Raw genomic sequence first — 230,686 nt, forward strand, 5'->3', positions numbered from 1 at the left:
CCTCATCGGCGGGTCGCGAGGTGCCCTCTTAGGTTGCATCTGTGCCGTCATCCTGTTGTTTGTCCTCAACGTTCGTCGTCTCCACACAGCCGCTATGGGGGTGCGTGCCTTCTTCTGGGGTGGAGCGCTTGTCCTCGTGCTGGGCGCTGGGCTGTGGACGAGTCCCTACGTCCAAGACCACTCCACGGCGGAGCGTGGCACCATCATGGCTAACGCGTTGTCGATGACGTTGTCTGATCCGGTGGCCCTGCTCCTCGGATACGGCTCGCTGTCGGAGTATCAAGCCCGTGCATCGGCGCTGTTCGGAGGCGTCCTCATGGATCCGCACAATCTACTGTTGGAGATCATCCTTCGCTACGGAGTGATCGCGATGATCCTCTTCGTGGTCTGTTGGTTGTGGATCCTGGTCCGTGGGTTCCTGCCGCGTCGACCTGCGGCCGACTGGCAGACGGCCTTCGGGCTCACCGTCGTGATGCTCTTCCCCGCGCTTGGGGTCGTTCCATCATCAACTCTGCGGTATCACGTGACCTGGCTTTACCTTGTTGCCGCTAGCTGCATCACTGCAGAAACTGTTGCAGCGAACGGTACTGGACGTCCGGTCCTAGTTCCGGACGCCGAGGCGCACACCAAACGGTCAGCGGGAGGGCCTGGAACGGCGTGAGGAGCGGTATTCCAGGACGCCCATGACGAGCAGTCCGAGGACCAGGCCGGCAAGCACACCCACTATCGGGGAGGAGAGCTTGTTGCTGGTCATGTTGGTTGCTGGAGCTTTCGGGTTGGGGTCTGAGGGGAAGGCCGGCTGGATGAAGGTCAGCTTCGGCAGCGGGAGGCCGTCGAGGGAGCTGGGGATCAGATCGTTCGCCTTTTCGGCGAATGCGCGGGCGTAGGCGTTGGCGCGCCTGATTGCCTGGTTCTGGTTGGTTCCCATGGCGTAGACGGCAATGACGGTGCCGCCTCCACCCCAGTACACCGAGGCGGCCGCCTTGAGGTCGTCTGCGGTCGTTCCATCGTGGAGTTTTTTCAGGGCGGCGTTGACGATGGGGGTGGGGGCGTCGAGAGCGATATAGTTGCTCATGATCTGATCAACGGTGGCTGACTCGACGGTGGCCTGTGCTTCGGTGCGGGGTTCGGGCAGTGTGACCATCACATGGGCGTGGGCGGCGACCGTTCCTACGGTGTCCTTGGGCGACAGGAGGAGGGAATAGCCGACGAGGAGCCCGGCGACAACGATGAAGGTTATGAGGCCGGCGATCCAGTGATGCCCCAGCCCCTTGAGGAACCCGAGCAGATCGATCGGCTGGCCCGCGTCGTACGGGCTCGTTGGCTGGTTAGAGGAATCCGCGGTGGCTCCGCGCTCAACGGCGGAGGACTCAGATTGTGCGACGGTCGGTTCAGAGGGAAGGCTGCTCACGTTAGTGCATGCTACACAGCGTAGCCAGGCAGACTAGTGACATCCGCGTGTTGAATCGGTTGGAGAGTGGGCGACCGCACCGGGCTTTTCAGCATCGCCGGGCGGGGGCCGACGGGCCTGTCGGGTTAGCGCGAGTAAGCTAGCCCCGATGTAACCGGCATGAAAGGCGTCCCACATGGGTGAACCACGGATCATCGACACCGCCGACTTGGATGACGGTGTGACCATCGGCGACGGTTCGTCGATTTGGCATCTCTCCCAAGTTCGCAGCGAGGCCGTCCTCGGGCAGAACGTCGTCGTGGGTCGTGGTGCCTACATCGGCGAGGGTGTCCACGTCGGCGATAACTGCAAGATTCAGAACTACGCGCTGGTCTACGAACCCGCGAAGCTGGAAGACGGGGTCTTCATCGGCCCGGCAGTGGTGCTGACCAACGACCATTTCCCTCGTGCTATCAACCCCGACGGCTCCCTCAAATCTGCTGACGATTGGGAGCAGGTGGGCGTGACCTGCAAGCGTGGCTGCTCTGTTGGCGCCCGCTCGGTGTGCATTGCGCCCGTCACTATTGGTGAGTGGGCTACGGTGGCTGCCGGCTCGGTCGTCACCAAAGATGTCCCGGCGTATGCCCTAGTGGCTGGTGTTCCGGCCCGTCGCATTAAGTGGGTGGGCCGTTCTGGATTCCCGCTGGATCCCGACGGTGAGAACGCGTGGATCGATTCGCGTACTGGAGATCGGTTCGTCGAGGACCCTGCCACCGATACGCTGACCCTGATCAGCGAGGGCGAGCAGGCCTGAGGCTGTCGTCCCCCAATATCCCCGTCGTGGGTGCTGCGGCACCCACAAACCGGACCTCCCGTCCGAATAGTTAGGAGCTTTCACGTGACCGCTCAGTTCATTCCTCCCGCTAAGCCGATCCTCGGCGACGACGAGCGTAAGGCCGTCGACGAGGTTATTGCCTCCGGCATGGTCGCTCAGGGCCCACAGGTCCACGCCTTCGAGGAGGAGTTCTCCTCTCAGGTTGTCGACGGTGTGCATTGCGTCGCCGTCAACTCGGGAACCTCAGCTCTTCACATCGGCCTGCTGGCCTCTGGCATCGGTGAGGGCGACGAGGTCATCGTCCCGTCTTTCACCTTCGCCGCCACCGGCAACTCGGTAGCCTTGTCTGGCGCCAAGCCGGTTTTCGCCGACGTCGATCCGGTTACGTTTACCCTCGACCCGGCTTCTATCGAGGCCTCCATCACCGACAAGACCGCCGCGATCATGCCGGTGCACCTTTACGGCCTCCCGGCTAATATGTCGGAGATTCTTGCGATTGCGAACAAGCACGGTCTCAAGATTTTTGAGGATAGTGCTCAGGCCCACGCTGCCAGCATCGACGGCAAGCATGTCGGTACTTTTGGCACCTTTGGAGCCTTCTCCTTCTACCCGACTAAGAACATGACTTCGGGTGAGGGCGGCATGATCACCACCTCTGACCCGGAGATCGCCCGTAAGGCCGCCATGCTCCGCAATCAGGGCATGGAGAAGCGTTACGCCAACGAGTACGTCGGTCTCAACAACCGCATGACCGACATCCACGCCGCCATCGGTCGGGTGCAGCTGACCAAGCTGGCCGGCTGGACGAAGACCCGTCAGGAGAACGCGGCATTCTTGTCTGCGAACATCACTGAGGCCGTCACCCCCACCGTGCCGGAGGGTTATGTGCATGTGTACCACCAGTACACGATCCGTCTCGAGGGGGTCAGCGGTGAGGAGCGTGACCGCTTCGTCGCCGCCCTCAAGGATGAGCATCAGGTGGGTTCGGGCGTCTACTACCCGATTCCGAACCACCGTCTGCCTTCCCTCGCTCCCTACGCCCCGGGCTTGGAGCTGCCGAACACCGAGAAGGTCGCCGCCGAGTGTGTCTCGCTGCCGGTTCATCCCTCGCTGTCCCAGGCTGACCTGGAGCGCATCGTCGCCGGCGTCAATGCCTGTGCGAAGGCAGGTGCCTGATGGCGAATCTGCGCGCCGGCATGGTCGGTATCGGATCGATGGGCAAGAACCACGTCCGCAACTTGCGCGCCATTGATGGTGTCGATCTGGTCGCGATCGCGGATGCCTCCGGTAAGGACCCGTTTGGGGTCGCCGGTGACCTGCCTGTCCTTCCCGACGTCGATGCGGTCATTGAGGCGGGTGTCGACTACTGCGTCGTGGCTGCCCCGACGAAATTCCACGAGGAAATTGGTCTCAAGCTAGCTGAGGCGGGGGTTCACGCCCTTATCGAGAAGCCGTTGGCCTACGACACTGCGGCTGCGACTCGTTTGGCTGAGGCCTTTGAGAGCAAGGGTCTGGTGGGCGCGGTCGGCCACATCGAGCGGTACAACCCGGCCTTGCAATCGCTGCGCAAGCGTCTGGAGAACGGTGACCTCGGTGACCTTTACCAGGTGGCTACCCGCCGTCAGGGGCCGTTCCCGGCCCGTATCGCCGATGTCGGCGTTGTCAAGGACCTCGCAAGCCACGACATCGACCTCACCGCCTGGGTCACCCAGCGTGAGTTCGAGCTGGTCGCCGCCCGCACCATGTTCAAAGCTGGCCGCGATTACGAAGATATGGTTTCGGCGACGTGCCAGCTCTCGGGTGGGCTCATGAGCAACCACCTCGTCAACTGGTTGACCCCCGCCAAGGAGCGTCGCACCTTCGTGACCGGCGAGAAGGGGATGTTCGTAGCGGACACCCTGACCGCCGACCTCACCTTCTACTCCAACGCCAAGGTTGCGACGGTATGGGACGACATCGCCAACTTCCGCGGCGTTGCCGAGGGTGACGTCACCAGGTTCGCGATCCCGAAGCCCGAGCCCCTGCGCACCGAGCACGAAAACTTCCGTGACGCCGTGCTGGGTAAGGAATCCGACATCGTGACGATGACCCAGGGCGCCAAGGTCGTCCAGGTGTGTGAGGCGATGATCAGCTCTGCCGCTAGCGGCGAGTTTGTCAAGGTCTCCTGACGTAACGATCGTAGTCGGGCCGGGCCGCTAGGTCCGGCCCGACTCTTGTCCATCCGCTCGGTTTTTCCTGCGTCTCGGAGCGGCCAGCTGCCCCACAGGTAGAATGATTTCCATCTTTCGTCTTCACGATTCCCCCGACGGCTCGTCGGCCGTAACGGTATTACGCTCGGTTGCCCCGACTCAATGGTTCAGTGCGGCGGCCGAGGTGGTCGTCGCGTGCTTGTTCATCACCTGCACCTTCATAACGGTGGCCCAGCCCATCTTCGATAACGGCGCGTGCCAGTTGATGCTCCCGCTGTTTGCTGTAGCGGCTTTGGTGCTCGAAGTGTTGTGCATCGTGCGGGACGTCCGTCGGGTACCGGCACTGCGCGAATGGTCCCGTTCCCTCACCATCGTGACGTGCAGTTTCGTGGCCCTATTGGCATGGGCTGCGACCTCGATCCCGTTCCACGAGCATCTCATCTACGACGATTCCATGGGAGTTACCCGGGATCTTCCGCTATATGCCCTAGTGATGCCCTTGGCGGAGGCGACGGTGACCCTTCTCGCGGCTATTTTCGCGTGCCGGATGATCGCAGTGGGGAACCTTGAAGGTGCGCTGTGGCGGCTATCGATGCTGATGGCCATCGTCAATCCGATTGACCTCGTTCGCGAGTACGCCGAAGGAAACACCACCGGATGGCGGGTTGCCACCAGACTCGGTGGAGCCGCGATCTGTCACGTCCTTCTCATCCTGGCCCTGGCCGTTGCTGTGGACGCTGTGATACGACACCGGCACATGATCATTTCCAGCGTGGCTGCCATCAGTCACCTTGCTTGTTTGGCAGCATCCGGGTCTCGCGCCGGAATCATTAGTCTGGCGCTGTTTGTCGTCGGGCTGGTACTTTTCGGGTGTCCTCACCGGACGCGAAGCCGGAAACAGTGGACCATCATCGCAACGTCGGGAATTATGGCGTCAGGGATAGCTGTATGGCTGATGTCAACGGTTCGTACCGGGTCTCTTGTCGATCCGGCGCGTGCGCGAACTTGGGCATTAGCGGGACGCGTTGTAGTGGATTCGCCGAGCCATTTCCTGGTGGGGACCGGCTACGGAACAATCTGGCCATGGTTCGCTGTCGAGTCCACCTTTATGCCCGAATCATCTCACGGGATGCGCCGAACTCTTTACGGGTACAGCCTCCCACACGCCCATAGTCTCATCGTCCAGGTTGTCGGTGAGCTCGGTGTGATCGGGCTGGCCCTGGTCTTGGTGTGCCTGGGGACTGTCATCGTGGTGTGTGTCAAGGGAATTCGTGGCGGCTACCCCGTCTTATCTTTGGGCGTGCTTGCGACAATGCCGGCTTTCCTCATGGACACTTACCTCATCAAGAATTTCCCAGTAGCGCTGTTCTGGTGGATCTTCACCTTGGCGCTCTGTCGGTTGGTGACCACCGGCGGTGAGGTTGGCGAAGCTGATTCGGACTGCTGCGAGGAGAAAATCGTCGCATGATGTTGTAGCTCCCGGTCGCGCGCGGGTAGCACTCAGTACTAGCCTATCCTCGTCATTAATTCACGTTTGTGACGACGCTGTCGCGATGCGATGAACACAGGCGTCACCGCCTGGGTACAGGTTGATCATCCCCCCGGGGAAGTTCCGAACCATTGTCTTGGAGGGCCTCTTGGCACCTCAATAACATCGGAAAGGAAGGGAAGATGTCCCTCGAACCGCTTGATGCCGACGCAGAAGGTGTCGCCGCTACCACCAAGGCACGGGGCTTCCGGCCTAAGCATCTGGTGACAGGATCCTCGCGCGACGACAAGTCATTCCTAGGCCACCCCGGCGGCCTGCCGTGGATGCTCCAGGTGGAGATGTGGGAGCGGTTCTCCTGGTATGGCATGCGGGCCATCCTCGTCTACTTCATCACCGACACTCTGGCCCACGGTGGGCTGGGGCTGCCGGTCAACGCCGGCCAGGTCGTCATGGCGTCCTACGGCGCTGCAGTGTTGTTGATGACGATTCCTGGTGGCATCTTCGCCGACCGCATCCTTGGACCGTGGATGTCCACCCTGTGGGGCGGCCTCATCATTATGACGGGTCACGTCATCCTCGCCATTCCGCAGGTGGTGACGTCGTGGATCGGCCTCATTTGCATTGCCATTGGCACCGGATTTATCAAGCCGAACCTGTCCACGGTGGTAGGCGGTCTTTACGATGATGGCGACCCCCGGCGTGATCAGGGCTTCCTGTACTTCTACATGTCGATCAATATTGGATCCCTTTTCGCACCGATCGTTACCGGACTGCTCAAGGACCACTACGGCTACCATGTGGGTTTCATCGCCGCTGCCATCGGTATGGCCCTGGGGTTGATCGCTTTCTTCCACGGTCGCTCTAAACTGCGTGAGTTCGCCTTCGACATCCCCAATCCGCTGGCCCCCGGCGAGGGTCGCCGGATGGTGTTCCGCGCGCTGGGCATCGTCGTCATCGGTGTCGTTCTCGCTATTGGGTTCAAGGCTCTGCTGGGCGAGTGGACTTCGGCGATCGCCTACTCCCTGTTCGTCTTTGCTTCGGTGACGGCACTGAGCTACTTCTTGACGATGTTCCGTTCCCCGAAGGTCACTGATCGTGAGCGTGGCCATCTGTGGGCATTTGTGCCGTTGTGGGTGGGCCAAGTGCTCTTCACCATGATCTTCGAGCAGGCGGCTGGCAAGATGGCCACCTTTGCTAAGGACAACACCGATGGACACATCGTTGGGTCGTGGTCGGTGGAGCCCGAGCAGTACCAGACGATCAACCCGGCTGCCGTCTTGATCCTGGCCGGCCTGCTTGGCATGTGGTTCCGGCGCAGAGAGGGGAAGTTCCCCAATACCCCGCAGAAGTTCGCTATCTCGGTGTTCATTATTGGTATAACCGCCCTCATAATGGGGTTCGGATTCCAGAGCTGGCCAGGTGGGAGCATGCTCGCACCGTGGTGGTTCCTGGCGGTGGTCTTCGTCATCCAGACTGTTGCGGAGCTGTTCATGAATCCAATCGGCCTGTCAACAGCAACCAAATTGGCCCCGAAAAAGTTCGCATCCCAGAATATGACTCTGTGGCTGCTTGCCTCAGCCTGTGGCCAAGGCCTCGCCTCGGTGACGATCGAGCGCACCAAAAACCTGGGCGATGTGGTGTTTTACTACGGCCTAGGTATCGTGACGATCCTCGTAGCGGTGGTGCTCTTCGTGATCGCTCCGTGGACTCAGGCGAAGATGAAAGATGTCGACTCGGTTGCCGACAGCGCCTGACCTAGTTACCAACCCATTGCGAGGCTCGCCCGGTCCGGGGCGGGCCTCGTGCCTTGTCAGAGGTTTTCGCGTGGTGTGGTAATCGGGTTTCTGATGGCGAGGGCTGCCACTCCACGTGGCAGGCCATGCCGTTGCATGCCGATATGCCATATGAAGCTTGGCCCAGTGCGAAAGCTCGCTGGAACCCTCGAAGCGTCAGGGGTGACTGGCTACCGTGGCTTATGTACGCATCGTTTCGACGATGAACCCCATCTTGGGAGCACATATGACGACGTACCAGTACCTCATCGTCGGTGGCGGGATGGCGGCTGATTCTGCCGCCCGCGGTATTCGTGACATCGACAAGAAAGGGTCGATCGCCATTATCAGCGCCGACGTCGACGCTCCATATCCGCGGCCAGCTCTGAGTAAGAAGCTGTGGACCGATCCCGAGTTCACCTGGGACCAGGCCGATCTCGCTACCGTCGCTGATACTGGCGCGGAACTGAGACTCGGCACGGAGGTGCTTAGCATCGACCGCGACGCCAAGACCGTTTTGACTACGTCCGGCCAAGTATTCGGCTACCAAAAGTTGTTGTTGGCCACCGGTCTTACCCCGTCGCGCATTGATGATGACGGCGATGCCGTTGTCTACTTCCGGTCCGCTCGTGACTACCAGAAGCTGCGTGGGCTGGCCCAGCCCGGTCACCGGTTCGTGGTCGTCGGCGGCGGCTATATCGGTGCCGAACTTGCCGCGGGTCTCGTCCAGCAGGGTTGCGAGGTCAGCCTCGTCACCCCCGATCCGACGCTGGGTGGTTCACAATTCCCGGCCCAGATTGCGTCTGAGTACCAGAGACTTTTCGCCGATGCTGGGGTGCACCTGGTCACTGGCAGGCGCGTCTGCTCGGTGCGCAAGAATGAGGCCGCCGAGGTCATCCTCGACGGTGGCACCATCCTCCAGGCTGATGATGTCATCGCGGCTTTGGGGGCATCCCCGGTCACTAGGTTGGCCGAGGAAGCTGGTCTTACCGTTGCTGATGGGGTGGTCGTTGATGAGAGGTTGCGCACCAACGATCCGGCCATCTGGGCTGCTGGAGATATCGCTAACTATCCCGATCCGGTGCTGGGCCGCACTCGCGTCGAGCATGTGGACAATGCCACCACGATGGGCAAAGCAGCTGGACGCTTCATGGCGGGATCAGAAGGCTCCTACACCCATACCCCAATGATGTACTCACAGGTCTTCGGGGTGCGCTGGGAGGCAGTCGGCACCCTCGACTCCAGCCTCGAGACCGTCTCGGTGAAAGTCGGTGAGGGGCAGGTCGCCTACTACCTGTCTAGCGGTAAGCCGGTCGGCGTGCTGCTGTGGAACCTCCCCGGACGCACTGACGAGGCTGTCACGGTGCTTGCCGATCCGCCCGAGGATCTCTCGACCGCCATCAACTGACCACTAGGAGAATTCATGGATCTTGGACTTAATGGACGCACTGCACTTATCACCGGCGCTGATTCGGGTATTGGCTGGCATACCGCGAAGCTCCTCCTCGCCGAGGGGGCCAAAGTCGCCATCACCGACCTCCACCCTGACGAGCTCACTCAGGCGGCGCAGGCTCTCGATGCTCCTGATGACCGCCTGGTTGCCTTCCCTGCTGACGTTACTGACGTCGATTCTCTGGCGAAGCTGCACCAGCACGTGAGGGATGCCCTCGGCCCGATTGACATCCTCGTCCAGTCGGCCGGTGTGACCGGAGCCCAGGGTAAATTCCACGAGATCGATGAAGAGGGCTGGCGTTCCACCCTTGACATTGACCTCATGGGCCCGGTGCGGGTACTGCGCGAGTTTCTCGGCGATTTGCGCACCGGTGGCTGGGGGCGTGTCGTGCTGCTGGCTTCTGAGGATGGTGTCCAGCCCTACGACGACGAGATCCCCTACTGCGCTGCTAAGGCCGGAGTATTGGCCCTCGCTAAGGGGCTGTCGCGGACCTATGCCCGCGAGGGGCTGCTCGTCAACGCCGTCTCTCCGGCTTTCATCCACACCCCGATGACTGACGCCATGATGAATAAGCGGTCCAAAGAGCTTGGCGTTAGCTTTGACGAAGCCGTCGAGTCCTTCCTCAACGAGGAGCGCCCCTATATGGAGCTCAAGCGGCGCGGCGAGCCTGAAGAGGTGGCTGCCATCATCGCTTTCCTATGCTCAGACAAGGCCTCCTTCGTTAACGGATCGAACTACCGTGTCGATTCCGGGTCGGTGGCCACTTTCTGAGGTTCGGCACTGATGCCAATGGGGCCGAGTCACTATGACAGCGGCCCCATTGCGGAGGCTCATTTACGCGTCGAGGTCAGAGGCAATCAGGTCAGCAATTGTGTTGACGTCGTCCTCGCTATCCCCGGTAACCGTCACCGGGTCACCTCCGTTAGCGCCGAGGGTCATGATGAGCAGCACGGACTTAGCGTCAATCGGCTCGCCTCCCTCGGTAGCTAGGGTGACGGTCGAGCCGAGCTTGGCAGCGGCCTGCGAGATGACGGCGGCGGGACGGGCGTGGAGTCCGACGGAGGATCCGACCTTGACGGTTTTACTGGCCATGATGGTGTTCCTTTCGGGGTTGTGGTGTGGTGGTTTCAGGCGGAAGCCGTGGCTTTGCGCCGGGCTGAGGCTTTAAGAACGGTTACGAGCAAGGCTGCCACGAGGGTGCCGACGACGATAGCCAGAACGAAGGCCCAGGCCCGATCAATGGCAAAGAAGACGAAGATTCCGCCATGGGGAGCTTTCGAAGCGGCACCGAGAGCCATTGATAGGGCACCTGTGATTGCACCTCCGGCCATCATCGACGGGATCACTCGTAGCGGATCGGCAGCCGCGAACGGGATGGCGCCCTCGGAGATGAAGGAGGCCCCCAGCAGCCAGGCAGCGGTGCCGTTTTCACGCTCGGCAGGCTGGTAGAGCTTCGGACGCAGGGTCGTTGACAGTGCCATGGCCAGTGGGGGAACCATCCCCGCGGCCATGACGGCCGCCATCACCTTGAGGGATCCGATGTTGGTAACTGCGAGGTTCGTCGTCGCGAAAAGGTAAGCCGCCTTGTTGATGGGGCCGCCAAGGTCGAAGCACATCATGAGTCCCAGGATGATTCCGAGGATGACGGCCGAGGCGCCGCTCATGCTGCCCAGCCAGTTGTTGAGGGCGTTCGTTAGGGCTGCCAGCGGACGCCCCAGCACGACGTACATCAGCCCACCGGCGATCAGGGATCCGATGAGTGGGATGATGACGACCGGCATGAGGCCACGCAGCCAGCGCGGCGGGTTGATACGGGTGAACCAGTAGGCGACGAGCCCGCCGAGCAGACCACCGACGATGGCACCAATGAATCCCGCCCCGGTCACCCCGGCGACAGCACCTGCTACGAAACCGGGGGCAATGCCAGGGCGGTCTGCCAACCCGAAGCCGATGTATCCGGCGAGGGCGGGTAGCAGGAAGCTGAAAGCTGCTTGCCCGACGGCGAAGAGGATCGCGCCGATGTAGGTCATGGTGGCCGATCCGCCGAGAGCATGTGCGGTTGGAATGGGCAGGTTGCCCAAGGTGTTGTGCAAGGCAATATCCATGCCGTTTTGAGCGATCTCGTATCCGCCAAAGAGGAATCCAAGGGCGATGAGCAGACCACCTGCGGCGACGAACGGGATCATGTAGGACACGCCCGTCATAAGGGCCTGCTGGATGCGTTTGCCCCAGCCAGTGTGAGATCCAGTCTGTTTCGACTCCTGCTGCTCACTATGGCTGGCGGGGACCCGACGAGCGTGCGGGTCTTTGGCGGCGGCGACGGCCTCAGAAACCATCTTTTCCGGCTCGTTGACGGCCCGCTTGACCCCGGACTCAATGACCGGCTTGCCAGCGAAGCGCTCCCGGCCCTTGACACCAACGTCGGTGGCGAAAATAACGGCGTCGGCAGCCTCGATGTCGGCGGCGCTGAGGGGCTCGGTGGCGGTGGATCCTTGGGGTTCGACCTTGACGTCAACACCCATCTTCTTTCCCGCAGCCGTCAGATAGTCGGCTGCCATGTAGGTGTGGGCGATGCCGGTGGGACAGGCCGTGATAGCGACGATGCGGGGCGCCTCGGTGGCGGTGCTGGTCGCCGCGGTGTGCGGAAGAGCCGTTGCAGATGCGGTTGGCGCGGTTCCCTCCTTCGGTTCGACGACTCCACCGACGAGGTCGACGATGGTTTGCGCGTCGGGTGCCTGCCGCAATTGTTCGACGAACTCAGGCTTGACGAGGGCACGAGCCAGCTCGGTAAGGAGCTTCATATGCTCCGCGCCGCCGTCTTCGGGCGCCGCGATCATAAAGATGAGGTCGGCTGGACCGTCAGGTCCATTGAAGTCGACGGTGGGGGACAGCCGGGCGAACCCCAGGGAGGCCTGAGACACTGCGGCTGAGCGGCAGTGGGGGATGGCGAACCCGCCGGGCATACCGGTTGGGCTTGTGGATTCGCGGTCCAGAGCGTCGCGGGCGAGGCCGTCAGCGTCGGCGCGTCCGGCGGCAGCAACGATTCCGGCGACTGAGGTGATGACCTCGATCTTGGTTGAACCGAGGTTGGCGTCAAGGGATACCAGTTCCGGGGTGATGAGAGGGGCGTTCACCGGGTCTCCTTATAGGTGGGTGAGGCTGACGTGGATGGCGTCGGCCTGAGAAGGGGTCGGCATGGTTGACCCCGGTAGAGCGGCTGCTGCTGTGCCCCAGGAAACGGCGGTGCGCAGACAGTTTTCGGGCTGGTCTCCGCGGGTGCGTGCCAGCAGGAATCCGGCCAGGGCGGAGTCTCCGGCGCCGACAGTTGACTTCACCTCGATTGGGTCTGGCCAGGCATGCCAGGCGTCGTGCTCGGTGACGAGGAGGGCGCCGGTTCCGCCCAAGGTGACGATTACCTCCGCGATGCCGTGCAGGCCCCGGACGGCGGCGACAATGTCGTCGAACTGTCCCTCGTCGGCGGCAGACTCGAGAGAGTCGCCGTCAATCCCGCATAGCTGGCCGAGCTCGACGGAATTCGGCTTGACGAGGTCAGGGGCACGGTAGGGGAGGCGGGCTGCCAATTCTTGGAGGGGCTGATCGGAGGTGTCGACGGCGACCTTGACGCCGGCCTCATGGAGACGGTCGGTCATCGTGGCATACCAATGTGTGGGGACGCCCGGGGGTAAGGATCCTGACAGTACGACCCATTGCGCGCCAGATGACCTCTCGACGACGGCTTCTTCAACTGCGGCCAGTTCATCGGGGTTGAGGTAGGACCCGGGTTGGTTGAACTTGGTTGTGGTGCCGTCAGGTTCAGTGATGGTGAGGTTGGTTCTCACGGCTGCTGCAATGGGTACAGCTAGGTGCGGGATGCTGTCGTGGCCTAGGCCGAGGGTAAGGCGGTCCTCGGTTCCGGCTGGCACCACGGCGCAGGTTTTGACTCCAGCCCCACGAAGGACTCGGGAGATGTTGACTCCCTTACCGGCGGCGATCTCGGTGGCACTGCCCAGTCGGTTCACTTGGCCGCGCTGTAGCGGTCCAGATATGGGCGCTGTGCGGTCAATGCTCGGGTTGAGCGTGACGGTGACAATCACGTGGACTCCTTCGTCGCCATTTCCAACGGTCCTCGGGTTGGGGAGAACCAGTGATGTTGTAATCTGTGATATCGTAACCCGTAAGCACAGAGGAAACAATATGAACACACTAATACGGACATTCATGGTGCAGATTCCTCTGGGCGAGGGCTGGGCCAGGTACCAGACATCGGTGTGGCAATCCGGTTTACGACAGGGGCTACTGCCAGGGGTGGTGGGCGTCGAAGCGATCATCACCCGGTTTTCCACACCGCGCGCTGGAGCATATCGAAGCGGTACTCACGGCACCCGGGGTGACGCTCCCCGGTGGTAACGCGGGCTGTGACGCCGGCTATCAGCGACCCAGGTCAGGCAATGACGATGTCGACGCCAGCCTTGTGCAGCATCTCGACTTGATGAGGAGTCACCCCGGAGTCGGTGATAATGACATCAACGTCGCTCAGCTGGGCGAACCTCATCGTCGATTCCGCGCCCATTTTTCGGGAGTCGGCCAGAACCACAACATGGTGGGCGCTCGCAATCATTGCTGCCTTGGTTGCGACTTCATCGGCGTCAGGAGTGGATAGGCCGTGCGTCGGGGAAATGCCGTTAGTGCCCATAAACGCAACGTCGACGCGGAGTCGAGAGATGGTGTCGACATTACCGACGGTGGCCTGGGTAGTGGGGCGCAGCCGTCCTCCCAACAGATGGACGTCACAGTTGCTGTGGGTAGCCACCGTACTGGCGATCGGGGACGAGTTCGTAAAGATGGTGAACCGCCTTGTGGAGGGCATGATCGACGCTAATCGCCCGGTCGTCGACCCGGCGTCGAGGATGATCGACCCCTTGTCGCTGGGCAGATGGGATAGTGCCGCCCGGGCGATTTGTTCCTTCTGCGTCACTGCCGAGGAGTCCCGGGTGTCGAGCGGCTGGTCGCCCAGCAAGTCGAACTCGATCGGGATGGCGCCACCGTGCACCCGCCGCAGCATTTTGTGATTGCATAACTGGTCGAGGTCGCGGCGAATGGTTTCCGGAACCACCCCCAGTGCAGTGGACGCCTCGGCGACTGATACCCGACCGGTCTCGCGGGCGGTATCGATCAGCCACTTGTGTCTTTCGGCGGGATACATGGGCCTTCCTTGGGGATTACCACTCGACGCCACTACGGACTGCGAAAGGCCTTGTCGAGGCCTGGTGTGGGCATCGTTGCGACGGCGTGAGCATAACACGGACTCGTCTGGGTTCCGCGCCCGGATAGACTGACGGAGTATTCGCGAATCCCAAGGAGTTCAGGAATGAAAATTGCCGTCGTCGCCATGGGCAAGATCGGGCTTCCCCTGGCCGTGCAGTTCGCCGAGAAGGGTCACGACGTCATCGGCGTCGACGTGCAGCAGCGCGTCGTGGACGAGATCAACAAGGGCAACGAGCCTTTCCCTGGTGAGGCTTTTCTTGACGAGAAGTTGAAGAAGCTTGTACCGGCAGGCAAGCTCACCGCCACCACCGACTATTCCAAGGCCATCCCCGGCGCAGATGCGATTGTCCTCGTCGTACCGCTCTTCGTTAACGACGAGACCTGGGAGCCGGACTTCGGCTGGATGGAAAACGCTACCAAGTCGCTGGCTGAGCACCTCACCCCCGGCACTCTCATCTCCTATGAGACCACTCTGCCGGTCGGTACCACCCGCAACCGCTGGAAGCCCATGATCGAGGAGATCTCCGGTCTGACCGAGGGCAAGGATTTTCACCTTGTCTTTTCCCCGGAGCGCGTTCTCACCGGTCGTGTCTTCGCTGACCTGCGCCGCTACCCGAAGCTCGTCGGTGGCTTGAACGACGCGGGCACCGCCAAAGGCATCGACTTCTACCAGCAGGTTCTCGACTTCGACGATCGTGACGACCTTCCTCGCGCGAACGGCGTCTGGGACATGGGTACTGCTGAGGCCGCCGAAATGGCCAAGCTTGCTGAGACCACCTACCGCGACGTCAACATCGGCCTGGCTAACCAGTTCGGTAAGTACGCTGCGGCCAACGGCATTGACGTTTACAAGGTCATTGACGCCTGTAACTCGCAGCCGTACTCCCACATCCACCGCCCCGGGATCGCCGTCGGAGGTCACTGCATCCCCGTCTACCCGCGCCTCTACCTATGGACCGATCCGGACGCCTCCATCGTTCGCACTGCCCGTGAGGCCAACATGACGATGCCGCAGTACTGCGTCGACCAGGCCGCCTCGGTGCTCGGTGACTTGTCCGGTAAGAAAGTTGTCGTCCTTGGTGCCTCCTACCGGGGCAAAGTCAAGGAGACCGCCTTCTCTGGCGTCTTCCCGACCGTCGACATCCTTGCCAAGGCTGGCGCCGATGTCAGCGTCCACGACCCGATGTTCACCGACGAGGAGCTTGGCAAGTTTGGCTTCCAGGCGTACCACATTGGCGACCCCGTCGACGGCGCGCTGCTGCAGGCCGATCACCCCGAGTACGCCGAGCTGACCTCGGCTGACCTGCCAGGTATCAAGGTGCTTGTCGACGGTCGTCACGTCGTCGATCCGGCCGCATGGGGCGACGTCGAGGTCATCGTCGTTGGTGACGGGGAGGCCTGAGCACCCCGACAGCTCCCTCAGCAAGTTCGTTGAGGGGCTGTCGGTACTGCTGCCCCCAGCGGCTCTCCTGGGGCCCTGGGCTGGCGTTGGGAGTGTATTCGGCTACCGCATCCTGGTGGTGTTGCTAGCCGGATGTGCAGTGACGGGATGGATTCGTCCCGCCCAGGTACGGCGATTCAGCCGCGCAGCCTGCGCCATCGTGATTGTTGCGGTGGCGTGGGCCGTGGTTGGCACGGTAGGCGCTATTCGGTTAGGCCCGTATCGGGATCTTTCGAGCCTGATGGGGGGCGGTCTCGCCCTGATGGGGGCGTGGTCGGTGGCCAGACTCATCTCGGACGGACACCTGCGCCGTGAGCGTGCCCTACGCAATATTGCGATCGGTTGGGCGGGGGCAGTCTGGATGGGGGTGCCGCTGGCGGTCTGGGAAATCTTGACCGCGCGACATTTAGACACCTACGCCGACGGGGCGTGGCGGAACCATCCGGAGCTCTACCATCAGCCGGCGACGTGGCTTACCAACCCCAACCTCTACGCGGTTTTCCTGGCCGTGGGCTCCGTGTGGGTCGGTGTGGTTGGTTCACGAAGCGCTGTTCGGTGGGTGCGGATAGTTGCCGCGGTCACGATGATGGTCGGTTTGGGTCTGCTGGTTGCGACAGCCAGTCGTTTGGTTTGCGCGGCGCTGCTGTTGGCCGTCATGGTGCGGTTGTGGGCGGCTCCGCGATGGCGGTGGGCGCTGCTCGGTGTGGTTGTGGCCGGCGCTGTGGTAATCGTGGCGACACACCTCGATCAAGTCGGATTGACATGGCACAGGTTCATCGGTGTGCTGATTCACCACAACAATGAGGGCCCGTCATCCTTCGCGGTGAGGACTACCCTGCTGGCCTGGGGCCTTGCGCTGGTCATGGCTCACCCTTTGCTTGGGGCAGGTCCAGGAGGGTATCGGGCCAGTATTTTGGCTGCGCCAAGACGATGGTTTCCGCATGGCAAGACCGATCCCCATAACGGAGTCTTGGAAATTGCCTCCCAATACGGGTTGGTCGTTACTGCCCTCTTTGCGGTTTGTTGGTGTCTAGCTGTTGGTCGATGCTGGCGGTCGCGACGATGGTGGGGGGCTGCTCTCATCATTGCCATGCCGGTGCTCTCACTGGCCAACAGCACCTACTTGGTACAGTCGGTGAACCAACTTGGGGGGCTGGTATGTGTCCTGGTGGCGAGCTCGTGCCCTCGGAAGGCGCCGCAAGGACGAGAAGACTAGCCCCACCCCATGCCGTTCCTGGGCGAATGTGAGTCACGGTAGGGTGACGTATGCCGCTGCCTTGAGGAAAGTAGGCATCGGTGTGCAGTGCGGTACGAGAGGGGGAGGTGTGCGGATAGTCATCGTTAGCGCGGCATCGTCCATCCACACCGTTCGATGGGTCAATGGGCTGGTCAAACGAGGCCACGAGGTTTACTTGGCATCAGTACACCCGGTGGGCTGTCACTCCATTGACCCCCGAGTCCAGATCCATCTGGCCCCACACGGCGGAACGGCAAAGTACGTCGTCAATGCGGGTTGGCTGCGATCGGTGGCGGCCGGACTGCAACCTGACATCGTCAACGTCCACTATGCGACCGGCTATGGTCTGCTTGCCCGCCTCGCCCACATTGGCGCCCCGACACTGCTATCAGTGTGGGGGAGCGACGTCTACGACTCCCCTCGCCGCAACCTCCTGATGCGGCACATGGTCCAGGCCAATTTGGCTGCCGCCACCCGTATCGCCTCCACGAGTCGCTGCATGGCCAAGGTCACTGCTGATCTCATGGCGACGGACAGGCCGATCTCCATCACTCCGTTCGGTGTCGACACCGATGCCCTCACTCCTGCCACCGAGCGGCGTGACGGGGACACCATACGTATCGGGACCGTCAAAGCCCTCCACGCCAAGTACGGAATCGGTGAACTCATCCGGGCATTCAGTCGGGTCCATGACGAACGGCCTGACACCAGTCTCCACATTTGGGGCGACGGCCCAGACGAGGACTCCCTCAAGGTCTTGGCTCGCCGTCTTGTCCCGGACAGTTCAGTGGAGTTTCACGGTGCTATTGACCACTGTGGGGTCAGAGATGCCCTGGGCAGTTTAGACATCTTTGCCGCCCTATCGACCCTGGACTCGGAGTCCTTTGGAGTGGCGATCATCGAGGCGGGAGCCTGTGGACTTCCGGTAGTCGTCAGCGATGTGGATGGCCCGGCAGAAGTCGTCGAGGAAGACGTTACGGGGCTGATCGTCCCCCGCGGTGACGTTATTGCCAGCGCTGGCGCACTGATGCGGCTGGTTGATGATGCCGAGTTGCGTCGGCGCATGGGTGGGGCTGGCCGCGACCACGTCGTCGAGACGTATTCGTGGGAGCACAGCCTTGACCTCATGGAGCAGGCGTATCGGGACACCATCGATGATGCGGCACGCCGCCATCGTTCAGGTCGTCACGGTGAGTAGTGGAAGGTAGAGTGCCAGCGTTGCGCCCAGTCCCCGATTCGGGCGCTGTCATGTGGCCTCGAGGAGAGGCCGACATCTCATCGAGAGGATTGCGTCGTGCGTGTCGTGAGCATCGTCGGGGCTCGCCCCCAGTTCGTGAAGTTGGCCCCGGTGGCCAAGGCCTTCGCTGCCGGGGGAATCGAGCACAAGATCATCCATACCGGGCAGCACTACGACGTCAACATGTCTGATTCCTTCTTCGTCGAGCTCGGGATCCCGAACCCAGACCTGCATCTCGGCGTAGGAGGCGGCTCTCACGGCGTCATGACCGGCCGGATGCTCGAGCAGCTGGATCCGGTGCTTGAGGACATGGACCCAGACTGGGTGCTTGTTTATGGCGATACCAATTCGACCATTGCCGGCACCCTTTCGGCGGTCAAGATGCACTTGCCGGTAGCTCACCTGGAAGCCGGGCTACGCTCCTTCAACCGTCGCATGCCCGAGGAGCACAACCGCGTCCTCACTGACCACGCCGCGGACTTGTGCCTGGCGCCAACCGAGGTAGCCATGGGACATCTGGCCGATGAGGGGCTGGCTTCCCGGGCAGTTCTCGTCGGGGACGTCATGACCGATGTGTGCTTGCAGGTGCGCGATTCCGTCCTCGCCAACCCGCGTCCGGTGCCCGGCGTTGCGCCAGGTGAGGAGTACGTCATGGCGACGATTCACCGTGCCGACAACACCGACGATCCCAAACGCCTGGCCCACATCCTTGACGCCCTCGGCAGCCTAGATCGTAAGGTCATCCTGCCGGTGCACCCGCGCCTGCGCGCTCGCGCCGAGGCTGACGGCATCACCATCGCCCGCGGTAACCTCACCACCATTGATCCGTTGGCGTACCCCGATATGGTTAACGCCGTTACCAACGCCGCAGGCGTCATCACCGACTCGGGTGGTTTGCAGAAGGAAGCCTTCCTGCTCGGTACTATCTGCACGACGGTGCGCACCGAGACCGAGTGGGTGGAAACTGTCGAGAACGGCTGGAACGTGCTGGACCCCGACGCCGAACACTTGGCTGAGTACGCCACGCGTCCGCACCCCGAGAGTGATCCGGGGCATCCCTACGGTGACGGTAAGGCCGCTCGTAATGTTGCCGACGTGTTGTTGAAAGCCGGCGAGCGAGACCGCTCCTGATGGCGAATTCTCCCCGCCACGGCAGAGTCGTCTCCCTCTCGACAGTTCATCACGGCCACGACAACCGGGTTTTCAACAAGGAAGCCAAGGCTCTTGTCGCAGCTGGTCACGACTACCACCTTGTCATTTCCGCCGACCGTGACGGGATCGACCAAGGGGTCCCCGTGGTCGCTTTACACCGCGAGGAAGGTCGGATTCGCCGACTTGTCGTCAGTCAGCGGGAGGCATGGCACCACCTGCAGGCTCTCCAGCCGGAGGTGTTGCATATCCACGACCCGGAGCTTATTCCGCTGGCATTGACGTGGCGTCGGCGTCATCACTGCAAGGTGCTCTACGACGCCCATGAGGATCTCATCGGCCAGGTCGACACTAAGCCGTACCTGGGCGCGGTGACACGGCCGCTGGCTAAGATCGCCGCTCGCGGGCTCGTGGGGCTAGCCGAGCGCAGCGCCGATGCCGTTGTGGCTGCGACCCCGACTGTGGGGGAGAGGTTCCACCACGCCCCAGTGACGGTAGTGCGCAATTACCCGTGGCTGGGCAACTACGACGCGACACCGAACCCGGTGCCAGGGCGGCTAGCATACGCCGGAGATCTGTCGGAGGAGCGCAAACTTTCCTTCATGATCGAGGTGACGCGCAAAGTCCGTCGGCAAGTGCCACAGGCCCATTTGGTGCTGGCCGGACGGGTGCTGCCACGCTGCCAGGAGACGGTGGAGCAAGCCGTGGCAGAAGGGGTTGTGGAACACCTCGGGCTGGTGGCCCCTACTGAGGTGCCGCAGGTGTTGGCCAGCGCTCAGATAGGGCTGGTCTTCCTCAAACCGCTGCCGAATTATGTCGCGTCGCTGCCGACGAAATTGTTTGAGTACATGGCGTCCCAGGTGCCATTTGCGGCCTCGGATTTCCCGGCCTGGCGCGAGATGTTTGACCGGTACGGGGCTGGGATTTTTGTTGATACTGAGGATGCCGCAGCTACCGCAGATGCTTTGAGTGAACTCTTGGCAGACCCGCAGCGGTGTCTGGAGATGGGCTGTGCTGGGCGTCGAGCAGTTGAATCGGGGCTCAATTTTGAGTCCCAGGCTGAGGCCTTGACCGATCTGGTAGCTGGTCTACTTGAGGAGTGATCCTCGGCTTCGGACGTAGCCAACGGCTGGCGGGGGCTCCGCCGCTGGCTCCTGGCCTTTGCCTGTCACCGTTAGCAGGATCCTGTGTGCGTTTAGACCCAGTTTCGTAGCGCTCTCTACGGGTTTTCCACTCGCCGCTCCTCTTCTCGTTCTCCAGCCGCTCTTCTTCAGTCTCTTTCCAGTCTCTTTCCAATCGTTTCCCAGCCCGGTGTGGTGATCTGGGTAGTAAGTGTCCCCAGAGCCATCCCCGGTAGCGGGTGCCAGGGGTACGAGACGATTTTCCACAGGCTGGTTGGGATTCCGGACTGAGGTTATCCACAGAATCGAAACTGGTTGGCGGAAAACGGCCCTCGCGACGACAACTTTTGATGTGAGGAACCTTGGAGAACGACTCAACCGACGCGGCGTTGCCCGCATCCACCGGCACAGCTATGTGCGCGGCCAGGCCGACCGGGCGGTAGCTCGAGGGGAAGCCGTCCGCATCCTGCCTGGGGTGGTCGCCGCGACCGCGCTGGCCCGAGACCCGAGGATCATTATCCGGGCGTTATTGTTATGGCACCGCGACATTGTGCTGGTGGGAAAGGCTGCCCTCCTCATGCTTGGGATGAAAGCCCCGGGCACAAACCGGTCCATGGACTTCTACGGCGTTAACGAGGTGGAGGCTTTTTCCACGACCCGGCGTCTTACTCGGCCGGGGATTCGAGTGCGTCGGTGGCATATGCCGCACCGGTTTGTCACTGAGCGCGAGCAAGTCCGCATCGCTACTGCCGAAGTGTCGGTTCTCATACTGGCCGTTCAGGGCGAGTGGGAATGGGTGTGTGAGGCTCTCCGGCAACGAATCGTGACGCCCGAATCATGCCGAGAAGCTCGTAAGAGCCTGACAGGACGGTATCCCAAGGCCAAGGTCGATGCTGCTCTGGCCGACATCTGTCTGGCCGCGTGGTCGATTCCAGAGCTGGAGATGGGCAGGATGCTGCGTGCTACTGGGATCACAGGACACAAACCAAATCACAAGGTTCGTGTGGGTGACCGCTACTACTACCTGGACCAGGCCTTCGAGGCTGAGAAGGTGGCTTTAGAGATTGACGGCCGATTGGTGCACGGGACCATCGAAGGGTTTGAAGCGACCATGATGCGCTCAGCGCATTTGGACCGTCACGGCTGGAAGGTGCTTCATGTCACCCCAACTATGTTCCGCGAGAACCCGAGGTTTGTCCTGGAGTGGCTCGCTTCCCACCTCCACCGGCGTCATCGACCCAGAATAATGTTCACCGAGCCTGCTCTGCGACGGATCATGAACGGCTCCGTCCTAGTTTGAGGCCCAGTACACGGCTTACTTATCGGAACCTGACCTATCCTTCACATTCCCTTCCCCGGCCAGCTGTGGAAATCGGGGTGATGATCTACCTGGCTGCAACTTCACGAAGCACGACCGGCATTCTGATACCTGATTGCCACAGGATGGGTTGAGGATCTCGAGGGGAGTAGCGCAGGGGCAGTCAGCTCAACCACGAAGCCGTGGGTCTGGTTCGTTCCCCGGAGACCTCGGGGGCGCGCCACCGTGAATTGATGGGCGTACTTCCCCCAGGTCGCGTCTCACTACGACGAACGTTAAGGGGCGGCACTCACGCAACGCCCCTAACGAATCGTCACTTGTAGGAGTAAAAGTCCGGGGCCGTTGACACTCGTCCGGTGCCACCCATCGGGGTCGCATGGCCATCAGCTCGCGGATCGCGGCGATGGGTTATGCGACCACCGAAGGGCTTGCGCTTAGCGAGATTCTCGAACAAGGACGGGTCCTGGGAGCCCGTCTTCTTATCCGCTGGTCCCTTGCGCGCGGCCACCAGTGCGATCCCGACAACGGTGACAGCGGCCACCGCGACGGCAATGAGGGTGCCCTTGTCGATCTCTTCAGAGTTGATTTCGGGCGTATTCATTTTCCTCACTTCTTCCCATCGATAGGCTTGGCTCCCTTTTCGTCATCGTCGCGAAGGGCATTCTTGTTCATGTCCTCCTTACCTTCCTCAGTAAGGACATCGCCGACGATGGCTCCGGCTTCGCGATGGAAGGCGATGTAGCGGGCGCCGAGGTTGATCATGGCCTGCAGACGGTTGCGGCCGCCCAGCAGGGTGTAGACGTGCACGGTGACCCACGTCAGCCATGCACCGATACCGGTGAACTTGAATTTTTCGGACAACTGTACGACGGCGGAGTTGCGGCCGATCGTCGCCATCGTGCCCTTGTCGTTGTACTCGAACTTCTCCAGCGGCTCGCCGAGCTCGAGGTGAACGATCTGACGGGCAACGCACTCACCTCCCTGGATGGCAGGCTGCGCGAGTTGGGGTTGGGGATCCTCGGTGTTGATGGCACCGTCGCCGATAGCGAAGATGCGATCCTGGCCGTTGACGAGGAGGGTGCCGGCGGTAGCGATGCGGCCGCCGCGGCCCTGCTCAAACCCCCAATTGGCGACGGACTTGTGGGCACCGACGCCGGCAGCCCAGATGACCATATCGGCCGGGAGGGTTTGGCCATCCTTGAGGAGTACGGAATCTTCGCGCACTTCGGCGATGGCGGTCTTGGTGCGCACATCTACGCCGCGCTTATGCAACTGGCGGCGAGTGTAGTGGCGCAGCGCTGGGTCGAAGGGCATGAGGAGGTGGTCGGCCATCTCGACGAGGGTCACGTGGACTCGGTCGGTGGACACGTCCGGGAAGATTGCCGGGATGCCGATCGATTTCATTTCGGCGAGGGTTCCGGCCATCTCAACGCCGGTCGGGCCGCCGCCAACGATGATGACGTCGAAGGTCTTGTTGCGCTGGGTGTCGAGGTCTTCAAGGTGGGTGAAGATGGCGTCGCGAGCGCGTAGCGAGGATGCCCGGGTGTAAATGGTGTGCGAGTTCTCGGCCGCGCCAGGAGTTCCGAAGAAGTTGGCCCCGACGCCCTGGGACAGGATGAGATAGTCGTAGGAGATGGGGTCGCCGTTGTCGACTTCGACGATCCGGTTATCGGTGTCGATACCGGTCACGGAAGCGCGACGGAAATGGGTGCGCGGACCGTTGTGGGCAGCGAAGGAGCGAAGTCGGTAGGTGACATCACCAGGGTTTAGACCACCGGTCGCAACCTGGTACAGCAGTGGCTGGAATGTGGTGTACGGGTTGCGGTCGATGAGGGTGACGTCGCACCCTGCTTCGGCAGTCTTCTCGGCAGCAGCTAAGCCGCCGAACCCGGCACCGACGATAACAACTCGGGGTTTGGAGTCCGCCAGAACCGGTTTGTGACCCAGGCCCGGCAGGCCGATGTCTGACAACAGGGTATTGATGCCCATCTAAATCCTCCGAATGATGTTGTGATGTGACGATTCTCCCAAAAATGTGCTGTAACTCGCAATGAGTTGGGTCCTACGGAGGGGTATAGAAGGGGCACTTCCGCTTCCAGCGTGACAGGCTGGGATCATGCCACATCTCCACACGCAGCCGCACGGACACGACGTGACGATCAGTGCGTGGATCCTCAGACAGTTTCCGTCTGACGGCGTTCATCGTCGGCAGTGGAAGGCGCTGGTGCATAAGCACCGCAAGATGAACCTGTGGATCCAGCCTGGCGGGCACGTCGAACATACCGAGAATCCCTGGCAGGCTCTCGCGCACGAGCTTCATGAGGAAACGGGCTACCGCATCGACCAGTTGAGCGTTCTGCAGCCCTGGAACCGGCTGCCCGACGGCGTGCACGACCTCATGCATCCCACCCCGGTGCTCCTCAACACCCACAGCCCATACCCGGGCCACTTCCACTCGGACATTGTCGTGGCGATGGTCGCCCATGGCGATCCGGCGGAGAAGCCGCGTCCGGGAGAGTCTCAGGAGCTGCAATGGGTTAGTCCTGACGAATTTGCTGCGCTGCCGGGTTCCGAGCCTGACGCAGTCATGATCATGACGATGATCGTTGAAAACGTGGCTGACTCATGGTTGGTGATTCCTGCCACGCAGTGGTCGCTGGCTGACGCTCCCGCTGAGGCGATGACCGATCGCTCTGTTGCCGAGGCCACCGCTCCTGATCCCCTCGATGACAGGGAGACGCTGGGGTGGGGGACCGCTCAGTGACGAGGAATTCTGGTCCAGACCTTGCGAGAGTTGGGGCCGGGCTTCCGGTCGCCGCGTACCGGGACGAGATCACCACGGCTTTACAAGGCAGGCGAGCTGTCATCGTCGCTCCGCCAGGCACCGGTAAGACAACATTCGTCCCGCCCTTGGTGGCCTCGAGGTGTTCTGGTCGGGTCATCGTCACCCAGCCACGTCGGGTGGCAGCAAGGGCCGCTGCCCGCCGACTTGCCACACTGACCGGGACTCGCCCCGGGGCGTTCGCGTCGCACACCGTGCGTGGCGAATCGACGACAACCCGCGACACCAAGGTGGAGTTCGTCACCACCGGGGTGTTGCTGCGCCGTTTACTCAACGACCCCGATCTGACTGGGGTGGATGCCGTCATCCTCGATGAGGTCCATGAGCGTCACCTCGACGCTGACCTTGTTGTGGCAATGGTGTGCGAGGTTGCCCAATTGCGCGATGATCTGAGCATTGTCGCAATGTCGGCAACCGTTGACAGCTCCGGGCGGGCGACCCTTCTTGGCGGCGATGAGCCGGCCCCGGTCATCGAGGTGGCCTCCGCTGTGCACGAACTCGAGGTGGAGTGGGCGCCGGCAGCTGGTGCTGCTGTGGAATCTCGGGGAGTGAGCCGCGAATTTCTGAGCCATCTTGGCGCCGTGACCATTGATGCGCTTAATCGCCACGCGGAAGGGTCGGCACTTGTCTTTGTTCCGGGAGCCCGCGAGGTCGACCACGTCGTCGCGGATTTGCGCTCCCGACTCGCCGGGATGGAGGTTGTCGGACTGTCTGGGGCGATGTCGGCACGAGAACAGGATCATGCCTTGTCAGATCCGGGGAGCGTGCGTCGCGTCATCGTCTCGACGGCTGTCGCGGAATCTTCCCTGACGGTGCCTGGCGTGAGGCTCGTTGTCGACTCCGGGCTGTCACGTGAACCGAGACTTGATCGTGGTCGAGGCATGACAGGTTTAGTGACGGTCCGGGAATCTCGCGCCTCAGCAGTGCAGAGGGCCGGGCGCGCAGCGCGTTTGGGCCCGGGGGTAGCAGTGCGCTGCCTGCGTGCCCAAGACTGGGCGGGTATGTGCGCCGATCCTGCTCCCGAGGTCGACCACGCTGACCTTTTGGCACCCTTGTTGTCTTTAGCGGTGTGGGGATCTCCTCGTGGTGAAGGGATGGCACTGCCAACACCATTGCCACAGGATCGGGTGGCCGCCGCCGAAGAAGAACTGCGAGGTCTGGGTGCCGTCGACGCGGAGGGGCGGATCACAGCAGGGGACGTCACCTTGCCACGTTTCCCCTTGATCCGCGACTGGCTAGGGCTCTGACAGACGGCGCTGCCAGCGTCGGCTCGCGTCGCTGCGCCGAGATCACCGCGATGCTTGGCTTGGATGATGGTCAGGTTGACCTCGTCGGGCAATGGCGTCAACTGCGGTCCGGGAAACACCCGGAGGCTACGATGTGGCGGCGCGAAGCTGATCGGCTGGCGCGGCTGATCAACGACATTCCCTCTACTGGCACTACCGATGATGCTGCTGTCGCTACCGTCGTTTCTCTTGCCCGCCCGGGATGGATCGCTCGCAGCCGGGGGGTGGGCTCCACGTCGTATTTACTGGCTTGAGGCACGGGGGTCGACTTACCTCGCAATTGCCCGTCAGGACTGCTCGGGCAGCCGTGGCTAGCGGTGGCGCGCACTTCCCGTCTTACCGATGGCGCTCTCATCCGGGCCGCTGCCCCGCTCGCGGAGTCGGCTGCTTTGGAGTCTGGTGCGGCGATGTTGACGAGTGATACGACGGCGACCTGGGATGGCGGGAAAGTACGGGGTCGGCGAGTGTCGCGGCTTGGGGCCATCGAGTTGTCGTCGACTCCTGTCCGTCCGGATCCGGCGCAGGCTCGCCACGCGGCGCTGGAGGCGGTCAGGGCCCGGGGGCTCGACGTAGCGGGCCTGACGAAGAACGGTGAGTCTGTGCGCCGCCGTCTCGCCTTTGCTCATCGGGTGCTTGGTGATCCCTGGCCCGATGTCAGTGATGAGGCCCTGTTAGCCCGCGTCGAGGAGTGGCTTGACCTCGACGCGTTGGCGGCAGGACGGGGAGGCGACGCGACCTCGGGTTTGCGGGGGCTGCTGGGCTGGCAGGAGTCCGCCCGTCTTGACGAGGTCGTCCCCGAGACCATCACCGTCCCCAGTGGGTCGCGGATCCGCGTCGACTACCCCGAGCCCGGTAGTGATGCTTCCCCGGTCCTTGCAGTCAAGCTCCAGGAGTGTTTTGGCTGGGCTGACGGACCGACGGTTTGTGACGGTCGGGTGAGGGTGGTCCTGCACCTACTATCCCCGGCACGACGGCCATTAGCCGTCACCGACGACCTGGCGAGTTTTTGGACCAGCGGGTATCCCGCGGTGAGAGTTGAAAACCGGGGACGCTACTCCAAACACCCCTGGCCGGAGGACCCTATGACGGCTACTCCAACCAAGCACACCAACCGCGCTCTGCGGAGGGACTGACGTAGCGTCTGGGCGCCGCGGTACGTGTGGTGAATTGGTTTTGGATCCCGTGGGCAACCACGCGGAGTGGCTCGTGAGTGCTTCCTGACCATGATTGCCACAGGTGCCGGGGTGTTGGGTGCCGCGAGCGGTGGTCGAGTGATGCGAGCGGTGGTGGTCTGCCGGCCTCGTGGCTATGATCAAGGGCAACGACAGGGGAGCATCGTCGGATGCTGAGAGTGGGCACCGCCCAGACCCTCGAACCTGAACCGGTTAGGACCGGCGTAGGGAGTCGGGCTCTTCGCGCTTTCGCGCCCCTTCCGAATGAGCGGAAGGACTTCCATGACCAACGACAAACCAGCTGTGCGATACCGCACTATTGACATCGTCACTCCGGTGATGATTGCCGTGGCATTCGGCGTCATCTTCCTTGGCTATGGGGCGGTATATAGTCTCCTCAAACCGGTTACGTCGGTGTATATGCCCATCGAGGGCATGCTTGCCGGCATTTGGTTTTTACCGGCATTTCTTGCCGGGCTTATCGTCCGTAAACCCGGTGCGGCTTTGCTTGCCGAGGTTTTGGCGGCCGCGATTGAGGCGGCTCTTGGCGGCCCGTGGGGGCCTGGAACCCTCATCTCCGGCGTCATCCAGGGTTTGCCGATGGAGCTGTGTTTGCTCGTCGTCGCCTACCGCAAGGCCGGTCCGAAGCTTGTTCTGGTGGCCGGAGCTCTGACCGGCTTTGCTGAGGCTATCTACGAGAGCAACTCCTACTACTCGATGTTCCGCTTCGGCGATACGATCGCCTACTTCGTTTTCATGACCGTTTCCGGAGCGCTGCTTGGCGGTCTGGTGGCGTGGGGTATCGTCCGTGGTCTTGTGGCTGCTGGTGCCCTCAACCCCTTCGTAGTTTCTCGTGAATTGCGTGGCGGTAGGAAGTCGGCCCGGAGCACAGCGTCATCGCGAAACCTGTCATGACTGATGTTTTGACCCGTACTAGCCAGACTGACGAGGTCTCCGGTCGCCGGGCGGTGCCGGTGGACGTGGAGGGGTTGACGGTCGGTGTCCCTGATCGTGATGAGCCCATCCTTGGCCCTATCGATCTCCATTTGGCGGCGGGGTCCCGGGTGCTTATCGCCGGGCTGTCGGGGGCTGGTAAGACTACTTTGCTGCACGCTATCGGCGGCTTACTGGAGGAAGAAAGCTACGACCTTGCCGGTCGGGTGAGCACGTGGTCCGGCGGGGTGAACGTCGGTCTGCTGCAGCAGGAGCCGATCCATTCCGTCGTCGCTGCTACGTGTGGGCGAGATATTGCTTTTGGCCCGGAGAACCACCGGGTCCCGCGCGAGGACATCTGGCCGGTTGTCGAGGATTCCCAACGACGAGCCAGGTTCGCTATGCCCACGGACCACTCGACTACGAAGATGTCCGGTGGCCAGATGCAGCGCCTGGCCATCGCGGGGATCCTCGCCACCAATCCTGGCCTGCTGCTGCTCGACGAGCCCATCTCCATGCTCGACGAGGAGTCGGCCATGGCGATCCGTGACGAGGTTGCCTGGATGGCCCACGATCGGACTGTTCTCGTCGTTGATCACCATCCTGACCAGTGGCGGGGCGTCCTTGACCAGGTCGTCGAGTTGACCGATCACGGCACTCTCAAGAAGGTCTGGGATTTTGAAGACTTCCTGGATTCACGCGAGGCGGTGTCATTGTCGCCGCACACTTCCATCGCGGGCGAGACGGTTGTGCGCGCCAGTGCTATCGATGCTCACCGTCCCCAGTCCGACGACCTCCTGCTGCGAGGCGTCACCATGTCGGCTCGGCGTGGTCTTATCACCGTCGTGTCGGGTCCGAGCGGGGCTGGCAAATCCACTTTGCTGAGGTTGCTGGCCGGCCTTGACGCGCCCGCATCCGGTGAGCTTACGCTGCCGGGTCAGGTCGCTTGGGTACCGCAGAACCCGGAGAACTACTTGGTGGCCCAGACGGCTGCGGACGAATTGTTTGCCTCGCCGATGGTTCCCGAGGATGCCGATCTTAGGGGCCTGGTGAGGACTTTCGGACTCAAGGCGATCTTGGACTCCCACCCCATGACGTGTTCTGGGGGTGAGAAGCGGCGCCTTGCTATCGCGGCAGCCCTGGCCCAGCACCCGGATCTTCTTCTCCTCGATGAGCCAACCGTCGGCCTCGACGACGACCGTGGCGCGAGCGTGCTGTCAGCGATCCGTGCTGCGGCCGACTCGGGCGTCGCCGTCGTCGTTTCGTCCCACGATCGTCAGGTCATCGAAATGGCTGACGAGATCGTTGACGTCGCCGCTTACCGCGTTCCAGACCCCACCCCCGATGAGCGTCGGGAAGAAAGTGCGGCCTTCTTGACGACGATCAATCCCTTGGTTGTTCTTCTCATTGCCATTGCTGGGATTTTCGGGTCGCTCTTTGTGCGCTCCCCTCTTATTGGGGCTATTGGTCTTATCCCGGCCGCTGCGATGGCTCCGATGTGTTCCCGCCGCGTCAAACCATTGGTGGTGCGGGCGGTGCCGGTTCTCGTCGCTGCGGTGATGATGGTCTGGACGACCCTGCTATTGCACAGCGGGTTCACCGATCCGGCGGCGTGGCGGGAAGCGGCTCGTCAGGGACTGAGGATCCTCGTCTTCGTTCTGCCAGGGGCACTCGCCTCGGCGGCCGTCGACCCTACTCGGTTGGGTGACGCTTTGGTTCAGCAGGCCCACTTGCCGCAGCGTCCGGTGGTGGCTTCGGTGGCTGGAGTGGTGCGGATGGGCCACCTCGGCGACCAGTGGCGCATTCAGTCCGATGTGCGCAACCTGCGTGGGTTGGGCCCCAAACGGTCCCTGTCTTCGCGGATTAAGTACCTCTCGTCCATGACCTTCGCGATGGTGCTATACGCCATGAGATCCTCGGAAATTCTGAGCCGGGCGATGGACTCCCGCGGATTCGCGACGGCGACCCGCCGAACTTACGCGGTGGAGTCACGCTGGCGTGTCCGTGACCTGTGGGGCGTGGTGCTCGCGGTGTGCGTCGTCGCGGTTCCGGCCCTGGCGGCGGCGCTGTTTGGCTGAACGTGTGATACGCGCTCAGCGATACAGCGCCTTCTCTAGCACCGTCGCCAGCTTGTCGACGGATGCCTGCAGGGAGTACTTGTGCGTCATGAGTTCACGGGCCCGCTCATGCCAGCGTTTCATGGTGGCCTCGTCAGCGTCACGTACCCGTTCGATGCCGGCGACGAGGTCGGTGGGGTCGACGCATGCGCCCACCTCGTCGTCGCTGATGACGTCGCGGATGGGTACCTTGGCGTTGGAGACGACCGCCAGCCCGGCAGCCATGTAGTCGTAGAGCTTGTTGGGGCTCATGCCCTTGTCAAAGACCGATTGCGGGGACACCGTGTGCAGACCGACGTCACAGGCCGACAGGATGCGTACCAACTCTGACTTCGGTACCTGGTCGTGGAAGGTGACGTTGGTTAGGCCGAGTTTCGCGACTTCGTCGATGGCCCACTGCTTACGCGCCCCGGCGCCGACTAATAGAAAGTTGACGTCGGGCAGACGACGGGCGGCGTCGACGATGAGGTCCAGCCCGACGTAGTTGGCGTGGGTCCCCGAGAACACCGCGGTGAACCCGGAGATGCCGTACTCTTTGCGCAACTCCTCGCGGGACTCCTCGACCTCGTATTCGGCCAGGTCGGCGCCATTGGGGACAACGGTGACCTTATCGACGTTGATGCCGAGTTTGCGGAAGTGGTCCTCCCAGCCTTTCGTCACGACGACGATCTGGCGAGCGTGGGCGTAGATGGTCTTCTCCAACCCTTGCAGCACCTTATGTAGGGCTGACCCTTCCTTGAGAGCGCCGCCGGATACCAAGGATTCTGGCCATAGGTCGCGGATTTCGACGACGAATGGCTTGCGACGTACAGCGGCAACGACCATCGCGGCTGCCGGGGCCAAAATCTGTGGTGAAGAGGCGAAGATGACATCGGCCGGGCGGCTCAGGGCTCTGGCTCCGGCGCCGGCGGCGAAGGCGACCCAGCCGAGGACCCGCTTGACCCCGTTGCCCTTGTACTCCGGGATCGGGACGAGGGTGTAGCGCGGGTCGTCAACCGTCATGCGCTCGCCTGAGGTGTGGTTGATGTCGGCGGCGTAGAAGTGAGGCTGCCAGTTATGCAGCCGGGAAAACATGTCAAAGTTCCGGGTGATGCCGCCCGATCCCGGTGGAAAGGCGTAGTGATTGATCACGCTGACCTTGCGTTGCGGCATCTTTCCTCCTGGGTTTAGGCGCAAACCAACCCTACCGGGCATGATCGCTACTCGCGGACGGCGCCACGAACGCAACCGCAGCCCGGGGTCAGTCCTCGCGAGTGCCTTCCAGGGCCAGACCCACCAGGATGGGCTGGAAGAGCAAGCGAATTGCGCGTTTGCGGTCGTCGTCGAGGCCGAATCCATCCTTGTGCTCGACAAGCTGGCCGACGTTGCCCGGGAAAATCGCGGTGAAGAAGGCGGCGGCGCTGCGTCCCCAGAATTTCTTGTGGCGGCCTGACAGCAAGGCGGTCCCGAGGATGATCTCGGCGGCACCGGATAACAAGACAACCGTGTCATCGTCCAGCGGTACCCAGTCGGGTACTTGGGCCTGGAATTCTTCGCGAACGAAGGTGAGGTGACCGACACCGGCGTAAGCCAGTAAGCCGCCTACGCCAAGACGGCTCAGGGTGCGTAACGGGTGGCGCTTCGCAGGCGATGGTGCGGTGAAGTGTGATGAGCGGGACATTGATCCTCCTGACGACCGGAAGCGGTACTGGATTGATGATAACTCGTGGAAATCCTGGTTCCTTAGCGTCCTAGGGCCAGTCGAGGTGGCGGCGGGCCCTATGCGGAACCCGTTTACCACAGCTGGCTCTCAGAACCCGGTGGCCAGTCGTATGACCGATCTCGGCAGCGAGCGGCATGGTCATCGGATACGGCTGGTTTCCTGAGGCGCGGGCTCACGATGTTGCTGTGGTATTCCGGTTGGTGATGAGGGAGCGAGCCACCTGGGATGGCGCGGGACACCATCACCACCCCGATTACCACACGTGGTCGGGGAGGGGTGGGCGGAGACGTGCAGAGGCGTGCGGGTGGGGCGCGCCGCTGTTGGCCTGGGAACTTTTCGAACAGCGGCAGCAGGCATAGCGAGGGGCCGGTGACGATCGCCACCGGCCCCTGTGGATGTGAGTGTCAGGATCCGTAGGTCGTTTTGGCCTTTTCGAGGGCCGCGACGTAACCGTTGCGCTCGTACTCGGCAGTCGAGGCATCACGTGGCACGGCGAGCATTCCGCGCAGCTTGTCGAGGTCGACCTGCTTGCGCTGCAGGTAGGACTCCAGACCTTTCTGCAGTTCGGCCGCGTACCCGGCGCCGTGACGCACCAGCGCTGAGGTGGTCATGACGACGTCGGCTCCAGCAAGCAGATATTTGATGACGTCATCGGCAGTTTCGACACCCGAGGAGGCAGCTAGCGAGGCGCCAATGCGACCCGACAGTGCAGCAATCCACGTCATCGGTAGCCGAGCGTCAGCCGGGGACGACAGCCACACTCCGGGCTCCACCTGCATCGTCTCGACGTTGATGTCAGGTTGCAGGAACCGGTTGAACATCACTAGGGCGTCGGCGCCGGCGGCGTCTAGGCGGGTGGCCATGTTGCCCAGGGCGGAGAAAAATGGTGAGAGCTTGACGGCAACTGGTACGCCCACGGCGTCCTTGACGGCTTGGACGATCTCGACGTGGCGGTCCTCGACTTCCTCGGCGGACTGTTGAAGGTCGCCGGGCACCATATAGATGTTGCACTCGATGCCTGCTGCGCCAGCCTCTTCCATCCGCTTGGCGGTGTCGACCCACCCGCCGTTTGTTGCGCCATTGAGAGACGCAATGACGGGAATGTTAACGGCATTGGCGCTGGCCTCCAGATGGGCGAGGTAGCGCTCGGTGATGCCGCCCTGGTTGCTGGCCACGGTCGGGAAGAAGCTGAGCGATTCTGCGAATGAATCCATGTACTCGAGCTCGATCTCGGCTTGCCGGGCCTCCTCGTGCCTCACCTGTTCCTCGAACAGGGAGTACATAACGATGGCTCCGACTCCGGCTTCGGCGAGGGCCTTAACCCCGTCAACGTTCTGCTGGATGGGGCCGGCGGAGGCAACCAGAGGCGACCTTAGGGTTAGCCCCATGTACTTGGTGTGAAGATCACTCATGGCACGTCATTCCTTCGTGGCTGTCAGGCGCGGTTGGAGGTGGCAGCGAACTCGGACATCCGGGCATCGATGGCGAAGTCCTCGGCGGTGCGGGATGCCATCTCGGCATACTCGGCGTAGCGGCGCTCCACCTGGCGCTGTCCCAGGTCCAGCATACGTTCGGCTTCTTCCGGATGAGCTTTCTGAAGCATCCGGTAGCGCAGTTCGAGTTTGGTGTATTCCCGCCACGTCTCGTCGGGCTTGGGGGAGTCGAGTAGGAATGGGTTGCGTCCTTTGTCGGCGAGTACCGGGTTGTAACGCATAAGCGGCCAGTGTCCGCAGTGGACTGCCTTGTACTGCTGGTCCAGGCCGTTGCGCAGGTCGTAGCCGTGGGCGATGCAGTGGCTGTAGGCGATGATGAGGCTTGGGCCAGGATAGGCTTCGGCCTCGCGGAAGGCCCGCAGGGTTTGCTGCGGATCGGCGCCCAGGGCCACGCGGGCGACATACACCGATCCGTAGGCGATGGCTTGCAGGGCCATGTCTTTCTTAGCGGTGGGCTTGCCCGCCGAGGCGAATTTGGCGACGGCGCCCAGCGGGGTCGATTTCGAGGCCTGACCACCGGTATTGGAGTACACCTCGGTGTCGAGGACCAGGACGTTCACGTCGCGGCCGGAGGCGAGCACGTGGTCGACGCCACCGGAACCAATGTCGTAGGCCCAGCCGTCACCGCCGATAATCCACACCGACCGGCGTAGTAGGTGGTCGGCGACACTCATGAGGTCGCGCACGGCCGGGGTCTGTTCCATATGTGCGAGCTTGGTCTGTAGCTCCTTGACGCGGCGCTGTTGGCTCTGCAGGTCATGCTCGGTTAGCTGCGGGGCGTGCAGTAGGTCCTCGACGAGCTCCGGGTCGAGCCCGCTGGACACCTCCTGGAGGCGACGCTTGGCGAGGTCGGTTTGGACGTTGGCGGCCATCCGCATGCCCAGGCCAAACTCGGCGTTGTCCTCGAAGAGCGAGTTCGACCATGCCGGGCCACGTCCTGAGGCGTTCTTGCCCCACGGGGTTGTCGGCAAGTTACCGCCGTAGATGGAGGAGCAGCCGGTGGCGTTAGCAACTTCGGCGCGGTCACCGAAGAGCTGGGTGATGAGCTTGACGTAGGGCGTCTCGCCACACCCGGAGCAGGCTCCGGAGAACTCGAAGAGGGGTTCCAGGAACTGGGTGCCTCGTACGGTGGCGAAGTCGACGCGGGAGCGGTCATTAACCGGGATTGTCTCGAAGAACTCGACGTTTTCGCGCTGGACGGTTTTGTCGAGGTGTTCTTCGAGGTTGATGGCCTTGCGGTCAGGTTCGCCGACGGGGTGGGCCGGGCAGGCCTCGACGCACAGCCCACAGCCGGTGCACTGGTCGGGGACGATTTGCAGGGTGTAGCAGGATTCTGGCAGGCCGGCGGCATTGAGTTCTGCGGACTGGAAGGATTCTGGGGCCCCGTCGAGCTGAGATTGCGGGTAGTACTTGGCGCGGATGACGCCGTGTGGGCAGACGAAGGCGCAGTTGCCGCACTGGATGCATGCGGTGGGTTCCCACGTGGCGATGACGTCCGACAGCGTTCGCTGCTCGTACTTTGTGGTGCCGGCGGGGTAGGTGCCGTCATCGGGCAGGGCCGACACGGGCAGCAGGTCGCCGAAACCCTCGATCATCCGGGCGGTGACATTTTTGACGAACTCGGGGGAGTCTTCGCGCACGGCGGGGATGAGACTGTGGTTGGCAGTCATCTGGTCTGGAACCTTGACCTGGTGTAGGTGTTCCAGGGAGGCGTCGACGGCCGCGTGGTTCATTTCGACGATCTTCTGGGACTTTTTACCGTAGGTTTTCTGGATCGAGTCCTTGATTTTCGCGATGGCTTCGTCCTTGGGCAGCACACCAGAAATCGCGAAGAAGCAGGTTTGCAGGATGGTGTTGGTGCGGTTACGTAGACCCACCTTGCGGGCTACGGACAGGGCGTCGATGGTCCATAGGTCGAGGTGTTTGTCGAGGATCTGACGCTGCATGGTGTCGGGCAACTTGTCCCACACCTGGTCGGCGTCATAGGGGGAGTTCAGGAGGACGGTAGTGCCTTCGCGAGCCATCGTCAGGACGTCGACGGACTCCAGAATTCCCCAGGCATGAATGCCAATGAATCCGGCTTGGCTGACCAAGTAGGGGGCTTCGATCGGTTTGGGTCCGAAGCGCAGGTGGGAGGTTGTTCTGGATCCGGACTTTTTAGAGTCGTAGACGAAGTAGCCCTGGGCGTAGGTGTCGGGGTCCGACCCGAGGATCTTGATGGTGTTCTTGTTAGCACCGACGGTGCCGTCGGAACCCATGCCGTAGAACACGGCACGGATCGTTTTGGGGTCCTCGATGTCGAGGGGTTCCCACGGTAGGGAGATGCCGGTGACGTCGTCATCGATGCCGATGGTGAAGCGGGGACGCGGACTCTCCAGCTCGAGCTCGGCGGCGATCCCGGCCACCATGCCGGGGGTGAACTCCTTTGACGAGATGCCGTAACGACCGCCCGAGACAATCGGCATGGAATCGCGGGTGCCGCGGGAGTGTGCCTCGGATAGGGCAGCCAGCACGTCAAGGAAGAGAGGCTCGCCGTTCGAGCCGGGCTCCTTGGTGCGGTCCAGAACGGCGACGGTACGCGCCGTTTGCGGGATGGCTTTGACGATTTCGGCGGCCGGGAAGGGACGGAACAGGTGCAACTCGACGAGGCCGAGTTTGTGGCCTTGGACGTTGAGGTGGTCGATGGTGTGCTCGATGGTGCGGGCGCCGGAACCCATGCAGACCATGACCTCGGTGGCTTCGGGATCACCGTGGTACTCGACGAGGTGGTATTGGCGTCCGACGACCTGAGCGAATTCGTCCATCAGGGACTGGACGATGCCGGGCACCTTCTCGTAGTACTTGTTCGCGGCTTCGCGAGCCTGGAAGTGGGTGTCGGGGTTCTGGGCGGTGCCGCGGATGAACGGGTGGGCCGGAGACAGGGCGCGTTCCCGGTGGGCGTGGACGAGGTCGTCGGTAATGAAGTGACGGATGTCGTCGTCTGAAAGCATCTCGAGCACGTTGAGCTCGTGGGAGGTACGGAAGCCTTCAAAGAAGTGCATGAAGGGTACGCGGGAGTGCATCGTCGCAGCTTGGCTGATGAGAGCCAGGTCGTGGCATTCCTGCACGGTTGAGGAGCACAACATGGCGAAGCCGGTCTGACGGCAGGCCATGACGTCTTGGTGATCGCCGAAGATGGATAGGCCTTGGGCAGCCAGCGAACGGGCGGCCACATGGAAGACCGTGCTGGTGAGCTCGCCAGCGATCTTGTACATGTTCGGGATCATGAGCAGCAGGCCTTGGGAGGCTGTGAAGGTGGTGCTCAGGGCGCCGCCCTGTAGGGCGCCGTGCATGGCCCCGGCGGCGCCGCCCTCGGACTGCATCTCCATGACGGTGGGGATGTCGCCCCAGATGTTGTTGCGCCCGGCGGCAGACCATTCGTCGGCGGTCTCGGCCATCGGGGAGGACGGGGTGATCGGGTAGATCGAGCACAGTTCGTTGCAGCGGTAGGCGACCGAGGCGGCGGCGGTGTTGCCGTCGGCAATGGTGCGGACGCGGGAGTCGGAGCTATTTGCCATGGTCAGTCCTCCTTCTCAGTTCTCGGTGTCGATGGTGAACTTCAGTGAAGCTGACCGTCGTGGGTTGGGTTCAGGACGTACCGCGCAGCCGGGTGTGGGGTTGCCGGATCCCTGCACGGTGGCCGGGTCTGTGCCTTCGGGGATCATCTCGATGGCGTGGACTGGGCACTGGTCGAAGCAGGTGGCGCATCCGGTGCACTTGGCATAGTCGAATTCGTAGCGGTGGCCTTTGCCGAGCTTGGTGATGGCGTCCTCGGGGCAAGAGCCGTAGCAGCCGTCGCATTCGAAGCAGTTGCCGCAAGATAGGCATCGTCCAGCCTCGAAGTGGGCCTGCTGTTCGGTGAGTCCACCGACGATCTCGTCGAATCCGACGCGTTGGGTTGGGTCGAGTTCGGGCTGGTTGCGGCGCAGATGGTCGCCGAAATACCACAGGTTGAGGTCGTTGAAGCCCACCGTGGTGTTCTTGGCGGCTGGGTAACCGGATTGACGGTTCAGCCACAGGTCGATCTGACGGGCGGCACGTTTGCCGTGGCCGACGCCGATCGTCACGGTGCGCTCGGAGGGGACGGTGTCGCCACCGGCGAAGATACCGGGGACGTCGGTCATGAGGGTTGAGGGGTTGACGTCAACGACGTCGTTGCGGAACCTCATGCCGGGCATCTTGTGTAGGAAGCTGGTGTCGGCGTCCTGGCCGACGGCGAGGATGACGGTGTCGGCCTCGAGCTTCTCGTAGCGTCCGGTGCCGTGCGGCTTGCCATTTTCGTCGAGTTCCATGACTTCGACGGTGAGGTCCTCGCCGACGTCAGTGATGGTGCGCAGCCAGTTCATCTGGACGCCTTCGCGCTCGGCTTCTTCGCGCTCCTCGGCGTGGGCTGGCATCTGCTCGGCGGTGCGTCGGTAGACGACGATGGATTCCTCGGCTCCGAGACGCTTGGCTACGCGGGCGGCGTCCATGGCGGTGTTGCCGCCACCGTAAACAGCGACACGTCGCCCAATGAGCGGTTTTTCGCCGGCGGCGACGTTGTGCAGGAAGCTTACGGCGTCGACCATTCGGGAGGCATCGACGGTCGGGATGTCGACGCGTTTGGATAGGTGGGCGCCGATGGCCACGAAGACGGCGTCGAAACGTCCCTTGGCTTTCTCTTCCATGAGGTCGTTGACGGGGTGGTTGAGGACGATCTTGATGCCGAGGTCGGTGAGGCGTGCCACTTCGGCGTCGAGGATCTCGCGCGGCAGGCGGTACTCGGGGATGCCGTAGCGCATCATGCCGCCGACTTTGTCGCCGGCGTCGTGGATCTCGACGTCGTGGCCAAGCATTGCCAGGTGGTAGGCGGCGGATAGGCCGGCCGGGCCGGCGCCGATGACGAGGACGCGGTGTCCGGAGGGTTTCGTGGGCGTGGTGAACTTCCAGCCCTTCTCGATGGCGAGGTCGCCAAGGTAGCGCTCGACGGAGTGGATGGATACGGCGCCATCGAGGTCGGCGCGGTTACAGGCCACCTCGCAGGGGTGGTAGCAGACGCGGCCGTGGATGGCGGGGAAGGGGTTATCGGCGGTCAGTTGACGCCAGGCCTTTTCCTCGTCGTGGGCCTTGATGAGGCGCAGCCACTCTTGAATGTTCTCGCCGGCCGGGCATCCGGCATTGCAGGGAGGGAGCATGTCGAGGTAGACGGGTCTGCGGGTACGGGTGGGGGTGACGCGACCGGTTGTGCGGGCCAGATCAGGACGCGCGGTGATGTCCTGGTTCTCTTTGATGACGTATCCGTTCTGGTCGTCGGTGACGGTCGTGTCACTCGTCGTAGTCTCGGCGCTCATACCTAGCTCTTCCTGTTGGAAATGCGGCATTTCGGATTGTGAATGTGGGGATCACAAGCGAACCTCGTGACGATATTAGACCACAGATGAAAGAGCGTGCAGGTCAGGGTATGGTTAATGAAATTTGGTGCAGGAAGGTTTGCCTAAACCGTGATCGAGATTGCGGAATTACGAACCATATTGTTATCGAAATGTGGCAAGGTCTGGGGTACTCGGAATGGTGAGTGCTCCCGGAGCCGAACCCCGTGAGGTTGCTGGCTGGTGGTGCAAGACTGTAATCATGATCGTTGCCTTCAGTCTTGTTCCCAGCGGTGGTCGAGCTTCACGGGAGGATGGTGGCGTCGCCGACGCCGTTGCTGCCGCCGTCAGGGTGATTCGCGATTCTGGACTACCCAACCACACCTCGTCGATGTTCACCGAGATCGAGGGCTCGTGGGATGAGGTCATGGGCGTCGTCAAACGGGCCACCGAAGCGGTTGCGCAGTATGGGACTCGGGTGTCCCTCGTACTCAAGGCCGATATTCGCCCCGGCCGTACCGGTGAGATGACGGCCAAGCTGGAGCGGCTCGAGGGAGAGTTGGATAAGCAGCAGAGGTGATTGGGGCAGATGGGCGTCAATCTCGGCCGATGAGCAGAGTCTCGTAGGCATTGCGGATGTGAACTTCGGCGACTTCGGCGGCTCGCTCGGGGTCACCGTTCTCGATTGCGGCGAGCATCTCTTTGTGGTCGCAGACCAGACCGTCGCGCCAGTGCTCCCATCCGATAAGAGAATGCTCGGCTTCCAAGATGGGTAAGTGCACCGCCTCGCGGATGGCCACCGCCAGATCGCTCATGAGACGGTTGTCCCCGGCCTCCGCTAAGGCAACGTGGAAGGCGGTATCGAGGGCGTTGAAGGAGTCAGGTTGCAGGGCGTCGTGCATCTGAGCGAGGAGGTTTGTCGCCCGGGCTAAGGGTCCAAGCGCACGCACTTGCGCGGCTGCAGCGCAGGCGGCCTTTTCGAGCGCCACTCGAGTTTCGGTGAGGTCAGCGAAGGAGACGACCTCGAGGGCTAATTGCAGCCGCAGTATGCGTCCCATGGCGTCCGAGGGACGGGCGTCGACGCGGGTGCCATTGCCGCGTCCAGTGCCGGAGGACAAGATTCCCTGGGCTTCCAAGGCCCGAATGGCTTCTCGGACTGCCCCTCGACTGATGCCCAGTGAAGCCGCGAGCTCCCGCTCAGGGGGAAGGCGGGAACCGTTGACCCACCGTCCGGCGAGGATCTCGTGGTCAATGTGGCGCATGGCGACCGAGAACCCGCCCGGTTTCGAAGCGGTGCTCGGAATCGTCTGTGATGCTCGCTGTTGAGCATGCGGTTTCGGTCGACTGGGGTCGGCGTCGCGGGTCTGTGTCATGGCTGGGTCCTCGTCGGTGAGCTGCTTCATTGTCACCGAACACGTCTCGTATGTCCAACGCCTGGGAAGGGTGGATTTGGCGCATGCAAAGGGCAGCTCATATCCCCGCGAAAATTAGGCCGCCCTTATTTGATGCACTGATGATCGACTACATGTTCTTTGTTTGAACGGAAGTGCTTGACGTCCATGGGAAATGGTCCTACCGTACTATTGGTCGGACCAAAGCGGTCCGATCTTGCCAGCGGTTAGCCGACCGTAGGCAGTGGTTGAACAACGGAGTTCTTCGATGGTTCTTCTCCAGACCTTCACCCCATCGGCCAATCCGCTGGGGTCGCAGTGGCTGTCGGCCCTCTTGGCCGTTCTGCCCGTGCTAGCCATGCTCATTACCCTTGGTGCGCTGCGTTGGAAGGCGCACTTAGCTGGCCTTTTTTCGTGGGGTGTCGCCCTCATTGTGGCGATTACCGCCTTCCATATGCCGATTGGAATGGCATTTTCCTCAAGTGTCCAAGGCTTCCTCTACGGACTCTTCCCGATTTCGTGGATCCTGCTGGGTGCCATCTGGATGTATCAGGTGACGGTCATTTCCGGCCGTTTCGACGACCTGCGCCGCACCTTCTTCCTCATCAGCGATGACCCGCGTGTGTTAGGTATCCTCATCGCCTTTTGCTTCGGCGGTCTACTGGAGGCTTTGGCTGGGTTTGGTGCCCCCGTCGCCATCGCTGCTGCGATGCTCATCGCTATCGGCTTTGGCAAGCTCCGTGGTGCCGTCACTGCTTTGGTCGCTAATACCGTCCCGGTGGCTTTTGGCGCCGTCGGTCTGCCGGTCCTCATGGCCGCCAAGACAGGTGGCCTGGACGTTGCGGTAGTGGCTCCGGTCACCGCCCGCGTCTGCGCGCTGCTCTGTCTGGTCGTGCCTTTCCTCATGCTGGCGATCATGGACGGCCGTAAGGGTGTTCGTGAATGCTGGCCCTTCGGTCTGTTCGTTGGCATCGTCTTCGGTGTGACGAAGGTCATTGTCGGTGGCACCCCGGTCTACAACCTCACTGAGATCTTCGCTGCGGTTGTCACCGTTGCCCTTTCCTTGCTGTTCCTCAAGGTCTGGAAGCCCAAGGGTGGTCGCGAAGCTGCCGAGCGTATTGGCGTCCCGATGGATCCGGCTGTCGAGACCGAGTCTGTCGAGGCTCAGGAAGTCGACACCTCTGACCTGGCCGGCAACCGCATCTTTATGGCCCTCGTTCCTTACATCCTCGTCATCGTGGTGTTTGGAATCGCTGCCATCCCCGCCGTCCAGGAGAGCCTGAAGGCCGCCGACGTCAAGATGGCCTGGCCTGGCCTGTCGGGACTCATGACCACCGGCGGCAAGGCTGCTGCTCACCAGACCTACACCTGGCAGTGGCTGTCCCAGCCCGGCTTCTTGCTCGCCATCGTCGCAATCCTTGTGGGCCTCATCTACCGGGTGCCCCTGTCCGACGTCTTCAAGGAGCTGTGGGTCAACGCCAAGAAGATGAAGTTTTCGATGCTGACTATCGGGATGGTCGTCGCCTTGGCTTATGTCATGGGTGATTCCGGCCAGACCCTTGCTCTCGGCATGTTCATCGCTGGAGCAGGAGCGGTCTACCCGTTCCTGGCACCGATTCTCGGCTGGATCGGCACATACGTCACTGGCTCCGATACCTCCGCCAACATTCTGTTCTCCGGCTTACAAAGCAGTGTTGGACAGCAGGTCGGTGCCGGGTCGTATCTTGGTATAGACGGTATGCGGCATCTGCTGGTTGGTGCGGGCGCATCCGGTGGTGTCGTCGGCAAGATGATTTCCCCGCAGTCGCTAACCATCGCGGCTACCGCGATAGGCCTGGTCGGCGGTGAGTCGGTCATCCTGCGCAAGGTTTTTAAATTCTCGATCATCCTTCTCGTCCTGATGTGCATCATCGTCGGCCTCATGTCGACCCCGGTGCTCGGATGGATGGTCCCCTGAATCTGCTGACGGATGACACCGCCTGGCATCCGTTCATTATCAATGGAGGTCACCATGACAACCACTACCAGCCCTGGCACCAGGGCTGCCTCGCCCGGCTTGCCGGGGGCGGGCATAACCGTCGGGCTGTTCATCACGTGCATCAATGACGTGATGTTCCCCCAGACGGGCGTGGCCGTCACCACCCTGTTGGAGCGCCTCGGCTGCAAGGTCGAGTTTCCACGGGAGCAGACCTGCTGTGGCCAGATGACGACCAACACCGGATACTTTGACGAGGGGATTCCCACCGTCCGTCAGTATGTGCGAGCCTTCGGGGACTACGACTACATCGTCGCGCCGTCGGGGTCCTGCGTCGCCGCCGTCCGTGACCAGCACCCGATGCTCGCCGGGCATGCCGGAGACTCTGGTCTGGCTAAGGAGGTCGAGCACACCAGTCAGTGCACCTACGACGTACCCGAGTTCCTCATCGACATCCTCGGCGTTACCGACGTGGGCGCCTATTTCCCGCACCGGGTGACGTATCACCCGTCTTGTCATGGCAAGCGGCTGCTGAACCTTGGTGATCGTCCTTACGAGCTGCTGCGCCATGTCAAGGGCATGACCTTAGTCGACCTGCCGATGGCCGAGCAGTGCTGCGGGTTCGGCGGCACCTTCTGCATCAAGAACCCCGATATGAGTGCGGCAATGGCCGCCGACAAGGCCCGCCACGTCCGCGAGACCGAGGCCGAGTATGTCGTCGCCGGCGATAACTCTTGCCTCATGAATATCGGTGGTGTGCTGTCGCGCCAGAATTCAGGCGTCAAGCCGATTCACATCGCTGAAATCCTCGCCAACACTGAGGAGGACTGACCCATGAGTACCGAATTGCGTCGCGTCACGTACGGAAATCACGGTGTCGCCCGGCTGACCCCAGCTCCTGACAAACCCGGCCCGTACATGGGCATGCCGAAATTTTCGAAGGCCGTTAAGGGCGAGTTGAGCTTGTCGGTGCAGCGCAAGAACATGCGTAATGCCACCACGACGATTCGCAACAAGCGCGCCATGCGGGTCTCTGAGTCCCCGGATTGGCAGGATCTGCGTGATGCCGCTGAGTCCATCAAGAATCGCGTCGGCCGCCACCTTGACCACTATCTCATTGAGGCGGAGAAGAACCTCACTGCGAACGGCGTTCACGTCCACTGGGCCCGCGACGGCGAGGAGGCTAACCGCATCGTCGCCCAGATCGCCAAAGACAAGGGGGTTGACGAGGTCGTCAAGATTAAGTCGATCACCAGTCAGGAGACTGACCTCAACGAGTACCTCGAGGCGCAGGGCATCGCGGCGTGGGAGACCGACTTGGCTGAACTTATCGTGCAGCTAGGTCACGACCGTCCGTCCCACATCGTCGTGCCGGCCATTCACCGTAATCGTGCCGAGGTCCGCGAGATCTTCCTGCACGAGATGAAGAATTATGGTCGTCCGGCCCCCGAGGACATCTCGGAGAACCCGCCGGAGCTGGCCAATGCGGCTCGTCTGCACTTGCGCGAAAAGTTCCTGCGTGCCGAAATGGCCGTCTCGGGTGGCAATTTCGTGCTCGCCGATACCGGGTCGCTAGTGATCGTTGAGTCGGAGGGCAATGGCCGTATGTGCCTGACCTTGCCGGACACCTTGGTGTCGATCGTCGGCATCGAGAAGGTGCTGCCGAGTTTCGACGACCTCGAGGTCTTCCTCAAGTTGCTGCCGCGTTCGGCCACCGGGGAGCGGATGAACCCGTACAACTCGGTGTGGAGCGGTGTGACTGACGGTGACGGGCCGCAGGAACAGCACGTCATTTTCCTTGATAACGGTCGTACCGACGTGCTTGCCGACACCCTTGGCCGCGAGGTGTTGCGGTGCATCCGGTGCGCCTCGTGTATCAACATCTGCCCGGTTTACGAGCGGGCGGGTGGCCACGCTTACGGTTCGGTGTACCCCGGACCGATCGGCGCTGTACTCAATCCGCAGCTGCGGGGCGTGGAGCATTCCGTTGATCGTGGTCTGCCATACGCGTGTTCGCTGTGTGGCGCCTGTAATGAGGTGTGTCCGGTGAAGATTCCGTTCACCGACATTCTCCTCGAGCTGCGCAACAAGGTGGTCGAGTCTGAGAAAGCCGACCGTATACCGCAGGACTACGAGGTGGCCGGCGAGATGGGTCTGATGAAGACGGCATCGTGGGCGTTTAGTGACCATAAACATTTCGAGGCGATCCAGGTCGGCTCGCGTGGCGTGGGACGCGTCCTGCGTGGCAAGAAGATGGGACCGGTTCCGGTGCCGATAGCTGAGCGGTGGCTGAAGTACCGCGACGTCGATGCGCCGCCGACCGACACGTTCCGCACCTGGTGGAAGAAGAACAGGGAGGAAAAGCGATGACCACCATCAGCACTGATCCGGTGGCGCGTACCGAAATCCTTGCCCGGATTCGTCGCGCCAGCACCGACATCACCAATTCCGACCCGGTCACTGATGTGCCGATCGAGTGGAAGTATGGCACTGGCATCGACATGGACGACGTGGTTGGCACCTTTGTCGAAAAGGTCATCGACTACAAGGCGACCGTCGTGCGGGTCAAGGGGGCCGACGTTCCCCAGGCTGTCGTTGAGGGGCTGAGGTCTACTGGTGCCGAGCACAGCACCGTCGTGCCGGTCGGTCTGGACAAATCCTGGGTCGAGGCGATCAAGGATGCCGGGTTTGACGCCCGCGTCGATGATCCGCAGCTATCGAAGAAGGATCTCAATGGCACCGACGCCGTCGTCACTGCTGCTGCCTGTGGTATCGCTGACACGGGCAGCATCGTGTTGACCCACGTGGAGGACCAGGGCCGTCGGGCCATCACTCTCGTCCCGGATCGCCACGTCTGCGTTATCAAGGCTAGCCAAGTGGTTTCCGACGTCCCGGAGGCCATCCAGATCGTCAAACCGGCGGTGCATGAGGGCCACCCGTTGACTTTCATCTCCGGTGGTTCGGCCACCTCTGACATTGAGTTATCTAGGGTCGATGGAGTGCATGGGCCGCGTCAGCTCTACGTCATCGTCGTCGACGACCGGTGAAGCACGACCAGAACTAGTGCCCCGGTTGAGGGACCGGGGCACTGCTGTGCCTGAGGGTGTAAGGAAGATGCGCCGTTCAATGCAGCCGGGCCTGTTTGGCTGCTTTCGTGACGGTTCCAGTACGATCAGCGACGATGATCATTGACGATGTGACGTTTTCCTACCGGCGGCATCATGAAGTGTTGCACGGCGTGAATATCGAATTCACGCCGGGCAGGACAGCGTTGCTCGGCCCCAACGGGGCCGGCAAGTCCACCCTGTTCTCACTGTCCTCGGGAGCCACGGTGCCCCAGTCGGGGAAGATCAAGCTGGGAACTGCTGAGGCATCGTCGCGGACCTTGCGCCGTCGGGTGGGGCTCATGAGTCAGACTGTCCGACCTATTGCTGGGCTGACGGTACGCGAGCAAGTTACGTACTGTGGGTGGCTCATGGGATTGGGGATCCGCGAGGCTGCCACCAAGGCCGAGAAGGTGATCGCAGACGTCGATCTAAGTGAGAAGGCTGACGAGCGCTCTTCCAGAATTTCGGGTGGCCAGTTGCGCAGGGTGGGCTTGGCTCAGGTGCTTGTCGGGCAGCCGGAGGTGCTACTACTCGACGAGCCTACCGCCGGGCTTGACCCGGCCCAACGAATGCGTTTTCGAGATGTCCTCGAGCGTATTCCCAATGATCGGGTTACCGTCGTCTCTACCCATCAGGTTGATGACCTCGCTGATGGGTATGACAGGGTGGTTGTGCTGTCCTCTGGACGAGTCGTCTTCGACGGGACTCCTCACGAGTTCCTTGATCTAGCACCGGAAGATGCCCCGCACCGCGCAGAAACGGCCTATCTAGGTCTGGTGGCCGACGAATGAGGTTCACGACCCGGCTGCGAACCGCGCCTGGGATATGGCTGGCACCCCTCATCGCGGTCGTGTTCATCATGGTCGACCAGAATGCTTCCAGCGGGTCGTATTGGCTTCCCCTGGTGGTTGGGGACACGGCTAGGGTCATGGTCGCCAATGGATTGTGTGCCTTTGCTGGGGCACTGGAAGGTCGACGACTTAAGACCGTCGCCCTAACAAGCAATCGGGTGAGGGCGTGGTGGCGTATCTTATTGGGGCCCGTGGTGGCTTCGGCGTCGGTGACTACCGTGCTCACGGTGATCTTCATGGCCAGGCATGGATTTGCCTCGCACTGTCTTGGATGGGCCGTCCTCGGTGTGACCCTGTTGTCGGTGTGGTCATGGACTATCGCCGGGGTCGCGTTGGGGCTGTGGTTGCCCGTGGCTGTGGCGGCGCCATTGGCTTTGGCGGTGCCCGTGGCGTGGATGATCTTCCCGCCTGGGATGTCGATTTACTGGCTACGTCATCTCACCGGCACGTGGCTCAGCTGCTGCACCATCACGCAGACGCTGAATCCGGTCGTCATCACGGGAACCTTGGCTGTTCAGCTTGGTCTTCTAGCCGGGGGCGTGATCGTTGCGTCGGCTCGGGTGGCACGGCACGGACGTCGGTTGTCTCTTTGCTTGGGAGTCTTGGCTCTCAGCATGGGGTTCGTCGCCGGTGCCGTCCAGGTCGGGCACCTTGATGCTTTTCCGACCATTGCGCGTGAGACTGTCGTGAGGTGCCGTGCGGTTGAAGGTACGGGCGTTCAAGTGTGTCTGCTTCCTGAACACGAGTCGGAGCGGTCAATGCTGGATTCAACCGTCAAACGGGTATTTCCGATGTGGAGGCGTGCAGGAATAGATCTCCCGAGGTGGTATTCCGAGCAGCCCCTTCCGGGCCGGAAGGATGCCGTCGAGCTCAGTGTCTTCTCAGGGATGATGGGGGAGTCAATCGCTACTGCTCGTCTTGCGGCAGCTACTGGACGCCCCTTCTGTTCGATCTCAGACGAAGAGGAGGCTCGGCCTGTGGAGATCATCCAGTACGGCGGTCGTATTGATGCGTGGTTGCGGCAAGTGGCGCGCGCGGCTGGTCTTGAGGTCACTGAGGAGGGGGTAGCGAGCGAGGACTCCGCCTGGGCCAAAAAATTGCGTACCAAGGATGCAGCAGCTCAGGCTAGTGTAGTAAGGAAGATGCAGGAGTATCTGCGAGGATGCCCTCGATGAGGTATTGGTTGCGCAATCGTCTGGCGTGTTTCCAGTTAGCCGTGGCATGTCTCTTTGCTACGGCGTGCGCCCTAACCAATCCCGGCGAGCTGTCAGTGCCTGCCATCTTCGGCAGTATCGGTGCCTTCATGGTATTCAACAACTTGTTCGGTCTGGTGCTCGCGATTTTCTATGCCGTCGGTCTGTCTCGGGCAGATCTGAGCGTCGAGGACAGGTCGTCCCGGCATACTGGATTTCTTGACGCTGCCCTGGGGACGGCCATTTCGGCGATCATGCTGCTGGGACTATTAGGCCGGCCAGGAAACGCCAGTGTTGTTCGCGACGTCCCGATATTCTTAGGAATCACGATGGTCGCGGCTCGCTGGATGCCGCGTAGTTTTGCGTCGCTGCCGGCAATCGCATATTTCCTCGTAGGTCTTCTGGCAGGCCGCGCCTACGACGGGGAGGCGTGGTGGAATTGGCCAGTGGCCAAGCCGTCGGGGCAGGTGAGTCGAGGGTGGATCGCTGCCTCGATGATCCTTGGCGTGCTGGCCTTAACGATTCCGACTCGGAAAGTGCGGCAACGTTCTGCTGCGGATGACGATTGAGCAGATCGTGCGTGGCGGGATCGGCTGGAGCGCCGTAGGGCGTCTTGTGTGCGGGGATGGCGGGAGGCACTTGCGTCAGCGAGAGTCTGAGCTGCTACTACGTGCGGTGGCAACATGAATGACCGCTGACGCGAGGCCGATCACAGCGAAGGGGATGTAAATCCACCAGTGCGTGCCGTGAGTGAGCGCATCGGTGATTTTGACGACGATGAAACCGGCGACAAGCCAGCCGACCAAGGCCAGGAAGACGTTGCGCCAAGAGCGTTGAAACATGGTGATGAATCTCCTTAGCCTAGGATAGGCAGCCGCTGACAGCGTCGCCAACGCGGACCCAGCCGTGTGCGTCGGAGCGGTACCAAGCCCAGCCAGCTCCCGCAGCACAGAGCACAACAGCCCCCGGTCCGACCTTCTCGCGAGGAACTTCCCCGCTTTGAGTCCCTTTGGGGCCATTATCTTGACGCCTGACCAAGTCTTGCCAACGACCCATCCAGTGTAAGTTGCAGCCTCCGGGGAGATGCTCGCGGTGTGCCCGATGTTGGCGGTCCCTGGCGAGTCTGCTGTGTAAGTTAGCCCACGCCCCATACGTGGTCGCATCGCTTCATAACAGCTGGGTCGTGAGTGATAACGAGTTTGGCGGCTTTAGGGGTCGAGGCCCACAGGTCATCCATGATGGCGGTGGCCGTCTCGACGTCGAGGTGCTCGCTGGGCTCGTCGAGTATGAGCACATCATGGGCCGAAAGGTCTTCGGATGTGTCGTGGTTGACGAGCACCCGCGCCAAGGCCAGGCGTTGGGCCTCACCACCTGACAGGGAGCTGCCATCCTCGGTGACCACTCGTCGCGGCGAAACTGCCAGGCCAGCACGAGCCAGCGCGGTGAGAACCTCGTCTTCGGTGGCGTCCTTGCAACCGATCCGCACGTTCTCGCTGATTGACGTTGCGAACACATGGGCATTCTGGGCCAGGTATCGCACCCGCCCGGTCGTCGTCACGGAACCGGCCAGCGGCGGGATGAGCCCCATGATGGTCGCCGCCAGGGTCGTCTTGCCGATTCCTGACCGCCCGACGATGGCCACCGACTCCCCGGCAACAACCGTCAGATTCACATCGGACAGCACGGGATGGCCCCCCGGCCAACCAACCGTCAGTCCCTCGATCACCAAGGAGGGTTTTTCCTCCGAAGCACCGGCGGTGGGGGAGTCTCCGACTCCAACCTGAGGCGCGTCGAGCACCTCGGCTACCCGCTGCAGGGCCGCCTTGGCACGGGTATGAGTCTGGGCGGCCCCCGTGAACGCTCCGAACACCTCGTGGAGGGCCAGTGGGGTCAGCACCAGCACAGCCAGGATCCGCCCACCGATACGCCCATCAGCTACCGCATTGCCACCGATCCACAGGGCCGAGACGACGGCCAACCCGGCGGCCAGGATCTGACCTGCGGTGCCGAGGCCTCGTCCCCAGGCAGCTTTGCGTTCCGCGGCACGCAGCCGAGCGTCAACCTCCAGCACGTTCGCCAGGATCGCGCCCTGGGCGCCGTAGGCCACCAGGTCAGGGGCGCAATGGGCTAACTCGCGAGTGCGGTCGGCTAACTGACCACGCAGCGGCACCAAGGAGGAGTCGGCAGCTCGGGAAAGGCGTTGGGTGATCGCCGGCATGACGACGGCCGCCAGCAGGGCCGACAACAGTAGGACTGCAGCCGAAGCCAATGAGAATCGGGCTAGCAGGACCGTCGTCCCGATGATAACAAGGCTCGACGCGCATGCCGGAACGATCACACGCACGACCATGTCCAACACCGCGTCGACGTCGGCTGTAACCCGAACTAGCAGGTCGCCACGGCGTCGTCCCAACAAGGTCGTGCGCGATAGCCGGTCGTAGACTCGCATTCGCAACGCCCCCTGCATCCGCAGAGCCAGGTCATGGCTGACCAGACGTTCGGCGTAGCGGAACACTCCTCGGGAGATACCGAAGAATCGCACCCCGACGGCTGCGGCCTCCAGATATAGCACTGGCGGCATCTCTGCGGCCCGCGACAGCAACCATGCCGAGACACCCATGAGGGCCACCGATGCGCCCGATGCGCAAGCGGCGAGCACGGTGGAGAGGACGAGCAGCCAGCGACCGCGCGGGACATCCCGCAACAGGGCCTTGAGTAACTGGGTGGTTCGCGCGTTCATGCCAGCACCTCGAGGTCAACGACCACGTCGGCTGCCGCGATGATGTTGCGACGATGGGTTACGACGAGCACCGATGCGCCCGAGGCGCGCACCGCCTCCAACACGGTTGCTTCGGTGTCGGCGTCAAGACCTGCCGTCGGCTCGTCGAGAACCAGCAGTTCGGCGCCGGCTTGCTCCACCCGGACCAGCGCACGGGCCAGGGCGACGCGGCGTCGCTCCCCGGCCGACAGCCCCTCGGCGTCGTCGGCAATGCGCTTATTGAGCGGGATCGACGAGGCTCCACACCGGTCTAGTGCGTCCCGCAGTACGGCGTCCTGGGCGTGGGGGCATCCCAGGCGGACATTTTCGGCCACCGTCCCGGCCATCATCGCTGGCACCTGGGGCACGTAGGCCAGTTGACGTCGCCACGCCTGCCAGACGGACTCATCGGCCCCGACGAGCTCTCGGTCACCGACGAGGATCGACCCGGAATCGGGGTCGATGAATCCGAGCAGACACGACAGGGCGGTTGTCTTGCCACCACCGGAATGCCCAACTAGGGCAATGAGGTGTCCTGGTTCGATGCGCAGTGACAATCCATCGGGGGCCGGATGCTCGGCACCGGGATAGGTGTGCGTCAACCCATTGACGACCACTGGCACCTCGCGCGGGGAGGCGATCTCGACGTCGTCCCCGGGATCGTCCTTTCGACCCGCTTCGATGATTGCGAAGGAAGCTTCTGCGGCCGCCATGCCGTCAGCGGCGTCGTGGTAGAGCACTCCCACCTGGCGCACTGGCAGGAAGACCTCCGGTGCCAGGATGAGGATGAACAGGGAGGTATCAAGGTCCATGCCGCCGGCAGCTACTCGGAACCCGACGGTGACGGCAACCAGGGCCACCGACAGGGTGGACAGCAGCTCCAGCACGAAGGAGGAGAGAAAACTGATGCGTAGGGTGCGCATCGTTTCGGATCGGTTGGCCGCCTCAGTGCGGCGCAACCCCTCTACCTGGGCTCGGGCTCTCCCGAACACCTGCAGGGTCGGAAGTCCCGAGACCAGATCGGCGAAATGGTTCGCGAGACGAGTGGCTACCTCGAATCGCTTGGCGACGGCGGCCTCAGTGCGCCAGCCGATGAGCGCCATGAAGATGGGGATGAGGGGAGTCGTCACCGCAATGATGATGACGCTGGTGACGTCCTGCAAACCGATAGCTGCCGCCAGCACCACTGGCACGATTACGGCCAACACAAGCTGCGGTAGGTACTTCGAGTAGTAGCCGTCGAGGGCGTCCAGACCTGTCGTTACCAGGTTGATGAGGGTACCCGACGGCATGGTTGCGTCAGTGGGACGCGACAACCTCGCCTGCAGGATGTCGCCGCGCAACTGGGACTTGACCGACGCCGAGGCACGATGGGCGAGGGATTCCTGCAGCCAGGCTAGGCCGGCGCGACCACAGAACACTGCGGCGAGCAGGCCGCACCAGATCGCCACACCGTTCAGGTGGTGGGTGGTGAATACCGACGAGATGCTACGGGACAACAACCAGGCCTGTGCGAGGATGAGCAAGGCCGTAGCCACGCCCACCACGCACAGACCTGCGAGGAAGGGAAGAGTGGCCCGCGCCCGGCGAACCAGGCGCGGATCCAGCGGAGCTGCCACGGATCAGGCAGCCACCGCAGTGTCTGGCATGGCCTCCCGGGTGAGGCGCTTGCGGAACACCCAGTAGCTCCAGATCTGATAGGCCAGCACGATCGGCACGAAGACGCATGCGCTGATCGTCATGATCTTCAATGTCCGGGGGGTTGCGGAGGCGATCCACATATCGAATGGGATGCCCGACGGGCGGTACCCGAGGTTGCCATACATGGCGAACATGCAGGCCACAATCATGAGGGCAATGCCTAGACCTGTGCACAGGAAAGCCAGACCTTCGCGACCTTTGGCGACGACTGCCGAAGCTGCGGCCAGCAGCACCACAACGAGCAGGCAGAGGATCCAGGTGAGCACCTGGCGTCCGTCATTGGTGACGTACATGATGTTGAACATCAAGGCCCACACCAGAGCGACGACAGTGGCGATCCAACCCAGTTTGGCCGAGGTCTTGCGAGCACGGTCGTGCATGTCACCCATCGTCTTAAGCGCGACGAAGTTGGCTCCGTGGGCGCAGAAGAGCACCACGAACAGGATGCCGCCGATGAGGGCGAACGGGGTGAACAAGCCCCAGAAGGAGGTCGTCACCAGCGGTGCGGTATCGCCGTCAGGGGTGGGATGCGGGCCGACGGCCAGGCCGCGAACGAAGTTCGCGAAGCCGACGCCGAGCACAAGGGACGGCAGGAAGGACCCGATGGTGGCCATCCAGTCGAAGGCGGAACGCCATGATGAGGACGGGTTCTTCGAGCGATACTCGAAGGCGACGCCACGGACGATGAGGCCGAGCAACACCAGCAGTAGCGGCAGGTAGAGGCCGGAGAACATCGTCGCGTACCAGCCAGGGAAGGCCGCGAAGGTGGCACCACCGGCGGTCAGCAGCCATACCTCGTTGCCGTCCCAGGTGGGTCCGATGGTGTTGACCATGAGGCGACGATCTTTGTCGTCGCGGCCCATAAAGGGCAGCAGCATGGCGACGCCGAAGTCGAATCCTTCAAGGAAGAAGAACCCGACCCACAGGACGGCGATGAGGATGAACCAGACGATCGTCAGGGGCGAGTGGGCAGTAGTTTCAAGAACGGGGAGCATGTGTCGGTACCTCCTCAGTACGCGAAGGACAACGGAGTGCCCTCGTCCTCGACAGCAGGTTGACCACGAGTGGGAAGCTCAGGCAGCCCTGCCTTGAGGGCCTTCCAGAACAACCCCACCTCGACGATCGCCAGAATGCCGTAGACGACGGTGTAGAGAATGGTCGAGAAGAGCACGCTGCCGGCCGAAACGCCGGGGGAGACGGCTGCTGTGGTGGGCAGCACGCCTGCGACGATCCAAGGCTGGCGTCCCATCTCCGTGAAGATCCAGCCGAAAGAGATGCCGAACAGTGGCAGCAAAGGTAGGGCGATCATGAAGGAGGTCAGCCACTTGTGTGGCTGGGGATTGCGCCCCCCTCGCATCGCGATGAGCATCGCCACGCCAATGAGGGTACCGATCATGCCGAGGCCGATCATGATGCGGAAGGTCCAGTAGGACAACGGGACATTCGGTTCGAGCTTGATGCCGTTGGCGTTAATCTTCTGGCGCAGCACGTTCTGGTAAGAGGACTGCAGGGAGGTCTGCGAGCCGTCGTTGCGGTGGTAGGTGTACTCGTGAACCGGATAGTTCTTGAGTCCGTCGATGCCCTTGATCTGTGAGCCCCACTCGCCGTTGGCGAGGAAGCCGAGCATGCCGGGTACCTTGAGAGCCCACACCTCCTCCGAGCCGTCCTTGTTGCCGATGGTGAGCACCGAGAAGTCCGAGGTGTTTTGGTAGGCACCTTCGGCGGCAGCCATCTTCATCGGCTGGGCGTCGGTCATGACCTTGCCCTGGTAGTCGCCGCTCAGCACAACGCCGACGCAGGCGACGATGAGCACCCAGGCACCGAACTTCGAGGCCCAGCGCCAAGTACGCACGGTCTCGACTTCATCGGCCTCAGAGATTTGTGAGGTGGAGCGTCCGCGGGCGACTTTTGCCAGGTGCCAGAAGGCGATCGCGGCGATGAGGGCTCCGGCCACCATGTAGGAGGAGGAGATTTGGTGAATGAAAGTCGCTTTGAAGACCGGGTTGCTGAGCACGGCACCGAAATCGGTCAGCTCGGCTCGGTGAGTGACTGGGTTGTAGCTGGCTCCGACAGGGTTCTGCATCCAGGAGTTGGCTGCCAGGATGAACACTGCGGAGATCATGGTGCCGATTGCGGTCAGGTAGATGCAGGCGAGGTGAACTCCCTTGGGGAGCTTGTCCCAGCCGAAGATCCATAGGCCGACGAAGGTGGACTCCATGAAGAAGGCTACCAAGGCCTCGAGGGCCAGCGGGGCACCGAAGATGTCACCGACGAAGCGTGAGTATTCTGACCAGTTCATGCCGAACTGGAACTCCTGCACGATTCCCGTGACGACGCCGAGAGCGAAGTTGATGAGGAACAGCTTGCCGTAGAACTTGGTCAGGCGGAGGTAGCGGTCATTATGGGTCTTGAGCCACACCGTCTGCATCACTGCCACGAGCATCGACAGTGCGATCGTGATAGGGACGAAGAAGAAGTGGTAGACCGTCGTGATCCCGAATTGCCATCGGGCGATCAATTGGGCGTCCATGGCGCGTACCATACTATGTAGCGTTTCCGATTGGGCCGGACTCACGGGTGTTGGGCAAAAACAGACCAATAGTCCAGGTGCAGGGTGGCAATACGGCTAGTGATCGAGGCGCAGCCCCAGCTGCGCGTGAACCAATGAGCCGCACATCGGTTCACGCCTCCGACTCCTCTGCGGTTGGCTGGTCATGGCCCGTATATCGCTTAAAGCTCGTACCGCTCAAAGTTCCGCGGATACACCTGTCCGACGCAGTGGCGCTCCCCGCCAATATCCGACTAGCGCTATGGCGATGATGAACGCCAAGGTGCCGAGTGTCAGCGCTTCGAAGGAGGCATAGGAGACCCCTCGGGCATGGGAGAAGTCGTGCGGCATGCCGGCAAGGGCCTCCAAGGTGCCTGGGAAAATGCTCACCCATGACCCAAAAGCGACAAGTGCCGTGGTGACTACGCACATGAGGACAAAGAACCAGTTCGGACCAGCTCGGAAGGGCCGTTCGACGTCGGGCTCGGTGAGCCGCAAGGTGGCGGCGGCTGGGATGATGAGCAGGTAGCTGAACAGGTAGGTCGTGACTGCCACCCCAAGGACGACGTTAAACAGGTCAGCGCTGGAACCCGTCAGTTCCATGGCGGCGAGCATGAAAAGGGTGGAGACGATACCCGATAACAGGTTAACGTGCACCGGCGTCCCCAACCGGGGATGGAACTTCCCAAAAAATTCACCGAAGAAGGAACCGTCAGCAGCGGCCATGGCCTGCATTCGGTCGGACATGATCATCCACGCCGCGCCTTGACCGATGTTCGCCAAGGTGAACATTACGACGGCCAGCACCATCATCGGTTCTGCAGCCGGCCCGTATACCGAGAAGACGGTATTGACGGCGTTCAGCAATCCGGAGACTCCGTCAATGTCGGAGGGAGGCAGGACGAGCAGGATCGTCGCCACCGGAAGGAGGTAGAAGACTCCTGCCATGGTGGCTGAGCGGAGTACCGAGACCGAGACGTCGTGCTGGGCGTTGCGCATCTCTCCCGATGCGCTCGATCCGCCTTCAAAACCGAGAAAGGCAAAGAGCAGCAAAGGCGTCAGGGTGATGAACCCGCTCAGGGTCGGGGAGAAGTCGCCAAGGCAGAGGGGCTGGACGCCATGTTGGGTCGCGTACACGGCGGCAGTGACTAAGAACAAGCACAGGAAGGAAATCTTGAAGAAAGCGCCGGCAGTAGGAATCCATTTGGCCTTAGCTAGGGACAAGATAGCGGCGAACACCGTCAACCAGATGAAGGCTAACTTAAACAGGTAGTCACCAGCAGATCCTGTGGAAAAGTGGACGAGGTGGTTGCGGGCGGCTTCCGCGTTGAGGAAGGCCATCGAGCCACCCACCCATACCGGCTGGGTGATCCAAGTGAAGACACTGGTGACGGCGGCAGCTGGTCGCCCAAAGGCGCGCCGGGTCCATAGGTACACCCCTCCCTCTCCGATGAAGGCCGAGCCGGTCTCGGCGAAGATGAGGGAGTAGGGGATGAGAAAGACGATGATGAGGAAGACCAGCCAGGTGAAGGTTTCGGGGCCTTCGGCTGAGACCGATCCCAGCATCTCTAACCCAACCACCGCTGAGACGATGAGGAAGACGATGTCGAATCGGTTGAGGGTGCGTTGCAGGACCTTCGTCTGGTCCTTCGCCATATCGGTGTCGTTGTGGGCGGTGAGTTGGGAGTCTCTGACCTCGGCCATGGGTCTCTTTCGTCGATGAGAACGACCGGCTGGGGGCTGGCCGGACGCTGCGCCCTGGTGGGGCACTCAACTCACTCTAGGGCCTGTTGCTAAAAACGAGTGCGGTGTCTCATTCGTGGTTGGTCGCGTTGAACTGTGCTTGGTACAGCTGTTCATAGTGGCCCTTGCGCTCCAGCAACTCGCTATGACTTCCCTGCTCGACGATGTCGCCGTGCTCCATGACGAGGATGAGATCAGCGTCACGGATAGTGGAGAGGCGATGGGCGATGACGAAGCTGGTGCGCCCCTGGCGCAGGTTAGCCATGGCTTCTTGGACGAGCATCTCAGTTCGGGTGTCCACCGAACTGGTGGCTTCGTCAAGGATGAGCAGATCCGGGGCCGCTAGGAAGGCTCTAGCGATGGTGATGAGCTGCTTTTGACCCGCCGAAACATTGGATCCGTCCTCATCAATGACGGTGTCATAGCCGTCGGGCAGAGTATGGACGAAGTGGTCGACGTGGGCGGCCCGCGCAGCGTCAAGGATGTCGTCTTCGGACGCTTCAGGGCGGCCGTAGGCGATGTTGTCGTGGATAGTGCCGCTGAATAGCCAGGTGTCCTGTAGGACCATGCCGAGCCGAGAGCGCAGTTCGGCGCGAGGAACTGTGGAAATATCGGCACCGTCAAGGGTGATGGCTCCGCCGTCAATCTCGTAAAACCTCATGAGCAGATTCACCAGCGTCGTCTTGCCGGCCCCGGTGGGTCCGACGATCGCAATCGTCTGTCCCGGTTCTGCGACTAGGGATAGGTCGGTGATGAGGGACTGATCCGGGTGGTAGGAGAAGCGAACGTGGTCAAACACGACGCGTCCCCTCGTAGCTGGGAGGTGCCCGTCAGCCTCCGTGGATAATTCGTCGGCGTCAAGGACCTGGAACACCCGTTCCGCAGAGGCCACCCCGGACTGCAACAGATTTGCCATGGAAGCGATCTGGGTGATCGGCTGAGTGAACATTCGGGAGTATTGGATGAAGGCCTGTACGTTGCCTAGCGGCATCTGGCCCTTCGCCACCCGCAGGCATCCGATGAGGACGATGATGGCGTAGTTCGCGTTACCGAGCAGAAACATCACCGGCTGGATGAGACCAGAGACAAATTGGGCCTTGGCGGTCGCCCGACGCAGTTCCTCATTCCGTTCGTGGAATTCCTGGGCGACGGCTCGGCTGCGGCCGAAGGTCTTGACGAGGGCATGGCCGGAGTACGCCTCCTCCACCTGGGAATTGAGCTCACCGGTGGCCTTCCACATCTGGGCAAACTGCCCCTGGGCCTTCCCGCCGATGACTCCCGCGATAACCCCGGCGATCGGGATGACGACTAGGGAAATGATGGCCAGTAGCGGTGAGATCCACAGCATCATGATCAACACACCGATGACTGTCAGCACGGCGTTGAGAAGCTGCTGCAGGGTTTGTAACAACGTTTGGGAGATGTTGTCGATGTCGTTGGTCATCCGGCTCATGAGTTCGCCGTGGGGCTGGCCATCAAAGTAGGACAGTGGCAGCTTTTCCAACTTGGCACTGACCTGACGGCGCAGTTCGTACATGGAGCGCTGGATGGCAGTGTTGAGCAGGAACCCCTGCAGGAACATTAATAAGGCGGCGCAGGCGTACAGGCCAAGCGCCCAACCCATGATGACGCCGAGTCGGTGGAAATCGACGCCAGACCCGATGACGACGCCAGGGTATTGCTGCAGCAGGGTGATGATCTTCCCGCGATCTCCACCTTGGCCGGCTTGCCCGAGTTTGTTGATGAATTCGCCAGCCGTCATGCCCCGGGCTTCGGGAACGTGCGTGCCTAATTGTTTGCCGATAATGCCGCCGAAAATGACGTCGGTTGCGCGGCCCAGAATCTTCGGGCCGATGACGTTGAAGGCTACTGAAACTGCAGCCATGACGACGACGATCGTCAACGTGAGGCGTTGGGGTTTGAGCTGACCGAGCAGCCGTTTGAGGGAGGGGCCAAAAGAAATGGGCTTTTCGGCAATCCGACCCCCACCACGGCCTCGCCGGGAGGAGGCTCGGGCGAGATCGGCGTGCTTATTCCTGGTAGGTGTCTGCTGGACGTCCTTGCCGGTCATGCCGCCTCCTCGGTCGATAGCTGGGAATCGACGATCTCGATGTAGGTCGGACACGTCCCAATGAGCTCGTCGTGAGTTCCTTTACCGACGATGCGCCCGGCGTCGAGGACGAGGATCTGATCGGCGTTGCGGATCGTCGAGACCCGCTGGGCGACGATGAGCATCGCGGCGTCGCCATGGTTGGCGTCGAGAGCGGCTCTAAGTCGGGAATCAGTGGCCACGTCGAGGGCGCTGAAGGAGTCGTCAAAGATGTAAATCTGCGGGTTCTTGACCAAGGCTCGGGCGATGGATAGGCGCTGTCGCTGGCCGCCGGAGACGTTGGTGCCACCCTGGGCGATGGTGGCTTCCAGCTTTCCGTCCATTTGGGAGACGAAGTCGTCAGCCTGTGCGATGCGCAGGGCGTTCCAGAGCTCCTCATCGGTAGCGTCGGAGCGACCGTCACGCAGGTTCGACGCCACCGTGCCACTGAAAAGGTAGGGGCGCTGGGGCACTAGACCGATGCAGCTCCACAAGGTTTCGGGGTTGTAACGGCGCACGTCGGTTCCCCCGATGAGCACGTGCCCGTCAGTGACGTCGACAAGCCTGGGGATGAGGTTTACCAGGGTTGATTTCCCGGACCCGGTGGACCCAATGATGGCCGTCGTCGTGCCACGGGCCAGGGTGAAGGAGATGTCGTGGAGAACCGGCTCAGAAGCGCCGGGGTAGCTGAATGCGACATCGCGAAACTCCAGCAGGGTGGAATCGCCGGGCGGGGTTGTCACGGGTTCGGGGTCAACGGTGACAGACGACGGGGTGTGCAGCACTTCCTCGATGCGGTTCGCGCATACCGAGGCTCGTGGCCACATGACGACGAGCATGACCGCCATCATGACGCTGATGAGAATCTGCATGAGGTATGTGGTGAATGAGGCCAAAACGCCGACCTCGGTCTGTCCGTCGGAAATCCGCGCAGCCGCAAACCAGAACACCGCGATTTGGGACAGGTTCATGATGAGCATGACGAGGGGGAACATCCCGGCCATGGTCCGTCCGACGCTCACCTGGATGTCACGCAGGGATGAGCTAGTGGCGTCGAAGCGAGCTGCTTCGTGGCGCTCCCTGGCGAAGGCTCGCACTACGCGAATGCCGGTGATGTGCTCGCGCACGACTCGGTTGAGGTCGTCGATGCGTTTCTGCTGACGCTTGAACAGTGGTCCCATCCGGGCGACGATCAGCCCAGCGCCGATGGCCAGCAGGATGACCGCTACCACGATGATCCACGACAGGGAGATGTCGGCACGCACAGCCATGATGATTCCGACCACCATCATGATTGGCGCCCCGATGAGCATTGCTAGGGTCATAAAGACCAGCATTTGCACCTGTTGGACGTCATTGGTGGTCCGGGTGATGAGCGATGGCGCTCCGAATTCGCTCATTTCTCGGGCCGAGAAGTCAAGGGTGCGGGTGAAGACGGCGTCGCGGATGTCACGGCCCATTCCCATCGCCACTTGAGCGGCGAGGAAGACCGCAACGACCTGGCAGATGGTCTGTCCTAAAGCGACCGCCAGCATGAGGAGAGAGTGGGAGGTGACGTAGTCGGTGTCCACTGTCACGACACCCTTGTTAATGATGTCTGCGTTGATGGTTGGCAAAGTCAGGGCCGCGATTTGGGCGCAGACTTGCATGACGACGATGGCGGTAACCTGCAGCCGATAGGCCCTCAAGTATCGGGCTACGAGTTTTGTGAGCACGAATACTCCTCGGATGGGGACGTGTGCAACCGCCGCCGGTTTGCCGGATAAGTGCGAGCGGCAGGACTACCTTAGTGGAGTTCACGGTTGGTCGCCCGCATGCGGTCGGTCAGTGGGCTGTGTGTCGCCGGAGGTGGGGTGTTGGGGAATGAGACGCTTGTGGTGACGGGGCTCTCCTGGTTGATTCTGATGGGGTGTGCAAGCTCACCGACGAGCAGCGGCGGGTAAGGTATTGGGATTTTCCCAATTTTCGCGTAGGATGTCTCCATGAGTGAAGATATGCGTGAGATTGGGGAACGCATCAAGTCGCGGATGCCTGAGGGTATGACCCAGCAGTCACTGGCTGAGGCAATGGAGATGACGCCTGATGCCTTGTCGCGAATGCTCAACGGAAAACGTGGCATCACCATGACCGAGTTAGGCAAGGCTGCGGAGGTACTCGGGGCCAGTGCTCATTGGTTGGTGACGGGGCACAAGGATCCCTATGCCATGAGCTTTGCCGCTCGGCACACGTATGATTTCGATACTCATCGGCATATCAACGAAGGACGGGAGAAAGATCGCGAGGTCCTCGACCATATAGCCGAGGTGTACCGGGCCGCGCATGGAAGTCTCAGGGCTAGTTCGGTGGTTCTGCCGAAGACCGCCAAACAGATGCGTGAAGCATTGGGTGATGGATTCGTTAATGACTTCGCCGCGCGCGTGAAAGAGGTTCTCGACGTTGACGTCATGAAGCGTTCCGGATTGTCGACGGATTACTCTCTGTGCATCGTCGGGCGGCGCGTTGTTGTGCTGAACAAACAGTTCTGGGCTCGTACGAATTGGTCTCTGGCCCATGAGTTAGGGCATCTCGTTCAAGGGCACTTGGATCGTGATGGAGACATCGCGGGCGAGGCGGACGAAAAACAAGCGAACGCTTTCGCTGCGGAATTGCTGCTGCCCGAGAAATGGATGAGGAGCTTCAATTGGCCCGCATTGACTCGCGTGGATGTCGCTCGGATGGTTTGGGAGGCCAAGGTCTCGGCTGCTGCGATGAGGGTCAGAATTGAGACATTGAGATTGAAGGCGTCGGACGAGGTTCGCGAAGCCTTGGAGCTGACGACTCCGAAGTTACTCACACTCGCCAGAACCAGCGCGGCAGAGCGATACCGAGATGTATTCGTCCCTGATTGGTCCCCGACTGTCATAGCTGCGTTGCTTAGGGAGACGGAGGAAGGTAACGCGGATCCGATGCTGACTTCCAAGGTTTTAGGTGTCCCCGTTGACGACATCGATTTTCCTGAGCCGCCGAGTGAGGAGGAGATGGTCGAGCGGTACGAAAGAACGATGTTGGGTCGTCGTAGGCATGACGACGGGGCTGGGGAGTCTGCATTGTGACGATTGAGGATGGGATCGGGTGGACGTGGGTCTCGAACCAGGATAAAGAAGCGTTGCGAGGACTTCAGTCGTTCCAATGCACCACAGATCGACCGAGGTCCCCCGGGGGTAGAGCGCTGCGACATCCTAAGCCTTGGGAGCTCGAGGTCCAGAGTTACTTTCGCGACAGAGGGTGCGGAAGGGCCAAGAAAAGAGGCACGCGGCGTTTACTGCTCGCGCGGAGGAGCGGAGTCATTGTGGCCGCCGCGGACACTGAAGTGGGTATTAGCAAGGATGGCGACGGCAGCTATGTCGATTTCTTCATCTGTGCAGTTGCCATAAATGTGTCCGAGCGAGGCAAAGGGGGCCGATTGGCCAGGGAACTCGTGCAGGTTCTCAAGGATTGCGCTGTGCAGAAAGCGCGTGAGGGAGGGTTGTCGAGGGCCAAAGTGTACGGACATATTGACGCTAATAATGGGTCGAGTGTGCATTTGGTGGATGACATGGGATTCGAGTTGGAGCAGATGGAGTCTGTGTATCTTCAGACTTGGTCTACCATGCTTGGCGTTTAGTTCGTTTTCCCCGACGGAGATGGGCGAACGGTGCCGGAAGCCGGTAGTCGATTGCTTCAAGGTGCGAGGTGGGGCCACTGCCCGCTGACCCGACGTCCTTGCCTGCGTACACCACGTCGTTGCAACCGTGCAGGTTGGTGAAGGTCTCTTTGCGTATGACCATGCGTGCACTCCAAGCACCAGGACGGTAGCGGAGATAAGGAATTAGGTAGCTAGTTGGCGGCGATGACAACTTCGAGGGTGCGATAACATAGGCGAAATCGTCGTCAGCTTGCTGCTTCGATAAGATTCTCTGGTGAGTTCTGACACTGCATCCAGCCAGTCCCCTGACGTCTCCGAGCAGATGCAGGTCCGCCTCGACAAGCGGGCCCGGATCATCGCCGATGGAGGCCAGGCCTACCCGGTCGATTTGCTGCGCGACCATACCCTGGCCCAGGTTCGTCAGAAATACACCGACGATGCCGGCGAGCTGACCCTGGCTCCCGGCGAGGAGACCGCCGACGAGGTCACTGTTGGCGGACGTGTCGTCTTTGTTCGCAATACCGGCAAGCTGTGTTTCGCCAGTCTGCAGGATGGGTTTACCGAGGCTTCCAACGGTGAGCGGTTGCAGGTCATGCTTTCCAAAGCTGAGGTGGGCGATGAGTCCTTGGCTGCGTGGAAGTCCGATGTTGATTTGGGCGATCACGTCTGGGTGCGTGGTCGGGTCGTCGTCTCTCGTCGTGGCGAGCTATCCATCATGGCTGCTGAGTGGCGGATGGCGTCCAAGGCGCTGCGTCCGCTGCCGACTCTTCATAAGGAGCTTTCGGAGGAGACCCGGGTGCGTCGTCGCTACGCGGATCTCGTCGTTCGCGAGGAGTCGCGCCAGATGGTGCGCACCCGCGCCGTCATTACCCGCGCGGTGCGTCGCGCCCTCGACGAGCGCGGTTTCCTTGAGATCGAGACTCCGATCTTGCAGTTGGTCCACGGTGGCGCCGCAGCCCGCCCGTTTAACACCCACCTCAACGCCTTCGACATCGACATGAGCTTGCGCATCGCCCTTGAGCTCTATCTCAAGCGGGCGATGGTCGGCGGCACCGATCGGGTCTACGAGATGGGTCGGGTCTTCCGCAACGAGGGCATCGACTCCAGCCACTCGGCCGAGTTTTCTATGCTTGAGGCCTACATGAGCTGGGGCAACCAGTTCACTATCGCTGAGGTGATTAAGGACATCATCATGGCGGTGGCCGACGCCCTCGACGTCCATCAGATTGAGACCCCTAAGGGCACTATCGATCTTGACGGGCAGTGGCGTTGGGTTAGCGTCTACCCAGGCCTGTCGGAAAAACTAGGGCGTGAGGTCACCCTTGACACCCCGCTGGAGGAGTTGCAGGCGATCGCGGCTGAGCACGAGATCGAGATCGACCAGTCTTGGGAGGCTGGCAAGGTCGTCATGGAGCTTTTCGGTGAACTCGTCGAGCCTGACCTCATCAACCCCACCTTTGTGTGTGACTACCCGGCTATCGCCCAGCCGCTGGCCCGTCCGCATCGCGACGATCCGCGCATGGTTGAGGCCTGGGACCTCATCATTGGCGGGATGGAGCGCGGTACTGGGTTCTCCGAACTCGTCGACCCGGTCATCCAGCGCGAAGTACTTACCAAGCAATCCCTCGCTGCAGCCGCAGGCGATCCTGAGGCTATGCAGCTCGATGAGGATTTCCTTGAGGCTCTAGAGTTCGGCTGCCCGCCCATGGGTGGTCTGGGACTTGGCGTCGACCGGCTGGTGATGCTCTTTACCAACGCTGGTATCCGAGAGACGATCCTCTTCCCGCTGCTCAAGCCGGAACACTGATCCGAAGGCCCGCCGGGATACTCCTGGCGGGCCTCCCGCTCACTTCCACAGGGTAGCGACGCCGAATCCGGCAGCCATGAGACCCATGCCGATGAGGACGTTCCAGTCACCTAGGTCGCTGATACCGGGGATCTGATTACCCGCGATGTAGTAGACGATCAGCCACAGCACCCCGAGTAGGAACAGCGGGACGAAGACCTTCGGAACCCAAGAGCGGTCAATCGGAGCAGCCTTCTTCTCAGCTCGGCGCTCGTCCATGGTGGCCCGGTTCTTGGCCTGGGCCTTCTTCTTGGCTTGCGGTCTGACCTTCGATTCGGGCACGGTGACTACTCCTGGGGTTCGAGGACACGCCCGCCGAGCGTGGTGGGACAAATCTTGCTTAACTAGCCTAGAGGACAATCGCCAATTCCGGCGACACGGGTCAGCCTGCGAGGAGGCGACGATGAGCGACGACAACGATCCTGACGTCCATCCCGACGACACATCCTTCGATACCGACGAAGATAGGTCTCAGGGTACGACAGAACCCTCTATTCAGGATGTCCGGTCGGATTCTCGACACCCCCGTCTGGCCAGATTCGCCACTGTGAGTGTGATGGCCTTGGCGGGTCTCATGATGACGACGGCTGCTATCAATTCACGCGGGCACGATCTTCGCCCCGAGCGTGATACCGACATGGCCACCCTGGTACGTAACCAGGCCAGTCACAACGCCGCCTTGCAGAAGGAGGCAGCCGGTCTGCGGGCCCAGGTGGATAACCTTTCCAAGGCCGATCAGACCCCGGGCGTCACATCCTCGGCCGTTTCGTCAGCGTCGGCCTTAGCGCCGTCCGTTGGCTTGGGAGCTGTCAGTGGTAAGGCTCTGCGCGTCACCCTCGACGACACGCCGCTTAGCGAGAATCCGGGCGGAGTGGACGCCAACATGTTGGTCGTCCACCAGCAGGATATCCAGATGGTTGTCAACACCTTGTGGTCCGGGGGAGCAGAGGCTATGACCATCCAGGGGCAGCGAGTCATCTCCACCACGGCGGTGAAATGCGTCGGAAATACTGTCGTCTTGCACGGCGTGGCTTACGCCCCGCCCTACGTCATCGAGGCGATTGGTGATCCCGATGCCTTGCAGAAGGCTCTCGACACCTCTGAAGCGGTGCGCGTTTACAAGGAGTATGTGAGTGCATACCAGCTCGGGTGGTCGGTGGAGAGGGCTGGGCGAGTCACCATGCCCGCCTACACTGGCGCCGTTGCTATCAGCCACGCCACACCACGCTGAGTCAGGGCATACAACGAGCGTGGTGGCGTCTAGGCGCCAGCCAGATGATCCCGCTAGGGCATTGGGCTTCAGCCGTTCGACGACGGGCTAGCCGTGGGCGTTGCAGTCGTCGGGGCCGCTGGGGCCGGGGCGATTGACGACGAGGACGGATCGTCCGACGAGGCGGAGGGTGCTTGCGGCTCGTGAGTAGGCTCTGGCGGCGCCACGGCAACGAGCACCTTGATGGCCGTCGACCTGTCGGCAACAGCCCCGTAGTCCGGATCCTGTCCAAAGACTGTGTCCGGAGCGGCAGAGGACGTCGTTTGACGCTCCACCGAGATGGAGAATCCGCTCGATCCGGCGGCTGAATTAGCCTCGTCGACGCTCATGCCCTTTAGGTTCGGTACCACCGACTTGCCGGTGGCGATCGTTAAGGTGACTTGCTGATCGGGGGTCAGTGATGTTCCGGCCCCTGGACTGACAGAGTCAACGGTGCCAGCCTTCGCCTTAGTCGGCTCAGTCTTGGGGTCATCGTTGGTCACCTTGATCTGGCTGTCAGAGAACCCGGCATCTTTAAGGGCCTTGAGGGCGTCACCCTTCGATGATCCGACGATATTGCGCGGGATCGTGAGCTGCTTCGGTCCATCGTTGACGGTGATCGTCACATCACTACCGGCAGGAACCTTCTTGTTAGCGACTGGGCTCTGCGCGACGACCTGGTTGGCGGTCGATTCGTCCTTTTGAACATGGTTGACCTTGACCTTCAGCCCGGCATTTTCCAGGGTTGAGGTCGCTCCCTGCTGGCTTAAACCGGTGACGGCCGGAACGTTGACCATCTTTACCGTGCTGGATGGCGTAGGAGCCGGGGAGGACTGCGAGGACGAGCTAAATACCCGATGTAATCCGAACCCGAGTAGAGCGAGCAACACCACGACCAGGATCGTTATGGCGATAACTGGCCAACGCTTACGACGCGGTTCCTCGGGCTCCTGGGGGCTTTCAGTGTGAACAGGGCTGGCCCCGTCTTGCGCAGCGGCGGCAGGGAGGGGGCCGGTTGTGGCGGTAGTCGTCGCAGCGGCCGGAATGAGGTGAGTTTGCTCTTGGGTATCAGCTTCGGGATCGGCGTGACTGTGCATCGCAACGGGTTCGCGCCCCGATAGGAGGCGATCGATGTCGTCACGCATCTGCTTGGCAGTTTGGTAGCGATCCGATGGGTCTTTGGCGAGCGCCTTGAGGGTGATGGCGTCCATCTGATTGGTGATCTCGGCGTCCAGGGAGGACGGTGCGGCCGGAACCTCGCGGACGTGCTGGTAGGCCACCGAGACAGGCGAGTCACCGATAAACGGCGGGCGCCCAACCAGCAACTCATAGAGCAGGCAGCCGGTGGCATAGATGTCAGCACGATTGTCGACGGTCTCGCCGCGGGCCTGTTCAGGGGAAAGGTACTGTGCGGTGCCTATGACGGCAGCCGTCTGGGTCATGGTGGCGGAGGTGTCGGCGACCGCTCGTGCGATACCGAAGTCCATCACCTTGACGTAGCCCTCGCGGGTGAGCATGACGTTGGCTGGCTTGATGTCGCGGTGGACGATGCCGGCAGCGTGGGAGTAGCTCAGCGCGTCGAGCACACCTTGAGTGAACTCTAAGGCACGACGGGGCAGGATCTTGCGACCGTCGCGCAGCACGTCGCGCAGGGTATGACCGTCAATGAGCTCCATGACGATATACGGCACTTGTAGACCGGTGGTCGGGTCCTTCGTTTCACCGGTGTCGTACACGGCGACGATATTGGGGTGGTTGAGGCGCGCAGCCGACTGCGCCTCGCGCTGGAATCTCGCCTGGAAGGTGTCGTCACTGGCGAGGTCGGTACGCAGCTTTTTTACCGCGACGTCGCGGCCGAGACGGTGGTCGCGGGCCTTCCAGACATCGGCCATGCCGCCGCGACCGATGAGATTTTGCAGTTCGTAACGCCCGGAGAGCCAACTCTCAGCGCTCATTGAGGGATCTCCTCTGTGTTGACGTAGTGGGTGCTGGATGCTTGTTTGTCTGTCATCTCATCGCCTCGATGACATCTCTGGCGACGGGAGCCGCGAGGCGGCCTCCTGAAACCTCGTTGGTAGCGGTGTCTGAAGACTGGATGAAGACTGCTACTGCCACGTGCGGGTTGTCCGACCATCCGACGAACCACGCATAGGGGGCTTTGCCTTTCACTGTCTGGGCCGTGCCGGTTTTACCGCCGACGCTGACCCCATCAATGCGTGCCCTCTTGCCGGTGCCGTTGTTGACCACCGAGACCATCATCGACTTCAACTGCTCGGCCGACTCTTTCGTCATCGGCTGCGACATCTGTTGCGGGTGGTGCTCGGAGACTACCTGCAGGTTCGATGCCCTGACCTGTGCGGTGAGGTACGGGGTCATGAGTTTGCCGTCATTGGCGATGCCGGCAGTCACCATGGCCATCTGCAGGGGGGAGGCCGCCACGTCGAACTGACCGATGGAGCTTTGCGCCAACTGGGCATCGGTGAGGTGCTGAGGGAACCTCGATACAGCTGACGAAAGATCGGAGCCGACGGCCTTGCCGAATCCAAACCGGTCAGCCTGATCCCGAACCTTGTCTTGGCCTAGGGCCACGCCGAGCTTGCCGAAGGCGGTATTGCACGAGATATCGAGGGCGTGGGTCAGGGTGACCTTGCTGCCCCCGCAGTTGGTTTCGTTCGTCAGCGGGGTGCGAGTGCCCGGCAGAATCCAGTTTTCCGGTGAGTCGACTTTGGAGTTCGGGTTGTAACCGTTCTGGAGAGCTGCCGCAGCCGTCACCAATTTGAATGTTGAGCCTGGCGGGTACGTTTCCCGGGTTGCGCGGTTCGATAGCGGAGACGACGGGTCCGCGACGAGGTCCTTCCATGCCTGGGTGGTGTCTTTGAGATGGTGGGAGGCAAGATCGTTGGGGTTATAGGAGGGGGAGGACGCCATGGCCAGCACCGCGCCAGTGGTGTAGTCCAGCGCGACGACGGCGCCCTTTTTGCCTTTGAGTCCCTCCCATGCGGCATCCTGCGCTTTAGCGTTGATCGTCGTGGTGATGGAGCCGCCCTCAGGTTTGTGGCCGGATAAGGTGCCGGTGATGCGGGAGAGCCACTGGGCGTCGGAGGTTCCGGTGAGCTGGGCGTTCTGAGTCTGCTCCAGCATGGATCGTCCGTAGTAGTAGGAGTAATACCCGGTAATGGGGGCGTATTTCGGCCCTGACGGGTATACACGCTGATAGGCGAACTTGCCATTGCTTGACTTCGTGGTGGCGATCGGCATCGAACCGACGAGAATATTGCCACGGTTCTGGGAGAACTCCGCGTCACGTACCCGAACGTTGTGGGGATCGTTGTTGAGGCTAGCCTGACGGAACATAGCCGAACCCGTGAGGTTGACCATGAGTGCCAGGAACATCAGCCCGGCAAGCAAAGAGACCGCGCGAATCTGCTTATTCATCGCGTGCCTCCATCTGGGGTGAGTACTTGTTGAGGATCAGGTGTCGGGGTGGTGGCGACGAAGTCGTCGGCAGGCTTTCGATTCCGATGCGAGACGATCATGATGATCGCGACGATGACCCAGTTTGCGATCAACGAGGAACCACCTTGGCTCATAAATGGGGTTGTTAGGCCGGTCAACGGCAGGAGGCGGGTGACACCGCCGATGATGGCGAAGACCTGGAGGGAGAGGGTGAAGGATAAGCCAACAACCATGAGTTTGCCGAATTCGTCACGGCAGCCGAGGCTGGTGCGCATTCCGCGGGCGGTGAGGACGAAGAAGAGCACGATAACGGCCATGAGGCCTGTGACGCCGAGTTCCTCACCTATGGATGTAGCGATGAAGTCGCTCCATGCTAGCGGAACCATGCCGGGACGTCCCAGCCCCCAGCCACGCCCGGCTAGTCCGCCCCAGGCGAGCCCGAATTGCGCCTGGATGATCTGGTAGTTCTGGGTGTAATTGGTGAAGGGGTGCAGCCAGGAGTCGAAGCGAACTCGTACGTGGCCGAAGAAGGTGTAGGCCAGCACAGCCCCGCCGAGGAAGCTCACCGCTCCCAGGATGGCCCATCCGCCCCGTTCGGTGGTGATGTACAGCATCACCACGAACATGCCGTAGAACAGCATTCCGGTGCCTAGGTCGTTTTGGTAGACGATGACGAGCATCGTCGCTACCCACATGACGGCGATGGGCCCGAGGTCGCGGGCGCGCGGCAGAGTAACCCCGAGGATTTTGTGCCCGGCGCGGGAGAGAACGTCGCGATTGTCGACGAGGTAGCCGGCAAAAGCGATAGCTAGCATCACTTTGGATATCTCAGCTGGCTGGAAGGTGTAGGAACCGATGCGGATCCACACTCGTGATCCCAGCGTCTCCATGCCCAAGCCCGGGATCAGGGGCAGCATGAGGAAAACGAGGCCGACGATGAACAGCACGTACGGGTATCGCTGCAAGTTGCGATGATCGCGCAGAATGAGCAACGTCGCGACGAACAGGACGATACCCAAAGCCGTCCACAAAGCTTGGGTTTCCATGCGGTGATAGTGCGGATCGGGGATGTAGTCGATGCGGTGGATCATCGCTAGCCCGAGCCCATTGAGGGTGAAGGCGATAGGCAGGATCACCGGGTCGGCGTAGGGGATGACGATCCTCACGAAGATATGCGCAACGCCGATCACGGCCAGCCACACGCCACCCACAATCATCCAGGTGTTTGGCACAACGTGATTGATGTTAAGTTCGGTGAGAGCCCATCCGCCGAAGCCGATAGCCCAGGCGATAAGAAGCATGAACAGCTCCGTCCAGCGCCGCTTGGCCTGGACGACGACGGTGCCGTCATCAAATTCTTGTCCGATACTCATTGGCAATCCCCCGAATCGACGGCCGGGAGGTCGACTTCGTGTCCTGAGGCGCTCGGCGAGGGCATTGCGGAGGTTGGCGTCGGCACGGCCGGGGTTGGTACAGCAGATGGCTGGGTAGTGTGATAGGCGCTGGCGGCGGGTCCGCTGGCAGTAGATTGCAGGGGTGCCGAGGGGGCCGTCGAGGGGCTGGCGGGAGTTGGCGTAGTGGCAGCTGCCTCCCGGATGGCTTTGCATTGTTGAGCCCCAGTACGCAGCTCAGCAACCGTGGCGCGGGCTGAATCCATTGAGGAAACCCGGATACTCCCTGAGACGCGGTTGCGGTAATAGCGGGGAAGATCAGCAGTTTTGATGTTAGTTTTCTCGGCGACGTGGGATAGGTGGATCCAGATTAAATGGTCGGGTGACCCTTGGTAAATGGCTACTGCGTCGTTGTTGGTACCAACGTAGTATTGCGTGTTGAGGTAGGCGCGAGCACCGAAGATACCGCCGACCAGTACGGCGGCGAGGGCCAGGATGGTGATGGGCCACAACCAATGTCGGCGGTGGCGGTGCATGGAGTCGACCGGGGCATAACGCATCGACTCTTCGGCCTCAGAGTCGAATAACACGGTCGACTTGCCGTCGCTCTTCGGTACCGATAGCGGTTGATCGAGGGGTAGTGGGGCGGTGGCCTCATGCTCGGGTACTTTGCGGGTCGTCGCTGCGCCAATGATGTGCGGTTCGGAAGCGTCGAGGATGGGATCGGCCTCGACGACTTCGGCGACGACGATGGTGATGTTGTCAGTACCGCCACCAGCATGGGCATCTGTTGTCAGCAGGTCGACGACGTCTTCGAGGTTGGTGGTGTTGAGGTGTTCGGCGATCGTGTTGTCGTCGACGAGACCGCACAGTCCATCGGAGCAGAACAAGATGCGGTCGCCCAATCGTAGATCCACGATCTGGGTGTCCGGGACGTGCTGGGGCTGGCCATTAAGCACCTTGAGCAGGAGAGACCGGTGCGGGTGCACAGCGGCTTCTTCGGGAGTGATCCGGCCATCGTCAATGAGGGACTGCACCCAGGAGTGATCGTGAGTCATCCGCTTCATTCGGCCTTGACGCAGCAAGTAGCCGCGGGAGTCGCCGATGTGAACGATGCCGAGTTGGGTACCGGAGAACATCGCGCCACAGAAGGTCGTCCCCATCCCTTCAAGGGAGGAGTCCCAGGCAACGAGGTCGGCGAGCTCGTCATTGGCGTCGGCTACCGCTCCGGAAAGAACGGTGAGCATTTCTTCGCCTTGGGGGCGAGCCGGGGCGCCTTCGTCGGAGAACCTTCGATCGGCTTTAGCGACGTGACGCACCGCAACGGTCGAGGCAAGGTCACCTGCGGCTGCGCCTCCCATGCCGTCAGCGACGACGAGCAGCCTCGGGGAGACGTATCCCGAGTCCTGATTGTTGCGCCGGACCAGACCGATTTCGGAATGGCATCGAATATCGAGGGAGAAGGCCATCGCTTATCGCCTGCCGGTGACGGTCATGGTGGTCCTGCCGATTCGCACCTCGTCCCCCACCGACAGGCGCGTCGGATCTTCGATGCGCTCACCGTTGACATGGGTGCCGTTGGTTGAGGCCAAATCCTCAACGAACCATGCGCCGTCGATCCCTGGGGTGAACTCGGCATGGCGGGTGGAGGCGTAATCGTCGTCGATGGGTAGGGTGCAGTCGTTGCTGCGCCCTACTGTGACGCCGTTGGCCAGCGGAACATAGGTGCCGGCCCGACTTCCCGAGATGACCTGCAGGCCGGTTGGTTCCGGGGCAGACTCACGGCGTCGATCCTTGCGGCTCTTGCTGCGTCGGCCAGGCTCGACGGCGGCCGCTTCAGCATTGCGAGGGACTCGGTGCCCGTAGATGTCGGTACGAATAACGTTGATGACGAGCAGGATGAAAACCCACAGCACCGCCAGATAAGTGATGCGCAATAGCGCGACGAGAAATTCGCTCACGATCACATCCCCGTCGGCGAGTGGACTAGCATCCTCGTCGATCCAATCTCGATGCGTGACCCGTCGCCAAGCTCGGTGGTGGCGACCTTCACACCATTGACCGTCACGCCATTGGTGGAGCCGAGGTCCTCAATGGACAAGCCGATGCTGTTGCCTTGCGGCCAGACGTTGATACGAGCATGGAGGCGAGAGATACCTGGGTCGTTGATGCGGATGTCGGCGTCAGAACCACGGCCAATCGTCAGCCCCGGAGGAGTGAGGGGGTGACGCACCCCATTGACCTCTAGTACCAGTGGTGCCCGCCGATCCGAGAAAGCCTTCGCGTGATTTTCGCCGGTCAAGATAGTGAACTTGCCGACCGGAAGAGAGTCATCTAAGTCGTACCGGATATGGATAGGTCCGTTGAATACGTAGTGACGCTCACTGGCGTGGTCGCGCAGCGTCGGGATGATCTCGGCGTTGAGGGTCTTGGTGTAGGGAACCAGACGCTCGTAATCACGGCTGGACAACCGGACGACGAAGTCGTTCGGGACCAGTGACTTGTCGCGGGACAGGATCTGCGCATCGGAGTCGAGCTCGCGCTGCAGCCGACCGGCGATCTCAACCGGTTCAACCTCGCCACGGAAGGCGCGCGCGAAGACGTCACTGACGGCACCTTCGATCGACTTCTCGACTTTGTCCAGGAATCCCACCCGGCTCCTCCTTCCGGCTACATGTCGGGCTGGGCACCCGCTTTCACACGGGTGACCACCATGCGAGTGTACCCAGAAGGTTCGACGACGCCCGACGGAGACGGTGTTCCGCGTGGCGTGCGCGACGGGGCGGACACGTTCTCACGCACGTTACGCGCCGTTGTGAACCGTCTCAGCGGCGGCTACGCACCACGTTAAACATGAGGTCGAGCCATGCCTCGCTGATCTTCGCAGCAGCGTGGTCGGCGAGGAGCTTGGCGGCAGATTCCTGTTGGATCCGACGCAGTGGGGCGTCAGCCATGCCCTGGGTTAGTGCGCTGGACAACTCACCTGTGGCGGGGTAGCCGCACCGCGACAGCATGTCAGCTGCTGCGGGAGTATCGGCGTAGCTGACTGCGGGCAGACCGGCGCCAGCGGCGTCGAGGATTCGGGAGGCTAGGTCTTCCTTGCGGGTCATGACGAGTGCTAATTCGCTCTGATTCATGACCGTGTTCTCGGAGGCAGCCGGGTGAATACCGACGTCGCGGCGGGCTGCTACCGCCGAGTGGACTCTGGACTCGTCGTCAAGGCAGATTTCCAAGGACCAGCCGGGCACAACCTGGCAGGCGCGGTCGAAGGCGAGGAGGGCGTCAGCAAGCTGCCCATCGGTGCACGGGCCGAGTGAGCAACTCGCTTGGGGCGGTCGCCGGGGGCCGGGTTGCCGCCAGCCGCCGGTACGCCAATGGAGTGCACCGGGATGCCCAGATGCATCCAGGGATCGGTCTTGGGGTTAGGGGTGACGACAACGTCAACAAGCTCCGGAAGCTCGTCAGGAGCGTTGTCAGGGTCGGTGGCGAGCAGGACGACGACTGGGCGCTCCGGCCGGTTAGCCACCTGAAGGTCGGCGACCTCGTCGAGACGACGGGGATCAGTAACGATGATTGCGGACTGCTGGTCGAGACTCTCATCGAGTTCCTGGCGTGCCTTCTCCTGACGGTGATGTGACCATTTCGTCAGCACTTTGCGCGCCGGGGCAGGCGTCGACGAGGCGGTAGTGACGTTTTGGGGGCCGATCGGAAGCTGTGACACCTTGATTCCCCGGCGGGAGAACTCGTCGCTGAGATCGGCAACGAGACGGTCGGGGTGGTCGTCACCTGCGGCGGTCACCATCACGATGTGGCGGAATCCTCGGGTGACGTGGGTTGCGCGGTTGATGGTCTGGGCGAGGCCAAGATTGAGGTGCATGGTGCTCATTGTGCCGCTCGAGGGGGCCTTAGGGGGCTGTAATCATCAAGTGCGTCGTCGTGCTCCGTTAATCGGTCAGGACAACACATCCGGGGCTGGTCAAGGTGACCGACCCCGCCGCGATCTCGTGGGTTCCCTGCGCCAAGGTGCAGGAGGGGCTTTTAGTCAGCCCTGTGACCGTGACGGGGGTGTTGCTCCGGCTTGCCACGACGACCAGACCCGGACGTTTCATGATGACGGCGTCGGGGGATAGCGCCTCCATCGTTGTGGTTTCGAGGCTGTGGGTGCTCTGCTGGGGGAGGCAGGAGCGAACGTGGAGCAGGGCGCGGTACCAGTCGAGCATCCGTGCGTGCTTTGGCTCGTGGCGTTCGGCCCAGTTCAGCTTTGCCGACTGGAAGGTCTCAATCGATTGCGGGTCCGGGATGACGCTGTGCCACCCCATTTTTTGAAACTCTCGGCGTCGTCCCGTGGTGACTAGGGGCCCAAGCTTGGGGCCCAGGTCGCTGAAGAACGGGAATGGGGTCGACGCTGCCCATTCCTCACCCATAAAGATCATGGGTGTGAAGGGGCCCAGTAGGTACAAGGCGGCGGAGGCTGCTTGGAGGTTTGGGTCGGTGCCGTTGTGTCCCAGCCGATCTCCTGCGGCCCGGTTGCCAACCTGGTCATGGTCTTGGATGAAGCTGACGAAGGATGCCGCGTCGTAGTGGGTGCTGTGGACGTCTACCGGTGCTCCCCAGTTCTGGTTTCGAAACGATGACCAGCCGCCGTCGTGGACGAATACTTTGGTAAACGCCTTGACGAGGGTCGCGGCGCTCCCAAAATCGGAGTAATAGCCGTCGGTTTCACCAGTGAAAAAGGCGTGCAGGGAGTGGTGGATGTCGTCATCCCACTGCATCGTCATGCCGCGGGCTCCCGCGTTAACGCCGACTGGAGTGACCGTGTCGGGCTGGTTAAGGTCTGATTCCGCGATGAGGGTCAGCGGGCGGGCGATTTCCTGCGACCATGCAGCGACCCGGGTCGAGAGTTCAGCGAGGATGTGGGGCTCGGAGTCATCGATGAGGGTGTGGACGGCGTCCAATCGCAGCCCATCGACGCCATAGTCGACGAGCCACTGGTGGGCATTGGCGATAACGAATTGTCGCACCGGGGAGTTGTTGTCGCCATCGAAGTTCACCGCATCGCCCCAGGGAGTCGGGTGGTGGTTGAAATAGGGCCCAAAGTTTGCCAGGTAGTTTCCCTCGGGTCCCAGGTGGTTGTAGACGACGTCAAGGATGACCCCAAGTCCTTTGGAGTGGGCTGCGTCGATGAACTGCTGGAAGGCAGCTGGACCGCCGTAGGTGTTCTGGGTGGCGTAGAGATCGACCCCGTCGTATCCCCAGCCCCGGGTGCCAGGGATCTGGGCGACGGGCATCACTTCAACGGCCTCCACCCCAAGCTCGACGAGGTCGTCAAGGTGGTTGATCGCAGCGGCGAAGGTGCCCTGCTCGGTAAAGGTGCCGATATGCATTTCATAGAGCACCCGGCCCTTGAGGTCTATGCCTTGCCAGGGTGCCGGTTCGCGAGGGGTGTAGACCTGTGACGGGCCGTGGACGCCTTCAGGTTGGTAACGGCTGCGCGGATCGGGTAATGGATCGCCGCCGTCCAGGACGAACTGGTAGCGCTGGCCATCCCTGAGGGGCTGAGGAAGCGTCCACCATTGACCGTCGCGGGTCATGTTGAGCAGCTGTCCGTCCAGGAGAGTCTGGACTTTTGTGGGGGCGGGGGCCCAGACAGTCACTTGGTTGGTCATCGTCTGTCCTCATTGACCAGCAGCGCAGCGGGCATGTCGTCAAGGAGATCGGCAAATTTAACCGCACCTCCGTGCCGTGTCTTTCCCGTGATGGCGTCGGTGAATGTCCCCTCCGGCAGCACAACTTGATGGTCGGCCCAGCCACCTCGCCCTTCCAATGCCCCAGCTAGTCGAGTTGCAACGGTGATGGCTGTCGGAGGCTCGTCGTCGATTCCGCGGGCAAAGGCCACCGCGTGACCGGTGGTTGTCGCGACGGGGCGGTAGCTCGCATGATCACCACGGAAGGCGTCGGTATGTCGTCGCCGCACATCCAGGGCTCGGTGGACCACGAGCAGCTTTTCGGCGTCCAGACGGTCGTCATCCGCTATTGCGTCGAGGTCTTTTGACTCTAAAGTCTGCAATAGCCTGTGGGAGCGCTCGTGGTCGACCGGGCGACGATTATCCGGATCTACCAGTGATAAGTCCACGAGTTCACAGCCCTGATAGGTGTCGGGTACTCCGGGCATGGTCAACTGCACGAGGGCTCGCCCAAGGATTGCGGCTCGTACTGCAGTGCTGGTTGTTTCGGTGAAGCTATCGAGGGCGTTGGCTACGGAGTCGTCATTTAGGCAGAACGTCGCGAGATCTAGTAGTGCCGATTCGTAGTCGACGTCTGGGTCAGTCCAGGTGGTATGGGATTTAGCTTCCCGTACCGCCTTCGTGAGGTAAGTGATGAGTCTGTCATCGCTGATGGGAGTAGCCCCGGCAGCTGTTCCGGGCAGGCGCCAGGTGCCAGCCAAGGTCTGCCACAACAGGTTGATCGTCGCGCCGTCTAGTAGCTCAGAGCGCTGGCTAGCGGTGGCGGTCTCCAAGGCTGTGATGGTTTGATCCCAGTGTTGCGGGAACTCCGTGAGGGATGCCAGTCGGGCACGAACATCGGTCGATCGTTTCGTATCGTGCGTTGACAAGGTTGTCATCGTTGTTGGGAACTTTTCGCCGAGAGTGCGCGCAAAGTCGTGGAAGTCATCAACGGAAATCCCGGCCACTTCGGGGTCGCAGCCGACCTCGTTGACTGCGGTAAACCGGGTGTAGCGGTAGAAGGCGGTGTCTTCCTTGGCTTTTGCCATTACCGGGCCACAGGTTTGGGCGAAACGCACCATGAATTCGTCGCGGCTGGCCTGTACTGCTGGGTCGCTCGAAGGCCCGAGGCGCCCGCATACCATGTCGACGACCAGTTCAATAGTGTCGTGTTCTTCTTCGGGTAGCTCTAGACGAGCTAAGCCTGCCGCAGTCTCGATAGCCTTCATTTCGCCGGGCCCGGGAACTCGGCCAGGCTCGAGGTAGGCGCGGTAACGGTCCATTGCTACGAGCAGCTCGGTGATGGCTCTTGTCAGCTGACGGCGGGTGTGGTCGCGCAGCATGATGTCAGAGGCGCAGATGTCCATTGCAACGTTTGCCAGTCGGTTGAGCTCGGTGACGAGCATGTCGTCGAGCACCTCGCGTTTAGCTTGGTTCAGTTCGGCGGGGAAGGAGACTTTTGACTCATCGTCGGCACAAATGTGCTCGTAGCGGGTGCTCAGCGGCACCATGCCGGCTGGGTCGATAAACAGCCCGTCGACGCGTAGCAGGGAGTCATAGCCAGTTGTGCCGGCGCATGGCAGTTCGCAGGACAGGGTTTCGGAGGGCTCTAAGATTTTCTCGACGACGACCCAGGCACCATTGGTGGCTTGTTGCAGGTCCGTCAGATATTTGCGTGGATTGGCCAGGCCGTCCGGGTGGTCGATGCGGAACCCGTCGATGAGCCCGTCATGGTAGAGCTGCAGTAGCTTGGCATGGGATGCTGTGAAGACGTCGTCATCTTCCACCCGGATGGCCGCCAGGGTGTCGACGTTGAAGAAGCGGCGATAGTTGAGCTCTTCGGCAGCAACCTTCCAGTAGGCCAGCCGATACCACTGTTGGTCGAGTAGTTCAGCTAGCGGTAGGGATTCAGTGCCCGGACGTACCGGGAAGACGTGATCGTGATAGACGACGACGTGTTCAGCGTGGATGGTGCCGTCGTGGTCGGGGATGTCCCGGGTATCGATGTGGATGGTGCCTGCCGTCAGCTCGGTGCCGATGCGATCACCGAGGATCGCCATAAGGATCGACAGTGACGTGGAGATATCAACGTCGAACCAGGTTGCGTACGGGGAGGAGGGCCCGTCACGCAGCAAGCTCCACAGCGCGGAGTTGTGCCACAACGGTGTCGGTACGGCCATATGGTTGGGGACGACGTCGACGACGATGCCCAGCCCGGCGTCATGGGCTTTGGTACACAGCCGACGAAAATCCTGTTCGCCACCGCACTCCTGCGAGATCTGGGTGTGGTCTACGACGTCATAGCCGTGAGTAGATCCAGGCGCGGCCTGCAGAATAGGGGAGCAGAACACATGACTCACGCCAAGAGCAGCGAGGTGGTCGAGCTGAGCGGTGGCGTCGGCGAAGGTGAAGTTCTTGTTGAACTGCAGACGGTACGTTGAGGCGGGCGCGGCGGACGGAGTCTTGGAAGTCGTCACGCCATTCACTGTAAGGGGGGCCTCAGACAGGCTGGTGTGCTTCCGTGTTCTGAATCGGGGTGCTCAGCCCGATAGTTAAGCGAGATGCTCGGAGGCCCACAACCAGGCGCGCAGCCGACTCGCCCTTTCGCGCTGAAACTCGCGCAACTGGGGCATTCCAGCAGGGGCGGGCTTGCGGCATTCGCGTTCCGAGAGCCCTAAAACGGCGACGAGGAGGTCAACGATGGGTTCAACTGCTGGTTCGCCGTGAGTGGACGGGCAGAATTCAGCTGCGACGCGCTTGACAAGGTTATCGGCGCGATTCCACCGTGGGGCGTCAATCGGATCGGTGTGAATGATGTCGACGATGAGCCCAGCTGCGTCGACCCATGCCGGGCCTATCCGGGCGTGGGACCAATCGACGAGAACAGCTCCATCTGTGCACAAAAGTACGTTGTCGGATCGAACGGCGCCATGGATAACGGTGTCACCGCAGGAGTTGCGGGCGAGCCGCTCGACGCGTCCGGCGAGATCGGGTAGACGCTCGATGAGCCAGGGGTCGAGGTCTGCGGGGGTGTCGGCCAGGAACTGCTCCCACACCGATGGGGTCTGTTGCAGGAGCGCCGAGAACGGTTCCCACTGCTCGTGGGAACTGGCCGGCGTTTCGGTTAAACGGGACAGGGCAGCAAGGGTGGTGTCGATGTTCTCGTCTGACCAGGGCAGACGGGGGTGAGGGCCCTCGACGTCGGAGGTGACCATGCCCACCCATCCGTCGACGTCGATGCGACCGAGCAGGCGTGGGGCGGGGGCGGTGTCGGGCAGGGATGACAGCAGGGTGGCTTCGTGACGGTTTAGGTTCGGGAGGTCCTTGTTGATGTCGGGGTGGCCAACCTTGACGAAGGCGTGAGAACCGTCAGCGGTGACAACCCGCGAGGCCACACCGGGGGTGGTGCCCTGGGTCTGGACGTTGTCGACGGAAACCGGGGACCCCAGGATTTCGGCAACTCGATAGTGGACCGAGTCGGGCAGTTCATCCCAGCGGACTCGTGACGGTTTCATGGACGCCTCCTCGTGACCTTGGCCCAAACGATAGTTCACGGCACGGTTAGCGTGACGTTTAGGTCCTGAAGGCAGGTGCAACATCTTCTAACGTGTGGGTGTTTGAACCGCTACGCGAGGGCGTGATTCCTGCCCCAAGGCTGCTCCCCCTGCTGATTGAGCCCAAAGCCGCCGTTCATTTTCGCTCTAATTCATGAGCAGCGTGTTAGTCGGTGGTCGACGCCAAATCGGCACCACAGGCCATGGGACAACAACAGATAAGGAGTTCCGAGGAAGAGTGTGAGGTAAAGCCATCCTGCGATGCTGTCCTTGACCCCCTCGGAGTCACTCAACAGCATCGATACCATGGCCCATGTCATCCCGGATCCTAACGACAGGAATACGGGAACGAAAATACGTTCTTGGGAGAAGACTCGTGGCTCGTGTGGATTGGTTGTGGGGTCAGTTGGTGTGACCGCGGTTAAGCGGTGGCTGGTTGGACGAGGGCATTGAGGCGAGTGACAGCGTCAGGGTGAGTGGTGTAGTAGCTGGTGTGGTGGTCATAGATGGCGGTCGCAAAGATGTTTCGCCAGTGTTGAGCCCAGGTCGGCCAGTCTGGATGGTTGGGGGAGCCTTCCGGCAGATCGATGGCTCGGGTGTGGAGGGTGACCAGTAGGTGGAGGAGTGCCCGGTCGATGTCGTGAGCGTGATGGTTGACGCGTACCCGGTGTCCCGACTCATCGGTGATGAGGTAGCAGTTGGGTGTGATGGCAAGTTTCGTGATGCTGTGGGCGTCGATTGTGCGCCGGAAAGGGCCGATATGGATAGAGATGGTGTCGTCGTCGATGTGGGTGCGGTAGAGCAGGGAGTAAAAGACCATGATGTAGCCGGGAAGGGTGACGGCCAGTTGGCAGCCTGTGGACAGAATGGGATAGCCGCCCGGGTTGGAGATGACCCACCGCAAGAAGGGGGTGGTAATGACGGCGATGATGAGTCCCCATTTGATCCATTTCCGCGAAGGGCGCAGGTGCTGGGGGCTGGCTGGGTCCTGCGCCGACAGGTCATCGGGTGCGGAAGTGGCAGGCTGGCCCCAGGGCTGCGGGGCCCATGGTTGCGTGAACGTGAGTGGTTCGGCGGTCATGGTCATCTTTCTGTGCGGGGCTGGACGCTTGCTACGTGACGGATCTGTTAGTCATCGTAGTGGTCTGGTGGTGGGGTGAGGGCGTTGAGGCGTGCTAGTTGTTCGGGGTTGGCGTTGTAGAAGTCGCGGTGTTCTCGGTAGGTATCGGCTGCCAGGATGTTGCGCCATATTTGGGCTTGTTCGTCCCAGTTGGGGTCGTTGATGTTGGCTTTGGGGAGTCGGATTCGGCGGTGGTGGAGTTCTTCGAGGAGGCGTAGGTAGAATGGGGCGTAGTCGTATCGGTGGTAGTCGATGTTGATTTTGGTTTTTCCGTCCCAGATTTTGTAGCGTTCTACACCGATGTCGAATCGGGTGATGTCGGTGAAGCGGATTTGGCGGTAGAAGAAGGGGCCGAATCGGGTCCAGACTTTGTCGTAGTCGACGCCGTATCTGCGGAGTGTAACGTCGCTGAGAATCCAGACGGGCGTTCCGAGAAATAACGCGATGCAAGCCCACCCTGTGAGTGTGTCTCTGATGCTGTCGGAGTTGCTGAGGATCATTGATCCCATTGCCCAGGTCATTCCTGCTGTGAGGGGTAGCCATACCGGGACTAGGCCTCTGGCTTGGGAGAATACGCGTGGGTGGTGTGGGTCCCAGCCCATGACGCGTAGTGCTTCTTGGACTCGGTAGGCTCCTTCGGCGGGTAGTTCGAGTGATGCGTCATCGTTGGGGCCGAATTCGCGTGGCCCGGCACTGTTGTCTACAAACATGGCATCTGTTATTTGGACGCGTGTAGCCCGGGGAAGCTGGTGGTGTTAGTCGTCGTAGTGGTCGGGTGGGGGGATGAGGGCGTTGAGGCGTGCTAGTTGTTCGGGGTGGGTGTCGTAGAAGTCGCGGTGGGCGACCCAGATGTCTTCGGCGAGGCCATTGCGCCATATTTGGGCTTCTTCGTCCCAGTCGGGGTCGTTGATGTTGGCTTTGGGGAGGTGGATTCGGCGGTGGTGGAGTTCTTCGAGGAGGCGCAGGTAGAAGAGGGCGTAGTCGAATCGGTGGTAGTCGATGTTGATTTTGGTTTTTCCGGCCCAGATTTTGTATCGCTCTATTCCTACGCCGATTCGGGTGATGTCGTTGAAGCGGACTTGACGGTAGAAGAGGTGTCCGAATCGGGTCCAGACTTTGTCGTGGTCGACGCCAAATCGGCGCCACAGGCCATGGGACAACAACAGATAAGGAGTTCCGAGGAAGAGTGTGAGGTAAAGCCATCCTGCGATGCTGTCCTTGACCCCCTCGGAGTCACTCAACAGCATCGATACCATGGCCCATGTCATCCCGGATCCTAACGACAGGAATACGGGAACGAAAATGCGTTCTTGGGAGAAGATTCGTGGCTCGTGTGGATCGGAGCTCATAACGCGCAGTGATTCTTGCAAGCGGTATTCGTCGTCAACCAGATGTATAGGCGCGTTGTCCATGTCTGCTGACAGATAGCGGGGCTCGATGCTCATGGATGTTCATTTCCTCAAGTGGTCTAAGTGTATGCCAGGGAAGCCAGTGTGGAGGGAATTGCCAGTGCCCTTGGCTATGTGCTTGAGCACGCTCTTTCCTGTCTTTCCGGGATCGTATGAGTCTTGGTGGTAGTCGATCATTGCGGTGAATCCATCCGAGATAGCGTTGCTTGTGCCAGACCATGCGGCTTCCTTGCCTGCTTCGACCAGGCCGCGCTTGAAGCCCTGGGGGCCGTGGTAACCGGGCATGGTCGAGGGCGCCAGGCTGTGGGTTGGGAGCTTTAACATAACTTCCGAGATCCCCTGTAGACCAGCCTGAAGATTGGCAGTCATAAATCCTGCAGCCGTAAAATGCTTATTATCGGACAAAGAGGTATCAAGCACATAATTAGTGTTCGCAGTCGTGAACTGTGACGCCGTACTACCAGTAAGTTTCTTTCCCAGGAACAAAGCGGATACATCGTCGCCGTCCTTGACTGCCAGCTTGAGCGCATTGTCGGCGGCTGTCCTGCCGTTAAGTTTAGTTAGTAAACTAGTTCCTGCCTCGCTGACTGTTTTATCAGCTGCGTATTTCTCCACTAGGGCTGCGGCGGTGTCGGAGTGTTTCAAAACCTGGGAGCCAACAAGGTTGGTGGTGCCTGCCCCGACACCACCCACAGCGCCGCCGATGATTGCATCCTTAATGACAGTGCCCTTGTTTACATTGCCGGTTGTGTATTTCTGGGAGCTGGCGGAGAAACCTCCTGAAATGAGGGCCCCGGAGATGATTGCAGCGCCAAGGGGGCCACCGAAACCGGTCGCTGTCACGGCAATACCGAGACCGATAACTAAAGCTCCACCGATGAATTCTGGAGACAGGATCCGGTCTTTGTGGGTGGTCCACCAGTGGCTGATCGGATCGGTGATGTGATGCGCGAGTGCACTGACGGAGTTGGCGACATAGTGTGCGAGTGTGCCGACGGGGTGGGTGATGGCTGCGAGTTGGCCGTCGGTGACGGGGTGAGTCCCGAAGGGGTCGGTGAGGGCGAGCGGGTTGTTGTTGGCGTAGTCGTAGGGATTGTTGGCCCACAGCGCGCCGGCGGGCGGAGCTAACGGGTCAGGAGACAAGAAGGTAGTGGTAGTTGGGTCGTAGAGGCGCGCCCCCCACCAAGGATGCCCATCAACCACTAGCGCGTTCCCGGCCATCCTGATCGCCTCGGGGACACCCTCAATAGTGGCCGTGGCGGGCTGGTAAGGGTTGTCAGGGTCGGTCGGCATGGCCTCACGCCACAGGTTGGTATCGCCGATGGGTGTGGCACCGAGGATGCGTCCTCCTGGCAGGGGAAGCACAGGATGACCATCAATCGAGGTAGGGGCCCCGGTGACGAAGTCCCAGTCCACTCGCACCTGCTGGTCCCCAGTGGTGATACGACTGGCGCGCCCCAACGCATCGACGTGAGTCGATAAGGTCGTGGAGCCGGTGGTGATGCCAGACAGCCAACCCCGCCCATCCCAGGAGTAACGCTCACCCGGGCCGTCTGGGCTGGTCGCACTGACGCGCCTTCCCGCCGCGTCATAGCGATACTGGATGGCACTGTCGTGCCCGTTTGCACGCGTACGCGTCTGTGTCAGGTGGCCTTCCTGGTCCCAGGTGAAGATGGTGTCTGCTTCGGAGGTGGCGTGACTGGTGAGTCGGCCATAGGCGTCGTGAGTCCAGGTGTGGTGGGTGCGGGGTCCGGTCGCGCTGGTGAGTGACCCCGCCTCGTTATAACCGTAACTCCAACGCCCTGATGGCCCCTCTATCCCGGTAACCCGCCCCTGGGCATCACGGGCGACACGCGTGACGCGCCCATCATGGGCATACCCACACACCAGGCCGCCATCATGATCCCAGTGATCGTGATGGTCGGGCGTGGTGACGTCGGTGAGTCGCCCGGCACTATCCCAGGCCAGACTCGCGGCACCTAAGGCGGAGTGAGTAATCTGGGTGGGTAGCCCATCGCCCCGGTAGGTGTATGACACGGTTGCGTGGGTGTCATTGGCGCGGGTCAGGCGGCCCTCACTATCCCAATCCCAGTGGTGGCGACTGATGACCTTACCGTCACCGTCGGTGGTGGTGTGGTCACAGACGAGACCGCGCACATCGACGCTGATAGTGTGGTGAACGGGAACCTCAGGATCGCTGTGGTCGTCAATGTGAAGCTGGCGGGCCTCAAAGTCCCACCACCTGCGGGTGGAGACCTGCCCGTCAATGGTGACTGTTTCTACTCCGTCGCGCGTGTCGTAGCTAGTCGTGGTGCCGTCAGGGCCGGTATGACTGGTGAGACGCCCCGCTGGGTTCCAGGTGTAGCGGTGGGTTCCGCCGGCAGGATCGGTGGATTCCACAACCTGATCTAGCTGGTTGTACCGGTAGGTCGTTAGCGCGGTGGCGTCGGTGGTGGTGACCAGTCGTCCGCGTTTATCCCAGGTGTAACGGTGGACGCCGCCGGCGGGATCGACTGCTGTGATGAGTCGGCCAGCGGTGTTGTAACGGAAATGTCGGGTTCCGGCGACCGGATCCCAGGTGCGCGTGGGTCGTCCACACGCGTCATAGTCGGCGGTGAAGGTGACGACCTTGCCCACTTGCGTCTCTACGAGCCGCCCCACAGAGTCCCAACGGTATTCGGTGGCGACCCCGGTGGGGTCGATAGTTTCGATTAGTCGGGAGTCAGCATCGTAGTGGTAGCGAGTGACCGCGCCGGTCGGATCGGTTGTGCTGGCCAAGCGCCCAGCCGCGTCGTAGGAGTAGCGCTCTTGCAACCCGGTGGGGCTCGTGACGGTAGACAGGTGTCCCACCTGGTCATAGTCAAGCTGGGTGGGTGCGCCGGAGGGGTCAGTGAGCACGGCTGGCAGACCAGCTGTGTTGTAATCGATGCGGCTCATCGCACCAAAAACATCGGTGCTTGAGACGATGCGCCCGTAGTCATCGAACTGATCGGCGGCTATCACCCGACCCGCAGCATTCGTGACCTGAGCCTGGTGAGCGGTGCTAGTGGCGTGCAGACTCACCCCGGTGGGGTCGGTCAGCGAGGTCAGTTCTCCGATGATGTTGTACGAGGCGCGCCAGTGGGCCCCATCCGGGTCTTTCACTGCGCACAGCCGGGCCATCGCGTCACGCAGGAATCCCCAGCTGGCTCCGTCAGGTAGCCCTATTCCCGCCAGATCCCCCACTTCGTCATACGACAGTGTCGTCGCGGCACCGGTTGGGTCTGTGATCATGGTGATCTGGCCATCGGGGCCCCAGGCGTAACGGGTGCATCCACCGTCAGGGGCAGTGGACGCCTCAAGGCGGCCGGCATCATCGTAGTCGTAACTCCAACAGGCTCCGTCCGGGTCGGTACGCTCAACGAGACGGCCTGCCTCGTCATAGGTCAACTCGGTGCGATACCCCAACGGGGTGAGGATCTGGCTGATCTGTCCAGCCTCATCGTGGCTGAACTGCCACGTGGCACCAACCCCATTCGTAATGGCCATAATCTGGCCATACTCGTCGTAGTCGACACTGATGCTCGCGCCGGTAGCATCGACCAGTTGGCGCAGTAGACCCCGATCCCACGACATCGTCAGGGTGGTGGCGTGGGCATCGGCGAGGCGCACGGGTGTGCGTTCGGTGCCCTGGTAGTCCAGGCGTACCCGGAGCGTGCCACCACTTGAGATCGTCGTGAGCCGGTCAGCCTCGTCCCAGCCGTAATCGATAACCCCGCCGGTGGGCAATGTGGTGCGGGTGCAATGGCCCCGCCCGTCATAGGTATGACGGATGACCTTGCCCGCACGATCAGTAGCGCTGACGAGGTTGCCGTAGCGGTCATACAACATGGAGGTGCGCTGCCCGTCGGCATCAATGATCCCCACCGTGCGACCCCGGGCATCACTAATCCACGTATTGCAATGATGCCCCTGCCCGTCATCGGCGACGGTTACCCCACCAGGAAGATACGTGAACCGTGTCAGGTGTCCTGTGGCATCCCGCTGGGTGCGGATCCTTCCGGCCTCATCAAAAGTGTTGACGCAATGCGCCACACCAGACGCATCGGTAACCTGGCAGAGCAGCCAGCCGTCCCACTGGTAGCGGTGAACCCCGTCCGGACGGGTCACCTTCACCAGACGGCCCTGTGCATCGTAGCTGTAGCACACCTGGCGGCCATCACTGGCCACAGCCTTCACCAGACGGCCCTGCGCGTAGCACAGGTCTACCGACCGGCCCCACTCGGAGTGCATAGAAACGACCATGCCATCACGGCGTTCGATCCATATCCCATCACCCGCTCCGGAGGTCGAACCCACCCAGGCACCCTCAGCGGTGAAGACCAGCCGGCTACCAGTGTTGTCGGCAACGATCCACACGGGCCCAGCCACGGTAGCGCCCTGAACACCAGTTAGATCAGCAGCATCGCCGCGTGAAATCCACACATTGCCCTGGGCGGCCCGCCATGGTCCCTCGACAGTAGGGCAGCCCTCAGCAGTGGGGGAGCCGCTGGCGCCATTGCGGCCCGTGAGCGGGAACACGATCTCGCGGCCGTCATCGCGCACCCAACGCGCCTGCTCATCAGTGACGATCAAACGCTGATCCAAGATCGTCGACCAGCCGGGGCCTAACACCCCACACGCCTCAGGCTCGTCGTGAGCAGCGGCCAGTGTCGAGTTGTACATCCGGGAGATCACTAGCCCCTGGCTCGGCCCGCCAAAAGCCAGGTCCGTTTCGGGGAGCACGAAATTCCCGGTAGCTGAGTTCACCGGATCCTCGATATACCCGGTGGCAGGATCAATCCCACTCAACGTGGGCGAGGATACCTGAATATCCTCCCGCGTCACACTCACCCCAGCGGCCCGCAACCCGGCCTCCAACGCCACATCGGCCAACTTCACCGACCCTGTGCCCCCGGCAGCAGCGAACGCCCGGCCAACCGCCTCTAGCCACGTCACGTCAGCATCATTGAGGCCCATCCACCGCCGGTACTGGCCGAACAGGCCATCCACAATCAACGATCCGTACTGGCATCTGGCACGGAATTGTTCATACAACCCTTCTAGCGCCGACGCAGGCGTCAGCCCCCGGTTTGCTCCGCTGATCAGACGGGCCCCACCGGTCAGATTTGCTGGAACCGCACTCGAGATACCTCCAGAAGGCCCCCGTAACCCCTGGTTTGCTTGCCGTGGCCTCGTCTCGGGGGGCTTCACCCACCGAGAGGCGGGGGGAGTCGCTTTCGGTAGGGGTGCATCATCAGAACCGAACAAGCCATGGCCTATTTCCCGGAGCTTGTCCATACCCTGCTCGAACAAGCTCTCGTTGGCATGTGAGGCCAGATAGTCGCGCACCTGCTGGCGCCGCTCGTTCTCCTTACGGGCCTCTCCAGCCAGGTACTCGATCTCAGCGGCGGTCTGGGTGAATGCCGCAGAAAACTCCGTCGCATCAGTCGAACACACCCGCATGTTCTGACGGAACACCTGAGAGAAGAAGCCCCGGAACTCGGCCGCTGCCATCGACTCGGCTCGGCCCCGTTCACCCTCGAACGTGGTTACCTTGCCCGCAGCCTCGCGGAGTTTAGCTGCGAACTCAGTCGCCACCGCGAAATCAAACCTCACAGGATTCTGGTACTCACCCAGGCCACTCGTATCAGACACGAAAACCCCACACTACAGACACAACACTGGCGGATAGCCCCACACCTGCTGGAATCAGACAGTGCAGGATGTGGTAACAACATCTAAATGTTCAGAGAATGTTTCTCGTGACGTCACGTCATGGTTATAAACATGACGTCATAGTTATGAAGAAACGAGATGTTAAACGGAGAATGGTGGCGGGACGGTACACCGTCCCGCCACCACGTAGAAGCATCCTTACTGGCCACCACCAGCAGTGAAGATATCAGTCGCGATCTTCTGCAAGTTCGCCCGCAACTGCTCCAACTCGGCCTTTGCCTTCTCCAAGGCATTCCGAGTCTCAGGCCACACCTGCCCCCGGAACTGGGACGCCAACGGGCCATCCCACACATCAGGAGCAGACAACCGCTGACCCTGGTTATCCAACGCCTGGATCTGATCGGTCAACCCGCCATTAACAATCGACTGAATCTGACGAATGGCCTCCTTGGCCTCATCAGTAGACAACACACGAGACATCAAACACACTCCTACGACAATGTGGCATAAAATCTAACCTAGTTGACGGCAACCACCAACCAGAATTTAGTATGGATCATACCGCCAACAGGGCCAGACACGCCACCAGTGCTTCTGACGAATAAAAATGGCGGGTTGCAAGGAGGGCAACAGTGCGACGATCCCACCATTGGTACCTAGGCGCAGCCGTGATTACTGCTTGTAGTTGTGCTGCTTTGTCAGTGGCAGCGCCTGGTCCGGTAATGGCAAGCCCCGCTTCCATTCCCGGATCGACTGGCGTCACGATGACCATAGATCAGCGTGGAGCGGTCACCGGTATGGGTTCTTCCTCTGGAGTCCCACTCGCACCGACGTCGGATGCCACACACATGCCATTCCGTGTGATGGTGACTTACTCTCATGACGGTAAGGTCTCCTCTGATCCCTCCCTCGTGAGCGGGGTCGATGGGACAGTCGGTATGGACGTGACCATCTACAACACCACCGGCCGCTTGGAGACGGTAAGCGCTGATGTTGATGGGCATGCGCTCTCCCGTGAAGCTCTCATTTCCACTCCGATGACCATGGCTGGCAGCGCCGTACTTGATGGCGTGGACCCCTCCAAGGTCGTCACTGCTGCTAATCGCAGCAAGCGCACCGATCCCGCCGGAAATGGGGTGATCGGTGTCAATAAGGATGGTAAGACCGTGGTGCAGTGGGCTGCGCTCACCGGCGTTAACCCGCTCGGCTCTGTGGCTCGCTTCTCCTTGGTCGTCAATGCCCATGACTTCCACGTTCCGACTATGAACCTCGCAGTGACGCCCGGGTTTGGTGTTCAAGATGTCGGAACGAAGGACGAGAACGCCCTTGTCATGTCCACCATCAAAACCCTGACTGAGACTAATCAGGTACTCGATGAGTCAGGCAAGGCGGTTCAGTTGGCCAGCCAGCGCCTCAACGAGGCCGGATCCAACATTGGCGACAAGACGATCAATGACCTGAAAGCGTCAAGTGCTCGTATTGACACCAATGCCAAAACCACGGCACAAACTGTCTCCCAGCTCGCAGGACAGACCAGCGCTGCATACCACGAGACGGGAACACTCATCGCCGGACAGCTCGCTCAGACCACGGCGACGATGAAGAGCCTACTCGGGGACCCGCGTTCGAGTGCGCCCCAAATATCGGTGGATGCCCCCACCTGCAAAATTACGGCTAAAGCTGAGTCATCTGAGAAGACACCCGATGAGCCCGCAGCCCATGATGTTCTCAGTGTCATCCACGGCCTGTCCGCCCGGTTGGATGCCTTGTCGAAGACGAGCGGGAAATGCCAGAAACTAGTAACTGCCGACCTGGCCTCGTTCCTGGGCCCCACAAATCCCGATGCCAAGACGTGCGCCACGAACTCCAATGGGCTGTCCTGTGCTCTGTACGCCCAGAAGGAGCATCTGAGTCAGGACATCCAGAACCTCACCGATCAGAATGCTCAGCTGGCCGTGCAGTTGCGTAATGGGTCCCAAGGCAAGATGCTGGCATCGGTACAGCAACTGCGGTCGAACTTCGGGGACCTACAACGTGCCGTCGACGACCTTTCAACGGATTCCCCGCAAGCTTATGGCGATAGCTTGAAAAGAATGGAGCTGGCCCTTGCGGTGATGACTAATGACGTGACCGCGACCCGGGCTGAACTCGACCAGATCCACACAAAGTTGCAAGACGAGCTCTCCCTGCTGGATCAGCAGGACCATCAGATTACGGCCGTGAAGCGCGAGGTCTGCCTGGCCTCCGGGCAGACTCTCCCGGCCCGTGAAGCGCCTCCGACTCCTAATCCGACGAGTTCTGTGAGCCCGACGCCGAGCGCGGATCCGTCTGCACCATCAAGGCCAGTCCAGCACACCATTGATCGCCAAGAGGGGATCCGATTGGTCGGCATGCTGTCGTCCACGACATGCCCGATTGTGGATCCTGGCCCCGATGTGCCCTTTGAGGGTCATCGCCACCTCCATAGCATTGCGAACCTAGCGGATACCAACTCCCAGATTCGTTCAGGTATGGAGGAAGCGGTCAAGCAGACTGATATGCACCATCCCGGGGTGATCATTGGTTCTCGAGTGGCCCGCAGATTGGACCATCTCGACGCCACACTGAAGATCCTGGAGATCACCCTTCGCAAGGCTGAGGACCAGAGGAATGCTGGCATGACCACCCTTGCTGAGCACATCGAGTCCATCAACAACAACATGGCGGCCACCGCCAGGCAGTTGCAAGACCTGGAGAAGTACTCCGCAGCAGTGGGAGGCGAACTTTCCACCCTGGGCACTGATCTGGACACCGCTGTCGTCAGCACACGCAAGGCTGCTGACAAAGAGCTTACGGGTGACTTGGCAACCTCGCTCAAGGGAGTCGGATCGATTCGCGGTCGTGGGCAACAGGCCATCGGACAGATGTTCGGACAGTTCACGAATAATCTCACCGAGCAGTCGGAACACGTTGCCGCTGAGGGTGACCGTACGGTTGGACTGGCCAATGAAAGAGTCGCCTCGACCAACGATCATCTCGCCGGTCAGATGAACACTGCCATGCAGGCGCGCTCCGCGGAGACGAAGAAGACTGCTAACGGGGCCGTCGCTGACGCCGAACAGGTCTCGAAGCTGCTCTCTGGCGATATCGCGCGTGTCCTCAACGACATTGGCCAGCACACGAACCGCGGCGGTGGACTACTCGGTGCCATCAGCACTTCGGCTAGTTATCTCACTGTGGCTGACGACAAGATGGCCGATGCCAACACCCAGACCCACGTCGCCCAGTCCACCCAGCGCACGGTGTACGGAAACACCCAAGTGGACGACGCTGCGAGACGAGCCAGCTTGGCGCGCCTCGAGACGCCTCTGAAGATCAAGTCGAATGGCGGCACTGTTTCGGCTACTTGGATGAGCGCACGAATCGAGGGCCGCGCGTCATGAGTGAAGGTAAAGACGAGCAGGTTCAAGATGGGCAGGTAAAACCCCCTTCGGCTAAGGCCCGGAAGGGTTTGTCGCCCAGACGAGTGACGATCGCCGCTGCCGTGGTCGTCATCTGTGCGGTGATTACTGGGATCGTGGCGTGGAGAGGCAGCGACGCTGACGGCACGCAGCCTCCTGAGCCCTATAAGGGTCCCAGAGTCGAGTTAAGTCTTGGCAAGGTGCCAGCCCATGTGCGGATCGGTCTAGTCGTGTCGTACACGGAGAATCCGCGCGAGGGCAGAGGTTGGATCGGGAATGCCCATGGGGCCCAGGTGGCCGTATGGCGTCTGGCCCAAGGCGGCGACGATGTTGAGATTCAGGTTGTCTCTGACAAAGGCAGTGGGCGAGGAGCTAAGGATGCCATCGCCCAACTTAAGGAAGCCGGCGTGACAGGGATTGTTGCCGCCACGAGCGGTCCTCACACCGAGGTGCTGGCCGAGGAGGCCAGCCGGGCTGGTATCCCCATTCTTCTTCCCTATGCCACGAGGCCGGACCATGCCCCTGACGGTGCATGGTTCGGGGTCCCTGGCGTCACCCGTCAGGACGACCTCATTGAAACCCAGGCCACGAAACTCGGATGCAAGCGTTTTGCGACGCGAGGGGCCGGGCTGCGGGCTGCAGATACGACCGACATCCCGGTCGATAACAAGGGGCAGGTCACCAAGCAGTTCGTCGAGAAACTAGCGAAGGATCCCAAGACATGCGTGTATCTCGAGGATCTTGGCCCTGTGGTGGCATCGGACACTCCCACCATTGTCTCCGACTTGCGCGCTGGAGGGGTGACCGCACCGATCTTCCTTGGACCCCATGCGACCTCGGCGGCAAGCACTGTGGCACTGGTGCGCAACGGTGCCATCCCCAACGGGATCTACAGCCTGGGGGTGCCGTCTGACGGGGTAGAGGCGGTCAGCCTCGCTGGTAACGAGGAATCCCGCGCTTTCTCCGAGGCCGTTACCCACCTGACAGCCTCCAATGCGAAGTCGGTCATCGATCCGTCTAAGTCGTTCGAGACATATTCCGGTGAGGCCGATGGACGTTCTCATGACGCGGTGGTCACACTCATCGCAGGTAGCGTGAAGGCCAACTCCAACCATGCCGAGGATGTGCGCACTGCCCTGTCCAGCCTCGACATGTCGAAGTTGCCGTTGGTGAACCGCCCGGACGCCACTGGAAAGATGACGATCGAAAACGGGGTCCAGATCGTGCAACTCGCCAACGTGCAGGGTGTTCCGGCATGGGTGCCAGCCACGAAGTGAGACGTGGTGGATGGACCCTGCAGGCCGCGGCGGCAATGATCGATCGCATGCGGTGCCGCACACCGTGCAATGGGTGGGGTAGACAATGCGAATCGTGATCTCGCAGCAAGGCCACGAACGAATCTTTTTCGTGACCAATGCCGAGCCGACGACAACCCTTCAAGAGGTACTGGAAGGTGCCCACATCGACCTGCGCCATTTTGAGCGGGTCTGGGTGGACGGCCGGGAGGTCGACCAGAACCTCGGAATCCATGAAGTAGGACTGTGTGAAGGTGCAGTGGTGTCCGATGCCCCGGGGACAACCGGACCTGCGGACCGCCGGGTGAGTGGCTACTGGCAGCTGGTTATGGTCGGCGGCGCCACCTGTGCTCGTGCGTACGATCTCCCCGTCAGCGGGCTGGCACGCATCGGGCGTTCCGATGAGGCTGAGATATCGCTTGAATCGGCGTCGGTGTCGTGGTCACACGCGGTGATCAACGTCGCCGAGGATGGCGTTCAGGTTGTCGATCATGAGTCAGCTAACGGCACCTACCTCAATGGCAAGAAGATCGGTGGAGACCCTACCCATCCCACGCCGATGCGACAGGGTGATGTGTTGTCAGTCGGAGGCGTATGCTTCATGCTCACCGACCCTCGCCAACGGGCGGCGCAACGTGCGCACGGGGTAGTCGGGACGATGCAGACGGCTGGGGCCGGTGGACGTATCGTATTTAATCGGCCACCACGTGCCGCGCTGCCTCCCCACGCGGGACAAGTGAGCGTGCCGGTCCGTAAAGATCCGGACAGCCCGGCACGCTTCTCCTGGATTGCGGTCATCGCTCCACTGCTGATGGCCGGGCTGCTGGTGTTTGTGCTCGGGTCAGTGCGTTATGCCTTCATCGCGTTGCTGTCACCGGTGATGGCCATCGGGTCGTGGGTGGAGCAGAAGCGCCGAAACAAGAGTTCCGATAAGGATAACGAGCAGAAGTATCGGGCGGCCCTGGAGACCGCACGCGCCGAGATCGAGCAGGCAGCGGCCAGTGAGCGTTCTCGGGCGCGCGCTCAGGTGCCCTACCCGCACGAACTCATTGACGCAGCCACAGGTTCGACGTCCACCCTGTGGCAGGTTCGGCGTAAGGATCGTGACTTCTACACAGCCACCGCAGGGACTGCCAATATTGCGTATATGCCGACTCCGAGTTCGCATGGCGGCCCTATGCAGCCACGCACGAAAGCCCTGTTCGACCGGGCCGTGCTGCGTGCGACTCCACTTCTCATCGATCTGCATGCCGGCCCGATCGGGATCTGGGGATCCCGGGAGGACTGCCTGGCCATTGCCCGTTCGCTGGTGTGTCAGTTGGCCACCTTGAGCGGTCCAGCCGATTTCCGGCTTGCGGTCGCCACCGACGAGAGTCGGGCGGAGGACTGGCGGTTCACCGCTTGGCTGCCCCATACCCAAACGGGAAGCACCAATCCTCACGAGCGATTTATCGCCTTCGATACGACACTGGCGACGTCAATGCTGCGTGGCTTGCGTGACTCCCTCAATACTGCCGAACCTGCGTCGATGATCATCGTGGTTGACGACCTTGCGCTGACTCAGGGCAGGGATTGTCCACTGCGTGACATCCTCGAGTATCGTCCCGAGCGTAGTGAGCAGGCTGCCCAACGATTTGTCAGCGCAATTATCGTCGCACCAAGCGTTGATCAATTGCCTTCGTCTTGCCACACCGTTATTCACGCCAAGGCTGACAATGAGGCTACGGTGGTGATCCCGTCCCAGGCGGAGCGCACACCCCATGTTACGGCGGCGGGCATCGACGTGGATACGGCACAGGACTGGGCACGTCGGCTCGCTCGGTACGACGATCCGAGCGCGGCGACCAGCGGCGGCGGTCTTCCCGGGCTGGTGCATCTGTTCGACATCCTGGGGTTTGACCGGGAGACCATGGATGCGTCCACCATCGTCGAGTCGTGGCACCGATCTACCGGGCCGAACGTGCCCCTTGGTGTGTGTGACGACGGCACGTTCGTATTCGATCTCGTTGAGGATGGTCCGCACGGTCTAGTCGGTGGCACCACTGGTTCGGGCAAGTCTGAGTTGTTGCGGTCGTTAGTCGCGGGATTAGCGGCCCGGGTCGACCCTCAGCATCTCACCTTCATCCTCATTGACTTCAAGGGTGGTGCAGCCTTCGCCACCCTTGACCAGTTGCCTCACACCATCGGTACATTGTCAAACCTCGAGCCATCCTTGGCGTTCCGGGCTCTGCAAGCTCTGAATGCTGAGCTCAAGCGTCGTCAGCAATGTTTTGCTGACGCAGGCGAGGGTATCGACAATATCGACGCTTACCTGGCCACGAACCCGGACGAGCCGATGCCACGTCTGCTGCTGGTTATTGACGAGTTTGCCCAGTTGGCCAAGGAATATCCGGACGTGCTGTCCGGGCTGGTCTCGCTGGGTGCCGTCGGTCGTACTTTGGGCGTCCACATGATCCTGGCCACTCAGCGCCCTGACGGTGTTGTCAATGACGACATCCTAGCCAACACCAATATGCGTACTGCATTGCGCGTGCAGAGCCGGGAACAGTCGTCCAACGTCATTGGGGTGCCCTTGGCGGCCAGCATTGGGCGAGAGCAGAAGGGACGCGCATACATCAAGTTGGGCGAGGAGGACATCACTCCCATCCAGACAGCACTGGTGACAGGTGCCAGCGGGTCAAGCGGCTCCCAGGATCTTCACGTCGATCCGATGACCTTGGGAAGCGCCCCCGAGGAGCACGCCATCCGTGCCAACACCGCCGAGGCTAGTGACATGGATGTTCTCATCCGATGGATCACTGAGGCTAACGAGCAACTTGGACTCGGTTCGGCTCGTCGGGTGTGGCCCGAGCCGCTGTCCGATCATGTCGAGCTCGTCCTGGAGTATTTTCGTCCCACCATGCATCAGGAACAACAGGTGGTGCCGAGCTCGGAACCAACGATCCTTGACGTGGCACTCTTTGACGATCCGGACCACCAGCGTCAGTACGTCTCTGGATGGAAATTCGCCACCGAGAACCTTGTCCTGGCGGGTATGCTCGGATCCGGTACATCCAACACCTTGGCCGCGCTGGCGTTGAGGATTGCCGACACCTATGCCCCCGGCGAGGCCGACATCGTCATCCTGGACGTGTTTACAGCGTCGCTGGATCGGTTGGAGAAACTTGCCCACGTGCGCGGCTATGCCGGGCCGGGCAATACCAGTGAGAGTCGTCAACTTCAGAAACGAGTGTTGCGCTACATCTCAGCAGAACTAGAACGGCGCAGCGCGCGTCCCCATGACAGCTTTCCGCCACTATTCGTTCTTATTGACGGATTTGCCACACTGCGTGAGGCCTACAGCGATGTGGCCGATATGTCGCTCATTGAGAGTTTCTATCAAGTCTGGGCCAAGGGCCCCGCGATGGGAATTCACTGCGTCGCTACGACGACCCGTCTCAAGGCGCTGCCGCCGGCCATCAGCGATTTGACCGGCCAAAAATGGTTGTACCAACTGGCCGATACCTCGGAATATCACCCGATCGTTGACAAGGACAATCACCCTGCCAACCAGCCGGGGCGGTTCGTCTCGACAACCCGAGCGCATCACGGCCACGTCGGGCTTCCCGAAGACATCGACGCTGCAGTAGCGGCAGTTAACGAGTTCTGGGGAGTGGATTGCCTGCCACCCTTGGTGCAAGAGTTCCCGAAACGGGTGGCGCCCGAACAAGTGGCCAGGCACCTTTCCTCGAGCAACGAGACGTGGCAGATACCAGTCGGCATCAACGAGGCCGACCTCAATCCGTACGTTCTGGAAGCCTTCGCAGGTGAGCACGTGCTCATCAGCGGCCCGGCTCGCAGCGGCAAGTCCACGATGCTCGCCGCGATCCACCAGATGCTGATGCAGCAATCCCCGAATACCAAGGTTCTTGTAGGTGCTCCGCGTCGTTCGCCGCTACATCAGATGCTGCCTGACGTCATGCTTGTCGAAGAACTGGTCGACGTTGTGGCGGCACAGAGCGCTGTCTCTGAGCGATGCATCGTCATGATTGATGATGCGCACTTGGTGGCCGATGAGAGTCAGGTCCTGACACGAGTGCTGGCCACTCCAGACTCGCCTCTACTGTTCATCGTGGCGGGTCGCAACAATGACCTGCGCACTCTGTACAGCCACTGGACGGGGCAGATCCGCAAGTCGCGGCTCGGAGTGCTGCTCGTGCCGGACGTCGACTACGACGGGGATCTACTGGGTGTGCGGTTGCCGAGACACCCCGTGGCGACGATGAGTGAGGCGCGCGGGTACGGATGTCAGAATGGTGCCGCCACCCTTATCCAAGGCGTCACCGTGAGTACGGAGGGACACCGGTGAGCACTGTCCTACCCTTCGACTTCGGGTCCGGCTACCAGGTCATTCGCAAGATTGGGCAGGGTGCTTCTGGGCGCGTGTTCGAAGGAATCGATCGAGTCCATGGAGACCGTGTCGCCATCAAGATTTTGCGTTCCGACCTCGACGATGATGCGCAACTGGTACAGCGGTTCGTCAACGAGCGTCGCGCTCTCACTGAACTCGAGCATCCGCGCATCATTTCCGTACGTGACCTCATCGTCGACCAGGGCATGCTCGGAATCGTCATGGAATTGGCGACCGGCCCCACCCTCGGTGAGCAGCTGGCGGCCAACGGTCCAATGGCTCCTGCGGCGGGCCTGGCAGTGGTCGGGCAGGTGGCCCAGGCTTTGGCCTACGCCCATGACCGTGGCGTGGTTCATCGTGACATCAAGCCGGACAACATCATTCTCACCAACGTCGATGACGTCGACGATCCTGGGGTGAAGGTCGCTGACTTTGGTATCGCGAAGATCCTTGGCGAGTCCTCGACGTCCACGCACCTGGTTGGCACTGCGCACTACATGGCACCCGAATTCATCCGCGACAATGTGCTGAGCCCCAGCCTCGACGTGTATGCCTTGGGCGTGACGCTGTATCAGACGCTCTCTGGACAGTTGCCGTTCGGCACAGGCCAGGACAACCCTTACGCCGTCGTCCAGCGTCATCTGGGGTCTTCTCCGGCGGTGATCCCGGGGCTCGACGATCGGGTGTGGGGTTTCATCTGCGGAATGCTCGTCAAGGACCCGGCCGATCGTCCGCCTGCCGCCGATGTGGCCAATTGGGTTGGTGATCTCATCGCTGCTGTTGAGGGCCAGCCGCCACTCACCGTGCCCGAAGGAGCATTGGTTCCCCACGCAATGACCATGCTCCGGCAACCTACGTCGCTGACGGTGCCCGAAGGCGACGAGGAGTCGGTCAGTGCTGTCGACGATGCCCCGGCCCCCATTGACCTAGAGAATCTGCGCACCTTGGGCAGGCCTGCGTCAGTCACCATGCTTAAGGCTGGCCCACAACTGGACGTGGAGGTGCCGGACAATGCACCGGTCGAGACTGAGCCAGAGGAGACCTGGTGGTCGAGCCGTACCCATCGAATCGTCGTCTATGCTGCTGCGATTCTCGCCGTCGCAGCAGTGGTCATCGTGTGGATGGTGGTCGGTGGGGGAGGAGCCAGGAAGGAGGAGCCGAAGGCCGTTGACGGCCTTAGCGCCTCGGTACCGATCCAGACGTATCCCTCGGGACTTAGCGTTGGACGTTCAGTGACGATTACCAGGGGCACGCTGAAGTACGCCCTCACCTATCACACCATCAAGCAGCCCCTCAGCGGAGACGTGCTCGAGGTGATCAAGTCGGCCAGCTCCTGCCCTGACGTCACGTGGGATGATACCGCCGAGGTTGTGCCACACAGCCCGGCGCTCACCTCGATCGACGCCAGGTGTGGGTGGACGATCTCCCTGAAGGCCCTCTCACAGCAAGAGCCGGTGACCGTCACGGCGACATTCCCAGCTAAGGAAGCGGCGGTCAGCAACCAGGCAAACCTGCAGACTTGGCTGCAAAATCAGCAGCAAGCTACCGACAAGGCACTGAACAATGACGCTGCGACCTCGACGGCGTACTCCCTGCAACGGTTGCAGGCGATGCGCATCAAGGTGCCTTCTCGGGTGAGGGAGGGGGCGGCGATCCCCGTGACGATCCTGGGCACTTGGCCGGGCGGAGAGAACGAGATGACGCCGATCTACACCACGCCTTTCAACTCAAATCCGACGAGCATCCTCACCGACATCACAGGAGGCAAGTTGGAGAACGTTCGGCTCACGGATCGTTGTTCGGGCGCAGTGTCCATCACTCCAAACGGCCACGACGTGAGTGCTCTGCATCCGGCTTCGTGCAGCATCGGTGCAGAGATCGGGAATTATCAGGTGCAGGAGAGCCCGATCACCATTGTTGCTGGTGGATCGTGACGAGGCCGGCCGAAACATGAAGTTTGTGGTTTTTGGGAAGGGTTCCCACGGGCATCGTTGTTGGTATTGATCTGAGAAGCCGTGGTGATTGTGGGAAGCTGGCCGAACCTGATTCCGTAGCGGCTGGGGGGATTGCGGCCAAAATGTGACGCAAGTCCGTGCGAGGCTCTGTGCGGTATCTTGAATTGTGCTATATCGAGGAATTCTCCTTGACTGCCGGTTGGTATATCCCCGTGCAGCCGAGAAACTGAGTCATCGCCACTTCGCACGTCATGAGACTGCCATGACTGATGCCGGCTGCTCGCCAGGTTGAGCCGTGAGCGCCACGCTCAAACCTGAAGGCACAGGTCTCCCGTTCATGATTTAATATGGGCTATGTTCAATCTGCCGCGCCCGGTGAGGTGCTGTTTGGTGGTTCTGCTTGCTCCTGTTGTCATGGGTGCCGCGAAATTCAACTATGGCATGGAGATTAGAGATGAGGATCACGTCCGCTCCACGTTCGTTTACGGTGTCTCTAGAGCAGATCTAGAGGAGGCAGGGAAGAAACTCTCAGATTTCTCCGATTGCGACAAGACGTTCGATGTGTCTGCCTCCGACAAGCAACACGGCGTAAAAGCTGAGTTCGTCGAGGACAAGGAATACGTTGGCTGCAAATTCACGATGACCACCACTGCAGATGACGCGCGGGGCGCTGGATTGGGATTGACTTTTGATGCGGACAAGGTGTCACTGTCCATTGGTAAGAAATTTTTCGAGGATGCTCGGCTTGATAAAATCGAGGTAGGTGACTTTAAAGTCTCGGTAACGTTCCCTGGTAAGGTGATTAGCCACTCGGGTTCAAGCAGTGTTGACGGCAATACTGTCACGTGGACTGATATCAAGGACTCTACATCGGGGTTGAAGGCAGTGAGCGAGCGACCTACCGGTGCGGCGGCGGGTTCGTCTTTCTGGAGGGGCTACGGGAGGCATGGCATCAGAGGGGGCCTCATTGGCCTCATCGTGGGTGTTGCCTCCTACTTTGGTAACAAGAGACGTGCGAAGAGGATGCGAGCGAAGTCTGGCGGAGCTCCCGCGACCACTCAGCACCCGGGATATGGGCAACCGCAGCCCCAAGAATGGCAGGCTCCGGGCCAGGACGGTCACCAGTATGGGGAATCGATGAGCTCCGGGGGTAACCAACCTTATATGCAGGATGGTCGTTACATCGGAGACCCGTGGAGTGCAAATTCGACGAACACTTCAGGGTTTAACGAGAAACCCAATTCAAGATAGGTGTGCACCCGGGGCGGTGCTCGCCCCGGTGTGGTCTGTGGTAATTCCCTGTGATGAATCGTTGAGTTGTGTCGGCTTCTATGCCGCAGGTGAGTAGGGTTCGGGTTTGTCCACCAGTGATAGCGGATCTAACAAGGTATTCTCTGCGTAGCTGACATGCCCTGTTGTGATTTTCTGGTGGATCTTGCGTTTCCCCGGCTTGCGAACCTTCCTTTTGCTGTTTGATGTTTGGTTTACTGTTAGCGTAGCCACGTTTTGGGGACGATATGGTGCCACCACTTGGGTACGACGGGTTCGTGGCTGAAGGCCCACGACCAAGCATTAAGGATAGAGCGATTCGTGCAGTCGAATATGTCAACATAGTCTGATCCAATTATCCTGCTTGCGTCATCCGCATCATTTATGCAGGTGTAGGATATGGCCTCAGCGCTGTATATGCGCACAAGTTCTACTGACTGTATTGCGTAAATCGGTTTTTGGATACTTAAGAGGAATGGCTCGACCATCTGAATTTTCAGATGCGTACCCGGAATGTAGTCGTATTTGGATGGCGTAAATGACAGATCTCCTGGCCTGCCGATGCATTCAGAACCGACGTAAATTTCGGACCATTTTCCTATAACGATCGGTCCGATTTCCGAAAGGCTAATGATTCTGGACGGTGCTTCTATTTCTTCGGTTTCCATTGATTTTTCACCTGTTCGTCGATGATAAGTATCTGGTTTCCGCCTCCGGGTAACTGGCCCAAGGTGTCTGACCCTTTAATAGCCTTCACGGGTTGCACTCCGGCTGCACCTTCGTAGAACGGCGCGAATTGTGGTATCTCGTATTCGGAGATGTGATTGGCCTTGTTGCCCCATTGCGGGGCAAGTGCTAGGTCGAGTTGGGTTTGGAGGGGTCCTGCTGGTCGTGTCCGGGACACGTAGCTGCCTGCCTCGTAGTCTGGGTCACTCCAGCTACGGTAGGTTGTGATGGGTTTTATGGCGATCTTACTTTTGAATGTGGCTCCACGGAATGATGTTGCCTGATTTAGGTTTAACTGGCCATTTCTGTGGTATCGTGCGAGAAAGGTTGTTGGCTCTTTCCTAACTCCAAGGGTTGTGTTATGGGGTCCGAAGTGTCCGGTGGGTATTGAGTCTGGGAGTGTGTCGTATGCTTTTCCTCCCATCTTGGCGGTGATGCCTCCGAAGGCGGCACCGCTGAGTGTTTCTCCGCCTACTTGCTCTAGGTAGGTTTCGGCATTGTGGGGCCCGGGTGATGTTATCCAGTGGTAGTTGCCCATCACGTAGCCTTGGGTCGTGCCGGCTTCTATCCCGCGGGAGAGGAGAGTTTGAGTTCCGGGACCTGCGATTTTGCCGGATATGGGGCCTGCGATGGGTTCCAGGACTCCCGATAAGACAGCCTCTCCGTAGTCGACGTGGCCGTGTGTAATCTGCTGGAAAACCATTTCACTTTCGGCGTTACCAATCCAGTGAGAGAGCAGCACTGTTTCATTGAGCGTGTCGACTATATGCTAATAAAGCCATTTATCAGGAATGAGGTGGTGCCACCAACTAGGCTCTATAGGCTCATGACTGAACGCCCACGACCAGCCATTAAAGAGGCTCCGCTTTGTATAATCCCCTATGTCCACGTAGTGGATTCCTGTTATTTCGCTTCTCTTGTGTCCTTCATGCATGGCGTAGTGGGATATAGGACCAGCGGCGTAGACCCGCACGAACCAAACGGCTTGTATTGCGTATTGCGGTTTTTTTATATCTAGAATAAATGGCTCCGACATCGTTATCGTAAGTCGAGTGTTTGGAATATAGTCATACTTGATTGGAGAGAAAAACAGGTCTCCTGGCTTTCCTATGCATCCGGTGTCCAGATTTATCTGTGTCAAGCTGTTTATAATAATGGGTCCTACTTGGGATATATCGATTTCTCGAAAGGGACGTTCTACTTCTTGGATTTCCATCGGTCTAGTACCTGCTTGTCGGTGATGAGTATTTGGTTTCCGCCTCCGGGCAATTGGCCTAAGGTGTCTGAGTCTTCGATGGCTTTGACGGGTTGCACTCCGGCTGCACCTTCGTAGAATGGCGCGAATTGTGGTATCTCGTATTCGGAGATGTGATTTGCCTTGTTGCCCCATTGTGGGGCCAGTGCTAGGTCGAGTTGGGTTTGGAGGGGTCCCGCTGGTCGTGTCCGGGACACGTAGCCGCCGACCTCGTAGTCTGGGTCACTCCAGCTACGGTAGGTTGTGATGGGTTTTATGGCGATTTTGCTTTTGAATGTGGCTCCACGGAATGAGGTTGCCTGTCCGAAGTCCAGTTTGCCGTTTCTTTGGTATTTTCGAATGAACGTCTCGGGCTGTTTACCAACGCGGAGTATCGTGTTATGGGGTCCAAAATGTCCGGTGGGTATTGAGTCTGGGAGTGTGTCGTATGCTTTTCCTCCCATCTTGGCGGTGATGCCTCCGAAGGCGGCGCCGCTGAGTGTTTCTCCGCCTACTTGCTCTAGGTAGGTTTCGGCATTGTGGGGCCCGGGTGATGTTATCCAGTGGTAGTTGCCCATCACGTAGCCTTGGGTCGTGCCGGCTTCTATCCCGCGGGTGAGGAGAGTCCGAGTTCCGAGACCTGCGATTTCGCTGAGTCCCGAGCCTCCCGTAGGTGCCAACGCTCCCGACAAGGCAACCTCCCCATAGTCGACATGGCCGCGTACGACTTGCTGGAAAACCATGTCGCCTCCGGCGCCGATCAGCATCGCCCCGGGCACCTCAGCCCCAAAACACATCAGGACTCCTCCGAGGGCGGCTAGACTAACACCCCCGAGAGTCTCCCACGAGAACACGTTGCGGATGTGGCGGTCCCACAGGTTTCGGGTATCGATAGTGCCAGCGAATTGGCGCATCTGGGCATCAGTGACGGGTCTGAGACCGAGCGGGTCTGCCAGGGCGAGCGGATTGGTGGCGTATCCGTAGCTGGCGGCCTCCCACAAGGATCCTGGTGGCGCCGCAAGCGGGTCAATGGTCAGGAAACTCGCCGTGGCGGAGTCATAAACGCGCGCTCCCATCCATGCCAAACCAGCTACACCAAGATGACCTCCCGTCATACTGATGCCCGCCGTCAGGTGTTCCTGGATCAACGTATACGGGTCGAGGGGATCGGTGGCTGGGCGACGCCACGGCTCATCCTGATCGCTGTCTGCGCTCACTGGTGTCAGAACACTGCCGTCGGGAAGTGGCAGTGCTGGTATGCCGCCAACCTGGACTAGCTGAGGTTCACCGGTCGCAAGATCCCACGCAATCGGGGTTCGTCCGGCAGGACCGGACACGTCGGTCAGGCATCCGAAAGCGTCGACATGTGTGGCAAATTCCTGTGAGCGACCTGCTCGGAAAGTCATCACTCCCGCCAGCCAGCCCCGTGAATCCCACCTGAACTCCTCGCGCATCCCAGCCGAGGATGCAGCCTCGATTCGTCGGCCGCATGGGTCGTATCGGTAGTGCGTCTCTACTGTGCTGTCACCAGGCCCCAATTGCGTCACCGTGCTGACGAGTTCGCCGGCGAGGTCGTAGTTGTAGTGACAGGTTTGACTGGTGCCGGCGTCCTGACACGTCGTGGTGACGAGCCGTCCCGCCGTGTCATAAACCCATCGGCGGCTCGATCCATCAAGGCCGTCGGCGGACGTGAGCGAGCCGGAATCGTCATACCCGTACCGGAAATCCCCGTATGGTGCGCTCACCCGGAGTACTCGGCCCATCTCGTCGCGACTGATGGTCGTGGACCCGCGGGAGGAGGTGTGGCTAGTGACGAAACCACCAGTATACCCCCACTGCTGTTGATCCAGAGGAGTGCCTAGCTTCGCGAGACGACCGACCGCGTCCCATTCCAAGCTCACCTCACCCAATCGAGAGTGGCGAATCGACCCCAATACACCGGTGTTGGTGTATGCGTAATCGATAGAATCACCAGTCAACGTGAGATGACGTACCCGACGCCCCTCGGCGTCGTACCACCACTGTTCGGACGAGGTGAGTGGCCCCTCGTCCACAATCGATTCGTCTCCCGGCACGGGGACGACGCTGTGGGTCAACAGCAGCCCACGAGGGTCGTACCCCAACAGGTGGCGCGACGGGAAAGCAGGATCGGTGTAGTCATCAATAGTGACCGTGCGGGTGGTCGGCGTGATGAGGATACGACTGACCAGCTGGTCATCAATGTATTCCTCGACGCCCTTAGGGCCGAGACGACGGCTGACAACCGTGCCATCCGGGCGGGTGATGGCGGCCAGGGCTCCGGACTTGTCCCAGGTATATTCGGTAATTCGCCCCAGTGGGTCGGTGGCGGCGATTATCTGCCCACACTCGTCATACCGATACGTGGTGAGGCCACCACCCGGATCGGTGCGGGTGACGAGTCGGCCACACCGGTCGTAGCCGTACTGCGAGACGCCACCAGCCGAGTTAGTCGCTGCCACCAGTTGGCCAGCAAGGTCGTAACTGAAATGACGCTGTCCATACACTAGATCGCAACTGAACACGAGTCTGCCGCATGGGTCATATCGGTACTGGCTCACTCCAGCGCCAGGAACATGACTGAGCACAACACGTCCCATGGCGTCATACTCGTAGCGCGCGGTCTCGCCAGTTGGATCAGTTACTGTCGCCACCTGGAAATCTGAGGTGTAGGAATAGCGCGTCACGCGGCCTGCGGGATCGGTGACATCAACCATCCTCCCACACGCGTCATAGCTGTAACTCGTGCGCAGCCCGGTGGGGCTGACGAGGGCCACAATGCGGCCCGCTAGATCGCGCTCCACATGGGTCACCGCGCCAGACTCGTCCTGAAACTCAACCGGTCGGCCACACAAATCACGAGCGACGATCTGCTGGGCGCTAGTGACATCGGTGACGGCAGTAGTAAGACCGTAGGGATCGGCATCGACGCGGTGGAGTTGGTGCCCGTGACTATCCGAGGCGGTGCTGGCAGTGAGACCGTCAATAAAGACCCTGGCGAAACCGGCTGGATCAGTGACGCCGGAAAGATTGCCATCAACGTCATAGGCATACGTCCACCTGGCCTCGTCCGGTGCCACCACCTGCGTCAACCGCGATAGCGCGTCATGGATGAAGCTCCAAGCGCTGCCGTCGGGGAGCTGCATGCCCGCCAGGTTCCCCAAGTGGTCGTAGGAGTGTTCAATGACGCGCCCGAGAGGATCAATGACCCTGGAGATCTGACCGTCTGGGTGATACTCCCACTTTGTGACCCCACTATCGGGGGCAACCAACTCGATCAGATGACCGGCCACATCATAACGATGCTCCCATGTCGCGCCATCCGGTGTGACCACGGCAGCCAGGCGGCCAGCATCGTCGTAGCTGAACCGCGTCGTGGCACCACCCGGCGAGATCGTTTCGACGATCCGTCCCGCCTCGTCACGGATGAGGCGGGAAGCCTCCCCATGGGCATCCTCGACGCGCACCAATTCTGCATGATGGTCATAGGAAAACCTCAGGCTCACCCCGACAGGATTCGTGGCGCGCAGAAGCAATCCATCCTTCCACTCCGCAGCGGTCACGCCACCGCACGGATCCGTGACGCGCACTGGATCACGCTCGGTGCCGTCATACTCGAAGGTGGTCTGGGCACCATTGGCCAGGGTTGTGCTCACAAGCCGGTCCAGATCATCCCACGAACAGTCGATCATGCCCCCAGTAGGAAGGCCCGTGTGCGTCAGTCGCCCCCGCTGGTCATAGCGGTGTGAGGTGACGTTTCCAGCCCGATCGACACAACGCACCATATTGCCGAAGGAATCGTAGGCCATCGAAACCTGGCCACCATGGGCGTCGACCACACCCGTGGTGCGACCGTGAGCATCACATATCCAGGTATTGGCATTGGTGCCATCCGCATCGCTGGCGGCGGTGACGCCCCCAGGCAGATACCTGAAACGGATAGTACGACCGTTAGCGGCTTGTTGGGACGTGATCCGGCCCCGGTCGTCGTAGCTGTTGATGCACTCCGCGTTGCCACATGCATCCACCACGGTCGTGATGAGCGTGTCATCCCACTCGTAACGCCGTGAACCGTCGGGCCTGACCACCTGTACGAGTCGCTCTTGGTCGTCGTAGGAGTACCGGCAGCGACGGCCATCACTGGAAACAGCCGACATCACTTTGGTGCCGTCATACGACACCGAGATCCTGTAGCCCCACGACGTTTCCATCGCGGTCACGCGATCGCCTTCCCGCACGGTATGCACGACGTCTCTTTGCGAAGATCCGCTGCACACCCATGCGCCACCTTCAGTGAAAACCCATCGACCTCCCCGGTTGTCCGAGATCACCCACACCCATTGTGATGTGGCCGGATCGCGAAGGAACTCCGGAAGTTGGGAAGCAGAGACCCGACTGAGCCACAGATTCTCACCCTGAGCTCGCCACTGTTCGACAGGCTTTTCGTCTTCCTCTGCCGGATTGGGTAGCTGATTGGTCGTCGGTAGGACTGCTGTCGGTGCAGCCTCCACCGCGAAGACGATATGCCTGCCATCCTCACGCACCCACTCGACGCACCCCGGCTTGACGAGCAGGCACTGGTCAAGGATGCTGGCCCACCCCGGGCCGAAAACCCCACCCTGTCCCCGAACAGCCTGGATAGAGTTGTACATCCTGCTGAGGGCGAGGGGGGATGACGCTGCCGCGAAGGCCAGATCGGTCTCGGGCTCGATGAAATTCCCGGTTGCCGAGTTAATGGGATCCTCAAGGTACCCAGTGCGCGGATCAATACCCGACAGCCCCGGGGATGTGATGTCGAGATCGGTACGCCACAAAGGGGTTCCAGCAGCTCTCAAGGCGGCTCGCAGGGCAGAGTTAGGCAAAGTAATAACACCAGAGCCAGCAGCTTGAAACGCCTTGGCTACCGCGTGCAACCACTCGACGTCTCCGTCATTGAGGCCCCGCCACCGATCCAGCTGCACGAACAGATCCCCGACCTCCACGGTGCCGTACTTGCACTGGGAGGTGAAGTCGTCGAACCAGCCCGCCAGGACTGATCCCGAGGGTACCTGTGCTGCGGCTTCCCCCAACACCTGTGCGGCACTGGTGAGATCCTTGGGGTCCGCCGCAGATACTCCACCCGATGAGCCTCGGATCGACCGATCTTGCTGACGCTGGCGTGTCAAAGGCAGGCGGAGCAACTGGGGCGGCGGAGGCTCGGCGGGCGTGAGATTGGGCGGGACATCCACACCTGTGAAGAAATCCCGCACATGATCGCCAAAATCGTCATGCTGCGCCGCGAAGTCGCGGACCTTTTGTCGTCGCTCGTTCTCGAGTCGAGCCTGCTCGGTAAGATAGTCCACTATGTCAGCGGCGGCAGTCAATGCCTCCGACAACGCCTCGGCATCCGCCGAGCACACCTGCATGTTCTGCGCGAAGACAGTCGCGAAGAAACCTCGGAATTCTCTTGCAGCAATGGATTCGACACGAGGTGTACGCGCGTGGAAGATATTTATCCGCTGTGAAGTCCACCGTAGCTGGGACGAGAACCCCTCGGCGGTTGAGAAGTTGAATTCCACCGGATTCTGATAGTCGCCGAAAATACTGAAATCGACCACGTCATGATCCTTGCTGATCCGAAAAGTCCTTTAGCTGATGGCGAAAGATTACCACCAGCCAAGACGAGCAGGCCGTGCGCACGCCCATCGCACCAACCCGAAACAAAACGAGCCCGCCCCTGGCGAACCGAGGGACGGGCTAACCGCGGAGGATACGAGATTCGAACTCGTGAGGGCGTGAACCCAACCCGCTTTCCAAGCGAGCGCCATAGGCCTCTAGGCGAATCCTCCGCCGAGTAAGATACATGGGTTCGGCGCGCGGCGCCAATTTGCCTGCGGGTTGTGCTCCGGGACCCGACGATGGACTCTTAGTAATGGGAGTCCCGACCACGGAGCCGATCGATCTCGCGACGGTCCTTCTTGGTCGGTCGTCCAGCCCCACGGTCGCGGCGAGCAAGGGGAGCCGACAGATAGGCGGGTCGGGGAGCCGACAGGTCCTCGTAGGCCTCGACCGCGAGTTTGGCGCCGACCCGCTTGGCGATTGGGTTGACAACCTTGAGAACCCGGTCCCATCCCGGGGTGTGAATGGTGACGGTATCGCCGGGTTTTACGTCGTGGGAGGGCTTGACTGGATCCCCATTGAGGCGAATATGGCCGCCTTTGACGGCGTCGGTGGCCAACGATCGGGACTTGTAAGCGCGCACCGACCATAGCCACACGTCGATCCTCGTCATCATGCCTCCCTTGCTGTGGAAAACGTGTCAGCAATGCTATGGCGAGCCACGCGTTGTTGCAGCCGATGATGATGCGCGCAGCATTACCACGGGTTGTTCCCTGGATAGGGCGTCGGTTAGAGTGGGACTCGGTTCCCCGTGCGGCGGCACCTGACTGAACTCCCCCAGGACCGAGAGGTAGCAAGGGTAGGTTGGCTCTACCGGGTGCGCGGGGAGCCCTTTTTGTGTCCACGGCATGCCCCATGAGGTTTTGATCAATGCCCGGGAGGAGGGCCGTTATGGACGATCAGCGACGCATCATCACGACCGACCGGGCCGGGTCCATTTGGGCAGGTATCACCTGGTGTTCGCTGCTGTTATTTATTGTTTCCGGCATCATCGGGATGATGGCCCAGACGATGTTGCCGGCCAATCTCGGTTACCCTCAGCTTCACGACAGCGGAGTACCGGTGTGGCTGACCTGGACGGTCGTCAGCCTCGACGTTGTGGCCTTCTTCATTCCTCCGCTCGTGACTACCTCGTGTGGTCGTAAAGCTAAGCGGCTTGGCCACCCGGTGCGCTCTGCGGTCCAGGTCGCATGGGCCACCTTCGCCGTTGTGACGGTAATCAGCTTCTTGCTGGTCTTCTTTGGCTGAGGATGTTCTGCGCACTGCTCGTAGGGCAGATGGGACTGTGTCGTGGTTCTCAACTAGGGTGTTTCCTGTGAATGAGAGGGTACCTGAGCCGGGTATGGAGGACGACGCTGTCGAGCGGGTTCAGGAGCTAACCGTGGGAGGTATCTCCGATGACGACCTTCCAGAGCCTCCATTGGCCCTCTACCGGCGTTACCGTCCGGAGACCTTCGATGAGGTTATTGGCGAGGATCACGTCATTGAGCCTCTCAAGCGCGCCATCCTCAATAACCGCGTCAACCACGCCTACCTGTTCTCAGGGCCGCGAGGCTGCGGCAAGACGACGACTGCTCGCATTCTCGCCCGAGCATTGAACTGTGAGCAGGGTCCGACGCCGACTCCCTGCGGAAGATGCCAGTCTTGTCGCGACCTAGCTTGTGGTGGCTCCGGATCGATTGACGTCATCGAGATTGACGCTGCCTCCCACGGCGGGGTCGATGACGCCCGTGACCTTCGAGAACGCGCCTTTTTCGCGCCAGTACACTCGCGCTACAAGATCTACATCATCGACGAGGCCCACATGGTCACCCCGCAGGGCTTTAACGCCTTGCTGAAACTCGTCGAGGAGCCCCCGCCACACGTCAAGTTCATCTTTGCGACCACAGAACCGGAAAAGGTCATCGGCACGATTCGCTCCCGGACCCACCACTACCCGTTCCGGCTTGTGCCCCCGAAAGTACTCGTCGATTATTTGGCTGAGCTATGCGGCAAGGAGAAGATTGACGTCGACCACGCGGTCCTACCGCTGGTGGTGCGTGCCGGTGGTGGGTCAGTGCGAGACAGCCTTTCGGTGCTCGACCAGCTTCTCGGCGGTGCCGCTGATGGTCACGTCAGCTACGAGCAGGCAGCAGCCCTACTCGGTTACACCCCGGACGCTCTCCTTGACGAGACCGTCGACGCTTTCGCTGCCGGTGATGCCCACCAGGTCTTTGCCACGATCGACAAGGTCATTGAGGTGGGTCAGGATCCTCGCCGTTTCGCTGAGGACCTGCTGCGCCGGATGCGCGATCTCGTCATCATTTCGGCGGTTCCTGATGCTTGCCGGACTGGACTCATCGACGTCTCTCCGGAGCAGGCCACCCGACTTACTCATCAGGTGGCCGGTTTCGGTGCCGGTGAGCTCACGCGCGCTGCCGAGATATTGGCCACTGGACTGACCAATATGCGTGGCACTACCGCTCCCAGGCTTCACCTGGAGCTGATGTGCTCACGGATTCTCCTACCCGGAGCCGACACGGACGGTAGCGGCATCCATGCACGTTTGGAACGGTTAGAGAGGAGAATCGGGGCCGCTGGCCCCGTCGACGAGGCTGAACTTGCCGAACCTCCGGTTGCCCAGCCCCCCTCTCGTTACACGGACAAGCCACAGCAATCTGATTCTCCTCAGCACTGGCCAAACGAGAGCGCCTCAGCGCCAGAGCATCCATCCGCACAGGTACGCCACGACGCCGGGCCGGCCGGGCAGCGTCCATCCGGGCGTCCGCGCCCTAGTCGTAAGGATTACCGGCCCGGTAACCAACCTGCTGGACAACCGCCGTCTGCCCAGAACTATCCCGGCGAGCACGCCCAGATGCCACCGGGGCCAGGCCAGTACGGTGGCCCGTCGACTAGTCAACGCCAGCAGCCCAACCCCTATGACTACCAGCCGTCCCGGCGAGATCATCCGGGCTCGTCACCGGCTCAACCCCAGCAGCCCTCCGCTGAACAAGGCGGTCGCGTTGAGGGAGCCATAGACATCACGACGCTGCGTCGCGAGTGGCCGCAGGTCCTCGAAGCTGTCAAGGATGGCGGACGTGTCGCGTGGATGGTCCTCAACAACTACGCCCAAGTGCTCGAGGTTCACGGGAATCAGGCCACCTTGGGATTCTCCAACCCTGGGGCCCGGGAACGTTTCGCCACCGGTAACTACCCAAAGGTCCTGCACGACGCGGTCGTGAAGGTGCTGGGGGTGGACCTGGCTTTCACCGCAGTGATTGGGGAACCCCCGGCCGCCGTTCGGCCCGAGGACCGTCGTGTTGAGCCTCATAGCGAGCCGGCTGCTCAGGAACCACCGACTAACGACCCGTGGGCTCAAGGTCCACACGATCAAGGACCCACTCGGGGCGACGGTCAACCGGGCCCTGCCCGTCCCAGCGGGACACCCCAGGGCCGACCGGATGATCGTCAGCCGGGTTCCGTCGGTGCCTCAGACGATGCGCCCGACTCGCCGGTGGCCAGTTCCCACCCCAGCGAAGCGGGGGATGATGATTCCGTCCCTGATGCCACGACTGAGGACCAGCGCGGAGATGTTCGCGATGAGGTCGTCGAATCGGGACCGGTAGCTGGCGCTCCAGATCCGAACAGCGGTGCGGTTGCCGATCCCGAACCTGACCTGGTGCCAGGCGAGGATCACGTCGAGGCTGCTAAGCGCGCCGAGTCCGATGAGGCACCCCAGCAGCCGGACGGCGGCGCATCGTCGCAGGACACCCGCTCCGCTGCGTCGCCTGGGGCTAGTACCGCTCATCGGTGGAGCGAGCGCGCTAAGGAAAGTGTGCGTCCCCTTGAGACCGCTTCGCGACCGGCTCAAGTCGAGGGGCCATCTGACGACGATGGTGAGTGGGACGACACCATCTTGGAAGAGTCCAACGAGAACCCGATCGACCTCATCATGCGCGATTTAGGTGGAGTCATCATCGACACTGACGGTGACACGACCGCTAGATGAATGCGCCGACGGAACGTATCGAACCAAGAACTCGTCCTCGATAGCGGCTACTGTGGGTGGCGACATCAGGCCGCCCCACCGGCGAGGACCAGGGGCCACAATCGGGAGACACTATGACCACTGGAGAATTCGACCTCGGCGGACTCGACATGGGTGCCTTGCTGGCGCAGGCTAAATCCGTCCAGGATCAGCTCGAAGCGGCCCAGAACCAGCTCACCGAGAGCAGCTTCGAGGGCACCGCTGGCGGCGGACTCGTTCGCGCCACTGTCACTGGAACCGGTGAACTCGATGCGCTGATGATCGCGCCCGAGGCCCTCGAAGACACTGACGCCGAGACCCTCGCGGACCTCGTGGTGGCTGCCGTCAAGGACGCTACCGGTCAAGCCCACACCATGCAGCAGTCTCTTATGCCGCAGATGCCCGGCCTGGGGCTGTGAGCTATCCCAGCACGTTAGACAGGAGAATCGATGTACGACGGTCCGCTGCAAGAACTCATCGACGCCCTTTCCCGGCTACCGGGCATCGGGCCGAAGGGTGCGCAGCGGATCGCCTTTCACGTCCTCGACGCTCCCGCCGAGGAGGTCGATGAGCTGGCCGGCTCCCTGCGTGAGGTCAAGGAGAAGGCCAAGTTCTGCAAGGTTTGTTTTAACGTCTCCTCTGATGAGGTGTGCCAGTACTGCCGCGATCCGCGCCGGGACCAGTCGATGATCTGCGTCGTCGAAGAGTCTAAAGATGTCATTGCTGTGGAGCGCACCCGGCAGTTCCGCGGCCTGTATCACGTTCTTGGCGGAGCGATCTCGCCGCTGGATGGAAAAGGCCCAGCCGATCTCCACATCCGCGAGTTGTGCCAGCGGTTAGCCGACGACACCGTTACCGAGGTGATCTTGGCTACTAACCCGAACCTTGAGGGGGAGGCGACGGCAACATATCTTTCCCGCCTCATTGGGCCCATGGGTGTGACGGTGTCTCGGCTAGCCTCTGGTCTGCCGGTTGGCGGTGACCTGGAATACGCCGACGAGGTCACCTTGGGACGCGCCTTCGAAGGGCGCCTTCATGTGGGGGTCGGCGCCTGATTAGCGCTGTATCGGATTAAATGGTCGAAGATCGGATAAGTGCTTGACTGGCGAATATTGCGTATGCGACCATGAGGTAAGATCGAAGCACTGTACCCGGAGGTCACATGTCCATCAAGTTCGCCATCCTCGCCTTACTGGCTGAGAAGCCTCGCCATGGGTATGAGATCAAAAATGAGTTCGATCAACGTACAAATCACACCTGGCCCTTGAACATTGGGCAAGTCTACACAACGTTGGACCGTCTTGAGCGTGACGGGTTGTGTTACCGCGGCGATGAGACTCCTGATGGCAGGGTCATCGCCACCATCAGCCCAAAGGGTCGCGAGGAAGTGCATCAATGGTTCGCCACCCCGATCGCCCCAACTAACCCGCCACGCAATGAGTTGGCCATCAAGATCGCACTGGCGGCCACCTCGAAGGACATTGACGTTGCTGCCCTCATTCAGGATCAGCGTCGCGCCACCATGCACCAGTTGCAAGAGTGCCGTCAGGCCCGCCGTGGTGTCGCAGAAGACGACCTCGCCGGTCAGCTACTTGTTGACGGAATGATCTTCGTTACCGAGGCGGAGGTCCGTTGGCTCGACCACTGCGAATCCAAGGCGGTACAAGCTTCTCGCGCCCGCTCCCATCAGCCCCTCGAACCAGTGGTCGAGGGTTCTAAGGCCGTCCAGGAAGCCTGAACCGGATGACGCCGACTCCGTCCGCTGACCAGATCACTTCTACGGCGCAGCGCACCGTGTTGTCTCTGGATCATGTGAGTCGTTCCTTCGGTGAGGGCGAACAACGAGTCGACGCCATCACTGACGTCAGCCTGGGCGTCAACCCAGGCACCTTCGCCGCCGTCATGGGGCCGTCGGGATCAGGTAAGTCCACTCTCCTCGGCCTGGCTGGCGGGTTGGACCAGCCCACTTCTGGAACCGTGTCGGTGTGTGGTGAGCCCCTCGGCGGCATGTCCCGCGACGACTTGGCGCGGGTGCGACGCCGGCAGCTCGGTTTTGTTTTCCAGGATTACAACCTCGTGCCCACCCTCACCGCCGTCGAGAATGTGTCTTTGCCACTGGAACTCGACGGGGTGTCGGCCACCCGCGCCCGCAAGGCCGCCGAGGCTGCTCTCGACCGCGTCGGGGTCCCCGAACTAATTGATCGCCACATCGAGAAGATGTCGGGTGGCCAGCGTCAACGGGTAGCCATCGCCCGCGGCATCGTCGGGGACCGTCGTGTCTTGCTGGCTGATGAGCCCACCGGTGCCCTTGACTCGGCTACCGGTGACGAAATCATGGCCCTCATCCGGGCCCTCGCTGACGAGGGAGTCGCCGTGGTCTTGGTGACTCACGAGGCCCGTCACGCGGCGTGGGCTGACCGGGTAATCTTCCTGCGAGACGGCAGGCTCGTCGATGAGTCCCAGGTCGTCAACGATCCTATGGAACTGCTCAACGACACCCTGAAACGTGGCCAGCGGTGATGCCAAGCCGGACAACGCCTGAAACCCCTCCGACTAACACGGTCCGCCTCTCCGGAGACGTCATCGCTCGGGGACGGTCCCACCGTCGTCTCATCAACCGTCTAGCCGTGCGTGACATTGGCAGGCACAAGGTGCGTTCCCTGCTCATCGTGTTACTCATAGCCCTGCCGGTGGCCATCATGTCCGGGCTGGGAGTGCTTCTGCGGGCGGACGGTAGCATCTCCGGAAACCAGCTCGGCGCTAACTATGGTGATGCCGACATGATCATCACCGCGCTGTCGGATTGGAACGGTCACTGTTCCCAGCAGGAGCCGACCGTAGCGCAGTGCGATGATGGCGCCAAGCCAAATGCGCGCCAACGCGCCCAACAACAGGCGGCGCTGGCCAACCTCAAGCTGCCCGGTCACGAACTGCACCCCTTGAGGACTATCCAGGCTAGCGTCTCCTGGCGGCTAGCCACCTTGCAGGCCACGGTCAAGGCGATGGACCTGACGACTATGCATCCCAGCCGCATGGAGCCCCCGCGCGGACCCATGCCCACTGGCGATGACATCTGGGTAGCCGCCGATGATGCGAAGGGCTATGGCTGGTCGACGGGGTCCCGCGTTACCGTCAATGGGCATCAGTACACCGTCACCGGACTGGTCCGGGAAGGATGGTCGGGGCATAGCCCAGTAATCTGGGTGGCCCCGGGTAGCCCGTTGGCTCATGGCGGAGAGCTCAGCTACTACGCCAAAGGTGCATCGCTTACCCAGCAACAGATCAAGAAGCTCAACGCATCGGGGCTGGGGGTCGCCGACCGCTATGCCGAAGAGAACGCAGACCGAAGTGACACCTCCGGCCGGGACATCTTTGCATTGACGCTGACCACCGGGGTGCTGTCGGCTATCGTTGTGGCCACCATCGCAGCGGCAGCATTCGCTATCGGCGCTCGCCAACAGCGGCGGATGCTCGCCCTGCTCGGCATCACCGGGGCAGCTCGACGTGACCTCATGGGCGTGATCATCCATCAGGGACTGTTGTTGGGCCTGACAGGAGCACTGCTTGGGGTAGGACTCGGGGTGGGCCTGGGCAATGGCACGGTGGCCGTCATTCGAAGAGTGGATCCCGCATACTTCACCTACGGGGTCGATTGGGGATATGTCACCGTCGGGTTCGTCGTCGGTCTACTCGCGGCGCTGACCGCCTGTTGGCTCCCGGCCCGTGACGTTGCCCGTCAGGACGCCCTCATTGGGGTCAAACATGCCGAATCTGCGGCGCGGCCCGCGAAACGACCAACGCTAGCGGTCGTCATAGCGGCGATCGGCCTGCTCGTCGGTATCGGTGGCGTCATGTACGGCCTTCGTGGAACGACAGTGCGCCTGAACGTTAGCATCGTCGTCACCATCGTGGTGTTGTACCTGGCTGCCGTCTTCGCCATGCCCTGGGTGGTGGACAAAATTTCGGGACGCAAGTCGTCGCGGCTGCCGATCCGATTCGCGCTGCGCGATCTCAACCGCAATCGAGGAAGGTCAGTGCCAGGGGTTGCCGCTTCCATGGCGATTACCGTGCTGGCATGCGCCGCCGTCACGCTGTGCGACGGTACCGCCATCCATGACAAAGCCGAATACCAACCGGAGTTCGGAGATCAAATCGGGGTTCTCGCTGGCGAACGAGATGACGGGGTCAGGGTCTCCGACGATCGCGTCGCCAAGGAAATCAAACGGGTCACTGCGGTTTTCGGGCCGCACGTGAAATATCTACGCCCGCAGGAGCCGGTGACGTGTAATCAGGATGGAAAGTACTGCACCAGTAGTCTCAGTGCCGCCCCCAAGGCACCCGACGGTGCAGACGAGGTGGGAGCCAGGTCGTCGACGGTGGCCATCGACGACGGGACCCTCTATGAGCTACTCACCGGAGAGAAAGCAGACAGCAGGGTGAAGAAGGCCCTCGATGAGGGAGTCGTGCTGTTCTCGCCCGGTGCCACGTCGGGTTCGCAGGCCACTATCACCAGCAATAACGAACGTTTCAGTACCGAAATCACTGTTCCAGCCATCCATGCTCCCCGCCATGCCCTGGGATACGGTGTGCCCAACCTCGTCAGTCGTAAGACGGCAGCCAAGGCGCTCGGAGTAAGTCCCGACAAGATGAAAATCGAATCCTCGACGGTGTGGCTGCGGCTGCCGCACACTCCGACCGCGAAGGAGGGAGACCGTCTGCAACATTCCCTCATGGACGTCACCGGATCATCCTCGGAGTTCATGTGGGAGGAGGGCTACTCGGATACTTCCGGGAAAGTGATGCGTTGGACGGCGCTGGCGGGCACGCTGCTGGCGTTGTGCGTGGGTGCCGTAATGTTGGCCTTGACCCTGTCCGATTCGAGGGGGTCGCGTACCGCCATCGCGTCGGTAGGGGCGTCGAAGGCGACCCTGAAGCGAATGGTGGCAGCACAGGCCCTCGTGACGACAGGCCTTGGTCAAGTCCTGGGCCTTCTAGTGGGGTTCGTCCCGGTCATCGTCATGACATGGGCCGGATCCGCCGAGCCGGTGCCGATGCCGCTGCCCTGGCTGGCACTCATCGTGTTCGTCCCGCCAGCGTTGCTGGCTTTGGTGACGATGGTCGCCGTACCAGTGCCGCGACCGCGTATGCAGCGACTGGACTGACGCCTACCGCGCCCACGTTCCCGTCATAGTCGGGTCGGTCTCAGCGTTGTTGAGAGCTGGATGGTGCGGATCCACAGGGGGCTGAGACCGCCGGCGGCGCCGCTCACGTGGAACAGCCTGACCAGCACCCCAGGAAGCAAGAGTCGCCAACCGGGACCGCAGATCCTTCGGAAGAGTGAATGGACGAGCCAGCAGTGCGCCGAAGCTGCCACCAACGGCCAGCGCCACTCCCACGAACAGAGCCTCCAGAAAGAGAGCCCACCCGTTGTCTGGGGTGCTGCCAGTCTCGTTCTGCGCATTGACGATCATGTACAAGGCCCGATACATCATGACGCCGGGCATCAGGGGGACGATAGCGATCGTCACCAAACCTAGTTGAGGCACCTTCCAGCGCTTCGCTCCCAGACCTGCGATAAAGCCCGCCACCATCGCTGCAAGTCCTGACGCTGCCGACACAGACCCCGTTAACTGCATGCCGAGGAGGTATCCGGCCCAGGCCGCTGCCCCCAAGGCGGCACAAATCGCCAAGGTGCGATATCCAGCGTGAGATGAGATGCCGAAGGTCACGGCGATGACCGCGGCAGCAACCATCTGGAGAATCGGGTTCGTGGAAAACCCCAAGGAGGGCGAGATGTAACCGGGCACCCGAAGTCTCAGGCCGATCCACATCGCCGTGATGACGCCGAGAATGATGCCACCGGTTTGGACAAACCCTTCCAGAAAACGTCCAGAACTTGTGACGACATAGCCGTCGAGGGCGTCCTGGGAAGCCGCGACGAAGGAGCCACCGGCCAGCAGAGAGACCATTCCGGAGGCGACGATGAGGGACGGAGACAGCGGCAGGGGGTGATCGGAAGCCGCCATATACACCATGACGATGAGGGCGAATGCGGTCGCAATGGCGCCACCGGCCGCCTGGGCAAAGAAATTCGTGATCCGTTTGCGCGCCATCGCCTGCACGGTGACGTCAACGATGCACGTCGAGAAGAAACTCAGCACACCGTCCATGGCGGTACCGCCGAACAGGGTGGATAGCCCTGCCCCCATAAGACCAATGTTCATCGTGACGAACCACTGACGGTACAACCGGGGGCTGCGCGTAATGGCTGCCAAGCGGTCGGCGGCCTCTTCGAGCCCGATCGTCTTGTCACAGATGTCGTCGACGAGCAGCTGCAGTTCACCGAGGCGCTGGTAGTCATTGCACCGGGAACGCACCACCCGCAACGCGGTGATGGGATCCTCGTCCAGTCCACGATGCTGGGTGACGATGACCGAGGTATTCGTGATGTCGATGTGGACCGTCACCCCGTAGGTTGCGGTGATGCGCAGGGCTATCGCGACAGCTTCAGAGGCGGAACCCCCCACCGAGATCGCCATCACCGCGACCCGGGTGACGAGGTCGACGACACGTCGGGCCTGCATGGTAGCCATGTCGGCGTTACCCAAGTTAAGAGTCAAAGTCGGCTCCACCGGCGTCTCGGCGCGAAAAAGTTTCTCCAGCGGGACGCGTCGGGTGCGGTGCGCCTTTGGCGGTCTGGAATGGCGGAATTTGGCTTTGCCATTTTGGGGAGAGATCGTCCCAGAGCGCGTCAAGGGCCACGACGTTGAGAGATTGCGCACCGGGGCCATTCGCGTCGGATTCTCCTCCACCGTCGGGGCCTCGGGAGGGGTGGCGCTCGGCCGTGGCGGGGTAGCGGGCTGGGCGGAGGCCTGGCCGGGGCGGAAAATACGAGCGTCAATGCCGTCAGCAGTACGTGGGATCGGGTCGTCGCTGCGCCAGGAACCTGGACGGTTTCCAGATGCGGATCCGTCACGAGCACCCGACCGCTTTTCCGCCATCTGACACCTTCCTTGCGCCACGCAGGAACGCCCTGCAGGACCATTGTGATGGTCTTTACCGACGGTACCCAAACGGGGACGGATTCGGGACACCTCGATAGGGTGACGGGGTGCTCATTGCGACCGATCTCGACGGAACTTTCCTCAACCCCGATGCCACCGTGTCCCCTCGAAACCGGGCTGCCGTGGCGGCCGCCGAGGCAGCTGGTATTCGCGTCGTTCCGGTAACGGGCCGGGCTATCGGTGGGCTGCGCCTCCTCGGATCGGTCTTTCATCGATATGCCTTGGTCTGCAATGGTGCCGTCGGGGCGGATGTGTCCACCGGCGAGACCCTCTTCACCGAGACGATGTCGGCGCGCACCGTGAAGTCCTACGTCGATCAGCTCACCGCTGAGCTTCCTGGGGTCGTGTTCTGTGCGGAGGTTGGGGATTCCTCGGTCTTCTTCGTCGAGGAGAGCTACGACGAGATTGTCCCCGCCTTCGAGTCTGAGAACGATCCCGCCGAGCACGTTCTCGTTAGCCGTGAGGAGCTGTGCTCTTGCGATGCCGTCAAGCTCATGATCGTGCACCCGACGGTGCCTGCCTCAGACATCTACCAGCTGTCTAGGCGTCTGCGGGTGCCTGGAGTTCACGCCACGTGGGCCGGGTTCACGGTCGCGGAGGCGGGACGAGCCGGCGTGACGAAAGCCAGTGGTCTGGAACGCATCTGCCAGCTCCTCGGGGAGGACCGTGCCAATGTTGTCGCGCTGGGAGACGGGGCTAATGACGTAGAGATGTTGCAGTGGGCCGGTACTTCTTATGCGATGGGCGGCGCCACGCCGGAGGCGATCGCTGCTGCAGACAGGCGCGCTCCGTCCTGTCAAGAGGACGGTTTCGCCGTTGTCGTCGAAGAGTTGCTGGCATCTCGATAATCTCACAGTGTGCTCATCGCAACTGATCTTGACGGAACCCTCCTGACCCCTGACGGCACCATCAGCCCTCGTACTCGCGATGCCATTCGTGCCGCAGAGAAAGCCGGGGTGCCGGTGGTGCCAGTCACCGCACGGCAGATATACGGCATTGAGAAGTGGCGTGACGATCTAGGCCGCTGGGCATTGTGCTCCAACGGCGCCATTTGCTGGGACCTCCAGGCCCGCACCGTGCTCTTTCGTCAACTCATGTCGGCCGCCGTGGCGAACGAGTTCGCCCACCGTCTGCTGGATGCCGCTCCCGGTACGCGCTTCCTGACGATCAAGGACGACGGGTCGACTTTCGCCTCCCAGCGCGGCTATGCCGAGCTGACGACCTTCGCTGACCATTCCCGCGAGCCATCCGACATGCCCGCCCTAGATCTCGACGAGGTGCTGGACGGGGACTGCCTCAAGATGGTCGCCCGCCATCCTGACTTGCCCATCGAGGAACTCGCTGCCCGCGCGGCGAGCGTCGGTATGGCTGACGAGGTGCACGTCACCACCTCGGGCAAGCCCATGCTGGAGATCAGTGCTAGAGGGGTCACTAAAGACTCCGGTTTGTCGATGTTGTGCGATCACCTGGGCATTGACCGGACCGACACCGTGGCTTTCGGTGACGGGGCCAATGACGTAGAGATGCTCGCCTGGGCGGGGGACTCCTACGCCATGGCAAATGCGGTGCCGTTAGCGCTCGCCGCGGCCCGTCACCGGGCGCCGTCGAATGTCGAGGACGGGGTTGCGCAAGTCGTCGAGCAGCTGCTGGCGATGAAAGCACGGTGACGAACGACTCAGAGCCCAAAGTGGCGGTTGACGTAGAGGTACGGCCCCTTCGCAGGCGGGGATCTTAATAGTCGCAGATGTCTTGACAGCAACCAAAGTCTGCAAATATGTTTAGCCGCCGACGGCCCTCCGAACGGCGGCGGGCACTAGGCTACGAGGACTAGCCTCATGAAGAATCCAACGGCTGCAAGCGTGACATTAGCGGTCGCTTGCGTCTGCGTACCCGGATGGGCCACTACGCGGGTGACACTTTCTGTTCGTGATTTCGGGATCCGATGATGACCCAGACACTAAAGCTCGAAGGGGTTCACTTCTCCTATCCACGACGCAAATCCCGGCTTTTCACTGAACTGAACTTGATTCTGGGTGATACGGGGCCGACGGTTCTCTTGGGTCTTAATGGAGCGGGGAAAACTACCCTGCTGCGGCTATGTGCGGGCGAACTTCAGCCGTCGGCGGGGTCAATCGCTGTGGATGGAGGCAAAGATCCTCGCTCTGTTGTGTCTTTGATGCCCCAGCAGATCAGGCCAATTCCTGGGTTCCGGGTGGTTGAGCAAGTAGCGTATTCAGCTTGGCTCGGCGGGTGCAGTTCGTCCCAGAGTGAGAAGCGGGCAATTATGGCGTTAGAGGCAGTCCAATTAGAAGACCGCATGAAGGATAAGCCCAATCAGTTGTCCGGAGGACAGCTGCGTCGAGTTGGTCTGGCTCAAGCTTTGGTAGGAGAACAGCCGATTGTTTTACTCGATGAGCCAACTGCTGGCCTCGACCCAGCGCAGAAGCACGTATTCCGGAATCTGCTCACGGAGCTCGGAGCTACTCGTAACTTTGTGGTGTCCACTCACGACACTTCCGACGTTGACTCAATGTACAACAGGGTCGTAATACTGCATAAGGGACGCATTGCCTATGACGGATCTACCGATGAGTTCCTGATGCATGGTGCGGGATCCTCTCACGCAGCAGAGGCGGCATTTCTCGATGTCGTGGGTGTATCGGAGCAGGCGCGATGACGTGGCGTCTTCTGCTCCGACGGTCTTATGGCGTGCGTCTTTTGCCAGTAATGCTGCTCATGTGGTGGTATGGAGCATTTGGGAACCCTCCGGCGCGCTCAGCTGTTGAGCAAGCTTCCAGTACACTTTATGCATTCATGATGGTTGCGGGGCCTGTCGCGCTGGGCACTTGCTTGGAACTTCGGAGATTTACCGAAGTTGAGATTCTAAAGAGATTATCCAAGCGGTCTCGGCTGAGAATTGTGGCGCCGTGGTGGGCAATTGCTGTTCTTCCCTCTACAATAGCTGTTGGCGTTTTTGTTCTGCTTTCAGGATCCGGGGATCAAATTGCAAAAATGTCGTTGATTGGTGTTGTCTGGATGCTCGCGTGGGGTGTCTTTGGTGCCGTGATTGGAATATCATGGCCATTGGCATTGGCGGCACCGACGGCTCTTTTGACCCCAGTTATTTTCGCTTTGTATGGCCCGGCCGTATCGGTACTGGAATTGAGGTATCTGGTTGGCTATTACATGGGCTGCTGTAATGTGGGGGAGATGCTAGATCCGCAAGTCCTTGCGGCCGGCATGACGATGGCGTGCGGTGTTCTTGTTGTGTCTATGGTGGCGCTTATTGCGAGTAGGCTGCGCCATCATTCAAGTGCCATCGTGACCGTGATCTTGATTATCGGGTTGGTCTCAACAGTGTTAATTGGATTCCGTGAGGTGGAGGGTGTGGGTGCTTTTCCTGCCGTGCCTCGAACTGGGACGCAGACGTGTTTGAAGGATCCCACGGTGTGTACCTGGGATGCGCACGACCTCCAACTGCTGGGGCCCATAGTGCAGAAGGCAGATGCTGCGTGGAGGGCCAACGGGGTTCACGTTCCAAGGGCATACCGGCAGGGCATTGAGCAATCGACTCAAACAACCGTTTGGTGGTCGGCGTCGGCAGAGGATGTGTCTGAATCGGCATTACCCGCACTATCGGCAGTCGCGGACGGCCTGGCTGTTGCTCCATGCCAAGTTCGTCAAGATGAAGTGGAGACCTGGGTGCAAAATGTTCAGGATCGTGTTGTCGCTTGGTTGGTGGAACATTCAGGCATCAAGGTGCAAGACACGGCATTATCCCCAGAGACTCGTGAGTGGTTGAAATCCATCGATCGACTGCCGATCGAGAAGCAGGTCAGCATTATTGAACATGATCGAGCCCGGCTTCGGACATGTTGAGCGGTAATGTGCTGCTGGGCTGGAGAGCCTGGGCTCGAAATCGATCCCTGTTATCTTTGCTTGCAGCGACTGTGGTTTGTTGTGTCCTCATCGGGCTCACTTCCGACGTCATAGTCGCGATCCCCCCGTTTTTGACAGGCAGAGGTGTTGACGTTTCTAACGCCGCCGTGGTTCCCCTGTGCGTGGTCATCGTGCAAGGTTGGTGTCTTTCGCGGCGTGACACCCGGCTGGAGGCAGGATCCGAGCGGCGGACTGCACTTGCCGATTGTCTCTTGTCAACGACGCCGGCCGTCCTTGTTGGAATTTTGGCGTATGTGGGAAATCTCTCCGTCGGAATGGTTGCCACGCGAAATGCTGTCGGATTGTCTGGGGTGACCCTTCTTGCCAACGCACTTGGCGTCAAGAGGCTGTCATCCCTACCTGCGACTATCTGGGTTCTCATGAGTCTATTGGCAGGGAGTACCGCAAGTTTCGAAGCTCCGTGGTCTTGGCCGGTGAAGGATCGCACAGATGTACTGTCTGCAGTGCTTTCAGTGGCTCTCTGCCTTCTAGGGATCTCTGCCTCGCTGGTTAAGCCCCGCCCGTGGCGTAATCGTGGGTGATCCTCATATGCGAGGTCAACTGACCAGTGTGGGCAGGTGGAGTCCCGCCGGCACACGAGCATGATGGTGAGGCGGGACCATCGAGACGGGAACGAGCAACACCTCAAGCACACTTGGGTGTTCTTTTTCATGTCAACCTAGCTCGTGTCACCCATGACTGAAGACGTCTAGGACGCCGGATACCCACGGTGGCTATTACCGCGCACAGAGCATCTCAGCGGTCCGTTGTTGACTCTGAAACCTGATTGCCACCGGTGCGTGGGGTAAACGTCGATCAAGTGTTTACGGGCGGGCCGGGGGAGCTTCCAGGTGTGTGGCATTTCGGTAGGTGATGGTCGTTCCTGCCGTCTGTGGTGGCAACAATGCCGTAGAGCGACATCATTGCCACCGTGCCCGGAGACCCGCCACAGTTTTCTCCAGTTGGAGTAGGATGCTTGCGACCGCAAGGCAGTGATGGGGCGATCACCCCGGAGTCGCTGGAAGAACGGGCGAGTGCATACACCGCCTCAGTAGAACCAGCAGCGATCGACTAACCAAGAGGCCGGCGTCGGTGACGTCGTGCAAGGAGGGTGGTACCGCGGGTACCCGGAGAATCCGGTGTGCTCGTCCCTCGGTGACCCGAGACGAAGGACCACCCGCTGCGATGACCGATGTGAACCCAGTTCGCTCCGACAACTGCCGGCAGTACAACAACGTGCCGCCACAGATTGACCTGCCCGCGATGGACCACGAGATCATTGATCTGTGGGCCCGTCAGCACACTTTCGACAAGACCTTGGAAGCCACCAAGAATGGCCAGCCATGGACCTTTTTTGAGGGCCCCCCGACCGCTAACGGGCAGCCAGGCACCCACCACGTTGAGGCCCGAGTCTTTAAGGACATCTTCCCGCGTTTCAAAACGATGCAGGGGTTCCGCGTCGACCGCAAGGCAGGCTGGGACTGCCACGGTCTGCCCGTTGAACTAGCCGTCGAGAAAGAGCTCGGATTCTCCGGTAAACCCGACATCGAAAAGTACGGCGTCGAGCCCTTCAATGCCAAGTGCCGCGAGTCCGTTACCCGCCACGTCGACGCCTTCAGTGAACTCACCCAGCGAATGGGCTACTGGGTCAATATGGATGAGGCGTATTGGACGATGAACCCGTCCTACGTCGAGTCGGTGTGGTGGGGGCTCAAGCGGATCTGGGATAAGGGTCTGCTCGGCGAGGACCACCGCGTGGCTCCGTACTGCCCGCGCTGCGGCACCACCCTGTCCGACCATGAGCTGGCCCAGGGCTATCAGGACGACCGCGACCCGTCGATCTATGTGCGGTTCCCGGTGACGTCGGGCCCGCTGGCTGGACGCGCCAAGCTGCTGGTATGGACGACCACCCCATGGACCCTCGTCTCGAACACTGCCGTCGCCGTCCACCCCGAAGTGCGATACGTCGTCGCCCACCAAGACCCGGTTCCGGAAGGGTCTGACGCCATCGCCACTGCCTCCGCAGACGACCCGGCCTCCCAGGACCTCATCATCGCTGAGCCACTGTTCGAAAAAGTGCTGGGTGAGGGGTGGAGTCTCACCGGCGAGTCTTTCCTGGGCTCGCAGATGGAGTTTTGGACCTACGAGCGTCCTTACGACTTCCTGGAGTGGCCAAAGACTGAGCGGGTGACGGTTGATGGGCGTCCCACCCCTGCTGACGCAAACTTCGTCATCCTGGCCGACTACGTCACCGTCGAGGATGGCACCGGACTGGTGCATCAGGCCCCGGCCTTTGGCGCTGACGACCTGCAAACCTGCCGCCGCTATGGGTTGCCGTTGGTCAACCCGATTCGTCCCGACGGCACTTTTGAGGAGTCCGTGCCACTGGTGGGAGGCAAGTTCTTCAAAACTGCCGATAAGCCGTTGTGCGAGGACCTCGATAGGCGCGGAATTCTCTTCCGCCTTGAGATGCACTGGCACTCTTACCCGCACTGCTGGCGCTGTGACACGCACCTCATCTACTACGCCCAGCCTTCGTGGTATATCCGCACCACGAAGGTTAAGGAGCAACTGCTGGCCCAGAACGAGGGCACCACGTGGTATCCCGAGACGATCAAGCATGGCCGGTTTGGTGACTGGCTAGAGAACAACATCGACTGGGCCGTCAGCCGGTCGCGCTACTGGGGTACCCCGTTGCCGTTGTGGCGCAACGACGACGATCGCTCCGACGTCATCTGCGTGGAGTCGCTGGCCGAGTTATCCCAGTACGTCGGGCGTGACCTCACCGGGATGGATCCGCATCGTCCGTTCATTGACGAGGTGACCTTCACCCGAGATGGCCATACCTATCACCGGGTGCCCGAGGTAGCCGACGCCTGGCTCGATTCGGGCTCGATGCCCTTCGCCCAGTGGGGATACCCGCATGTGCCAGGCTCGAAGGAGAAGTTCGAGTCCCATTACCCAGGTGATTTCATCTGTGAGGCTATCGACCAGACCCGCGGCTGGTTTTACACCATGATGGCCGTCGGAACCTTGGTATTTGACGAGTCCTCGTACCGCAACGTGCTGTGCCTGGGCCACATCCTGGCCGAGGATGGCCGCAAGATGAGCAAACACTTGGGCAATATCTTGCTGCCCATCCCGCTCATGGACTCCCATGGTGCCGACGCGCTGCGCTGGTTCATGGCCGCTGACGGTTCCCCGTGGAGTGCGCGGCGCGTCGGTGACGAGACCATCCAGGAGACAGTCCGCAAGGTTCTGCTGACGTATTGGAACACCGTGAGCTTCCAGGCCCTCTACGCTCGCGCCAACGGGTGGTCTCCAGCAATGGCCACGGAGACAGACTTGCAGCGCGATGTCGTTCCCCCCGCTGTAGCAGAGCGTCACGTTCTGGACCGCTGGCTCGTCAGTGCCACTAACGTGCTGGTGCGCGACGTCACCGCGGCATTGAACAATTTCGACACCCAGCGCGTCGGCAACCTCATCGCCCAGTTCGTCGATGAGCTGTCGAACTGGTACGTGCGCCGCTCCCGCCGTCGTTTCTGGGACGGCGATGAGGGCGCCCTGTGGACCCTGCACGAGACCCTCGAGACTCTCACAAAGCTGATGGCCCCGATGGTTCCGTTTATCACCGAGCGGGTCTGGCAGGACCTCTTCGTGACAACGAATCCGCAAGGCCCGGAGTCGGTCCATCTGGCGAGCTGGCCGGTGGCTGACGATTCAGTCATTGACGAGTCGCTGTCCGAGTCGATGGACCTGGCCCGACGCGTCGTCGAGCTGGGCCGCGGTGCTCGTGCTGAGGCCAAAGCCAAGATCCGCCAGCCCTTGTCTCGCGCCCTCATTTCTAGTGCTGCCTTGGCCAAACTGGGCGAGGAACTGCAGGCTGAGATCCGCTCCGAGCTCAACGTTCAGGCCCTGGAGTCCTTCACTGCGGCTGGCGACCTCGTCGATCACTGCGCGAAGGGCAATTTCCGGGCGTTGGGCAAGAAATATGCTAAAGCCACCCCGAAGGTGGCCGTCGCTATTACCGCTGCTGATCCCGAGTGGCTTGCCGCTGAACTGGCCACCAGTGGGTCCGTCGAACTAGACGTACCAGAGGTCGAGGGGGGTAGGGCCGTCGTGACCGCTGACGACGTGATCGTCTCCGAGCGCCCTCGGGAAGGCTGGAGCGTCGTCAACGAGCAGGGCGAAACCGTCGCTCTCGATCTGGAGATCACCCCCGAGTTGGCCCGCGCTGGGCAGGCCCGTGAGGTCATCCGCTTCATTCAGGACAGCCGTAAGAAGGCTGGACTCGAGGTCTCCGATCGGATCAGCTTGTCCTGGCAGGCTGACGGGGAGCTAGCTGAGGCCATTGCGGAGCATCTCGACGAGATCGCCAGCGAGGTGCTCGCCACCACGTTCAACCGCGGTGAAGCTGATGACGAGTGGTTCCGTGACGGGGGCCTCGGTTTGGCTGTGAAGATCGAGAAGGTTTGAGTTGAAGTCCAGTCATTTTGACCGAGTAATCACGGTCAAAATGACTGGACTACGAAGGTGTGTCTGAGTCACGGCTCGCGCACATGCTGACGCCACAGTCCAATGATGACCGGCAGGACGATCCACAGCGCTGTGCTGGTAGCTAGATGGCCCCATTCGACGCCGTGGATGGTCCCTGCGGCTAATGGTGTCCCCGCCTGGAAGTAATTGATCCACGGGGTGATGGCACGAAGCTGTTTGATGATGGTGGCCATAGGTAAGACCGTCGTCGGGACGAGCAGTATCACGATGATCGCGGCGGGTGCGTTGAGGAACGCTAGGCCCAGAGCGAAGCCGACGAGGACGTAGATGAGGGTGGTAGCGGTGGCACCGAGCAACGCCTTCCAATTGGCTCCGATAAGGGTTACGGAGGGTTGGAAGGTCGTAGCGACCAGCCATGAGATTCCTGTCAGGACGAGAACCAGTACGGTGGCGACGACCGAAGCTGCTGCGGCGACGATCCCCTGGGCGGCGGCCACCAAGTGGCGTCGTGGCGTCATGACAAAGGTCGTCAGCGCGGTTCGATGACTCCACTCGGCAGTGACCATGAGAATGGCAACGACGGGCAGCAGCGCGTTGACGGGCATGGCGGGGAAGAAGACCAGGCTCGGCCACGAAACCGTACCGGAGCGGACCTGGGTCACCGCCCATCCGCTCACGCCGGCGATGATCAAACTGAGAGCAGCGGTGATGGACAGCAGCCACACGCTTGCCCGGGTGTCGACGAGCTTGCGGGTTTCAGCGATGATGAGGTTTCCGAAGGATGCTTTTCCGTTGGCGGTCCCGATGTCAGTCATGCTGCCTGTCCTGTCTGTGGGGAGCCCTGCTGGGCGCGGCTGGTCGGTGTGGTGAGTTCGAAGAAGGTGTCCTCGAGGTTTTCGTGGCGGGCGGTGAGGTTGGCCAAGGTGTCGTCGGCGACGATGCGTCCCGAGCCGATCATGACGACCCGGTCAGCAATGAGCTGTACCTCGTGGAGTAGGTGGGAACTCAGCAGGACAGCCCCGCCACGGTCGGCGAAGTCGCGCAACAAAGTACGCATCCAGCGGATGCCCTGGGGATCTAGACCGTTGGCGGGTTCATCAAGGATGAGGGTCCTGGGGTTACCCAACAGGGCTACAGCGACCCCGAGGCGCTGCCTCATGCCAAGTGAATAGGCACCGACTCGGCGACGAGCCTCGGCCTGGGTGAGACCGACCAGCTCAAGGACCTCGTCGATCCTGGCTCGGGGCGTGCCGATGACTGTCGCTGCGGTGATGAGGGTCTCGCGTCCAGTGCGGCCCGGATGCATGGCCGAGGCATCGAGCAGGACACCGATCCGAAATGCCGGGTTGGACAGGGTGACGAAAGGTCGCCCAAAAACGGTGGCTGTACCCGAGGTCGGCTGGGACAGACCAACGATGCATTTTAGGGTGGTCGACTTACCTGCCCCGTTGGGGCCGAGGAATCCGGTGACCGACCCGGCTTCGACGCCGAAGGATACGTCATCAACGGCGGTGAGCCGGCCGTATTTTTTGGTGAGGTGTGAAACCGTGATCATGGTTGAAATACCACTCCAGCCAGCCGGGCGGGTGCCAGTGGTGAAGGTCTGGGTTCGATGGTTCTGTCGAACCATGTGGTATCGACTAAGGTCGACGGCGACGATCCGAAGGTCGAAATGCGGGATTGGTGCGCGCGGCTGACGATGTTGCGTCCGTAATCTGGGTAGGTACCCGATCTTGCTATTGCCCGATCAGTCCAGTCATATTCCCGCCATTCGGAGGAGAACCGAGGCCATGGTCGATGTTGGCATTCGTCTAGATGCCCGTTGGCGTCCGGTATCCCGGTGGGGTCTGGTGTGCCGTTACGGGGCGTCTGTGCTCGGTTGGTTTGCTGGCTTCTCGGATGTTTCGAGACTGCCGTGGTGGCACACGACCCTCGACCTGGTCGTGGGGGCCGCGGCCATATTCGTTATGAGGTGGCGGCGTCAGCGGCCACTCTTGGTGTGTTGGGCCGTTGTGGTGGCGGCGATCTGGTGCGTCTCGGTGAATGTCGTTGCAGTGTGGGCCCTGATGAGTTTGGCGACTCATCGACGCTGGCGTCAGATCACTGCCGTCTCGGTGGTCGGAATTGTCGCTGCGCTGTTCATGGGGTGGAGCAGGGATGGCCAAGGAGCGATCGCCCTCATCGAGGGTCACCGGTGGAATCACCTTATCGGGGCCATCGTTTTGTGGGTCCTGTCGGTGGGCATCATGGTTGCCATCGGTGTGTCGATCGGCGCGCGACGTGACCTCGTCGCCAGCCTCGAGGAGCGTGCCGAGACAGCCGAGCGAGAGCAGGAGTTGCGCGTGCTGGCTGGTCAACAGGCCGAACGCAACCGGATCGCCTGCGAAATGCATGACGTTTTGGCCCATCGGCTCAGCCTGATTTCAATGCATGCCGGGGCCTTGTCCTGGCGAGACGACCTGGGGTCAGAAGAGACTCAGCAGATCGCTGCGACAATCCGAGAAAATGCCCACGACAGTCTCGAAGAGTTGCGCGCCATGCTGGGCACCTTGCGGGGTTCAGACATCTCGGGGTCACCCGATAAGCCACAGCCGACCGTCGCCGACTTTCCGCAACTCGTCGACGAGGCCAGGTTTGGTGGGCAGCAGGTGCGAGTTCACCAGCAGACGGACTCCTTCAACGGTTTGCCGACGGCAGTGGGCAGGCACGCCTACCGCGTCATCCAAGAGGGTCTGACCAATGCCCGCAAACATGCTCCCGACTGTGCCGTAGACGTCACTATTTCGGGTGGGCCTGGTCAGGGGCTGGGCGTCGTCGTTTCGAATCCCCTTCCCGCGACGGCTCCGAATCATCCGATACCAGGTTCGGGTGCCGGGCTGGAAGGATTGCGTCAACGAGCCGAGATGGTCGCCGGAAAGATCAGTGCCGGTGCTACCAACGACGGCCGATTCGAGCTGAAGGTGTGGTTCCCGTGGTGACGATCCTCATCGTTGATGACGACCCCTTGGTCCGGGCCGGACTACGGCTTATCCTCGGCGGGTCACCATCCTTGCAGGTTGTCGGGGAGGGATCTGACGGTGACGAGGCAGTCGACCTCGTCACCGAGCATCGGCCCGACGTCGTCCTCATGGACATCCGTATGCCTCGTGTCGATGGGCTCGAGGCGACTCGACGCTTGCAGGCCTTGCCTGAACCTCCAAGGATCATCGTCCTGACGACGTTCGACTCCGACGACCTGGTGCTGCGAGCGTTGACCGTAGGGGCGGACGGTTTTCTCCTCAAGGACACGCCGCCGCCGCGGATGGTCGAGGCTATCTTGCAGGTTGCGGCTGGCGAGCAGGCACTGTCGCCGAGCGTGGTCTCCCAGGTCATTAAGCTGGCGACGCGTTCGGCCAACTCATCGCGTCAGGACAGCGCTCGTCGACTTCTGGAGGAACTTACCGAGCGCGAGCGTGCCGTGGCCCTGGCCGTTGGACAGGGGTTGACCAACGCGCAGATCGCTAAACAGGAGTACCTATCGGTTGCTACCGTCAAGGCGCAGATTACGCGAATCCATGGGAAGCTCGGGGTGACCAACCGCGTGCAGGTGGCGTTGATCATCCATGACGCTAACCTCGGTGAGCTCTCCTAAAAAACGAATGGCGAAATCGAGAGCGTAGACGCCGAAGTCTAGGGTCACTCCACCCCCCAGCGTGGGGGAGAAAAGACGGTCCTCAGGGTCATAATCGCGCAGGGCGAACAGGTTTTCCTGCGTGCCCGTCGGCTCGCCAACCGCGCCACTGCTGGCGGTGGCGATCATGTCCGCATAGGAATCATCAGCTTCAGGGCGGGGATAACTGGGTTTTGAGCAACCGGACCGGCAAAGGCATCGGCGTGGTCCACTGCGCAGCCAGTTCGCTAATTTTGTCCCTTGTCAAAAGACATCCGTATCGCGTACCGTGAAGTTCGTGGGAAGCAATGAAGCTGACGATTGGACACTCCAGGCAAATTGCCGCGGTATGGCAGATGCCCTCTTCCCGGACGGAAAAGAGCAGCGCCGAGCTAGGCGTATTTGCGCTGACTGTCGCGTCCGTCCGGAATGCCTTGCTGAGGCCTTGGATAACCGGCTTGAGTGGGGAGTATGGGGCGGCATGACCGAACGTGAGAGGCGACGCCTGCTGCGTGAACGTCCAGACGTGACGAGCTGGCACGACGTGCTGCTGACCGACCAGGGAACTCTGACGAAAGCGGCTAGGGTGAAGTCATGACCCGATGGGAGTACTTCACAGCACCGATTCTCGTGCACGCCTCGCAGCAGATCCTCAATAATTTCGGAGCCGACGGCTGGGAACTTGTCCAGATCGTCCCCGGCCCCAACCCCGAGTCGCTAGTGGGTTATTTCAAACGCCCGCTGCCTGATCAGGAGCAGTCCCGATGAGCGCCACAACGAGGTGTGCCGAGTTGGGGATTACTCTTCCCCCAGTTGCGGCCCCGGTAGCCGATTACGTGCCGGCCATTCAGACCGGATCACAGATTCTTACCTCGGGTCAGTTGCCCTTCGTTGACGGCGAATTGACTGTCGCCGGCAAGGTGGGAGACACCGTTTCCGCTGAGCAGGCCGCTGAGGCCGCTCGCGCCGCTGCTCTCAACGCCATCGCAGCTGCGGCTGACGTGGCCGGTGGTCTGGACGCCATTAAGCGGGTCGTTCGGGTGGTCGTCTTCGTCAACTCCGCCCCGGACTTCACCGGTCAGGCTGCGGTAGCCAACGGTGCCTCTCAGCTACTTGGTCAGGTCTTTGGTGAACATGGCCGTCACGCCCGCAGCGCCGTCGGGGTGGCCACCCTGCCGCTCGGATCGGCAGTTGAGGTCGAACTGACCGTCGAAGTCTGATCTGGGTTATTCCAGAACAATAACTGGGGGGCTAGGTGTCAACGCCTGGCCCCCAAACTCATCGGTCTGGGGTCTTGCGAATTCAGTTGGCTCGGGAAGCTAATTTCTCCGGCTCCATGATGGTGACAACCTTGGGCCGCGCCGCGATCCATCCACGCGTGGCGAAGTCAGTCAGCGCCTTGTTGACGGTCTCTCGGGAGGAGCCGACGGCCTGGGCGAGCTCATGCTGGGTGAGGTCGTGACGCACCACGATGTGCCCAGTCGACGGGTTCTCGGTACCGAAGCGTCGCGCCAGGTCGAGCAAGGTGTACGCCAACCGGCTTGGGACGTCACCAGAGACAAAATGGGCGGTGTTGTCGTCGGCTCGCCGCAGGCGTTCCGACAGCCTTCCCAACATAGTCAAGGCGACGTCGTGACGGCCCTTAACGAGCTCGAGCATGTGCGCTCCCGGAGCCTTGAGCAGGCTACAACGGGTGAGAGTAGTGGCCGTCGTGGAGCGGGTTCCGCCGTCAACCAGCGACAGTTCCCCAAACATGTCACCGGGGCCCATAAGCCACAGCAGAGAGTCGCGGGGAGTGAGATCTTCGGCAGTTGTGGATCGGGTGAGCTTCACCTTTCCCTCGATAACGAGGTACAGGTTGTCAGCCGGGTTTCCGGCCTCGAAGATCACCGTATTTCGCGGGCAGACTAACGTCTCGCACATGGCCATGATTCGGGCGGCCGAGGCGGGCCCGAGAGTTGCGAAAAACGGTTGGGTCGTCGCTGTTGCCACCACATCTGCCATCCGAAAATCTCCCTCATGAACACCTGCATTGTTCGACCATTCGTTGCCGAGCATGTGCCTACATTGTGGCAGGTGTCACATTCTGTAATGACACCGGGCTCCGATTCTCCTCCTATGCTTAAACACATGGCAGCATCCCCTATCGCTTCCCGACCTCAACGGGAGGATTGCCGAGCCTGCGCCGATGAGGTGGAAGCACTCCTTAGCAAGGCTTATCCAGATGCGCGCTGCGAGTTGAATTACGACGGGCCGTACCAACTGCTCGTTGCCACCGTGTTGTCGGCCCAGACGACGGATCGGCGAGTCAATACCGTCACACCCACGTTGTTCAACCGTTGGCCTGACCCCCAGGCATTAGCGGGTGCGGACATTGGCGAGGTCCAGGCAATAGTGGCCCCGCTGGGATTTGGACCTACTCGAGCAGTGCGCCTTGTGTCGATGGCCGCAAAGCTCGTCGATAATTTTGACGGCGTCATCCCCGACGATCTCGACTCTCTGGTGACCCTGCCCGGAGTTGGCCGCAAGACCGCCAATGTCGTCTTGGGTAATGCTTTCGGGGTCCCCGGAATCACCCCTGACACCCATGTCATGCGGGTGTCTCGACGTCTAGGTTGGACCGACGCGAATACCCCCGCCAAGGTGGAAACTGACCTGGCTGAACTCTTTGACCCGTCCGAATGGGTGATGTTGTGCCACCGCCTCATCTGGCACGGACGCCGGTGCTGTCACTCCCGGCGCCCTGCTTGCGGGGTGTGCCCGGTCGCCGAGTGGTGCCCCTCTTTCGGGGCAGGGCCGACCGACCCTGAAGAGGCCGCCAAGCTAGTCCGGGAGCCGCGCCGATGAAGGGAATGAAGGTTCTTGGCGCGGCGCTGGTCGCCGTCATGTTTGCTGGCTGCGGGGGAGACGCAGACATGGCTAACCAGCGCAAGAATGCCGGGATACCAGGATGCTCGCAGCTGCCGTCGGGGCCAATCGCGAAAAGTTCCGGGACGGCTACGGAGGGTCAGCCGATGCCCGATCACGGCCTGCGCTGCCTTGGCGAAGGGCCGACGATCTCCATGTCCCGGGCGACGTCGAAGGGCGTGACCGTCGTGACGATCTGGGCGTCATGGTGTCGGCCATGTCGCAGTGAGGCTCCGCTCATCGCAACGGCATACCGCAAGTATCACGACCGGGTGCACTTCCTCGGGGTCGACTACGCCGAATCTGACGCATCCGAGGCCATCTCGTTTGCGGGTGACGCGGGTCTGACCTTCCCTCACCTCCAGGATCCCGACAGCACTATCCAGGGCGCTTGGCAGATCAGTGGGGTGCCCGTCACCTTCATCGTGCGCGACGGAACCATCGTCACCCGCCACAGTGGCCGGTGGCGTTCCCAGCGGGAGCTTGACCGTGCTATCGACAAAGCCATTGAGACAACGCCATGAGTCACCTAAGTACTCTCATCGCCAGTCTCGGCCATGACGACCCTGATTTCTCAGTGGGCCGACGACCTGGCAGCGGACGGTCATCGGCGGTGTTAGCCCTTGTCAGTGAGGTAGACAACGATATTGTCCTGACTCGACGACCGCTGTCCTTGCGCCATCACGCGGGCCAAGTAGCCCTACCTGGAGGTCGGGCCGAGGACACCGACGAGACGATCGTCGATACCGCACTACGGGAGGCCCACGAGGAGGTGGGACTGGACGGACGACTCGTGACCGTCAAGGGAGTGCTGCCGGCTGCCCACGTGGCTGCAAGCAGTTCTGATGTCACCACCGTCGTCGCCACTTGGAGTGGGGCAGGGACAGTCGGGATCGTGGATCCTGCCGAGGTGGCCATGGTGCACCGGGTGAGACTGGCTGATCTGGCAAATCCGGCGGCTCGCGCCACCACGCGTCACCCCTCGGGGCATCGCGGTCCGGCGTTCATTCTGCCCGACCTATTCGTGTGGGGATTCACCGCGCACGTTCTCGACGCTTTGCTGGATCGCGGCGGATGGTCTCGACCGTGGGACCGGGAGCGCATGGTGAAGATTCCGGAGGGATATCTGGGAGCCTCACACCTGCCGGAGCCGACGACGCCACATGACATTCCTTGAGGTGCGGGCTTTTTCAGGCCGTGACGGCCGATAAATGCGATGGCCCTCCCACACTGTTGTAGGAGGGCCTCAACAGTGTGGCTCAGTCGCGGGTAGCTGTGGCGCCGCCGGCTACCGGAGCGGCCTGGGAAGAAGCTTCGTTGGCGTCGATGCTGTGACGGGCAGTGGCGTTGTACTTGCCGCGGGCGACGGCAGACTTGACGGCCTCAAGGGTCGACTTAGCCTCGTCAACGACGCCCGTCGGAGCCTTCACCTGGGAGATCTGGCCCTTGCCGACCAGGGCGAGGATGCCAGCCAGGATGAACAGGACGACAGCCATCGTCGCGAAGCCGACGACCAGGGAGAGCAGGATGTCCCACCCGCCAATGTGCTGCCACATGAAGGAGAAGGCAAAAGCACCGCACAACCACAGCACCGATGCGCCGACGATGCCGAAGTAACCAGCGCCTCCAAACATGCCGGCACCAATCCCGGCGTGCTTAGCAGCAGGCTTAATCTCCGCCGTCACTAACGCCTTGGAGTCCTGGACGAATTTCTGGCTGTCTGTCTTGAGGTTGTCGATCGTGTCGCCAACCGGGAGCTTGTCTGCCATGGGATGCCTCCGCGTTATGAATGTGGTGATCTCAGCCTAACCGGAATCGGCTCGGTCTGCTGTATTCGGGTTGAGTTGTTGTCAAGGGAGCTGGCCTCAGTCGGTGGAGCTGCCGGCAGCTACCGGAACATCATGGGGATGCTTGGCATTCCATATGGCGTGTCTCTTGCCGCGATGGCGCAACATGCCACCACCGACGACGGCTGCCAAGAAGGAAGCTACGAGCACAGAAGCCTTGGCTTCGTCCGCGAACTCATGACTCTTCGGGAAGGAGAGGTCGGTCATGAGCATCGACACGGTGAATCCGATGCCTGCCAACATCGCTACCGCGATGATGTCGCGCCACACGACGCCGCGCCCCAACTCAGCCGAGGTGAATCGGGCAGTGAGCCAGGAGCCGAAGGTGATACCGATGGTCTTGCCGAGGATGAGTCCGCAGATGATTCCCAGCGAGATCGGATGAGTCCACAGGGCCAGGAACATCCTCCCGTTGACTTGGACACCAGCGCTCATCAGGGCGAAAAAAGGGACGACGGCACCGGCCGACCATGGCTCCACCGTGTGCTGCCAGCGGTCAACAGGGTCGTCGAGGACGTCCTCCTCGGTGCGGGTCAGGAGGCCGAAAGCGACGCCGGCGATGGTGGCGTGGACGCCGGAGTGCAGCATGCACCACCACCCAACGATGAAGATCGGCACGTACCACCATCCGTTATCGAGGTGGAAGTGCTGCAGTACTCCCCATAGGGCGATGCAGGCTATCGCACCGGCGAGCCACCAGATGTCTAGCCCTTCGGAAAAAAAGACCGCGATCACAATGATCGAGCCGAGGTCATCGGCAATGGCCAAGGTGAGTAGGAAGGCGCGTACTGCCTGTGGCAAGCCTGCCCCGACGATGGCTAGTACCGCCAAGGCGAACGCAATGTCGGTTGCCATCGGGATGGCCCAACCTGCCGGATGTCCACTGGAGGTCAGCACGTTGAACAACGTGTAGATGCCGGCAGGAAACACCATTCCGCAGACGGCGGCAGTGATGGGGACTAGTGCGTCGGCGGGTCGCGATAGCGAACCTTCAACGAACTCTCGTTTGAGCTCTAGGCCTGCGATGAAGAAGAAGACCGTCAGGAGGCCGTCAGCCGCCCACTGCTCAATCGTGAGAGGACCAAGAGTTAGCTCACGGAAGAAGTGGTACGAGGAGTGATCAAGATTGGCCCACAAGAGGGCTGCGACGGTGGCTGCCAGCATCAGCATGCCACCGGTGGTCTCGTTTCGGAGGATATCGGACAGGTGAAGGGCGTTAGGGCCTGTTACCGGTCGTAGGATGCTCTTGCGAGGCCGCTTGTTCTTGTGGGAATCCGTCATGAATGCCTTTCGGGTACCCGTGGCATGGGCGCAGTGGGATAGAGGACAAAGCCACGCCGACCAGACTTCCCGGCACACCTTGTTATAAAACATACCAAATGGGTGTGACGTCACCGATCGGCGTTCACGTGGTGAACGGGAACGGTATAAGCGGGCTCAGAGCGTAATCGTCAGGCCGTCGTCATGGGGACGAATAGGGGTGGTGAGCTCATCGTGGTCGACCCAGGCTCGCCAGCATTCAAGCTGATAGGGCAGACGCAACCCGCTAGTCCCGGCAGAATCGTCGGCGAGTGCGGCAACCTGTGTGAGCAAGTTGGAGCGGGCGTCAGAGCCGAGGGCCCGGACCGCCGGTCGGGCTGCGGCCATGGCGATGAGAGAGTCCCGGTCGACCGGCACCCACAGACGCTTGGTGGTGTGCTCGTCCTCCGGGAAGTACTTGCTGGAGATGAGCTCATGTACTGACTCGGTGCCATAGTCACCGCTCATGGCATTTTCATCGACGGTGCGCAGCAGCGCCGCAAGCCGCTTAACCCACGGGACGGTGTCATCGCGTACCAGCCAGGAGACGCCGAGGACACTGTCCGGGCGCAGGACGCGGGCGATTTCGGGCAAGACGAGACCGGGGGCCAATTCGTGAAAGCTCTGGTGCACCAAGACAGCGTCGAAGCTGGCGGGATTAAGAGGTAACGATTCAGGAGACCCGCAGACAGCCATGACGCCAGGGATGCGGTTGAGTTTCGCTGCGGTGTCGGGATCGCGATGAACGGCTAGGACGTCAGCCCCGTGAGAGGCAACGGCTCGGCAATGGGCGACGGTCGGGCACAGCACGATGACTCGACTGCTTGGGTCCACATGTCCGGCAGTCAGCCATTCGAATGTGCCGCTGGGAAGACGCGGTGTGGAGGAGACTGCCATGGCCCCGATTGTAGAGGGACTCGCTGGAGCCAGGGTTGTCCACAGGGGTTTTGTCGGCGAGTTGGCCGTTTTCCACAGATCTGAAATTGGGTGACGGATTCTGCTGCTTCCGACGACAACTGAAGGTATGAAGATTCTTGGACAGGGACGGGACGCTGCCGCGCGTCGGCCTGCGCATAGCGCTGCCCCGGAGGAGACGGCGGTCGCCCTGGTGACCCGGGATAGTCGGTTGGCGGAAGTCGTCGGATCAGTCGCTGCCAGCGGTGGGGTCGGTGTCGATGTCATGGGCAGCCGGGAAGCCGTGTCGCGTGTCTGGCCGAGGCATAGCCCGTTGCTGGTTGGGGCGGACATGGCTGGGTCGGTGATGGCATGGGGGCTGCCCTCCCGCCCGAGCACCCATGTCGTTGGTTTTGACGCCGAGGAGGCCGCACGGTGGTCGGCAGGACTATCGGCCAGCGTCATCGTCGTGCCACGAGCCAACCAGGTGCTTACTGAGATTCTCCATGACGAACTGGCGACGACATCAAGGGCCACGGTGGTGCAGGTGAAGTCGAGCGGAGGCGGGACTGGGGTAAGCACCCTGGCAACAGGCCTGGCATGGGCCGCTGCGAAGTCGGGGATGAAGACTGGGTTAGTTGAACTTGATGCCAGTGGCGGTGGGATCGATCTGCTGTTGGGTATTGAGCGAAAAGATGGGTGGCGGTGGCCCGAGTTAGCGTCGGCGCGCGGGGTGACGACTGATCTAGGGTCTCATTTGCCTTCCCTTGACGGCGTCGAGGTGGTGAGCGCAGGCAGGGTTGGTACCCACGTGCCGCCAGCAGCTCGTAGAGCTGTGATCGATTCCCTGGCCGGCGATCACGATCTTGTCGTCGTGGATCCGGGAGGTCTAGACGCCCCGGAGATCACAGTAGACGTCCGGATCGGCGTGGTATCAGCCGATCTCAGATCTGTGATGACGGCCAGAGGGCGGGACCTTCCGGACCTCCTAGTTGCGCGGCGGGGACCGGGGCGCTCCATGCCTGACGAGGACGTCGAGTCGGTGTTGGGGGTTCGGCCAGATCTGACGATCAAGGATGACCGCCGACTGGCGCGTGGCCAGGGGGCCGGAGAAGCGCCATGGGTGGTGGCCTCCCAGCGCTGGCGTCGCGGGTGCGCTGAGCTCGTGAGGCAGGTGATGGGATCATGAGTGGGGAGGAGCCGGATCTCGAGCTCGTCGAGCAGGTGCGACGCCGACTGGCTGGTCTCGCGCGGGGCTGGACGCCGATGGATGTAGCCCATGCCATTCTCGATTGTGGCCGGGTGGCTTCAGATAAAACCGTACTGGCGGTTGTTGAAGAGCTGCGACGCACCAGTACTGGGGCTGGGCGACTGGATCCTCTGCTGGTGATGGATGGCGTCACTGACGTCCTCGTCAACGGTCCCGATCACGTGTTTATCGACCGTGGACAAGGTCTAGAGCTGACTGACGTCACCTTCAGCGGGCCGGAGGAAGTAAGGGCGCTGGCAGTGCGGCTGGCTGCAGCGGTGGGGCGCCGGCTCGATGACGGCAACCCCTGGGTGGATGCCAGACTGCCCGATGGCACCAGGGTCCACGCTGTCTTGGACGTGCTGGCAAGGCCGGGGACTTGTCTCAGTTTGCGAGTGCCGTCTCGACGTTGCCTCTCCCTCGACGACTGGGTGGCCGGGGGATCGATGGCGCCGGGGTGCCGACGCATGATCGACACGATTTTGAGCCGGAAATTGGCGTTTTTGGTGACTGGGGGTACTGGAACCGGCAAGACGACCCTACTTTCAGCGATGCTGACGAGCTTGCCGCCAGACCAACGATTGGTCATCGTGGAGGACTCCCGGGAGATCTGGATCGACCATCCGCACTGGGTGTCTATGGAGGCCCGGGCAGCCAATTCTGAGGGCAAAGGATCGGTGACTCTGACTGACTTGGTTCGGCAGTGTTTGCGAATGAGACCCGACCGGATCGTCCTTGGAGAGGTGCGAGGAGCGGAACTGCGAGATCTCCTCATGGCCCTCAACACCGGTCACGAAGGTGGTTGCGGGACAGTGCACGCTAACGGCGTGGCAGAGGTGCCGGCACGTCTGGAGGCTCTGGCAGCTTTGGGTGGGTTATCTCGGGAGGCGGCATCGGCTCAGATCACCGCAGCCCTCCACGCCGTCATTCACGTGGAGAGGGGAGAGAGGGGACGACGGGTGGCAGAGATTGGGGTCTTCGTCGATGTCGAGGGTCGAGCTGTGGTCCTACCCGCCGTGCGGTGGGATGCGGACGGCGTGATGACTCCTGGCGACGGTGCGGGGAGATTGTCGCAGCTGCTCGGAATGGAGGTGGCGCGGTGACAGTCATCGGGGCCGCTGTGCTCATAGGTTTAGCGGTGTGGATGATGATGCCACCTGCCACGAGGAAGCAGGAGGGGCGGCATCTGCCAGCGTGGTCGGGAGTACCGGTGGGCTTCGTGGCGGCCTGGTTGCTCTTTGGCGCGGGCGGTGTGGTGTGGGCCGTTATGGCGGTGGCGGTAGGCCAGACGGTACTCGTCGTCGTGCGGCGTCAGCGTCGAAGAGCTCAGATTCTTAAGGGTGGCCGCGAAGTTGCGCGGGCGACAAGGGCTTTGGCGGGACGGGTGTCGGTGGGGGAAATCCCCGCTGTTGCTTTAGAACACGTGGCTAGTGACGTCGAGGTATTGGCTCAGGCTCGGCGGGCTCAAGCAGTGGGCGGAAGTGTTCCCGACGCCCTTATGGCTACCTCCCGACAACCAGGGATGGCTGGCCTGGTGCCACTAGCCCATGCGTGGCACTTGGCGGCGACGACAGGTGCACCCCTAGCCCCAGCGGCGAGATCCGTGGCGGAAGGAACAGCTCGACGAGCCCGCCTGGAAGCCACCCTGGACTCCGAACTCGCGGCTGCTCGGGCGTCGGGGCGGATTATGGGTCTGCTACCCCTGGTCGGATTGCTCATGGGCCATGTCATCGGAGCACGACCCACGGTGTTCCTCACCACCACATGGCTGGGGAGAGGCTGTCTGGTGGGAGCGACCCTTCTCGCGTGTCTTGGGGTGTTGTGGAGCGAATCTTTGGCTGACCGGGTAGCGAGGGAGGCACTGCCATGAATGGCGTCGATGTGACGGGAACCCTCCTGCCGGCGATGATTATGGCCGGTATCGCGGCGTGGTTGGTCGTCCCGCAGACAGCACGAACACGCACCCAGGGTCGCAGACCACCTCCCCTTTGGTTAGCTCCTCGCCCAGGTGCCCCAGCAGCGGAGATGCGAATGCTGGCGGGGCTCGTTGCAGCCTGCGCGACCGTTGTCGGGGTGCCGTGGCCGCTTCCGGTAGCGGCGGGGCTATCTGTGGTTGCCGGAGCGGTGGTCTGGTGGGGCTCTGGTCGGCTTGAGTCATCGGGGCATAGACAAATGGAACAGCGTCGGGCGGCCCAATTACCCGAGACCCTCATGATGCTCTCGAGCGCGATGGAAGCTGGGCTGCCATTGCGGTCCGCAGTAGGGACGGTTGCTGAGTCGTTGGAAGGGCCATGTGCTGAAGACTTGCGTCGATTGGCGTCGTCCTTGGCGGCAGGAGTGCCGGACTCGAAGGCTTGGAACGAACTCGCATCGGTAGCGGTGTGGCGTGATCCTGCTCAGGACGTTTCACGAGCCGTGAACTCTGGTGAAGGGATTAGTGAACTGCTGTCGGCCCATGCTGCGCAGCTTCAAGTCGCAGCCGCAGAAAAGGCCGAGAAGAAGGCGCGCAAGGCGGGGGTTGACGCCATCGGTCCGCTGGTGTGCTGTCACCTTCCAGCCTTCCTGCTGGTTGGGGTGGTGCCGATTATTGCCGGAATGGTGTTGGGCGCACTGTGACGATATGGGCCGTGCTGTGAGGGCGCGGCCCATATCGTCATGCCCGACAACGGTTGTCCACAGGGGGTTTGGGTGGGGGTAGGGAGGTTATCCACAGAAATAAAACGGCCTGACGGATTTCGGGAGTTCAGACGACAACTGGAGGTGTGAGGCGCGGGCCTCACAGAGGTCGGGAGTGGCCCGGCCGAAGGAACAGACAGGAGACGACAGTGTCTGAGAACACCGATCCAACGACGGAACCCGTCATCTCTGCTAGGTCTCTCGACCTGGTCGGCGCTACCGATGTGGTAGAGCCCCGTCATCGAGGACGCTACCGAGCAGCGCGCAACAAGATCGTTGATCGTGGCATGGCTACTGCGGAGTACGCCGTCGGCATGCTTGCTGCCGTCGCGCTCGCACTGGTCTTGCTCAAGATCGTCACCCATCAGGAGGTCTTTACGAAGCTGCTCAAGCTGGTTGTCAGCATCATCGGCAAGGCAGGAGGCATGCTGCCGTGACAGCGCTGGCTCGTCGTGGCGGACACCCACGGGCGTCCGCCACGCCGGGTCGCTCCCCGCGGCGATCCCGGCAGAGTGTGTCGCGGGGGATGGTGACGGTCGAGATGGCTGTCAGTCTCATCGCAGCCACCCTGGTGGTGGCAACCAGTTGTTGGGTGGTGGGGCTGGTCGTCGTCGAGGATGCCTGCCGTACGACGGCTGCCCAAGTGGCCCGTCAGATGGCTCGCGGGGATACGGCGTCGGCTCGACAGGCCGAGAGCAACGCACCTACTGGCGCCAGGGTATCTACCACCACATCAGGCGGCTGGGTCAACGTGACTGTTCAGGTTGACCGGTCGTTGGGAAGGCTCGGGCCGGTACATCTGCGAGGACAGGCTCGCTCCCCGATGGAACCAGGGCAGTCATGATGGATGTGGAGTTGCCAAGAGTCGGGTCTCGTGACGCCAAAGCGGGTAGGGAACGAGGCTCAGGAACCCTGTTGTTGGCGGCTGTCGGGGTGGGGTTCATCGCGGCAGTGTGGTTGTCACTGCTAATTACGGGATGGTGGTCCGCGACCCATCATGCGGAAGAGACGTCCGACATCGTCGCATTGGCCGCTGGAGGAGCCCAGGCCGTCGGGGAGCCCGGCTGCCCTGTGGCCGAGCGCACCGCCAGAGCCAACGGGGCTGAATTGACGTCGTGCGTGGTGCACAACACAGAGAAGGGGTTATCCGTGACCGTCGAGGTTGGGGTGCAGCTTCACCGCGGATGGGAGTTGCCGGGAATGCCTACCAGGGTGGTGAAGTCGTCTCGGGCTGGCCCGGTGCAATGAGAGCTCCGCCCCAGGACTGCCGGTGAGAGAACATGAATGGTTCTGAGGGCGGCGGTGGTCTGTCGATGAGCGACTAGACCAGCGGATCCATTGCTGCCGTCAGTGCGGCGGCAGCGGCCTTATCGAGCATCTGGTTGGCGTTGCCACACTTGGGTGAGACGACGCAGGCGGGGCATCCAGACTCGCACGGACATTGGGCTAGGCGCACGGTGGCGGCATGCCACCATTCTTCGGCCCTCTCAAAACCGGCCTGGGCGAATCCAGCCCCACCGGCCTGACCGTCATGGACGACGACGGTACACGCTCCAGTGTCGGGCAACATCACGGTCGACACCCCGCCAACATCCCATGGATTCTGGGCGTGTGCACGTGGTGATGTGCACACGCACACCCCGGCTGCCCAACCCGGTTTATGCGGTGGCCTCCCCACTGACGGTGGTGGAGAAAATCACGGTGCCCACCGGCATCGAGTTCGAGACCATGGAGTCCAGGATCCTGACCCCCGGCGGCGTGACAGGCGTCTCACGGCAGGGCACACGCATGATGATCCGGTTGGCGTCATGGCTGGGTGCCGCGTGGGTGCTCATGGCGACTCCGACGGTGTCGGAGCCGCACCCTATGGATGGCCGGTGGGGAGGCCCAGCAACGGGGCAGACCCGGCCGCGTGATCGGGTGACCGTGGTCGACATGCGGCCCATGAGGCAGGTGCACACCACCACCGACCCCACCGGCAGGCGGTTGACGACCCGGCATGTCGTGCGAGGACACTGGACACACCAACCCTACGGCCCGGCCCGCAGTCTCCGACGCCTGCAGTGGGTCGCCCCATTCATCCGCGGCCCCGAAGGGGCTCCGTTCGTCGGCACCGACACCGTCACCGTATGGCGCCGCTAGATACGCGGGCGCGGGGGGTTGACGAACGATGCCCCCCTCTTTGTGTTGTGATCAGTCGTGATCGGCGGGTTTTAGGTCGGGGTAGGTGTCGAGAATGGCCTTGAGGACGAGGTCTTGGATTGTGGTGTCATTCTGGGCTGCCTTGACCTTCAGTCCAACGCCGATGTCCCGGGGGATTCTGGTCTGCAACTTGAACAGGTCTGCCTCCTTGGTTTTGAACAGTTTGGCTGCAGGGTTGGCAACGGGCTGTTCTTGGCGCTGGCGTCCAAGGTTGCTTTTCTTTCGGGCGGTCATGACATCATCTCCAACAGTTCGTCGGCAACATCGGCGAAGAAGGCGATAGTTTCCGGCTCAGGGGTACAGCCGTAGGCGCGCTTGATGACTTGACGCTTGGGAATGACGTGATCGACCAACTGCGTCTGGGAGTCGTTGGCTAGAAGGTCGCGACCTTCCTTGAACAGGGAGGTATTCGGTTCAGCTTTGGAAAGCAGCACCACGCGCGGGGTTCCTGCGGCGGCGTCGTGCGTCTCCCAGGTGCGCGCCATGTCGAGCCCGGACGTGTCGGTGGGGATGATAACCAGATCGGCGGCGCGAATGGCGGCGGTGATGATGTCACCGTTGCCCGGCGGGGTGTCAATGATGACAACTTCTTCGGGTCCGGCGACGAGGTGCTGGAGCGTCGCCTTGTTGGCCGGTTCCACGGGGAACCCCAAGGGGTCGGCGTTACTCAGTGTGCACTCGGCCCAGGATGATGCTGACCCTTGAGGGTCGGCATCTTTGACGCGGACCATACGGCCCGTCTCATGGAGAGCTGCAGCCAGCAGGATCGCTGCCGTGGTCTTACCGACGCCACCCTTGGCGTTGATAATGCTCCAGATCATGGTGACACCTTTCAGTGAGGATGCATATCAGTTTACCTGCAAGGAGTAAAGACGGCAAGCAGTTATGCCGTTTCTGCGGCAAGCCGTCTTGCATCCTTGGATGTATAGATAGTTGTCTACTTATGGTTGTGGATCGTGGTGTCTCGTACCAGGATTTAGTGTGCTCGCTGATATGCACGACTTTCGGGCGGCCTGATCTGGCGGTGGTGCCACTAACCCAGGAGTCTGATCCGCAAGGTGTCCTCGACTTTGAGGAAGGGGTCTCTGCTTTCGTGTTGACCTAAAGTCAACGGCCCTGGGCGATCACTGAATCCTAATAACTTTGTATCCTTCCCTGATTGCATCTTAGCATCCTTGAATTCAAACAGGGATGGAGCCATGCTGTTTTGACGACATGGATGCACTGGGGTTTGGTTGTTGCCGATGCGGAGCGTCAGGCGGCCCGGGACGCCGCCACCGCCGACACGCTGCGGGAGATCGTGGGACTGCTGGGCCGGGGCGGCGAGGTCCCGCCCGCCAAGACGGGGCGTAAGACGACCGGCAGGCCGGCCCCGGCCCGCAAGTCGTCGGCCACGCAGTAAAGGCAGGGATCCGTCCCTACGCAGAGAGCGGAGGCAGATCCTGGGGGATCCGACTCTTCGGTTCCGTGATCTTCCCGGAGATCTTCCCGGATCCCCCAGGGCTCATCCTGATACGGGGTCCGCCGACGGACCCCGTATCAGTGGGGGCGCTGCCACCAGTGATGGCGGGCGGGTCGGTCGGCGTCTAGGCCCCGCCCGATGGTCGCCTGGTCTACCTCGCAGGCCCGTGCTGTTGCCGAGGCCGAGAACGTCTGCCCACTTGTTGCCGATTCAGTCCCCTCTCCGTCTGCCATGTCGCCAACCTTTCCTATCTGGCGTGCTCATGGACATGCCCGGGCACGCCCTCGCTGCTCAGAGGCCTGCTCGTTCCACCTCTGGCCGCGAACCGTATTTCTGCTGACCACTCCTCGTGCGTGAATATTTGCCAGCCTTGGCCATTCATATTTGGACTACTCTGCACCAGATATCGGACTGGGAAACCTCTTGCACATCTCTAATTGTCATCTATTCGTTGGGCGCGCGCTGTTAGATCGTGATCATACCAATCAGAAGACAAAGCGACGCCCTTTTGAGCGGCTTTTCGAACGATTCTAGACCGCGCTATATCAGCATTTCTACCGCGCGGCCAGAGTGCTACACTAAATTCCTCTCTGCAATCCTTAAGTCCATTCTTTACTTCCTCATCCAATTTCTGCGACAGCATTTTTATGGAAGCATCGCACTCTGACTCATCATCAAATGCCTCAATTGCGTGCGTTCGCCATTCACGGCGCGTATTATCGTAGCCGTAATGAAGTATTACCCACCGATCCACAGAATCATCGTTAGGATCTACAACTGTCATGAATGGCCCAACTCTCGCTCTGGTGTATTCTCAATTGCAGTTCAGTGACTTTACTTGACCAGTCCCGGATTTAGTAGACGTAGACGGAGAGTACCCCGCCGGGAACTTGACTGACATCACTGCTGTACCGTACTGCTTTCCCGGGTGGCAACCATCGTAAGCAGCATTTGCCGTGACGTACCTAGTGCTCTTTCTCTGAGTGCCGGTAATCGCCTTATATGGTACAGGTGGGTGAATCGTAGCCGTTACGGCTACCGATGACACGTTTGCATCACATGAAGCTGTGGCGACATAATTAGTTGTCCCATTGACATGATGAGAGTCGTGGACATACTGTCGAGGATCGAGAGTGCAGGTTATTGTTGACGCCGTTGTTCTGGTACCAGCTGCTTTCGAGCTCTTTGTTGCAGTTACAGTCTGCGGCCCTGAAGGTTTTACTGACGCGACTGATGTGTTCGCGTGTTTTGCGGCAGTGCTTTGATTTGGTTGTGCTTGTGTAGCAGTTGCTGATGTCGCAGTGATGCCCCCATTACCATAGCTGTGATTATGGCGTAGTCTTTACGCTTCATTGCGCCCCCAAATAAGCATGTTAGTTTGCTATTTTGAATAGGATACGAGACATCGCCATGACTTGTCAAGGGCAGAAGTAGAAAGAATCGGGGGGTATCAAGAAAGATGTGCTTTCATCAGGACGAAAGCGGATGGGTCCGTTCGACTTGGTGACGAATGATCCGGCCTTGCGTCGCGGAGACCAGGCCGGCGAGTTTGTCGAGCAGGGCCGCCGTGGCCTCATCGTCGGGCACATCACTAAAGGGACGAACAACCATGACGGCTAGGGCCAGAAACGATCGATCACACGGTGAGAACATCGGCAATAGCCCAATTGCGGTGTGCTCAGCGCCGTGGGCCGCCCCTGCCAAATGGACGGCATCTAACTTGAGGTCGTCTACGACTGCGTCCGGGATGACCCACCAGCAGGCTTTAGTGATCATGGTGTGGGTGGGCATCTCAAGGGCCACTGAGTCCCACACATCGTTAGTGATTTCGTCGCGACGCAGGTACCCAACGACCTGCTCCGTCAATTCCACCTGTCCGTATGCCACGTACCCGCGCCCGAAGTCGCGACGCCTCTCCTGCCGAAGGATTCTCACCGTCGACGCTGATTGCGGTTGAGTCCAGTATCCCGGCAGGTCCTGGTGCACCAGAGCATGGTGCTCTATCGGATGGTATTCATCGACTAGCCACTGATCCCCTTGGTGTAGGTACACCGCGCCTGGATGCACGGTACGGTCTGCGGTGGCTTCGTCGGCCACCCCGATGATCCTCCCAGTGGACATATCGACAATGTCAATCCCCTTGCCTGCCGCCGATCGCAGGTCGATGGCGTCGACAGCTCGCTCTGGCCGGGTCCAGAACAGCCGATTCCCGCGGCGGCGCAGTACGTGTTGGCCAGCCAGCATGTCGCACATCTCAGTAAAAGCCGATCCGTAAAACTCTTCGTCGGCAGGGGAGAGGTACGCCTCCTGGGCGGCTGCAGCTAGATGCGGGCCGAGCACGTACGGGTTATCCGGGTGCAGGACAGTCGCCTCCACCGAGGACGAGAACAACAACTCGGCGTGCCCAAAGAGGTATTGGTCCAACGGATTTTCCCGGGCTACGAGCACCACCAACGCATCATGCCCGGACCGTCCGGCACGACCAGCCTGCTGCCACAAGTCTGACAACCGTCCTGGGTACCCGGCGATAACGACGGCGTCCATCCCTGAAATATCTACGCCCAGTTCCAGAGCATTCGTCGCGACGACAGCCCGCACCGAACCGTCCTGCAGCCTGGCCTCGATACGTCGTCGGTCCTCGGGAAGGTATCCGGCCCGATACGAGGCGACCCGAGCCCCGCTGGTCACCCTGTCCTGGGCATGGGCAGAGATGACCTCTGCTAGGGAACGCGAGGCGACGAAACATATCGTCTGTAATCCGGCATCGGCCAGGTCAGCTACCAGTCCCGTGGCATCGTTGCTCACCGACTCGGCGGGCTGCCACAAGATGACGTCACGGCCCGGGTGCGGGGAACAGTCCTCGTCAACAACCTCTACCTTCTCTACCCCGAGCAGACGAGCCCCGGCCTCGGCTGCGTTCGTCGAGGTCGCGCTAGAAAGCAGGAATACCGGATCTGCGCCATGCATCCGACAAAGCCGGCGTAGTCGGCGAATAACCTGGGCCACGTGTGCTCCGAAGACTCCGCGATATCGGTGGGCTTCGTCAATGACGACATATCGCAGACTTCCGAGCAGGGAGGCCCACCGCGAATGAGATGGCAGCACGGTGCGGTGCAACATGTCCGGGTTCGTGAGGACGTATCGGGCCTGTTCCCGGGCGAAGCGACGCTCGGCGTCGTCGGAGTCGCCGTCGAGGGTAGAGACCAGCCAATCCTTCGGCCCAACCTCGCGACAAACGCGTTCCTGGTCGTGGGCTAGGGCCTTCGTCGGGGCCAGGTACAGGGCGCTGTTGCGGTGCAGGCGATCCCGCAACGATGCCGGCAGGTCAGGAGTTGGCGGCTCTGGCAGCACTGGGGCGGCCGATGCCGTCGCAGCCATGATCGGCAACAAGTAGGCCAAGGTCTTGCCCGATGCCGTTGCGGTGCAAATCGCTGCATGACGGCCCGCTTTTGTTAGCTCGGCGAATCGTGCCTGGTGCTCCCACGGCCGATGTATCCCGGCAGCCTCGACCGCTTGACGACAATCCTCAGGGAACCACGGCGGCCACTCACAGGTGCGTCCTGCTGCGGCCGCGCGATGATCGAGGTAGACCACCTGAGGGCTGGCCAACAACCGCGACACAGCGTCGCGGGTTGACGGGACAGATGGAACGATCACGCGCCAAGATTGCCACTATGGGCAGACACCTCACCGTCGACGAGATCGAACAGTTGCGGAACACTTTCACCGATATCGGGTACCTCACTGACCCCGTCATGGCCGCTATTGAGGACTCTGGGCAGGCCGGGTTGACGAGAAATAGCACCACGCCGGCTTTGCGGGCTCTGGCAGGGCGCACTGATGCTCTGGCTGGCACTATCCGACTATGGCTGTTGCAGCAGCCCGTTCCCGTTGAGCAGTTGGCGCCGTTGCCGCTGCAAGCCCTCGCTGAGGCTGGCATTGTCAGCATTGCGGGATCGACAGCTCGCGCCCTGGTCGATCTGCGCCCCTACGGATCCCCCGATGACGGCGCGTCGGGGTGGACCGTCTCTGACCTCACCCCAGGCTTGGATAAGGGCATCACTCAAATCCGCCCTGACTACGTACTAGGCGTTTCCCCGGCATCAGTCTCGCTGACTCAGATGGCCGTTCCGACTCACGTAGGACGCGCCCTCGACTTAGGCTGCGGATGTGGCGTCCAGTCCCTGCACCTGTCGCGCCACGCGGACTATGTCATAGCCACTGATGTCAACCCTCGAGCCCTCGAGATGGCTCAGCTCACTTGCCGTCTTTCTCACGCCGACGTGGATATCCGGAACGGATCCCTCTACGACCCTTGCGGAGGCGACACCTTCGACCTCATCGTTACTAATCCGCCCTACGTTATGGCTCCGCCTAGCCGTGATGGTCAACGGCTGGTTTATCGAGAGGGCGGGTTTTCCGGGGACGGCTTGGTTGAGGCCGTGGTTCGTGGTGCCCCTGATCGTCTCAATGACGGCGGGATGCTCCAGGTTCTTGCCAACTGGGCTCACCTAGGTGACCAGCCGTGGTCTGAGAGACTCGCTACCTGGGTCGAGGGGACCGGCTGCGATCTGTGGGTGGTTGAGCGTGAACATCTCGACGTCTGCGAGTACATCGAAACGTGGCTCACCGATGCCGGGTTGGACGGGTCTGCCCAGTGGCGGGCCCGCTACGACGAGTGGTTGTCCTATTTCGACGCCCTCGGCATCACTGGTGTTTCCCTGGGGTGGATCACCCTGGCCAAGGCCGGCCGGGACGATCCCGATCTCTGCTTTGAGGAGTGGCCCTGGCAGGTTGCACAACCGATTGGTGAAAGGATGGCCGGGCGCTCGCAGGCTGTCACCTGGGCGCGTCTCGATGACGAGGACCTGCTTGCCCGACGCTGGCGCATCGCCCCCGACGTTGACAACGAAACCACCGGACGCCCCGGTGCCGCCGATCCCGATCATATTGTGTTGCGTCAGCGTCGCGGGCTGTGCCGGGCCGTCGAGATGACGACGGCCTCAGGGGGAGTGCTGGGTGCTTGCGATGGGGAGCTCACCTTGGCTCAGATCACTGGTGCGGTGTCGGCGATCCTTGAGGTTGACTATGACGCTTTGCTCGCCGAGGTGCTTCCTCTGGTTCGGGAGTGTTTGCGCTACGGGATTCTTGAGACCGCCTGACTGAGCCGAGTGGACACTGACCGTCGCAACCCTCAATGTCACGCCGCAATCATCGCTGCGCTATTTTTGGCGAAGCAATCATTAAAAAGGAGAACCGATGACTGATCACCAGGAGATCCCACTGGCTGAGACCCACCGCTGCAGCTGTGGTGAAACCGACACCGGGCTGCCCGAGCTCGATGTGCGCACTATTGCGCACGCTATCCGTCACGGTGCCGTCATCGGCGCCTTCGCGCAGCTGCAGCCGGGCGCCTCGATGATTCTTATCGCCCCGCACAACCCGCTGCCTCTGCTGAGTCAGCTCGAGCAGATTAACGGAGCCTTGGGCATTGAGTACCTCTCCGAGGATCCCTGGCGTATCAAGCTCACCAAGCAGGCCTGACTTGGGATGTGCCGTTAGGGTGTGAGTGCGCTCCACCCCCCAACCCGCCCCGTTGCGTAGGCTGTAGTAGGTCCATGCGGCGGGCCCGTTGGAGGGCGGAGCGCTTCCTTTTTGGACGAGTTCGAGGTGCCGGATGCGACGGCTGTTGTTACGGTTGACGCGCGGCCACCGGCGACGGTGCCGCTACATTGGGCTGCGGACCGTCCATTTTGGGCAGCCCACATCACGTCAACGGAGAAGGCAGGAATGTCACCGACCAAGAGCCTCGTCATCGTCGAGTCCCCCCATAAGGCCACGATGATCGCCGGGTACCTGGGGCCCAAGTACACCGTGCGAGCTAGCCAGGGTCACGTGCGCGACCTGCCCACTAGCGCATCCGAGGTTCCCGCCAAATACAAGGGGGAGCCATGGGCGCGTACCGGAGTCAACGTCGACGATAAGTTCACCCCTATCTACGTCGTTTCCCCAGAAAAGCGGTCGACGATCCGCGAGCTCAAGAACCTGCTCAAGGACTCTGACGAGCTCCTGCTCGCTACCGATGGTGACCGCGAAGGGGAGGCCATCGCCTGGCATCTGCTTGACGAGCTCAGGCCGAAGGTGCCGGTGCGGCGCATGGTGTTCAACGAAATCACCGAGAAGGCTATCAACGACGCTGTCGCTCGTACCCGAGAGCTCGACACAGACCTCGTCGACGCCCAGGAGACTCGACGCATCCTGGACCGTCTTTACGGTTACGAGGTCTCCCCGGTGCTGTGGAAGAAAGTACTGCCGAAGCTGTCGGCAGGCCGCGTGCAGTCGGTGGCTACCCGTTTAGTCGTCGATCGTGAGCGCGAGCGGATGGCATTCACTAGCGCGAACTACTGGGACATGGAGGCGACCCTGGCCGCCGACTCGGATGAGTTTCAGGCCCGCTTGGTCTACCTTGATGACACCAAGATCGCCACCGGTCGAGACTTCGATTCCCACGGCAACCTCACATCCAAGGTGCGCCGCCTTGACGAAGCTACCGCAAGCGCCATCGCGAAGGCCCTCGAGAAGGCTCCATTCGCTGTCACCAAGGTGGAGTCCAAGCCGTACACCCGCCGCCCCTACGCCCCCTTCCGCACCACAACCCTGCAGCAGGAGGCAGGCCGTAAGCTCGGCTTCACCTCCCAGCGCACCATGTCAGTGGCCCAGAACCTCTACGAGGGCGGCTACATCACCTACATGCGTACCGACTCGGTGGCCTTGTCTCAGGAGGCCATCCACGCGGCCCGCCGCCAGGCTGCCGAGCTCTACGGTTCCGACCACGTGCCGGACAAGCCGCGCATCTACGCCTCCAAGGTGAAAAACGCCCAGGAAGCCCACGAGGCTATTCGTCCTGCCGGCGAGCACTTCCGCACTCCTGCTGAAACCGGTCTGAAGGGCGACGATTTCAAGCTTTACGAGTTGGTCTGGATGCGCACCCTCGCCTCCCAGATGGCCGATGCCAAGGGCGAGACTCTTTCGGTGACGATCGACGCTACCCCGGCCTCACCAGTGAGCCTGCCCGGCGGTGACGTCACCACCGCTAGGTTTACTGCGTCTGGCCGCACTATCACTTTCCACGGCTTCTTGCGTGCTTACGTCGAGTCCGTCGATGAAGGAGCCTCTGACGATGCTCAGAAACGTTTGCCCCAGTTGTCGCAGGGGCAGAAGCTGGATCCGCGCGAGGTGACCGCTAACGGGCACGACACGCGCCCACCGGCCCGCTACACCGAGCCCAGCCTGGTGGCGAAGCTGGAGGAACTCGAGATCGGCCGTCCGTCGACGTACGCATCAATTATCCGCACTATCACCAGCCGCGACTACGTTTTCAAGAGGGGCTCGGCGCTGGTGCCGACCTGGCTCGCTTTCGCCGTCACTAGGTTGTTGGAGGAACACTTTTCCAACCTCGTCGACTACCAGTTCACCGCCGACATGGAGGAAACCCTCGACCAGATCGCCCGAGGTAATGCCGATCGGGTGGCGGTGCTTTCAGCCTTCTACTTCGGCCAGACCAAGTCCGACGACGGTGACGTCCCGACGCCCACCGAGGACCATGAGGGTCTGCACCAGCTCGTCACTGAGCTTGGTGACATCGACGCGCGCACGATCTGCACCTTCCCACTGGGCGATTCTGACGTCGTCGTGCGGGTGGGTCGCTACGGTACCTACGTCGAGGACGCCGAGGGCAACCGAGCCAATGTCGACGACGCGTTACCCCCTGACGAGCTCACCGTTGAGGCTGCCAAGGAGCTGCTGGCAAGCCCGAACGGTCAGGACCGCGAGCTCGGTCTGGATCCGCACAGCCATCGTCCGATTGTGGCCCGCAATGGGAGGTTCGGCCCTTACGTCACCGAAGTCCTTGACGACGATGAGGCCACTGAGATCGTCGAGACGACAATCAAGGAGGGCAAGAAGCGTCGCACCAAGCGCAAGGTGAAGCCGCGTACTGCCAGTTTGTTCAGATCGATGAACCTTGAGACCGTCACCCTTGACGAGGCCCTCAAGCTGCTCTCGCTGCCCCGGGTGGTCGGAACGGCCGCCGACGGCACCGAGATCACTGCCCAGAACGGGCGTTACGGCCCATATCTCAAGAAGGGAACTGACTCGCGTTCCTTGGGTAATGAGGACGAGATTTTCTCCATCACCTTGGAGCAGGCCGAAGCTATTTACGCCCAGCCCAAGCAGCGGGGCCGTGCTGCTGCCAAACCGCCGCTGCGCGAACTTGGCGAGGATCCGACCTCGGGCCGGCCGATCGTCGTCAAGGATGGGCGTTTCGGCCCCTACGTCACTGACGGCCAAACCAACGCGACCCTCCGCCGGGACGACTCGGTCGAGGACATCACCCCAGAGCGCGCTCAGGAACTGTTGGCCGAGAAGAGGGCCAAGGGTCCAGCCAAGAAGAGCCCAGCCAAGAGGAAGACGACGCGGAAGACGACCGCTGGCAAAACCACCTCGAAGAAGTCGACGACTAAGACCGCCTCAAAGTCCGCCTCGTCTAAGGCGTCTAAGGCGACCAAGGCGACCGCGAAGACGTCGTCAGGAAGCTGAGATGATGACGGGCTGGCGTTCGGGCAGCACCGAACCGTTGTACTTCGAGTTGGCGTGGACGGCTGCTCGACCGGTTCCAGCCGACCTGCGCACTTCCGTTGCCGCCGTCGGGGCCCGTCGGACCATCGAATGCGAGGTCACCTTGCTGGACTCCCCGGACCACCGGCTGCTGAGGTCGGGGATTGTCGTCGCCCATCGTGTCGTGGACGGGTTGGGGGAGTGGTACATGGACGCCCCGGAGTGGTCCCCATGGCTGCCGGTGGCCCGGTCAGTAGCCCTCGACGCCGCCGGTGAACTGCCGCAAGACTTCACCTGCCTGGCCCGTCCTTTCCTGCGCGGGGCGACTCTTTGCCCGGTCGCGGCTTTGTCCTGGGAACGCAACGAGACGAGCCTGGAGGCACCCGACTCCACTAAGTTGGCTCTCATCCGAGACGACCGCATCGCCGTCGTCCAGTCGGGGGTGACGACATCGCGGGTTCGTGAGTTGACGATCACCCCACGGCGGGGGCTGACAGAGGGGCAGCGGGAGTGGCTCACTAGCCGGATTCTGGCTCTGGACGGCGTGCCAGTCTCCCGGCACCCTTCGGTCTTGCGACGTCTCGGCCCGGGGGCTGGCGCGCTGACCGATTATCCGCGTCCGCACCTTCATGATGGCGCGGGGGTGCAGACGTGGGTATCGGCTCAGCTAGCCGGACATTTGCGCAACGTCATCGAGGCCGATCTGGCGGCTCGTTGCCAGGGAATGGATTTAGGCCCCACCGAGACCACGCGAACGGAGCCGCGCGTTCTTCCGGAGTCACCCGATCGCACTGATCTGGTGGGGATGGGATACGACCCGGTGACGACGTCGGTTCCGAGCATCCACGACGGGCGCCACGGGTCTATTCGGCCGCTTCAGGAGGAGATTCGGGCGCTATCGGAGGCCCTGGACGCAATGTCGGGTCTGCTTGATCACGCGTGGGTCGAACGTGCCCAGAGCTTGTGTTTGCGGGTGATGGATCTGGATCCCCGTCATGTCAGTATTCATAACCTTCCTCGGGAGTATTACCAGTTGCTCGAGGAGATCACGGCGGCGGCGCGGTCCCCGCGTCTTACCGTTAATCCTGATCAGCCTGCCCGTCCCACTATGAAGCGCATGCTCCGGAAATCGGTTACTGATGCAGTAACCAAGTGCGATGACGTTGAGGATGTACAGGGATGGTCAACAGCCGAGGCCGCGGTTCGCCACGCAGCAGCGGTCGCCGGAATCCTCGACACTGGTCGTGCTGAAAAGCTAGCTAAGCGGCTGCGCCCCGTCGTCAAAGAGATAGCCCCGACTAAGCGCAGCGTGACCGAGGTTGTTGACGTCTCTGAAATGTCTCCTCAGGAAGCTTTTGAGGCCGGACGTGAGGTCGAACGCGCGTGGGCGTCGTTGTCTGCGGCCCGACAGTCGTTTAAGGACGACTGGCAACAGCATCGTCGCAAGATCCTGAAGGCTATCCATGACTGATCAACAGACGGTGGCTGGCCGCGATCTAGGCGGAGTATTTGTTGTTTTCGAGGGTGGAGACGGTGCTGGTAAGACGACCCAGTCCCGACTGCTCGAGCAGTGGCTGACGGCTGAGAGGATCCCCCATCTGATGACTCGCGAGCCTGGAGACTCCTGGCTTGGGCAGCGGATCCGAGAGCTGGTGCTTTCTCCTGACTCGGGACCGATCTCCTCGCGTGCCGAGGCTCTGCTGTACAACGCCGATAAGGCTCAACACGTCGACGAGGTTGTCATTCCAGCCCTGAAAAAGGGCAAGGTCGTCGTGTGCGACCGCTACGTTGATTCGACTATCGCTTATCAGGGGGCGGGTAGGGTCCTCGATCCTGCCGAGGTTGGCCAGCTCGCGAGCTGGGCGACGACCGGCCTGGTGCCGGATTTGACGGTTCTGCTCGACGTCGATCCGTGCGAAGGGGCCGGCAAGATCGCTGCCAAGGATCGTCTGGAAGCTGCTGGTGACGAGTTCCACCTTCGGGTGCGTCAGTATTTCCTTGATCTCGCTGCAGCCCACCCGCAGCGGTACCTTGTGCTCGACGCGCGGAAGACTCGTAAGGAGATCAGTGAGGTCATCCGTTGTCGCGTGGCTGGACTGCTCAATCGGTGAGGAATCGAACGTTGCGGTGTCGGGCTGATCTGCAACGATGATCTTGTGAGTGATGTGTTGACCGGCGTGTGGGCCGATCTCGTGGGTCAGGAGAAGGCCGTCGGGGTACTGCGTCGTGCTACCGAGTCCCAGCCGGGGCGCTCCTCTCATGCGATGAGTCACGCGTGGCTTATTACGGGCCCGCCTGGATCGGGTCGGTCGAATGCCGCGAAAGCCTTTGCAGCTGCCCTACAGTGCGTCGACCATGGGTGCGGGCAGTGCAACGCCTGTCGAACTGCCTTGTCAGGAGCCCATCCTGACGTCACTCTGGTGCGCACGGAGGCACTGTCTATTGGTGTCGACGAGGTGCGTGAATTGGTCCGTCGAGCGGCGATGAATCCGGTCCATGGGCGTCACCAGGTTGTCGTCGTCGAAGATGCGGACCGCATCACTGAGCGTGGGGCTGACGCCCTACTCAAGGCCATCGAGGAGCCTGCGCCGAAGACCGTCTGGCTGCTGTGTGCCCCTACTCCTGAGGATGTCATTGTCACGATTAGGTCGAGGTGTCGACGCCTTCACTTGGCTACTCCGCGCGATGAGGCTGTGGCAGATTTACTCGTGCGGCGCGACGGGATTGCCCCGGAGCTGGCTGCCGAAGCTGCTCGCGCTGGTCAAGGTCACATCGGGCGGGCGCGGCGCCTGGCTAGTGATCAGGAGGCTCGAGCCCGACGCAGTGCCATTGGTGAGCTTCCTACCCGGTTGCGGAGTCTGGGGGACTGCTTGCAAGCAGCCGAGGACCTCGTTAATCAGGCCAGTGAGGAAGCCGCAGCCGCTACCGCACAGGTTGATTCGGCCGAGCGGGCCGAGCTGGAGAAAGCTTTGGGATTTGGCTCCTCTGGTGCACGACCGCGCAATGCTCAAGCTGCTATGCGGGACCTTGAAAAGCAGCAATCCGCGCGATTGAAACGGTTACAGCGTGATGCCCTGGATCGCGTTTTGACGGAGCTGACGGCTTACCATCGTGATGTGCTGGCTATCCAAACCGGTGCCGTGCGTCCTGAGGAGGAAAACGCGTTACGAGGTGCTCGCCTTGTCAACGCTGGCTGGTCAGGGGCCCTTCATCGGGTAGCAGACTCGCACAGTCCTGAGCACACCGTTGCCACGATCGATGCGATTCTTGCGGCGCGCAATAGTCTAGAACGCGGCGTCACCCCGCTGCTGGTGATGGAAACTCTCCTTATCGCTATGACGGGAGCGGACCATGCCCGGTGGTGAAACCGCCTGTCAAGTGACGAAGTGAATAACAGCGGTGTGTTGCGTCGCTGTGGCAGCGAGTTTCGTGGCACAGTGTGAGTGTGCCGCGCCGTATCCTCGGTGCGGTCCCCAAGTCGTGAGGATTGAGCGTGAGCAAGGCGATCAAGAGGACTGCAGCGGACTCCACCGACGCCGAGACGACCCGGGTCATCCGGACGGGGGCCTCCCGTGTGGATGCCGATGCCAACCCCACTGAGGTCATCAACCCTAGTGACTCAGTGGACTCGCAGCGCACCAGCGTCATCGACGACGACGTTTTCCGTCCTGACTCTGAGACGACTCGTGTTGTGGACGATCGCGAGTTCAAGGAGGAGCGCCGTCGTCGCGAACTAGCTGAGCAGCGTGCCCGTGAGCGCGCCGACCGTCAGGCCATCGAGGCCGAGCGTCAGCGACGCGCTGCCCATGCTGAGCCTGAGCCGGAGCCGGTTGCTGAACCGGCCCCTATGCGCACCACCGATAAGGCCATGGCGTCGCTGGGTCTGTTCCTGTTCCGCCTCATCGTGGGCGGGGTTCTTGGGGTTCACGGATTCCAGCACCTCACCCAGCGAGACCTCACCTTGCGCGCGGTACAAACCCTTCCGTTGCCCAGCGGATACGCCCAGACCGGCGTGTGGGTGCTGGGCATCTGCGAGTGCGTTGCCGCAGTGTGCATCATTCTTGGCCTGTTTACCCGTGTCGCGGGAGCCGGCGTCATCGCGATCACGGTGCTGGCGTTGGCCTTCATCTTCTGGGGCAGTTTCGCCATCTTCAAGACGATGGGCTTCAAGGGTGAGCTGGAGCTACTGCTGGCTGGTTGCGGTGCGCTGTTGCTCTTCCTGGGTGCCGGCGGGTGGTCCATTGACGCCGCCTATCGGCACAGCCGTGCTGCTGCTAAGGCAGAGGAGGTCGGCTACTGAGCCGAGTCGCAGCGGTCGCCTTCCGCGAATACGGTCAACTTTTCCACCTCGACGTCGGGGCTCTCGACGTCGAGGTGGGTTCGTGGTTGTTATATCCCACCCCGGATGGGCCACTGGTGTGCCGGTGTGTGTGGGGCCCTGAAGAGGTTGATCTCGACGGGAAGTTACCGACGTGCCCTGGGGTAGCTGACGATGCTGCAGTTGCTGCTGCAGCGCGTGATCGACGCAACCGAGCCGAGATCTTGGAGACTGCCCGGCGCACTGTTGAGGATCTGGGCGTCGACATGGAGGTCTTGGCGGTCGACCTCGTCGAGTCCGATGGCGGCCGTGTCATCGCGGTGTATTTTCGCGCCCCACACCGAGTGGAGTTTGCGACCATCGTTGGCCCCCTTGCTGGGCGGCTACACGCCAGAATTGATCTGCGTCAGCTTCGCGGTCGCGATACGGCTAGGGTCGTCGGTGGAGTCGGGGTGTGCGGTCGTTCGTTGTGCTGTTCGACCTTCCTGCCCGAGCGGTTGACGGTGCCAAATCGTCTTGTCAATGAGCAAGGAATGGCCTCTAACCCCTTGGTCGTGACCGGGGCATGCGGCAAACTCATGTGTTGCCTGCGTTACGAGTCGCCTTATTACGCTGATTTTGAGGCTGCCCTCGGAGAGGCCCGCGTCCCGGATGGTTCGGGATGTCCGCTGGTGTCGGCGTGTTCTCGCAGGCGGCACCAGGAACATAAGGACGCCTGACCCCCAGGAGGAGCTCAATGACACGACGCGATTCGCGACGACGCATGATTGCGGCGGCTTTGGTGGCCAGTTCCCTGTTCACTGTTACCGCATGTACCTCTAAGGAGTCTGGGTCTACCCAGTCGGCCTCGACGGGTCGGCAGTCAGGGGATCGGTCGAGTGCCTCGCCGTCAGTGACAGCCTCGGTCACACCAGCTGTGGGTAAGGTCGACGCCAATCCGCCGGTAGCCTCTTTTAACCCGAAGGCACACGCCCTTATGGAAGGCCCGGAGAGCCCCGATCGGCAGACCATGCACCCAGCCGGAGGCGACAAAATTTTCGGCAAGGCACCTGCTGGTAAAGGAATGAAGCGGTACCTGTCGCGCAAGATTTCCTGGCACAGCTGTGGAAAGTTCCAGTGCGCAGATATTCCGGTGCCGTTGGACTGGGATGACCCGGACGGCCCAGCAATTACGTTGGCGCTCAAGCGCAAACCGGCTGAGGGTGCTGCCAAGGCGACCCTCTTCGTTAATCCCGGCGGCCCGGGTGGTTCCGGCCAGGAAATGGTGAATTCCTTCCAGTCATCGGCTTTCCCTAACCATGACGTCATTGGGTGGGATTTACGCGGTACGGGGGCGTCGACTCACGTCGATTGCGGCCCGGCAAAAGCGATGGATGACCTGTTCAACCTGGATGCCTCCCCTGACAACGAGGCTGAGTGGAATGCGCTTGTCCACGGTGCTAGGAACTTTGCGCAAAGTTGTCGAGCACACTCGGGGCAGCTGTTGGACCACGTCTCGACGATCGACACCGCTCGTGACCTCGACTACTTGAGGTATCTGGTGGGGGATAGGAAGCTTGATTATCTCGGCATTTCGTATGGCACCTTCCTCGGTGCTACCTACGCCGAGTTGTACCCAGGCCGCGTCGGACACATGGTGCTGGACTCGACGGTGAACATCACGAATCACGACACCGTCAGCCAAATTGTTGGATTCGATCGAGCTTTTGGTGATTTTGCGAAGTGGTGTGCCAAACAAGGGAAACGCTGCGCTTTGGGAACAAGCGAGGCTGAGGTTCGTAAAGCGACATTGAACTTCTTGGACCGTCTCGATGCTCATCCCATGAAGGTTAAGGACCGAGAACTGACGCAGAGCCTGGCGGGCACCGGGATCGCCTTGTTCCTGTATTCGGGTAAGGAGGCCTATTCGTACCTGCTCGTTTCCCTCGTTGGGGCCATGAAGAATCGTGATGCCAGCTACCTTTTGACGGCCTCTGATCTCCTCAATGGACGTGGCAAAGACGGTAAATGGGAGACGATCGCTTCGGCTTTCCCCGCGATCTCGTGTCTCGACCAGGCTGATTTTGGTCTGAAGCACGCGCGTCAGAAGTGGCCCAAGGAGGTAGCGAAGGCCCCGACATTGGGTAAAGCACTGGGTGAGACGCCAACCTGTGAGGTATGGACGGCTCACCCGGCCCCCCAGTTGTACCTGACTGCTCAGGGAGCAGCGCCAATCCTGGTGTTGGGAGCTACCGGTGATCCTGCGACCCCTTATGAGCAGGCCAAGTGGATGGCTGATCAGCTTAAGTCCGGTGTGTTGCTGACGTGGCGAGGATCCGGTCATTCCGCGTGGGAGCTGGGTAACCAATGCGTGAAGAAGGCTGTTGAGGGGTACGTCAACGACGGAAAGACCCCCAAGGGCAACACGGTGTGTTGATACGCCGTTACCTGACCTATTTTGAGCGACGTGCCGAGGATAAACGTGCGCGATCGTCGGGAGGTTTGGGAAGCGTCGTTACCCTTGTTTTCGTGAGGAGGGATCGCTCATGACCTTGGGCCAGCGCCACGTCATCGGCATTGTGGTGCGCGTTGTGGGCCTTGCCCTGCTCGCGGGCATTTTGCTCGCGCTGGAGTGGGCGTGGCGTTCACATGCGTGGAACGATCTCAAAGCTGTAGACGGGCGGTGCGTCCTGGTGGGCGCGAGAGTTGACGATGGGCGTATTCGGACGGTGGGGTGCCGCCAGAACGGTGCCCGGTACGTTAAAGACGTTGTCAGGCCTTCGTCGCAGTGTCCTCAGGGGCTGACCCGGGTGTCGGTACGCCACGAGTTGAGCCACGATACGGGGTACGTCGGGGCCCTGTGCGTGCGCAATCCTTAATTGCATCCCCCTCCCGCAAAAGTCCCAGAACCCGGCTAGGACAGTATCGCTCGACGCAGCACGTCTAATGGCAGAGCTCCCATCCGCAGCGCCGTGGTGTGGAACTCTTTAAGATCGAAGTTTGGATCCTTAGCCTTCGCGGCCTGGCGCAGTTCCAGCCAGGTGCGTTCACCGAGCTTGTAGGACGGTGCCTGTCCGGGCCAGCCGAAGTAGCGGTTGACTTCGTAGCGGGCAGATCCCTCGTCCATAGCGACGTGGTTGTTGAAGAACGTCCAGGCCTTGTCCCAGTCCCACTCGCCGCCACCGACCTCTTCAGGGGCAGTGAACTGGCAGTGCAGTCCAATGTCGAGGACGACGCGGGCGGCACGCATGGACTGCCCGTCGAGCAGGCCCATGAAGTGGCCGGGATCATTCATGTAGCCGAGGCCGGCCATCAGCCATTCAGCGTAGAGAGCCCAGCCCTCGCCGTAACCTGACGTCCAGTAGTTGCGTCGCCACGAGTTGAGCTCGTTACGAGCTGCGATGGCCGACGACGTCTGCAGGTGGTGGCCCGGAACGCCCTCGTGGTAGACGGTGGTCAGCTCACGCCACGTGGTGAAAGTGTCGACTCCTTCAGGCACCGACCACCACATCCGGCCAGGACGGGAGAAGTCGTCAGAAGGCGGGGTGTAGTAGACGCCGCCGTCATGGGTGGGAGCAATCATGCCCTCGATGCGACGGGCTTGGGTGGGGACCTCGAAGTGGGTGCCATCCAGGGAGGAGATGGCTTCGTCCGCGCGCTCCTGCATCCAGGCTTTGAGGGCTGCAGTGCCAGTGATCTGGTAGGCGGGATCGGCGTCGAGGATGGACATGGCCTCCTTGACGCTCGCTCCTGGGCGGATGCGTTCAGCTGTTTCGCGCTGCAGCTGTTCTATGCGGGCGAGCTCCTGTTTGCCCCACTCGTAGGTCTCGGCGAGGTCGACGGTGGTGCCGACGAACTGGCGGGACGCCAGTCGGTAGCGGTCGATGCCGACGGCGTCGGTTTCGGTAGCTAGCGGGGCAATCTCGCAGGAGAGGGTTTCGGCGGTGCGGCGGAAGTTCGCCTTGGCCGCGTCGATACCTTCAGCGAGTGCGGTCTGCACAGAGTCGGGTAGCTGACGGGATGTGGTTCGTTTGAGGTAGTCATCGAAGAATCCACCGTCGGAGGTCCATGCGGTGATCTGCTCGACGAGGAGGTTGACCTGGCGGACAGCTGGCGGGGTTCCGGCGTCGACGGCGGCGCGCTGGCTCTCCAGCCAGCCGTCCAGCGCCGGGCCGGTGGCATGAAGGCGACGTGCGACCGTCGAGACCTGGTCGGGAGTCTCGGTTGGCATGGCGTCGTAGACCTCACGGATCGTGTGGATTCCCGACGCGATGCCGTTGAGAGAAAGGAGATCGTAGCCCTTGTCGTGACTTTCTGCGTCTAAACCCAGGCTGGCGCGCATCGCCGAGACGGTGACCCGATCAGTGTCGTCGGCGGGCATGGCCTGGTCGAGTCGGTCGAGGGTGTCCATGGTGAGACGGTATTGGGCATCCAGCCCGGCAGGGGACAAATCGTCGTATTCGTCCTGGTTAAGATCCAGGCCGAGCGCGGTAGCGAGCGTAGGGCTGGACGCCACCATGGCATCCCAGTGGTGGTCGGCAACCTCGTCGACCTCTGATCCCATCTGATGGGCGGTATGTGCGTTGTCGTTGGTCACACAAAGACGCTATCGCGAGCCGACGACGAGTGTGAGGCGTGTGGTGTTCCACCAAGAAGTGTGTTGGTTTCGTGAAGTGGTAGTTGTGCCGGTATAGTTGCTCCGGCCTGCTGCGGCAGGCGTGCCAACTTAGCTCAGTCGGTAGAGCGACGCTCTCGTAAAGCGTAGGTCACGGGTTCGATTCCCGTAGTTGGCTCCAGAGCGGGTCCGACAACTGTTCCCCTATTCCTCTGGATTCTGTGGATTTTCGGTGTCTCTTTTCTGAACGTCCTGACGTGCACCCAGTTTTTCTGCACGCCGTGCGGCCCGAACGCGCAACAACTTTTGCACTTGGGAGGACGACAACTGCAAGGTCCATTCTGAGTTCTGGGGTAGCACCCATCGGCGGTGATGCGCCAAAGCTGTGAACCCTAGCCCGACCAGGGTCGCGAGCACCATCCCAAAGGATCCGTAACCGCACTTTTGTGCCACCACCATGACGACGGCTGAGGCCAACGCCGGAGTGGCATAGAGGTGGTTGCCACCGAAGACTTGCGGCACGTTCCCAGCGCAGACGTCACGAATCATTCCGCCACCGACGGCTGTCATGAGCCCCAGTAACAGGGCCGGCATGATGCCGAAGCCCGCAGTCAGGGTTTTGAGCGCCCCGGTAGCTGCCCAACATCCCAGCACCATGCCGTCAGCGAGGATGAGCGCGATGCGCCAGGGGCGGGATTCCAGCTTCCACAGCATCGCCACGCCAGCTCCAACTAGAGCGACTGTCAGGTAGCGAGGATCGGTGAGAGCTACTGGGGGAGCAGCTCCTAACAGGATGTCGCGAACCATTCCGCCGCCCAGAGCACTAGTAATTGCTAAGACGCAGAAACCTACAGCGTCGAAACGCTTAATACGGGCCAGCCGACCTCCCAGCACTCCGTTGAGGAGTACACCGGTGAGGTCGATGGCGCGAAAGATTTCGGGTAGGCAGGCGTTGAACTGGGAAAGCATCGCTGACAAGGTACCGTAGCGGTCCGCTCAAACCCGACTTGCGACCGCTCGTCCGAAGGGGTCGAACTTGCCGATCGGGCAGGGCCGACGCTCAGCCCGTCATCCACGCCAGGTACGATCAACTCACCACGATTCATCGGTTACGGTCCGGCGATACGGTTCGGTCCGTCCAGCGGAATTGCAAGGGGACGCATGTACGACAGCATCATCATTGGCGCGGGTCTAGCCGGACTCACGGCTGCTGAAGAGCTCGCATCCGCAGGACACTCGGTGGTGGTCCTGGAAGCTCGAGCTCGGGTAGGCGGTCGGTTGGAGAACGCCGAGTTGTCCGACGGACAGGTCGTTGAACTGGGGGGCCAGTGGGTTGGAGAAGGGCATGAGGAACTTCGCTCTCTCCTTTCCTCACAGGGGCTGGAACTAGTTGATTCCACTGACGGTGACGTCGTCGTCAAGGCCAGGGGCAGGGTCTCGCACGTGACGAATTCGTCCGGGCCGTCGGCTCATTCTCTCAGCCCCTTCGAATTGGCCGACCTCGGTCAAGGGCTGCTGAGGTTCCGTCGTCTGGCTGATCGTGTTGCCAATAACAAGGGCTGGGCGGCTGCTAATGCTACTTGGCTGAGCCAGTCGCTGAACCAGTGGACAGTCTCGAACGTTCGTACCGACGCTGGTCGCGGCTACATCATGGACCTCTTCGGTCGAGCCTTTGGTGTCTCTCCCGATGACACCACCCTTGTTGACGGTTTGGCTAAGGCCAACGCCGGTGTGGACTTGGAGTCTTTCGTCGCCGTCAACGGCGGGCTCAAGCAGCAGCGCGTCAAGGGCGGGGTTGCTCAGGTTGCCTGCAATCTCGCCGAGCGTCTCGGTGACGATCTTAAACTTTCTAGCCCGGTCCGATCCGTTCATAGTGACGACGATGGCGTCACCGTCACCACTGTCGACGGCACGGCCTACCAGGGGCGTAGCGTCATCGTCACCGTGCCGCCACGGCTGCTTAAGGGCATTAATTTTGAGCCAGCGTTGCCTGCCGAGCGCCTCGAGTTGGCCGACAAGGTGCCGGCCGGCAATGTCATCAAGGCCTACCTGGTCTACGACAGCCCGTGGTGGCGAACTTCTGGTGCTTCCGGCCAGATGGGTGCTGACGAGGGCGCTGTCCGCGTCGTTTTCGATACGTCTGACGACGAGACCGGCAAGGGCATCCTGATGGGCTTCTTCGAAGGCACCGAGGCTTCCAGCTACGGGAAGCTTTCGGTCGGCCTGCGTCAACGCGCTTTCGAAGAGGTCGTCGAGTCGGCCTTCGGTAAGGCCCCTAACTCGCCGATCGAGTACCTTGACCGCGACTGGCTCGCTGAGCCCTATACCGGCGGGTGCCACGGAGCCCACTTCGCTCCCAGCCTATGGACGACCACGGGGCCGATCCTTGCCGAGCCGCTGGGGCGGGTACTTTTCGCCGGAGCTGAATACGCCTCTTCCTTCAACGGCTATATGGAGGGTGCGCTGCGCGCTGGTGCTCGTGCTGCTCAGGAGGCCGTCGACCTTTTGTGAGTCGGCTCGCAACTCAAAGACCAGGCCACTGATCTCTGCGGCGAATCGCGCCACAGGGGTAGCGGCAATGTGACAGGGCGAAGGATGCCCTATCCTTGAGCAGCCACTCATGGACGGAGATGAGAATGTTTTGTGCGCGATGCGGCACCCAGGTGGGTGCGCACGATGCAGCCTGCCATCAGTGCGGACTGAACTTGCGTTTACCCGGTGCTGTGCGCATGACTTATCCCGGTTCCGGTGACGAGACGCGTGTCGAGAGCCCGGTGGGCGAGGGGGAGTTCCCGACGCGGGAGATCCCCCGGGTGCAAACGCCCTCAGAACCACTGGACCGGGAGGACTCGATGCCAACTCAGCAGTGGCAGGACTCCATGCCAACCCAGCAGTGGCAGGCTCAGGACTCGATGCCGACTCAGCAATGGACTCCCACTAGCCAGCTGGGGTGGCAGCAGCCTCCGCAAGGGCAAGACGGGGATCCGGGGGACTACCAGATGCCCGACGATTGGTTCCGTGACCCAGAGGCTGAGCGCACCCAGGCGATGGCGACGGTTCCTGAAAATCCCGTCTTTACCCCTCCGCCGCCGCCGTCGGCGCCAGCCGTGGCGTACCCGCCGCTACCTTCAGATGACTCCTCGCGTCACCGCAACGTGCTGATTGGTTTAGTGGTGGGCTTATTAGTGCTGATTGTTCTGGGAGCTGTGCTGCTATTTGCTGGCGGCATCAAGGGGGGATCAGGTGGCGAGCCTGTTTCGGTCGCGACCCCGTCGGTCAGCTCACAGCCCGAGCAGTCTTCCTCGGAGGACCCGCAGATGGGGGCGACCTCGATCAACGCCACCCCGAGCTTCCTGACAACCTCGCCCGCGTCATCGAATCCAGTCCCATCAAGCCCAGCTCCATCGAGCCCGCAGTCTCCGGCATCGAGCGCTCGTCAGGTGGCTGATAAGCTGCCTGATCGAGACACCATCTGTTCCTCGTCGGTTGGTGCAGTTGGCGCGACATCGTGCCCATTCGCCCTTCAGGTGGCTGCTGCCATCCCGCCGGGCGCCCAGGGCGACTATGAGGTGGAGGCCCATAGCCCAGTGACGGGCAAGGACTACACCATGAAGTGCAAGACGCAGGAGACCTACACCGTCTGCACTGGTGGCATTGCCGCGGAAGTTCACATTCTGCGCTGAGAGCGCAGATCCTGAAATCACATCGGGCGCTGAACTCCAGCGAGCCGCACCTTGTCGAAGTGTTCGTTAGTGAGGTCAGCCCACGCGCCGTCGACTTCCACCTCGGTGAGGGTTGCGGGCGGGTACCAACAGCCGACTTCATCCTCGGCGCCACTCATAGCGGCAAGTTGCGCTGCCAGTCCGGGGATCGTCGGAGCATGGGCGATGATGAGCAGGTTATCCACATCGTCACCGATTTCTCCGATGCGCTGACGCATAGTGTCAGTGTCACAGTAGTAGAGGGCTCGCATGAATTCGACCGGGCAATCTAGTTGGAGGCAGTCCCAGGTTTGGCGGGTTCGTAGCGCGTCGGATACTAGAGCGTGTCCCACATTGCGCAGCCCTAACCGCTCACCGACCTCGCGGGCCTGACGCCGTCCCACGTCGGTGAGTGGACGTTCCCGATCTCCACCCGGAGCATGGGATGCCGGCTGTGCGTGTCTCATGAGGAATAGCGTGTGCATGGATCTATCGTTGCACCCCGTCGTTGCCGTAGCTTGACGATGGTGGCATGCCGCTAACGGTGACGAGGCGCGTAACTACCTGCTGAACGCTTCGGGACCCGAGCCGAGGCCGGTTCAGGCTTTGACAGCGACGATGAGGTCGCGGTGTATTGCCGAATCGACGCGGTGGCTGAACTGACGCCACAAGTCATCGTCAAGCGGTGTCAGGCCAGCGGCAGACAGAGTCGCTACCAGGTGCTCTCGAGACAAACCTAGGGTGTTCCACGACATACCTAGCGCGCCGCCGTGACGCAGCTGCCCAGCCCATACCGGGATGGCCTCGCCTAACAGCTCGGTAGGAGAGCGACGTCGAGTCGTTCCGCTGTGGGAGCCATGCACTACGCCGTAGGGAGCGTCGGTGACGATGGCGTCGAAGGTTTTGCGGCCCCACAACATTGCCGAATCGACGGCGTCGCCAGTAAAAACACCCATAGTCAAAGGTTCTGCCTTCGGCAGGCGCACCTCAGCGTCGAACCGCTTGCCAAGCGAATGGCCGTTACGTCGCACTGGATGCGTGCCGCAGCTGTGCTTGAGGCGTTTGCGACGCAGCCACGTGGTGATGTGTGCAGCGAGCGCCTCGACGGCTTTGGCGTCCTGCTCGACACCGAAGCCGTTGTGTCCGGCCCTCCAGGCGCATCCCAGCGTCGTGCCGCGCCCGGCCAGCGGGTCGAGGACAGCTAGCCGTTGGCCCTCGTCACGACGGGTTGCGCAGCGGCCTTCCAGACTGGCGAGAGTGAGGTTGAGCAGTAGTCGGGTGAACTGCTCATTGGTCTTGCCCCGGTACTTCGGGATGGTGACGAGGTCCTCATCCAGGACGTCAAGCGCCGGCAGCTCGAGTGGAGCCAGCAGGTCACCGCGGTACTCAAAACAGGCCAGAGCTGCCGAGGATCCCGCCACCGCGGCCAGGTCGGCCGGCTGGAGGGGACCCTCGCTGCGAACCGACAGGTACTCGACTCCGGCTACGGTCACCGGGGCAACTGATGTGGCGGTGGGACAGGTGAGGGACAGCTCTGCGGCGCACAGTCGTCCCGCCTGCCCGGCATAGACGTGGTTTGCCGCAGGGGCAAGCAGGACCAGGGATTCGGACATGGATGACATTGTGTCATGAACAGTATTTGGCACCCGCAGCAATGCGGGTGCCAAACGCTTATGACATCACGACTCGCGGCCCGCAGTCGGGGCGGTACCGGGGCGCGAGCCGATCAGGCGGTCTGCGGGTGTTCGTAGGAGGTGCCCTTGGCGCGCTCGAAGGAAGCCAGGATCTCGGCCTCAGCCTCGTCATGACCGGTCCAGGTGGCTCCCTCAACCGACTTTCCGGGCTCCAGGTCTTTGTAGACCGTGAAGAAGTGCTCGATCTCCATGAGGGTCATGCTGCCAACGTCGTCAAGGTCGGTGAGGCCGGCACGGCGGGGGTCATCCGCGGGCACGCACAGCACCTTGTCGTCGCCGCCCATCTCGTCTTGCATCTGGAACATAGCCAGTGCGCGGCATTCGATGAGGCAGCCCGGGAACGTGGGTTCCGTCAGCAGGACAAGGGCGTCCAGCGGGTCGCCGTCCTCGCCGAGAGTGCCCTCGATGTATCCGTAGTCGTACGGGTACTGCGTAGAGGTGAACAAGGTGCGGTCGAGACGGATACGACCAGTCTCATGATCCATCTCGTACTTGTTCTTGTTGCCACGTGGAATCTCGATCGTCACATCAAAATGCAAGCTCTCGGGCTGATCTCCCTGGAATGGGTTAGTGAAATCGTCGGTCACGAGGGGCCCCTCTTCTTGTATTGGACACGGTGATGATCGACACTGTATCCGTTTGCAGGAGGGATTTTTCGTGCCACACCCAGATCAACCTAAGCCGAAACCAGCTACGTCGGCACCACGGCGGCGCATGCCGGCATGGGTACCCGTTACGGTCGGCGTCGCAGTGACCGTCATTGTCGTCCTTGCAGTTATCGTCAGTGCCCTGCGGAGCGGGTCACCTACGGGCCAGGCCGGAGGCGGTATCTTTCACCACCACGACGGTAACACCGCCCAGGCGGTGCAACCGGGACGAGGGGTTGTCGCGGCAGCGGCGCCGACGACGCCGTCGGCCAAGCCGATCGCGGCCACGATCGCTAATCGCGTCAAATCTGCAGGTGCAGCCCCTGGTGTGCTGGGTGCCGACATTATGGATGCGGCGACCGGCGAGGTCCTCTACCAGTCGGGTCAGGATTCCCTTCTGACCCCAGCCTCGAACCTCAAAGTACTTACTGCGATTGCGCTGCTGGATTGCACTGACGCCGGGCATCGTTACACGACGAAGGTCGTTGCTAATGGGTCTGCACTGACCCTGGTCGGCGGTGGTGACCCCTACCTGCGCTCGAAGCCTTCGGCCACGCAACCCGAGTACCCGTCGATGGAAGACCTGGCCAAGCGTACGGCGGCGGCTCTTAAGAAGGCGGGGACGACGAAGGTCACCGTCAACTTCGACGACACCCTGTTTACCGGACCGGATTGGAACGCGGCTTGGCCGGTCGACAACTACTCTGAGGAAGTCACTCCAATTACGTCATTGTGGGTCGACGAGGGAATGATCAACAACAGCCCATGGAATCGCAGCAAGACGCCTGCCCTACTTGCCACGAACTCCTTCATTGGCTCACTTCGTAGCGCTGGGATCACGGTAAATGGATCGGTTGCCCGTCACAAGGCTGACGGATCTGCCAAGGAGATTGCGGCGGTGCAGTCGATTCCGGTGGAGGACCTCGTCACCCGCACCCTGGAGGAGTCAGACAACTCTGCCGCCGAGGTTTTGAGCCGACAGATGGCTCTTGCTAGTGGCAAGCCGGGAACCTTTGCTGGTGGTTCCCAAGCTCTCGAGCAGCACCTCAAGAACATGGGGGTGTGGCAGGATGGTGCGGTCGTTCAGGATGGATCGGGGTTGTCAAAGGGCAATCGGATCACCGCGTCCATGCTGTCTCGTGCCTGGCGCAAGGCGCTGACGACCCTGAAGCTCCAGCCGGTCGCGAATGCGGTACCAGTGGGGCGGGTTTCTGGGACTTTGCACAAGCGATTTTCGGATCCGAGCACGGCAGCCGGACGCGGTGTCGTTCACGCCAAGACGGGCAGTCTGCAGGGAGTCATTTCGATGTCGGGGTGGTTGCGTGACGCCGACGGACGAATTTTGGTGGCTTCCTTCATCGTCAATCAGACTGACGGCAGAGCCCGATCGTGGCTCGACGTCGTCTACGGCAATGTGGCCGGGTGCGGCTGTACCCGCTGATGGCACGACGTGAATTAGGGCCAGCAGCACTGACAGTCGCCCAGGCCGTCGAGCGGATGGTGCGAGGGGTTGATCGCTTCGTCGTCGGGTGCTCGGGCGGGGCGGACTCGCTGGCCTTGGCGTTGGCATCGAGGTGGGCGTCGCGTCGGTGTGGATCTGGTGTGAGGGTCGTCATTGTCGACCATCAATTGCAGCTGGGATCTGACGAGGTGGCCGAGCGGACCCGGAAGTTGCTGGCCAGGCGCGGCATGGATGCTTGTGTGCGTCGTGTCGACGTTGACGCCGATGACCCTGACGGCCCCGAGGCGGCGGCCCGGACTGCTCGTCGGGCAGCGCTGCTTGACGTTGCTGGGGAGGAGCCGGTGCTGCTCGGTCATACCCTTGACGATCAGGCCGAGCAAGTGCTGCTGTCTTTGGCGAGAGGCTCGGGGGCGACGTCGCTGGCAGGTATTCGACCGCGGTCCGGCCAGTTTTGGCATCCGCTGTTAGAGGTGCGACGGGACCAGACGGTGCAGGCATGTCGGGAGTGGGAGGTCGAGCCGTGGCAGGACCCCCATAATGGGGATCCACGGTTTCTGCGCTCCCGGGTACGCACGGAGCTCATGCCGGTCATGACAGAGGTGCTGGGCCCGGAGGTAGCAGCTTCCCTCGCTCGCAGCGCGACGTTGTTGGCGGGGGAAGACGAGGTTATTGCCAGGGTCGCCCGGATGTGGGCGGATGAGCACGAGGTGAGCGCCAACGAATTGCCCGGTCTGCGTGGGGTTGAGGTCGGTCTGGCGCGCCGTGTTGTCAAGGGATGGCTGCCGGAGGCGAGGATGGTGCATGTTGACGCCGTCTTGGGCCTGTTGGAAGGGCCTGGTGGTGCTGGTGTGGACGTTCCGGGAGGCCGTGTCGAGGTGAGACAAGGGACTCTGCATCTAACCCGGCGTCGGTGACGGCACATGAGTCGCTAGGCTGATCACGTGCGAGCTTCTGACATTCCTGGAGATTTCGACCACGTTTTGTACACCGAGGAACAGGTGGCCTCCCGTATCCGCGAGGTCGCTGCCCAGATCGACGCTGACTACGCCGGGCGAGAAATCCTTATGGTTGGCCTGCTCAATGGCGCAGTGATGACGATGGCGGACCTGTGCCGCGCGATGACCTCCCATATGTCCATGGACTGGATGGCTGTTTCGTCCTACGGGGCTGGGACTAAGTCCAGCGGCGTGGTGCGCATCCTTAAGGATCTCACCAAGGACATCGATGGCCGTGACATCCTCATTGTTGAAGACATCATCGACACTGGGCTGACGCTGAGCTACTTGGTGCAGAACTTGCGTAGTCGCAATCCGAACTCGATTGAGGTTATGGCGATGTTCCGCAAGCCGGAGGCTGTTACCTGCCCGCTGGATGTCAAATACGTCGGGTTCGATATCCCTAACGAGTTCGTCGTCGGATATGGCCTTGACTATGCCGATAGGTACCGCAACCTTACGGATGTGGCGACGCTGGCACCGCACGTCTACAAGTCTTGAGGCGCGTGATCTCGAGCCGGGACGCCGTGTCGATGGACTTTTTTGCTCTGAGCTGGCTGCGGAACGGGGCAAGGAGGGCTAACTGTTGTCATGCGCTGGTATCGTGACGCTCTGAGTCCCACCCATCATGCCTCTAGGTAGTCTATGAAAAACGCGTCCCGCATCTTCAAAGGTCCTCTGATCTGGATCCTGTTGTGCATCGGCTTGATCATCGTGTTCTTACAGTTCGCCGGGTCAGGGAACGGGTACAAAGACATCCCGACCTCTGAGGCTGTCAGTATCATCAACAGCTCTAAGAAGCTGGATAGCGTCACGCTGACTGACGGTGACCAGGTCATCAAGATCACGGAGAACGACAACAAGAAATATCGCTCGTACTGGGTTGGTAACCAGTCCGATCAGCTCGTTGACAAGCTCAACAGCCGGGTCGAGGCGAAGACGCTGAAGTCGTGGCAGGGTGAGAACCCCGGGCAGAGCATCTGGAAGGCTCTGCTCATCAACTTCTTGCCCTTCATCATCATCCTGCTGTTCTTCTTGTGGGCCATGAATGCGGCACAGGGTATGGGCGGCCGCGGCGGCGTCATGGGATTTGGTAAATCCAAGGCCAAGGTGGGCAGTAAGGACACCCCCAAATCGACTTTTGCCGACGTCGCTGGCTGTCAGGAAGCGATCGACGAGCTGCAGGAGATCCGCGAATTCCTCGCTGAGCCCGCGAAGTTCCAGCGGGTGGGGGCCAAGATCCCCAAGGGCGTGCTGCTGTATGGCCCGCCTGGTACCGGTAAGACTCTCTTGGCTCGTGCGGTGGCCGGCGAGGCTGGGGTGCCGTTCTTCTCGATCTCAGGCTCGGACTTTGTCGAGATGTTTGTCGGTGTTGGTGCCTCCCGAGTGCGTGACCTTTTTGAGCAGGCCAAGGAGGCCGCTCCGGCCATTATCTTCATTGATGAGATTGACGCCGTCGGTCGTCACCGGGGTGCCGGTATGGGCGGCGGCCACGACGAGCGTGAGCAGACCCTGAACCAGTTGCTCGTCGAGATGGACGGCTTCGACGTCCACGGTGGCGTCATCTTGATCGCGGCGACGAACCGCCCTGACGTTCTTGATCCGGCTCTGCTGCGTCCTGGGCGCTTCGACCGTCAGATCGCAGTAGAGGCCCCGGATCTCGATGGCCGTCTTAAGATTCTCAAAGTCCACGCCCACGGTAAGCCCATGGCTGACAACGTCGACCTGGCGTCGATTGCCCGTCGTACCCCTGGCATGACGGGTGCTGATCTGGCTAACGTCCTCAACGAGGCCGCATTGCTGACGGCTCGTGCCAACCTGCCGGTGATTGGTAACGCTGAGTTGGATGAGGCTATCGATCGTGTTATCGCTGGGCCGCAGAAGAAGACTCGTCTGATGAACGAGCATGAGCGCTTGGTGACCGCCTATCACGAAGGTGGTCACGCCCTGGTGGCCGCGGCCATGCCCGGTACGGATCCGGTGCAGAAGATCACGATCCTGCCGCGTGGTCGGGCGCTGGGTTACACGATGGTCATGCCCGACTCTGATAAGTACTCCCAGACGCGCAGCGAGTTGTTGGACTCGATGGCGTACATGATGGGTGGTCGTGCGGCTGAGGAACTCATCTTTCATGATCCGTCGACGGGTGCCTCCAACGACATTGAGAAGGCCACCAAGGTGGCTCGTGCCCTCGTCACCCAGTACGGTCTGTCGGCTCGTGTCGGTACCGTACAGCTGGGATCCGGGGATACCGAGCCTTTCCTCGGTATGACTGCCGGACAGCAGCGTGACTACTCCGACGAGACTGCCAAGATTATTGACGACGAAGTGCGTGAACTTCTTGAAAATGCCCACCAGGAAGCTTTCGATTGCTTGGACGCCAACCGCGAGGTGCTCGACGAATTGGTGCGTCAGCTGTTCGCCAAGGAAACGCTGAGCAAGGCTGACGTCGCCGAGATTTTCAAGTCGCTCAAACGCTGGCCCGAGCGAGGTGCTTTCACCGGTTCGGACAGGCGTGTGCCCTCATCTATCCCGCCGGTTAAGCCGCCGCAGGTCGCTGGCGTGGCAGAGGATGCTCCGCAGGTCGACGCTCCGCGCCGTGGCGTCATTGCCCCACCGACTCCTGAACCGGGTGGGGATCTGCCAGGGGAGAACCCCGGTGAGTGGCAACCGCCGTCCGATTGGGAGCCGCCGAGTGTCGGGGGAGGCAAGCCACCTGAGCCGCCGAGCCCTGGACCGACGAATCCGGGTGAAGGCCCGCAGCCGCCGTCTAGCGGTAATCCCTGGAGCCCGCCTAGGTCCTAATAATCAACGGCCTGCCGCACAATCGCGGCAGGCCGTCGTTCTAGGCTGTCCGCTGTGAGTTCCACGAAATTGTCGGTTGACCGCGAGCGTGCCGCGGCAGCTATCCGTGAGTTCCTGCTGGCGATCGGCGAGGACCCCGACCGAGAGGGCCTGCGCGATACTCCGATGCGAGTGGCTAAGGCTGCCGAGGAGCTGTTCGGCGGGCTGAGCCAAGACCCAGGGGAGCTGCTGGCAACAACCTTCGACATCTGTCACGACGAGATGGTGCTGGTGCGTGACATCGAGCTGCAGTCGATGTGTGAGCACCACTTGCTGCCCTTCATCGGGGTAGCGCACGTCGGCTACATTCCGGCCAAGAACGGCCGGGTGACGGGGCTGAGCAAGATCGCCAGGCTGGTGGAGGTCTATGCGCGTCGCCCCCAGGTGCAGGAGAGGTTGACGACCCAGGTGGCCGACGCGTTGGTGGATCACTTGGACGCCCGCGGCGTGATCGTGGTCGTCGAGGCCGAGCATATGTGTATGACGACGAGAGGTGTCCGCAAGCCGGGAGCCCGGACGGTGACCTCTGCGGTACGCGGGATCCTGCGTAACTCGGCGACGCGAGCTGAGGCGATGGGGCTGATTACCGGGAGGTGAGGACGCCCCGTCGGATCCACCCAGGCGGGTCTACACTGCCGTCGTGATTTCCGTGGACCCCGCGAACACTCATCCGCATCCCGCCCGCACGCTCGTGATGGGTGTCATCAACGTCACCCCTAACTCCTTCTCTGACGGAGGCATGTGGGCCGATCCCGAGGTAGCCATTCGCCACGCCCGCGATCTCGTCGTCGAAGGAGCCGACATCATCGATGTCGGTGGCGAATCCACTCGTCCGGGCACCGAGCGCACCCCCGAGGACGAAGAGCTGCGTCGTGTTCTGCCTGTTGTCAAAGCCCTGGTTGCCGACGGGGTCACCGTTTCTGTCGACACCATGCGCGCCTCGGTAGCCAAAGCCGTTGTTGAGGCCGGAGCGAGCATTATCAATGACGTTTCTGGCGGCAAGGCTGAACCGGAGATCCTCGACGTTGCCGCCGACGCCGGTGTCGACTACGTCCTTATGCATTGGCGAGGTCAGTCCGCCACTATGCAGAATCTCGTCGACTATAACGACGTGGTCGCTGATGTCATCTCTGAGACTGCCCGGCAGGTTGACGCCGCCATGGCTGCCGGAATCGACCGTGAGCGCATCATTGTCGATCCGGGTATCGGTTTCTCTAAGACTGCTGAGCATAACTGGCAGCTCATCGACGCCGTCGACACTTTCCAGGATGGATTCACCGACCTTCGGGTCCTGTGGGGGGTTAGCCGGAAGCGCTTCCTGGGCCAACTCCTTGCCCGCAACGGGGAGGATCGTCCGGCCCGCGACCGCGACGCGAGCACTATGGCTTTATCGACTTATTTCGCCCTTCATCGCGCCTGGTGTGTGCGTACCCACGAGGTTCGGGCCAATCGGGACGCCGTGGAGACCGTCGCCCGTGTTCTTGCTTGACATCTGGCCACTTATTGATGCGGTATCCTACCCAATTGTTGACAAGCCTGATGGTGGCAAACAGGTAATCTTCCGTCATGGCCTACGGACAGATCACCCTAACGGGCATCCGTGCCCACGCGAACCACGGCGTGCTTGCTAGTGAGCGGGAACTCGGGCAGCCTTTCAGCGTCGACGTCACCCTCGACGTCGACATGGACACCGACTCTGACGACCTCACTCACGCCGTCAACTATGCGACAGTCGCACAGCAGGTGCTCAACATTCTCACCGGGGAACCGGTGGGTCTTATCGAAGTCCTGGCTGGCAGGATCGCCGACACCGTTCTCGCGATCAGTCCGCGCGTCCGCTCCGCCCAGGTAACCGTCCATAAGCCACACGCCCCCGTGGGGGTTGCTCTCGACGACGTGGCCGTCACGTGCCGAAAGGATGCCGAGTGAGAACCGTATTTAGCCTGGGGTCCAATATGGAAGATCCCTTTGCCCATCTGCGAGACGCCGTCCGCCTGATCGCCGAAACTCCCGGTATCCACGATGTCGTCGTTTCGCCTGTCTATGTCACCACTGCCGTCGGGGGAGTGGACCAGGACGACTTCCTCAACCTCGTCGTCGTCGCGACAAGTGATCTTCCTCCGTCAGTCTTGTTGGAGCGTGCTCACGTCATCGAGGAGGCCCATGGGCGCGAGCGCACTATCCCGAACGGTCCCCGCACCCTTGACGTTGACCTCATTCGTGTCGGCGACGAAACCGTCACCACCGACGAATTGACCCTCCCGCACCCCCGTGCGCATGAGCGCGCCTTCGTCCTCGTGCCGTGGCGTGACGCCGACCCTGAGGCGGAATTGCCCGGGTATGGCCGGATCGCCGATCTAGTGGACTCCTTCGATGCCGACAAGCTGGCCGATACCGTGAGGCCTTATCCGGGTCGCATTGACGTGGCTGGGGTCACCGTTGCGGGAAGATGGGACCACGGGTACGACGAGGAGGATGTATGACACGGAGCTTGCCACCTGAGTGGGATGACGACCGGCGATCTGGAGACGGCGGCGATCCTCAGGGCAACCTCGCTCCGACCGATTGGAAAGTCATCATCGTGGCTGCTTTGTGCGGGGCCGCCCTGGGATGGTTCGCGCTGAGCATTTACAAAATCAATGACGCCACCGTGCCGATTCTGCCATGGTCTTTGCCGGTGGTCATTCTTGTCGCTGCCATCGCAACGTGGGGGTACGCCCGGGTTTTCCGTGCCAAGGTTGTTGACCCAGAGCGTGAGGTCGAGGCGAGCCAAGGGCTCGTCTCGCTGGCATTGGGCAAGGCGATCGCCTTGTCTGGTGCTGCGTTTGTCGGCGCTTGCATCGTGTACGTGCTGACTTTCGTGTGGCACCTCAACATTCCCTACCCGCGGCAACGTGTTATTGTTGGCGGGGTCACGGCTGTCACCTGCGCCGTCTTGGCTTGGACTGGATGGTTTCTGGAGAATGCCTGTAAGGTTCCTAGGGGGCCCGAGGATCCCGACAAACGTCCTGAGGGGTGACGTCGGGTAGGATCGCGACTCGCCGGGATTTAGTACTTGACCACAGACTGTACTTGTGGTCTCCAGGCACGATATGATGATGCGCGTGAGCGGCGTGCATGATCTCAAACGGGTTGAAAAAGATACTGGCGAGCGCAAAGGCGTGCTCGCTATTCTCATTGTGGCAACGGTTGTTGCCGTTGTGTGCGGAGTGATCCCCTCCATTTGGGTGGTCCGGGCTGGTGTGCTCGTTGCCTTGGTGGGAGCTTGGGTTTCTGTTTTCATGGCGTGGCGCCAAGTTGATGCCATCCGCCACATGCACTTCGACGCTCTCAAAGAGCTTCGTCACGCTGCTTCGGAGCAGGAGAAGCGTCATCACGCCGAGTCCATGGAGATGATCGACACCTTCTCGCGCCGGGTTGGTTCTATCTCGAAGACTCTGGCTGATACCCGTGCCAAGCTCGATCGCGCCGAGAATGAGCTATCGACCCTCCGTGGCGACAAGGCCGCTTTGCAGTACAAGGTCACCGCTGGTAACAAGAAGGTTACTTCCCTCGAGATGCGTATTACCGAGCTGGAGACGGAGCTCGATGCTCTGCTGGCTGACGGCCGCTCTGGACGTCTGGCCACCCTGCGCACCGTTACTGATGCTGGCGTCCCTACCGCCGAAGAGATCTGGGGGGACGGCAACGACGCGACCATCGCTGATCTGTCTCGGGTTGTTTTCCCGCGCTTGTCCAATGAGTCTCGCGAGGCCCGTCGCCAGGCCTGACCCTTAATCAGCCCGCCAAGTGACGTGGGGCCCAGCTACCTTGCTGGGCCCCACGTCGTTGCTTCAGAGCTCACTTATCGAGGTCCCCCAGTGTCCATCCCAAGGAGGCGATGGCGGCCGTGACGTCGTCAACCCGAGTGCCGGGAAGCACGGCCTCCAAGACTTGAACGTTGGCGAAAGTGGGGGTGCGCAAAGCCATCCGCCACGGCGTCGTACCACCGCGGGACTCTAGAAGGTATCCGGCGCGTCCCCAGGGGGCTTCCATAGTGGTCCAGGTGCGTCCTCGAGGGGCCTTGATGGCGGTCGGCAGACGAGTTTCCAGCGGTCCGTCCACACTCGGCAGTCGGTCGAGGATCTGACGGCACAGGCTCGACGACACTATTGCGTCGTTACATAGCGTGGTTAGTCGTGAGTAGGCGTCACCCTGGGAATCTGTAGCGACGTCAGGCCAACTCAGTTCGTTGTAGACTGCGGCGCGCCTCCGGGTGTCTAGGTCGACTCCACTGGCCCGGGAAACGGGCCCTGACAGGCCGTAGCGATCGATCATATCCGCGGGGATGACGGCCACGCCGCGCACGCCGGTGGCGGCACCAAGAGCGGTATGCAGCCGCGGCACAAGCGCATCAGCTTCGTCGAGCCACGTGCCCAATGCGGGCTGCCATTCACTGACTGGATAGATCCGAAGCCCCCCGATACGGGTGATCATGGGATGGATGCGATTTCCAGAGCATCTCTGCCATACTCTTCGGGCGTTTTCAATAGTCGTAGCTATCGAATTTTCAAGGTCGGTATCATCACAGTGATGGCCTACCCATGACAAAAAATATGAGGTGTGAAGTGATTCTGCTGAACTCCGCAAGCAGGGTTCGTATCCACGCCACGCGAGTGGGGATGGTAATGCCCATCGCTTCCTCGATGGCATGAGCCGCGCCAGTCTCGCCGATGAATGGAGCTGTCCAGTCATGACGCGATGCAAGCATCGGAATCTGTCGGTAATCGCGAACTTCGAAGAGTTTTTCATCCCCGCGGTGGAGGTTGCCAATATTTATCCGTGAAGAGGTGATGAGACCGTCATCGACAGTTGTGGCGATAGTGACGAGCCCCGGCCGGCTGGGGTGAAGACGCCCGAGATCGAGTCGAGTTACCTCATATCCTCCACCAGAGTCGTCATCTGGGGATTGACGGGGATGCGTTAACGGCATCGACCCGACGACGAACAGGATCTTTCGTGGGGCACTGAACACATCTTGAGGATGCCGCATTGTGCGCCCGGATGCATCTTCGCGACAACGATTCGTCAGCAAAAAACTGAAGCTGCCTTGTGATTTTTGTGGACATGAACATAAACTGTTGTCAAAAGCCGAAGTTGTATCTGCGGCGCAAGCCTGAAAGGAATGCCATGGCACAGCGTGTGCGTGTTGATCTTGTTGATGATGTGGACGGAAGCCCAGCTGAGGAATCTGTCAATTTCGCTCTTGATGGCGTCAACTATGTGATTGACCTGTCCGTCGAGAACGCCTCCAAACTGCGCGATGATCTGTCCTTGTGGGTTGATCATGCTCGTCGTACTGGTGGCCGCCGTACTCGTGGTCGTCGCCCCACTGGGGGCCCGACCGCTAACGAGGTTCGTCAGTGGGCCAAGAGCCAGGGCTACGAGGTGTCGGAGCGCGGCCGTGTCTCCAATGAGATCCGCGAGGCCTACGAGCGCACTCACTGATTATCGTTATGCGACCGCCTGACAAGGCGTGTCAGTGGCGACGCCGGAGCAAGAGGGCTCCGGCGTCGCGCTGTTCCACCTGGGTTGTGCCAGCGGCGTAAACGGGTATCGCAGATCTGTCGGCAGCGGTTATTAGACTGAGCACACAGGCCGGCGGTCCAGTGCCGTCGGTTGGTTGCATGAAGGTTTCGCGCAACCGCGGGTGGATTGGTCGTCCGGTATTCCGGTGATTGGTCTGCTCCACATACAAGGAGAGTTCATGTTCGAACGGTTCACCGATCGGGCCCGCCGGGTCGTCGTCCTGGCCCAGGATGAGGCCAAGGCCCTGAACCACAACTACATTGGCACTGAGCACCTGCTGCTCGGGCTCATTAGCGAGGGCGAGGGAGTTGCTGCCAAGGCTCTCGAGTCCCTCGACATTTCGTTGGAGGCTGTCCGCGCCCAGGTGGAGGAGATCATTGGCCACGGCACCTCGACGCCGACGGGTCATATTCCCTTTACGCCGCGTGCCAAGAAGGTCCTTGAGCTGAGCCTGCGCGAGGCGCTCCAGATGAATCATTCTTACATTGGCACCGAGCACATTCTGCTTGGCCTCATTCGGGAGGGCGAAGGCGTTGCTGCTCAGGTACTGATCCGGCTGGGTGCTGACCTCAACACGGTACGCAATAGCGTCTTGCAGTTGTTGCAGGGATATCAGGGTGACGAGCGTCAGGCTGCTACTTCTGGTGCCCCCGAGGCTGGCCCGCAGCAGTCCTCGGCGACGATTCTTGACCAGTTCGGCCGTAACCTCACCGACGCCGCCCGTGACGGCGAGCTCGATCCTGTCATCGGGCGCGAGAGGGAGATTGAGCGGGTCATGGTGGTGTTGAGCCGTCGCACTAAGAATAACCCGGTTCTTATTGGTGAGCCTGGCGTCGGTAAGTCTGCCTGTGTTGAGGGTCTGGCTCAGGCCATCGTGCGCGGAGACGTGCCCGAGACCTTGCGTGACAAGAAGATCTACTCCCTGGACCTCGGCTCCATGGTTGCTGGCTCACGTTACCGCGGCGATTTCGAAGAGAGGATGAAGAAGGTCCTCAAGGAGATTAAGAACCGCGGCGACATCATTCTGTTCATCGACGAGATCCATACCCTTGTCGGTGCGGGTGCTGCCGAGGGGGCAATCGACGCTGCTAGCATGCTTAAGCCGATGCTGGCCCGCGGGGAGCTGCAGACCATCGGCGCGACGACCCTTGATGAGTACCGCAAATACATCGAGAAGGACGCTGCTCTGGAGCGTCGTTTTCAGCCGATTCAGGTGGATGAACCGTCGATCCCGCTGGCCATCGAAATCCTCAAAGGTTTGCGCGATCGCTACGAGGCCCACCACAAGATCACCATCACCGACGAGGCAATCACCTCGGCGGCGAATCTCGCGTCCCGCTATATCCAAGACCGCTTCCTGCCGGACAAGGCCATCGATCTCATTGACGAGGCCGGTGCCCGGATGAACATCCGCCGCATGACGGCCCCGCCGGATCTGCGCGAATTCGACGAGCGGATCGCTCACGTGCGGGTGGAGAAGGAGGCCGCCATCGACGCCCAGGATTTCGAGCGTGCTGCTGGGCTGCGCGATGACGAGAAGAAACTTCTCGCCGAGCGTGAGGCCAAGGAGGAGGAGTGGAAGCAGGGCGACGAGTCGGTGCCAGCCGTGGTCGGCCCCGACGAGATCGCCGAGGTGCTCTCTGGAGCTACCGGCATTCCGGTCTTTAAGCTCACGGAAGAGGAGTCCCAGCGTCTACTCCACATGGAGGATGAGATCGGCAAGCGTTACGTCGGTCAGGAGGACGCCGTCAAGGCCCTGTGCCGTTCTATCCGACGCACCCGCGCCGGCCTTAAGGATCCGAAGCGTCCGGCAGGCTCATTCATCTTCGCTGGCCCGTCGGGTGTCGGTAAAACCGAGCTCACTAAGGCGCTTACCGAGTTCCTCTTCGGTGACGAAGATGCCCTCATCACCCTCGACATGAGCGAGTACTCCGAGAAGCACACCGCGTCGCGGATGTTTGGTTCCCCGCCAGGATTCGTCGGATACGAGGAGGGTGGCCAGCTCACCGAAAAGGTACGTCGCAAGCCGTTCAGTGTCATTCTCTTCGACGAGATCGAGAAAGCCCACCCCGATATCTTCAACTCCTTGTTGCAGATCCTTGACGAGGGTCGTCTCACTGACGCCCAGGGCCGTGTCGTGGATTTCAAGAACACCGTCATTGTGTTGACGACCAACCTCGGTACCCGCGACATCTCCAAGTCGGTCAACCTCGGCTTCTCCAAGGCTGACGACGTCGAGTCCAGCTACGAGAAAATGAAGGCCAAGGTCACCGAGGAGCTCAAGGGGCACTTCCGTCCCGAGTTTCTCAACCGCCTTGACGAGATCATCGTCTTCCACCAGCTCACCCCGCCCGACATCCTGCGGATTGTCGACCTCATGGTGGGACAGTTGGAGGATCGTCTGGCTGACAAGGACATGGGCATCGAGGTCACCCCGAGTGCCAAGGAGCTGCTGGCCAAACGCGGTTTCGACCCGCTGCTCGGCGCCCGTCCGTTGCGTCGGACTATCCAGCGCGACATCGAGGACGTCCTAGCGGAGAAGATTCTGTTTGGCGAGGTCAAACCTGGCCAGATCGTGGTGGTCGACGCTGCACCAGAAGGTTCCGAGGAGCCTTTTGTGTTCAAGGGTACGGAGCGCTCCGAGCTGCCCGACGAGGTGCCTGAGGAGTTCACCTCCTCGGCAGGGGAGAATAACGACGGTCAGTAAAGCTGACACTGATTGACGGTTGCGGCCTGGCGTATCGAACGCCTGGCCGCAACCGTGCGTTTGGAGTGAAGCCGTCGGCCGAGGCGAGCAATCCGATAACGGGTAGCACGACGATGAAGGCCGTCACGGCGGGAATACCCACATGGTGCGTTCCTTTCTTGCTTCCGGGGGATATATGGCGTCACTCCAGAAGCGACTGGAACCATCGGGAGGCAGCTTTACCACGGGGCGTGTTGACCGGGAGGGATCTCAGCGCCACCCTTATGTCATGGCAACTGTTGATCTCAACGCGGACATGGGGGAGTCTTTCGGATCGTGGAAGATGGGTGACGATGAGTCCCTGCTGAAAATTGTCACCTCTGCGAATGTGGCCTGCGGATTTCATGGCGGCGACGCCGTCGTCATGGGGCGGACTTGCAAGGCGGCTGCGGAGCAGGGGGTGTGCATCGGCGCTCACGTGTCTTACCGGGACCTCGCCGGGTTTGGCCGCAACTTCATCGACGTTGACCCCGCACGGCTGCGTGATGAGATCATTTACCAGTTGTCAGCGCTGCGTGGAATTGCTGCGGTTCATGGTGCCTCGGTGCGCTACGTCAAGCCCCACGGCGCCTTGTACAACACGATCGTTTACCACCACGACCAGGCCCAGGCAGTTGTCGAGGCGGTTAGAGCTGTGAACTCCGCTACCGGCACTGATGTGGCCATTCTTGACTTGCCGGGGGCTCTCGTTCTTGCCCTTGCTGAGCAGCAGGGCGTCCGCACTCTGAATGAGGCCTTCGCCGATCGGGCTTACAATCCCGACGGCACCTTGGTGCCACGTCGCCAGGAGGGGTCGGTATTGCATGACCCGGATGAGGTCGCCGAGCGCGTCGTGACGCTGGTGACTCAGGGATCGGTGACGGCCATCGACGGCACCGAGGTACCGATCAAGGCCGATTCGGTGTGTGTTCACGGTGACACCCCAGGAGCTGTTGCGATGGCCACGGCAGTGCGTGATCGCCTTGCCAACGCTGGGGTCGAACTGCGAGCTGCCGCATGAGGTTGCTGCCGGCCGGGCGCACGGCAGTGCTCGTCGAGCTAGACGATGCCGGTCAGCGTCGTCGCCTGCATCAGACCTTGATCGAGCATCCGGCGGTGGGAACAGTAGATCTCGTTGCGGCCCAGACGACGGTGCTCATCGACGTCGAGTCACCTGCCCAGCTACCGGGAGCAGTCGCTCATGTCCAGGAGCTTGTCGCCGCGGGATTGGACGGTGTTTCGGAACGAGCCCGAGAAGCCGTCGGGGTGCCAGTTCGCTATGACGGACTGGACTTATCTGACGTGGCGGACCTGCTCGACATGACTACGGACGAGCTGGTGAGACGCCACAGTGGCCAACAGTGGACGGTGGAATTCGCCGGGTTCATGCCCGGATTTGGGTACATGTCCGGAGCTGATTGGCCTTACCGGGTCCCGCGTCGGCATACCCCCCCGGACCAGGATTCCGCCAGGCAGCATCGCCTTAGCTGACGGATTCACCGGTGCTTACCCGCAAGCCTCCCCAGGCGGCTGGCAGATCATTGGCACAACTGATGCAACGTTGTGGGATGAGCAGACTGACCCGCCGGCTCTACTGCTCCCGGGAGCCGTCATCAGATTCCAGGTGGTGAACTCATGACGTACTTCGTCGTGGAGGCAGCCGGGCCGAGAACCCTCATTGAGGACGCTGGACGCCGCGGCTGGGCGGATCTAGGAATCAGTGGCTGCGGAGCATGGGATCGCCAGGCCTATCTGGACGGTGCCCGGCTCGTCGGCAATGGTGCTGGCTTGGGGTGTCTGGAGATTCTGCTCGGGCCGGTGCGGCTGAGGTGTGTCGGGGGACCTGTTCTAGTTGCGGTAACTGGGGCAGATGCCCAGGTAGAGCTGGACGGAGCGCCCCGACCCAGTGGCTGGGGATTTCTCGTCACAGATGGTCAGACGGTGAGCATCGGCGTGCCAACAACCGGCTTGCGAAGCTATTTTTCCGTGACCGGAGGGATTAACGCGACGTCTACCTTTGCTAGCGTCTCTGCCGATCCGACCCGTGGGATGGGCCCCGCCCCGCTGAAGGTAGGTGACCGCGTCAACGTCGGTGATGGCCCCGCCGGCCTCATCTCGACGACACCGGTCAACATTCCCCAGGCGCCGATGGAACTCGTCCTTCATGGGGTGTGGGGGCCTCGCGACGATTGGTTTACCGATGCTGGCAGGCGTTGCCTGGAGCAGACGCTCTGGCGAGTCGGGGAGGCGAGCGATCGTGTCGGAACGCGGCTGGAAGGGCCACCCCTGGAAAGAGCGGTGACCGGGGAGCTGACGAGTGAGCCGATGATGCGCGGCGCGATCCAGGTACCTACCTCGGGAGTGCCTCTGGTCTTTGGGCCCGACCATCCGACGACCGGAGGTTATCCAGTTGTTGGGGTTGTTGATCCAGAAGATGCTGACCGTCTTGCCCAGGCTCGAGCAGGGGTCGTTGTGAGGTTCGTGATGATCGTTCATGACTGGTGACGGCAACTACGTTGAGATCTCAGCTGCAAGCATGATGCCTAGTCCAAGGCTTGTTTTCGGACGTGATCCGGCTGGCTTTCGCCACGATGTGGTCGGCTTTTTCGCCGACCTATCGGGGTACGATTGTTCCTCGGTCTGACTTTTTCTTTCCTCTAGGAGACCTCTTGTCACCCGAACAGTCGTCTGGTGGGCATGTCGAAAACTTTGCTCGGGATCGAGACGGACACATTGTCACTGAGGAGCAGGCTTGGAGTGCCTTGTGGGCCCTCCTCATCGGCTTCTTCATGATCCTCGTTGATACGTCGATCGTCACAACCGCTCTGCCGGCAACTATCCGTGCCCTGAACGCCAACCTCAACCAAGGCGTGTGGATCACGAGTGCCTATCTGCTCACGTACGCCGTCCCGCTGCTGATTACCGGGCGCATGGGTGACCGTTGGGGTCCGCATCGTATGTACATCATCGGCATGGTCGTCTTCGGAGTTTCTTCACTGGCTTGTGGCCTATCCCCGACGATTGGCATCCTCATCGCTGCTCGGGCCGTTCAGGGCATCGGTGCTGCCCTGATGACCCCGCAGTCCCTGACGATGATCACCCGACTCTTTCCCCCGGACAAGCGTGGTGCTGCTATGGGACTGTGGGGGGCCACTGCCGGTGTCGCGAGTTTCGTCGGTCCTGTGCTCGGCGGCATCCTCGTTGACACCCTGAGCTGGGAATGGGTCTTCTTCGTCAACGTACCGGTTGCCGTCATCGGACTGTGGCTGGCTATCCGTAATGTGCCCGCCCTTGAAACCCACGGCCACGCGTTTGACTGGCTTGGAGTAGTCCTGTCGGGTATCGGCATGACCCTGCTGGTATTCGGCATTCAGGAGGGAGAGCAATACAACTGGGGAACGATCACTGGCATCCTTTCGGTGCCGCTGCTCATCGTCCTCGGCGCGGTTTTTATGGCGCTCTTTGTCGTTTCGCAGACGCAGTGGGCGCAGACTCGTCTGCATGCTCGTTCGAACAACTTCGAACCGTTAGTTCCGCTGCGACTGTTTACTAAGCGCAATTTCGCTCTCGCCAATATCGCGATCTTCCTCGTCGGCATGCTCGTAACTGCTTACTTCCTGCCGACGGCCGTCTACCTGCAGAACGTGCGTGGCAAATCCCCGACGGCGGCCGCCTTATTGCTGATCCCAACCGCTGTCGTCTCCGGTGTGTTGTCTCCGGTTATTGGACGGCTTCTCCAGCGCCGCCGGTCGGGCCGGATGGCTGCGATTGGCGTCGCGCTATATGTGATCTCCTCGATCGGATGGTGGCTGTTCACGGTGCCGTCTACCGGCCTGTGGGTGTTTCCGCTGCTGTCTACCATCACCGGCGTTGGTGCGGCTCTGACCTGGAGCCCGATCTCTCTGGTTGGTACCGATGATCTTGGCCAGGCCGATGCTGGAGCTGGTTCGGGTGTCTATAACGCCACCCGTCAGGTCGGGTCAGCGCTGGGGTCGGCTTTTATCGCGATGATGATGGATGCCCGAATCACGGCTCGTCACGATCTGGGGCGAGGCCTCGGCGAGTCGATGTTTATTACGATCACTGCTGGAACGATCTGCGTGATCGTCTGCGCATTCTTTGCAGACTTTCAGCGTTCGCGCCAGCGCAATTCTTGAGCGCATTTCATTGTGAGGCCAGTGGACGGCGCAAGTAAGCCCTTTGCTGGCCCCGTAGGATGACCATATGAGGATTGCCATCGGAGGGTTTGCCGGTCTTATCGGCACAGCACTGGTGCAGCGGCTGCGTAAGGAAGGTCATGACGTTGTCACGCTGACTCGTCATGAGCCCACCCAACCCTCTGATCGACGGTGGGATCTTGACACCCTCTCCATCGCACCACCGTTCCTCGATGACGTCGACGCAGTGGTCAACTTGGCAGGAGCACCGATCGCTGGCGGACGGTGGACTGATGAACGTAAGACTCGCATCCTTGCCTCCCGCATTGACTCGACGCGCCTGATCGTTCGCGCTTTGGCATCCTCGCCGCGCTGTCGTGTTGTGCTCAATGGTTCGGCGGTCGGCTACTACGGTCCGCGCGGCGATGAATGGCTTGACGAGAACGATTCTGCCGGGGCGGGATTCCTAGCCGAGGTGTGCCAACGCTGGGAGTCAGCCGCAAACTCCGCCCCTGACGGGGTGCGGGTAGTAACCCTGCGAACCGGTCATGTCATGAGTTCCTTCGGCGGTATGCTCGGTAAGGAGCGACCGCTCTTCCAGATTGGCCTGGGCGGAAAGATCCGCGGTGGCGATCAATACATGTCGTGGATCAGCCTGCACGACCACGTATCGGCAATGATGAGGATTCTGACTGACGACTCCATGAGCGGACCAGTGAACCTCGTTGGTCCGAACCCGTGCACCAATGCCGAGTTCACAAAGACGCTGGCTAAGGCGATGCACCGTCCATCTGTGATGCCATTCCCGGTCCCAGCAGCAAAAATGATCTTCGGGTCCCAACTCGTCGACGAGACGCTGTGCTCAGGGCAGCGGGTCAAGCCAGCCAAACTCCTTGAGCACGGATTTGAGTTCCGTGACACCTCCATTACCGAATCAATCACCTCAGCACTTGCAGGACGCCGATGAATCAGAACAACCAACGTCCAGACAGTTTTTCTCGCCCCGACGAGTGGGGATCGTGGCAGGATCAACCACAGCAGAACCACAGCAACGCAACGGGGTCGGCTCCGCACGCCAGACCGTCGCAGCCAGACGAGACGACGGCACCTCAGCCCGAGCCTTACCGCTCGGCTGACGTAGACCCCTCATGGGCGCCTCCTTCGGCGTCGTACCAGCAGGCGCCTCCCCAGCCGGTTGCCCGAGCAAAGCGCCATAGTGATGTTCCGGTCGTCACGTGGACCCTCATCGGTATTTGTTTCCTGGTGTGGATAGGAGAGTGGTTAAGCCCTCAAGTACGTGAGGGAGTTGTGCTGGCGCCACGAGTCGGATTCATCGAGCCATGGCGACTCGTCACCTCGATGTTCGGGCACGCGCTGAGTATTTTCCATATCGGCTTCAATATGTACGCGCTGTGGGTCCTTGGCCGATCCTTGGAACCCTTCCTAGGACGCGCCAGGTTTCTCGCTGCCTACCTCATGTCTGGCCTGGGTGGTGGGGCGCTGTTCTGCCTGATGGCCACTGCGAGTGGGACCGGGACGATCCTTCCGAACGTTGACGACGGTGTCGTCGGGGCCTCGGGTGCGATTTTTGGCCTCTTTGGGGTGCTGCTCATCGTGCAGCGACGCCTCGGAGTCTCGACACGGGAATTATGGATCGTGTTGGCTATCAACGCCGCCCTGTTGCTCTTCATTTCTGGGATCTCATGGCAGGCCCACCTTGGGGGTTTTCTCACCGGAATAGTGTGCGGGGTCATCTTCTTCGAAGATCCTAAACGCGTTCGGTCTGGCAAATCCCCGCAGACGTGGCCTCGAATGGCTCTGCTGCTGCTCATCATGGTGGCGGCGTTGGTGGTCAAATATCTGGTGGTTTGAGATGCGCTTGGTAGCGATCAGGAGATCGTGAGATCGGCGAGATCAGCCGGTCGGTGACGTGCGATGTGTAGCCTTTCCTGAATGGCCCACATGGCCCAATGGTCGCGAAACTCTGGGTCCCGGGTTAGCGCTCGATGACGCCTCAGCGGTGCGGGGGTTTCGCACCACACTCGCAGGGACGCCAGGGATACATTCGTCGGCGTCAATACTCCGCAGCCTTCGATGATGACAGGGCGATTCGCATCCAGGATGACTTCGTCGTCGAAGCTGTCCTGATACCAGTTCCATCGCCGGTAGCGGCGTTTGGTGACGAGATCACGCAGATCCCACACTGCTGACAATCCGGACCAGCCGGGGTACAGGTCGTCAGCGTGGACGAGCTGCCAGTCGGCGTGGTGACAGATGAGGGTGTTGGCCAGGGTGGTCTTGCCTGCCCCAGAGCGCCCATCGATGAGGACAACCGGCTGCCCGTGTCGTGGAGGTTCAGCGAGGATACGTTCCTCCAAGAGATCAGGGCGGTTGGCGGCAATGAGCATCCCACCAGTCTCGTCCTCCTGGGCCAGGGAAAGCAACGGTGGGGCGGTCAGCCAACCAACAAGGTACGGGCCGAGGAATCCACCCAGGTTGCCTAATGCATTGATCAGACCGAGCCCTCCTGCGAGAACCTCGACTCTGCGCTAGGCCCCCTGGAATGGCCCAGTAGGGGCCATGTGGCGAGTACACCCCGATGGCGACGATTACCAGGAGAACGATGTTGACAATCGATGGTGTACTGACTGGCCGATAGCGGGCGCGACGGACATGAGCCCCTTGACCGCGGTGGGAATAACCATAGACACCGCTCATGAAACACAGGTAGATAGCACACGTGCGTGCTGCGAGCGGCGGCTAGGTACCCACCATCGCCATCGATGACCGGTCGGCCTGAATCTTTCTCAGGTCACAGGCTGACGAGGCCGCCTCGTTGGTGCACTAAACCGTCATCGAGTAATGACCCCAGGCATCTCGACGCCTGAACGGCCTCGGGCCAGGCTGAAAGGGCCACCTGAACCTCCACTCCGTGAGGGCTGTTGCGCACCACGTCCATAATCACGCCGCGGCACTGACGATCCGTGCCCTTCCACGGCTGACCTCGACGGGGAGGGGCATTGTCTGGCTTGCCGTCGATCACCCACCGGCAATGATCCCGGATCGGGCAGGCCTCGCACTGGGGAGACCGTGCCGTGCATACCAGTGCCCCCAATTCCATTGACGCCACTGCCCACTTGGCGGCCCGGGCATCTTCCTCGGGAACCAACGCGTCGGCGACTACCCGTTCAGCCCTCGTCACCGAGGTTGGACAGTTCGCGATCCCAGACTCTGCTCTGGCGATGAGGCGACGCACATTGGTGTCAAGCACTGTGGCGCGGCCGCCAAACGCGAAGGAGACGACTGCGCTAGCGGTGTAGTCGCCAATACCCGGGAGGGCGACGAGCTCGTCGTAACTGTTGGGCACAACCCCGTCGTGCTCGGTGGCGATCGTGACGGCACAGGCATGCAGGCGCAAGGCCCGACGCGGATAACCCAGGCGTCCCCATGCGGCGACCGCTTCCCCGGAGTCTTCCTCCGCTAGATCATCAGGGGTGGGCCAGCGGTTCATCCACTCGTGCCACGGGGCGACTACCCGGGACATCGGGGTCTGTTGGCTCATGACCTCGCTGACGAGCACACCCCACGGGGAGGTGCCGGGCCGACGCCACGGCAGATCGCGTCCGTTGGCGTCGAACCAGTCACAGACCGCTTCGATGACCTGCGGAGTCAGCCCGGTGTCAGGCACTGATCACCCGGGCGGCAGCCTCGGCGGCCTTCGGCAGTGCGGCGCGGAAAACCTCGAAAGCTTCGTCGTCGTGGGCGTCGGAGAGGAACCAGGCTTCAAAGCACGATGGCGGCAGGTTGACCCCGGCGTCCAGCATCGCGTGGAAGAACGCGGTGTAGGCCTCGGCATTCTGAGACTTGGCGTCGTCGTAGTTGCGCACTGGGGAGTCGACGCCGAGGAATACGCTGAAGAGATTCCCGGCGTTCTGTAGACAGTACGTGATGCCGGCTGCGTCGAGCGCGGATGCGAGCTCACCGCGCCATTTCTCGGAGCGGGCATCGAGGCGCTGATACACCCCGGTGTCGGCCAGCTGCAGGGTTTTGACACCCGCGGCAGTGGCCAGCGGGTTACCGGACAAAGTGCCTGCCTGGTAGACGGGGCCGGTGGGAGCCAGCAGGTCCATGACATCGGCGCGCCCCCCTAGTGCAGCTAGCGGCATTCCGCCGCCGACGACTTTGCCGAAGGTGAAAAGATCGGGAGCGAATTCCTCGCCGGCCTGCTGCAAGCCCCAGAATCCCGACGGGCTGCACCGGAATCCGGTGAGTACTTCGTCGGTGATCATGAGGGCGCCGTGCTCGGTTGTGAGGCGACGAATCGCGGCATTGAAGCCGGGCTCGGGCGGAACAACTCCCATATTGGCCGGGCAGGACTCCACGATCACTGCGGCAATGTGGTCGCCATGTTCGGAGAACACCGCCTCCAGGGCTGCGACGTCGTTGTAATCCACCACGATCGTGTCGGCTGTCGAGGCAGCCGGCACACCGGCCGAACCCGGCAGACCAGCCGTCGCCACACCGGAACCGGCGGCGGCGAGCAAAGCATCGGAATGGCCGTGGTAATTACCCGCGAACTTCACGATGACGTCACGCCCAGTGGCGCCACGGGCTAAACGCACTGCCGTCATCGTCGCCTCAGTGCCCGTCGAGACGAAACGCACCTTTTCGACCGGGGCGATGCGCTCGATGATGGCGTCCGCTAGTTCGGTTTCGGTGCGGGTCGGAGCGCCAAAGGACAGCCCCTTCGATGCGGCCTCCTGAACCGCACAGACGACCTCGGGACGGGCGTGCCCAAGCAGAGCTGGCCCCCAGGTACACACCAAGTCGACGTAGCGAGTGCCTTCGGCGTCCCAGATCCACGGACCCTGGGCCTTCTCGATGAAGCGGGGAACCCCGCCCACCGAGCCGTAAGCCCGCACCGGGGAATCAACCCCGCCGGGAATGACGGCCTGGGCGGCGGAGAACAGTTCGGCGTTGGAGGTCATTTCTTCCTTCCGGTGTTTGGGCTGGTGGTGAGCATGATCACGAAAGATTAGAGGTCTTCGCGGAACATCTGGGCGGCCTCGATTGCCCAGTAGGTCAACACGAGATCGGCACCGGAACGCACGATCGAGGTGAGGGACTCGCCGATGCAGCGGCGGCGATCGATCCAACCGTTAGCGGCAGCGGCTTCGAGCATGGCGTATTCGCCGGAGACCTGGTAAGCGGCAACCGGAACCTGCGACACCTCGGCGACGTCGGACAACACGTCGAGGTAGTGAGAGGCGGGCTTCACCATGACCAGGTCGGCTCCCTCGGCGAGGTCGAGCAGGGTTTCGCGCATACCTTCTCGGCGGTTCGAGGGATCCTGCTGGTAGGACTTGCGGTCACCCTTGAGGGAACAGTCAACGGCGTCGCGGAAAGGGCCGAAGAAGGCCGAAGCGTACTTGGCCGAGTAGGCCATGATCGACACGTCGGTGAATCCTTCACGGTCCAGGGCATCGCGAAGAACAGCAATCTGGCCATCCATCATCCCCGACGGGGAGACCATGTGAGCTCCGGCACGCGCCTGGGCGACCGCCATCGCGGCGTATAGCGGCAGAGTGGAGTCGTTATCGACACGACCATCAGGGGTTAGGGCTCCGCAGTGACCATGATCGGTGAACTCGTCCAGACAGGTGTCGGCACAGATCACTAGGTCGTCGCCGACGGCTTCGCGCACCGCAGAGATGCCGGCGTTAAGAATGCCCTTCGGGTCCCAGGCTTGAGAACCGATTTCGTCTTTGTGCGCCGGGATACCGAACAGGTCGATACCACCGATACCGGCCTCGGCAGCTTGGGTGGCAAGCTCCTTGATCGATTCGGTGGAGTGCTGGAATTGGCCGGGCAGACTACTGATTTCGACGGGAGAATCCACCCCCTCCTTGACGAACACCGGCAGCATCAACTGGGCGGGGGCGACGCGGGTTTCAGCGACCATCCGGCGCATCGCAGGGGTGGTGCGTAGGCGACGCGGACGGGGAACAGGACGGAGCTCCTCGGGCAATGGCTTGACCCCGGCCATGCGGGGATCACTGGCATCAGGCAGGTACAGGTTCATGACTAACTTCCTTTGCGAACGGTCGTCGGTCAGGCGACCAAGGATTCAACCGCCTCAAGGACGGCCTCAGGAGTGGGGGAGGAGGCCACCGCATGTGCTGGGTGACCGAGTTTCTCGAGCGTTCGTGCGGTGGGCTCGCCGAGGGAGACGAGCTTCTGACGACGCCATCCCAGCGGCTCCACCAGCTCGACGAGGGCGCGCCCCACTGAGGAGGCGGTGACAACGACGATCCCGACAGACGGCCACGACTGGGCGATGACTTCGGGTAGTTTCTCGACGGCAGCGGTCGTGTAGACCTCGCGTCGGTTTACCGTGCAGCCGATCTTCGTCAGCCCGTGCGGCACGGTATCGGCGGCTAACTGGGACGTCGGCAAGAGAATGCTGGCGGCCCCACCTGGCCACTCGGCGACCAGACCGGTGCCGCTGTGATCGGCGGGGACGAAGTCGACGTCAATCCCGCGTGCCTGCAGCGCAGCCGAGGTGGCGGCACCGACCGCAGCCACTTTGATGTGGGGATTGGGCAACGGGTTAGGGAGTAGTCCGACGGTGGTCTTTGAGGTGACGACCAGCCAATCGGCCTGCCACAGGTCGGGGTCGGTGAGTTCCTCGGCCTGCGGCAGTTTGACGGTGCGTGTCAGCGCCGTATGGATCACCCCATAACCGGCCTGCTTTAAGGTCGTTACGAATTTGTCGTGGGGGTCATCACGGGGAACGACAACTGGGGGCTTGATGAGATCGGCGGGGTTGGTGGTCATCGAGTGCTTCCTGAAGCTTTGAGGTCGGCAACGTCGGCGGCGCCGTCGTCCAGCAGCTCCTCGGCAGCCGTCACTCCCAGCGTATGCGCCGCAGCCAGTGCCGGATCGACCTCTTCGGGTAATTCGACGCTGACGTGTTCCCGGATGGTGCGGGAACCGTCGACAGCAGCGACCACGACATCCAGGGTTAAGACCTCTGGGGTTTTTCCGGAAGCAGGGTTGAGCTGAGCTAATGCCCCGATGGGGGCAGCGCAGCCCGCCTCCAGATGGGAGAGCACCGCACGCTCAGCGGTGGCGGCCAGCCTGGTTTTGCGGTCGTCAATCTTTGCCAGCGCCTTGGCGAGCGTACCGTGACGCGAATCAGTGGTCCGGCATTCGACGGCTAGCGCTCCCTGGGCCGGGGCAGGCAACACCACCGACGGGTCGAGAAACTCAGTGACGGCGTCGCTATGACCCAACCGAGCTAGCCCGGAGGCGGCGAGCACGACGGCGTCGAGGTCCTCTTTGCCGCCGCCCTTGGCGTAGCGGCCTAGTCCCCTGACACGACCCAGTCGGGTGTCGACGTTTCCGCGGATGTCGACGATCGTCAGGTCTGGTCTTGCCGCCAACAATTGCGCTGCCCGACGTGGCGAGCCCGTCCCGACGCTAGCTTCCTGCGGGAGGTTACGAAGGGTGAGCCCGTCACGAGCTACCAAGGCGTCACGCGGGTCTTGTCGAACCGGAACAGCGCCGATCGCCAGCCCCAGCGGACGCCCAGTCGGTAGGTCCTTGAAGGAGTGGACGGCGATGTCGGCCTCTCCCTCAAGGAGGGCCGCCCGGATAGCTGAGGCGAACACTCCGATTCCTCCCATTGCTGCCAATGAGGCGGTCGACGTGTCCCCGTGAGTAGTGATCGTCGTCAGATCGACGTCCAGCCCCTCCGATCTGAGCAGCCCAGCAACCATCTCTGATTGAGTGGTGGCCAGGGTGCTAGCACGGGTTCCTAGACGGATAACAGACATGTTGCCCATTGTGGCACTCAATACTGACGCCGATTCAGCCTGCCATCAGACAAGTTGGCGAACCGTCCGGCGGGCCTGCGGTACCAGAGCGGCAATGCCTGAACCCGATGCCCATGCCCCGACTAAGCCGATCTTTCCCCGTCCTGACTGGTTCAACGCTTCTAGCTGATGATGCAGGCCGTCACGCCATGCTCGGGTCTGCGGAGTCGTTGGGGCTAGGGAACCTGTCCAGTGAATGATCTGAGAATCTACGACTTGCTCGGCCGAGAGCTCCTCACCGAGTAGGACGGAGGCGTCAGCTAGAGCCTGGTCAACGCTCAAGGCGACATTCTCTTCCCCGGAGCGCCCGTAGGAGATCCGTAGTAAGTGCAGACCTTGAGGACACGATTCTGCCAAGCTGGGCCACTTCGCCGACATGTGGGTGAGCGCCTTGGCGGTGACGGTGGTCGTTCCGGGAGCCACCAGCATGCCGTTTCCGCGTGGGCTGGAATCCAGCTCGGGCGCTTGCACGGCGAGATTGACGTGGCCGATCGGCGCGCCCGGCACCATCTCGGGCCCAACGGTGTCGATGACGCTGCTCAACAGTCTGGTGGCAGGTCCGGCCGAGCAGGCCACCACGACTCGAGGGGTCAGGAAGGAGTGGATCGCGCCGTCGGGGCTGGGGGGCAACGATGGGTTCGGATTGCGGGAGGTTTCAGCGGTCTCCACCAGCCACAGGTCCCCGTGGCGGGCCAGCCCGCGGGCTCCCACGCGGGTCATGGTCGTCGCGCCGGCCTGCTCAGCTTGTCGGCGCAGCTCGGCGGGCATGGTGAACATGCCACCGGCTACCGAGGCGATTGCGGGCCCCGCCGGCATCCGTGAGCGGCATAGCGCAACTCCTGCCGCCAGCGATCCGGTGGCCTGGGCGGCAGCTCTCAGACCGGGGGCGACGACATCGGCCGACAGCAGATGCGGATCGGCGGCGTGGATCCCGCCGGCGATTGGGGTGACGAGACGACGCAGTACCTGTGGCCCCATCCGGGACGCCACCAACGTGCCGAGGTCGCGAGGGAGGTCCTCAGGCATGGGGGCGTGATCGAGCTCGGCGGCGTGGGCAGCCTCTTGCGCCCCTAAGGCGATGACGACGGCTGGGTCCGACAGGTCCGCCGGGATGCCAAGAATGGCATTGTCGGGCATCGCGAAGCAGGCGTCGTCGGAGTACACCCAAGATGGGGCACTGGCCGGCTTCTCAACCGTCAATCCCAGCTCAGCGGCCAGGTCAGCGGTGTCAGGTAGACGGATCGCCCACCCTTCAGCCCCGATGTCGTAGCTGATTCCGGCCAGCGTCGACCCGGCGACCAGCCCCCCGGTGTACCCGCGGGACTCGATAAGTACGGGGTGCAGACCTTCCTTGGTGAATTGCCAAGCGGCCACGAGGCCAGCCATGCCCCCGCCAATGACGACGGCGTCGACGTGCTGCGGATCAGAGGTGTTCATCGTCGTCTCCTTACACCATTCACAGTGAGTGCACTAGCTCCACTAGCCGTGTCAGGACGTTGGGGTCGGTGTTGGAGGGCACGCCGTGACCCAGATTGACGACGTGCCCAGGGGCCTGATGTCCTGCCGCGACAATATCGCGGGTGGCGGTCTCTAGCGGTTCCCAACTGGCGAAGAGCAAGGCTGGATCAATGTTGCCCTGCACTGGCATCTCCATCTCGGAGACCATCAGGGTGGCGCAGGCCTCGTTGAGGCTGATGCGGTGGTCGACGCCAAGTACCGGGTATCGCGACGCAGTAGCGGCCACCTGTGCGAGTTCAGAAAGTAAATGGGTGGCGTTGACGCCAAAGTGGACTACTGGGGTGTTCGGGTCGACGCTTGCCAGAGCGCGCTGAGAGAACGGTGCGACGCTGGCTCGGTAGTCGCTTGCGCTCAGCGATCCAGCCCAGGAGTCAAAGAGCTGGACGGCACGCGCTCCGCCGCGCAATTGAGCAGCCAGGAAGGCAGCGTCCAGGTCGGCGACCCACTCCATGAGCTTCGCCCAGGCCGGTGGGTCTGAGTGCATCATCGCCCGGGCCGATAGATGGTCGCGGGAGGGCCCGCCCTCGACGAGGTAGGCGGCGATAGTAAATGGGGCACCCGCGAAACCAATGAGCGGGGTGGCGTCGCCTAGCTCGGCGACCACCAGCCGGGCAGCTTCCTCGATAACTGACGGGTCCCCGATATTGCGCTGAGTAATGCGGTCAACGTCATAGGCAGTGCGAACGGGCTCATCGAGAACGGGCCCGACTCCCGGCTCAATGCGCACTCCCGCTCCGGTTAGGGCAAGCGGCACCATGATGTCGGAGTAGAGAACGGCCCCGTCGACGTGGTGGCGGCGCACGGGTTGGCAGGTGATTTCTGCCGCGAGCTCGGGGTTGAGGCAAGAGTCGAGCATCGTGGTGCCTTTTCGGGCTTCGCGGTACTCCGGTAGCGAACGTCCTGCCTGGCGCATAAACCACACCGGGGTGACGGTAGGGCGGTGTCCAGTCATGGCCTGCAGAAGCGGTGAATCTGCTGTGAAGGTGGTGTTGTGAGTCATTACCTCGATTGTGCCTCACTGCGTGCGAATGCCATTCGTGGGGCGGTTAGTTGGCGGGGCATGGGCTTCGTACGTACTGGGGTTCGTCGTTACACCATGGTTGAATAGCGCCTTGTGGGATTGTGTGTCTTGACCGTAGATCATGCCGATCAGGGGCTTGATGTCGTTTCCGAGGCTGCCGCGCAGGTTAACGGGCTCGGCCTGGCATTGACCGATCATCCCCAGATCCGGGGCGCACTTGTGCTGTCTACGTGCAACCGGGTGTGCCTGGTCGTTGAAACCTCCGCTGACGCGGTCGCCCAGGGGTTCGGCGAGGCTGCATTGCGTAAGTGTATTGCAGATCACGGTGCAAATGTGTTGGCTGAATCCGCCCAGCTCTTCTGTGAGGACGACGCTGTGTGGCGTTTGTTCCGGGTGGCTGCTGGTATGGAGTCGATGGTTTTCGGGGAGCGCGAAGTCGCTGGACAAATGAAGCGTGCCCTCAGTGAGGCGCGCCGTGAGCAGACCGTCTCCTACACCATTGGTCACGTCGTTGAGGAGGCTCTCAAGACGTCGCGGCATGTCGCTAGTGAGACTGCGTTGGCTGCTGAGGGTCGCACCGTTGTTGCGGTCGGGCTTGACCTCGTCGCAAAACGGATGGACTTGGATGGTGCTCGAGTACTCGTTATGGGAACCGGTTCCTATGCCGGGGCGACGTGCGCGCAGCTGAATTCCCGTGGGGCCGCCGAGATTCTGGTCCATTCGGCCTCCGGGCGCGCCGCTGGATTCGCTCGGCGTCACCGCGTCAGTGAGGCCCTCAACCTCGACGCCGCACTGGCACAGACTGACCTTGTTGTCACCTGCCGTGGGTCGGGAGTTCCCGCGTTGTCAGCAGAGGCTGCCCGGCGCGCGGTTGACGCCCGCGGCGGCCGCGATCTCATGGTGCTCGATTTAGCGATCAGCGGGGACGTTGAGGAGCCTGTTCCCGCTGGGGTAGAGGTTATCGACCTTGAGACGATACGGCAGGCTGTTCCCTCTTCTGCGGAAGCTGAGCGGGCCGCTGCCGAGCACATCGTCGCTACCGGAGTCCGTCACCTTGCCGTAGACCTCGAGCGTCGTCGGATGGCTCCGGCTGTCGTCGCCCTGCGTGACGTCATTTCGGATCTTGTCACTGCTGAACTGGAACGTTTACCCGAGGAAGGCTCGGTCCCCGTCGATGAGGTGGCAGCGTCCCTTCGACGACTTGCTGCGTCTATGGCGCACATCCCGTCGGCTCGGGCCAGGATGGCCTCTGAACAGGGTTTGGGGGACCGCTGGCTCAACTCGTTGTCGGACGTTTTGGGGATCGACGTGGACATCGCTGCACCCGTCATTGACATGTCCAGCTTCGCCAATGCTGACTGCATGAGGTGTCCGGTCACTGGCTTGCGGGTGGAGGACCTTGCTACCGATGGGGCATCCCGAGGTGAGGGGAGGACGTCGTGACCGCCAACCCCTACGCTGCTCCTACTGATCCGCTGGCCCCTTACGACGCCGTGCTTGTCGCTTCTTTTGGCGGGCCACGTTCCCCTGAAGAGGTCATGCCTTTTCTGAGAAGGGTCTCTAGCGGTCGCATCCCCGACGAGCGTTTGGCTGAAGTTGCCCGACACTACGACCGTTTCGGTGGTGTTAGCCCGATTAACGATGCGACGGACGCTTTCGTCAATGCGATTGGAAGCGAATTGCGCCGCCACGGGGTACGAGTTCCGGTGCTGTTAGGAAACCGCAACGGCACTCCCTTCCTTGCGGAAGTGCTGCCCCAAATGCACGCGCACGGGGTACGTCGGGTGTTGGCGGTTGTCACCTCTGCCTATGCCAGCTACTCCGGGTGCCGCCAGTACCGCGAAGAGATTGCGTCTGTCCTGACTCAGGCTGGTATTACCGACATGCAGGTTGACAAGGCGCCCCCCTTCAACGAGGCGCCGGGATTCATTCGCGCCAATGCGGAAGCTTTGATACAGGCGTTTATGCGGATCCCGCCTACCCCTCTCGAAGCTACCCGCGTTGTTTTCGTTACCCACTCCATTCCTGATTCCATGCAGGACGCATCCGGCGCTGGGAAACCGGGAACGGACTACATCTCCCAGCACAAGACGGTTTGTCAGAGGGTCGCCGACCAGGTGCGCCAGGCGTTCGGGAATATGCCCCAGTGGGACTTGGCCTACTGCTCGAGGTCGGGACGTCCCGCCGACCCGTGGCTTGAACCGGACATTAACGACCACCTCCGCAGCCTTCCCGAGCAGGGCGTGAAATCTGTTGTCGTCGCCCCGATTGGCTTCGTTGCTGACCATATGGAGGTCGTGAGCGACCTTGATCACGAGGCTGCGGAGACAGCCCAGGCGTCCGGGCTTGCCTTTGCGCGGGCGGCCACTGCTGGTGCTCATCCGGCCTTTATCGCTGATCTCGCCGGGCTCATCATGTCCCAGGCCGCGGCGACTCGTGGTGAGGGTGGCAATCTGACGTCGTGGCCGGTCCCGTGCGCTGCCGGTTGTTGCCGACGCTGCCCGGACGCCGAGGATCTTCCAGCCGTCTCCGGCAGTGACGACGTTGAGACTGTCGGCGCCGGTGCAGTTGCTTCTAAACCAGTAGTTACAGAGTTTGCGCCAAATGACTCAGCGAGTGCCGTTGGCCCAGCGACTGCACTCGATCGCCCGGAGTCAGCGGCCGTCGAGCCGCAGACTCCTCCTTCCCCCTACGATCTGGTGACTAAGGAGACCGCTATGTCTGACCACTCGAGTGCTGATTCGGTGATTGAGGGACCGCGCGACGACGAAGTTCCCGCCGGTTCTTACACTGCACCGACCGATCCTCGCGATACCCCGGTCATCCCTGAGGAGGTCAACGCCTCCAGTAAGTGGGCGATGTACTCGGTGTTCCGCGTCGTCACTCCGCTGCCTGCTGAGGATGACGAGCGTCGCCACCTCATTGAGGGCTCTGACGAGTGGGTGGGACAGTCCGGTGTCCAGACCCGCGGGTGGTACGACCTGTCGGGCTTGCGCGCTGACGCCGACCTGCTGGTGTGGTGGGTTAGCGACGATCCGACCGTGCTGCAGGACGCCTATCACCGTTTCCGCGCGTCTGGGCTGGGTCGCCACCTGGAGCCGGTGTGGTCGAATGTGGGAGTTCATCGTCCTGCGGAGTTCAACAAGTCTCACTTGCCCTCCTGCTTCGCCGGCATCGCTGCGAGGCGTTGGGCTGCGTTCTACCCATTCATCCGATCCAAGGAGTGGTACCTCCTTCCGGCGGCTGATCGTTCCCGCATGCTGCGCGAGCACGGCATTGTTGGTGCCGCCAGCTCTGACGTCAAGGCCTCAACATTGGCTGCATTCGCGCTGGGGGACTACGAGTGGATTCTCGCCTTGGAGGGCGACGACCTTGCCCGTATTGTCGACGTCATGAAGGACCTTCGCTATGTTGAGGCCCGTCGTCATGTCGACGTTGATACCCCCTTCTTTACCGGCGAGCGTGTCTCTCCGGTGACGTGGGCCGACCGCCAGCTGAGGGCCTGATGGCGCCATTGCGTGGGCTGACTGACCCGGTGGGGCCAGAATCTCCGCAGACGTATTGGGTGCGTCGACTGGTTTTGTTGGCTGGCGTGGTCGCCGTGGTGTTGGTGATTGTCGGAATTGCCAGGCTCATAGGAGGGTCGAAACAGTCGGCTGCTCCGGCAGCTTCGTCGTTCACGCCGAACCCTTCCTGGACTGACACTGCATGGGGGTCGGCGACTCCCTCGGCGAGCTCGTCCGTAAGCCCGAATAGGTCTGCGCCGCGGACGCAGTCCCCGTCGCCATCGACCTCGCCGTCAACCCCGTCGACGTCGTCAGCGTTGTGTAAGGGTTCGCAACTGTCGGTGAAGGTGACCGGAGATACCAAGAAGCCCAAAGTGGGGGGCACCGAAACTTTCACCGTGCAGGTGAGTAGCTCGGCTGGTTGCCACTGGGATACCCAGAAGGTGAAGCAGACCCTCACTGTTACGTCTGGGTCGGATCGTGTTTGGTCGACCGATGATTGCGGTTCCTGGGGGCCAAAGGGTGTGCACGAGATCAAGCCGAAGGGCTCCTGGACTTACGAGGTCTCTTGGCCGACGAAGCGCTCTATGGGGAAGTGCCAGTTATCTCAAGAGCCGCTGGGGGCGGGGTACTATGTCGCCACCGTCCATCTCGATGGTGGCCCCAGCCGCCGCTTTGTCATGCAGATGGGTGCCTGAACCCTGCCGCCATAGTCAGCGCGAGTGCGGACCTAATGAAGGTGATGGGTGCGCTGATCGCCTTCGAAGATGGACTCCAGCCCCTGGCGAATCTCACGGGCCCGTCTGTGGCCGACTCCCTTAATGTCGCCGAGCTCGGAGGTGGATGCCGCCACCAGGGATTGCAGGTCACTGAAGTGGTCGATGATCCGCTGGATTGTGCGTGACGACAGATCCGTCATAAGTGCCAGCTGTCGATGACCGCGTGCCCGGATGGGGGAGTCGAGCGGATGCTCAGCGGGACCGAGGTTGATGGCCTCGGCCACCTTGGTCACGTCGAGCAGGTCTTGCCAGGACAGTTTCTGCAATCCGGAGAGGGAAAATTCGCCAGGGGCGACGCGGCTGGGACGGTAATCATCGGTGAGCAACCGACCAAGGTCTTCTACACCTAGGGACAGTTCGTTGCGCTGCAACTGGACGAGGCGTCCCTCCACACCCAGGGCGGAGACATGTCCGCGGACCTCGACGTCGATGCGACGCCACATTTCGAACCGCTGGGCGACAGCGGCGACGTCACGCACCTGGACTTGGTCACGAATCTCCAGGGTGGTGAGGTTCTCGGCCTCTTCGACTAAACGCCCGCGGTAGCTCGCCAGGGTGGCGAGGGCCTGATTGGCTCGAGCGAGTAACTGTTCGGGCCTCTCGATCAGGTACCGACGGCCGTTGAGGAAGAGCGACATTACCGACATCGACGCCGAGACGACCACCGCGGGCGCACCGGTTTGCTGGGAGAGTCGATCTGCGGTGCGGTGACGGGTGCCAGTCTCGATCGTGGGCAGGCTGCCGTCGGGGACGAAGTGGATCGCGGCTCCCTTGATGCGTTCGTGATCGCTTGAGACAACTAGCCCACCGTCCATCTTGGACAGCTCGCGCAGGGCCTGCGGGGTGAGCCTGACGTCGAGGGGGAATCCGCCGGAACAGACCTCGTTGATCTCTGGCCCATCACCGAGCACGATGAGGGCACCAGTGCGTCCGTTGATGATGCGATCTAGTCCTTCTCGGATAGGCGTACCAGGGGCCAAGAGGGCCATGAGGTGGCGTACCTGTTCCGCCTGCATCTCCCGGGAAGCTTCGGGACCGGGCTGGGCGTCAGTCATAGGTCGACTTTAGTTCGCTGTGCCGAGGTTCTCACCTCGAATGTCCTTACCATCACTGGTCTGCCTTCCGCTTGCGGCGCAAGTTGAGCACGGAAAGGGCTTCGGCTACGCTCCCGACCTCGATGACGTGTAACCCGTGCATCGTCGGGATCTTGGTGTGCGCCTCCCGGGAATTGCGTGGCACCACTGCCAGGTCGAACCCCAGCCGTGCCGCCTCGCCCACTCGTCTTTCCAACCCGGGAACGCGGCGCAAATCGCCAGCCAAGCCGACCTCTCCGAGAGCAACGACTCGGGTCGGAAAATTGGTATCGAGAACCGCGGATGCGACCGCCACCGCGATTGCTAGGTCGGCAGAGGGGTCAGACACCCGGGCACCACCCACCGTCGAGACGTAGACGTCTCGGTTGCTCAACGGCAGACCCGCTTTACGCTCCAGCACCGCCAGGATCATGGCTACCCGGCCGCCCTCGACCCCATGGGTGGTGCGGCGCGGGTACTTTTCGGAAGCTGACGGAGCTACTAAAGCCTGCACCTCTGAGAGTAGGGGACGACGTCCCTCCATCGTCACCGTCACACAGGTGCCCGGCTGGGGATCGGCGTTGTCCGATGTGAACAGGCCAGACGGGTCCGGGACTTCGATGATCCCGCCATCGGTCATCTCGAAGCAGCCCACCTCGTCGGATGGGCCGTAGCGATTCTTTGTGGCACGGACCATACGGAATCCGCAATGGCGGTCCCCCTCGAAATTGAGGACGACGTCAACGAGGTGTTCCATGGTGCGCGGGCCAGCGATCGACCCTTCTTTGGTGACATGGCCGACGATGATGACCGCCATCCCGCGTCTCTTCGCCACCCGTACCAGGGCTCCGGTGACCTCCCTTACCTGCGAGACGCCGCCGGGGGAACCGTCAGCCTGGTTGGTGCTAACTGTTTGTACCGAGTCCAGCACCATGAGGGAGGGCTCGGTTTGCTCGATATGTCCAAGCACCGTACCCAAATCGGTCTCGGAAGCTAGGTAGAGTTCGTCGGCCAGCGACTTCGTACGACCAGCCCGTAGTCGTACTTGGGCAGCCGACTCCTCCCCAGTGACGTAAAGGGTGCGCCGGCCCGCTTTAGCCCACTTGGCCGCGACGTCGAGCAGCAGGGTTGATTTTCCGACTCCCGGCTCTCCAGCGAGCAGAATCACGACCCCAGGCACTAGGCCGCCGCCCAGTACACGGTCGAGTTCGCTGATCCCGGTGAGATGACGGTCGGCGGCTTGCTCACTGACATGACCGATGGGCACAGCCTTCGACGTGGGTGTCGACGAAGCGACCTCAGTGAGTTTTGGTGCCCCCCTCTCAACCACTGAACCCCAGGTTTGGCACTCGCCGCATCGGCCAACCCACTTGGTCGTCGTCCAGCCACACTCGGTGCATACCCACGTCGGAGCCTGCGTCTTCCTTGCCATGGCATTTACCCTGCCAGCAGGAGCCGACACGTTCGGCTACGGCAATGTTCCGCGGTCTATTTCGGTCAGTCCACCGGTGGGTAGTGCGGCCACCACATGGCATCTTGCACTGCCTGGACAACGTTGGAGGGCTTTTTGGTAGCGATTCCCTCCTCGATGGCAGCCTGCACGACCGCTACTGCGACGGTGGCCGAGGAAGCACGCAGGTTCTCCACGGCCGGCAGCAGGGATGACCCAGCTGGACGCGGGTCGACTTGAGAGGCCACCGCGTCGGCGGCGGCGCGGATCATGCTGTCGCTTACCCGTTCGGCTCCCGAAACGATGGCCCCCAGACCCAGCCCCGGATAGAGGAGGGCGTTATTGCCCTGTCCAATCTCGTAACGGGTGCCGGCATAGTGGAAGGGCTCTATTGGAATTCCAGCGGAAACCAGAGCTTTCCCCTTCGACCACGCAATAACGTCGGTAGGCATCGCCTCGATCTTTTCAGTCGGATTCGACAACGGCAGGATGATGGGGCGTTCGACTTCCCGACACATTTCTTCGACGATCTGCTGAGTAAAGGCGTCGTGATCGGTGGAGGTTCCGACGAGGATCGTCGGGTGAATCTGCCGAATCGCCTCCATAAGCCCAATGTGTCCATTGATGCGAGCCCAGTGACGAACCTTCCCAACTGGCTTAGCGTAGGGCTCTTGGTAATCGGGCAGGCCCTCCATATCGTCAGTAACCAGGCCATTGCGGTCGATTAGCCAAATTCGATCGATCGCCTCTTGCTGGCTCAAACCGTCACTGATCATGGCTTCACGGATTTGATCAGCAATTCCGGTGCCAGCCGTACCGGCCCCGTACACGAGCAGACGCTGATCGGCGAAGGACTGCCGGGTCACCTTGAGTCCAGAGATAACGGCCGCCAACACGATGGCCGCCGTGCCCTGCATGTCGTCATTGAAGATGCGGTGGTTCGCGGCGTTCTGCACCAGGATGCGACGAGCATTAGAGGGGCCGAAGTCCTCAAAATGTAGCAGAGCGTGAGGGTACAACTCGCTTGCGACTTCGAGATATTCATGAATCAGCTCGTCGTAGCGTTCCCCGCGCACCCTGGCGTGACGATTGCCAAGATAAGACGGGTCGTTGAGTAAGTACGCGTTGTCGGTGCCAACGTCCAGATTGACGGCAATGGTGCGTTCCGGTCGGATACCTGCGGCGGCGGTGTAGACGGCGAGCTTGCCAATGGAGATATCGGTCCCGTTGACTCCCCAATCTCCAATTCCCAGGATCTGTTCGGCATCGGAAACTACGAGCAAATCAACGTCGTCGGGTCCCAGCTCGAGGGTTTCGAAGGAGGGGCGGACATCCTCGATATGATCTACTGATAAATAGACTGCTCGGGAACGTCGGTAGGCGTGGCTCCACTTCTTGATGGCCTCACCCACGGTGGGGTCATAGATCACCGGTAGTAGTTCGACAAGGTGGTCGACGAGAAGTTTGTAGTAGAGGGTCTCGTTGCGGTTTTGGAGCTCCTCCAGGAAAACGTAGCGATCAATATTACAGCGTAATCCCTGAAGCTGGCGGTAACAGCGTTGAGCCTGCTGCTCAAGGGTCTCGACGGCTGCTGGAAGGCGCCCGATCATGCCGTGTTCTAGCCGTTCGGCTCGGGTAAATGCCGTCCCCCGATTCGTGATCGGGTTGGTCATAGGCTCGGGTTTTCGTGGCACAGCTTCCTCCCAGTAGTGGCTTCCTTTCTCACACTACCGGGAGGACTTGCCAGTGTCGGTGACGTCAGATGCGAACGCGTCCACGCGAGGGGGTGTCGAAAGTCACAGCGTCGATGCCGGGATGGCCGTTGGGGCTGGCGAAATCGAAGGTGATTCCTTCGACCTCGTCCGGGATGGTCTCTCCCAGCCAATCTTCCACGCGCTGACGCGATCCAGATATCTCGACGGAGGTCAGGGTGACGTTGCCACTCAGGCTGGAAGGCAGCAGCTCAGCCGGAGAAGTCCACTTGATGAAGAAGGGCAACTGTGGGTCCGCCATCAGCCCCTTAATCCCGATTTGACGCCACTCGAGGTGACGACCGTCAGGGAAAGTGCGCTTGCCGGGTACCGACTGGCGCTCAAGACGCTTCTCGTAAGGGACGAGGTCATCGACGGAGACGGCCCATCCCATCCAGCCGCCGCCTTGCTCTTGGCGTGCACGCACTGCTTGTCCGAAGACGGCTTTCTCTGCGGCCGGGTGGTCGAGGACCTCCACAATTTCGATATAACGCGGGCCGGCCAGCGGCAGGATGCGATTGCGGGTGCCGAAGCTGGGGTGGATTCCACCGTTGATGAAGGAGGTCCCCAAGACTTCGCCGAGGCGAGCGGCGTCCTCATCGAGACCTGCGGGGCCAGCGGCGAACATGAGATGGTCGACGTGCATGGCAATATTGTCTCCTGTGTGCTTCCCACGATGAAATCGGCCCCCTGGTGGCCGTCATAATGCGGTCTAGCATCGTGGTTCATCGTGACGTGGGCGCAGCGCATCCAACGCCTCCGTCACGGTGTTGGCCGAGGCACGATAGGTTGAGCATGTGCCTGACTGTTTCGGACCTTCTGAAACCACGACCACGTCTGCTTCAGTCGCCCCTCGTGTGACGTTGTCGACGACCTCGGTGTATCCCGAGTCAACCGTCGACGCCTTCGCGTGTGCTAAGGCTATCGGTTATGACGGAGTCGAACTGATGGTCGGTATTGATCCAGTTGCCGCCGACGTTGACCGGATCGTCGATCTGTCGGCCGAGTACGCCGTCACAGTGTGGTCTATCCATGCGCCGTGTCTGCTTGTTACACCGAATGTGTGGGGAAGTGACCCGTGGGGCAAGTTGGATAGGGCTGCTGAGGCTGCCGGACGGCTTGGTTCTAAGCTCATCGTCGTTCACCCTCCGTTTCGTTGGCAACGCGACTATGCCGGTAGTTTCGAGGAAGGCGTTGCCAAATTTAACGAGAAATACTCCCCGCTCGTCTGTGCCGTAGAAAACATGTATCCCTGGCGCACTCCAGCTGGTCGCTTTGCCGCTTATTCGCCGGGCTTTGATCCCACTAGCCTCAGTTACGATCACCTCGTCTTGGACCTATCTCACGCCGCAACCGCCCAGATGGATTCCCGCACTCTGGTTGATCTGTGGGGTCCACGATTGCGGCATATCCATCTGACGGATGGTTCGGGCACCTTTAAGGACGAGCATCTTCTGCCCGGTCAGGGAAACCAGCACGCCTGGGAGGTTGTCGAACGAGCAGTAGCGGGTGGATTCAACGGGGATATCGTGTTGGAGGTCAACACCCGTAAACTTTCTAGCGAGGGCGCGGGTCAAGGTGCCCGGTTCGAGGCGTTGTCTGAAGCTTTGGTGCAGACCAGGATGGCGGTTGATCGGGGCCTCTTTGCTCGCCGATCTGGCCAGACGGGGGAAGGGGCTGGGCAGTGACCGAGAGTCGACATAACTTCCGGGGCGGAGCTGTGCTGGCATCGGGTCGGCGCCTTGCGATGCAATTGGCGATGGACCCCACGATTGCTCACAAGGTGTCTCGATCTCGGATCGCTCGTGAGATCGCTGCGACGTACGTTGCAGGAGAGGACGTCGAATCGGCGATCGATAAGGCTGCCGACCAGGTGCTGAAGGGCCTCGACGTCAGCCTGCACCCCCTCGACCCCGACCCTGTCGACCTCGCCCAGGCTCGACGAGCGATGACCAGACTGTGCGGGGTTATCGAGAGACTCGGCGCTAATCCGGTCTTTGATGGCCATGCTGAGGTGTCGATCAGTTTGGCGGCTCTAGGGCTGAGAGTCAACGACGATCTGGCTCGTGGGCAGGCTCGAGAGGTCTGCCAGATTGCTCGCGACAACCACGTCGCTGTGACTGTTGACGACGGAGGACCCGATGTCCACGATCGTTCGCATCGTATGGTGATGGATCTGCTTGCCGACTACGAAGACACCGGCATCGTCATCCAGGCTGCACGCCACGACTCCCTGATGCAGGTGCGAGAACTGGCTGCTCCAGGGCGCCGCATTAGGTTGTGCAAAGGCTCGTATATCGGTCCTCGTTCAGTCACTTTGATCCGTCCGCACGACGTCGATTTGAGAATGGCCGCCTGCCTGCGCGCTCTTATGGCTGGTCCTTCGACGGTGATGCTAGCTAGCCATGATCCCGTCTTTGTGGCGCTCGGTGAACAGCTCATGGCGAGCCTAGACCGGCCGCTGGAATTCCAAATGCTGCAAGGAATTCGTCCCTTAGAGCAGCGGAGACTGGTGGACATTGGCCACCGGATGCGGGTTTATCTGCCCTACGGCCACGACTGGTATCGGTATTGCACTCGACGAATCGTTGAAAGACCGGGCAATATTTGGCTGTTTGGGCGATCACTGGTGGAAAGGCGTTGACGATGTGGAATGGCACGAGCACCGTCGGCCCTCGTCGGTGCCTGGATGAAAAGCCGCGGCGAGGAATGGCGAGGGATCGTGCGACAGACCGACGCCTGCTTTGGGAGACGATCTTCCTGTTGGCTGTCAGTTTGGGGCAATCAGCCTGGTATTCGATTCTGCGGATGATCGAGCGTCTCACTCGAGGTGTGCCGATGGGCAAGCAGACCTCCACGCTCAACTCTTCGGTGACTCCCGGACGTCCGTGGCTTGATCTGCTGTACCAGTTATCTGATATCGCTTTCGGGGTCGCGCCAGCCATGCTGGCGGTTCTCCTGCTTGTCCAGCTCAGGCCGCCACGTCAAGGGGTCCGTCACGCTTTAGGGCTGGAAGCGCCGGGATGGGGGCGTGACGTTGGAGCTGGGGCAATGCTGGCCGTCATTATCGGTATCCCCGGACTTGCTTTCTACTGGGCGGCGCGTGCTCTTGGCTTCAACACCACTGTTCGGGCTGCTGAGTTGCAGCATGTCTGGTGGACGGCCCCGGTGCTCATCGGGTTGGCAGGTATGAACGCAGTCCTTGAGGAGACTGTCATCGTCGGCTACCTCTTTACGAGGTGGCGTCAGATCGGATGGTCGACGACGACGATTATCGTCACCTCGGCCATCATCCGCGGCACCTATCACCTCTATCAAGGCTGGGGTGGTTTCATCGGCAACATCGCCATGGGCCTGTTCCTAGGCTGGGTTTTCTCTCGTCGGCGGCGACTCCTACCCCTCATCACGGCGCACGCCTTCCTCGACATCGTCTCCTTCCTTGGCTACGCCTATCTGGCTGGCCGCGTTAGTTGGCTATAGAAGCGATTCGGACGCTCACCAAACTTGTCGCCTCTTACCCCTACGATAGGCGTTATGAAGCTTGGAGTCTTCGGAGCCACTGGACAGGTTGGCCGGGTGATGCGCACCCTGCTGGCCGAGCGTCATTTCCCCGCCGATGAAGTGCGGTTTTTCGCCTCCGCTCGTTCGGCTGGTCAGAAGCTGCCCTGGAATGACGGCTCGGGTGACCGTGAAGTTGTCGTTGAGGACACCGCGACGGCTGACTTTGCTGATCTTGATATCGCGATTTTTTCTGCGGGTGGCGGCACCTCCCGCGAGTTTGCCCCCCGAGTTGCGGCCGCCGGTGCTGTCGTTATCGACAACTCCTCCGCCTGGCGACGCGATCCTGACGTCCCGCTGGTTGTCAGCGAGGTCAACCCCGAGGACGTCGCTAAGCGCCCCAAGGGGATCATCGCTAACCCCAACTGCACGACGATGGCTGCGATGCCCGTGCTCAAGCCATTGCATGACGCTGCCGGCCTAACTCGCCTTGTTGTCGCTACGTATCAAGCGGTTTCGGGGTCTGGGGTGGCCGGAGTGCGGGCGCTCACCGACCAAACCACTGCTATCGGTGACCCTACCGGCCTGGTGCTAGACGGGCGCGGGGTGCCGGTAGCCGACCGTGGGCCTTATGTCGCGCCGATTGCGTTCAACGCCCTTCCGGTGGCGGGAAACTTCGTTGATGATGGCAGCGGCGAGACTGACGAGGAACAGAAACTTCGCAACGAGTCTCGCAAGATCCTTCACATCCCGGATTTGCTGGTTGCGGGGACCTGCGTGCGGGTGCCGGTGTATAGCGGTCATGGGCTCGTCGTTCATGCTGAGTTCCGTGACAGCCTTAGCCCGGAGAAGGCCACTGAACTATTGACGCAGGCCCCTGGAGTCAAAGTCGTCGACGTCCCCGATCCCCGCTCGGCAGCCGGAATCGATCCGTCATTGGTTGGGCGTATTCGTGCTGACCAGTCTGCACCGGCTGGTAAGGGTCTGGTGTTTTTCTGCGCTGCGGACAACTTGCGCAAGGGTGCGGCCCTCAACGCGGTGCAACTGGCTGAGCTGGTGGCTGCCGAATGAGCGGGAAGATTGCCGTCCTGGGCTGCGGAACGATGGCGGGGGCGCTCATTGGTGGGCTCATCGACGCTGGAGCGATTCAAGCCGAAGATGTCGTGGCAACAGCGCGGGCGGCGTCCCATCGCGACGAGATTGCTAAGACTTTGGGTGTGACCACCAGCGGTGATAACACCGCGGCTGCCCGAGACGCCGACCTCGTCATCCTCGGTGTCAAACCTTATGCGGCCGTAGAAGTGCTGAAAGAAGTCTCGGGTGCTCTGAAAGTCGATGCGACCGTTATCTCCATCGCTGCCGGTGTCACCACTGAGAAGCTGCTCAGGGTATGGCAGGGGCAGATCGTCCGTGTCATGCCAAATACCCCAGTTCGGGTGGGCAGGGGGGCCTTCATCGTGAGCCCCGCGCCCGGTGCTGAGGATGCAGCTAGGGAGGTGGGTGACCTGCTCGGATCCGTGGGAGTCGTTGTCACTGTGCCTGAGAAGTTACACGACGCCGCCACAGCCGTGTCGGGATCGGGTCCGGCGTACGTATTTCTGGTGGCCGAGGCGATGATCGATGCCGCCGTTGCGATGGGTTTGCCGCGCGACCAGGCTAGCCAGCTTACCGTGGCAACGCTGGCCGGTTCGGCTGAATTGCTGGCAGGGGGCGAGCACCCTGCGGTTCTGCGGTCTAAGGTGACGAGTCCAGGTGGCACTACTGCGGCTGCCGTGGCTGCATTGGAGGCTGGAGGAGTCCGCTCTACTTTCGCCAATGCGATGACGGCATGCCGGGACCGCGCCGCTGGCTTGTCTTGACGGGTCGGCGCGGCGATTTTGGCTCCCATGGCCGACACGGCGTAAAGTACCCCTTTGTCCGCCTTGTCGGTGGGCCAAGAACTTCGCACCTGCCCGGGTGCATCAAGCTTCCAGTTCCAACGAAAGAGGTTGATCGTGGGATCCGTGATCAAAAAGCGTCGCAAGCGCATGGCGAAGAAGAAGCACCGCAAGCTGCTCAAGAGGACGCGTATTCAGCGTCGTCGCGCTGGCAAGTGACGTTTCGGGCGGTTGTGGCATGTGGCGGCATCAACATGGCATGGCTGCCCTCCGCGGCGGTGAATCACGACCCCTCGACCCGCCGGTCGAGGGGCGCGTCGTTATTGTCACCCGCCAGGGGTGTCATTTGTGCGATGAGGCCATTGGTCTTGTTGCACACTTGAGACAGGATTATCGCGATCTCGTACCAGAGCCGATGATCGTTGACGTCGATACCAATGAGGACCTTCGCTCTCGCTGGGGCGATCATGTCCCGGTCACTTTCGTTGACGGTGCCCTTATTGCCTACTGGACTCTTCATGCTGACACCTTCCTGTCAGCCTTGCGCGATGGCCCCTCACTCCCGGCGGTGTTGCCCTGACATCCGAGATGTCCAGTGGGCGGGCACGTTTGCGCCTTTCCTCACAGACCAGCACTATTGACCTCGATGCCCAATGCCGGAGCACACCGCCTGGCATGACGACAGACACCGGAAGGACTCCAGATGACTGACGAGGCTCACCAGCCGACGCCGCAGCCGGTCGGTGATCTGGGCACTGCGTCGTCTCAGACCAGGGTGCAGTTTGTGGGTGCCGGTCCAGGAGATCCGAATCTGTTGACCCTCGGGGCTGTTGACGCCATCAATCGCGCCCAGGTCATCGTCATTTCGTGCGCCGAGTACCGCATGTTGCTTGGCAGTGATTTCCTAGAGCTTCGTCCTGACGTCAGAATCGTGTTGGCTGGCGATGCTGATGAAGAAGCCGTCGCCCTGCCTAGCCAGCCGGGGGGCGCCCCGACCCCCGTCGACGTGGACGAGCACTGTACCGACCTCATTGCCACCGTTATTGAGGCAGCCTCCCAAGGCCTTGAGGTTGTTCGTCTTGTTTCTGGGGACCCCTTCCTTGATGGCGATATTGGCGCCGAAGCTGCCGCTGTGGCCCGCGCTGATCACGACGTCGACGTCATTCCCGGTGTCACTGGCATGACCGCTGTCCCGGAATATGCCGGGCTGATCCTGCATGGCCATGACGTCCAGCTTATTGGGGACGCCGCATGTCAGCGCGATATTGCGGGACATGGTCCCGACTGGTCAGATCAGGGACTCATCGTCGTTCATACCTCAGCTGGCAAGCTTAAAGAAGTCGTCAAACACGCGGTTGCGTCTGGGCGCAGTGAGGATGAGCCTGCGGCTCTGATCTGCCATGGTGCGACGACCCAGCAGATCACCCATACCGTCACCCTTGGCGCGTTGCCGCAGACAGCTAAGACAGCGCGGCTAGATAGTGCTGAGCCGGTTCACGTGGCCATCGGCAAGGTTGTCGAGGCTCCCGATCGCGAGCAGCTCGATTGGTACGAATCCAAGCCGCTATTTGGCTGGAATATTCTCATCCCGCGCACCCGTGACCATTCTGCAACCCTGCCCTCGCGGCTACAGAGTTACGGTGCTCATTCCCTCGACGTTCCCACGATTTCGATGGAGCCGCCGCGTACTCCTCAGCAGATGGATAAGGCTGTTCGCGGTCTTGTTGAGGGACGCTACGAGTGGGTTGTCTTTACCTCTGCCAACGCGGTACGCGCCGTTTCGGAGAAGCTAGAGCAGATTGGTTTGGACGCTCGCGCATACTCAGGCTTGCGTATCGCCGCAATTTTCGATTCGACTATCAACGCTTTGGCCGAATGGGGTGTCCGACCCGATCTTGTGCCAGCTGGGGAGCAGTCCACCCGGGCGTTAGCCGCGGTATTCCCAGCTTTTGACGAGGCTCTCGACCCCATCAACCGCGTTTTCGTGCCGCGTGCCGATATCGCCACTGAGTCCCTGTCAGCCGACCTATCTGAGCTGGGCTGGGAGGTCGAAGACGTCGTGGGGTATCGCACTGTGCGAGCCGCCCCGCCGCCAGCTGAGACCCGTGAAGCTATTAAGACCGGTAAATTCGACGCCGTCGTGTTTACCTCCTCCACGACTGTGCGCAACCTCGTCGGTATTGCCGGAAAACCACACAAGCACACCGTGGTCGCCGCCGTTGGTATGCGTACTGCCGAAACGTGCCGTGAACATGGCCTAATCGTTGACGTCGTCGCCCCCGAACCGACCGCGTTGAGCTTGGCTGACGCCCTGGCGGATTTCGCTGCGAAGCGTCGCGACGACATGGTTGCCAAAGGCCTGTCGGTGGTTCGGCCCTCGCAGCGCAAGCGTCGGGGCCGCCATCCTTCGCGCTGACACGTGCCTATGACGTAGGGTCATGGACAGGGCGGGGTTTTGCCGCCTGAGAAGTATCGGAAGGGGAGACGATGGGCGCCACGACGACTGTCCACCTGCTGCGTCACGGTGAAGTCGATAACCCGACCGGGGTTCTGTACGGCTGCATGCCCGGATACCACCTGTCTGCGCTGGGGCGACGGATGGCGGCCCGTGCCGCTGAGCACTTTGCCAGCGTCGAGTTGTCGGCCCTGGTGAGTTCCCCTTTGGAGCGTGCTAGGGAAACGATGGCCCCCATCGCCGCGCTGCATCCTGAACTTGAGGTGCGCATTGATTCTGACGTCCTCGAAGCCACCAACGTCTTCGAGGGTCAGGTTTTTGGCAAGGGCAACAAGGCCCTGCGCAGCCCTCGTAACTGGCGTTATCTGTCGAATCCCTTAACCCCTAGTTGGGGCGAGCCTTATGTTGAGATCGCCGAGCGAATGACCCGGGCTATTATGCGGGCGGCGAATGAGGTTCCTGCGGGCGGCCAGGCCCTCATCGTCTCTCACCAGCTACCGATTTGGATTGCGCGCTGCGCAGCCGAGGGGCGACGCCTTCCTCACGATCCGCGCTCCCGCAAATGCACTCTCGCCTCAGTCACGAGTTTCGGGGTGCTCAATGGTCGTGTCGTCCGTATTGACTATTGCGAGCCGGCGCGTGACCTTATCCCGGCGAAGGATCGTCGGGCCAACATCTCGGCAGGTGGTGCGCCGGAGTGAAAACTCGGCTCATCGCCGTCTTTGCTGCGGCGACCGTCATGGTGACCGGAGTCTCGGCTTGTTCGTCGGCGTCGGTTAGTGGCGACAAGGGATTCGCAGCTGGAGACGGATCGTGGTCGAAACTTCCAGCCGATAAGCGGGAGCCTGCTGCGGCCCTCGCCGGGGCCGATCTGAACGGTAAGAAGATCAGCACCGCCAATGCCAAGGGCAGGGTCATCGTCGTCAATGTGTGGGGGTCGTGGTGCGCGCCATGCCGTCATGAAGCTCCTGCCTTGGTGAAGGCGGCTGATCGCACCAAGGATGTCGCAGCGTTTTACGGGATCAATACGCGCGATCTTGACCCCGGACCGCCCCAGGCTTTCTCCCGAGCTTTCCATATCTCTTATCCGAGTTTTTATGACCCCGATGGCGCGATGTTGCTCAAGTTCACTGAATTACCTCCCAAAGCGATTCCGTCCACTCTCGTCATCGATCGCAAGGGTCGCTCGGCCGCTCGATTCGTGGGAGAGGTGAGCACCGCCACACTGGTTCAGGCGATTAATGACGTTGCCAAGGAGAGCCAGTGACGCCGCTCGATCTGGGATCTTGGGTAGCCGCGGAATTGACCGGATCGATGGCCGCGGCGATACCGGTGGCGGTATTTGCCGGTCTGCTGTCCTTCTTTTCTCCATGCGTTTTGCCTCTCATTCCTGGCTATCTCAGCTATGTGACGGGTCTGGGGGCTGCAGACGTCATTGAGGGGCGGCGTCGGGCACGCACTGTGGTGGGCACGGTCCTGTTTGTGGTGGGTTTCACCGTCGTATTCGTCGCTACTGGGACGATCATTGGTACCCTCGGCGAGGCGCTTATGAGCCATCGTCGCGCTATTGAGGTCGTCGTTGGAGCCCTGACTGTCGTACTTGGGGCGATGTTTGCTGGGCTTGTTCCGCTGGGTCGACGTGAACTGCGGATCCATTGGCTGCCCCGAGCAGGGGTGGCTGCCGCACCGATTCTAGGGATCGTCTTTGGGCTGGGCTGGACGCCGTGCATCGGGCCGGCCCTGTCCGTGGTCTATGGGCTGTCCTTGGCCCAGGGGTCGGCGGCCCGAGGTGCTGTACTGGCGACCTGTTACTCGTTGGGTCTGGGGATTCCGTTTATTGCGGCGGCTGCTGCCCTGGTGTGGATGGGGCGCACGATTGACGCGGTGCGGATCCATCAGCACGGTGTGCAGCGCTTCGGGGGAATACTCCTGATGGCGATCGGCGTGCTGCTGGTCACCGGATGGTGGGAGTCGATTATGGCGATGTTGCGGACCTGGGCAGGTAAGTTCGGGGCGGTGATCTGATGGGTGATTCCGCTACGGATTCGAAACTGACGAAGACCTCAACATCTGGGAGCAGCGGGCTGGGTTTCCGCTCAGTTATGCGTTGGTTGTGGGGTCAGTTGACGAGCATGCGGACGGCCCTCATTCTGCTCTTCTTGCTTGCACTGGCGGCTATCCCGGGTTCGGTGGTGCCCCAGAGCGCTACTAGCGCGATCAAGGTTTCTGACTTTGCTGCCAACCATCCGACTCTGGACCGCATATGTCGGCCGCTGGGGATGTACCACGTCTACACCTCGGTGTGGTTTTCGGCGATTTATCTGCTGTTGTTCATTAGCCTTATCGGCTGCATCATTCCGCGCGTGGTCAGTCATGCGAAAGCCCTGCGTCGTCAGCCTCCCCGCGTCCCGGCCAGGCTGGATCGGCTAGCAGTCCACGTCTCGACCGTCACCTCCGATTCCGCAGCGGAGGTTGGTACGCGTGCTCAGCAGTGGTTGAAGTCCCACCGGTATCGGTTCGTTGTTGACGACGACGGCTCCCTTCGCGCCGAGGCCGGACGTCATCGCGAGACGGGCAACCTCGTATTCCATATCTTTCTGGTTTTCCTCCTGGTCGGCGTCGGCTGGAACACTCTGTGGGGATTCAAGGGGACTTCCGTCGTTGTGGAGGGCCAGGGTTTTTCCAACAACATCACTCAGTATGACGAGTTCAAGGCTGGGGCGATGGTCGATGCCGATAACCTCACCCCGTTCTCCATGAAGCTGCGCAAATTCGTGGCCTCTTTCGAGACCGGTAGGGTCCAGCGCGGCGCCGCCCGCAACTTCGACGCCACTGTCGACCTCACTGTGGACGGCAAAACAGAAACCCGAGATTTGCAGGTGAACCACCCACTGCGGATCGGATCGACAAAAGTACATCTGCTTGGTCATGGATATGCCGCAGATGTCGTTGTCCGCGACGGTGCTGGCAAGGTGGCCTATTCGGGCCCAGTTGTCTTTCTGCCACAGGATGCCAACTTCAAATCTGTGGGTGTCATTAATGCTCCGGACGCCCGTCCGGATCGTCTGGCTTTTCAGGGATTCTTTCTACCGACCGGCGCGATCACGGCCGGGGGGCCGACGTCCCTCTTCCCGGACGCTCTCAACCCGCAGCTGTACCTGACTGCCTGGTATGGCAAGCCGGCTGTGGAGACGGGGGCACCGTCAAATATTTACACTCTCGACACTACGGGAATGGCTCAGGTGACGAACGGTAAGGAAAAGGCCCGTTTCGTGCTATCGCCTGGCCAGGGGTACAAGCTGCCTGACGGCAGGGGGTCGATTCAGTTCAATGGCTGGCAGAGGTGGGCCAAGATTCAGGTGTCCCGGACACCGGGGCTCCCGTTGACTTTCGTGTCGGTGTTGCTGGCAGTGGCGGGGCTGTGTGTGAGTCTGTTTTCGCGGTCGCGTCGGGTGTGGGTGAGGACGACCTCTGGCGATGACGGTTTGAGGGTAGAGATTGGTGGCCTGGATCGCGGTGACTCCCGATCCGGGGTGGTGGGCGATGTAAATTCTCTGCTGGTTGCGGTACGCGGGGATAGCATGTCTGGCGATATCGAGGAGGAGCAGTCGTGAGTGTGGAGAGTCTGTCTGCCGTTGGCATTGTTACCGCGGCGGCGCTCTATATGCTTGCCTTCCTCGCTCATGCCGTCGAGTGGGCCAGCGTGCGGGGAGCCGAGCGCCCCAGTCACGATGCGCGTTTGCGCTCGGAGACGTGGGGCCGTATGGGGCTCAACCTCACCGTACTGGGTGCCGTTTGCGCTGCGATCGGCGTCGTCTGCCGTGGCATTGCGGCTCGCCGGCTGCCCTGGGGCAACATGTACGAATTCGTCACTGCGGCGCTGTTTTTCGTCGTCATCGCCTACCTTGTGCTTGTCGCCATTCGCCACGTCAGATGGATGGGCATCGCCGTCACCCTGCTGCTAGCAGTCGGTAACGGGCTGGCAGCAACGGTGTTTTACGTGGCCGTGGCGCCGCTAGTGCCGGCTCTGCATTCTGTGTGGTTTGTTATTCACATCGTCGCCGCTTGTATCGCCGCAGCGGCGCTCAATGTCGGGGCTATCGCCTCGATCATGTACCTCATTTCCATGAACGCTCAAGCGAAGGCTCAACGGACTGGAGTTCCCGTCAAGGGATTAGTGGCCAAACTGCCTTCCCTGGAATCCATGGACACCCTGGCATACCGCGCCCACGCCATCGGCTTCCCCATCTGGACCTTCACTATCGCTGCTGGCTCTGTGTGGGCTGACTACGCCTGGGGGCGGTTCTGGGGATGGGACCCTAAGGAGACTTGGTCTTTGGTGACCTGGGTGGTCTACGCGGCCTACCTCCACGCCCGGTCCACCGCAGGATGGCGCGGTCGCCGGGCCGCCGTGATCGCGATCATCGGTGTGGCCTGTTTCTGGTTCAATTTCGTTGGCGTCAACCTGATCTTTAGCGGTCTGCACTCGTACGCTGGCATCTGACATGACAGGTTCCTTTTCTGAATCCCGCGACGATTGGCTCCCACAGCTCTACCAAGAGCACTGGGATGGCTTCGTGCGGTTGGCCGCCTTGCTGCTGGCGGATCAGCAGGCGGCTGAGGATGCGGTGATCGCAGCTTTCGTCACGAGTTACTTGCGGGACCCGAAGCTGCATTCGTACGAGCATGCTGTGTCGTATCTGCGCACGGCTGTGGTGAACAAGGTGAGGGGCCGGCAGCCAGCCGCGCGGGAGGCCACCCCACCCGAAGCTCCCGAAAACTTGGCCTATTGGTGCCTCAGAGGTCTGTTGGCCCGTCAGCGCGAGGTGCTCGTTCTCAAGTTGGCTACCTCGGACCTTTCTGACGAGAGTATCGCTGAGACCCTCGGCATGAGCGTCAATGCGGTGCGCAATAACGAAGCTAAGGGTCTTGTTGCCATTGGGCAGAGTCTGCGTCCGGGATCGCAAACGAATCCGGGCCATGCCGACCCCAGAGTCGAAGCGGTTGTGCGTTCTGCGTTAGAAACCTTCGCGGAGTCGGTCCATCCGGTATCGCGCTATGACGTCATCATGGCCCAGATCGCGCGTCGCCCTCGTCGTGGTCGGCCTGCCGCCTGGGCGATTGTGCTCGCCTGCGGGCTAGCCTTCCTGGTCGGCATACTTTTGCCCTTGTTAGGCCCAGATCACGGCTCGACGATGAGGGATCCCGAGGTTGCACCGTCTACCCAGACCCCGGAGTCCAACGGTCAGTCACTGTCGACTCTGCAGACTGATCTCGACGTGCTTTACCTGGGGCGAGACGACGGCCTCATTCACCGTGAGTTGCGTGATCTTCCCACCTCTGGCGACCGGCTAGGAACGGCTGTCGGTGCCGTGCTCAATGTCGCACCTCTGGAGACCCGAATTACACTTCGGGCTGGGCAGCCGGGCAGGTCAATCGGGCATCAGTGAATGGCAACCGGATCACTCTCGACCTCTCCGCCTCAGCATTCAGCCAGTTTAAGAGCGGTGAACAGGTACAACGCGCTATTCAGCAGCTCGTCGTCACGGCTACGGGTGCCGTCGGTGACCGCACTGGCGATAAGACAGTGCACATCCTCGTTGACGGCTCTCCTAATCTGCCCATTATCGGTAAGCCGGCGACGGACTTCGTCGACGAAGGATTTGCTCGGTGCGCCCGGGTGTGGGTGGATTCGCCTCAAGCTGGGGCCGACGTGTCGGCTGGCACCATCACCATCAGCGGTGTGGCGCAGCCGACGGTATCCGCCATGACCTACGAGGTGAGGTCTCCTCGGACTAGCCAGATCATCACGAGAGGGCAGATCAATCTGTCGGCTAGCGATGGTGATAAGTGGCGGCCGTGGCGCGCCACTTTCACCGTGCCAAAAGGGGAGTACGACCTAGTCATTCGGGATGGAACCCATACCGCCGACGAGAAAGTCATTACTGCCAGGTAAGCGCGTTGGACGTCAGGCCTGGAGGTACTTTTCGGCTTGAGCCATCACTAGTCGCGCCGGCAGATGCGGCACCAGCCGCGCGACGGTGCGATTGATGAATCCGTCCACGGCGTAGGGACGATGATGGGCTAGAGCGTCGAGGGCGGTATGGACCACGTCGTCTGGGTTGCGTCGAGCGCCGGCCCCCATACGGGGTACTCCCGCGGCGTCGAAGAATCCGGTTTCGGTGGGGCCAGGGCAGATCGCGGTGGCGCGCACACCGGTGCCATTGGTCTCAGCCCATAGGGCGCGGGTGAAGGACAGCACGAAGGATTTCGATGCCGCGTAGGTGGCGAATTGCGGAATGGGCTGGAAAGCCGCAGTGGAAGCGACATTAATAATCGATCCGTGCTTGGCTGCGATCATGCCAGGTAGCAGTAACCCGCACAGGTGGACGATAGCTTCGCAGTTGACCTCTACCTGGGAAGCCTGACGCATCGGATCGGTCTGGGCAATCCGGCCAGCAGCACCGAATCCGGCATTGTTGATGAGGGTGTTGATGATGATCCCTCGTCCGGCGATCTCGTTGACAAGAGCCAGCCGCTCTGATGCCGAGGAGATGTCACAGGGATGGACGATGGTTTGGATTCCGTACCTGGTGGTGAGCTGGTTAGCGAGGTCGTCAAGAACGTCCTGACGCCGTCCGGTCAAAACGAGGTTGACGCCGCAGCTGGCCAGATGGCGGCTAAATGCCTGCCCCAGACCACCACTGGCCCCGCTCACCAGTGCCCACGGGCGTTCGTCGCGAGTCGCCTCCATGTCATTCATGTTTCAAGTCTTCCACGCTCTCACCCGAGTGCATGCTGCGCAGGTGAGTTTGGGGCGCCCGATCATCTGTAGTGTGCGTGGGCCTTGGTAGGGTTGTCTGGGGGCTTGGCAGTCAAACTGGTTGTACGCGGGCATGCCAGCCTGAGAACGAGTTGGCAGCCAGCTTTGCGTCTAAATGTCTGGATCTGTGGGGTGGTTGGTCGGTTTCTGAGACCGTTAGAAACGTGGACGTTGGAATGGATTAATGACCATTCCCAGGAGTCGGAGGAGGGACGATTTCTTCGGGGCATGCCCAACTGTGTCTGGCTCTACTATTTGTTGCGGATCCGACATTCTCAATATCTGAAGCTGATCTTGCAGGTCGCGGATATGATCTTGCTGAGAGGTGACTTCATTGGCCTTATTATGAGTGATAAGCCACATAACAAGAATTGCAATAATGAGCCAAATATCTACCACTAGATATGGCGTCGATGCTGATGTCATTTTTGAAGCTTGAAACTGATATACTATCAGGAATGAAAATACTGAAAACAGAACCTCAAGGACTTTGGTTAACAACTTGTTGACTCTGAGCCATTGGGTTGTCACTGGGAGAAATGCCAAAACGAAGTCTGCGTCAAATAGTGCAGTAGTAACTATAAACCCTATACTTTCTATAAGTGATAGAGATTTTATGACGCTTGGCAGATCGCAGACTAAGCACATGAGGATTATAAAAATTACTGAAAGTAGAAGTCGGATCCAGTAGTTTGGCTTCGCGTAGTCGAGGCTATTCCTTGCGGCTCTAAAGCTGTGGGACGTGTATTGTTCCGCTGCTGCCCAGACGGCATGCGGGGTGGCATTGCATCTAGCTGCGGTGTCGCAGAGGCATGAGCGGAGCTCGGCGACGCTTGTTGCTGGCCTGGCGTCTTGCTTGTAGGTTGAGCATATATCGTGGAATATCTTTTGATCTACTGTCTTGGGTCTATTGTAGTAATTCTATCACAGAGGTCTCCTATTTGGAGACGAAATCTCTTAAAAAGATTGTAGTTCTGTCGCTCTATCGTTCTTTGTTCTATTTTCTTTTCGTGTAGCATCTCGCACACATAAAAAATACTTTTATTGTATTTGGCGGCTACTCCTCCTAATGCTACTGCTTGTTCGGCGACATTTTTACCCGGCCTGCCTGTTCTATGGGGTGATTTTGGCTTGGTGATGTCACTGTATAGATCGAATACTTCTGTTTTTATTGCTTCAGCGTCTTTGGATTCTGTTGTGCTTTGGTTGCTGGTGCTCATGTGATGATATTCAAGAAGTTAGACGATGTGATAGTTAGTCCTGCAGTGGTGGAACGTCGGCCATGGGGTCCGTGTCTATGGGTCAGCCGTCGCTGCCGACCGATCTGTTTCGGTCGACTCTGCTTGTCCGGTGATCTGCCCGCGTATGGACCTGATGGTCTGGGGGCTTTGTTGCTTGCCAGTATCGACCGGTGGCCTCCACGTCACAGGTCAGGGGTGCAGGTGTGCCGTGAACGGTATGACGGGGGACAACAGTCCGGTGCTCATCCACGCCATGCCGAAGGCCATGGCGAAGTCAGCGAGCCCGGAGAGCCGGATTGCGAGGGGCTCGGTGGCGACCACGTGGCAGGTGGGCACCTTGCCTGGGTTTTCCGCGCGGCCGCTGATCGCGCGCCATAGCCCGGCGACAGCCATGGCCATCAAGGCGACCATGAGCGGAACACCGACCACGGCGTAGTCGTGCATGGCGGCATTCATAGCCGTCTGCATGCCATGGCCGTGCATGCCACTGTGTGTGTGATTCAGCTGTTCCATACCAGAGTGTTGAGAGGCCATCATGAGCGAGGACATCTTGCGCATCGCAGCCAGATGCCAGACCATCGCTGCGAACATCGAGGCGTGACCCCATGACGACCACGAGGATCGCCACGCGGCCATGAATACCATCCATGCGGTGCACATGGCGAAGATGATGACAGGGGTAATGGGGCCGCCGATGGCACAGACGATGGGTTTCCACCATGACTTCGGCACCATGAGGATCATGGTGAGGGCCATGACGACGTGGACCCATGTGGAAATTCGTGTCACAACAGTGGGGGCCTTAATGGCATCCCGCAGGGACCATGCGAGTGACCATGCAAAGAGGATCAAGAGCCCGATGAAGGTGACGGGCGTCGAGGCGAGGGTGAACATTGTGCTCCTGTGAAACCGGCTGGGGTCTGGCGATCACCCTACCTGTCGTTGCCCGAGATCACCGGATCGTCTGCGTGGTCTGGCAGCCTGGGCAACGGGTTTACACGACCCGCGTGGGCCGAGGATGACAGACTTGGGCCATGGAGCATTACGACATCGTCGTCATTGGCTCGGGGTCGGGAAATACGATCCTCGATGAGGACTTCTCAGATCGACGTGCCGCGATCATCGATTCAGGCGCCTTCGGGGGCACCTGTCTCAATGTGGGCTGCATACCTACGAAGATGTTCGTGCTGCCGGCGGACCTTGCGATCTCACCGTCGGAAGCTGCGCGACTGGGAATCCACCTACAGTTCCATAGCGCGTCGTTCGCCTCGATCCGGGACCGGATCTTTGGTCGAATCGACCCCATATCTGAAGCTGCGCTTTCGTACCGGCAGAGCCAAGAGAACATCGACGTCTATACCGGCGAGGCAAAATTTGTCGATGCACGCACCCTTGGGGTGGGAGACAGGCGAATCACCGCTGACCAGATTGTCCTGGCGGCCGGATCGCGTCCGCGGGTGCCGGACGTGCTTGGTGTTGCCGAACCCAGCTTGGCCGAGTCGATCCACACTTCCGACACGATTATGAGGCTGGCAGAACTGCCGCAGCGTCTGGTGATTCTCGGTGGCGGGTCCATCGCGGCGGAGTTCGCCCACATCTTCTCTAGTCTTGGGACTCAGGTGACGGTCATCAACCGCTCTGGCCGGATGCTGCGTCACGAGGATCGTGAGATTTCGGAGCGCTTCACTGAACAGATGGGGCGCCGGGTGCAGCTGAGAATGTCTGAGGATCTGGTGGGCATCGACCGCGACCCGGGTGGTCACTTAGTGGTGTTGACCGTCGACGGTGATGGGGTCGACTACGACTACCCGGCAGACGTTGTGCTCAATGCCACGGGACGGGTTCCCAATGGGGATCGCCTTAACCTGCCGGCGGCCGGTGTTGACGTTGACGACGACGGGTTCGTGGTGGTCGATGAGCACCAGCGCACCAGCGTCGCGCACATCTGGGCCCTCGGCGACGTATGTTCGCGCTGGCAGCTCAAGCACGTGGCCGATCACGAGGCTCGGGTGGTCCGTCACAACCTGTTACATCCTGACGATCTGGCGAGTTCCGATCATCGCTTCGTGCCACACGCGGTGTTTTCGAATCCGCAGGTGGCGTCGGTTGGTGCTACGGAGCGGGAGTTGTTGCAGTCCGACACTCCTTACGCGGTACACCTTCAGGAATACGCCGACGTTGCCTATGGCTGGGCCATGGAGGACGAGGGGCATTGCGTCAAGCTGTTGGCAGACCCGCACAAGAGAACTTTGCTGGGCGCGCACATCTTGGGGCCGCAAGCATCCACCCTCATCCAGACCTGTATCCAGGGGATGATCGCTGGGCAGACGGTCGACCAGATGGCGCGTGGGCATTACTGGATTCATCCTGCCCTCCCAGAGGTCATTAAGAACGCCTTGCTGGGGCTTGGTAAGGCGATGGATGCCACCGGGTGACCGCATTCACTGGTCGTCGCCTTCTCGCCCTTGAATGGCCATAGCGGAGCGTTCGGGGACGAGAAGGCGACGCGCCCTCATCAACTCATCGTGGTTACTTCTTGTCCTTGATGAGATCGTGCAGCTTCTCGGTACCGGTGATCGTCAGCGGGGTCGGAGGATCGGTCAGGGCGAAGGACATCGTCACTACGTGCCCCTTCTTGACCGCTTTGAGCTGCTTGGCTCCTTTGAAGGACAGGAAGGTCGGTTCCACCTTCGACATCTCCCCGTCGCCAGCCAACAGCACGATCCACTCCGGGTTCTTGTGCAGTAGATCCTCCATGGAAGCATCGAAGACCCGCGTGGTGTTCGAATGGTACATATTTTGTAGGCCGTTAGTGGCGAACATCGGCTCGATCATGCTCGAGGAACCGTAGGTGTAGAACTCGGTGCTACCTGGGGTGATGTATAGGGCGACGGCGTTGGCCTTGGCCCCGGATGTGGCTTGCTTCTGGATCCCGGAGATTTTGGCATCAAGGTCTTTGTTGACCTGGTTGGCTTTATCCGGGACGTTGAAAATCTGTCCGACCTTGGTCACCTCGTCCTTGACCTGGGAGAAGGTAGCGGGAGCCGGCGGCTTCTTGTCGGTGCACATGGCGTCGGTGCTGTACATCTTGACGCCGGACTTGCGTAGGGCATCGCGGTCGACCCCGGTGTCGTAACCGATGACAAGGTCAGCGTGCTGGTCCAGGATCGTCTCGGTGGACACTTTGACGCCGCCGGTGTTCAGCTCCTGCGAGGCGATTGTTGGGATGGCCTTGAGCTTGGCAAGGGTCTTGGCGTCGTACGCCCCCTCCTTGATCCGACCGGCTCGGGCAACGACATGATCGAGTACCCCGAGAGCATTCATGGTGGAGGCGTCGGTGTCGCCGAGCATGATGACCCGTTTGGGGGCGCTGGTGAAGGTGAGCTTCTCGTTGCAGCTCATAACGGTGCGGGCTGGCCCCGAGCTGGACGAGGTCGACTTCTCAGTCGATGATCCAGCGCAGGCGCTCAGGGACATCGCGCACAGACCGGTCAGGATTGCCGCCGTGACACAAGTCGCGCGACGGCGAGTGTGGGGGGTGGACATGGTGTTCTCCTTCATCGTGGTGGGTTGAACAAAAGATGGATGTGGCCGTTGTGGGTGATTCGTTCGACGTTCACCCCGTAGACCTTCGAGAGCAGATCGGGCTGCAGGACGTCTTCGCAAGTGCCGGCGGCAACCAGATGCTTATCGGTGAGGAGTACCAGCTGGTCGCATACTCGGGCGGCCAGGTTGAGGTCATGTAGCACGATGACGGTGGTCGCCTTGATGGTTCGGACGAGGTCGAGCAGGGCGAATTGGTGACCGATATCAAGATGGTTGGTGGGCTCGTCGAGGAGCAGATGGCCGGCTTGTTGGGCGATAGCCCGGGCGACGAGCACCCGCTGGCGCTCCCCGCCGGATAGTTGGGTGACGAGTCGGTCAGCTAGGTCGGTGAGGTCGGTACGGGTCAGGGCCTCTTCGACGATGTCTCGATCTGCTACGTCCCCGTATCTCATGAGGGATCGGTGCGGCAGTCGACCGAGGGCAACGGTATCTCGAACTGTCAGTGGCAAGGACGGATCGGGGGTCTGGGAGACGACGGCCACCTCGCGGGCGATTTCCCGCCGACTCATCGAGGCCAGATCGTGGTCGCTGACCGTCACTTGACCCGAGGCGATCGAGACATTGCGGTAGAGGGCCGAGAGCAGCGTGGACTTTCCGGCACCGTTGGGGCCGACGACCCCCACCGTCACTCCTTGGCCCGCGGAGAAATCGATGTTCTCTAACACGATTCGTTGCCCGCGGCGGACCACCAGCTGAGAGGCATTGATCATGCCAACGTCTCCCTCTTGACGAGCACGAGCAGGAAGGGTGCGCCGAGCAGGCCGGTGATGACGCCGATAGGCAGCTCTGCCGGGCTGAAGACTGTGCGGGAAAACGTGTCGGCCCACACTAGGAAGATTGCTGCCGCAATCGCCGAGGAGACGACCAGACGGCGGTGGCCGTGTCCGATGAAGGAACGCATGAGGTGGGGGATCACCAACCCGACGAAGCCAATCCCGCCTGATATCGCGACGGCGATCGCGACCCCGGCCGAAACTGGGACGAGGAGCAAAACGCGGATCATCGCCGGGTCGATCCCCACCGCGGTGGCTGTGGAATCACCAGAGGCCAGAGCGTCGAGCCATGGGGCGCAGACCCACAAGAGTATAGAGAGCACGACTCCTACGACGATGCTCGTCCACCCTTGGGCCCAGCTGGCGCGGGACAGATCGCCGAGGGTCCAGAACATCACCGCCCGGGCCGTCTCGGGGGAGTCGGACGAGAAGATGATGAAGTTGGTGAGAGCTTGGAACACGAATCCCACCGCGAGCCCGGCCAGGATGAGGCGGAGGGTTGACGAGTTGCGCCCGCCACCCATGAACAACACGATGGCGGTTGAGGTAAGAGCCCCCAGAAACGCCATGCCAGCCACTCCTAAGGTTGAGGAGATGCCGACGAGAATGATTGCCGTGGCAGCTCCCGACGACGCTCCGGCGCTGACTCCCAGCACATATGGCTCGGCAAGCGGATTGCGTACTACTGCTTGCAAGGTCACTCCGGCCACGCCCAGGATCGCTCCGACTCCCAGTCCAGTGACTATTCGTGGCATCCGGTTTTGCCAGACAATGGCATCGGTGATGGAGTCCCAGGTGAGGTGGACCGGTAGTCCGCAGTGATCAGCCAGAACCCCGAGCACCTGGCTGATGGGTACTGGGGCAGCACCGAAGGCGATGGACAGCACTGGGGTGAGGGCCAGCAACGCCACCAGTAAAATGAATCGCACTGATGTGCGGCTGTGCAGGGACCGAACCAAGTAAGCCATCCTCGTCAGGGCCGAGTCGCGCGGCCGTCGGGTAAGTGTGGTCCGGGAGGTTTTCGGGCTCGGCATCATCCGAACAGGCACCTTCCCGAGTTTCCTCAGTGGTCATCTGCCTGTTCGTCCGCCTTACCGCTGCGCGTCAGTCCTCGATTTGCACGAGGTTCCCTGCGTCGGACGACGTCAGTTTAGCATTGCCTCACAGTAGGGCCTTGGGGCCCTCATAGTTCGGCAACCTCAGCCGAAGCGGCCGGAAATGTAATCCTCAGTGGCTTTTTCTTTCGGGTTGGAGAAGATTCGTTCAGTGGTGTCGATCTCGACGAGACGACCGGGCTCTCCCTGAGCCTTCAGGTTAAAGAAAGCGGTCTGATCAGAGACACGGGCAGCTTGCTGCATGTTGTGGGTTACGATCACCACGGTGAAGCGCTCCTTGAGCTCACTGACAAGATCCTCGATGGCTAGGGTTGAGATCGGGTCCAGGGCCGAGCAGGGCTCGTCCATGAGTAGGACCTCGGGCTCGACGGCAATGGCTCGGGCGATGCACAGTCGTTGCTGCTGGCCACCCGAAAGGGAAGCGCCGGAACGCTCCAGGCGGTCCTTCACCTCGTCCCACAGGTTGGCGCCGCGTAGCGACTTCTCACAAGCCTCATCGAGTAATTTGTTGTCACGTACGCCGTTGAGCTTCAGCCCTGCTACGACGTTATCTCGGATGGACATTGCCGGGAAGGGGTTGGCTCGCTGGAAGACCATGCCAACATTGCGTCGCACGGCCACCGGGTCGACGCCTTTGCCGTACAGGTCAACCCCGTCGAGCTCCACCTTGCCGGTGCAGTAGGCACCTGGAATGACCTCGTGCATGCGATTGAGGGTCCGCAGCACCGTCGACTTGCCACACCCGGACGGGCCAATGAAGGCCGTCACAGTGCGAGGCTCGACGATCAGGTTTACCGACTCGACGGCGTGGAAGGACCCGTAGTAAATGTCGAGGTCTTTGGTCTCGATGCGCTTTGCCATATGCAGCTCACTTTCATGTCACTTGCCCATGCGGCGCATGTAGCGGCGGGAGATCCGACGGGCAATGAGGTTGAGTCCCATGACCAGGATGATGAGGGTAATAGCGGCTCCCCACACCACCGGGGTATCGACGCCGCCCTGGGTGTAAGCGTTAGTGATGACGGTCGGCAGCGTCGCGAAGTTTGGTGTTGACGGATTAAAGGTCAACTCGGTGTTGAACTGCAGCAACACGATCAGCGGAGCCGTTTCGCCCATAACTCGAGCTAAGCCCAGCACGATACCGGTGAGGATGCCAGTCATGGAGGTTGGCAAGACGACCTTCATGATCGTCTTCCATTGAGAGACGCCCAGGGCGAAGGAGGCCTCACGCAAAGAGTCTGGCACGAGCTTGAGCATTTCCTCGGTTGATCGCAGCACCGTCGGAACCATGAGGATCATGAGGGCCAACGAGGAGGCCCACGCGGATTGGGTGCCACCGAAGGTGGTAACGACTACGGCGAAGACGAAGAGGGCCGCGACGATTGAAGGTACACCGGTTAGCACGTCGACGGCGAAGCTAATGACCTTGGCGATCTTAGTTCCGCGGGCGTACTCGACTAGGAAGATCGCGGTCATCAGAGCGATCGGTACCGAGATAATCGATGTAATAAGGCCAATTTCAAGGGTTCCGACGATAGCGTGGATGGCGCCCTGCTCGGCCAAGTCGAAGGAGGGATCCATCGAGTGGGTCCACCACGACGCGTGGAATAGTGATCCGATGCCGCGCCGGACGGCCGCGAAGAGCAGCCAGGCCAGTGGGATAACAGCCAGTACGGTGGCCACGATCATGAATGCTGAGGCGCAGCCGCTCTTGATAGTCCGTTTACCAGACGGGCGGGAGAGATCTAGCTGTCCGGGCGTGTTGTCGCCATGGTGGGTGATGTGGTCAGGGGTGGTGGCGCTCATCGCTTAACCCCCTTCGCCGCAATCAACCGGGCAGTCGCGTTGACCACGAAGGTAATGACGAACAGGGCCAGGGCCGACGCCACGAGGGCACCCAGCGAGGTGGGATCGCTAATGGCCTCGGAGAAGTTACCGGCAATCTTCGACGCGAATGTCTCACCACCGACGAAGATCGACAGGTTGAGGTTCTGTTTGAGCGCCATGGGGCTCATCGTCTGCAGGATGAGGGTGACAGCCAGGGTCTCGCCGAGGGCGCGTCCTAGACCCAACATGGATCCGGAAATGATGCCGGACCGCGAGTGGGGGAGCACTGCAAGCTTGATGACCTCCCAGCGCGTCGATCCGAGGGCGAGCGCGGCCTCGACTTGATCATGGGGCGTCTGGGCCATGACGTCGCGGCTAACAGCAGTGATAATTGGCAGGATCATGATGGCCAGGACGAGACTGGCAAGGTAGACCGTGCCAGTAGCCGAGGACCACGACGGATCCTCGGAAAAGATCGGAATCCAGCCGAGCGCTTTGATTATGGCCCCGCGTAAACCGTTGATGATTCCCGACGATCCGAAGACGATGCCGCCCCACAGACCGAAGACGATCGAGGGGACTGCCGCCAGCAAATCGACGACGAACGCGACCGGGCTAGCGAGCTTCCTGGGTGCGAGTTGGGTGATAAACAGAGCGATGCCCACCGAGAGTGGCACTGCGATGAGCAGGGCAAGCAGGGATGAGATGACTGTCGTCCATAGCAGGGCCTGGATACCAAAGGCCGGCGGGTTCTGATCCGTTGTCCAAGCCCGGGACGTGAAAAAGTTATCGGTGTTAGCCAACAATGTTGGGGCTGCCGTCTTCATGAGGAAGACGAACATCAGGATGACGATGATGGCCAGGGCTATGGCAATAACCGACGAGGCGCCAGCGAAAATCGTGTCCCCGACCCGCGACACCGGCTTCATGCGGGATGCCGCCGTGAGTTTCCGCTGTGCCGGCGATGTGGTTTCAGCCATGGGCTTCCTTCGTCGCGATCATGGTCGTGTTGTGGTGAGGGGCGGGAAGACGACTGGCGTCCTCCCGCCCCGGCGCGCCGGGGCGCTTGTCCCCGGGCAGAGAGTCAATCAGGAGAGGGCCTGGGCGGAACCCAGAACCTTCGAAGCAACGTCGGAGGGTAGCGGAGCGTAACCAAGGTCCTGGATCTTCTTCTGCTCCCTCTCAGAAGCGTAGAAGGACAGGAAGTCCTTCAAGAGCGCGGCCTTGCCGGAGTCCTGGCTCTTGGAGCAGGCGATCTCATAGGTTACAAGGACGGCCGGGTAGACGCCCGCCGGGGTGTTCTTGTACTGGAGCTCCAGCTGCAAATCGTTGCCCTGGCCGACGGCCTTAGCGGCGGAGACGGCCTTACCAGCGGTCTCGGCGGTCAATTTGACCGGCCCATTGCCGTTGTCGATGGCGGCCATGTCGAGGCTGTTCTTGGTGGCATAGGACCACTCGTCGTAGGAGATTGAGTTCTTGGTGCTCTTGACGGCCTGGGCGATGCCGGCCGACTTGTCGGCTCCCTTGCCGGCACCCTTCCACGTCTTGGAGTGTTTCTCAGTCCAAATGTCACCGGCGGCCTTGTTGAGGAACTTGGTGAAGTTGTCGGTGGTGCCTGACTCGTCCTTGCGGTAGAACACCTCGATCTGAGCCGACGGTAGCTTGACCTTCGGGTTCTCTTTCTTGATGGCGTCGTCGTTCCAGTTCTTGATAGCGCCGGAAAAGATCTTGGCGAGGGTCGGAGTGGAGAGGGTGAGATCCTTAACTCCGTCGACGTTGTAGACCACGGCAATCGGGCCGGCAGCCATCGGGAGGTGCCACGGGTCGGCGTTGCAGCGCTGCTTGGCCTTGTCGGGCTCACCCTTATCAGCGTTGAGGACGGAGTCAGAACCGGCCCAGTCAGTCTGCTTGCCGATGAACGATTTCACACCGGCACCGGATCCGGTGGGGGAGTAGTTAATGGTTGCTGAGGAACAGGCAGCCTTGTAGTCGGAGATGACCCGGTTGATGGCGTTCAGCTGAGCTGAGGAACCGGCACCAGAGATGCTGCCACCCGGGCAAGCGGGCTTGAACGAGGCAGCGTCAGCCGAGGAGCCGCTGGAGTGGGAGGTGGGGCTGGACTCGGAGGACGAGGGAGAGCTGGAGCCCTTGTCGCCGTTGGCGCCACAAGCGGTGAGGGACATGGCGCTGATAGCAGCCAGGGCAG

At 61.3% G+C, this 230,686-nt stretch carries 190 protein-coding genes, 2 tRNA genes, 1 other RNA gene, 12 pseudogenes and 2 riboswitches; of the genes and pseudogenes, 118 read left to right on the forward strand and 87 right to left on the reverse strand.

Translation table 11 applies throughout. The features are described 5' to 3' along the window. The coding region (locus A5483_RS00910) for an O-antigen ligase family protein (protein WP_193790404.1) at positions 1-661 on the forward strand (661 nt) is incomplete at its 5' end. On the opposite strand, the gene A5483_RS00915 is transcribed toward A5483_RS00910, so the two are convergent. After that, a complete protein-coding gene (locus A5483_RS00915) occupies positions 635-1,411 on the reverse strand; it encodes a YveK family protein (RefSeq protein WP_063810744.1) in 777 nt (258 codons plus the stop codon). The two genes, A5483_RS00910 and A5483_RS00915, sit on opposite strands and share 27 nt — an antisense overlap. A 175-nt stretch (positions 1,412-1,586) precedes the next feature. On the opposite strand from A5483_RS00915, the gene A5483_RS00920 reads away from it, so the two are divergent. The 7 genes from A5483_RS00920 (at position 1,587) to A5483_RS00950 (ending at position 9,899) form a co-directional block, all read left to right on the forward strand. After that, the gene (locus A5483_RS00920) at positions 1,587-2,204 is read left to right on the forward strand and encodes an acyltransferase (RefSeq protein ID WP_002550165.1); all 618 of its coding nucleotides are present in this window, start codon (positions 1,587-1,589) and stop codon (positions 2,202-2,204) included. Between the two features lie 84 nt (positions 2,205-2,288). Then, positions 2,289-3,401, forward strand: a complete 1,113-nt coding sequence (locus tag A5483_RS00925) for a DegT/DnrJ/EryC1/StrS family aminotransferase (RefSeq protein WP_002550091.1) — start codon at positions 2,289-2,291, stop codon at positions 3,399-3,401. Further along, a complete protein-coding gene (locus tag A5483_RS00930; protein ID WP_002550138.1) occupies positions 3,401-4,393 on the forward strand; it encodes a Gfo/Idh/MocA family protein in 993 nt (330 codons plus the stop codon). Before A5483_RS00925 ends, A5483_RS00930 begins: the two co-directional genes overlap by 1 nt. A gap of 103 nt (positions 4,394-4,496) precedes the next feature. Further along, a complete protein-coding gene (locus A5483_RS00935) occupies positions 4,497-5,882 on the forward strand; it encodes an O-antigen ligase family protein (protein ID WP_002550224.1) in 1,386 nt (461 codons plus the stop codon). A 203-nt stretch (positions 5,883-6,085) separates the two neighbouring features. Next, entirely contained in the window at positions 6,086-7,657 is a 1,572-nt protein-coding gene (locus A5483_RS00940; protein WP_002550157.1) for a peptide MFS transporter, read from the forward strand. 241 nt (positions 7,658-7,898) lie between these two features. Then, positions 7,899-9,083 (forward strand): NAD(P)/FAD-dependent oxidoreductase, encoded by a 1,185-nt coding sequence (locus A5483_RS00945; RefSeq protein WP_193790405.1) that lies wholly within the window; start codon positions 7,899-7,901, stop codon positions 9,081-9,083. A gap of 15 nt (positions 9,084-9,098) precedes the next feature. Further along, complete coding sequence (locus A5483_RS00950) at positions 9,099-9,899, forward strand: SDR family NAD(P)-dependent oxidoreductase (protein ID WP_063810746.1); 801 nt, start codon at positions 9,099-9,101, stop codon at positions 9,897-9,899. A gap of 63 nt (positions 9,900-9,962) precedes the next feature. On the opposite strand, the gene A5483_RS00955 is transcribed toward A5483_RS00950, so the two are convergent. From A5483_RS00955 to A5483_RS00970, 4 genes are all read right to left on the reverse strand, one after another. Then, positions 9,963-10,220: an HPr family phosphocarrier protein gene (locus A5483_RS00955; RefSeq protein ID WP_002550093.1), complete on the reverse strand. Its 258-nt coding sequence runs from the start codon at positions 10,218-10,220 to the stop codon at positions 9,963-9,965. A gap of 35 nt (positions 10,221-10,255) precedes the next feature. Continuing rightward, a complete protein-coding gene (locus A5483_RS00960; protein WP_063810747.1) occupies positions 10,256-12,262 on the reverse strand; it encodes a PTS fructose transporter subunit IIABC in 2,007 nt (668 codons plus the stop codon). A gap of 9 nt (positions 12,263-12,271) precedes the next feature. Then, a complete protein-coding gene (locus tag A5483_RS00965) occupies positions 12,272-13,222 on the reverse strand; it encodes a 1-phosphofructokinase family hexose kinase (protein ID WP_063810748.1) in 951 nt (316 codons plus the stop codon). Positions 13,223-13,569: 347 nt separating this feature from the next. Next, entirely contained in the window at positions 13,570-14,331 is a 762-nt protein-coding gene (locus tag A5483_RS00970; protein WP_002550120.1) for a DeoR/GlpR family DNA-binding transcription regulator, read from the reverse strand. 165 nt (positions 14,332-14,496) lie between these two features. Here A5483_RS00970 and A5483_RS00975 point away from each other — a divergent pair, with 165 nt between their 5' ends. The 6 genes from A5483_RS00975 (at position 14,497) to A5483_RS01000 (ending at position 21,878) form a co-directional block, all read left to right on the forward strand. Continuing rightward, complete coding sequence (locus A5483_RS00975; RefSeq protein ID WP_063810749.1) at positions 14,497-15,795, forward strand: nucleotide sugar dehydrogenase; 1,299 nt, start codon at positions 14,497-14,499, stop codon at positions 15,793-15,795. Then, positions 15,779-17,050: an O-antigen ligase family protein gene (locus tag A5483_RS00980; RefSeq protein ID WP_063810750.1), complete on the forward strand. Its 1,272-nt coding sequence runs from the start codon at positions 15,779-15,781 to the stop codon at positions 17,048-17,050. The genes A5483_RS00975 and A5483_RS00980 overlap by 17 nt, the downstream gene beginning before the upstream one ends. A 109-nt stretch (positions 17,051-17,159) precedes the next feature. Beyond that, entirely contained in the window at positions 17,160-18,269 is a 1,110-nt protein-coding gene (locus tag A5483_RS11030; protein WP_082863952.1) for a glycosyltransferase, read from the forward strand. Between the two features lie 96 nt (positions 18,270-18,365). Next, entirely contained in the window at positions 18,366-19,439 is a 1,074-nt protein-coding gene (wecB, locus tag A5483_RS00990) for a non-hydrolyzing UDP-N-acetylglucosamine 2-epimerase (RefSeq protein WP_002550222.1), read from the forward strand. After that, positions 19,439-20,560 carry a glycosyltransferase gene (locus A5483_RS00995; protein ID WP_063810751.1) on the forward strand — a complete coding sequence of 374 codons (1,122 nt, stop codon included), beginning with the start codon at positions 19,439-19,441 and terminating at the stop codon, positions 20,558-20,560. The genes wecB and A5483_RS00995 overlap by 1 nt, the downstream gene beginning before the upstream one ends. 370 nt (positions 20,561-20,930) lie before the next feature. Further along, entirely contained in the window at positions 20,931-21,878 is a 948-nt protein-coding gene (locus A5483_RS01000; RefSeq protein ID WP_063810752.1) for an endonuclease domain-containing protein, read from the forward strand. Between the two features lie 331 nt (positions 21,879-22,209). Here the strand turns inward: A5483_RS01000 and A5483_RS01005 are convergent, their stop codons facing one another. Both A5483_RS01005 and A5483_RS01010 read right to left on the reverse strand, forming a co-directional pair. Continuing rightward, complete coding sequence (locus A5483_RS01005) at positions 22,210-22,506, reverse strand: hypothetical protein (RefSeq protein ID WP_193790407.1); 297 nt, start codon at positions 22,504-22,506, stop codon at positions 22,210-22,212. Beyond that, positions 22,503-23,885, reverse strand: a complete 1,383-nt coding sequence (locus A5483_RS01010) for an NAD(P)/FAD-dependent oxidoreductase (protein WP_063810754.1) — start codon at positions 23,883-23,885, stop codon at positions 22,503-22,505. The genes A5483_RS01005 and A5483_RS01010 overlap by 4 nt, the downstream gene beginning before the upstream one ends. 127 nt (positions 23,886-24,012) lie before the next feature. On the opposite strand from A5483_RS01010, the gene A5483_RS01015 reads away from it, so the two are divergent. The 4 genes and pseudogenes from A5483_RS01015 (at position 24,013) to A5483_RS01030 (ending at position 30,207) form a co-directional block, all read left to right on the forward strand. Continuing rightward, the gene (locus tag A5483_RS01015) at positions 24,013-24,660 is read left to right on the forward strand and encodes an NUDIX hydrolase (RefSeq protein ID WP_063810755.1); all 648 of its coding nucleotides are present in this window, start codon (positions 24,013-24,015) and stop codon (positions 24,658-24,660) included. Then, positions 24,642-27,157, forward strand: a pseudogene (gene hrpB, locus A5483_RS01020) (ATP-dependent helicase HrpB). Before A5483_RS01015 ends, hrpB begins: the two are co-directional and overlap by 19 nt. 183 nt (positions 27,158-27,340) lie before the next feature. After that, positions 27,341-27,444, forward strand: a riboswitch (TPP riboswitch). Positions 27,445-27,478: 34 nt separating this feature from the next. Beyond that, positions 27,479-28,111 (forward strand): ECF transporter S component, encoded by a 633-nt coding sequence (locus tag A5483_RS01025; RefSeq protein ID WP_063810756.1) that lies wholly within the window; start codon positions 27,479-27,481, stop codon positions 28,109-28,111. Further along, positions 28,108-30,207: an ATP-binding cassette domain-containing protein gene (locus tag A5483_RS01030; RefSeq protein WP_063810757.1), complete on the forward strand. Its 2,100-nt coding sequence runs from the start codon at positions 28,108-28,110 to the stop codon at positions 30,205-30,207. Before A5483_RS01025 ends, A5483_RS01030 begins: the two co-directional genes overlap by 4 nt. A gap of 15 nt (positions 30,208-30,222) precedes the next feature. Here A5483_RS01030 and A5483_RS01035 read toward each other — a convergent pair whose 3' ends face one another. The 5 genes from A5483_RS01035 to A5483_RS01055 all read right to left on the reverse strand — a co-directional run bounded on the left by A5483_RS01035 (position 30,223) and on the right by A5483_RS01055 (position 38,840). Then, a complete protein-coding gene (locus tag A5483_RS01035) occupies positions 30,223-31,398 on the reverse strand; it encodes a glycosyltransferase family 4 protein (protein ID WP_002550103.1) in 1,176 nt (391 codons plus the stop codon). 88 nt (positions 31,399-31,486) lie between these two features. After that, complete coding sequence (locus tag A5483_RS01040) at positions 31,487-31,906, reverse strand: DoxX family protein (protein ID WP_002550207.1); 420 nt, start codon at positions 31,904-31,906, stop codon at positions 31,487-31,489. A gap of 446 nt (positions 31,907-32,352) precedes the next feature. Further along, positions 32,353-33,360: a dihydroorotate dehydrogenase-like protein gene (locus tag A5483_RS01045; RefSeq protein ID WP_063810758.1), complete on the reverse strand. Its 1,008-nt coding sequence runs from the start codon at positions 33,358-33,360 to the stop codon at positions 32,353-32,355. A 23-nt stretch (positions 33,361-33,383) separates the two neighbouring features. Beyond that, complete coding sequence (gene nifJ / locus A5483_RS01050; protein WP_063810759.1) at positions 33,384-36,998, reverse strand: pyruvate:ferredoxin (flavodoxin) oxidoreductase; 3,615 nt, start codon at positions 36,996-36,998, stop codon at positions 33,384-33,386. Positions 36,999-37,013: 15 nt separating this feature from the next. Continuing rightward, entirely contained in the window at positions 37,014-38,840 is a 1,827-nt protein-coding gene (locus A5483_RS01055) for an NAD(P)-binding protein (protein WP_042843192.1), read from the reverse strand. A gap of 250 nt (positions 38,841-39,090) precedes the next feature. Here A5483_RS01055 and A5483_RS01060 point away from each other — a divergent pair, with 250 nt between their 5' ends. Then, a complete protein-coding gene (locus A5483_RS01060; protein ID WP_063810933.1) occupies positions 39,091-39,408 on the forward strand; it encodes a thiamine-binding protein in 318 nt (105 codons plus the stop codon). Positions 39,409-39,424: 16 nt separating this feature from the next. On the opposite strand, the gene A5483_RS01065 is transcribed toward A5483_RS01060, so the two are convergent. Further along, positions 39,425-40,090, reverse strand: coding sequence for a FadR/GntR family transcriptional regulator (locus A5483_RS01065; protein WP_063810934.1), 666 nt, complete (start codon positions 40,088-40,090; stop codon positions 39,425-39,427). Positions 40,091-40,487: 397 nt separating this feature from the next. Between A5483_RS01065 and A5483_RS01070 the strand changes: the two genes are divergently transcribed. The 7 genes from A5483_RS01070 (at position 40,488) to A5483_RS01100 (ending at position 47,914) form a co-directional block, all read left to right on the forward strand. After that, complete coding sequence (locus tag A5483_RS01070; RefSeq protein ID WP_063810760.1) at positions 40,488-42,176, forward strand: L-lactate permease; 1,689 nt, start codon at positions 40,488-40,490, stop codon at positions 42,174-42,176. Between the two features lie 42 nt (positions 42,177-42,218). Next, positions 42,219-43,025, forward strand: coding sequence for a (Fe-S)-binding protein (locus A5483_RS01075; protein WP_063810761.1), 807 nt, complete (start codon positions 42,219-42,221; stop codon positions 43,023-43,025). A 3-nt stretch (positions 43,026-43,028) separates the two neighbouring features. After that, entirely contained in the window at positions 43,029-44,564 is a 1,536-nt protein-coding gene (locus A5483_RS01080; protein WP_063810762.1) for a LutB/LldF family L-lactate oxidation iron-sulfur protein, read from the forward strand. Further along, positions 44,561-45,241, forward strand: a complete 681-nt coding sequence (locus A5483_RS01085; protein WP_063810763.1) for a LutC/YkgG family protein — start codon at positions 44,561-44,563, stop codon at positions 45,239-45,241. The genes A5483_RS01080 and A5483_RS01085 overlap by 4 nt, the downstream gene beginning before the upstream one ends. Positions 45,242-45,375: 134 nt before the next feature. Further along, positions 45,376-46,092: an ATP-binding cassette domain-containing protein gene (locus tag A5483_RS01090; RefSeq protein ID WP_063810764.1), complete on the forward strand. Its 717-nt coding sequence runs from the start codon at positions 45,376-45,378 to the stop codon at positions 46,090-46,092. Beyond that, positions 46,089-47,327, forward strand: coding sequence for a DUF7224 domain-containing protein (locus tag A5483_RS01095; RefSeq protein ID WP_063810765.1), 1,239 nt, complete (start codon positions 46,089-46,091; stop codon positions 47,325-47,327). Before A5483_RS01090 ends, A5483_RS01095 begins: the two co-directional genes overlap by 4 nt. Beyond that, entirely contained in the window at positions 47,324-47,914 is a 591-nt protein-coding gene (locus A5483_RS01100) for a hypothetical protein (protein ID WP_063810766.1), read from the forward strand. The genes A5483_RS01095 and A5483_RS01100 overlap by 4 nt, the downstream gene beginning before the upstream one ends. Before the next feature lie 75 nt (positions 47,915-47,989). Here A5483_RS01100 and A5483_RS01105 read toward each other — a convergent pair whose 3' ends face one another. From A5483_RS01105 to A5483_RS01140, 9 genes and pseudogenes are all read right to left on the reverse strand, one after another. Beyond that, positions 47,990-48,187, reverse strand: coding sequence for a hypothetical protein (locus A5483_RS01105; protein ID WP_002550241.1), 198 nt, complete (start codon positions 48,185-48,187; stop codon positions 47,990-47,992). Between the two features lie 19 nt (positions 48,188-48,206). Continuing rightward, positions 48,207-48,406, reverse strand: a pseudogene (locus A5483_RS12585) (hypothetical protein); the annotation flags it as partial. Positions 48,407-48,480: 74 nt separating this feature from the next. Next, positions 48,481-50,085 carry a thiol reductant ABC exporter subunit CydC gene (cydC, locus tag A5483_RS01110; RefSeq protein ID WP_063810767.1) on the reverse strand — a complete coding sequence of 535 codons (1,605 nt, stop codon included), beginning with the start codon at positions 50,083-50,085 and terminating at the stop codon, positions 48,481-48,483. Further along, positions 50,082-51,698 carry a thiol reductant ABC exporter subunit CydD gene (gene cydD / locus A5483_RS01115; RefSeq protein ID WP_277619684.1) on the reverse strand — a complete coding sequence of 539 codons (1,617 nt, stop codon included), beginning with the start codon at positions 51,696-51,698 and terminating at the stop codon, positions 50,082-50,084. Before cydD ends, cydC begins: the two co-directional genes overlap by 4 nt. Before the next feature lie 27 nt (positions 51,699-51,725). Then, complete coding sequence (gene cydB, locus A5483_RS01120) at positions 51,726-52,799, reverse strand: cytochrome d ubiquinol oxidase subunit II (RefSeq protein WP_063810769.1); 1,074 nt, start codon at positions 52,797-52,799, stop codon at positions 51,726-51,728. 14 nt (positions 52,800-52,813) lie between these two features. Further along, the gene (locus tag A5483_RS01125) at positions 52,814-54,334 is read right to left on the reverse strand and encodes a cytochrome ubiquinol oxidase subunit I (RefSeq protein ID WP_063810770.1); all 1,521 of its coding nucleotides are present in this window, start codon (positions 54,332-54,334) and stop codon (positions 52,814-52,816) included. Between the two features lie 216 nt (positions 54,335-54,550). After that, entirely contained in the window at positions 54,551-56,056 is a 1,506-nt protein-coding gene (locus A5483_RS01130) for an APC family permease (protein WP_063810771.1), read from the reverse strand. 109 nt (positions 56,057-56,165) lie between these two features. Further along, positions 56,166-58,166, reverse strand: coding sequence for an ABC transporter ATP-binding protein (locus tag A5483_RS01135; protein ID WP_002550170.1), 2,001 nt, complete (start codon positions 58,164-58,166; stop codon positions 56,166-56,168). After that, positions 58,163-59,899 carry an ABC transporter ATP-binding protein gene (locus A5483_RS01140; RefSeq protein ID WP_002550159.1) on the reverse strand — a complete coding sequence of 579 codons (1,737 nt, stop codon included), beginning with the start codon at positions 59,897-59,899 and terminating at the stop codon, positions 58,163-58,165. The genes A5483_RS01135 and A5483_RS01140 overlap by 4 nt, the downstream gene beginning before the upstream one ends. Before the next feature lie 267 nt (positions 59,900-60,166). Here A5483_RS01140 and A5483_RS01145 point away from each other — a divergent pair, with 267 nt between their 5' ends. Further along, the gene (locus A5483_RS01145; protein WP_002550113.1) at positions 60,167-61,276 is read left to right on the forward strand and encodes a helix-turn-helix domain-containing protein; all 1,110 of its coding nucleotides are present in this window, start codon (positions 60,167-60,169) and stop codon (positions 61,274-61,276) included. A gap of 206 nt (positions 61,277-61,482) precedes the next feature. Here the strand turns inward: A5483_RS01145 and A5483_RS12010 are convergent, their stop codons facing one another. Further along, a complete protein-coding gene (locus tag A5483_RS12010; protein ID WP_161485329.1) occupies positions 61,483-61,746 on the reverse strand; it encodes a hypothetical protein in 264 nt (87 codons plus the stop codon). 376 nt (positions 61,747-62,122) lie between these two features. On the opposite strand from A5483_RS12010, the gene lysS reads away from it, so the two are divergent. Beyond that, a complete protein-coding gene (gene lysS, locus A5483_RS01160) occupies positions 62,123-63,655 on the forward strand; it encodes a lysine--tRNA ligase (RefSeq protein ID WP_325051181.1) in 1,533 nt (510 codons plus the stop codon). A gap of 39 nt (positions 63,656-63,694) precedes the next feature. On the opposite strand, the gene A5483_RS01165 is transcribed toward lysS, so the two are convergent. Next, positions 63,695-63,976, reverse strand: a complete 282-nt coding sequence (locus A5483_RS01165) for a cell division protein CrgA (RefSeq protein ID WP_002550233.1) — start codon at positions 63,974-63,976, stop codon at positions 63,695-63,697. 121 nt (positions 63,977-64,097) lie between these two features. On the opposite strand from A5483_RS01165, the gene A5483_RS01170 reads away from it, so the two are divergent. Next, entirely contained in the window at positions 64,098-64,925 is an 828-nt protein-coding gene (locus A5483_RS01170; RefSeq protein ID WP_063810773.1) for a DUF881 domain-containing protein, read from the forward strand. Between the two features lie 68 nt (positions 64,926-64,993). Here A5483_RS01170 and pknB read toward each other — a convergent pair whose 3' ends face one another. The 16 genes and pseudogenes from pknB to A5483_RS12255 all read right to left on the reverse strand — a co-directional run bounded on the left by pknB (position 64,994) and on the right by A5483_RS12255 (position 88,056). Next, positions 64,994-66,898, reverse strand: coding sequence for a Stk1 family PASTA domain-containing Ser/Thr kinase (gene pknB, locus A5483_RS01175; protein WP_063810774.1), 1,905 nt, complete (start codon positions 66,896-66,898; stop codon positions 64,994-64,996). A gap of 52 nt (positions 66,899-66,950) precedes the next feature. Beyond that, positions 66,951-68,378 carry a peptidoglycan D,D-transpeptidase FtsI family protein gene (locus tag A5483_RS01180; RefSeq protein ID WP_063810775.1) on the reverse strand — a complete coding sequence of 476 codons (1,428 nt, stop codon included), beginning with the start codon at positions 68,376-68,378 and terminating at the stop codon, positions 66,951-66,953. After that, positions 68,375-69,772, reverse strand: a complete 1,398-nt coding sequence (locus A5483_RS01185) for an FtsW/RodA/SpoVE family cell cycle protein (protein ID WP_063810776.1) — start codon at positions 69,770-69,772, stop codon at positions 68,375-68,377. The genes A5483_RS01180 and A5483_RS01185 overlap by 4 nt, the downstream gene beginning before the upstream one ends. After that, complete coding sequence (locus A5483_RS01190) at positions 69,769-71,259, reverse strand: PP2C family protein-serine/threonine phosphatase (RefSeq protein WP_082863954.1); 1,491 nt, start codon at positions 71,257-71,259, stop codon at positions 69,769-69,771. The genes A5483_RS01185 and A5483_RS01190 overlap by 4 nt, the downstream gene beginning before the upstream one ends. A gap of 3 nt (positions 71,260-71,262) precedes the next feature. Then, positions 71,263-71,751 carry an FHA domain-containing protein FhaB/FipA gene (locus A5483_RS01195; RefSeq protein ID WP_063810937.1) on the reverse strand — a complete coding sequence of 163 codons (489 nt, stop codon included), beginning with the start codon at positions 71,749-71,751 and terminating at the stop codon, positions 71,263-71,265. A gap of 2 nt (positions 71,752-71,753) precedes the next feature. Further along, positions 71,754-72,443 (reverse strand): FhaA domain-containing protein, encoded by a 690-nt coding sequence (locus A5483_RS01200; RefSeq protein WP_002550234.1) that lies wholly within the window; start codon positions 72,441-72,443, stop codon positions 71,754-71,756. A gap of 172 nt (positions 72,444-72,615) precedes the next feature. After that, positions 72,616-73,667, reverse strand: a pseudogene (locus A5483_RS01205) (glycosyltransferase family 1 protein). A gap of 67 nt (positions 73,668-73,734) precedes the next feature. Then, positions 73,735-75,456: a malto-oligosyltrehalose trehalohydrolase gene (treZ, locus tag A5483_RS01210; RefSeq protein ID WP_063810777.1), complete on the reverse strand. Its 1,722-nt coding sequence runs from the start codon at positions 75,454-75,456 to the stop codon at positions 73,735-73,737. Continuing rightward, positions 75,453-77,990: a malto-oligosyltrehalose synthase gene (gene treY, locus A5483_RS01215; RefSeq protein WP_063810938.1), complete on the reverse strand. Its 2,538-nt coding sequence runs from the start codon at positions 77,988-77,990 to the stop codon at positions 75,453-75,455. The genes treZ and treY overlap by 4 nt, the downstream gene beginning before the upstream one ends. 75 nt (positions 77,991-78,065) lie before the next feature. Further along, positions 78,066-79,028, reverse strand: coding sequence for an aminoglycoside phosphotransferase family protein (locus tag A5483_RS01220; RefSeq protein ID WP_063810778.1), 963 nt, complete (start codon positions 79,026-79,028; stop codon positions 78,066-78,068). A 460-nt stretch (positions 79,029-79,488) separates the two neighbouring features. After that, positions 79,489-80,148 carry a hypothetical protein gene (locus A5483_RS01225; protein WP_241497659.1) on the reverse strand — a complete coding sequence of 220 codons (660 nt, stop codon included), beginning with the start codon at positions 80,146-80,148 and terminating at the stop codon, positions 79,489-79,491. Positions 80,149-80,195: 47 nt separating this feature from the next. Beyond that, positions 80,196-80,897 carry a hypothetical protein gene (locus tag A5483_RS01230; RefSeq protein ID WP_042843199.1) on the reverse strand — a complete coding sequence of 234 codons (702 nt, stop codon included), beginning with the start codon at positions 80,895-80,897 and terminating at the stop codon, positions 80,196-80,198. 45 nt (positions 80,898-80,942) lie between these two features. After that, positions 80,943-81,632, reverse strand: coding sequence for a hypothetical protein (locus A5483_RS01235; protein WP_063810780.1), 690 nt, complete (start codon positions 81,630-81,632; stop codon positions 80,943-80,945). Positions 81,633-81,638: 6 nt separating this feature from the next. Next, positions 81,639-86,594, reverse strand: a complete 4,956-nt coding sequence (locus tag A5483_RS12675; RefSeq protein ID WP_284961424.1) for a DUF6531 domain-containing protein — start codon at positions 86,592-86,594, stop codon at positions 81,639-81,641. Between the two features lie 897 nt (positions 86,595-87,491). Further along, positions 87,492-87,773, reverse strand: coding sequence for a hypothetical protein (locus tag A5483_RS01245; protein ID WP_063810781.1), 282 nt, complete (start codon positions 87,771-87,773; stop codon positions 87,492-87,494). A 76-nt stretch (positions 87,774-87,849) separates the two neighbouring features. Further along, positions 87,850-88,056: a hypothetical protein gene (locus tag A5483_RS12255; protein ID WP_161485330.1), complete on the reverse strand. Its 207-nt coding sequence runs from the start codon at positions 88,054-88,056 to the stop codon at positions 87,850-87,852. A gap of 85 nt (positions 88,057-88,141) precedes the next feature. On the opposite strand from A5483_RS12255, the gene A5483_RS01250 reads away from it, so the two are divergent. The 6 genes and pseudogenes from A5483_RS01250 to A5483_RS01270 all read left to right on the forward strand — a co-directional run bounded on the left by A5483_RS01250 (position 88,142) and on the right by A5483_RS01270 (position 99,624). Next, complete coding sequence (locus A5483_RS01250; protein WP_193790409.1) at positions 88,142-90,715, forward strand: hypothetical protein; 2,574 nt, start codon at positions 88,142-88,144, stop codon at positions 90,713-90,715. Then, a complete protein-coding gene (locus A5483_RS01255) occupies positions 90,712-92,010 on the forward strand; it encodes a type 1 periplasmic-binding domain-containing protein (protein WP_063810783.1) in 1,299 nt (432 codons plus the stop codon). Before A5483_RS01250 ends, A5483_RS01255 begins: the two co-directional genes overlap by 4 nt. 94 nt (positions 92,011-92,104) lie before the next feature. Continuing rightward, positions 92,105-96,376 (forward strand): FtsK/SpoIIIE domain-containing protein, encoded by a 4,272-nt coding sequence (locus A5483_RS11040; protein WP_161485331.1) that lies wholly within the window; start codon positions 92,105-92,107, stop codon positions 96,374-96,376. After that, positions 96,313-97,155: pseudogene (locus A5483_RS12310) on the forward strand (serine/threonine-protein kinase); the annotation flags it as partial. The gene A5483_RS11040 and the pseudogene A5483_RS12310, both read left to right, overlap by 64 nt. A 504-nt stretch (positions 97,156-97,659) precedes the next feature. Beyond that, a pseudogene (locus tag A5483_RS12315) lies at positions 97,660-98,352 on the forward strand (serine/threonine-protein kinase); the annotation flags it as partial. A gap of 411 nt (positions 98,353-98,763) precedes the next feature. Further along, entirely contained in the window at positions 98,764-99,624 is an 861-nt protein-coding gene (locus tag A5483_RS01270; RefSeq protein WP_417033712.1) for an LppM family (lipo)protein, read from the forward strand. Between the two features lie 239 nt (positions 99,625-99,863). Here A5483_RS01270 and A5483_RS01275 read toward each other — a convergent pair whose 3' ends face one another. The 6 genes and pseudogenes from A5483_RS01275 to A5483_RS01295 all read right to left on the reverse strand — a co-directional run bounded on the left by A5483_RS01275 (position 99,864) and on the right by A5483_RS01295 (position 107,891). Beyond that, complete coding sequence (locus A5483_RS01275; protein WP_063810786.1) at positions 99,864-100,310, reverse strand: hypothetical protein; 447 nt, start codon at positions 100,308-100,310, stop codon at positions 99,864-99,866. Then, positions 100,292-101,083, reverse strand: a pseudogene (locus A5483_RS12210) (hypothetical protein); the annotation flags it as partial. The gene A5483_RS01275 and the pseudogene A5483_RS12210, both read right to left, overlap by 19 nt. A 54-nt stretch (positions 101,084-101,137) precedes the next feature. After that, a complete protein-coding gene (locus tag A5483_RS12090) occupies positions 101,138-101,584 on the reverse strand; it encodes a hypothetical protein (protein ID WP_082863957.1) in 447 nt (148 codons plus the stop codon). After that, a complete protein-coding gene (locus A5483_RS11070; protein WP_082863958.1) occupies positions 101,566-107,217 on the reverse strand; it encodes a DUF6531 domain-containing protein in 5,652 nt (1,883 codons plus the stop codon). Before A5483_RS11070 ends, A5483_RS12090 begins: the two co-directional genes overlap by 19 nt. 146 nt (positions 107,218-107,363) lie before the next feature. Next, positions 107,364-107,448 (reverse strand) — tRNA-Ser (locus tag A5483_RS01290). A 77-nt stretch (positions 107,449-107,525) separates the two neighbouring features. After that, positions 107,526-107,891, reverse strand: coding sequence for an RNA-binding S4 domain-containing protein (locus A5483_RS01295; RefSeq protein ID WP_002549519.1), 366 nt, complete (start codon positions 107,889-107,891; stop codon positions 107,526-107,528). A 127-nt stretch (positions 107,892-108,018) separates the two neighbouring features. Between A5483_RS01295 and ffs the strand changes: the two genes are divergently transcribed. From ffs to A5483_RS01335, 8 genes are all read left to right on the forward strand, one after another. Further along, an RNA gene (ffs, locus tag A5483_RS01300) (signal recognition particle sRNA small type) lies at positions 108,019-108,115 on the forward strand. Between the two features lie 33 nt (positions 108,116-108,148). Further along, positions 108,149-108,526 (forward strand): hypothetical protein, encoded by a 378-nt coding sequence (locus A5483_RS01305; protein WP_042842902.1) that lies wholly within the window; start codon positions 108,149-108,151, stop codon positions 108,524-108,526. 94 nt (positions 108,527-108,620) lie between these two features. Then, positions 108,621-111,266, forward strand: a complete 2,646-nt coding sequence (locus A5483_RS01310; RefSeq protein WP_241497666.1) for a DNA polymerase III subunit gamma and tau — start codon at positions 108,621-108,623, stop codon at positions 111,264-111,266. Between the two features lie 113 nt (positions 111,267-111,379). Then, positions 111,380-111,703 (forward strand): YbaB/EbfC family nucleoid-associated protein, encoded by a 324-nt coding sequence (locus tag A5483_RS01315; RefSeq protein ID WP_002549599.1) that lies wholly within the window; start codon positions 111,380-111,382, stop codon positions 111,701-111,703. A gap of 30 nt (positions 111,704-111,733) precedes the next feature. Then, positions 111,734-112,339, forward strand: a complete 606-nt coding sequence (gene recR, locus A5483_RS01320; RefSeq protein WP_063810788.1) for a recombination mediator RecR — start codon at positions 111,734-111,736, stop codon at positions 112,337-112,339. A gap of 107 nt (positions 112,340-112,446) precedes the next feature. Beyond that, positions 112,447-113,022, forward strand: coding sequence for a PadR family transcriptional regulator (locus A5483_RS01325; RefSeq protein WP_002549486.1), 576 nt, complete (start codon positions 112,447-112,449; stop codon positions 113,020-113,022). A 5-nt stretch (positions 113,023-113,027) separates the two neighbouring features. Further along, positions 113,028-113,804 carry an ABC transporter ATP-binding protein gene (locus A5483_RS01330; RefSeq protein WP_002549617.1) on the forward strand — a complete coding sequence of 259 codons (777 nt, stop codon included), beginning with the start codon at positions 113,028-113,030 and terminating at the stop codon, positions 113,802-113,804. Continuing rightward, positions 113,804-116,446 (forward strand): ABC transporter permease, encoded by a 2,643-nt coding sequence (locus A5483_RS01335; protein WP_063810942.1) that lies wholly within the window; start codon positions 113,804-113,806, stop codon positions 116,444-116,446. The genes A5483_RS01330 and A5483_RS01335 overlap by 1 nt, the downstream gene beginning before the upstream one ends. Before the next feature lie 3 nt (positions 116,447-116,449). On the opposite strand, the gene A5483_RS01340 is transcribed toward A5483_RS01335, so the two are convergent. Then, entirely contained in the window at positions 116,450-117,916 is a 1,467-nt protein-coding gene (locus A5483_RS01340) for a threonine/serine exporter family protein (protein ID WP_063810943.1), read from the reverse strand. A 479-nt stretch (positions 117,917-118,395) separates the two neighbouring features. Between A5483_RS01340 and A5483_RS01345 the strand changes: the two genes are divergently transcribed. From A5483_RS01345 to ileS, 6 genes are all read left to right on the forward strand, one after another. Beyond that, positions 118,396-119,196, forward strand: a complete 801-nt coding sequence (locus A5483_RS01345; protein WP_063810789.1) for an HAD-IIB family hydrolase — start codon at positions 118,396-118,398, stop codon at positions 119,194-119,196. A 9-nt stretch (positions 119,197-119,205) separates the two neighbouring features. Further along, on the forward strand, positions 119,206-120,015 hold the full coding sequence (locus tag A5483_RS01350) for a Cof-type HAD-IIB family hydrolase (RefSeq protein ID WP_063810790.1): 810 nt from the start codon (positions 119,206-119,208) through the stop codon (positions 120,013-120,015). A gap of 278 nt (positions 120,016-120,293) precedes the next feature. Next, positions 120,294-121,025, forward strand: coding sequence for an ATP-binding cassette domain-containing protein (locus A5483_RS01355; RefSeq protein ID WP_233500960.1), 732 nt, complete (start codon positions 120,294-120,296; stop codon positions 121,023-121,025). A gap of 50 nt (positions 121,026-121,075) precedes the next feature. Then, positions 121,076-122,227: a hypothetical protein gene (locus A5483_RS01360; RefSeq protein ID WP_063810944.1), complete on the forward strand. Its 1,152-nt coding sequence runs from the start codon at positions 121,076-121,078 to the stop codon at positions 122,225-122,227. Between the two features lie 11 nt (positions 122,228-122,238). Further along, complete coding sequence (locus tag A5483_RS01365; protein WP_063810945.1) at positions 122,239-122,829, forward strand: hypothetical protein; 591 nt, start codon at positions 122,239-122,241, stop codon at positions 122,827-122,829. Between the two features lie 721 nt (positions 122,830-123,550). Continuing rightward, positions 123,551-126,763 (forward strand): isoleucine--tRNA ligase, encoded by a 3,213-nt coding sequence (ileS, locus tag A5483_RS01370; RefSeq protein WP_420911584.1) that lies wholly within the window; start codon positions 123,551-123,553, stop codon positions 126,761-126,763. A gap of 68 nt (positions 126,764-126,831) precedes the next feature. Here ileS and A5483_RS01375 read toward each other — a convergent pair whose 3' ends face one another. Then, positions 126,832-127,599: an ABC transporter permease gene (locus A5483_RS01375; protein WP_063810793.1), complete on the reverse strand. Its 768-nt coding sequence runs from the start codon at positions 127,597-127,599 to the stop codon at positions 126,832-126,834. Then, the gene (locus A5483_RS01380) at positions 127,596-128,414 is read right to left on the reverse strand and encodes an ABC transporter ATP-binding protein (protein ID WP_002549554.1); all 819 of its coding nucleotides are present in this window, start codon (positions 128,412-128,414) and stop codon (positions 127,596-127,598) included. The genes A5483_RS01375 and A5483_RS01380 overlap by 4 nt, the downstream gene beginning before the upstream one ends. A 160-nt stretch (positions 128,415-128,574) precedes the next feature. Between A5483_RS01380 and A5483_RS01385 the strand changes: the two genes are divergently transcribed. Further along, complete coding sequence (locus A5483_RS01385) at positions 128,575-129,762, forward strand: sensor histidine kinase (RefSeq protein WP_063810794.1); 1,188 nt, start codon at positions 128,575-128,577, stop codon at positions 129,760-129,762. After that, a complete protein-coding gene (locus tag A5483_RS01390; RefSeq protein WP_063810795.1) occupies positions 129,756-130,415 on the forward strand; it encodes a response regulator in 660 nt (219 codons plus the stop codon). Before A5483_RS01385 ends, A5483_RS01390 begins: the two co-directional genes overlap by 7 nt. Here the strand turns inward: A5483_RS01390 and A5483_RS11075 are convergent. Then, positions 130,395-130,562: pseudogene (locus A5483_RS11075) on the reverse strand (Gfo/Idh/MocA family protein); the annotation flags it as partial. The gene A5483_RS01390 and the pseudogene A5483_RS11075 sit on opposite strands and share 21 nt — an antisense overlap. A 169-nt stretch (positions 130,563-130,731) precedes the next feature. On the opposite strand from A5483_RS11075, the gene A5483_RS01395 reads away from it, so the two are divergent. Genes A5483_RS01395 through A5483_RS01405 form a run of 3 tightly spaced genes read left to right on the forward strand, consistent with a single transcriptional unit; the run spans position 130,732 to position 131,653 of the window. After that, on the forward strand, positions 130,732-131,031 hold the full coding sequence (locus A5483_RS01395; RefSeq protein WP_081474464.1) for a WhiB family transcriptional regulator: 300 nt from the start codon (positions 130,732-130,734) through the stop codon (positions 131,029-131,031). Then, positions 131,028-131,201 carry a Sp36 family protein gene (locus A5483_RS11790; protein WP_002549461.1) on the forward strand — a complete coding sequence of 58 codons (174 nt, stop codon included), beginning with the start codon at positions 131,028-131,030 and terminating at the stop codon, positions 131,199-131,201. The genes A5483_RS01395 and A5483_RS11790 overlap by 4 nt, the downstream gene beginning before the upstream one ends. Beyond that, on the forward strand, positions 131,198-131,653 hold the full coding sequence (locus A5483_RS01405; protein ID WP_002549583.1) for a RidA family protein: 456 nt from the start codon (positions 131,198-131,200) through the stop codon (positions 131,651-131,653). Before A5483_RS11790 ends, A5483_RS01405 begins: the two co-directional genes overlap by 4 nt. Before the next feature lie 82 nt (positions 131,654-131,735). On the opposite strand, the gene A5483_RS01410 is transcribed toward A5483_RS01405, so the two are convergent. Further along, positions 131,736-132,437, reverse strand: a complete 702-nt coding sequence (locus tag A5483_RS01410) for a Crp/Fnr family transcriptional regulator (protein ID WP_063810946.1) — start codon at positions 132,435-132,437, stop codon at positions 131,736-131,738. Between the two features lie 114 nt (positions 132,438-132,551). On the opposite strand from A5483_RS01410, the gene nth reads away from it, so the two are divergent. The 3 genes from nth (at position 132,552) to A5483_RS01425 (ending at position 134,517) form a co-directional block, all read left to right on the forward strand. Further along, positions 132,552-133,280, forward strand: a complete 729-nt coding sequence (nth, locus tag A5483_RS01415) for an endonuclease III (RefSeq protein WP_081474451.1) — start codon at positions 132,552-132,554, stop codon at positions 133,278-133,280. Further along, on the forward strand, positions 133,277-133,864 hold the full coding sequence (locus A5483_RS01420) for a TlpA family protein disulfide reductase (protein ID WP_002549569.1): 588 nt from the start codon (positions 133,277-133,279) through the stop codon (positions 133,862-133,864). The genes nth and A5483_RS01420 overlap by 4 nt, the downstream gene beginning before the upstream one ends. 89 nt (positions 133,865-133,953) lie before the next feature. Continuing rightward, entirely contained in the window at positions 133,954-134,517 is a 564-nt protein-coding gene (locus A5483_RS01425) for an NUDIX hydrolase (protein ID WP_176607890.1), read from the forward strand. Between the two features lie 82 nt (positions 134,518-134,599). On the opposite strand, the gene A5483_RS01430 is transcribed toward A5483_RS01425, so the two are convergent. The 3 genes from A5483_RS01430 to A5483_RS01440 all read right to left on the reverse strand — a co-directional run bounded on the left by A5483_RS01430 (position 134,600) and on the right by A5483_RS01440 (position 137,296). After that, the gene (locus tag A5483_RS01430) at positions 134,600-135,109 is read right to left on the reverse strand and encodes a phage holin family protein (RefSeq protein ID WP_063810796.1); all 510 of its coding nucleotides are present in this window, start codon (positions 135,107-135,109) and stop codon (positions 134,600-134,602) included. Between the two features lie 96 nt (positions 135,110-135,205). Then, on the reverse strand, positions 135,206-136,468 hold the full coding sequence (nhaA, locus tag A5483_RS01435; protein ID WP_042842907.1) for a Na+/H+ antiporter NhaA: 1,263 nt from the start codon (positions 136,466-136,468) through the stop codon (positions 135,206-135,208). Positions 136,469-136,624: 156 nt separating this feature from the next. Next, positions 136,625-137,296, reverse strand: coding sequence for a class I SAM-dependent methyltransferase (locus A5483_RS01440; RefSeq protein ID WP_081474452.1), 672 nt, complete (start codon positions 137,294-137,296; stop codon positions 136,625-136,627). 214 nt (positions 137,297-137,510) lie between these two features. Here A5483_RS01440 and ssd point away from each other — a divergent pair, with 214 nt between their 5' ends. The 7 genes from ssd to A5483_RS01480 all read left to right on the forward strand — a co-directional run bounded on the left by ssd (position 137,511) and on the right by A5483_RS01480 (position 142,553). Next, positions 137,511-138,569 (forward strand): septum site-determining protein Ssd, encoded by a 1,059-nt coding sequence (gene ssd, locus A5483_RS01445; protein ID WP_042842909.1) that lies wholly within the window; start codon positions 137,511-137,513, stop codon positions 138,567-138,569. Beyond that, entirely contained in the window at positions 138,566-139,732 is a 1,167-nt protein-coding gene (locus tag A5483_RS01450) for a TadA family conjugal transfer-associated ATPase (RefSeq protein WP_063810797.1), read from the forward strand. The genes ssd and A5483_RS01450 overlap by 4 nt, the downstream gene beginning before the upstream one ends. Next, the gene (locus tag A5483_RS01455; RefSeq protein ID WP_063810798.1) at positions 139,729-140,499 is read left to right on the forward strand and encodes a type II secretion system F family protein; all 771 of its coding nucleotides are present in this window, start codon (positions 139,729-139,731) and stop codon (positions 140,497-140,499) included. Before A5483_RS01450 ends, A5483_RS01455 begins: the two co-directional genes overlap by 4 nt. Beyond that, positions 140,496-141,245 (forward strand): type II secretion system F family protein, encoded by a 750-nt coding sequence (locus A5483_RS12590; protein WP_325051180.1) that lies wholly within the window; start codon positions 140,496-140,498, stop codon positions 141,243-141,245. The genes A5483_RS01455 and A5483_RS12590 overlap by 4 nt, the downstream gene beginning before the upstream one ends. Before the next feature lie 209 nt (positions 141,246-141,454). Next, positions 141,455-141,742 (forward strand): DUF4244 domain-containing protein, encoded by a 288-nt coding sequence (locus A5483_RS01470; RefSeq protein WP_002549471.1) that lies wholly within the window; start codon positions 141,455-141,457, stop codon positions 141,740-141,742. Positions 141,743-141,831: 89 nt separating this feature from the next. After that, positions 141,832-142,149, forward strand: a complete 318-nt coding sequence (locus A5483_RS01475) for a TadE family type IV pilus minor pilin (RefSeq protein ID WP_002549638.1) — start codon at positions 141,832-141,834, stop codon at positions 142,147-142,149. Beyond that, complete coding sequence (locus A5483_RS01480; protein WP_063810799.1) at positions 142,146-142,553, forward strand: Rv3654c family TadE-like protein; 408 nt, start codon at positions 142,146-142,148, stop codon at positions 142,551-142,553. The genes A5483_RS01475 and A5483_RS01480 overlap by 4 nt, the downstream gene beginning before the upstream one ends. 73 nt (positions 142,554-142,626) lie before the next feature. On the opposite strand, the pseudogene A5483_RS01485 reads toward A5483_RS01480, so the two are convergent. Next, positions 142,627-142,902 (reverse strand): annotated as a pseudogene (locus tag A5483_RS01485) (Zn-binding domain-containing protein); the annotation flags it as partial. A 26-nt stretch (positions 142,903-142,928) separates the two neighbouring features. On the opposite strand from A5483_RS01485, the gene A5483_RS12320 reads away from it, so the two are divergent. Next, a complete protein-coding gene (locus tag A5483_RS12320) occupies positions 142,929-143,447 on the forward strand; it encodes an AcrVA2 family anti-CRISPR protein (RefSeq protein WP_241497661.1) in 519 nt (172 codons plus the stop codon). A gap of 51 nt (positions 143,448-143,498) precedes the next feature. On the opposite strand, the gene A5483_RS01495 is transcribed toward A5483_RS12320, so the two are convergent. After that, positions 143,499-143,741, reverse strand: a complete 243-nt coding sequence (locus A5483_RS01495) for a hypothetical protein (RefSeq protein ID WP_002520158.1) — start codon at positions 143,739-143,741, stop codon at positions 143,499-143,501. Then, the gene (locus tag A5483_RS01500; protein WP_002520157.1) at positions 143,738-144,328 is read right to left on the reverse strand and encodes a ParA family protein; all 591 of its coding nucleotides are present in this window, start codon (positions 144,326-144,328) and stop codon (positions 143,738-143,740) included. The genes A5483_RS01495 and A5483_RS01500 overlap by 4 nt, the downstream gene beginning before the upstream one ends. 338 nt (positions 144,329-144,666) lie before the next feature. Between A5483_RS01500 and A5483_RS01505 the strand changes: the two genes are divergently transcribed. Next, positions 144,667-144,909 carry a hypothetical protein gene (locus A5483_RS01505; RefSeq protein WP_233492627.1) on the forward strand — a complete coding sequence of 81 codons (243 nt, stop codon included), beginning with the start codon at positions 144,667-144,669 and terminating at the stop codon, positions 144,907-144,909. A gap of 1,193 nt (positions 144,910-146,102) precedes the next feature. Beyond that, a complete protein-coding gene (locus tag A5483_RS12510) occupies positions 146,103-146,234 on the forward strand; it encodes a hypothetical protein (RefSeq protein ID WP_002520153.1) in 132 nt (43 codons plus the stop codon). A gap of 367 nt (positions 146,235-146,601) precedes the next feature. Here the strand turns inward: A5483_RS12510 and A5483_RS01510 are convergent. After that, positions 146,602-148,626, reverse strand: a pseudogene (locus A5483_RS01510) (DEAD/DEAH box helicase); the annotation flags it as partial. Here A5483_RS01510 and A5483_RS01515 point away from each other — a divergent pair. The 10 genes from A5483_RS01515 (at position 148,614) to A5483_RS01560 (ending at position 160,761) form a co-directional block, all read left to right on the forward strand. After that, entirely contained in the window at positions 148,614-150,131 is a 1,518-nt protein-coding gene (locus A5483_RS01515; RefSeq protein ID WP_063810801.1) for a methyltransferase, read from the forward strand. The pseudogene A5483_RS01510 and the gene A5483_RS01515 sit on opposite strands and share 13 nt — an antisense overlap. Before the next feature lie 97 nt (positions 150,132-150,228). Further along, the gene (locus A5483_RS01520) at positions 150,229-150,513 is read left to right on the forward strand and encodes a DUF2249 domain-containing protein (protein WP_002549611.1); all 285 of its coding nucleotides are present in this window, start codon (positions 150,229-150,231) and stop codon (positions 150,511-150,513) included. Between the two features lie 246 nt (positions 150,514-150,759). Then, on the forward strand, positions 150,760-153,567 hold the full coding sequence (gene topA, locus A5483_RS01525; RefSeq protein ID WP_063810802.1) for a type I DNA topoisomerase: 2,808 nt from the start codon (positions 150,760-150,762) through the stop codon (positions 153,565-153,567). A gap of 1 nt (position 153,568) precedes the next feature. Continuing rightward, positions 153,569-155,056 carry a hypothetical protein gene (locus tag A5483_RS01530; RefSeq protein WP_063810803.1) on the forward strand — a complete coding sequence of 496 codons (1,488 nt, stop codon included), beginning with the start codon at positions 153,569-153,571 and terminating at the stop codon, positions 155,054-155,056. After that, on the forward strand, positions 155,049-155,696 hold the full coding sequence (tmk, locus tag A5483_RS01535) for a dTMP kinase (RefSeq protein WP_063810804.1): 648 nt from the start codon (positions 155,049-155,051) through the stop codon (positions 155,694-155,696). The genes A5483_RS01530 and tmk overlap by 8 nt, the downstream gene beginning before the upstream one ends. Positions 155,697-155,741: 45 nt before the next feature. Continuing rightward, a complete protein-coding gene (locus A5483_RS01540) occupies positions 155,742-156,950 on the forward strand; it encodes a DNA polymerase III subunit delta' (protein WP_002549524.1) in 1,209 nt (402 codons plus the stop codon). Positions 156,951-157,078: 128 nt separating this feature from the next. Continuing rightward, complete coding sequence (locus A5483_RS01545; RefSeq protein WP_002549612.1) at positions 157,079-157,885, forward strand: DoxX family protein; 807 nt, start codon at positions 157,079-157,081, stop codon at positions 157,883-157,885. Between the two features lie 74 nt (positions 157,886-157,959). Further along, complete coding sequence (ricT, locus tag A5483_RS01550) at positions 157,960-158,622, forward strand: regulatory iron-sulfur-containing complex subunit RicT (protein ID WP_002549543.1); 663 nt, start codon at positions 157,960-157,962, stop codon at positions 158,620-158,622. 257 nt (positions 158,623-158,879) lie between these two features. Continuing rightward, positions 158,880-160,319: an alpha/beta hydrolase gene (locus tag A5483_RS01555; RefSeq protein WP_176607891.1), complete on the forward strand. Its 1,440-nt coding sequence runs from the start codon at positions 158,880-158,882 to the stop codon at positions 160,317-160,319. A 109-nt stretch (positions 160,320-160,428) separates the two neighbouring features. Beyond that, entirely contained in the window at positions 160,429-160,761 is a 333-nt protein-coding gene (locus tag A5483_RS01560; RefSeq protein WP_063810805.1) for a hypothetical protein, read from the forward strand. Positions 160,762-160,796: 35 nt separating this feature from the next. Here A5483_RS01560 and A5483_RS01565 read toward each other — a convergent pair whose 3' ends face one another. Further along, positions 160,797-162,446 (reverse strand): DUF885 domain-containing protein, encoded by a 1,650-nt coding sequence (locus A5483_RS01565; protein ID WP_063810949.1) that lies wholly within the window; start codon positions 162,444-162,446, stop codon positions 160,797-160,799. A gap of 156 nt (positions 162,447-162,602) precedes the next feature. Between A5483_RS01565 and A5483_RS01570 the strand changes: the two genes are divergently transcribed. Further along, positions 162,603-162,678, forward strand: a tRNA-Thr gene (locus A5483_RS01570). Between the two features lie 23 nt (positions 162,679-162,701). Here the strand turns inward: A5483_RS01570 and A5483_RS01575 are convergent. Continuing rightward, a complete protein-coding gene (locus tag A5483_RS01575; protein WP_002549670.1) occupies positions 162,702-163,466 on the reverse strand; it encodes a trimeric intracellular cation channel family protein in 765 nt (254 codons plus the stop codon). A 192-nt stretch (positions 163,467-163,658) separates the two neighbouring features. Between A5483_RS01575 and A5483_RS01580 the strand changes: the two genes are divergently transcribed. Next, entirely contained in the window at positions 163,659-165,008 is a 1,350-nt protein-coding gene (locus A5483_RS01580; RefSeq protein ID WP_002549567.1) for a flavin monoamine oxidase family protein, read from the forward strand. 218 nt (positions 165,009-165,226) lie between these two features. After that, positions 165,227-166,180 carry a hypothetical protein gene (locus tag A5483_RS01585; protein ID WP_063810950.1) on the forward strand — a complete coding sequence of 318 codons (954 nt, stop codon included), beginning with the start codon at positions 165,227-165,229 and terminating at the stop codon, positions 166,178-166,180. Positions 166,181-166,197: 17 nt separating this feature from the next. Here A5483_RS01585 and A5483_RS01590 read toward each other — a convergent pair whose 3' ends face one another. From A5483_RS01590 to A5483_RS01600, 3 genes are all read right to left on the reverse strand, one after another. Then, complete coding sequence (locus A5483_RS01590) at positions 166,198-166,683, reverse strand: SixA phosphatase family protein (RefSeq protein ID WP_042842914.1); 486 nt, start codon at positions 166,681-166,683, stop codon at positions 166,198-166,200. Positions 166,684-166,797: 114 nt separating this feature from the next. Then, positions 166,798-167,811 (reverse strand): TRM11 family SAM-dependent methyltransferase, encoded by a 1,014-nt coding sequence (locus A5483_RS01595; RefSeq protein WP_063810951.1) that lies wholly within the window; start codon positions 167,809-167,811, stop codon positions 166,798-166,800. A 113-nt stretch (positions 167,812-167,924) separates the two neighbouring features. Further along, complete coding sequence (locus tag A5483_RS01600; protein WP_002549556.1) at positions 167,925-168,479, reverse strand: inorganic diphosphatase; 555 nt, start codon at positions 168,477-168,479, stop codon at positions 167,925-167,927. A gap of 127 nt (positions 168,480-168,606) precedes the next feature. Here A5483_RS01600 and dacB point away from each other — a divergent pair, with 127 nt between their 5' ends. The 10 genes from dacB (at position 168,607) to A5483_RS01650 (ending at position 177,610) form a co-directional block, all read left to right on the forward strand. Further along, a complete protein-coding gene (gene dacB, locus A5483_RS01605) occupies positions 168,607-169,980 on the forward strand; it encodes a D-alanyl-D-alanine carboxypeptidase/D-alanyl-D-alanine endopeptidase (RefSeq protein ID WP_063810806.1) in 1,374 nt (457 codons plus the stop codon). Next, positions 169,980-170,915, forward strand: a complete 936-nt coding sequence (gene tilS / locus A5483_RS01610) for a tRNA lysidine(34) synthetase TilS (RefSeq protein ID WP_063810952.1) — start codon at positions 169,980-169,982, stop codon at positions 170,913-170,915. The genes dacB and tilS overlap by 1 nt, the downstream gene beginning before the upstream one ends. A 27-nt stretch (positions 170,916-170,942) precedes the next feature. Next, positions 170,943-171,497, forward strand: coding sequence for a hypoxanthine phosphoribosyltransferase (gene hpt, locus A5483_RS01615; protein ID WP_002549574.1), 555 nt, complete (start codon positions 170,943-170,945; stop codon positions 171,495-171,497). Between the two features lie 144 nt (positions 171,498-171,641). Continuing rightward, positions 171,642-173,801: an ATP-dependent zinc metalloprotease FtsH gene (gene ftsH, locus A5483_RS01620; protein WP_063810807.1), complete on the forward strand. Its 2,160-nt coding sequence runs from the start codon at positions 171,642-171,644 to the stop codon at positions 173,799-173,801. Positions 173,802-173,855: 54 nt separating this feature from the next. After that, on the forward strand, positions 173,856-174,437 hold the full coding sequence (gene folE / locus A5483_RS01625) for a GTP cyclohydrolase I FolE (protein ID WP_063810808.1): 582 nt from the start codon (positions 173,856-173,858) through the stop codon (positions 174,435-174,437). Between the two features lie 43 nt (positions 174,438-174,480). Continuing rightward, positions 174,481-175,329, forward strand: a complete 849-nt coding sequence (gene folP, locus A5483_RS01630; protein ID WP_063810809.1) for a dihydropteroate synthase — start codon at positions 174,481-174,483, stop codon at positions 175,327-175,329. Between the two features lie 77 nt (positions 175,330-175,406). After that, entirely contained in the window at positions 175,407-175,769 is a 363-nt protein-coding gene (gene folB, locus A5483_RS01635; RefSeq protein WP_063810810.1) for a dihydroneopterin aldolase, read from the forward strand. After that, positions 175,766-176,323, forward strand: coding sequence for a 2-amino-4-hydroxy-6-hydroxymethyldihydropteridine diphosphokinase (gene folK / locus A5483_RS01640; protein ID WP_082863961.1), 558 nt, complete (start codon positions 175,766-175,768; stop codon positions 176,321-176,323). Before folB ends, folK begins: the two co-directional genes overlap by 4 nt. Beyond that, positions 176,320-176,859: a DUF3180 domain-containing protein gene (locus A5483_RS01645; protein ID WP_063810811.1), complete on the forward strand. Its 540-nt coding sequence runs from the start codon at positions 176,320-176,322 to the stop codon at positions 176,857-176,859. Before folK ends, A5483_RS01645 begins: the two co-directional genes overlap by 4 nt. A 73-nt stretch (positions 176,860-176,932) precedes the next feature. Next, the gene (locus tag A5483_RS01650) at positions 176,933-177,610 is read left to right on the forward strand and encodes a hypothetical protein (RefSeq protein ID WP_002549456.1); all 678 of its coding nucleotides are present in this window, start codon (positions 176,933-176,935) and stop codon (positions 177,608-177,610) included. A gap of 70 nt (positions 177,611-177,680) precedes the next feature. Here the strand turns inward: A5483_RS01650 and A5483_RS01655 are convergent. After that, positions 177,681-178,872, reverse strand: a pseudogene (locus A5483_RS01655) (NADH-quinone oxidoreductase subunit D-related protein). Between the two features lie 137 nt (positions 178,873-179,009). On the opposite strand from A5483_RS01655, the gene A5483_RS01660 reads away from it, so the two are divergent. The 8 genes and pseudogenes from A5483_RS01660 (at position 179,010) to A5483_RS01695 (ending at position 188,162) form a co-directional block, all read left to right on the forward strand. Beyond that, a complete protein-coding gene (locus A5483_RS01660; protein WP_002549482.1) occupies positions 179,010-179,327 on the forward strand; it encodes a histone-like nucleoid-structuring protein Lsr2 in 318 nt (105 codons plus the stop codon). 259 nt (positions 179,328-179,586) lie between these two features. Continuing rightward, positions 179,587-182,115, forward strand: a complete 2,529-nt coding sequence (locus tag A5483_RS01665) for an ATP-dependent Clp protease ATP-binding subunit (protein WP_002549658.1) — start codon at positions 179,587-179,589, stop codon at positions 182,113-182,115. A 268-nt stretch (positions 182,116-182,383) separates the two neighbouring features. Continuing rightward, positions 182,384-183,154, forward strand: a complete 771-nt coding sequence (locus A5483_RS01670; RefSeq protein ID WP_042842917.1) for a LamB/YcsF family protein — start codon at positions 182,384-182,386, stop codon at positions 183,152-183,154. Then, a pseudogene (locus A5483_RS01675) lies at positions 183,151-183,772 on the forward strand (5-oxoprolinase subunit B family protein). Before A5483_RS01670 ends, A5483_RS01675 begins: the two are co-directional and overlap by 4 nt. After that, positions 183,769-184,638 (forward strand): 5-oxoprolinase subunit C family protein, encoded by an 870-nt coding sequence (locus tag A5483_RS01680; RefSeq protein ID WP_063810812.1) that lies wholly within the window; start codon positions 183,769-183,771, stop codon positions 184,636-184,638. The pseudogene A5483_RS01675 and the gene A5483_RS01680 overlap by 4 nt, the downstream one beginning before the upstream one ends. Positions 184,639-184,802: 164 nt before the next feature. Further along, positions 184,803-186,290, forward strand: coding sequence for a DHA2 family efflux MFS transporter permease subunit (locus tag A5483_RS01685; protein WP_063810813.1), 1,488 nt, complete (start codon positions 184,803-184,805; stop codon positions 186,288-186,290). A gap of 67 nt (positions 186,291-186,357) precedes the next feature. After that, positions 186,358-187,257, forward strand: coding sequence for a TIGR01777 family oxidoreductase (locus tag A5483_RS01690; RefSeq protein WP_063810814.1), 900 nt, complete (start codon positions 186,358-186,360; stop codon positions 187,255-187,257). After that, the gene (locus A5483_RS01695; protein ID WP_002549607.1) at positions 187,254-188,162 is read left to right on the forward strand and encodes a rhomboid family intramembrane serine protease; all 909 of its coding nucleotides are present in this window, start codon (positions 187,254-187,256) and stop codon (positions 188,160-188,162) included. The genes A5483_RS01690 and A5483_RS01695 overlap by 4 nt, the downstream gene beginning before the upstream one ends. Before the next feature lie 17 nt (positions 188,163-188,179). Here the strand turns inward: A5483_RS01695 and A5483_RS01700 are convergent, their stop codons facing one another. The 8 genes from A5483_RS01700 to hemE all read right to left on the reverse strand — a co-directional run bounded on the left by A5483_RS01700 (position 188,180) and on the right by hemE (position 196,685). Then, entirely contained in the window at positions 188,180-188,734 is a 555-nt protein-coding gene (locus A5483_RS01700) for a nucleoside/nucleotide kinase family protein (RefSeq protein WP_042842920.1), read from the reverse strand. Between the two features lie 368 nt (positions 188,735-189,102). Next, the gene (locus A5483_RS01705) at positions 189,103-189,978 is read right to left on the reverse strand and encodes an HhH-GPD family protein (RefSeq protein WP_063810815.1); all 876 of its coding nucleotides are present in this window, start codon (positions 189,976-189,978) and stop codon (positions 189,103-189,105) included. Continuing rightward, entirely contained in the window at positions 189,971-191,278 is a 1,308-nt protein-coding gene (gene hemL / locus A5483_RS01710; RefSeq protein ID WP_063810816.1) for a glutamate-1-semialdehyde 2,1-aminomutase, read from the reverse strand. The genes A5483_RS01705 and hemL overlap by 8 nt, the downstream gene beginning before the upstream one ends. A 47-nt stretch (positions 191,279-191,325) precedes the next feature. Next, positions 191,326-192,372 (reverse strand): porphobilinogen synthase, encoded by a 1,047-nt coding sequence (gene hemB / locus A5483_RS01715; protein ID WP_002549529.1) that lies wholly within the window; start codon positions 192,370-192,372, stop codon positions 191,326-191,328. Positions 192,373-192,401: 29 nt separating this feature from the next. Continuing rightward, positions 192,402-193,127, reverse strand: a complete 726-nt coding sequence (locus tag A5483_RS01720) for a uroporphyrinogen-III synthase (protein ID WP_002549735.1) — start codon at positions 193,125-193,127, stop codon at positions 192,402-192,404. After that, the gene (hemC, locus tag A5483_RS01725) at positions 193,124-194,128 is read right to left on the reverse strand and encodes a hydroxymethylbilane synthase (protein ID WP_193790410.1); all 1,005 of its coding nucleotides are present in this window, start codon (positions 194,126-194,128) and stop codon (positions 193,124-193,126) included. Before hemC ends, A5483_RS01720 begins: the two co-directional genes overlap by 4 nt. Positions 194,129-194,173: 45 nt before the next feature. After that, complete coding sequence (locus A5483_RS01730; RefSeq protein ID WP_063810818.1) at positions 194,174-195,604, reverse strand: protoporphyrinogen/coproporphyrinogen oxidase; 1,431 nt, start codon at positions 195,602-195,604, stop codon at positions 194,174-194,176. 19 nt (positions 195,605-195,623) lie between these two features. After that, complete coding sequence (gene hemE / locus A5483_RS01735) at positions 195,624-196,685, reverse strand: uroporphyrinogen decarboxylase (RefSeq protein WP_063810819.1); 1,062 nt, start codon at positions 196,683-196,685, stop codon at positions 195,624-195,626. 129 nt (positions 196,686-196,814) lie between these two features. Here hemE and A5483_RS01740 point away from each other — a divergent pair, with 129 nt between their 5' ends. From A5483_RS01740 to A5483_RS01755, 3 genes are all read left to right on the forward strand, one after another. Continuing rightward, on the forward strand, positions 196,815-198,149 hold the full coding sequence (locus tag A5483_RS01740; RefSeq protein ID WP_042842985.1) for a glutamyl-tRNA reductase: 1,335 nt from the start codon (positions 196,815-196,817) through the stop codon (positions 198,147-198,149). Positions 198,150-198,199: 50 nt separating this feature from the next. Continuing rightward, complete coding sequence (gene hemQ, locus A5483_RS01745) at positions 198,200-200,212, forward strand: hydrogen peroxide-dependent heme synthase (RefSeq protein ID WP_267896537.1); 2,013 nt, start codon at positions 198,200-198,202, stop codon at positions 200,210-200,212. Between the two features lie 317 nt (positions 200,213-200,529). Then, positions 200,530-200,910 carry a hypothetical protein gene (locus A5483_RS01755; RefSeq protein WP_176607884.1) on the forward strand — a complete coding sequence of 127 codons (381 nt, stop codon included), beginning with the start codon at positions 200,530-200,532 and terminating at the stop codon, positions 200,908-200,910. Between the two features lie 32 nt (positions 200,911-200,942). Here the strand turns inward: A5483_RS01755 and disA are convergent, their stop codons facing one another. The 4 genes from disA to A5483_RS01775 form a co-directional block, all read right to left on the reverse strand. Beyond that, positions 200,943-202,046, reverse strand: coding sequence for a DNA integrity scanning diadenylate cyclase DisA (gene disA, locus A5483_RS01760; RefSeq protein WP_063810821.1), 1,104 nt, complete (start codon positions 202,044-202,046; stop codon positions 200,943-200,945). A 52-nt stretch (positions 202,047-202,098) separates the two neighbouring features. Continuing rightward, positions 202,099-203,496 (reverse strand): DNA repair protein RadA, encoded by a 1,398-nt coding sequence (gene radA, locus A5483_RS01765; RefSeq protein ID WP_002549656.1) that lies wholly within the window; start codon positions 203,494-203,496, stop codon positions 202,099-202,101. 65 nt (positions 203,497-203,561) lie between these two features. Next, the gene (locus tag A5483_RS01770) at positions 203,562-205,208 is read right to left on the reverse strand and encodes an NAD-dependent malic enzyme (RefSeq protein WP_002549724.1); all 1,647 of its coding nucleotides are present in this window, start codon (positions 205,206-205,208) and stop codon (positions 203,562-203,564) included. A 64-nt stretch (positions 205,209-205,272) separates the two neighbouring features. Next, a complete protein-coding gene (locus A5483_RS01775) occupies positions 205,273-205,911 on the reverse strand; it encodes a VOC family protein (protein WP_002549665.1) in 639 nt (212 codons plus the stop codon). A 211-nt stretch (positions 205,912-206,122) separates the two neighbouring features. On the opposite strand from A5483_RS01775, the gene A5483_RS01780 reads away from it, so the two are divergent. From A5483_RS01780 to A5483_RS01845, 14 genes and pseudogenes are all read left to right on the forward strand, one after another. After that, the gene (locus A5483_RS01780) at positions 206,123-206,953 is read left to right on the forward strand and encodes a sugar phosphate isomerase/epimerase family protein (protein ID WP_042842986.1); all 831 of its coding nucleotides are present in this window, start codon (positions 206,123-206,125) and stop codon (positions 206,951-206,953) included. 59 nt (positions 206,954-207,012) lie between these two features. After that, positions 207,013-207,909, forward strand: a complete 897-nt coding sequence (locus tag A5483_RS01785) for a proline dehydrogenase family protein (protein WP_042842987.1) — start codon at positions 207,013-207,015, stop codon at positions 207,907-207,909. Positions 207,910-207,974: 65 nt separating this feature from the next. Then, positions 207,975-208,745 carry a CPBP family intramembrane glutamic endopeptidase gene (locus tag A5483_RS01790; protein ID WP_063810955.1) on the forward strand — a complete coding sequence of 257 codons (771 nt, stop codon included), beginning with the start codon at positions 207,975-207,977 and terminating at the stop codon, positions 208,743-208,745. A 45-nt stretch (positions 208,746-208,790) separates the two neighbouring features. Next, positions 208,791-209,834, forward strand: coding sequence for an aspartate-semialdehyde dehydrogenase (locus tag A5483_RS01795; RefSeq protein ID WP_063810954.1), 1,044 nt, complete (start codon positions 208,791-208,793; stop codon positions 209,832-209,834). After that, positions 209,831-210,622 carry a pyrroline-5-carboxylate reductase gene (gene proC, locus A5483_RS01800; RefSeq protein ID WP_063810822.1) on the forward strand — a complete coding sequence of 264 codons (792 nt, stop codon included), beginning with the start codon at positions 209,831-209,833 and terminating at the stop codon, positions 210,620-210,622. The genes A5483_RS01795 and proC overlap by 4 nt, the downstream gene beginning before the upstream one ends. Before the next feature lie 135 nt (positions 210,623-210,757). Then, on the forward strand, positions 210,758-210,859 hold the full coding sequence (locus A5483_RS01805; protein WP_042842924.1) for a 30S ribosomal protein bS22: 102 nt from the start codon (positions 210,758-210,760) through the stop codon (positions 210,857-210,859). 40 nt (positions 210,860-210,899) lie between these two features. After that, positions 210,900-211,220, forward strand: a complete 321-nt coding sequence (locus A5483_RS01810) for a glutaredoxin family protein (RefSeq protein WP_193790411.1) — start codon at positions 210,900-210,902, stop codon at positions 211,218-211,220. A gap of 123 nt (positions 211,221-211,343) precedes the next feature. Beyond that, positions 211,344-213,056, forward strand: coding sequence for a bifunctional uroporphyrinogen-III C-methyltransferase/uroporphyrinogen-III synthase (locus A5483_RS01815; protein ID WP_063810824.1), 1,713 nt, complete (start codon positions 211,344-211,346; stop codon positions 213,054-213,056). Positions 213,057-213,127: 71 nt separating this feature from the next. Further along, entirely contained in the window at positions 213,128-213,796 is a 669-nt protein-coding gene (locus A5483_RS01820; protein WP_002549596.1) for a histidine phosphatase family protein, read from the forward strand. Further along, complete coding sequence (locus A5483_RS01825) at positions 213,793-214,362, forward strand: TlpA family protein disulfide reductase (RefSeq protein WP_063810825.1); 570 nt, start codon at positions 213,793-213,795, stop codon at positions 214,360-214,362. Before A5483_RS01820 ends, A5483_RS01825 begins: the two co-directional genes overlap by 4 nt. A gap of 47 nt (positions 214,363-214,409) precedes the next feature. Next, complete coding sequence (locus A5483_RS01830; RefSeq protein ID WP_063810956.1) at positions 214,410-215,120, forward strand: cytochrome c biogenesis CcdA family protein; 711 nt, start codon at positions 214,410-214,412, stop codon at positions 215,118-215,120. Further along, positions 215,120-216,709: a cytochrome c biogenesis protein ResB gene (gene resB, locus A5483_RS01835; RefSeq protein ID WP_063810826.1), complete on the forward strand. Its 1,590-nt coding sequence runs from the start codon at positions 215,120-215,122 to the stop codon at positions 216,707-216,709. Before A5483_RS01830 ends, resB begins: the two co-directional genes overlap by 1 nt. After that, positions 216,706-217,599, forward strand: a complete 894-nt coding sequence (gene ccsB / locus A5483_RS01840; protein WP_002549553.1) for a c-type cytochrome biogenesis protein CcsB — start codon at positions 216,706-216,708, stop codon at positions 217,597-217,599. Before resB ends, ccsB begins: the two co-directional genes overlap by 4 nt. A gap of 1 nt (position 217,600) precedes the next feature. Further along, positions 217,601-219,051: pseudogene (locus tag A5483_RS01845) on the forward strand (Gmad2 immunoglobulin-like domain-containing protein). A 12-nt stretch (positions 219,052-219,063) separates the two neighbouring features. Here A5483_RS01845 and A5483_RS01850 read toward each other — a convergent pair. From A5483_RS01850 to A5483_RS01860, 4 genes are all read right to left on the reverse strand, one after another. Beyond that, positions 219,064-219,858 carry an SDR family NAD(P)-dependent oxidoreductase gene (locus tag A5483_RS01850; RefSeq protein ID WP_063810827.1) on the reverse strand — a complete coding sequence of 265 codons (795 nt, stop codon included), beginning with the start codon at positions 219,856-219,858 and terminating at the stop codon, positions 219,064-219,066. A gap of 216 nt (positions 219,859-220,074) precedes the next feature. Next, positions 220,075-220,602 (reverse strand): hypothetical protein, encoded by a 528-nt coding sequence (locus A5483_RS11105; RefSeq protein ID WP_082863964.1) that lies wholly within the window; start codon positions 220,600-220,602, stop codon positions 220,075-220,077. Between the two features lie 209 nt (positions 220,603-220,811). Then, complete coding sequence (locus A5483_RS11795) at positions 220,812-221,138, reverse strand: hypothetical protein (protein WP_153023064.1); 327 nt, start codon at positions 221,136-221,138, stop codon at positions 220,812-220,814. Positions 221,139-221,348: 210 nt separating this feature from the next. Then, positions 221,349-221,750, reverse strand: coding sequence for a hypothetical protein (locus A5483_RS01860; RefSeq protein WP_042842991.1), 402 nt, complete (start codon positions 221,748-221,750; stop codon positions 221,349-221,351). A 43-nt stretch (positions 221,751-221,793) separates the two neighbouring features. Here A5483_RS01860 and A5483_RS11110 point away from each other — a divergent pair, with 43 nt between their 5' ends. Together A5483_RS11110 and A5483_RS01865 are read left to right on the forward strand one after the other, a co-directional pair. Beyond that, the gene (locus tag A5483_RS11110; protein ID WP_081474458.1) at positions 221,794-222,066 is read left to right on the forward strand and encodes a hypothetical protein; all 273 of its coding nucleotides are present in this window, start codon (positions 221,794-221,796) and stop codon (positions 222,064-222,066) included. Positions 222,067-222,193: 127 nt separating this feature from the next. Continuing rightward, positions 222,194-223,594, forward strand: a complete 1,401-nt coding sequence (locus tag A5483_RS01865; RefSeq protein ID WP_063810829.1) for a mycothione reductase — start codon at positions 222,194-222,196, stop codon at positions 223,592-223,594. Positions 223,595-223,688: 94 nt separating this feature from the next. On the opposite strand, the gene A5483_RS01870 is transcribed toward A5483_RS01865, so the two are convergent. Continuing rightward, complete coding sequence (locus A5483_RS01870; protein WP_063810957.1) at positions 223,689-224,561, reverse strand: ABC transporter substrate-binding protein; 873 nt, start codon at positions 224,559-224,561, stop codon at positions 223,689-223,691. Here A5483_RS01870 and A5483_RS11115 point away from each other — a divergent pair. Continuing rightward, positions 224,509-224,733, forward strand: a complete 225-nt coding sequence (locus tag A5483_RS11115) for a hypothetical protein (protein ID WP_081474465.1) — start codon at positions 224,509-224,511, stop codon at positions 224,731-224,733. The genes A5483_RS01870 and A5483_RS11115 overlap by 53 nt on opposite strands. On the opposite strand, the gene A5483_RS01875 is transcribed toward A5483_RS11115, so the two are convergent. From A5483_RS01875 to pstS, 6 genes are all read right to left on the reverse strand, one after another. After that, a complete protein-coding gene (locus A5483_RS01875) occupies positions 224,717-225,475 on the reverse strand; it encodes an ABC transporter ATP-binding protein (RefSeq protein ID WP_063810830.1) in 759 nt (252 codons plus the stop codon). The two genes, A5483_RS11115 and A5483_RS01875, sit on opposite strands and share 17 nt — an antisense overlap. Beyond that, entirely contained in the window at positions 225,472-226,506 is a 1,035-nt protein-coding gene (locus A5483_RS01880) for a FecCD family ABC transporter permease (RefSeq protein ID WP_063810831.1), read from the reverse strand. Before A5483_RS01880 ends, A5483_RS01875 begins: the two co-directional genes overlap by 4 nt. A gap of 47 nt (positions 226,507-226,553) precedes the next feature. Continuing rightward, positions 226,554-226,670, reverse strand: a riboswitch (cobalamin riboswitch). 67 nt (positions 226,671-226,737) lie between these two features. Beyond that, positions 226,738-227,514 carry a phosphate ABC transporter ATP-binding protein PstB gene (gene pstB / locus A5483_RS01885; protein ID WP_002513066.1) on the reverse strand — a complete coding sequence of 259 codons (777 nt, stop codon included), beginning with the start codon at positions 227,512-227,514 and terminating at the stop codon, positions 226,738-226,740. 18 nt (positions 227,515-227,532) lie between these two features. After that, a complete protein-coding gene (pstA, locus tag A5483_RS01890; protein WP_002517290.1) occupies positions 227,533-228,459 on the reverse strand; it encodes a phosphate ABC transporter permease PstA in 927 nt (308 codons plus the stop codon). After that, positions 228,456-229,460, reverse strand: a complete 1,005-nt coding sequence (gene pstC / locus A5483_RS01895; RefSeq protein ID WP_002517183.1) for a phosphate ABC transporter permease subunit PstC — start codon at positions 229,458-229,460, stop codon at positions 228,456-228,458. The genes pstA and pstC overlap by 4 nt, the downstream gene beginning before the upstream one ends. A gap of 108 nt (positions 229,461-229,568) precedes the next feature. After that, positions 229,569-230,663: a phosphate ABC transporter substrate-binding protein PstS gene (pstS, locus tag A5483_RS01900; RefSeq protein WP_082863965.1), complete on the reverse strand. Its 1,095-nt coding sequence runs from the start codon at positions 230,661-230,663 to the stop codon at positions 229,569-229,571. Positions 230,664-230,686 lie beyond the last annotated feature (23 nt).

The organism is Cutibacterium namnetense (genome assembly GCF_001642025.1).
Classification (GTDB): domain Bacteria; phylum Actinomycetota; class Actinomycetes; order Propionibacteriales; family Propionibacteriaceae; genus Cutibacterium; species Cutibacterium namnetense.

Bases quoted from the DNA above. Each gene is read 5' to 3' on its own strand.
- treZ (WP_063810777.1), bottom strand. From the start codon at position 75,456: ATGACCAACCAAGTGACTGTCTGGGCCCCCGCCCCCACAAAAGTCCAG.
- A5483_RS11115 (WP_081474465.1), top strand. From the start codon at position 224,509: ATGATGACCCGTTTGGGGGCGCTGGTGAAGGTGAGCTTCTCGTTGCAG.
- A5483_RS01670 (WP_042842917.1), top strand. From the start codon at position 182,384: ATGGCAACTGTTGATCTCAACGCGGACATGGGGGAGTCTTTCGGATCG.
- A5483_RS00930 (WP_002550138.1), top strand. From the start codon at position 3,401: ATGGCGAATCTGCGCGCCGGCATGGTCGGTATCGGATCGATGGGCAAG.
- A5483_RS01790 (WP_063810955.1), top strand. From the start codon at position 207,975: ATGGCGAGGGATCGTGCGACAGACCGACGCCTGCTTTGGGAGACGATC.
- A5483_RS01810 (WP_193790411.1), top strand. From the start codon at position 210,900: ATGGCTGCCCTCCGCGGCGGTGAATCACGACCCCTCGACCCGCCGGTC.
- A5483_RS01225 (WP_241497659.1), bottom strand. From the start codon at position 80,148: ATGACCGCCGAACCACTCACGTTCACGCAACCATGGGCCCCGCAGCCC.
- hemC (WP_193790410.1), bottom strand. From the start codon at position 194,128: ATGTCTGTTATCCGTCTAGGAACCCGTGCTAGCACCCTGGCCACCACT.
- cydC (WP_063810767.1), bottom strand. From the start codon at position 50,085: ATGAACGCGCGAACCACCCAGTTACTCAAGGCCCTGTTGCGGGATGTC.
- A5483_RS01480 (WP_063810799.1), top strand. From the start codon at position 142,146: ATGATGGATGTGGAGTTGCCAAGAGTCGGGTCTCGTGACGCCAAAGCG.
- A5483_RS01380 (WP_002549554.1), bottom strand. From the start codon at position 128,414: ATGGTTCGACAGAACCATCGAACCCAGACCTTCACCACTGGCACCCGC.
- A5483_RS00920 (WP_002550165.1), top strand. From the start codon at position 1,587: ATGGGTGAACCACGGATCATCGACACCGCCGACTTGGATGACGGTGTG.
- A5483_RS01575 (WP_002549670.1), bottom strand. From the start codon at position 163,466: ATGCTTTCCCAGTTCAACGCCTGCCTACCCGAAATCTTTCGCGCCATC.
- A5483_RS01880 (WP_063810831.1), bottom strand. From the start codon at position 226,506: ATGGCTTACTTGGTTCGGTCCCTGCACAGCCGCACATCAGTGCGATTC.
- A5483_RS01680 (WP_063810812.1), top strand. From the start codon at position 183,769: ATGACGTACTTCGTCGTGGAGGCAGCCGGGCCGAGAACCCTCATTGAG.
- nth (WP_081474451.1), top strand. From the start codon at position 132,552: ATGCTTAAACACATGGCAGCATCCCCTATCGCTTCCCGACCTCAACGG.
- A5483_RS01560 (WP_063810805.1), top strand. From the start codon at position 160,429: ATGACCTTGGGCCAGCGCCACGTCATCGGCATTGTGGTGCGCGTTGTG.
- hemL (WP_063810816.1), bottom strand. From the start codon at position 191,278: ATGACCTCCAACGCCGAACTGTTCTCCGCCGCCCAGGCCGTCATTCCC.
- A5483_RS01530 (WP_063810803.1), top strand. From the start codon at position 153,569: ATGATGACGGGCTGGCGTTCGGGCAGCACCGAACCGTTGTACTTCGAG.
- A5483_RS01475 (WP_002549638.1), top strand. From the start codon at position 141,832: ATGGTGACGGTCGAGATGGCTGTCAGTCTCATCGCAGCCACCCTGGTG.
- proC (WP_063810822.1), top strand. From the start codon at position 209,831: ATGAGCGGGAAGATTGCCGTCCTGGGCTGCGGAACGATGGCGGGGGCG.
- A5483_RS01100 (WP_063810766.1), top strand. From the start codon at position 47,324: ATGAGGTATTGGTTGCGCAATCGTCTGGCGTGTTTCCAGTTAGCCGTG.
- cydB (WP_063810769.1), bottom strand. From the start codon at position 52,799: ATGCTCCCCGTTCTTGAAACTACTGCCCACTCGCCCCTGACGATCGTC.
- A5483_RS01135 (WP_002550170.1), bottom strand. From the start codon at position 58,166: ATGACCGGCAAGGACGTCCAGCAGACACCTACCAGGAATAAGCACGCC.
- radA (WP_002549656.1), bottom strand. From the start codon at position 203,496: ATGGCAAGGAAGACGCAGGCTCCGACGTGGGTATGCACCGAGTGTGGC.
- A5483_RS01660 (WP_002549482.1), top strand. From the start codon at position 179,010: ATGGCACAGCGTGTGCGTGTTGATCTTGTTGATGATGTGGACGGAAGC.
- A5483_RS01080 (WP_063810762.1), top strand. From the start codon at position 43,029: ATGAGTACCGAATTGCGTCGCGTCACGTACGGAAATCACGGTGTCGCC.
- A5483_RS01695 (WP_002549607.1), top strand. From the start codon at position 187,254: ATGAATCAGAACAACCAACGTCCAGACAGTTTTTCTCGCCCCGACGAG.
- A5483_RS01245 (WP_063810781.1), bottom strand. From the start codon at position 87,773: ATGTCTCGTGTGTTGTCTACTGATGAGGCCAAGGAGGCCATTCGTCAG.
- recR (WP_063810788.1), top strand. From the start codon at position 111,734: ATGTACGACGGTCCGCTGCAAGAACTCATCGACGCCCTTTCCCGGCTA.
- A5483_RS01330 (WP_002549617.1), top strand. From the start codon at position 113,028: ATGACGCCGACTCCGTCCGCTGACCAGATCACTTCTACGGCGCAGCGC.
- A5483_RS01220 (WP_063810778.1), bottom strand. From the start codon at position 79,028: ATGAAACCGTCACGAGTCCGCTGGGATGAACTGCCCGACTCGGTCCAC.
- A5483_RS00955 (WP_002550093.1), bottom strand. From the start codon at position 10,220: ATGGCCAGTAAAACCGTCAAGGTCGGATCCTCCGTCGGACTCCACGCC.
- A5483_RS01085 (WP_063810763.1), top strand. From the start codon at position 44,561: ATGACCACCATCAGCACTGATCCGGTGGCGCGTACCGAAATCCTTGCC.
- A5483_RS01580 (WP_002549567.1), top strand. From the start codon at position 163,659: ATGTACGACAGCATCATCATTGGCGCGGGTCTAGCCGGACTCACGGCT.
- A5483_RS00950 (WP_063810746.1), top strand. From the start codon at position 9,099: ATGGATCTTGGACTTAATGGACGCACTGCACTTATCACCGGCGCTGAT.
- A5483_RS01295 (WP_002549519.1), bottom strand. From the start codon at position 107,891: ATGACGAGGATCGACGTGTGGCTATGGTCGGTGCGCGCTTACAAGTCC.
- disA (WP_063810821.1), bottom strand. From the start codon at position 202,046: ATGACTGACGCCCAGCCCGGTCCCGAAGCTTCCCGGGAGATGCAGGCG.
- A5483_RS01065 (WP_063810934.1), bottom strand. From the start codon at position 40,090: ATGCGCCACATTGACCACGAGATCCTCGCCGGACGGTGGGTCAACGGT.
- ftsH (WP_063810807.1), top strand. From the start codon at position 171,642: ATGAAAAACGCGTCCCGCATCTTCAAAGGTCCTCTGATCTGGATCCTG.
- pstC (WP_002517183.1), bottom strand. From the start codon at position 229,460: ATGGCTGAAACCACATCGCCGGCACAGCGGAAACTCACGGCGGCATCC.
- nifJ (WP_063810759.1), bottom strand. From the start codon at position 36,998: ATGGCAAATAGCTCCGACTCCCGCGTCCGCACCATTGCCGACGGCAAC.
- A5483_RS01690 (WP_063810814.1), top strand. From the start codon at position 186,358: ATGAGGATTGCCATCGGAGGGTTTGCCGGTCTTATCGGCACAGCACTG.
- A5483_RS01105 (WP_002550241.1), bottom strand. From the start codon at position 48,187: ATGTTTCAACGCTCTTGGCGCAACGTCTTCCTGGCCTTGGTCGGCTGG.
- A5483_RS01125 (WP_063810770.1), bottom strand. From the start codon at position 54,334: ATGGACGCCCAATTGATCGCCCGATGGCAATTCGGGATCACGACGGTC.
- A5483_RS01815 (WP_063810824.1), top strand. From the start codon at position 211,344: ATGACTGACGAGGCTCACCAGCCGACGCCGCAGCCGGTCGGTGATCTG.
- A5483_RS01555 (WP_176607891.1), top strand. From the start codon at position 158,880: ATGGAAGGCCCGGAGAGCCCCGATCGGCAGACCATGCACCCAGCCGGA.
- A5483_RS01645 (WP_063810811.1), top strand. From the start codon at position 176,320: ATGACACGGAGCTTGCCACCTGAGTGGGATGACGACCGGCGATCTGGA.
- A5483_RS01045 (WP_063810758.1), bottom strand. From the start codon at position 33,360: ATGAGTGATCTTCACACCAAGTACATGGGGCTAACCCTAAGGTCGCCT.
- A5483_RS01130 (WP_063810771.1), bottom strand. From the start codon at position 56,056: ATGGCCGAGGTCAGAGACTCCCAACTCACCGCCCACAACGACACCGAT.
- A5483_RS01070 (WP_063810760.1), top strand. From the start codon at position 40,488: ATGGTTCTTCTCCAGACCTTCACCCCATCGGCCAATCCGCTGGGGTCG.
- A5483_RS01495 (WP_002520158.1), bottom strand. From the start codon at position 143,741: ATGACCGCCCGAAAGAAAAGCAACCTTGGACGCCAGCGCCAAGAACAG.
- A5483_RS01565 (WP_063810949.1), bottom strand. From the start codon at position 162,446: ATGGGATCAGAGGTCGACGAGGTTGCCGACCACCACTGGGATGCCATG.
- ileS (WP_420911584.1), top strand. From the start codon at position 123,551: ATGGACCACGAGATCATTGATCTGTGGGCCCGTCAGCACACTTTCGAC.
- pstA (WP_002517290.1), bottom strand. From the start codon at position 228,459: ATGAGCGCCACCACCCCTGACCACATCACCCACCATGGCGACAACACG.
- A5483_RS01170 (WP_063810773.1), top strand. From the start codon at position 64,098: ATGAGCGACGACAACGATCCTGACGTCCATCCCGACGACACATCCTTC.
- dacB (WP_063810806.1), top strand. From the start codon at position 168,607: ATGCCGGCATGGGTACCCGTTACGGTCGGCGTCGCAGTGACCGTCATT.
- A5483_RS01420 (WP_002549569.1), top strand. From the start codon at position 133,277: ATGAAGGGAATGAAGGTTCTTGGCGCGGCGCTGGTCGCCGTCATGTTT.
- A5483_RS01055 (WP_042843192.1), bottom strand. From the start codon at position 38,840: ATGCCGCATTTCCAACAGGAAGAGCTAGGTATGAGCGCCGAGACTACG.
- A5483_RS01010 (WP_063810754.1), bottom strand. From the start codon at position 23,885: ATGGGCATCAATACCCTGTTGTCAGACATCGGCCTGCCGGGCCTGGGT.
- A5483_RS01595 (WP_063810951.1), bottom strand. From the start codon at position 167,811: ATGTCCGAATCCCTGGTCCTGCTTGCCCCTGCGGCAAACCACGTCTAT.
- A5483_RS01305 (WP_042842902.1), top strand. From the start codon at position 108,149: ATGCCCGGGAGGAGGGCCGTTATGGACGATCAGCGACGCATCATCACG.
- A5483_RS00940 (WP_002550157.1), top strand. From the start codon at position 6,086: ATGTCCCTCGAACCGCTTGATGCCGACGCAGAAGGTGTCGCCGCTACC.
- A5483_RS01230 (WP_042843199.1), bottom strand. From the start codon at position 80,897: ATGTTTGTAGACAACAGTGCCGGGCCACGCGAATTCGGCCCCAACGAT.
- A5483_RS00935 (WP_002550224.1), top strand. From the start codon at position 4,497: ATGATTTCCATCTTTCGTCTTCACGATTCCCCCGACGGCTCGTCGGCC.
- A5483_RS01250 (WP_193790409.1), top strand. From the start codon at position 88,142: ATGCCATTCCGTGTGATGGTGACTTACTCTCATGACGGTAAGGTCTCC.
- A5483_RS01590 (WP_042842914.1), bottom strand. From the start codon at position 166,683: ATGCACACGCTATTCCTCATGAGACACGCACAGCCGGCATCCCATGCT.
- pstB (WP_002513066.1), bottom strand. From the start codon at position 227,514: ATGGCAAAGCGCATCGAGACCAAAGACCTCGACATTTACTACGGGTCC.
- topA (WP_063810802.1), top strand. From the start codon at position 150,760: ATGTCACCGACCAAGAGCCTCGTCATCGTCGAGTCCCCCCATAAGGCC.
- A5483_RS01025 (WP_063810756.1), top strand. From the start codon at position 27,479: ATGACCAACGACAAACCAGCTGTGCGATACCGCACTATTGACATCGTC.
- A5483_RS12675 (WP_284961424.1), bottom strand. From the start codon at position 86,594: ATGGGCCTCAATGATGCTGACGTGACGTGGCTAGAGGCGGTTGGCCGG.
- A5483_RS01030 (WP_063810757.1), top strand. From the start codon at position 28,108: ATGACTGATGTTTTGACCCGTACTAGCCAGACTGACGAGGTCTCCGGT.
- A5483_RS11110 (WP_081474458.1), top strand. From the start codon at position 221,794: ATGAATACCATCCATGCGGTGCACATGGCGAAGATGATGACAGGGGTA.
- nhaA (WP_042842907.1), bottom strand. From the start codon at position 136,468: ATGACGGATTCCCACAAGAACAAGCGGCCTCGCAAGAGCATCCTACGA.
- A5483_RS01095 (WP_063810765.1), top strand. From the start codon at position 46,089: ATGAGGTTCACGACCCGGCTGCGAACCGCGCCTGGGATATGGCTGGCA.
- A5483_RS01850 (WP_063810827.1), bottom strand. From the start codon at position 219,858: ATGAATGACATGGAGGCGACTCGCGACGAACGCCCGTGGGCACTGGTG.
- folB (WP_063810810.1), top strand. From the start codon at position 175,407: ATGGCCTACGGACAGATCACCCTAACGGGCATCCGTGCCCACGCGAAC.
- A5483_RS01255 (WP_063810783.1), top strand. From the start codon at position 90,712: ATGAGTGAAGGTAAAGACGAGCAGGTTCAAGATGGGCAGGTAAAACCC.
- A5483_RS12090 (WP_082863957.1), bottom strand. From the start codon at position 101,584: ATGGAAATCCAAGAAGTAGAACGTCCCTTTCGAGAAATCGATATATCC.
- A5483_RS01375 (WP_063810793.1), bottom strand. From the start codon at position 127,599: ATGACTGACATCGGGACCGCCAACGGAAAAGCATCCTTCGGAAACCTC.
- A5483_RS01235 (WP_063810780.1), bottom strand. From the start codon at position 81,632: ATGAGCATCGAGCCCCGCTATCTGTCAGCAGACATGGACAACGCGCCT.
- A5483_RS01360 (WP_063810944.1), top strand. From the start codon at position 121,076: ATGCTGCTCATGTGGTGGTATGGAGCATTTGGGAACCCTCCGGCGCGC.
- A5483_RS01775 (WP_002549665.1), bottom strand. From the start codon at position 205,911: ATGCACGTCGACCATCTCATGTTCGCCGCTGGCCCCGCAGGTCTCGAT.
- hemB (WP_002549529.1), bottom strand. From the start codon at position 192,372: ATGAACCTGTACCTGCCTGATGCCAGTGATCCCCGCATGGCCGGGGTC.
- A5483_RS01310 (WP_241497666.1), top strand. From the start codon at position 108,621: ATGGAGGACGACGCTGTCGAGCGGGTTCAGGAGCTAACCGTGGGAGGT.
- A5483_RS01275 (WP_063810786.1), bottom strand. From the start codon at position 100,310: ATGGAAACCGAAGAAATAGAAGCACCGTCCAGAATCATTAGCCTTTCG.
- A5483_RS00975 (WP_063810749.1), top strand. From the start codon at position 14,497: ATGAAAATTGCCGTCGTCGCCATGGGCAAGATCGGGCTTCCCCTGGCC.
- A5483_RS01325 (WP_002549486.1), top strand. From the start codon at position 112,447: ATGTCCATCAAGTTCGCCATCCTCGCCTTACTGGCTGAGAAGCCTCGC.
- tilS (WP_063810952.1), top strand. From the start codon at position 169,980: ATGGCACGACGTGAATTAGGGCCAGCAGCACTGACAGTCGCCCAGGCC.
- A5483_RS01075 (WP_063810761.1), top strand. From the start codon at position 42,219: ATGGAGGTCACCATGACAACCACTACCAGCCCTGGCACCAGGGCTGCC.
- A5483_RS01405 (WP_002549583.1), top strand. From the start codon at position 131,198: ATGAGCGCCACAACGAGGTGTGCCGAGTTGGGGATTACTCTTCCCCCA.
- A5483_RS12320 (WP_241497661.1), top strand. From the start codon at position 142,929: ATGTGCACACGCACACCCCGGCTGCCCAACCCGGTTTATGCGGTGGCC.
- A5483_RS01585 (WP_063810950.1), top strand. From the start codon at position 165,227: ATGACTTATCCCGGTTCCGGTGACGAGACGCGTGTCGAGAGCCCGGTG.
- ssd (WP_042842909.1), top strand. From the start codon at position 137,511: ATGAAGATTCTTGGACAGGGACGGGACGCTGCCGCGCGTCGGCCTGCG.
- A5483_RS01410 (WP_063810946.1), bottom strand. From the start codon at position 132,437: ATGGCAGATGTGGTGGCAACAGCGACGACCCAACCGTTTTTCGCAACT.
- A5483_RS01035 (WP_002550103.1), bottom strand. From the start codon at position 31,398: ATGCCGCAACGCAAGGTCAGCGTGATCAATCACTACGCCTTTCCACCG.
- A5483_RS12010 (WP_161485329.1), bottom strand. From the start codon at position 61,746: ATGCACACTCGACCCATTATTAGCGTCAATATGTCCGTACACTTTGGC.
- A5483_RS01315 (WP_002549599.1), top strand. From the start codon at position 111,380: ATGACCACTGGAGAATTCGACCTCGGCGGACTCGACATGGGTGCCTTG.
- A5483_RS01040 (WP_002550207.1), bottom strand. From the start codon at position 31,906: ATGTCCCGCTCATCACACTTCACCGCACCATCGCCTGCGAAGCGCCAC.
- A5483_RS01650 (WP_002549456.1), top strand. From the start codon at position 176,933: ATGATGATGCGCGTGAGCGGCGTGCATGATCTCAAACGGGTTGAAAAA.
- A5483_RS01060 (WP_063810933.1), top strand. From the start codon at position 39,091: ATGATCGTTGCCTTCAGTCTTGTTCCCAGCGGTGGTCGAGCTTCACGG.
- A5483_RS01185 (WP_063810776.1), bottom strand. From the start codon at position 69,772: ATGAGTATCGGACAAGAATTTGATGACGGCACCGTCGTCGTCCAGGCC.
- hemE (WP_063810819.1), bottom strand. From the start codon at position 196,685: ATGACTCACAACACCACCTTCACAGCAGATTCACCGCTTCTGCAGGCC.
- A5483_RS01720 (WP_002549735.1), bottom strand. From the start codon at position 193,127: ATGACCACCAACCCCGCCGATCTCATCAAGCCCCCAGTTGTCGTTCCC.
- A5483_RS01090 (WP_063810764.1), top strand. From the start codon at position 45,376: ATGATCATTGACGATGTGACGTTTTCCTACCGGCGGCATCATGAAGTG.
- A5483_RS01785 (WP_042842987.1), top strand. From the start codon at position 207,013: ATGCAATTGGCGATGGACCCCACGATTGCTCACAAGGTGTCTCGATCT.
- pknB (WP_063810774.1), bottom strand. From the start codon at position 66,898: ATGAGCGCTGAGAGTTGGCTCTCCGGGCGTTACGAACTGCAAAATCTC.
- A5483_RS00945 (WP_193790405.1), top strand. From the start codon at position 7,899: ATGAACCCCATCTTGGGAGCACATATGACGACGTACCAGTACCTCATC.
- A5483_RS01450 (WP_063810797.1), top strand. From the start codon at position 138,566: ATGAGTGGGGAGGAGCCGGATCTCGAGCTCGTCGAGCAGGTGCGACGC.
- A5483_RS01830 (WP_063810956.1), top strand. From the start codon at position 214,410: ATGGCCGCGGCGATACCGGTGGCGGTATTTGCCGGTCTGCTGTCCTTC.
- A5483_RS01870 (WP_063810957.1), bottom strand. From the start codon at position 224,561: ATGAGCTGCAACGAGAAGCTCACCTTCACCAGCGCCCCCAAACGGGTC.
- resB (WP_063810826.1), top strand. From the start codon at position 215,120: ATGGGTGATTCCGCTACGGATTCGAAACTGACGAAGACCTCAACATCT.
- A5483_RS01190 (WP_082863954.1), bottom strand. From the start codon at position 71,259: ATGGCCTTCTCCCTCGATATTCGATGCCATTCCGAAATCGGTCTGGTC.
- A5483_RS01665 (WP_002549658.1), top strand. From the start codon at position 179,587: ATGTTCGAACGGTTCACCGATCGGGCCCGCCGGGTCGTCGTCCTGGCC.
- A5483_RS12590 (WP_325051180.1), top strand. From the start codon at position 140,496: ATGAATGGCGTCGATGTGACGGGAACCCTCCTGCCGGCGATGATTATG.
- A5483_RS01875 (WP_063810830.1), bottom strand. From the start codon at position 225,475: ATGATCAATGCCTCTCAGCTGGTGGTCCGCCGCGGGCAACGAATCGTG.
- A5483_RS11795 (WP_153023064.1), bottom strand. From the start codon at position 221,138: ATGAGCACCAGCAACCAAAGCACAACAGAATCCAAAGACGCTGAAGCA.
- A5483_RS01385 (WP_063810794.1), top strand. From the start codon at position 128,575: ATGGTCGATGTTGGCATTCGTCTAGATGCCCGTTGGCGTCCGGTATCC.
- A5483_RS01730 (WP_063810818.1), bottom strand. From the start codon at position 195,604: ATGAACACCTCTGATCCGCAGCACGTCGACGCCGTCGTCATTGGCGGG.
- A5483_RS01015 (WP_063810755.1), top strand. From the start codon at position 24,013: ATGCCACATCTCCACACGCAGCCGCACGGACACGACGTGACGATCAGT.
- tmk (WP_063810804.1), top strand. From the start codon at position 155,049: ATGACTGATCAACAGACGGTGGCTGGCCGCGATCTAGGCGGAGTATTT.
- A5483_RS01180 (WP_063810775.1), bottom strand. From the start codon at position 68,378: ATGAATAAGCAGATTCGCGCGGTCTCTTTGCTTGCCGGGCTGATGTTC.
- A5483_RS00970 (WP_002550120.1), bottom strand. From the start codon at position 14,331: ATGTATCCCGCCGAAAGACACAAGTGGCTGATCGATACCGCCCGCGAG.
- A5483_RS01865 (WP_063810829.1), top strand. From the start codon at position 222,194: ATGGAGCATTACGACATCGTCGTCATTGGCTCGGGGTCGGGAAATACG.
- A5483_RS01520 (WP_002549611.1), top strand. From the start codon at position 150,229: ATGACTGATCACCAGGAGATCCCACTGGCTGAGACCCACCGCTGCAGC.
- pstS (WP_082863965.1), bottom strand. From the start codon at position 230,663: ATGTCCCTCACCGCTTGTGGCGCCAACGGCGACAAGGGCTCCAGCTCT.
- A5483_RS01500 (WP_002520157.1), bottom strand. From the start codon at position 144,328: ATGATCTGGAGCATTATCAACGCCAAGGGTGGCGTCGGTAAGACCACG.
- A5483_RS01145 (WP_002550113.1), top strand. From the start codon at position 60,167: ATGAGTGAAGATATGCGTGAGATTGGGGAACGCATCAAGTCGCGGATG.
- A5483_RS01515 (WP_063810801.1), top strand. From the start codon at position 148,614: ATGGAACGATCACGCGCCAAGATTGCCACTATGGGCAGACACCTCACC.
- A5483_RS01355 (WP_233500960.1), top strand. From the start codon at position 120,294: ATGACCCAGACACTAAAGCTCGAAGGGGTTCACTTCTCCTATCCACGA.
- A5483_RS01820 (WP_002549596.1), top strand. From the start codon at position 213,128: ATGGGCGCCACGACGACTGTCCACCTGCTGCGTCACGGTGAAGTCGAT.
- A5483_RS00995 (WP_063810751.1), top strand. From the start codon at position 19,439: ATGGCGAATTCTCCCCGCCACGGCAGAGTCGTCTCCCTCTCGACAGTT.
- A5483_RS01430 (WP_063810796.1), bottom strand. From the start codon at position 135,109: ATGGCAGACAAGCTCCCGGTTGGCGACACGATCGACAACCTCAAGACA.
- A5483_RS01335 (WP_063810942.1), top strand. From the start codon at position 113,804: ATGCCAAGCCGGACAACGCCTGAAACCCCTCCGACTAACACGGTCCGC.
- A5483_RS01860 (WP_042842991.1), bottom strand. From the start codon at position 221,750: ATGTTCGCAGCGATGGTCTGGCATCTGGCTGCGATGCGCAAGATGTCC.
- A5483_RS11790 (WP_002549461.1), top strand. From the start codon at position 131,028: ATGACCCGATGGGAGTACTTCACAGCACCGATTCTCGTGCACGCCTCG.